The 178,243-nt window shown below is 63.3% G+C and carries 150 protein-coding genes and 1 tRNA gene; 80 read left to right on the top strand and 71 right to left on the bottom strand.

Annotated features, from left to right (window positions below):
• A partial coding sequence (gene mfd / locus VGN68_RS09010) for a transcription-repair coupling factor (protein ID WP_327475890.1) occupies window positions 1–2,228 on the top strand: 2,228 nt, incomplete at its 5' end.
• A 96-nt stretch (window positions 2,229–2,324) separates the two neighbouring features.
• Here the strand turns inward: mfd and VGN68_RS09005 are convergent.
• Window positions 2,325–3,539 (bottom strand): GGDEF domain-containing phosphodiesterase, encoded by a 1,215-nt coding sequence (locus VGN68_RS09005; protein ID WP_327475887.1) that lies wholly within the window; start codon window positions 3,537–3,539, stop codon window positions 2,325–2,327.
• 102 nt (window positions 3,540–3,641) lie between these two features.
• On the opposite strand from VGN68_RS09005, the gene moaA reads away from it, so the two are divergent.
• From moaA to VGN68_RS08980, 5 genes are all read left to right on the top strand, one after another.
• Window positions 3,642–4,616 (top strand): GTP 3',8-cyclase MoaA, encoded by a 975-nt coding sequence (moaA, locus tag VGN68_RS09000; protein WP_327475885.1) that lies wholly within the window; start codon window positions 3,642–3,644, stop codon window positions 4,614–4,616.
• 28 nt (window positions 4,617–4,644) lie between these two features.
• The gene (locus tag VGN68_RS08995; RefSeq protein WP_327475883.1) at window positions 4,645–5,415 is read left to right on the top strand and encodes an NAD kinase; all 771 of its coding nucleotides are present in this window, start codon (window positions 4,645–4,647) and stop codon (window positions 5,413–5,415) included.
• 61 nt (window positions 5,416–5,476) lie between these two features.
• Window positions 5,477–5,551 (top strand) — tRNA-Asn (locus VGN68_RS08990).
• A gap of 639 nt (window positions 5,552–6,190) precedes the next feature.
• Entirely contained in the window at window positions 6,191–7,084 is an 894-nt protein-coding gene (locus VGN68_RS08985) for an alpha/beta hydrolase (RefSeq protein WP_327452788.1), read from the top strand.
• A gap of 45 nt (window positions 7,085–7,129) precedes the next feature.
• The gene (locus tag VGN68_RS08980; protein ID WP_327475898.1) at window positions 7,130–7,909 is read left to right on the top strand and encodes an EthD domain-containing protein; all 780 of its coding nucleotides are present in this window, start codon (window positions 7,130–7,132) and stop codon (window positions 7,907–7,909) included.
• Between the two features lie 84 nt (window positions 7,910–7,993).
• Here the strand turns inward: VGN68_RS08980 and VGN68_RS08975 are convergent, their stop codons facing one another.
• The 4 genes from VGN68_RS08975 to VGN68_RS08960 all read right to left on the bottom strand — a co-directional run bounded on the left by VGN68_RS08975 (window position 7,994) and on the right by VGN68_RS08960 (window position 13,332).
• Window positions 7,994–8,677: a glutathione S-transferase family protein gene (locus VGN68_RS08975; protein ID WP_327475881.1), complete on the bottom strand. Its 684-nt coding sequence runs from the start codon at window positions 8,675–8,677 to the stop codon at window positions 7,994–7,996.
• 395 nt (window positions 8,678–9,072) lie between these two features.
• Window positions 9,073–9,840: a glucose 1-dehydrogenase gene (locus tag VGN68_RS08970; protein ID WP_327452516.1), complete on the bottom strand. Its 768-nt coding sequence runs from the start codon at window positions 9,838–9,840 to the stop codon at window positions 9,073–9,075.
• A 37-nt stretch (window positions 9,841–9,877) separates the two neighbouring features.
• Complete coding sequence (locus VGN68_RS08965; RefSeq protein WP_327452518.1) at window positions 9,878–12,280, bottom strand: TonB-dependent receptor; 2,403 nt, start codon at window positions 12,278–12,280, stop codon at window positions 9,878–9,880.
• Window positions 12,281–12,558: 278 nt separating this feature from the next.
• Complete coding sequence (locus VGN68_RS08960; RefSeq protein WP_327452520.1) at window positions 12,559–13,332, bottom strand: SDR family oxidoreductase; 774 nt, start codon at window positions 13,330–13,332, stop codon at window positions 12,559–12,561.
• A 91-nt stretch (window positions 13,333–13,423) separates the two neighbouring features.
• On the opposite strand from VGN68_RS08960, the gene VGN68_RS08955 reads away from it, so the two are divergent.
• Window positions 13,424–14,914, top strand: coding sequence for an NAD(P)/FAD-dependent oxidoreductase (locus VGN68_RS08955; RefSeq protein ID WP_327475879.1), 1,491 nt, complete (start codon window positions 13,424–13,426; stop codon window positions 14,912–14,914).
• A 10-nt stretch (window positions 14,915–14,924) separates the two neighbouring features.
• On the opposite strand, the gene VGN68_RS08950 is transcribed toward VGN68_RS08955, so the two are convergent.
• Complete coding sequence (locus VGN68_RS08950; RefSeq protein ID WP_327475896.1) at window positions 14,925–15,596, bottom strand: TetR/AcrR family transcriptional regulator; 672 nt, start codon at window positions 15,594–15,596, stop codon at window positions 14,925–14,927.
• A 594-nt stretch (window positions 15,597–16,190) separates the two neighbouring features.
• Between VGN68_RS08950 and VGN68_RS08945 the strand changes: the two genes are divergently transcribed.
• The 13 genes from VGN68_RS08945 to VGN68_RS08885 all read left to right on the top strand — a co-directional run bounded on the left by VGN68_RS08945 (window position 16,191) and on the right by VGN68_RS08885 (window position 32,342).
• Window positions 16,191–17,237, top strand: a complete 1,047-nt coding sequence (locus tag VGN68_RS08945) for a phosphotransferase (protein ID WP_327475894.1) — start codon at window positions 16,191–16,193, stop codon at window positions 17,235–17,237.
• A 9-nt stretch (window positions 17,238–17,246) separates the two neighbouring features.
• Window positions 17,247–18,617 carry an acyl-CoA dehydrogenase family protein gene (locus tag VGN68_RS08940; protein ID WP_327452526.1) on the top strand — a complete coding sequence of 457 codons (1,371 nt, stop codon included), beginning with the start codon at window positions 17,247–17,249 and terminating at the stop codon, window positions 18,615–18,617.
• A 33-nt stretch (window positions 18,618–18,650) separates the two neighbouring features.
• A complete protein-coding gene (locus tag VGN68_RS08935; RefSeq protein ID WP_327452528.1) occupies window positions 18,651–19,802 on the top strand; it encodes an acyl-CoA dehydrogenase family protein in 1,152 nt (383 codons plus the stop codon).
• A gap of 534 nt (window positions 19,803–20,336) precedes the next feature.
• On the top strand, window positions 20,337–21,836 hold the full coding sequence (locus VGN68_RS08930; RefSeq protein ID WP_327452530.1) for a class I adenylate-forming enzyme family protein: 1,500 nt from the start codon (window positions 20,337–20,339) through the stop codon (window positions 21,834–21,836).
• 2 nt (window positions 21,837–21,838) lie between these two features.
• Complete coding sequence (locus VGN68_RS08925; protein ID WP_327452532.1) at window positions 21,839–23,449, top strand: acyl-CoA carboxylase subunit beta; 1,611 nt, start codon at window positions 21,839–21,841, stop codon at window positions 23,447–23,449.
• A gap of 8 nt (window positions 23,450–23,457) precedes the next feature.
• Window positions 23,458–24,261, top strand: coding sequence for an enoyl-CoA hydratase-related protein (locus VGN68_RS08920; RefSeq protein WP_327475876.1), 804 nt, complete (start codon window positions 23,458–23,460; stop codon window positions 24,259–24,261).
• Complete coding sequence (locus VGN68_RS08915) at window positions 24,246–26,201, top strand: acetyl/propionyl/methylcrotonyl-CoA carboxylase subunit alpha (protein ID WP_327452536.1); 1,956 nt, start codon at window positions 24,246–24,248, stop codon at window positions 26,199–26,201. Before VGN68_RS08920 ends, VGN68_RS08915 begins: the two co-directional genes overlap by 16 nt.
• Entirely contained in the window at window positions 26,198–27,979 is a 1,782-nt protein-coding gene (locus VGN68_RS08910) for an acyclic terpene utilization AtuA family protein (RefSeq protein WP_327475874.1), read from the top strand. The genes VGN68_RS08915 and VGN68_RS08910 overlap by 4 nt, the downstream gene beginning before the upstream one ends.
• 38 nt (window positions 27,980–28,017) lie before the next feature.
• Window positions 28,018–28,419, top strand: a complete 402-nt coding sequence (locus VGN68_RS08905; RefSeq protein ID WP_327452540.1) for a nuclear transport factor 2 family protein — start codon at window positions 28,018–28,020, stop codon at window positions 28,417–28,419.
• 63 nt (window positions 28,420–28,482) lie between these two features.
• Window positions 28,483–30,159 carry a methylmalonyl-CoA mutase family protein gene (locus VGN68_RS08900; RefSeq protein ID WP_327452542.1) on the top strand — a complete coding sequence of 559 codons (1,677 nt, stop codon included), beginning with the start codon at window positions 28,483–28,485 and terminating at the stop codon, window positions 30,157–30,159.
• Window positions 30,160–30,172: 13 nt separating this feature from the next.
• A complete protein-coding gene (locus tag VGN68_RS08895; RefSeq protein ID WP_327452545.1) occupies window positions 30,173–30,589 on the top strand; it encodes a cobalamin-dependent protein in 417 nt (138 codons plus the stop codon).
• On the top strand, window positions 30,586–31,575 hold the full coding sequence (gene meaB / locus VGN68_RS08890; RefSeq protein WP_327475872.1) for a methylmalonyl Co-A mutase-associated GTPase MeaB: 990 nt from the start codon (window positions 30,586–30,588) through the stop codon (window positions 31,573–31,575). Before VGN68_RS08895 ends, meaB begins: the two co-directional genes overlap by 4 nt.
• Window positions 31,572–32,342 carry a glucose 1-dehydrogenase gene (locus VGN68_RS08885; RefSeq protein ID WP_327475870.1) on the top strand — a complete coding sequence of 257 codons (771 nt, stop codon included), beginning with the start codon at window positions 31,572–31,574 and terminating at the stop codon, window positions 32,340–32,342. The genes meaB and VGN68_RS08885 overlap by 4 nt, the downstream gene beginning before the upstream one ends.
• A gap of 127 nt (window positions 32,343–32,469) precedes the next feature.
• Here VGN68_RS08885 and VGN68_RS08880 read toward each other — a convergent pair whose 3' ends face one another.
• Entirely contained in the window at window positions 32,470–34,938 is a 2,469-nt protein-coding gene (locus VGN68_RS08880; protein ID WP_327475868.1) for a CoA transferase, read from the bottom strand.
• Between the two features lie 709 nt (window positions 34,939–35,647).
• Window positions 35,648–36,895 carry an RES family NAD+ phosphorylase gene (locus VGN68_RS08875; protein WP_327475866.1) on the bottom strand — a complete coding sequence of 416 codons (1,248 nt, stop codon included), beginning with the start codon at window positions 36,893–36,895 and terminating at the stop codon, window positions 35,648–35,650.
• 329 nt (window positions 36,896–37,224) lie between these two features.
• Here VGN68_RS08875 and VGN68_RS08870 point away from each other — a divergent pair, with 329 nt between their 5' ends.
• The 5 genes from VGN68_RS08870 (at window position 37,225) to VGN68_RS08850 (ending at window position 41,931) form a co-directional block, all read left to right on the top strand.
• The gene (locus VGN68_RS08870) at window positions 37,225–37,794 is read left to right on the top strand and encodes a hypothetical protein (protein ID WP_327475864.1); all 570 of its coding nucleotides are present in this window, start codon (window positions 37,225–37,227) and stop codon (window positions 37,792–37,794) included.
• 17 nt (window positions 37,795–37,811) lie between these two features.
• Window positions 37,812–39,179, top strand: coding sequence for a 7-cyano-7-deazaguanine synthase (locus tag VGN68_RS08865; RefSeq protein ID WP_327475862.1), 1,368 nt, complete (start codon window positions 37,812–37,814; stop codon window positions 39,177–39,179).
• Window positions 39,176–40,351: an XRE family transcriptional regulator gene (locus tag VGN68_RS08860; protein ID WP_327475860.1), complete on the top strand. Its 1,176-nt coding sequence runs from the start codon at window positions 39,176–39,178 to the stop codon at window positions 40,349–40,351. The genes VGN68_RS08865 and VGN68_RS08860 overlap by 4 nt, the downstream gene beginning before the upstream one ends.
• Window positions 40,352–40,433: 82 nt before the next feature.
• Window positions 40,434–40,997 (top strand): hypothetical protein, encoded by a 564-nt coding sequence (locus VGN68_RS08855; RefSeq protein WP_327475858.1) that lies wholly within the window; start codon window positions 40,434–40,436, stop codon window positions 40,995–40,997.
• On the top strand, window positions 40,987–41,931 hold the full coding sequence (locus VGN68_RS08850) for a hypothetical protein (RefSeq protein WP_327475857.1): 945 nt from the start codon (window positions 40,987–40,989) through the stop codon (window positions 41,929–41,931). The genes VGN68_RS08855 and VGN68_RS08850 overlap by 11 nt, the downstream gene beginning before the upstream one ends.
• A gap of 10 nt (window positions 41,932–41,941) precedes the next feature.
• Here VGN68_RS08850 and VGN68_RS08845 read toward each other — a convergent pair whose 3' ends face one another.
• The 4 genes from VGN68_RS08845 to traA form a co-directional block, all read right to left on the bottom strand.
• Window positions 41,942–42,391 (bottom strand): hypothetical protein, encoded by a 450-nt coding sequence (locus VGN68_RS08845; RefSeq protein WP_327475854.1) that lies wholly within the window; start codon window positions 42,389–42,391, stop codon window positions 41,942–41,944.
• 13 nt (window positions 42,392–42,404) lie between these two features.
• Entirely contained in the window at window positions 42,405–43,691 is a 1,287-nt protein-coding gene (locus tag VGN68_RS08840) for an HNH endonuclease (RefSeq protein WP_327475852.1), read from the bottom strand.
• Between the two features lie 200 nt (window positions 43,692–43,891).
• Window positions 43,892–44,353 (bottom strand): hypothetical protein, encoded by a 462-nt coding sequence (locus VGN68_RS08835; protein WP_327475850.1) that lies wholly within the window; start codon window positions 44,351–44,353, stop codon window positions 43,892–43,894.
• A gap of 9 nt (window positions 44,354–44,362) precedes the next feature.
• On the bottom strand, window positions 44,363–47,341 hold the full coding sequence (gene traA, locus VGN68_RS08830; protein ID WP_327475848.1) for a Ti-type conjugative transfer relaxase TraA: 2,979 nt from the start codon (window positions 47,339–47,341) through the stop codon (window positions 44,363–44,365).
• On the opposite strand from traA, the gene VGN68_RS08825 reads away from it, so the two are divergent.
• Together VGN68_RS08825 and VGN68_RS08820 are read left to right on the top strand one after the other, a co-directional pair.
• A complete protein-coding gene (locus tag VGN68_RS08825; RefSeq protein WP_414713030.1) occupies window positions 47,340–47,837 on the top strand; it encodes a conjugal transfer protein TraD in 498 nt (165 codons plus the stop codon). The two genes, traA and VGN68_RS08825, sit on opposite strands and share 2 nt — an antisense overlap.
• A gap of 16 nt (window positions 47,838–47,853) precedes the next feature.
• Complete coding sequence (locus VGN68_RS08820; RefSeq protein WP_327452590.1) at window positions 47,854–48,084, top strand: conjugal transfer protein TraD; 231 nt, start codon at window positions 47,854–47,856, stop codon at window positions 48,082–48,084.
• Window positions 48,085–48,283: 199 nt separating this feature from the next.
• Here the strand turns inward: VGN68_RS08820 and VGN68_RS08815 are convergent, their stop codons facing one another.
• The 3 genes from VGN68_RS08815 to VGN68_RS08805 are packed head-to-tail and all read right to left on the bottom strand — an operon-like array spanning window position 48,284 to window position 50,413.
• Window positions 48,284–49,213, bottom strand: a complete 930-nt coding sequence (locus tag VGN68_RS08815; RefSeq protein WP_327452794.1) for a HEPN domain-containing protein — start codon at window positions 49,211–49,213, stop codon at window positions 48,284–48,286.
• Window positions 49,214–49,271: 58 nt separating this feature from the next.
• Window positions 49,272–49,523, bottom strand: coding sequence for a sigma factor-like helix-turn-helix DNA-binding protein (locus VGN68_RS08810; protein WP_327452592.1), 252 nt, complete (start codon window positions 49,521–49,523; stop codon window positions 49,272–49,274).
• Complete coding sequence (locus VGN68_RS08805; RefSeq protein ID WP_327452594.1) at window positions 49,520–50,413, bottom strand: ArdC family protein; 894 nt, start codon at window positions 50,411–50,413, stop codon at window positions 49,520–49,522. The genes VGN68_RS08810 and VGN68_RS08805 overlap by 4 nt, the downstream gene beginning before the upstream one ends.
• 550 nt (window positions 50,414–50,963) lie before the next feature.
• Here VGN68_RS08805 and VGN68_RS08800 point away from each other — a divergent pair.
• On the top strand, window positions 50,964–51,185 hold the full coding sequence (locus tag VGN68_RS08800) for a helix-turn-helix transcriptional regulator (RefSeq protein WP_327452596.1): 222 nt from the start codon (window positions 50,964–50,966) through the stop codon (window positions 51,183–51,185).
• A gap of 55 nt (window positions 51,186–51,240) precedes the next feature.
• On the opposite strand, the gene VGN68_RS08795 is transcribed toward VGN68_RS08800, so the two are convergent.
• The 3 genes from VGN68_RS08795 to VGN68_RS08785 all read right to left on the bottom strand — a co-directional run bounded on the left by VGN68_RS08795 (window position 51,241) and on the right by VGN68_RS08785 (window position 55,801).
• Window positions 51,241–51,564: a DUF736 domain-containing protein gene (locus VGN68_RS08795; protein WP_327452598.1), complete on the bottom strand. Its 324-nt coding sequence runs from the start codon at window positions 51,562–51,564 to the stop codon at window positions 51,241–51,243.
• Window positions 51,565–52,340: 776 nt separating this feature from the next.
• Entirely contained in the window at window positions 52,341–54,128 is a 1,788-nt protein-coding gene (locus VGN68_RS08790; protein ID WP_327475846.1) for a ParB/RepB/Spo0J family partition protein, read from the bottom strand.
• 497 nt (window positions 54,129–54,625) lie between these two features.
• A complete protein-coding gene (locus tag VGN68_RS08785) occupies window positions 54,626–55,801 on the bottom strand; it encodes a tyrosine-type recombinase/integrase (protein WP_327452602.1) in 1,176 nt (391 codons plus the stop codon).
• 586 nt (window positions 55,802–56,387) lie between these two features.
• Here VGN68_RS08785 and VGN68_RS08780 point away from each other — a divergent pair.
• Window positions 56,388–56,699, top strand: coding sequence for a hypothetical protein (locus tag VGN68_RS08780; RefSeq protein WP_327475844.1), 312 nt, complete (start codon window positions 56,388–56,390; stop codon window positions 56,697–56,699).
• Window positions 56,700–56,711: 12 nt separating this feature from the next.
• Here the strand turns inward: VGN68_RS08780 and VGN68_RS08775 are convergent, their stop codons facing one another.
• A complete protein-coding gene (locus VGN68_RS08775) occupies window positions 56,712–58,235 on the bottom strand; it encodes an acyl-CoA synthetase (RefSeq protein ID WP_327475842.1) in 1,524 nt (507 codons plus the stop codon).
• A 139-nt stretch (window positions 58,236–58,374) separates the two neighbouring features.
• Between VGN68_RS08775 and VGN68_RS08770 the strand changes: the two genes are divergently transcribed.
• Genes VGN68_RS08770 through VGN68_RS08750 form a run of 5 tightly spaced genes read left to right on the top strand, consistent with a single transcriptional unit; the run spans window position 58,375 to window position 63,491 of the window.
• The gene (locus VGN68_RS08770; RefSeq protein ID WP_327475840.1) at window positions 58,375–58,683 is read left to right on the top strand and encodes a hypothetical protein; all 309 of its coding nucleotides are present in this window, start codon (window positions 58,375–58,377) and stop codon (window positions 58,681–58,683) included.
• A 5-nt stretch (window positions 58,684–58,688) separates the two neighbouring features.
• Window positions 58,689–60,194, top strand: coding sequence for a class I adenylate-forming enzyme family protein (locus VGN68_RS08765; protein WP_327475838.1), 1,506 nt, complete (start codon window positions 58,689–58,691; stop codon window positions 60,192–60,194).
• A gap of 8 nt (window positions 60,195–60,202) precedes the next feature.
• The gene (locus VGN68_RS08760) at window positions 60,203–61,195 is read left to right on the top strand and encodes an enoyl-CoA hydratase/isomerase family protein (RefSeq protein ID WP_327475836.1); all 993 of its coding nucleotides are present in this window, start codon (window positions 60,203–60,205) and stop codon (window positions 61,193–61,195) included.
• Window positions 61,192–62,154, top strand: coding sequence for a CoA transferase (locus tag VGN68_RS08755; RefSeq protein WP_327475834.1), 963 nt, complete (start codon window positions 61,192–61,194; stop codon window positions 62,152–62,154). The genes VGN68_RS08760 and VGN68_RS08755 overlap by 4 nt, the downstream gene beginning before the upstream one ends.
• On the top strand, window positions 62,154–63,491 hold the full coding sequence (locus tag VGN68_RS08750) for an amidohydrolase family protein (RefSeq protein ID WP_327475832.1): 1,338 nt from the start codon (window positions 62,154–62,156) through the stop codon (window positions 63,489–63,491). The genes VGN68_RS08755 and VGN68_RS08750 overlap by 1 nt, the downstream gene beginning before the upstream one ends.
• Here VGN68_RS08750 and VGN68_RS08745 read toward each other — a convergent pair.
• Entirely contained in the window at window positions 63,488–64,672 is a 1,185-nt protein-coding gene (locus VGN68_RS08745; RefSeq protein ID WP_327475830.1) for a thiolase family protein, read from the bottom strand. The two genes, VGN68_RS08750 and VGN68_RS08745, sit on opposite strands and share 4 nt — an antisense overlap.
• Window positions 64,669–65,082, bottom strand: coding sequence for a Zn-ribbon domain-containing OB-fold protein (locus VGN68_RS08740; protein WP_327475828.1), 414 nt, complete (start codon window positions 65,080–65,082; stop codon window positions 64,669–64,671). The genes VGN68_RS08745 and VGN68_RS08740 overlap by 4 nt, the downstream gene beginning before the upstream one ends.
• 132 nt (window positions 65,083–65,214) lie before the next feature.
• Here VGN68_RS08740 and VGN68_RS08735 point away from each other — a divergent pair, with 132 nt between their 5' ends.
• From VGN68_RS08735 to VGN68_RS08715, 5 genes are read left to right on the top strand one after another with little or no spacing between them, the layout of a single operon-like run.
• Window positions 65,215–66,528 carry an amidohydrolase family protein gene (locus VGN68_RS08735; protein ID WP_327475826.1) on the top strand — a complete coding sequence of 438 codons (1,314 nt, stop codon included), beginning with the start codon at window positions 65,215–65,217 and terminating at the stop codon, window positions 66,526–66,528.
• 13 nt (window positions 66,529–66,541) lie between these two features.
• Window positions 66,542–67,816, top strand: a complete 1,275-nt coding sequence (locus VGN68_RS08730; RefSeq protein WP_327475824.1) for a cytochrome P450 — start codon at window positions 66,542–66,544, stop codon at window positions 67,814–67,816.
• A 13-nt stretch (window positions 67,817–67,829) separates the two neighbouring features.
• On the top strand, window positions 67,830–69,305 hold the full coding sequence (locus VGN68_RS08725; protein ID WP_327475822.1) for an aldehyde dehydrogenase family protein: 1,476 nt from the start codon (window positions 67,830–67,832) through the stop codon (window positions 69,303–69,305).
• A gap of 11 nt (window positions 69,306–69,316) precedes the next feature.
• Window positions 69,317–70,549 (top strand): CaiB/BaiF CoA transferase family protein, encoded by a 1,233-nt coding sequence (locus VGN68_RS08720; protein WP_327475819.1) that lies wholly within the window; start codon window positions 69,317–69,319, stop codon window positions 70,547–70,549.
• 14 nt (window positions 70,550–70,563) lie between these two features.
• On the top strand, window positions 70,564–71,676 hold the full coding sequence (locus VGN68_RS08715) for a Gfo/Idh/MocA family oxidoreductase (protein ID WP_327475817.1): 1,113 nt from the start codon (window positions 70,564–70,566) through the stop codon (window positions 71,674–71,676).
• A 28-nt stretch (window positions 71,677–71,704) separates the two neighbouring features.
• On the opposite strand, the gene VGN68_RS08710 is transcribed toward VGN68_RS08715, so the two are convergent.
• The 4 genes from VGN68_RS08710 to VGN68_RS08695 are packed head-to-tail and all read right to left on the bottom strand — an operon-like array spanning window position 71,705 to window position 75,446.
• On the bottom strand, window positions 71,705–72,874 hold the full coding sequence (locus VGN68_RS08710) for a thiolase family protein (protein WP_327475815.1): 1,170 nt from the start codon (window positions 72,872–72,874) through the stop codon (window positions 71,705–71,707).
• A complete protein-coding gene (locus VGN68_RS08705) occupies window positions 72,871–73,266 on the bottom strand; it encodes a Zn-ribbon domain-containing OB-fold protein (RefSeq protein ID WP_327475813.1) in 396 nt (131 codons plus the stop codon). Before VGN68_RS08705 ends, VGN68_RS08710 begins: the two co-directional genes overlap by 4 nt.
• Entirely contained in the window at window positions 73,263–74,663 is a 1,401-nt protein-coding gene (locus VGN68_RS08700) for an MFS transporter (RefSeq protein WP_327475811.1), read from the bottom strand. The genes VGN68_RS08705 and VGN68_RS08700 overlap by 4 nt, the downstream gene beginning before the upstream one ends.
• Entirely contained in the window at window positions 74,664–75,446 is a 783-nt protein-coding gene (locus VGN68_RS08695) for an SDR family oxidoreductase (protein WP_327475809.1), read from the bottom strand.
• On the opposite strand from VGN68_RS08695, the gene VGN68_RS08690 reads away from it, so the two are divergent.
• The gene (locus tag VGN68_RS08690; RefSeq protein WP_327475807.1) at window positions 75,427–76,236 is read left to right on the top strand and encodes a TetR family transcriptional regulator; all 810 of its coding nucleotides are present in this window, start codon (window positions 75,427–75,429) and stop codon (window positions 76,234–76,236) included. The genes VGN68_RS08695 and VGN68_RS08690 overlap by 20 nt on opposite strands.
• Before the next feature lie 149 nt (window positions 76,237–76,385).
• Here VGN68_RS08690 and VGN68_RS08685 read toward each other — a convergent pair whose 3' ends face one another.
• The 7 genes from VGN68_RS08685 to VGN68_RS08655 all read right to left on the bottom strand — a co-directional run bounded on the left by VGN68_RS08685 (window position 76,386) and on the right by VGN68_RS08655 (window position 84,557).
• Window positions 76,386–77,213, bottom strand: coding sequence for a coniferyl-alcohol dehydrogenase (locus tag VGN68_RS08685; RefSeq protein WP_327475805.1), 828 nt, complete (start codon window positions 77,211–77,213; stop codon window positions 76,386–76,388).
• A gap of 107 nt (window positions 77,214–77,320) precedes the next feature.
• A complete protein-coding gene (locus tag VGN68_RS08680; RefSeq protein WP_327475803.1) occupies window positions 77,321–78,694 on the bottom strand; it encodes a phosphotransferase family protein in 1,374 nt (457 codons plus the stop codon).
• Window positions 78,694–80,901 (bottom strand): CoA transferase, encoded by a 2,208-nt coding sequence (locus VGN68_RS08675; protein WP_327475801.1) that lies wholly within the window; start codon window positions 80,899–80,901, stop codon window positions 78,694–78,696. The genes VGN68_RS08680 and VGN68_RS08675 overlap by 1 nt, the downstream gene beginning before the upstream one ends.
• A gap of 3 nt (window positions 80,902–80,904) precedes the next feature.
• Window positions 80,905–81,333, bottom strand: a complete 429-nt coding sequence (locus VGN68_RS08670; protein WP_327475799.1) for a Zn-ribbon domain-containing OB-fold protein — start codon at window positions 81,331–81,333, stop codon at window positions 80,905–80,907.
• A 5-nt stretch (window positions 81,334–81,338) separates the two neighbouring features.
• Window positions 81,339–82,556, bottom strand: a complete 1,218-nt coding sequence (locus VGN68_RS08665; protein ID WP_327475797.1) for a thiolase C-terminal domain-containing protein — start codon at window positions 82,554–82,556, stop codon at window positions 81,339–81,341.
• A 67-nt stretch (window positions 82,557–82,623) separates the two neighbouring features.
• Window positions 82,624–83,850: an alpha/beta fold hydrolase gene (locus VGN68_RS08660; RefSeq protein WP_327475795.1), complete on the bottom strand. Its 1,227-nt coding sequence runs from the start codon at window positions 83,848–83,850 to the stop codon at window positions 82,624–82,626.
• A complete protein-coding gene (locus VGN68_RS08655; protein WP_327475793.1) occupies window positions 83,847–84,557 on the bottom strand; it encodes a FadR/GntR family transcriptional regulator in 711 nt (236 codons plus the stop codon). Before VGN68_RS08655 ends, VGN68_RS08660 begins: the two co-directional genes overlap by 4 nt.
• A gap of 132 nt (window positions 84,558–84,689) precedes the next feature.
• On the opposite strand from VGN68_RS08655, the gene VGN68_RS08650 reads away from it, so the two are divergent.
• On the top strand, window positions 84,690–85,805 hold the full coding sequence (locus VGN68_RS08650; protein ID WP_327475791.1) for an amidohydrolase family protein: 1,116 nt from the start codon (window positions 84,690–84,692) through the stop codon (window positions 85,803–85,805).
• Between the two features lie 36 nt (window positions 85,806–85,841).
• Here the strand turns inward: VGN68_RS08650 and VGN68_RS08645 are convergent, their stop codons facing one another.
• The 8 genes from VGN68_RS08645 to VGN68_RS08610 form a co-directional block, all read right to left on the bottom strand.
• Window positions 85,842–87,092: an MFS transporter gene (locus VGN68_RS08645; protein ID WP_327475789.1), complete on the bottom strand. Its 1,251-nt coding sequence runs from the start codon at window positions 87,090–87,092 to the stop codon at window positions 85,842–85,844.
• An 82-nt stretch (window positions 87,093–87,174) separates the two neighbouring features.
• The gene (locus tag VGN68_RS08640; RefSeq protein WP_327475787.1) at window positions 87,175–89,640 is read right to left on the bottom strand and encodes a TonB-dependent receptor; all 2,466 of its coding nucleotides are present in this window, start codon (window positions 89,638–89,640) and stop codon (window positions 87,175–87,177) included.
• Window positions 89,641–89,760: 120 nt separating this feature from the next.
• The gene (locus tag VGN68_RS08635) at window positions 89,761–90,780 is read right to left on the bottom strand and encodes a DUF2889 domain-containing protein (protein ID WP_327475785.1); all 1,020 of its coding nucleotides are present in this window, start codon (window positions 90,778–90,780) and stop codon (window positions 89,761–89,763) included.
• A 10-nt stretch (window positions 90,781–90,790) separates the two neighbouring features.
• Window positions 90,791–91,585: an SDR family oxidoreductase gene (locus VGN68_RS08630; protein ID WP_327475783.1), complete on the bottom strand. Its 795-nt coding sequence runs from the start codon at window positions 91,583–91,585 to the stop codon at window positions 90,791–90,793.
• Window positions 91,586–91,607: 22 nt separating this feature from the next.
• Window positions 91,608–92,402 (bottom strand): SDR family oxidoreductase, encoded by a 795-nt coding sequence (locus VGN68_RS08625; protein ID WP_327475781.1) that lies wholly within the window; start codon window positions 92,400–92,402, stop codon window positions 91,608–91,610.
• On the bottom strand, window positions 92,402–93,220 hold the full coding sequence (locus VGN68_RS08620; RefSeq protein ID WP_327475779.1) for an SDR family NAD(P)-dependent oxidoreductase: 819 nt from the start codon (window positions 93,218–93,220) through the stop codon (window positions 92,402–92,404). The genes VGN68_RS08625 and VGN68_RS08620 overlap by 1 nt, the downstream gene beginning before the upstream one ends.
• Window positions 93,220–94,719 carry a class I adenylate-forming enzyme family protein gene (locus tag VGN68_RS08615; protein WP_327475777.1) on the bottom strand — a complete coding sequence of 500 codons (1,500 nt, stop codon included), beginning with the start codon at window positions 94,717–94,719 and terminating at the stop codon, window positions 93,220–93,222. The genes VGN68_RS08620 and VGN68_RS08615 overlap by 1 nt, the downstream gene beginning before the upstream one ends.
• Window positions 94,719–95,477, bottom strand: coding sequence for an SDR family NAD(P)-dependent oxidoreductase (locus tag VGN68_RS08610; RefSeq protein WP_327475775.1), 759 nt, complete (start codon window positions 95,475–95,477; stop codon window positions 94,719–94,721). The genes VGN68_RS08615 and VGN68_RS08610 overlap by 1 nt, the downstream gene beginning before the upstream one ends.
• A gap of 96 nt (window positions 95,478–95,573) precedes the next feature.
• Here VGN68_RS08610 and VGN68_RS08605 point away from each other — a divergent pair, with 96 nt between their 5' ends.
• From VGN68_RS08605 to VGN68_RS08580, 6 genes are read left to right on the top strand one after another with little or no spacing between them, the layout of a single operon-like run.
• Entirely contained in the window at window positions 95,574–96,353 is a 780-nt protein-coding gene (locus tag VGN68_RS08605) for an enoyl-CoA hydratase/isomerase family protein (RefSeq protein WP_327475773.1), read from the top strand.
• Entirely contained in the window at window positions 96,354–97,265 is a 912-nt protein-coding gene (locus VGN68_RS08600) for an SDR family oxidoreductase (RefSeq protein WP_327475771.1), read from the top strand.
• A complete protein-coding gene (locus tag VGN68_RS08595; protein WP_327475769.1) occupies window positions 97,262–98,017 on the top strand; it encodes an enoyl-CoA hydratase/isomerase family protein in 756 nt (251 codons plus the stop codon). The genes VGN68_RS08600 and VGN68_RS08595 overlap by 4 nt, the downstream gene beginning before the upstream one ends.
• Window positions 98,017–99,168 (top strand): acyl-CoA dehydrogenase family protein, encoded by a 1,152-nt coding sequence (locus tag VGN68_RS08590; protein WP_327475767.1) that lies wholly within the window; start codon window positions 98,017–98,019, stop codon window positions 99,166–99,168. Before VGN68_RS08595 ends, VGN68_RS08590 begins: the two co-directional genes overlap by 1 nt.
• Before the next feature lie 4 nt (window positions 99,169–99,172).
• Window positions 99,173–100,075, top strand: coding sequence for an acyl-CoA dehydrogenase family protein (locus tag VGN68_RS08585; RefSeq protein ID WP_327475765.1), 903 nt, complete (start codon window positions 99,173–99,175; stop codon window positions 100,073–100,075).
• Entirely contained in the window at window positions 100,072–101,115 is a 1,044-nt protein-coding gene (locus VGN68_RS08580) for an NAD(P)-dependent alcohol dehydrogenase (RefSeq protein ID WP_327475763.1), read from the top strand. Before VGN68_RS08585 ends, VGN68_RS08580 begins: the two co-directional genes overlap by 4 nt.
• Before the next feature lie 8 nt (window positions 101,116–101,123).
• Here VGN68_RS08580 and VGN68_RS08575 read toward each other — a convergent pair whose 3' ends face one another.
• A complete protein-coding gene (locus tag VGN68_RS08575; RefSeq protein WP_327475761.1) occupies window positions 101,124–101,684 on the bottom strand; it encodes a TetR/AcrR family transcriptional regulator in 561 nt (186 codons plus the stop codon).
• A gap of 62 nt (window positions 101,685–101,746) precedes the next feature.
• On the opposite strand from VGN68_RS08575, the gene VGN68_RS08570 reads away from it, so the two are divergent.
• The 3 genes from VGN68_RS08570 to VGN68_RS08560 are packed head-to-tail and all read left to right on the top strand — an operon-like array spanning window position 101,747 to window position 105,234.
• Complete coding sequence (locus VGN68_RS08570; protein WP_327475759.1) at window positions 101,747–102,937, top strand: cytochrome P450; 1,191 nt, start codon at window positions 101,747–101,749, stop codon at window positions 102,935–102,937.
• Window positions 102,938–102,961: 24 nt separating this feature from the next.
• Complete coding sequence (locus VGN68_RS08565) at window positions 102,962–104,443, top strand: aldehyde dehydrogenase family protein (protein ID WP_327475757.1); 1,482 nt, start codon at window positions 102,962–102,964, stop codon at window positions 104,441–104,443.
• Between the two features lie 2 nt (window positions 104,444–104,445).
• A complete protein-coding gene (locus VGN68_RS08560; RefSeq protein ID WP_327475755.1) occupies window positions 104,446–105,234 on the top strand; it encodes an SDR family oxidoreductase in 789 nt (262 codons plus the stop codon).
• Here VGN68_RS08560 and VGN68_RS08555 read toward each other — a convergent pair.
• The 5 genes from VGN68_RS08555 to VGN68_RS08535 form a co-directional block, all read right to left on the bottom strand.
• Window positions 105,231–106,736, bottom strand: coding sequence for an AMP-binding protein (locus VGN68_RS08555; RefSeq protein WP_327475753.1), 1,506 nt, complete (start codon window positions 106,734–106,736; stop codon window positions 105,231–105,233). The genes VGN68_RS08560 and VGN68_RS08555 overlap by 4 nt on opposite strands.
• On the bottom strand, window positions 106,733–107,509 hold the full coding sequence (locus VGN68_RS08550) for a FadR/GntR family transcriptional regulator (RefSeq protein WP_327475751.1): 777 nt from the start codon (window positions 107,507–107,509) through the stop codon (window positions 106,733–106,735). The genes VGN68_RS08555 and VGN68_RS08550 overlap by 4 nt, the downstream gene beginning before the upstream one ends.
• Before the next feature lie 98 nt (window positions 107,510–107,607).
• A complete protein-coding gene (locus tag VGN68_RS08545; RefSeq protein ID WP_327475749.1) occupies window positions 107,608–108,468 on the bottom strand; it encodes an SDR family NAD(P)-dependent oxidoreductase in 861 nt (286 codons plus the stop codon).
• The gene (locus VGN68_RS08540) at window positions 108,461–108,964 is read right to left on the bottom strand and encodes a hypothetical protein (protein ID WP_327475747.1); all 504 of its coding nucleotides are present in this window, start codon (window positions 108,962–108,964) and stop codon (window positions 108,461–108,463) included. The genes VGN68_RS08545 and VGN68_RS08540 overlap by 8 nt, the downstream gene beginning before the upstream one ends.
• Window positions 108,961–109,842 (bottom strand): SDR family oxidoreductase, encoded by an 882-nt coding sequence (locus VGN68_RS08535; protein ID WP_327475745.1) that lies wholly within the window; start codon window positions 109,840–109,842, stop codon window positions 108,961–108,963. Before VGN68_RS08535 ends, VGN68_RS08540 begins: the two co-directional genes overlap by 4 nt.
• A gap of 82 nt (window positions 109,843–109,924) precedes the next feature.
• Between VGN68_RS08535 and VGN68_RS08530 the strand changes: the two genes are divergently transcribed.
• The 6 genes from VGN68_RS08530 to VGN68_RS08505 all read left to right on the top strand — a co-directional run bounded on the left by VGN68_RS08530 (window position 109,925) and on the right by VGN68_RS08505 (window position 114,820).
• The gene (locus VGN68_RS08530) at window positions 109,925–110,785 is read left to right on the top strand and encodes an SMP-30/gluconolactonase/LRE family protein (RefSeq protein ID WP_327475743.1); all 861 of its coding nucleotides are present in this window, start codon (window positions 109,925–109,927) and stop codon (window positions 110,783–110,785) included.
• The gene (locus VGN68_RS08525) at window positions 110,778–111,209 is read left to right on the top strand and encodes a nuclear transport factor 2 family protein (protein WP_327475741.1); all 432 of its coding nucleotides are present in this window, start codon (window positions 110,778–110,780) and stop codon (window positions 111,207–111,209) included. Before VGN68_RS08530 ends, VGN68_RS08525 begins: the two co-directional genes overlap by 8 nt.
• Window positions 111,210–111,306: 97 nt before the next feature.
• Window positions 111,307–111,702: a MarR family transcriptional regulator gene (locus tag VGN68_RS08520; protein WP_327475739.1), complete on the top strand. Its 396-nt coding sequence runs from the start codon at window positions 111,307–111,309 to the stop codon at window positions 111,700–111,702.
• Window positions 111,699–112,766, top strand: a complete 1,068-nt coding sequence (locus VGN68_RS08515) for a phosphotransferase family protein (RefSeq protein ID WP_327475737.1) — start codon at window positions 111,699–111,701, stop codon at window positions 112,764–112,766. The genes VGN68_RS08520 and VGN68_RS08515 overlap by 4 nt, the downstream gene beginning before the upstream one ends.
• A gap of 15 nt (window positions 112,767–112,781) precedes the next feature.
• Window positions 112,782–114,077, top strand: a complete 1,296-nt coding sequence (locus tag VGN68_RS08510; RefSeq protein ID WP_327475735.1) for an acyl-CoA dehydrogenase family protein — start codon at window positions 112,782–112,784, stop codon at window positions 114,075–114,077.
• On the top strand, window positions 114,074–114,820 hold the full coding sequence (locus VGN68_RS08505; protein WP_327475733.1) for an SDR family oxidoreductase: 747 nt from the start codon (window positions 114,074–114,076) through the stop codon (window positions 114,818–114,820). The genes VGN68_RS08510 and VGN68_RS08505 overlap by 4 nt, the downstream gene beginning before the upstream one ends.
• Here the strand turns inward: VGN68_RS08505 and VGN68_RS08500 are convergent.
• Both VGN68_RS08500 and VGN68_RS08495 read right to left on the bottom strand, forming a co-directional pair.
• Window positions 114,817–115,668, bottom strand: a complete 852-nt coding sequence (locus VGN68_RS08500) for an NAD(P)-dependent oxidoreductase (RefSeq protein WP_327475731.1) — start codon at window positions 115,666–115,668, stop codon at window positions 114,817–114,819. The two genes, VGN68_RS08505 and VGN68_RS08500, sit on opposite strands and share 4 nt — an antisense overlap.
• A 4-nt stretch (window positions 115,669–115,672) precedes the next feature.
• A complete protein-coding gene (locus VGN68_RS08495) occupies window positions 115,673–116,653 on the bottom strand; it encodes a nitronate monooxygenase family protein (RefSeq protein WP_327475729.1) in 981 nt (326 codons plus the stop codon).
• A 69-nt stretch (window positions 116,654–116,722) separates the two neighbouring features.
• On the opposite strand from VGN68_RS08495, the gene VGN68_RS08490 reads away from it, so the two are divergent.
• Window positions 116,723–117,721, top strand: a complete 999-nt coding sequence (locus tag VGN68_RS08490) for an NADPH:quinone oxidoreductase family protein (RefSeq protein WP_327475727.1) — start codon at window positions 116,723–116,725, stop codon at window positions 117,719–117,721.
• On the opposite strand, the gene VGN68_RS08485 is transcribed toward VGN68_RS08490, so the two are convergent.
• The 5 genes from VGN68_RS08485 to VGN68_RS08465 are packed head-to-tail and all read right to left on the bottom strand — an operon-like array spanning window position 117,718 to window position 123,291.
• Window positions 117,718–118,647, bottom strand: coding sequence for a nitronate monooxygenase (locus VGN68_RS08485; protein WP_327475725.1), 930 nt, complete (start codon window positions 118,645–118,647; stop codon window positions 117,718–117,720). The genes VGN68_RS08490 and VGN68_RS08485 overlap by 4 nt on opposite strands.
• Before the next feature lie 4 nt (window positions 118,648–118,651).
• Window positions 118,652–119,710 carry a DUF7065 domain-containing protein gene (locus VGN68_RS08480; protein WP_327475723.1) on the bottom strand — a complete coding sequence of 353 codons (1,059 nt, stop codon included), beginning with the start codon at window positions 119,708–119,710 and terminating at the stop codon, window positions 118,652–118,654.
• A complete protein-coding gene (locus tag VGN68_RS08475; RefSeq protein WP_327475721.1) occupies window positions 119,707–121,080 on the bottom strand; it encodes a wax ester/triacylglycerol synthase domain-containing protein in 1,374 nt (457 codons plus the stop codon). Before VGN68_RS08475 ends, VGN68_RS08480 begins: the two co-directional genes overlap by 4 nt.
• Before the next feature lie 3 nt (window positions 121,081–121,083).
• Window positions 121,084–122,076, bottom strand: coding sequence for an acyl-CoA dehydrogenase (locus VGN68_RS08470; RefSeq protein WP_327475719.1), 993 nt, complete (start codon window positions 122,074–122,076; stop codon window positions 121,084–121,086).
• A gap of 3 nt (window positions 122,077–122,079) precedes the next feature.
• The gene (locus VGN68_RS08465) at window positions 122,080–123,291 is read right to left on the bottom strand and encodes an acyl-CoA dehydrogenase family protein (protein ID WP_327475717.1); all 1,212 of its coding nucleotides are present in this window, start codon (window positions 123,289–123,291) and stop codon (window positions 122,080–122,082) included.
• Window positions 123,292–123,388: 97 nt separating this feature from the next.
• Here VGN68_RS08465 and VGN68_RS08460 point away from each other — a divergent pair, with 97 nt between their 5' ends.
• Complete coding sequence (locus VGN68_RS08460) at window positions 123,389–124,180, top strand: thioesterase family protein (RefSeq protein WP_327475715.1); 792 nt, start codon at window positions 123,389–123,391, stop codon at window positions 124,178–124,180.
• A 2-nt stretch (window positions 124,181–124,182) separates the two neighbouring features.
• Here the strand turns inward: VGN68_RS08460 and VGN68_RS08455 are convergent, their stop codons facing one another.
• The 3 genes from VGN68_RS08455 to VGN68_RS08445 are packed head-to-tail and all read right to left on the bottom strand — an operon-like array spanning window position 124,183 to window position 127,102.
• A complete protein-coding gene (locus VGN68_RS08455) occupies window positions 124,183–124,980 on the bottom strand; it encodes an enoyl-CoA hydratase/isomerase family protein (RefSeq protein ID WP_327475713.1) in 798 nt (265 codons plus the stop codon).
• Entirely contained in the window at window positions 124,973–125,767 is a 795-nt protein-coding gene (locus VGN68_RS08450) for an enoyl-CoA hydratase-related protein (protein ID WP_327475712.1), read from the bottom strand. Before VGN68_RS08450 ends, VGN68_RS08455 begins: the two co-directional genes overlap by 8 nt.
• A 48-nt stretch (window positions 125,768–125,815) precedes the next feature.
• Window positions 125,816–127,102 (bottom strand): FAS1-like dehydratase domain-containing protein, encoded by a 1,287-nt coding sequence (locus VGN68_RS08445; protein ID WP_327475710.1) that lies wholly within the window; start codon window positions 127,100–127,102, stop codon window positions 125,816–125,818.
• Window positions 127,103–127,177: 75 nt separating this feature from the next.
• Between VGN68_RS08445 and VGN68_RS08440 the strand changes: the two genes are divergently transcribed.
• Complete coding sequence (locus VGN68_RS08440) at window positions 127,178–128,665, top strand: class I adenylate-forming enzyme family protein (RefSeq protein ID WP_327475708.1); 1,488 nt, start codon at window positions 127,178–127,180, stop codon at window positions 128,663–128,665.
• 42 nt (window positions 128,666–128,707) lie between these two features.
• Here VGN68_RS08440 and VGN68_RS08435 read toward each other — a convergent pair whose 3' ends face one another.
• Together VGN68_RS08435 and VGN68_RS08430 are read right to left on the bottom strand one after the other, a co-directional pair.
• Complete coding sequence (locus tag VGN68_RS08435; RefSeq protein WP_327475706.1) at window positions 128,708–129,931, bottom strand: acyl-CoA dehydrogenase family protein; 1,224 nt, start codon at window positions 129,929–129,931, stop codon at window positions 128,708–128,710.
• Window positions 129,932–131,023: an acyl-CoA dehydrogenase family protein gene (locus VGN68_RS08430; RefSeq protein WP_327475704.1), complete on the bottom strand. Its 1,092-nt coding sequence runs from the start codon at window positions 131,021–131,023 to the stop codon at window positions 129,932–129,934.
• A gap of 91 nt (window positions 131,024–131,114) precedes the next feature.
• On the opposite strand from VGN68_RS08430, the gene VGN68_RS08425 reads away from it, so the two are divergent.
• The 6 genes from VGN68_RS08425 to VGN68_RS08400 all read left to right on the top strand — a co-directional run bounded on the left by VGN68_RS08425 (window position 131,115) and on the right by VGN68_RS08400 (window position 137,643).
• The gene (locus VGN68_RS08425; protein ID WP_327475702.1) at window positions 131,115–131,915 is read left to right on the top strand and encodes an enoyl-CoA hydratase/isomerase family protein; all 801 of its coding nucleotides are present in this window, start codon (window positions 131,115–131,117) and stop codon (window positions 131,913–131,915) included.
• Window positions 131,916–131,972: 57 nt separating this feature from the next.
• Window positions 131,973–133,067 carry an acyl-CoA dehydrogenase family protein gene (locus tag VGN68_RS08420; protein WP_327475700.1) on the top strand — a complete coding sequence of 365 codons (1,095 nt, stop codon included), beginning with the start codon at window positions 131,973–131,975 and terminating at the stop codon, window positions 133,065–133,067.
• Window positions 133,064–134,269, top strand: a complete 1,206-nt coding sequence (locus tag VGN68_RS08415) for an acyl-CoA dehydrogenase family protein (protein WP_327475698.1) — start codon at window positions 133,064–133,066, stop codon at window positions 134,267–134,269. Before VGN68_RS08420 ends, VGN68_RS08415 begins: the two co-directional genes overlap by 4 nt.
• An 18-nt stretch (window positions 134,270–134,287) precedes the next feature.
• The gene (locus tag VGN68_RS08410; RefSeq protein WP_327475696.1) at window positions 134,288–135,538 is read left to right on the top strand and encodes an acetyl-CoA C-acetyltransferase; all 1,251 of its coding nucleotides are present in this window, start codon (window positions 134,288–134,290) and stop codon (window positions 135,536–135,538) included.
• Between the two features lie 48 nt (window positions 135,539–135,586).
• Window positions 135,587–135,931, top strand: a complete 345-nt coding sequence (locus tag VGN68_RS08405) for a hypothetical protein (protein ID WP_327475695.1) — start codon at window positions 135,587–135,589, stop codon at window positions 135,929–135,931.
• Window positions 135,932–135,996: 65 nt separating this feature from the next.
• Window positions 135,997–137,643 carry an MFS transporter gene (locus tag VGN68_RS08400; protein ID WP_327475694.1) on the top strand — a complete coding sequence of 549 codons (1,647 nt, stop codon included), beginning with the start codon at window positions 135,997–135,999 and terminating at the stop codon, window positions 137,641–137,643.
• Window positions 137,644–137,875: 232 nt separating this feature from the next.
• On the opposite strand, the gene VGN68_RS08395 is transcribed toward VGN68_RS08400, so the two are convergent.
• From VGN68_RS08395 to VGN68_RS08375, 5 genes are all read right to left on the bottom strand, one after another.
• Entirely contained in the window at window positions 137,876–139,105 is a 1,230-nt protein-coding gene (locus VGN68_RS08395; protein ID WP_327475693.1) for an MFS transporter, read from the bottom strand.
• A gap of 247 nt (window positions 139,106–139,352) precedes the next feature.
• Window positions 139,353–141,716 (bottom strand): TonB-dependent siderophore receptor, encoded by a 2,364-nt coding sequence (locus tag VGN68_RS08390; RefSeq protein ID WP_327475692.1) that lies wholly within the window; start codon window positions 141,714–141,716, stop codon window positions 139,353–139,355.
• A complete protein-coding gene (gene pgmB / locus VGN68_RS08385; RefSeq protein WP_327475691.1) occupies window positions 141,710–144,664 on the bottom strand; it encodes a beta-phosphoglucomutase in 2,955 nt (984 codons plus the stop codon). Before pgmB ends, VGN68_RS08390 begins: the two co-directional genes overlap by 7 nt.
• Window positions 144,665–144,889: 225 nt before the next feature.
• On the bottom strand, window positions 144,890–145,849 hold the full coding sequence (locus tag VGN68_RS08380; RefSeq protein ID WP_327475689.1) for a substrate-binding domain-containing protein: 960 nt from the start codon (window positions 145,847–145,849) through the stop codon (window positions 144,890–144,892).
• 235 nt (window positions 145,850–146,084) lie between these two features.
• On the bottom strand, window positions 146,085–147,710 hold the full coding sequence (locus VGN68_RS08375; RefSeq protein WP_414713031.1) for an N-acyl-D-amino-acid deacylase family protein: 1,626 nt from the start codon (window positions 147,708–147,710) through the stop codon (window positions 146,085–146,087).
• Window positions 147,711–147,928: 218 nt separating this feature from the next.
• Between VGN68_RS08375 and VGN68_RS08370 the strand changes: the two genes are divergently transcribed.
• The 7 genes from VGN68_RS08370 (at window position 147,929) to dacB (ending at window position 156,273) form a co-directional block, all read left to right on the top strand.
• On the top strand, window positions 147,929–148,813 hold the full coding sequence (locus VGN68_RS08370) for a LysR family transcriptional regulator (RefSeq protein ID WP_327475687.1): 885 nt from the start codon (window positions 147,929–147,931) through the stop codon (window positions 148,811–148,813).
• A gap of 96 nt (window positions 148,814–148,909) precedes the next feature.
• Window positions 148,910–149,944 (top strand): N-acetyltransferase DgcN, encoded by a 1,035-nt coding sequence (gene dgcN, locus VGN68_RS08365; RefSeq protein ID WP_327475686.1) that lies wholly within the window; start codon window positions 148,910–148,912, stop codon window positions 149,942–149,944.
• 10 nt (window positions 149,945–149,954) lie between these two features.
• Window positions 149,955–150,947 (top strand): N-acetyl-D-Glu racemase DgcA, encoded by a 993-nt coding sequence (gene dgcA / locus VGN68_RS08360; RefSeq protein ID WP_327475685.1) that lies wholly within the window; start codon window positions 149,955–149,957, stop codon window positions 150,945–150,947.
• Between the two features lie 22 nt (window positions 150,948–150,969).
• Complete coding sequence (locus tag VGN68_RS08355) at window positions 150,970–152,208, top strand: dicarboxylate/amino acid:cation symporter (protein ID WP_327475684.1); 1,239 nt, start codon at window positions 150,970–150,972, stop codon at window positions 152,206–152,208.
• Window positions 152,205–153,785 carry a permease gene (locus VGN68_RS08350; protein ID WP_327475683.1) on the top strand — a complete coding sequence of 527 codons (1,581 nt, stop codon included), beginning with the start codon at window positions 152,205–152,207 and terminating at the stop codon, window positions 153,783–153,785. Before VGN68_RS08355 ends, VGN68_RS08350 begins: the two co-directional genes overlap by 4 nt.
• Entirely contained in the window at window positions 153,782–154,795 is a 1,014-nt protein-coding gene (locus tag VGN68_RS08345; protein ID WP_327475682.1) for a serine hydrolase domain-containing protein, read from the top strand. The genes VGN68_RS08350 and VGN68_RS08345 overlap by 4 nt, the downstream gene beginning before the upstream one ends.
• A complete protein-coding gene (gene dacB, locus VGN68_RS08340) occupies window positions 154,792–156,273 on the top strand; it encodes a D-alanyl-D-alanine carboxypeptidase/D-alanyl-D-alanine endopeptidase (RefSeq protein WP_327475681.1) in 1,482 nt (493 codons plus the stop codon). Before VGN68_RS08345 ends, dacB begins: the two co-directional genes overlap by 4 nt.
• On the opposite strand, the gene VGN68_RS08335 is transcribed toward dacB, so the two are convergent.
• Complete coding sequence (locus tag VGN68_RS08335; protein WP_327475680.1) at window positions 156,270–158,651, bottom strand: penicillin acylase family protein; 2,382 nt, start codon at window positions 158,649–158,651, stop codon at window positions 156,270–156,272. The genes dacB and VGN68_RS08335 overlap by 4 nt on opposite strands.
• Before the next feature lie 420 nt (window positions 158,652–159,071).
• On the opposite strand from VGN68_RS08335, the gene VGN68_RS08330 reads away from it, so the two are divergent.
• A complete protein-coding gene (locus VGN68_RS08330) occupies window positions 159,072–162,101 on the top strand; it encodes a TonB-dependent receptor plug domain-containing protein (RefSeq protein ID WP_327475679.1) in 3,030 nt (1,009 codons plus the stop codon).
• A 52-nt stretch (window positions 162,102–162,153) separates the two neighbouring features.
• Here VGN68_RS08330 and kynU read toward each other — a convergent pair whose 3' ends face one another.
• Window positions 162,154–163,425, bottom strand: coding sequence for a kynureninase (kynU, locus tag VGN68_RS08325; RefSeq protein WP_327475678.1), 1,272 nt, complete (start codon window positions 163,423–163,425; stop codon window positions 162,154–162,156).
• 157 nt (window positions 163,426–163,582) lie between these two features.
• On the opposite strand from kynU, the gene VGN68_RS08320 reads away from it, so the two are divergent.
• Window positions 163,583–164,746, top strand: a complete 1,164-nt coding sequence (locus VGN68_RS08320; RefSeq protein ID WP_327475677.1) for an acyl-CoA dehydrogenase family protein — start codon at window positions 163,583–163,585, stop codon at window positions 164,744–164,746.
• Between the two features lie 8 nt (window positions 164,747–164,754).
• On the top strand, window positions 164,755–165,600 hold the full coding sequence (locus VGN68_RS08315; protein WP_327475675.1) for an FAS1-like dehydratase domain-containing protein: 846 nt from the start codon (window positions 164,755–164,757) through the stop codon (window positions 165,598–165,600).
• A gap of 4 nt (window positions 165,601–165,604) precedes the next feature.
• Here the strand turns inward: VGN68_RS08315 and VGN68_RS08310 are convergent, their stop codons facing one another.
• The 4 genes from VGN68_RS08310 to VGN68_RS08295 all read right to left on the bottom strand — a co-directional run bounded on the left by VGN68_RS08310 (window position 165,605) and on the right by VGN68_RS08295 (window position 170,979).
• The gene (locus tag VGN68_RS08310) at window positions 165,605–166,558 is read right to left on the bottom strand and encodes a hypothetical protein (RefSeq protein ID WP_327475673.1); all 954 of its coding nucleotides are present in this window, start codon (window positions 166,556–166,558) and stop codon (window positions 165,605–165,607) included.
• Window positions 166,555–167,619 (bottom strand): dipeptidase, encoded by a 1,065-nt coding sequence (locus VGN68_RS08305; protein WP_327475671.1) that lies wholly within the window; start codon window positions 167,617–167,619, stop codon window positions 166,555–166,557. The genes VGN68_RS08310 and VGN68_RS08305 overlap by 4 nt, the downstream gene beginning before the upstream one ends.
• Window positions 167,620–167,720: 101 nt before the next feature.
• Window positions 167,721–168,344 carry a helix-turn-helix domain-containing protein gene (locus VGN68_RS08300; RefSeq protein WP_088442311.1) on the bottom strand — a complete coding sequence of 208 codons (624 nt, stop codon included), beginning with the start codon at window positions 168,342–168,344 and terminating at the stop codon, window positions 167,721–167,723.
• A gap of 193 nt (window positions 168,345–168,537) precedes the next feature.
• Complete coding sequence (locus VGN68_RS08295) at window positions 168,538–170,979, bottom strand: TonB-dependent receptor (protein WP_327475668.1); 2,442 nt, start codon at window positions 170,977–170,979, stop codon at window positions 168,538–168,540.
• A gap of 179 nt (window positions 170,980–171,158) precedes the next feature.
• Here VGN68_RS08295 and VGN68_RS08290 point away from each other — a divergent pair, with 179 nt between their 5' ends.
• From VGN68_RS08290 to VGN68_RS08275, 4 genes are all read left to right on the top strand, one after another.
• Complete coding sequence (locus VGN68_RS08290) at window positions 171,159–172,511, top strand: amidohydrolase family protein (protein WP_327475666.1); 1,353 nt, start codon at window positions 171,159–171,161, stop codon at window positions 172,509–172,511.
• Window positions 172,512–172,559: 48 nt separating this feature from the next.
• On the top strand, window positions 172,560–174,134 hold the full coding sequence (locus VGN68_RS08285) for an aldehyde dehydrogenase family protein (RefSeq protein ID WP_327475664.1): 1,575 nt from the start codon (window positions 172,560–172,562) through the stop codon (window positions 174,132–174,134).
• Between the two features lie 37 nt (window positions 174,135–174,171).
• Window positions 174,172–175,164 carry a tetratricopeptide repeat protein gene (locus VGN68_RS08280; RefSeq protein ID WP_327475662.1) on the top strand — a complete coding sequence of 331 codons (993 nt, stop codon included), beginning with the start codon at window positions 174,172–174,174 and terminating at the stop codon, window positions 175,162–175,164.
• A 188-nt stretch (window positions 175,165–175,352) separates the two neighbouring features.
• Window positions 175,353–176,132: a hypothetical protein gene (locus VGN68_RS08275; protein ID WP_327475660.1), complete on the top strand. Its 780-nt coding sequence runs from the start codon at window positions 175,353–175,355 to the stop codon at window positions 176,130–176,132.
• A gap of 507 nt (window positions 176,133–176,639) precedes the next feature.
• Here the strand turns inward: VGN68_RS08275 and VGN68_RS08270 are convergent.
• Window positions 176,640–177,335: a DUF2971 domain-containing protein gene (locus tag VGN68_RS08270; RefSeq protein WP_327475658.1), complete on the bottom strand. Its 696-nt coding sequence runs from the start codon at window positions 177,333–177,335 to the stop codon at window positions 176,640–176,642.
• Window positions 177,281–177,787, bottom strand: coding sequence for a hypothetical protein (locus VGN68_RS08265; protein WP_327475656.1), 507 nt, complete (start codon window positions 177,785–177,787; stop codon window positions 177,281–177,283). Before VGN68_RS08265 ends, VGN68_RS08270 begins: the two co-directional genes overlap by 55 nt.
• 73 nt (window positions 177,788–177,860) lie before the next feature.
• Here VGN68_RS08265 and VGN68_RS08260 point away from each other — a divergent pair, with 73 nt between their 5' ends.
• On the top strand, window positions 177,861–178,076 hold the full coding sequence (locus VGN68_RS08260; RefSeq protein ID WP_327475654.1) for a helix-turn-helix transcriptional regulator: 216 nt from the start codon (window positions 177,861–177,863) through the stop codon (window positions 178,074–178,076).
• Window positions 178,077–178,243 lie beyond the last annotated feature (167 nt).

Below are 178,243 nucleotides of genomic sequence, written 5' to 3'. Positions count from 1 at the left end.
CGCGGCGTGTCTCGACTTCGCTCGACACGAACGGGAATATGGGATCGGCTGAGACGGGCAACGTCGCCCTCATCGTCCTCCCCCTCGACCACGGCTTTGCCTCCGACGCGATCAGCCTGCTCACCGAACAGGACATCCTCGGCGAGCGCCTCGTCCGCCGCCAGAAGCGCCGCAAGAGCGCCGACGCCTTCCTCGCCGAACTCGCGACGCTCAGCGTCGGTGATATGGTCGTCCACCTCGATCATGGCATTGGGCGCTATGAGGGGCTGACCTCAATCCCGGTCGGGAACAGCCCGCATGATTGCGTCGCGCTGACCTATGCGGGCGGCGACAAGCTTTACGTCCCGGTCGAAAATCTCGACGTCCTTTCGCGCTACGGCGGCGAGAGCGACGGGGTTGCGCTCGACCGGCTCGGCGGCGAGGCATGGCAACGCCGCAAGGCGCGGATGAAGGAACGGATCCGCGAGATCGCGGGCGAGCTGCTCGCGACCGCGGCGCAGCGCGCGCTGCGTTCGGGCGAATTGCTCGCCGCCGATGCCGCCTATCCCGCCTTTGCTGATCGCTTTCCCTATCAGGAAACCGACGATCAGGATCGTGCGATTGGCGATGTGCTCGCCGATATGGCTTCAGGCAAGCCGATGGACCGGCTGGTCTGCGGCGACGTAGGCTTCGGCAAGACCGAGGTTGCACTGCGCGCCGCCTTCGTCGCCGCGATGGCGGGGGTGCAGGTCGCGGTGGTCGTGCCGACGACGTTGCTGGCGCGCCAGCATTACACCAATTTTGTCGAGCGCTTCAAAGGCTTCCCGGTCAATATTGGCCGCCTATCGCGTCTGGTCCCGGCGGGCGAAGCGCAAAAGACCCGCGACGGGCTGGCGAGCGGCCATATCGACATCGTCGTCGGCACCCATGCGATCATCGCCAAATCGGTCGAATTCAAAAACCTCGGCCTCGTCATCGTCGATGAAGAACAGCGCTTTGGCGTCGTCCACAAGGAGCGGCTAAAGCAGCTCAAGGCCGACGTCCATGTCCTGACGCTGACCGCGACGCCGATCCCGCGTACCTTGCAAATGGCGATGTCGGGGCTGCGCGAGCTCAGCGTGATCCAGACCCCGCCGGTCGACCGCCTCGCGGTGCGAACCTATGTGGCGCCGTGGGATGCCGTCGTCCTGCGCGAAGCGTTGCTGCGCGAGCATGACCGCGGCGGGCAGAGTTTCTTTGTGGTACCGCGGATCAGGGATCTGCCCGATATCGAGGAGTTCCTGCGCAACCGTGTCCCCGAAATCAAATATGTCGTCGCGCACGGCCAGATGACCCCGACCGAGGTCGAGGACCGGATGAGCGCCTTTTACGACCGCAAATATGATGTGCTGCTGTCGACGACGATCGTCGAATCCGGGCTCGATATCCCGAGCGCCAACACGCTGATCATCCACCGCGCTGACCGCTTTGGCCTCGCCCAGCTGTACCAGCTGCGCGGGCGGGTCGGGCGGGCCAAGACGCGCGCCTATGCGTATCTCACCACCCCCGAGCATGGCGCGATCACCGATACCGCCGAAAAGCGGCTCAAGCTGCTCGGCGATCTCGACACGCTGGGCGCGGGGTTCCAGCTGGCGAGCCATGATCTCGACATTCGCGGCGCGGGCAATCTTGTTGGCGACGAACAGTCGGGACACATCCGCGAGGTCGGTTTCGAACTGTATCAGTCGATGCTGGAGGAGGCGATCCTGATGGCCAAGGCCGAAGGCGCGGGCAAACTGCCGCCGCGCGAAGCCTTGTCACCGACGATCACCGTCGACGCGCCGATCCTGATCCCCGAGGATTATGTCCCCGACCTGCCGCTGCGCATGGCGCTCTATCGCCGCCTCAACGATGCGGCCGACCGGCCGGCACTCGATGCCTTTGCCGCCGAGATGATCGACCGTTTCGGCCCGCTGCCGCCCGAGACCGCGAACCTGGTCCTGCTGATGGAGATCAAGGCGAACGCCCGCGCCGCGGGCATCGCCAAGCTCGACGTGGGCACCAAGGGTGCATTGGTCAGTTTCCACAGCGACCAGTTCGCCAATGTTCCCGGGCTGATCGCCTATGTCGAGCGGCTGAAAGGCCGCGCGCGTATCCGCCCCGACAACAAGCTGTCAGTCAGCGGCGATTGGGCCAGCACCGGGGCGCGACTGAACGGCGCGCTGCAATTGTCGAAGGGGCTGGGGAAATTGGCGAAGCAGGTGGCCTAAGCCCCTTCTTACCACCTTTCGTCCGTTCGCGCTGAGCTTGTCGAAGCACTGTCCTTCCTTTCGACGCTGCAAAGAAAGAACGGCCCCTCGACAAGCTCAGGGCGAACGGCGTTCGATATTCAATAGATTGAGCAACTGATCCCCCGGCACCGGACCCGACTTCAAAAACCCCTGCCAGGACGCGACCCCCAGTTCGGACAGGCGCTCCAGCTGCCGCTCATTCTCGATCCCCTCGGCGACCACCAGCAGCCCCAGCGCGCGCGCCAGATCGACGATGGCGCGGACCACAATGCGGTCGCGATCGCTGCCGTCGATGGTGCGGGTGAAGCCGCTGTCGATCTTGAGATAATCGATCGGCAGCCGCGCGAGCAGCGACAGGCTGGAATAGCCGGTGCCGAAATCGTCGATCGCGATCGCGCAGCCAAGCGCGCGAATCTGCGCCAACTGCTCCGCCGCGCTCGCCGGATCGCTCAGCATCGCCTGTTCGGTCAGCTCCAGCGTCAGCCGGTCGGGATCGACCTTGGCCGCCTTTGCCATCGCTGCGAACCGCCCCGCAAATTCGGGATCGCCCAGATCGGCCGCGGTGATGTTGAGCGACACGCGCAGTTTCGCCAGCGCCTTTGGCCACCCAGCCATTTCGGTCAGCGCGACCCGGTGCGCATGTTCGGTCAGCTCGCATTCCAGCCGCGCCGCGCGCGCCGCGGTGACCAGCGGCCCGGCTCCGAGCAGGCCAAGCTCGGGATGCTGCCAGCGCAGCAGTGCCTCGACCCCAACCATTTCGCCGGTGCCGACATCATATTGCGGCTGATAATGGATCACCACCTCATTGCCCGCCAGCGCCGCGTTCACCATCACGCCGTCGCGCGCCGACGCAGGACGCGACAGTTGGTCCCCCGCAACACGCAATTGCTCGGCGACCGATTCGTCGCGGGTGATCAGCGCCGCCGCAATCCTGATCGACAGCCGCCCGTTCGGATCGCCCACAATCGGTTCGGCCAGCGCGACGTGCAGCGCGCGTTCCTGCGCGCGGAGTGCTCCCAACGACATAGGGCTCGACGGCACGATGAGGAAGCGCGGCCCATCCAGGCGATCGACGCACGACCCCTGCCCGAATTCGTCGCTGGCGAAATTTTCCAGCCGCCGCCCGATTTCGTCGAGCACCGCGTCGCCGGTCGCAGTGCCCGCACTGCTGTTGATCCGCGCCATCTGGTCGATCTGGACCAGAATGACGCCGGCGTCGGCATCGTGGCGTGCGTGCAGGGCTTCGAGTTTTCGGACACATGCCGACAGGGTTTCGGATAAACGATTCATGGCCGTCTCCCTAGCAGGCTTTGCTTGCCAAGTTCCTGCCTTTTGCATCACAAGGCGCCTGTGGCTGCCACATTTTCCCAACCTGCCGCATCGACGGCGCCCTTGATCGACGGCCATGGCCGCCAGATCAGCTACTTACGCCTGTCGGTCACCGATCGCTGCGATTTGCGCTGCCGCTATTGCATGGCCGAGGATATGGTTTTCCTGCCGAAATCGGCGGTGCTCAGCATCGAGGAAATGGGCGATCTCGCCGAACGCTTTATCGCGCGCGGCATCCGTCGCATTCGCCTGACCGGCGGCGAGCCGCTGGTGCGTCGCGGCATCGATACGCTGGCAATGCGCCTGGGCGCCATGATCGGGCATGGCCTTGACGAACTCACCCTGACCACCAACGCCATGCGGCTGGCCGAATATGCCCCGATGCTGGCGTCCGCTGGCGTCCGCCGTATCAATGTCAGTCTCGACACGTTCGACCCCGTCGCCTTTCGCCACATCACCCGCGTCGGAGACGTCGATGTCGCGCTCGGCGGGATTGCCGCGGCGCGCGCGGCCGGGATCGCGGTCAAGATCAACATGGTCGCGCTCGCCGGGCTCAACGAAGACCAGCTACTGCCGATGCTCGATTATTGCGATGCGACCGGCTGCGACCTGACGCTGATCGAAACCATGCCGCTGGGCGAGGTCGAAGCCGACCGCAGCGACCATTATATCCCGCTCCACCATTTCATCGCGCCGCTGCGCGACGTCAGCGCGCTGTATCCGGTAGAGAAGCGCACCGGCGGCCCGGCCCGTTACTTCGCGATCGAGAACAGCCCGGTGACGCTCGGCCTGATCACCCCGCTGTCCGACAATTTCTGCGCGACGTGCAACCGCATTCGCCTGACCGTCGAGGGGCGCGTCTATATGTGCCTGGGCCAGGACGACCATGTCGACCTGCGCGCCGCCCTGCGCGGCGCGGGCGATGTAGATGGGTTGATTGATCTGGCATTGGCTGGCAAACCCCGCGCGCATGACTTTCATATCGAACGAAAGTCCACACCGGCGGTCGCGCGTCATATGAGTGCAACGGGCGGCTGAACCTGGCCGCGAGGGGAACCGGACCAATATGCATCGCAAGATCGCGCTTGTCGCATCGAACGCGCCCGCCGCCATGGAGGCAGAGGCCGAGCTGCGCCCTCTCTACGACTTCGTCGACCTGAACGAGGCCGATCTGCTGATCGCGCTCGGCGGCGACGGCTTCCTGCTCCACATGCTGCACCAGCTGCTCGACCAGCGTCGCAGTATGCCGGTGTTCGGGATGAACCGCGGCACCATCGGCTTTTTGATGAACGAGTTTCGCATCGAGGGGCTGATCGACCGGATCGCCGCCGCGCGGCCATTCCTGATCCATCCCTTGAGCGGCGACATCACGACGATCAGCGGTGAACGCCATATTCTGCCCGCGATCAACGAGATTTCGCTGCTCCGCGAAACCCGCCAGGCGGCAAAGCTCGAAGTGATCATCAACGAAAAGACGATGCTGGAGGAGCTCTCCTGCGACGGCGTGCTGGTGGCGACCCCGGCGGGCTCGACCGCCTACAACCTCAGTGCCAATGGCCCGATCCTGCCGCTCGAATCCGAAATGCTGGCGCTGACCCCGATCAGCCCGTTCCGGCCACGCCGCTGGCGCGGCGCGCTGGTTCCCGAATCGACAAGCATCCGCTTCAACGTCCGCGAGGCAGCAAAACGCCCGGTCAGCGCGGTCGCCGACCAACGCGAAATCCGCGATGTAAAGACCGTGCTGGTCACCACCGATCGCAGCCGCCCGCTGACTTTGCTGTTCGATCCCGACCAAGGGCTCGACGAACGCATCGCAATGGAACAATTTATCGTTTGAGGCCTTGCAAAATGTCGCAAGCGACGGCAAAGGGGCCGCCTTGTCCGCGACGGCGGCGTGTTCCTCGGTAGCTCAGCGGTAGAGCAATCGACTGTTAATCGATCGGTCGTAGGTTCGAATCCTACCCGGGGAGCCAATTACACCCTCTAAAGCTTTGATTTTAGATAGTTTTTATAGTGGTCGCGAAAATGACCCCACATCCATCCCCACAAAATAATTGCGTTGCGACCCGTCGCTTAGCCGGAAAGGGCAGTCGGCTTACGCATGGTCTGATCTTTCGATCGCATTTCAGAAGCCGATTCTAAGCCCGGCGGCATGCCCCTCGCTCCTCCGCGGTTCTTCTGACATTTTTCCCGAGTAGTCTCCCACTCGATCGTCCGAGCGGTGGGGTGGTCTCCTTTTTTTCACCAGAGCAAAACTTCGGCGAGACGTCACGCGGCGGCCCCATTTTTCCTGAAGGGATGAGCAAACGCGACCCGGCAAAGCGCTATAAACACTTGCTTGCCGCAAGCTATTTGGATAGCGTTGCTGTCAAAATATGGAGAGGAATTGCAGATGCGACGCTCGGCGCCACCGGACGATTCACGTCGCGGCCCAATTGAGACCATTTGACGAAGAACGCCCGCCAACGCTCCCGCGATTCCGGCGAGCGCCGCGAGCAAGCACGCACAGTCCGGCGAATTCCACACGCCGAGCGCGGTGCTCCTTCGAATGACGAGCGTAACAATTCACTTTTGAACCTTTTAGGCATTGAAACAGAGCGGAGTTGACGATCATGTCCCAAGACCAGCTACAACAAGTCAATGAGATGATCCGCTCGGGCCCGGATCTCGGGTCGCTGCCGGTACCGGAATTGCGCGTGGCGTTCGACGGGTTTGGCGATTTTACGCCGTTCGATTCCTCGATCGAGTTCGAGCTTGTCGATGCCAATGGGGTGCCCTGCGAAATCGGTGTCGCGCCGGGATCCAGAACCGACGCTACCTTACTTTATCTGCACGGCGGCGGATATGTGATCGGCTCATTCACGTCGCATCGCGGCCTTGTTGCGAGACTGGGTCAGGCCGCATCGATGCGCACCATGGCGGTCGATTACCGCTTGGCACCTGAACATCCCTTTCCAGCGGCTATCGATGATGCCGTCACCGCCTATCAGTGGCTTCTCGATAGCGGCACGCCGCCCGATCGCATTTTCTTCGCTGGCGACTCTGCGGGGGGCGGCCTTGTCGTCGCCACGATGCTGCGATGCAAGGCGCGCAATATTGCTCTTCCCCGCGCAGCTGTTCTGTTTTCGCCATTCGCCGACATGGGCACGACCGGACAGTCGCTTGTCGACAACCGGGACCGTGATTTTGTGGTCACCGAAGGCGTGGCTCCCGGCATGGCGGAAACCTATCTTGCAGGCGCAGATGCCGCATCACCCGAAGCGTCACCGATCTATGGCGACCTAGCGGGATTGCCGCCGATCCTGATCCAGGTCAGCAGTCATGAGGCTCTTCTGGACGATTCCCTCAGACTTTTACGAGCCGCGATTCTGGTGGATGTCCAGGTGCACCTGCGGGTCTATCAGGGACTTCCTCATGTCTGGCAGTTGTTTACGGGCATGCTGGACGAAGGTCAGGCTGCACTCGAGGAGGCAGGCGCGTTTTTCGACAAGCATCTGGACAGGTAGCCGCGAACGGCCGGCCCCTGCTTTAAGGAGATTCGCTTGATCAAGATGTTATGCCAAGTGCCTCGGAAACTGGGCATGAGCGAGGGCGAATTCTACCCGCGCTATCTCCAGGGGCATGGGAGCCTTGTCCGTAACCACGCGCGGGCGATGGGCTTCTTGCGCTACGTTCAGACCCACCGGATCGCCTTGCCCCAAATAGACAATTTCACCGCGGGGCAAACCTGGCGCACCCCGTTGGACGGTCAGTCGGAACTGTGGTGGGATAGCTGGGAAAGCATGGAGCGCGCGCTCGCCTCGCCCGAGGGCGGAGAGGCCAGCGCCATCCTGGAAGTGGATGAGCGGGAATTCACCGAAACGAGCAATGTCAGCGGATTTGTCGCTCAGGAAGAGGTTGTTCTGGACATCTCCGACGGATCGCCGCCCGGTTTCGGGACCGCCGTCAAGATAGTCATCGACATCTGGAAGCGACCGGACCTCAGCACAGCGGAATTCAGCGCACGCTGGCGGGCGCAGCACGCCGATCTCGTCCGGCAGCACGCGGCGGCGCTAGGCATCTGCAAATATGTTCAGAACCATCGGGATCCGGCAGCGAAATTCGATTTTGCCGAATTGCGAGGCTGGCAACCGGCGCCGGACGGGGTGACCGAAATGTGGTGGCCCAGCAGCGAGGCCATGAGCTGGGCTTTGACCTCGCCCGAGGCAGTCGCGGCTGTCGCAGCCATCCGGCTCGATGAGGAAGAATTTGTCCTGCCCTCTCTGACTCGCGCGTTCGCCGCCAAGGAGCATTCCATTTTTGATTACATCGGCGCGACATCCGTAGTGTAGAGAGGCCCGAACGGCTTGGCCCTCGCAATGATCGTAGTCGCGCTAGTTGGCCCTAACCAATCCCGCAAGGTCGGCCAGTGATCCTCAGGCTGCGCTGTTCGGTGCCAGCGAAACCTGCGCTTCGAAAGAATCCAGGGCCTTTGCCGATGCGGGACGGTCGGCCATCCGCTGAAACCAAGCGGCAACATTCGTGCGGCCAGGAGGGTTGAGCCACGGCACGACGCTGACGCTGGTTGCCATGAAGCCATAGAGAAGTATGTCAGCCATCATCGGGCGATCACCACACAGGAAGTCGCGACCGGACAGGTCGTCGTCCAGCTGATTGAGGCCGCGGTCGGCAATGAGCCGGTTGTCCTGCTGCGCGGCAGGCGTGAGTACGCGGTTGCCGCGATAGTAGGCCTCGGCATCCGCTCCACCGCGCCACCAGGCAACCATTGGCTCGGCAACCTCCAGATCGACGCGACGCGTCCACATCCGCACGGTTGCGCGTTCTTCCGCTGTCTGGCCGATGAGCGAGCGACCACCTGTCGCGATCTCATCGAAATATTCGCAGATCGCCGTAATTTCGGTCACGATCCGGTCGTCGTCCAACCGCAACGCAGGGACCTCGCCACGCGCATTTACCGCTGTTCTGTAAGACAGGGCACGGTTGGCAAGGTTGGCGAGGTCGATCGTCTCTGCCTGGAAGTTCAGACCTCCGCGCTCGTGAGCGAAAAGACGAACCGTGTATGGATTGGGAGCAGCGAAATTCGAGTCATACAGAATCATGTCTTAACTTTCCATGATGACGTGCAGTAAGAGAACGAAATCACGAGTGTGAGTGAGAAAGCAAAGCCAAGAACTGGCCACTCAAAAAATAATCAATAAGTTGGCGGGCTTCAAGCGTCATCAACCTGCAACACCAGGATCATGCCGAAGCGCCTTTGTGCCCGACAGAACCTTTGACTGCGCAAGGCAGTGACAACGCCTTAGGCTATTGCTTACACCGCGCTCATGCGCAACAAATCGACTGGGCTCTAATTCCGACTGGTAGAAACCAGAGGGTCACGTCAGTAGCCCCCTTATGGTGGTAGAGCGGCCGTGAATTGTGAACAACCGAGCCCGCTGCAAAGGCGCCCCTCGCAGACGGCGCCGCAAGCCGTTTCCGGAGCGAGCCCTCACTTCTAGCGCGCGAGTAGCCCCCCATCGATGACGAGTTCGGCACCAGTGACGAAGCGTGCCTCATCCGAGGCCAAATAGACGCAGCCCCACGCAATGTCTTCGGGAACCCCGGGGCGACCGCCGGGCTGAAGACTGTTGAAGATCGCCTGCGCAGAATCGACATCCGCGGCGTTGTTGATGATGTTCTGCACGATGGGTGTGTCAATGTAACCCGGATGGATCGAATTTGATCGAATGCCTTGGCCAATATAGTCCAGCGCAACCGACTTCGAGAAATTGCGCACCGCGCCTTTTGATGCAGCATAGGCCGCGAAATGAGGGCCTGCGACAATCCCGAACGCAGAGGAGATATTGATGATTGAACCGCCGCCCGCTTTAATCATGTGCGGGATGGCGTATTTGGTAAACAGGAACACGCCGCGTGCGTTGATTGCGAAGGTTTTGTCCCAATGTTCCGCCGAAATATCACCTGCTGCGCCCATTCCGGCTACGCCGGCACAGGCAACAATCGTGTCGAGCTTACCAAACGCCGAGACTGCAGCGTCGATCGCTGATACGACCTCATCTTCTGAAGACACGTCGCATTTCTGAAATTTGATCGCTTCGGACTTGCTGTTGATGAGTTCAGCAAGCTTTTCATCGAGTGGCTCTTGGAGATCCGCGACGACGACTCGGGCGCCCTCCGAAACGAAGAGACGCGCCGCTGCCGCGCCGATGCCCGACGCGCCGCCCGAAATTACGGCCACTTTACCATTCAGTCTGTCTGCCATCATCTTGTCCTTGATTGAAATTACGTACGCGCGCGGCCTAGTAGCGGAAGCTTACGCTGACGCCGTAGGTGGCGGGTTTGCCAGCATAGCGCTGAATGGTGTCGAACGCGGCAACTACATTGTTCCAATAATATTCGTTGCCCACATTCTTGCCCCAGACGGACACCCGCCAGCTGTCGTCAGCCGCTGCCACGCCAGCGCGAAGATCGATCAGAACATAATCGTCGATGCCGAAAACGGTCGTGACTGGAGAAGTGACTCCCGCAGGATTGGTTTCGCCGCCGATCGTCGCCACCGTTTTCGATCGAAAATTCAGACTCGTGCCCAGAAAGGCGTTCAACGAGTCGGAAACAGGGAACTCATAATCGATGTTACTCCCGAACTGATATTTCGGCGTGTACGGGACATTTGCGCCAGCGAAATTGGCTGAAATGCCGCCTGAGTTGATGCCGGTGAATTCTTTGATGGTGGCGTCGAGATAGGTGAAGGTGTTGTTGATCACGAGCCCCTGCGTCGGGCGGATGCTCATCTCGATTTCGAAGCCCTTGACGTCCGACTTCGGAATATTTTGAAGCACGTCCAAAATTCCGAAATTCGGATCTACGAACTTCGACCGCAGCTGCTTGTTGGTGTAATCATAATAGAAGACCGCACCGTTCAGTTGCAGCGTCCGATCGAGCAGCGTGGCTTTGAACCCGGCCTCATAAGACTGCACAGACTCCTGCACGACCGGGAGATACTGGCTAAAGAGCGAGGCCGAGAGCGTCGGATAGCTGCCGGCCTTATAGCCTTTCGCGACGTTGGCGTAGAGAAGGACGTCGTCCACCGGCTTGTAATCCAGACCCACGCGCCACGAAAAATTGTCCTCTTTCAGAGTGTCGGTGAAGCGGCCCGATGCGCCAGGTGCTACACCGTTATACGTGTCCGGCGTATTGTTGATCTGATAGCATTGCCCGGCATATGGCCCCAACGCTCCGCCGAAAAGCACATCGTAGAACAGGGGGCCGGTGTTCGTGGGACTGCCGCTGTCGTCGAACCCGCACTCGCTGGCATCGGTCCTCGACTTGGTATAGCGGCCACCCAGCTTAACCGTCAGTTGGCCGATATCATATTCGATATTCGCGAAGCCGGCGTAGTTCTCCATCTTTTGATCGTTGGAATAGGATAGCGAGAAGAACGGGTAACCGAACGATCCATAAAGGCCTCTGACGGAAACATCAGGAAACGATAAGTCGATAAGTTCATTGACCGTGCTGCGCTCATAGTTGGCGCCGACGACCCAGCGAAAGTCCGATCCGCTATTGTTCGAAATCCTGAGTTCTTGGTTGAAGCTCTTGATGCGGCCCGTGTTATTGACAAGGTCAAGCGTCGAAAGCGGAAGGCCATCGCCCTCATCACCCTGCCGTTGCTTATAATCGGCGTAAGACGTGAGCGATGTCAACGTGACGTCGTCGCTCACGTCGAATTCGGTACGAAGAGTGGCTTGTCCAAGCCTGTTGCTGCGCCGGGGGACGCCGGGAGTCCAATCAGCTGCTTGCGGCCGCTCCGGCGAAAACTGCGCTGCTGCCAATTGGGGGGTCAGGAACGCAGGCGCTTGCGGAAACAGCGCAATATACTGGGGCGCTTGCGTTTCGCTATTATCTTTCCAGCCATTTATATTCAGTTTGAAACGCAGCCGCTCTGTCGGTTCAAAATCAATCAACAGTCGGCCCATATAGTTTTCGACCTTGCCGTTCCGGTCCCCCGGTCGCGAGTTGCTGATCTGCCAGCCGTCGGCGCGTTCGATCCGGCCTGCGAGGCGCGCACTCAGTGTCGAGGAGATCGGACCGCTGATAAAGGCATCGGCAACGACTTCGTTGAAGCGACCATAGGAGATGCTGCCGCCCGCACTCAATTCGCTAGTCGGCTTGGCAGCGATATAGTTGATCGCGCCGCCGGTTGCGTTCTGGCCGAACAGGGTGCCCTGAGGGCCCTTCAGAATTTCGACCCGCTCCAGGTCAAACGCCGAGTGGGACGAAAGGACTGGAAACGCGAGCGGCGCTTCGTCCACATATGTGCTGACGGTCGGATAAGCACCGATCGACGTTTCGTAAAAGCCGACGCCGCGCAGAGTGTACACCGGTGTGCCGTTCGCGCTGTTCGTGAAGGAGAGGCTGGGTGTCGCGTTTGCAAGATCCGCCAGCGAGTTGATCTGCCGGTTCTGCAGCGCATCCCCTGACACCACCGCAACGGTAATCCCGACGTCGTTCAAACGCTGCTCGCGCTTGTTGGCGGTAACCACAATATCATTCGAATCTGGCGCCTGATTGGCCGTTTCAACCTCAACCGGCTGCTGGGAGGGGGCATCGGCAGCGGGCGCGACGGCTTGGGCATGCGCCTGGCCGGCAACGGCAATAGCAGCGATACTGGCACCCAAAAGCGCACGATTGACATGGTTCATTGAAGCTCTCCCTAGATTTTATTTTTGTGAAACCGATCCCCCGAAACTTACGGGAGAGAAATTCTCCCGAGGATCGGCACGAACCGGCGTTCGCGCCGACCGACATGTGACAGCGATAATGGGACAGTTGACGCGCGACTCGCGCCAGCGCGCTGCCGTGCAATGAATGGGCCTTTGCGTTGATTAGGCTTCCTAGCGCTCATTCGTCCTCTCCCACCTCAATCTTCGTTGAAGGTGATTCGTCATAACTAATACGCTAGCTAGGCGCAAGCAAGTTTCTAAATCGCTGAAATTCCACCGTCGATCTTGAATTCCGCAGCGGTAATGAAACGGCTCTCGTCCGAGGCCATATACAAGACAGCATAAGCCACGTCGTCGGGGTCGCCGAGACGGCCCAATGGAACCTGTTTCGCAAGACGTGCGAGCGTTTCCGCTTCGTCGCGATCGCCGCGCAGATCGTCGAGCATCGGCGTTCGAATGAATGTCGGGTGGATCGAATTGCAGCGGATGTCCCACCCCTTCTTGGCCGCGAGAAGCGCGACCGATTTGGTGAGAAGCCAGACGGCCGCCTTCGAGGCATTATAGGCAGCGAGGTTCGGAGACGCCATCAATCCGGCGATTGATGAAAGATTGATGATCGACGCAGGCTGACATTCGCGCATCATCGGCAAGGCCAGTTTGCAGCCCAGAAAAACACTGTCGGTGTTGACCTGCATGACATGGTGCCATTGCTCGAGATCGAGATCCTCGACCGATCCTGTCCGTACCATCCCGGCATTGTTGACGAGCACGGACAGGCCATTCATGCGGTGGCGTGCCTGTTCGATCGCCGCTGCCCAATCCTCGGCGCTGGTCGCATCGTGCTGGAAACCCCAGGCCACTTCGCTGCCGATTTCAAGATTGATCGACTCGGCGACCTGCTGTGCCCCGGCTTCGTTGATATCGGTCAGCAAAACGTGGGCGCCGTGACGAGCAAGCATTTGGGCAGCCGCGGCACCCAATCCCTGCGCTGCCCCGGTCACCAGCGCCCTTTTGCCGCGAACACGCTCCATCGAACCCACCTCTCGCTTTCAATATGCTTGTCATGGCGACAATGCGATACTAGTGTGTGACAAGCAAGTGGAGAGAGTAATGGAAAATCAGATGGCCAAAGGCCCGGCGACGAATGCGTCGCGGACCCAGAATTCCGCCTATCGTCCGCGCACCGCGATCATCGGAGCTGGTGCCGCAGGGATGATGCAGGCAATCAAACTGCGCGAAGCTGGCTTCGACGATCTCGTCATTTATGAAAAAGCGAACGAGGTCGGCGGCACCTGGCGCGAAAACCGCTATCCCGGCATCGCCTGCGACGTCCCGGCGCATCACTATAATTATTCGTTCGAACACAACCCCGGCTGGAGCCACCGGCTGGCGCTCGGGCCGGAAATCCAGTCATACATGGTCAAGATCGCCGACAAATACGATCTTCGACGCGATATCGTGTTTGGCGCCAAGGTGACGAAGGCGCAGTTCGACGGTCAGCGTTGGCATCTCGAGACATCGAACGGTCAGCGCGACACCGTCGATTTTCTGATTGCGGCGACGGGGCCGCTGCATGTCCCGGCCTTCCCCGATATCGAAGGCATCGACGATTTCAAAGGGACCAAGTTTCACACGGCCGAGTGGCTTGACGGCATCGACCTGTCGGACAAGCGCGTCGGCATCATTGGCAGCGGGTCGACCGGAACGCAGGTCATCTCGGCGATTGCAAATCAAGGGGTCAACCTCAAGGCGTTTATCCGCACACCGCAATGGGTGTTTCCCTTGCCAAATCGCCAGTTCGGCAAGATGGAGCGCTCCATCGTCCGCGCCTTTCCTTTCATCGGGCGCTTGGCGGGTAGCTTTTACGGGTGGTTCTTCGAACGCGTTTTCGCCGAAGCAGTCATCAAGCAGGGTTGGCAGCGCAAATTCCTGTCCGCCATGTGCAAATGGCATCTGAGCCGCGTCAAGGACCCGGCACTACGCGCGAAGCTGACCCCCACCGATGAGCCGCTTTGCAAGCGGATGGTGATGTCGACATTATTCTATCCGGCTGTGGCTCGCCCCAATGTCGAGATTGTGCGCGACGGGATCGTGCGGGCAACCGAGAAAGGCTTGCTGGACGAGTCGGGACGTTTGCACGAACTCGATGTGATCATTTTCGCGACCGGTTTCCATGCGCGCGCCTACCATCGCCCGATCGAACTGACCAACGCCCGCGGCGAATCGTTGACAGAAGTGTGGAAGAAAGAGACCGGCGCGCATCTGTCGGTCCATGTCCCGGGGTTTCCGAACTTCATGCTCATAGGTGGGCCACATTCGCCGCGCGGTAATTTCAGCGCGATCGCCTATTCGGAAGCGATCGTCGACCATATCGTCAAGGTCATCCGCTATTGCGCGGACAACGGATTTCATTCGATCGAGGCCCGGCCGGAAGCAATGGCCCAGTTCCGCGAACGCGTGCTTTCAGCCGTGCCGAAGACGATTTGGAACACGGGCTGCAAGAACTGGTATCTGGACGAAAAGGGCATGCCGGAAAACTGGACCGGAACGCCGGACGAGTATCGCGACGTCCTCCGCGATCCCAACTACCAGGAATTTAACCTCGCCGCTTGATCGCGGGCGATCAGGCGGATCGTCGAACTGCCATGTCCGTTTCGCCGATAACCTGAATCATGGCGTCGCGAAAATCATGCAATGCGCTCTCGAACTCGATCGCGTCCGGGTTCGCGAGCCATTGATAAACCAGGCCGAAGAAGAAGGACGTATATTGGAGGGCGACGCGGGTTGGATCGACGGTCCTCTTGATCGTCTGCTCGGCGATGCCCTGACTGATATAGCGAGCGATCGCCCGGCGATAGGCGCCGTGCTGTTCCGTCAGCCGCTCGCGCATCACGGTGCTGCTTCCCACCGTCTCATAATATAGGATGAACATCGCGCGGATATAATCCGAGTTATCGTTCATGAAGTCGATGATGCTTTCATTCGCGGCGTCGAAAGCCTCCAGCCCGGTCTTGCTGCCGACGAGCGCGCTGCTTTCCTTCTTCCAGCGCTCGTTGAAAACGTCGATCAATTCGGCGAACAGCTCGTCTTTCGACCCGAAGCGATTGCTCGCCAGACCGCGGCTGTAGCCGGCAAGTTCGCCGACCTCGCGGAGCGTGGTGTTATGGGTTCCGCGCTCCAGGACCAGCGCCATCGCCGCCTCGAGCATCCGCCCGTCGGAAATCGCGGTGCGTTCCGCCTGTGTGAGTCGCGGCGCCTTGTTGCTTGCCCTGCTCGCAGGCTTCAACCTTCGCATTTGTACCAATTTACCATCCTTTTTGTGGAAGATTTGCCTGAGTTCTAGTCCACTCGCTTGTTTCGAGCAAGCTAGTGATTCGCCTCGAAGGCGATGAGATGTTGATGTGGCCCGGCGAAGGATGGCGTGCTGTGCCGCACCGCTGTCGCCCTCGCTACTCCACCGGTGGCGGCAAGCTCGATCGCTTGCTGTGGGAAGCCGCCCATAGATCCGGGGCGAAGTCGGCTATTCGCGTGGGCGCTTGCAACGCAGATAATAGTTCCGGCAAAGCAAGACTCGTCCGCGCACAATGCGACGGTGACGAACGGACACGCTTGCCATCCCTGCTACGTGTCGCGAATTTGCGAAAGCCCGTCCCGGCCAACAACGGTTTCGCCCAGGCAGTTCTTCGCATGGATTTGCAACGCGCATCGCCCGCCGGTGGGCCCACCCCAAACCGCCGATACCGGCGAAACAGCACAATTTTGTGCAAAATGCTCACTTGCTTGCTTGCGCCTAGCAAGCTAAAACTCCCAGGATCGACCGAGAGCGTCGCGATTGAGAGGATGTCTGCAAGTGGCCGAACCCGCCGATATAGCCGGAACCGTTGGCGCCATGCCCGTTCGCGAGGGTCATCGTTTTGATGAAAATAGCCTCGCGCGCTGGATGGGCGCCAATGTCGATGGTTATGAAGGCCCGATCAGCGTGCGGCAGTTTCGCGGCGGACAGTCCAACCCAACCTATCTGGTCGGCACACCGTCACGCTCCTATGTCCTGCGGCGGCAGCCATCGGGAATGCTTTTAAAGGGCGCCCATGCCGTCGATCGCGAAGCGATGGTGCAGTCCGCGCTCGCCGACACGCGCGTTCCCGTGGCCGGGATTTACGCAAGCTGCGTCGACCCCGAAGTCATCGGAACGATGTTTTACCTGATGGAACTGGTCGAAGGCCGAATTTTTTGGGATGCAACCTTTCCCGACGTCAGCACCGGCGATCGACCCGACTATTTCCGGGCCATGAACGCGGCAATCGCGAACCTGCACGCGCTGGACCCCGACCAAATTGGCCTCGGCGGCTTCGGCCGGCCGACTGGCTATGTCGAACGCCAGATAAAACGGCTTTCCGAGCAGTATCTGGCCGATACGGTCGCCGGCCGGGATCCGAACATGGACCGGATGATTGCATGGCTTGACCATGCCAGACCGCGAAATCCCGAGCGAGTGGCGATCGTGCATGGCGACTTTCGCTGCGACAATCTCATTTTTCACCCGACCGAACCGCGGATCGTCGCGGTGCTCGACTGGGAACTCGCGACGCTCGGGCATCCGCTCGCCGATTTTGCCTATCACGCGATGATGTATCGCATGCCCGGTCACATCGTTGCCGGACTGGCGGGCGCCGAACTCGCGATGTTGAACGCGCCGAGCGAAGCGGAATATCTCGCGCTATACGCCGAGAGCACGGGTATTGCGGATACGTCCGACTATGATTTCTTCCTGGCCTTTTCCTTCTTCCGGCTCGCCGCCATCATCCATGGCATCAAGGGCCGTCTGGCGCGGGGCACGGCGGCGTCGCCGGAAGCCGCCGAGCGCGTCAAGGCGCTGCCCGAACTGGCCGAACTCGCTTGGGAACAGGCGCGCCGCGCCGGCGCCCCGGCCTCATGAGGAACTAACGTGGACATCACTCAAAGCGCGCGCAGCGTCGTCCTGCAGCACCGGCTGCAGGATTTCATGGCGGCGCATCTCTATCCGGTCGAGCGCGAGCTGTATCTGGCCGCCGAGCGCCTCGGCCCCTGGGCGATCTATCCGCATATCGAGGATCTCAAGGCCCGCGCACGCGCCGAAGGCTTGTGGAATCTGTTTCTCCCGGCCTCGCACGATGCGAGCGGGCTGAGTAATGTCGAATATGCCCCGCTATGCGCAGCCATGGGCCGTTCGCTTTTTGCCCCGGAAATCTTCAACTGTTCCGCGCCGGATACGGGCAATATGGAAACCCTGCTGCTGTTCGGCACCGATCAACAAAAAGCAGACTATCTCGAACCGCTTCTCGCCGGCGAGACGCGATCGGCGTTTGCCATGACCGAGCCCGAAGTCGCGTCGTCCGACGCGACCAATATCGCTTCCGAAATATCGCGCGACGATGACGATTATGTCATCAACGGCCGCAAATGGTACACGACAGGAGCAACCGACCCGCGCTGCGCCTTTTTCATTTTCATGGGCCGCACCGGCGATGCGACAACCGACCGGCACAAGGCGCAATCGATGATCCTTGTCCCGCGCGATACCCCCGGTGTCCGGGTCGTTCGGGCCTTGCCTGTCCTTGGCTTTTACGGCGTTCCCGATCGGTCGGCGGAAGTTGTGTTCGAGAATGTCCGCGTCCCCGCCGCCAATATGCTGCTGGGCGAAGGCCGCGGTTTCGAGATCGCGCAAGGTCGGCTTGGGCCCGGCCGCATCCATCATTGCATGCGGCTGATCGGGCTTAGCGAGCGGATCGTGGAGCGGATGTGCCGCCGCGCGACCGAGCGCGTGGCCTTCGGCAGTCCGCTGTCGGAACAGAGCGTCACCCTGGAGCGGATCGCGCAATCGAGAATTTTGATCGATCAGGCGCGATTGCTGACGATGCGTGCCGCCTGGATGATGGACACCGTCGGCAACAAGGCTGCGCGTCAGGAGATCGCGATGATCAAAGTCGCCGCGCCTGCCATGGCACAGCAGGTGGTCGATTGGGCCATTCAGCTCTTCGGTGGTGGCGGAACGAATAACGATCATTTCCTTGCCGCCGCCTTTGCGACAGCCCGGCTGCTGCGACTGGCCGACGGACCCGACGAGGTCCATCGCAACCAGATCGCCAAGCTCGAACTGCGTCGTCACGCCGCCGGTGACGGCGGGTCCGACGGCTCGACCGCGCGAGGGCTCACGCTCGCCGAAGCCGATACCGCAGCGGCGGCCAGCCTTTGGCCCGCGCCTCCCGGTCAAACACGTCCTCTGCCCGGCACTGCCGGACAGATTTCGGCGTCGCCAGGCGGCCCGGTGAGAATGTGAATCCTTATGTGACAGAAATGATGGGAGCGATTTATGCAGCTGTTTGACTTCGATCTCGGCGAATCAGCCGACATGATCCGGGAAACGACCCGCCGGTTCGCGGCCGATAAAATCGCACCGCTCGCGAAAAAGGTCGACGCCGACGACTGGTTTCCGCGCGACGAGCTCTGGGCGAGCATGGGCGAACTCGGCTTGCACGGCATCACCGTCGCCGAAGAATATGGCGGGCTCGGCCTCGGTTACCTTGAACATGTGATTGCCTGCGAAGAAATCGCGCGGGCCTCGGGTGCGATCGGACTCAGCTATGGCGCGCACACCAACCTGTGCATCAACCAGATCGCTCGCTGGGGCTCGGCCGAACAGAAGACGAAATATTTGCCGCCGCTCATTTCAGGCGAGCATCTCGGGAGCCTGGCGATGTCCGAGGCGGGAGCGGGGTCCGACGTCGTCTCGATGAAACTGAAAGCCGATGCCGTGCAGGGCGGATACGTCCTTAACGGCACCAAATTCTGGATCACCAATGCGACCTATGCCGACACGCTTGTCGTTTACGCGAAGACCGGGGAAGGCAGCGGCGGTATCACCGCCTTCATCATCGAAAAGGATATGCCGGGTTTCTCGATCGGACAGAAGATCGACAAGATGGGCATGCGCGGATCGCCAACCGCGGAACTGGTGTTCGACAATTGCGAAGTGCCGGAGGCCAATGCTCTGGGGCCGGTGAATGGCGGCGTCGGCGTGCTGATGAGCGGGCTGGATTTCGAACGCGCGGTTCTGGCCGGTATTCCCCTCGGCATCATGCAAGCCTGTCTCGACGTCGTTTTGCCCTATGTGCGGGAGCGCAAGCAATTCGGTAAGCCGATCGGCGAGTTCCAGCTCATGCAGGCCAAAATCGCCGACATGTACGTCGCGCTCAATTCGTCGCGCGCCTATGTCTATGCGGTCGCAAAAAGCTGCGATGCGGGCCGGACGACGCGATTTGATGCAGCGGCCGCATTGCTCCTGGCGGCCGAAAACACCGAGCGTGTGGCGAGTGAAGCTGTTCAGGCGCTCGGCGGTGCAGGCTATACCAAGGACTGGCCGGTTGAGCGTCTCTATCGCGACGCAAAGCTCCTCGGTATCGGTGGCGGGACGAACGAGATCCGGCGGATGCTGATCGGTCGCGAACTCATCGGCGAAGCCTGAAGCGTGGCACAATAATCCGCTCAGCAACCTCGAAGCATCGACGGGACTTGGGCAGGCTTGCGTCCACCTGCCCTCCCCGACTTTTGTTGTCCGCCCCTTCACGAAAAACACGCGCCGCCTCTCGCGAAATATCCCGCGCTGCGTCGAGGATTGCAGCGAATAGGCGGCGGCTCAGCTCGGCGCGAATGACAAGCAAGTTAGACTAGCTTGCGGCAAGCAAGTCTTGACCATGACCCACGCGGCAGCTATTGCCGACCGATAAGAGTCGCGCTCTCCCCGAGCACAAGCGAATGAGAAGAGGATGCCGATGGCTGGCGCATATCTGGATCAACTGCCTTGGCCAGAATTTGGTCGGAGAGATTCTGTGATCGTGGAGATCAAATCGACCCGGCCTTGCGCGAGCCTGAGGTTCCGGTCTTGAGCGCGCCGGTCGAAATGGCTCGATCGGGGTCGGCGTCTTACGAGGGCTCAAAGACCTCACCCGTCAGCTTGGGCCTTCAGCCCTCGCCGCTCGTGACCGAGGGTATCGGGCGCGTGGCTCTCGGCGACCTGATGCGGCGTTCGGCGCGCCGCTTCCGCGACAAGGCAGCGGTGGTCACCCCATCGAGCACCATCACCTTCGGCGAGCTCGACGACAAAGCGAACCGCTGCGCCAATATGCTGCTCGAAAAAGGCGCAAAGCCCGGCGACCGGATCGCGACCATCTGCGCGAACAGCATCGACTTCATCGTCACCATCTTCGGAATTCACAAGGCCGGGCTCGTCTGGGTTCCCATCAATCCCGCCCTCTCGGCGGACGACCGGGCTTATATTCTCAATCATACCGAGGCCGCCATCGTTATCGCCGATGCGAACAGTGGTGAGGCGGTCCCTGGCGGTACCGAAGGTGAGCCGTTGGTGCTGACGCTCGGTCCCGATTTCGATGCAAGACTCGAGGCTGCGTCCAACCGCGAACCCGATCTGCCGATTCACGAGCGTGACCTGACAATGATCATGTACACGAGCGGGACGACATCGCGGCCCAAGGGCGTCATGCACTGCAATCTGGCCGTCTATGCCACCGTGATGTGCAACATCGGCGAATGGATGGTCACGCGCAACGATCGCATCCTGATCGTCTTGCCGCTCTTCCATGTGTCGGCGCACTGCCTCCTGACGACATTCCTCGCCGCCGGCGCGACCGTCGTCCTCCACAACGGCTTCGAACCCGGACAGGTGCTGACGACGATCGATCAGCAAAAAGTGAGCTTCTTCGTCGGGCTGCCGATGATGTACGCCGCGATGATGGAGCATCCGGTCCGCGACACGCTGGACCTCGCATCGCTGCGCTACTGCATCTACGCGATGGCCCCCATGCCCGGACCTTTGCTGCGGCGGCTGCTCGTCGAGTTTTGCCCGACCTTTGTCCTGTCCTCGGGCCAAACCGAGATGTACCCGAGCACGATGATGCTGCGTCCGGAGCAGCAGTTGCTCAAGGAGGGCAATTATTGGGGCGAGCCGTCGATCGTCAACGACGTGGCGATCATGGCGGAGGACGGCACGCTGCTGCCACATGGCGAGATCGGCGAGATCGTGCATCGCGGTCCGAACGTCATGCTCGGCTATTATAAGGATGACGCTGCAACCGCTGAATCGCGGCGCTTCAGCTGGCATCATACCGGCGATCTGGGCGTCATCGATGACGACGGCCAATTGCTTTTCGTCGACCGCCTGAAGGACATGATCAAAAGCGGCGGCGAGAATGTTTCGTCGGTCAAGGTCGAGCAGGTCCTGCTGCAATGCCATCTGATCGCGAACGCCGCTGTGATCGGCGTGCCGCACCCGCGCTGGCAGGAGGCCGTCGTCGCGGTGATCATGTTGAAGCCCGGCGAAACCGCCGAATCCTGGCATATCCATATGTACTGCCGCGAGATGCTCGCGCCGCATGAAGTGCCCAAGGCCTTCGAGTTCGTCGACGATCTTCCGCTCACCGCGACTTCCAAGCTCCGCAAGGTCGAGCTGCGCAATCGCTTCATCAATTTGTTCGGAGGCTGAGCGTGGCGATTATCGAAAGCATGGCCATCGCCGAGAGCGAAGCATTCAAGCACAACCGCTCGGCGCACCTGGAATTGATCGGCGACTTTCGGGCGCTCGAAGCCAAGGTGCTGGCGGCGTCCGCCCGCGCCGGCCCCAAATTCGCCAAGCGCGGACAATTGCTGCCGCGCGATCGTGTCGCGTTGCTGCTCGACCGTGACGCGCCATTTCTGGAGCTGTCGACGCTCGCCGGCATCGGCATGCACGACGATGACGGCGTCGAGAATGTCTATGGCGGCGGTGTCATCGCCGGGATCGGTTTCGTCTCGGGCGTCCGCGCGATGGTGTTCGCGAGCGACGCCGGCATCAAGGGCGGTGCTGCGCATCCAATGGGCATCAAGAAGCAGCTCCGCGTCCAGGACATCGCAATCGAAAACAAGCTGCCCTATATCCAGCTGGTCGAAAGCGCGGGCGCGAACCTCAATCTGCAGGCCGAAATGTTCGTCGAGGGCGGCCGCACTTTTGCCAACCTCTCGCGCATGTCCGCTCTCGGTCTGCCGACGATTACGGTGGTCCACGGCTCATCGACGGCGGGGGGGGCGTATCAGGTCGGCCTCTCCGATTATGTCATCATGATCCGCGGCCGCTCCAAGGTATTTCTGGCCGGCCCGCCTTTGCTAAAGGCAGCCACGGGCGAAATTGCCCGTGATGAAGATCTTGGCGGCGCCGTGCTGCACACCCGGGTGACAGGGGTCGGCGACTATCTGGCAGAAAGCGATGCGGACGGGCTGCGCCAGGCGCGCGAGGTTCTTGCAAAGTTGCGCTGGGATCGAAGCCTGCCGCAGCCGGCCAAGCCCGGTCCCCGCTACGACAGCGAAGAATTGCTCGGGATCGTCTCGCCCGACTACCGCAAACCCTATGACGTGCACGAAGTCATCGCCCGCATCGTCGACGATAGCGATTTCACCGAGTTCAAGGCGGAATATGGGCCGCAGACCGTTTGCGGTCACGCCCGGATCGAAGGCCGTGAGCTTGGCGTCATCGGTAACAACGGGCCGATCGATGCGCAGGGTGCAACCAAGGCCGCGCAGTTCATCCAGCTCTGCTGCCAATCGCGAACGCCGCTGCTGTTCCTCCAGAACACGACGGGGTTCATGGTCGGGGTGGAGGCGGAAACGTCGGGTATCGTCAAACATGGGTCGAAGCTGATCCAGGCTGTCACCAACGCGTCGGTGCCAAAGGTCACCATCCAGATCGGCGCGAGTTTCGGGGCTGGCGCCTATGCGATGTGCGGCCGGGCGTTCGGTCCGCGCTTCATCTTTTCATGGCCGAACAATCGCTTGTCGGTGATGGGCGGAGAACAGGCGGCAAAGGTCCTGACGATCGTCGCTGAAGACGGTGCCGCGGCGCGCGGCGTCGAGCCCGACCATGCGGGACTGGCGGCGATGTCCGAAAGGCTGATCGCGCAATATGACCGCGAAGGCGAGGCGCTGTTTGCGACCGCGCGCCTCTGGGACGACGGCATCATCGACCCGCGCGACACGCGGCGGGTCGTGGCCTTCTGCCTGGACACATGCACCGAGGGCGATGCGCGCGAGCCGGCGCGAAACAATTTCGGGATTGCGCGGCTGTGACCGGGGGCATGATCGACACTCCGCAGATGTCGGTGTTGCGGCTGGAGCAGCGCAGCGGCGCGCTTTTCGCAACGATCGACGATCCCGCGACGCGCAACGCGATTTCCGACCCGCTGCTGGCCGATTTCGACCTGCTGTTCTCGCATTATCGCGCCGACCCGGCCGTTCGCGCCCTCGTTCTGCAAGGCAATGGCCGTATATTTTGCGCCGGTGCCGATTTGAGCGGCAAGACCCTCGGGGCATCGAGCGACGATCCGCATGCCGAGATGGTCGAACTGTCGATCCGCGGCGCGCGTGTTTTCGGCGGCCTCCACGCCTTCCCCAAGCCGGTGATCGCGGTGGTCGAGGGCGCTGCGATGGGCGGTGGCATGGGACTGGCCGCATGCGCCGACATCGTCCTCGCCTCACCGGGTGCCAGCTTTGCCCTCTCCGAAGCGCGCCTTGGCCTCGTAGCGGCTCAGATCGCACCCTTTGTGGTCGCGCGTCTCGGCCCGGCCACCACGCGCCGTCTCGCGCTGACCGGCAGCCGGTTCGATGCGGCACAAGCGGCGAGACTTGGCTTTGTCGATGAATTGCTGGCCGATCGCTCTGCGATCGATGCCCGGCTGGACGTCATCCTGACCGAGATACGCGCCTGCGCCCCTGGCGCCCTCGCGGCGACGAAAACATTGCTCAACGGCTTGGCGGGATTTGACGCCGCCGCCTTTTCGCAAGTCGCAGCCGAAGTTTTCGCTGAAGCCGTCCTCGGCGAAGGCGCCGAGGGCATCGCAGCGTTCAAAGAGAAGAGACCGCCGGCATGGGCCACGACATGAAGCCGTTTTCGAAAATCCTGATCGCCAATCGCGGTGAAATCGCGTGCCGCGTGATCCGCAGCGCCAAGGCAAAGGGCTATGCGACGGTTGCCGTTTTCAGCGACGCGGACGCGGGCGCGCGGCATGTGCTCGAAGCCGATGAAGCCTTCCGCCTGGGCGGCGGGCCGCTGCAGGAGTCCTATCTGTCGGCCGAACGGGTGCTGGCGGCGGCGCGCGCGACCGGTGCCGATGCGCTCCATCCCGGATACGGCTTCTTTTCCGAAAATGCCGATTTCGCCGAGCAGTGTGCCGACGAGGGGATCACCTTCATCGGACCGATGCCCGATTCGGTGCGGGTGATGGGTGACAAGGCGCGATCGAAGCGGCGAATGATCGAAGCGGGCGTCCCCTGTGTGCCGGGTTATGAGGGCGATGATCAGGACGACGCCCTGTTCGTGCGCGAGGCCGACCGGATCGGCTACCCCGTCATGGTCAAGGCCTCGGCGGGTGGTGGCGGACGCGGCATGCGCCTTGTCCACGATCGCAGCGACCTCGCGGCAGCGCTGGTCTCGGCGCGGTCGGAGGCAAAGAATGCGTTCGGCGATGATCGGCTGCTGCTCGAGCGCGCCGTCGTCGATGCGCGCCACGTCGAGATTCAAGTGTTCGGCGATCGCTTCGGATCGGTTGTGCATCTTGGCGAGCGCGACTGCTCGGTCCAGCGTCGGCACCAGAAGGTCATCGAGGAGGCGCCATCGCCTGCGGTGGACGAGGACCTGCGGCGCCGAATGGGCGACGCGGCGGTTCGCGCTGCGGCGGCGATCGATTATGTCGGGGCGGGAACCGTCGAATTTCTGCTCGGCAAGGATGGCGAATTCTACTTCCTCGAAATGAACACCCGCCTTCAGGTCGAACATCCGGTGACCGAATGTGTCACGGGCATCGACCTCGTCGATCTCCAGATCGATGTGGCGGCGGGACTGCCCCTGCCCTTTGCTCAGGACGATATTTCGATCTCGGGTCACGCGATCGAGGTAAGGTTCTACGCCGAGGACCCGCGACAGGAATTTTTGCCGCAGACCGGCGTCGCGTCGATCTGGCAGCCCGCCACCGGCGACGGCGTGCGCATCGATCACGGCCTGGTGACGGGCCAGGTCATCAGTTCATTCTACGATCCGATGATCGCCAAGATCATCGCCACCGGCGCGAACCGCGACGAAGCACTGCGGCGCCTCGTCCAGGCGGTTCGCGGCACGCACTTGCTCGGCGTCGCGACGAACCGCGAGTTCCTGCTCGACGCCTTGTCGGTCGAGGAATTCCGGCGCGGCGATGCGACGACGGCCTTCATCGGCAAGCATTATGCTGACGGCTTCAAGCCGGGCGAAGGCGACCCAGTTGCGATCCTGCTTGCCGCCATCCTTGCCGCCGAAACGGCCGGACAGGGTTGGTCGTCGAATGGCAAGCAGGCGCATCAGGTCAATCTCGCCAGCGACGGCAGCGAAACCATCGTGCGCGTAGCCCGGGCCGGGCAGCGCTGGTCGGCGCAAAGCGACGCACATTCGGCGTCGATCGCCATCGTCGAACGCGGCGACACGCTGGTCCGGTTCGAGGTCGATGGCCTGCTCCGGCGGGCGGTCTATCTTTGTGACAGTGATGAGATCGCGATCGATCTCGACGGGCGGGTCTATCGGTTCGAGGATACCACCTACCGCGCTCCGTCGCGCGCCAGCGCCGGCGGTGACGGCGTGATGCGCGCCCCGATGACCGGCACCATTACCGCGGTGCGGGTCGGCCAGGACCAGCTCGTGGCCCGCGGCGACGTGCTTGCGGTGCTCGAGGCGATGAAGATGGAACAGCAGATCATCGCGCCGATCGGTGGCAAAGTCACCACCGTTGCGGTCGCCGCGAACCAGCAGGTAGCGGCGCGCGACATCCTCTTCATCGTCGAGGGGGAGCCGGCATGACGCAGCGAACAATCAGCATCGGCGGCGCATCGGGATTTTGGGGCGACAGCTCGATCGCCCTGCCCCAGCTGCTCGAGCATGACGGTCTCGACTATATCTCCTTCGACTATCTGGCTGAAGTCACGATGTCGATCCTCGCCCGCGCCCGCGCGAAGGATCCATCGCTGGGCTATGCGACCGATTTCGTCAGCCTGGTCGAGCGTCACCTGCCGCGGATCGCCGAACGCGGGGTGAAGCTGATTGCGAATGCCGGGGGCGTCAATCCATCGGCCTGCGCGGAAGCGCTTCGGGCAAAAATTGCGGCCGCCGGCTTGAACCTGCGGGTCGGCGTGGTCACTGGCGACGATCTGATCGCGATGCAGCCCGAGCTTCAGACCAGTAGGGAAATGTTCTCGGGCGCCGCGATGCCGTCGCGGCTGATGAGCCTCAATGCCTATCTGGGGGCCGCACCGATCGCGGCGGCATTGGATGCCGGCGCCGACATCGTCGTCACGGGTCGCTGCGTCGATAGCGCGACCGTGCTTGGCGCGTGCATTCACGCGTTCGGCTGGTCCATGTCGGACTTCGACAGCCTGTCGGGCGGATCGCTCGCCGGCCACATTATCGAGTGCGGAGCGCAGGCGACCGGCGGTCTCTTCACCGATTGGCAGGATGTCGGCGACTGGGCGAATATCGGCTATCCGATCGCAGTGATCGACGCCGATGGTGCGTTCGACGTCATCAAGCCGCAAGGGACCGGCGGCCTTGTCTCGCGCGGCACGGTCAGCGAGCAGCTCGTTTACGAAATCGGCGATCCCGCGGCCTATCTCCTTCCCGACGTCAGCTGCGACTGGCGGTCGGTCGAGATCGAAGAAACCGATAACGGGCGGGTGCGGGTCACCGGCGCACGCGGCCGTGCACCGACCGAAACCTACAAGGCCAGCGCAACCTGGCAGGATGGCTACCGCGTCGGCGCGACCTGGACGATTATCGGTGAGGCTGCTGCCAGCAAGGCAGCCAAGGTGGGCGAAGCAGTTGTGACGCGAGTCTCGTCGCTGTTGTCCGCGGCGGGTTCAGCGCCGTTCAGCGAGACTTCGATCGAGATCATCGGCGCCGAATCGAGCTATGGCGCGAACAGCCAGGCGCGAGGCGCGCGCGAGGTTGTGCTCAAGATCGCCGCGAAGCATGGCGATCCCAAGGCGCTGGAGCTGCTGGTCCGCGAATTCACCTCCGCCGGCACGTCGATGGCGCCCGGATTTACCGGCATGGGTGGCAACCGCCCCAAGGTCATGCCGCTCGTCCGCCTCTTTTCGACTGCGGTCGACAAGGCGATCGTCGACGTCCAGGTGAATGTCGAAGTCGAAGGACAAGTGGTCGCTCTGCCGGATGTGCCAAGGCCGTCTTCCGCCAACCCGCCAGTCGATCAGGAGCCCGAACGGTCCACACCGCTTGCTGCGACCGGCCGTACCAAAGTTCCGCTGATCGAGCTCGCGTGGGGCCGCAGCGGCGACAAGGGCAATCACGCCAATATCGGCATCATTGCGCGGCGGCCCGAATTTCTTCCCTACATCCGGCATGCACTGCAGCCCGATGTCGTGGGCGCCCTGTTCCAACATTATGCGCCCGCTGAAGTGCGGCGCTTCGACCTCCCCGGCATCCATGGCCTCAACTTCATGCTCTACGACGTTCTGGGCGGCGGCGGCATCGCCTCGCTGCGCAATGATCCGCAGGGCAAGGGCTATGCGCAAATCCTGCTCGGCATGGAAATTGCCGTGCCGGCCGATCTCGTCCGTTCCTGAACACCAGCTCTCACGCACCATCTTACCGGAGTAAAGCCATGTCGATCGAAGCAAACAAAGCCATTGTCCAACAGTTTCTGGCCAAATTCGGAAGCGGCGATGCCGACGGTCTGATTGACAGCCTAACCGACGACGCGACCTGGTGGATCGGCGGCAAGCCCGACCAGCTTCCGCAGGCCGGAATGAAGACCAAGGAAGGGATCAGCGCCGTCCTGCGCGGTATCGGCGCGAAGATCCCGGGCGGTATCGACATGCGGATCCGCGGCATGATCGGCGAAGGCGACAAGGTCGCTGCCGAGGTCGAAGCGCATGGCGAGATCACGAACGGGCGCATCTACAATAATGAATATCACTTTCTGTTCACGATCCGTGATGGCCGCATCGCGGCGGTCAAAGAATATAATGACACACTTCATCTGAAGACCATTTTCGCGGCGTGACCGCTTGCACGCTCGCGACGCGGTCGTCGCAGACCCAAAGCCTGAAAGGGAGCCGTCAGTCTCATGATTAGCGCCGACACGAAGCCGGAAGAGAGCCCCTATGCGCTTTGGCAGCAAACGGTGTCGGCGCGGTACAAGGATCGCTCCTTTGTCGCGCGCAACCGCTCGGGCGTCGAGGTCGATCCGGTTTACGGTGGGCTCGACCGTCATGGCAACGAAGCCGAAATGCCCGGGCAATATCCCTATACGCGCGGCATTTACCCGATCCATTATCAGTTCCAGCCGTGGATGGACCTCCAGATCATTGGCTTCGGCCTGCCCTCGCAGACCCGCGAGCGGATGGATCTTCTGCTCGAACAGGGCGGCTCGAAGGGCTATTTCGATCGCGAAGCCTATAATTTCATCTTCGATATGCCGACGTCGATGGGCTATGATCCCGACCACCCCGGGGTGCGCGGCAGCATCGGCGACTGCGGCATTTCGGTCTGCAAGGCGCGCGATTACGAGATCCTGCTCGACGGCAAGGATCTGGCGAAAACGACGGTCTCGATGGTCCTCAACGCGGGGTCGCCGGCCATGCTCGGGCTGTATCTCGCAGCGGCCAAGCGCCGCGGCTTTGCATTCGACAAGCTTGGCGGCAATCTCACCAACTATATCTGGGATTTCTTTGGCCATAGCGGCGGAACGAACTTCTCGCCGCGCGGCAGCTACCGGCTGATCGCCGACATCGCGGCCTATTGCGCCGAGCATGTGCCGCTGTGGAATCCCCTCACCATCAGCGAGCATAATATCTGCGAAGCCGGCGCCACGAACGTCCAAGCCGTCGCCTATTCGATCGCTGCGATCATTGCGGTCAACGAGGAGTGCGTGAAGCTCGGCATCGACCCCGACACCGTCGTACCACGCTTCGGATTTCACGTCCGCTACGGCGAGAATTTCTTCGAAGAGGTCGCGAAGACCCGCGCGCTGCGGCGCGTCTATGCGAAGGTGAACCGCGAGCGTTTCGGCTGCAAGAAAAGCGGTTCGCTCCAAGCGCGCATCCATGCCCAGACCGCAGGGTCGCTGCTGACCGCGCAGCAGCCGCTGAACAATCTCGTCCGCAACGCTTATGGCGCGCTGGCGGCCGTCCTGTCCGGCGCCAACGGCATGACGATCAACGCCTATGACGAGGCACTCGGCCTGCCGACCGAAGAAGCGGTGACGCTGTCGCTGCGCACAAGCCAGATCATTGCTGAGGAAACCGGCGCCGTTCATGTGTCCGACCCGTTCGGCGGATCCTATTATGTGGAAGCGCTCACCGACGAGATCGAACGCCGGGTGTTCGAGATCATCGCCGACATCGACGACCGCGGCGGGCTGATCGCCTGCATCGAGTCAGGCTGGATCAAACAGCAGGTCTCTGCCGCCGCCTACCAATGGCGTCAGGAAATCGAGAGCGGCGCGCGAACGATGGTCGGCGTCAACAAATATACCACCGACGAACCCGAGCAATTTGCGGTGTTCCAGCCCGATCCCGAAGCCGCGCGCCTTGCGATCGCCGACGTCGAGCGGCACCGCCGCGAACGCGATGCGACGCGCTGCGCGGCGGCGCTTGAAGACCTGCGCCGTGCGGCGGTCGAGGTCAACGAAGGCCGGGCGATCGGGTCGGTAATGGCAAACCTTGTCGCCGCCGCCGAAGCCGATGCAACGCTCGGCGAGATGCAGGCCATTCTTCACGAAGTCTTCGGGCGCAACAAATAGGAAACCGATCGCCATGCCAGATACTGCGCCGCAGCCGCGCGTCCTCCTGACCAAGAGCTTCATCGACAGCCATGATCGCGCCATTGCGACCATCGCGCTCGCGCTGCGCGACGCCGCGATGGAAGTGGTGCTGATCGACTATGAGCAGCCCGAAGATGTAGTCACCGTCGCGCTCCAGGAAGACGTCGATATTATCGGGCTGAGCTTCATGTCGGGAGGCCAGGTCGAAACCACGCAAAAGATCGTCGCCGAGCTACAGCGTCGCGAAGTCCCCGATTTGCCGGTGGTGGTCGGCGGGGTCATTCGTCCGTTCGACGTCGCGCCGCTCGAAGCCGTGGGCGTCCGGGAAATCTTCCGCGGCGGCGCACCGCTGACCGATGTTGTCGCGACGTTCGATCGCCTTGCCCGCGCCTATCGGAGTCACGTTTGACCGGGACGCGCGCAGGATCTGACGCGGCTTCGCTGCTGAAGGCGGTCCGCGATCGCGATCCGCTGGCGATTGCGCGCGCCATCACCGCGATCGAAAACCGCACGGCGGTAGGAACCGAACTGGCGGTCGCGGTGCGCGGCCGGGCCAGCCGGTGCCGAACCCTCGGCGTGACCGGGCCACCGGGCGCCGGCAAGTCCTCGCTCATCAATGCGCTTTTGCCCGAATTGCTGCCGAGATACCGCCGCGTCGCGATCCTGACGGTCGATCCATCGAGCCCGATCAGCGGCGGTGCGGTGCTGGGCGATCGCGTTCGCATGGCGGCGCACAGCGCAAATCCGGACGTTTTCATCCGGTCGCTCGCTGCGCGCGGCCACCTCGGCGGGGTGACGCGAACCACAAGATCGGTCATGGATCTACTGGCGGCCGCCGATATGGACCTCGTGATCGTCGAAACCGTCGGCACGGGTCAGTCAGAAGTCGAAGTTGCCAACCTGACCGATGTGAAGATCGTCGTGTGCGCACCCGGCCTTGGCGACGAGATGCAGGCGATGAAGGCCGGCGTATTGGAAATCGCCGACCTGTTGGTCGTGAACAAGGCGGATCTGCCCGACGCCGCGCGAACGGCCACACATTTGAAAGCCATGCTGCACCACCGGGGCCATGAGGAACGCCGGTCCATGCTGTCGGTATCGACGCAAACTCGGGACGGCCTCAAGGCGCTCGGCGACGCGATCGACGACAGGTTCGCTGGGCTTCCGGCCGGCCCGCCCGACGCCGCCGCCGGAGGCGGGATATCACGATCGACGCTCGCTCAGGACGTTGCCGACGCCGCGGCCGCGCTGTTGCTCGGCACGTCCGACCCGCGCCTGACCACAATCGTGGAACACATGTCGCAGGGAAAATTGTCGCGGCACGAGGGCGCTAAAGCTGCCTTGGAGCTCCTGACCGACCTCGACGCCCCTTCAGAAGCAAGGATCTATTCGTGAACGCTGACCTGTTTTCGCTTTCCGGGCGTGTTGCCCTTGTCACCGGCGCGTCGAGCGGTATCGGCCGGGAGCTTGCGCTGGGCCTGGCCGCGGCAGGCGCACGCGTCGTTGCGGTGGCGCGCCGCGCGGACCGCCTCGACGGCCTCGTGCGGGAAATCGAGCAGTCGGGAGGAAGCGCGCTGGCCGCGCAAGCGGATGTGACCGACGCCGAGAGCATCGAGCGGGCTTTCGATGCCGCGGAGCGCGCCTATGGCACTGTGAATGTCATCGTGAGCAATGCCGGCGTCACCGATGCCCGTAATTTCCTGAAGATCGAACCGGCGGCCCGGGATGCGGTTTTCGACACCAATTTTCGGGGCGTCTGGAATGTGGGTCAGATGGCTGCTCGCCGGCTCGTAGCGGCCAAGCAGGGCGGCTCGATCATCAACGTGGCGTCGGTGCTGGGACTGGGCGTGCAACCCGGGCTGGCGAGCTATTGTGCGTCGAAGGGCGCAGTCATCCAGCTCACGCGCGCCATGGCGATCGATCTCGGCAAGCATAATATTCGCGTCAATGCTCTGGCACCGGGCTGGTTCAAGACCGAGCTGAACGAGGAATTTTTCGACAGTCCGACCGGAATCGAACGCATCGCGCAAATGCCTGCGCGCCGCCTCGGCAGGATCGAAGAGTTGGTCGGCCCTGTCGTCATGCTGGCAAGCGATGCGGGAGCCTTCGTCAACGGCTCGGTCATTGCGGTGGACGGAGCGCTGAACGCTCTGGTCGCCTAATGGCTTGACGCCCAATGGCGGCGCCGCCCCGAGCAAAGGGCGTGAAGCACTGCTACGCCATTGCGCCTCTCTTCAGCGCGATCTCCTTCCCGCCCGTCCCGCACCAAATGCGCCGAGCGGTTCGCGATCAGGTGAGTATCCCGGCCGCTTCGAGCGCCTCGATCGTCGCCGCATCCAGCCCCAGAATGTCTCGCAAGACATGCGCGTTGTCGCGCCCGTAACAGGGCGCGGATCGTGCGTATTCGGCGGGCGTGCGCGCGAGCTGGAATGGCGACGCCTCGACGACGGCGGTGCCCGAGAGAGAATGCGGCAGATGGACGAGGTGATTACGCGCCACAATCTGAGGATCATTGCCAAATTCTTCGATCGAAACCAGACGATGCGCGGGGATGCCGTTTTCCTGCAGAAGCTGTTCGATGACCGTGACCTCCTGCTGCCTAGCCCATTGCTCGAGCCGACGTTCCAAGGCGTCCTCGTCGCTCTTCCGCCCCTGGAATGTTTTCCATGCGGGCTCGTCGATTTGCGCGATCGCCGCAAGGCGTTCCCATTGCGCATCCGACTGCACCGCGATTGCGATCCAGCTATCCTCGGCATTGGTCCGGAAAACGCCGTGCGGGGCCATGGCGAGGTCCCGATTGCCCATCGGTCCCTGAACATTTCCCGTAACCGATGTTTCTGCGATCTGGGCGGCAAGGAACTGGACGCCAGCTTCGGTCTGCGACACGTCGAGCCAACATCCCCGACCGGTACGCCGACGATGGTCCAGCGCAGCCAGCGTGGCGGGGATACCGAAGCGCGGCGCGACGAAATCCGTATAGGGGCCATAGGGTCCAACCGGGGTCGCCCCCTCCATTCCAACGAGATTCTGGAAGCCAGCGATCGCTGCGCCATGGTTGCCGTAACCCGAGTAGCTGGCGAACGGTCCTGATTGACCGGTCAATGACGTACTGACCATGACCAGACCCGGATTATCTCTTGCCAGCTCGTCATAAGACAGCCCCCAACGCGCCATCTGCCCGGGCGTGAAGGATTCAACGAGGACATCCGCCCAGCGCGCCAGCGAACGCACGATGTCACGTGCTTCCGGCTTGGACAAGTCGAGCGACAGGCCGAGTTTTCCGGCGTTGCAGGTCTCATAGAGGGCGGATCGCTGCACATCATAATCGCCCGCTGGGAATGGTCCCATCAATCGCGCCGTCTCGACACGCTTTGCCGACTCTAGTCGGATAACCGTCGCGCCATAGTCGGCGAGATTTCGGCCGATGAGAGGGCCAGCCACGACCCAAGCAAGGTCGAGCACCTTGAGCCCGGCGAGGGGTTGCAACGAGGGCTCGGCTGCGATTTCTTCGGGCTGGCTGGTTGCTGACCATTCGCCGAGAATTTGCGCGCGATCGGCATCAAGCCTCGGCGCGGCAGTCGGGCGCGCGAATCCGTCCGGGCATGCACCGCCGAAGCCCCAAGGCAGCGAATAGTTTCCTTCCGGGCCGGCCACCGTGGCGAGGAAGCCGCGCGCCGCAAACTGTTCGCTCGCCAGCAGATCGGCAATCGTTTCGATCGGTGCGATACGGATGCCGCGATCGAGCGCGATCTGCATGAGGTTCGCTTTGCGGAATCGCGCGAGGAAGGCCGACACATGGCGGCGAGCCTCCTCGAGCATTTCCCAGCTGATGTCGCTTTCGAGCCGTCCGTGCAGCGTCGTCCAGTCCCAGTCGTGAAAGGTCTCGGGAAGCGCGGACTCCTCGATCATCCAAGCGAACAATTTATTGGTCGACGGACCGGTCGCGGGTCCCATCGCCAAGTGCATTTCCGCAAGCCCGTCGGCAATCGGCCACTTCGATCGCCGGGTAAGCGAGCCGCTTCCGCTGAGATCCATTGGCCCACCCTTGCCGCCCGATAATGTGGCGCCGGGTCGGGGCACGAAATTCTCATGACCGATGGATTCGGCAAGCACCGCGCCGAGAGTGCATTGCGGAAGGGTTTGAAGAATGGCGAGATCGATATGCTGCCCCATTCCACTGCGCCCGCGCTCGGCATGCCCGATCAGGGCAGCTCCGGCGGCGGTTGCAGCGCCGTGTAGATAGGCCTGAGGGGCGCTGAGCCGAAGCGGCCGGCCCTCGTTGTCGCGGGTGAGTAACAGTGGCCCGCCCGCAGCCCAGAGGATCAGTTCGCTGTCCAGCCAGTCCTTTTTGGGGCCAGTGAGGCCGTAAGGCGTGATGGATACGTGAACGAGCCTGGGATTAAGCGCCGCCACTGCAGCCGGATCGAGCCAGTCCGGGCGACCGTCACTGGGAGCGGTGGAATCAAGCAGAATATCCGCCGATCCTAGCAACTTCGCCCAAGTCTTCGAATCCGTCGCCGGATCGCAGACAATCGAACGCGTCCCAGAGGCGTAGGCGGCCCAATAGAACGAGTCTTCACCTTGACTCCAATCGGGCGCGAAAGGAGGCTGAAGTCGACCATCACTGCCGCCTGGCGGCTCCATATGAACCACATCTGCACCCAGTTGGGCCAAGATGTGCCCGGCCAGCACACCGCGATGATTCGTGACGTCCAGAACCCGATATGGCGAGAGAAAGCCGCTATGGTTGTCTCTCATCCGTATCATCCTCCCTTCGCGGGCGTCCGAGAACCCTGCGGTGTTGTAATTTGCGCACCATAATGCCCCGCCCCCACACGGGTCAACACTTGCTTGCGGCAAGCTATTAGAATTCAGGCTTTCGCATATATTCGGCCGTGCCGTCCCAGGGGCGTTGGTAAAAGCCTAGCTGTCGAGAAAGGGGAGATTGGTCCGATTGGGCTGGCCCCCGCGAAAACTGGCCCTGACCTTTGCCCCGGTGTCACGGGCGATGCTTATCCGTAACGCCAGGCACGACGATCATCGAATTGAAACGCTTCAAGGCGGATGGATCGATCCAGCGCCGCCTGAAAAGGTTGTCAAACTGGTCATCTGGTTTCCGACGCTGAGCGCGTCTGACACGTTGCAAAACGAGGTTTGCTCATAATTTGATGTCGGCGAAATGTCGTCACAGAATGCCCGATGACCGGGATCAGGTCGAAGCTGCAGTGTCGTGGTCGCGCTACAAGCCACCGCTATGAGTCGGCGACAATTGAGCCCGCCAAGTGCAAGGGCGCGCTGATCAAGGTTGGCCGACAGCAGACAGGCGCTTTTGAATCACCATTCGGCGAAAGCTGACATTGCTCGTCCGGAAATTCACCGATGATGCGACCTTATCGCCACGTGCGCGGCACTGGTCGATCGGCAAAAATTGTCGATCAGAACCTGGTATGGCGGGAGTAGGCGCTTCCTACAGGAGATCGTCGTACCCATCGGCATCATCGTCAACTCCGCCCTTGGGGCGAAACTCCACGCTGTCTATGCGGGTCCAGCGAACGGTCTCGGGCTCGATCGCCAAGCCTGGCTTCTTGTCCGCCCTAACAACCTCTAGTTCTTGCTCGAACCAGATGTCGAATTCGTCATGTTCTATCGGGCCAACTGCCTCGTCCTTGACGGCGGCCGTCTCGACGATCGCCGCATCCCCAAGAATTACAATGTTGCGTCCTTCCGGCCGCTGGGCCGAGCGGAAGATCACCGCATCGATAGCGCGTTTCTCGCCCGCAAAGCTCAATTTGAAGCGCCTGTTCAGGAACTCGGCAACAGCTTGTGTCGGAAGATACTGCAAATGTTCTTCACCCGGGAAGACGGGCTGCGCGATCTCCTCCATGAAAGTCTGCATAAACGTCCATTGCCGCTTGCGCTTCAACGCGCCCGCAGCAAACAGATTGACCGCTTGGGGTCTATCGGCGAACAGGGTCGTGTCGAGCACGCAGATTGGACGCAAGAGCTTGAACTTTGCCGATATCACCGCGCCGCCGACCGACGGGCGGAGCTCCGCAATACAGGTTGGAAGATCAAAGGCCCCATAAAAGGCGCTGATGCCAGATGGATTAAGGCGCCCTGCCTTGCGCAGCTGCTCGGGAGGAGGGCCCAGTTCCCGCGCTAGATCCGCTTTGATCCGCTGTGCCTCATCCCGGCTATTAGCGATTCGGGCCCTGAAAAAATGCGCTTCAGGCGCCTCCGGCTTGATCAGATACACCGGCCCCTTGCCATTGGCATCGCGCAGTTGCTGGATACCGTCGAAAATCCTACCCAGCGCCTGCTCCGCATCCGGATTGAAGAAGCGGCTCTCAAACATCAGGCTTCGTCGAAACGTGTTCCAATCATGCAGGTGCAAACCGGACTGGTCGTCCTGCAGGACATAGAGCGCCTCTTCGTCATAATAGGGCTCTTCTCCGTCGGGCGGCCAGTAGTCATCCTGATCGACCAATGCGCCAATCAAAGCCCGATTTATATCATCGTCGATCGCGCCGGTAAGATCATAGAGCGTGTCGAGTAGATCGCTGCCCCGGTCTTGGCGCCAAATATTACCGTCGTCCGCCGTCGACCAAAAAAGCTCGCGGAACACCGGATCGACGATCTTCGCCAGATCCTCAATCGGGATACCCTTGCGGTTGGGATGCTCATCGCACTGACCCTGAGATACCTTGGGGCGCACCTGAGCAATCCTTCTACCCAAGCCTTCGTTCTCGAAACAGTCAGGGCATATGTTCATCCGCCGCGCTCCTGATCCCAACCACCCGGCCGCTCACTAGTATGCTGCGCGCGGAAGCAAAAGACCGATATGATCCTCGGCATCTAGAGATTCTTGGGACACGGAGCGAATGCGTCGTCGACAGCTGATGCGCTGGCGGCATGCGAAGTCGGCCTTGTACGCGAGCTAGGGAGCGCGATTATGAGAAGCCTTCCGTAAGAATGTCAGCTATGTACAAAAATATATTTGACAATGTCAGGTTCGCGAGTAGTTAGGGTCCCAGGAGATCTGCCATGAGTGATGGACCCTATCGTTCACTGCCTATGTCGCCGCGCTGGAAGCTCGCGGCCAAATGCGCATATGTTCAGGCCTTCTCGACGCGCGAGATCGCCGATGCGCTGCATGCGGCCGCCGAGCGAGATTGCCGCGCCGAACTGTCGCCGGGCTTCCTGAGCAAGGTGTCGAGCCTGATCATCGGCCCGGATGATCCCGGCCTGTTCCGCGATCTGCCGATCGCCGATCTTCGCTCGATGCACGCGCAAGCGAGCTCGCCAATGGAAGCGAGCTTCCTGCGCAATGCGGTTGATGCGCTCAATGGTGGTTGCGCTCCGGCCGACGCCCTGCAACAGGCGGCCGAGGGCACCGTTTCCGATCGGCTGCTCGCAGGATTTCGCCAGGTCGAAGAGCATATGTTCCGCGAGGCGTCCGATCAGCGCGCTCGCGCGGTGCGGTCGCGTCTCGAAGGCGCCCATGGCGAGATAGATATTTCCGCGGTGGCGCGGCAAGTGCTTCGCACCGCGGATGCTCCTCAGGCTCCGGCCGTTGCCACCTATTCCGGGTTGGACGACGGGGTACCGCTGTGAATGTGAAGGCTTATCATGTGGCGGATGCGGCAGGCGTGCGGATCGACGCCGTCGAAGAGGGCGAGCGGCTGCGCGAAGAAGCGCAGGGTGCCATCCTCGGGAAGAGCATCACGTTGTCGATCGAAGGTTTGAAAGACTTCTTCTTCGCCGACTGGCATCCCGAACTGGTCGACCTTATGATCATCGCTGCTGCCGTCGAGTATTGCGATTTGAGCGTGCGCCGTCCGGCGTGGGGCTGGGCGCGCGCGTTTGATCTGCGCGTCGCGGTCCATGAGGATGCGCTTTGGGACAAGCCGGCCGTGCGGCAGGCGCTTGAGGAAGCGCTCGCGTTTCTCACCGGCGATCGCTGGGAATTGAGTTTCATCCGGCGGCGGAACGATGTCGTGAAGGTCGGGCCACGTAAGCTCGATCTCTCCACCCCTGACAAGATCATCATGCCCTATAGTGACGGTCTCGATTCACGCGCCGTGGCCGCCATAGTCGGCGCCGAGGAACAAGGCGGGCTGGTGCGGGTCCGTCTCGGCACCAAGGGCGCCGACACCAAGGGGACCCCGCGCAAGCAGCGTCGGTTCACCGCAGTTCCGTTCGAAGTGAAGCTGGGCAAGCGCCAGCGCGTCGAGTCCTCTGCGCGCTCGCGCGGGTTCAAATTCGCCATCATTACCGGCATTGCCGCGCAGCTGGCGGAGGTCGACCGCATCGTCGTTACCGAGAGCGGACAAGGCGCTCTCGGCCCGATTATCGCGTCGAGCGGCCAGATCTATCCCGATTATCGCGTCCATCCCGCTTTCACCCAGCGCATTGAGAAGCTGTTCGCGGCCATGGGAAAAAGCGTCCCGACCTACGAATATCCGCGCATCTGGTACACCAAGGGCGAGACCCTAGCTGCGGCGCAGGCGCTGGAGGCGGCCCCGAGCTGGCACGACACCCGCTCCTGCTGGCAGGATTCCCGGCGTGTCAGTTTCGACGGCCGCCGCCGGCAGTGCGGTATCTGCGCGGCCTGCATGCTGCGCCGCATGAGCATGCACACCGCCGGGATCGTCGAGGCGTCTGACGAATATATCTGGGAAGATCTCGGTGCGAGCGACATTCGCGGCGGCACCGTCAAAGGGTTCGCCCGGATGAGCAAGGCGTTCGAGGATTATGCCATTGCGGGGATTCTGCACCTCGATCATCTTGCCGCGCTCGCACGCTCGGACCTGCATCGCCGCGCGGTGCGGCGCGTTGCGCATGAGACCGCCGACGGGCTCGGGATAGAGGCGGCGGTCGCGGAGCGGGAATTGTTCGATCTGCTCGAACGGCACCGGTCGGAATGGCTCGCCTTCCTCGCGAGCCTCGGCAAGGAATCGTTCGTGTCGCGGATCGCGATGGTGTCGCCATGGCAATGATCACCGGTTCCCTGACCCCCGAAGGCATTGGCGAACTCCTGCGCGACGCGCGCGAGAATGCTAAGATGACCCAGGCGGCGGCGGCGGCGGCGCTCAATGTCGCGCGGACCACGCTTGTCGCGATCGAGCAGGGGCAGCGCCGCGCGCGCGTCGACGAACTGCAGAAGCTGGCGGCGCTCTACGGAACCTCGCTGAACGTGCTGCTCCGGCAGGACAGCGCGAAGGTCGACCTACGACCGCGCTTCCGCAAAGCTGGCGAACAGGGCGAAGAAATCGACCCGGCGATCAACCTGCTCAACAGCCTCGTGCAGGCCGAGCTTGAGCTGGAAAATCTCCTCGGCATCAAGCGCGTAAGGTTCGATCCGCCCGAACGGCCCTTACTACCGGGCAATGTTCTCCTCCAGGCTGAACAGGATGCATGGGAGCTGCGGCAGTTGCTGGGCCTTGGCCTGGCGCCGATCCACGACATTGTCTCGTTGCTCGAACTGCAGCTGGGCGCGCGCGTGTTCATCCGCCGCATCGACCCCAAAATTTCCGGTCTCTATGCGTTCGACGACGCGATCGGCGCATGCATATTGTTGAACGCCGCCCATCCGCGCGACCGGCGGACCCAGACCGGCGCGCATGAGCTTGGCCATTTCATTTCGACCCGGAGGTCCCCCGACGCTCTCCATGCCAATTCCCCGGAATCGAACCGCGAAGAACGTTATGCCAATGCGTTCGGGCGCTGTTTCCTGACCCCGGCACGGGCGGTCGCAGCGAAATTCCAGGAGCTGACTGCGGGTGCTGCCAAGCTGACCCGCCGGCACATCATCCTGCTCGCGCATTATTTCGGCGTGTCGCGCGAAGCGATGGTCCGGCGGCTCGAGGAGCTGGGCCTGACCAAGGCCGGAACTTGGGACTGGTTCGCGCATCAGGGCGGTATCACCGACATCCAGGCCCGCGAAGTCCTCGGCGACGCGATCCCGGCCGATGACGCAAGGGTGGATGCGCGGCGGCAAGTGTCGATGCGCATGAGCCTAATGGCGAGCGAAGCATGGCGCCGCGATCTGATCAGCGAAGGCCAGGTCGCGCGTCTCCTGCACATCGACCGTGTGGATGCCCGCGAGCTGATCGACGAATTCGAAGCGGAAGGAGCGGAGACCGATGAGTCCCCCTCGTTCCTGGGTTGATGATGGCCGTCCGCTTGTCGCGGATGCCAGCGTCTGGATCAACATCATCGCAGGGGGACAGGCCGCAACGATCCTGCGTACGATGGCCCGGCCACCCATCCTCCCACGCATCGTGCTCGGTGAACTGGAGCGCGGCCGCGACAAGGGGCGGGCCACGGCCGAGAGGATGGCCGAGCTGATCGAGATGGGGCTGGTCGAAGTCGCGGAGCTTCACGCGGACGCAGAAGGCTTGTTCATGGGGCTCGTCGTCGGGTCGATCAGCGAGACCCTCGATGACGGCGAGGCCGCAACGCTTGCGCACGCCATCCAGATTGGCGGGACCGCGATGATTGACGAGCGCAAGGCGATCGCCCTCGCGGGTCGCCGCTTCCCGGCCCTGCCGATTGTCAGCTCGGCAGAATTGATGCTGAGTCCGGTAACGCGCGGCGTGCTGAATGAAGAGCAGATTGCGGTCATGCTGCAAGCCGCTCTGCAAAACGCCCGGATGAGGGTTCCGGACGAATATCTAGTTGAGGTTTGCCGGATTCTCGGGCCCGGCCGGACTGCCGATTGCACAAGCCTACCGGCTGTGATGCGGAGCGAGGCGATGCTGGTGTCGAACGGAGAACAAGGAGGCGACCTCGCCGGAAGACGCTATGAGCGATGACATTGTGGGAAGTCGACGCGTCCCCGGGGTCAGCGACCGCGGCGCACGGCGCTTCCGTATCTTCAGTTTCGACTTCGACTCACGGGCGATGGACCTCCAGGATGCTCCACGCGAAGAGTGGAGCGAGGAGACACGAGAGCAATGGCAGAGGCGGCGCGAGCAGCTCGTGGCAGGCCTCGCCGCTGAATATGGCAGCTACGACATCGACCGGAAGGTCGAGGATTTTGCTGCTTTTGGGACGAAGCCATTTTCGATCGTAGCCCACCACAACGTCATGTTCGATCATGTTCGCACCGCATTTGTGAGCGGAGCCTATTATGCCGCCCTCACCGGCGCCTGCGCGCTTGGCGAGCGTATCCTCAACCACCTCATTCTGGATTTGCGGGATCACTTTAAGGCCACGCCGCAATATAAGAATGTGTATCGGAAGGCTTCGTTCGATCGATGGTCATTGGTAATCGATACGCTCGAGGCCTGGCAGATTCTTCTTCCAGCCGTCGTTGCGGCTTTCAAGGATTTGGAGCAGCTTCGTAACCGCTCGATCCATTTCAACCTGGACACTGCATCGAAACTCCGGGCGGATGCGTTGCTGGCGGCTGGCCTGCTTACTCGCATCATCGAGCAGCAATTCTGTGCATTCGGACCGCAGCCTTGGTTCATCAAGGGTACGTTGGGAGCCGGCTTCATCAAGCGCGAATGGGAGAGAAACCCCTTCGTCGGTCACTATTATTGCGCGAAGAATCTCTGTGTCGGACCATTCCACTCGGTCGACCTGCATCCTGTTCATGGCTGGCGATTTGTTGATCATCCCGACTATGGTGAGTTTGGTATCGACAGCCTGACAGATGAACAGTTCAAGGATCTTTTCAACGACCACGACCCTGCTGCCAACGCGCGGGCAGAATCTGACGAAGAGGTGGCGGACTCGCCCTGAAGCGCTGGAGTTATGGCTCGCCCGGCCCAAATGGATCCGGGTAGTCTGCTTCGTCTTCGAATGGCCATAACGTCGGAAAGCCGTCGATTAAGTCTCGCGCTGCTGCAGAAGCTTGGCCAAGAAGAAATCGAGGTTGCGGATTGTACCCTGCCGAGACGCCATATCGGCAGGCGATCTCTAGCCAAGCAGCGGCGCACCGCACATGATAGGTCGCTGCGATCAGGAAGCCGTGCCGCTCAACAGTATTGGTCATCTTGGCAAGCCGCCTTGCACGCTGACCGGGAGGCAAAGCGAGGAATTCGCTGATTTCTCTGCCTCGGACATCAAGAATGTCATTGAGCCCGATCGCGCCTAGCGAAATCCCCGACCGCCACAGTGCGCCGATGCCTTCGGTCCGTAGCCGATCAAGGCACCAGCTCATCTCCTTTGAGGCTGCGTCACTATAGCGATCAAGGTCCATCTTTTAGTAGCTCTCAGGAGATAAAACAGCGCGTTCGATGGTGGGCAAGGTAAGGTGCATGCTGGGGTTTGAGGCCAACGATCTTGCTGTTTGGAGCAATCGCAAGACGGGAGACGTTTGCTCGTGACAATGCTCTCGATATGAGAAGCTTGCCGTCATCTTCGAAGCTGATCAGCCCACGGTCGAAGAGCGCATCGACATGAGCGCTAAGAAGCAAGCCGTTGAACGGGTCAAGGCGCTCGGTGTTGCTCGCATCCTTCCAAGGTTTGATGTGAGAAGCTCGTAGGATCGGAAGATGATCGACGCCGGCAACGGGACAGGTTCCGTTCCATGCCGCGATCAGAGCACTGCGAAAGTCGCCTTGTCCGATGCGCGCCGCCCGCAGGCGCTCCTTTTCAGTGAGCGGATCTTCAGTCGGCGCCACGATGCGGACTGACCCATCGTCGGTTTCAATTCGGCTCGCGTCATCAAGCAGCGCGATGACCTGAGCAAGGTTCGCTGGTTTGACCCCGAGCGCGAAACCGTGTCGTCCGATGGTCGCCCGATGTCCGGCAACATACTCGGGAAACTCCCGGAGGTGGGCGTTCACATAGCTGCGCGGCGGTAATGCAATATCGACGTCGCCGAGCGCGATCAGATCATGGGCGCGATCTACGAAGCTGGGATGGACAACCAGTGGCCGCGTCAGGGTTTTACGCTTCACATAGACGATAAGATCTCCGCGACGGAGCTGCACGATTTTGCTTGTTGTCTTGCGCTGCGTGAACCCAAGCGTTTCGAGCGCAGCGACAAGGGCCGCATCATGAAGTGGCTCGCTTGGCTGTGATACGAAAGTGCCAGAAACCAGCGGCAAGATGATATTGTCGGCTTTGCGCCTCCAACTGCGGACGTTCGCGGTCGGCCAGTCGACCTGGAGTTTACCGATCTGTTCCGATAGTTCGGAGCGCAGACTGGTGATGAAGCGATCCACCGGGTCGCCGCCGGCTGGTTGATCTCCACGGTAGGGACAGAGCCAATCCGCGACTTGGGTTCGCGCCAGCTCGGCATCGAAAAGCCCGACGAAGAGCGTTTCGCCGGGCGCGGGACACACAAAGGCTGCCCAGATCTTCCGCGTCCGAAATATCGGTCGATTACTCTTCTGTGTGTCCTGATAGAGAGTGAAGCCTGCCGGGTCGTCGCGCCAGAGATCGGCGAGGGTCGCGGCGGAAACGCCGCTAACGGGAGTATGGTGGCGCAGGAGGGCAACCTCGCCTGGGACAATTCCGCTCTGGTTCAAGAGATCGTTGAAAGTCCCTGCCATGTCGGAAGTCTAGCCGAGGTGGCCGGTCAAGTCATGCGATCCTGGCATAAAATGTCGGCGCTTGGCGGCACAGAGCGTCGGGCGTCTGCTTTCGAGCAAATATTTCGCGGCCGGGAACGGCTGAGATCAGGCGCGTTCCGGACATAACGCGTTGAACATTTTGCTGTCCGCGTAAAAACCGCAGACAACCCTAGCCGACGTCAACTCCAAGTCGCGACCCCGATCAGGGCCATGAACGCGCCAAACAGAACACCCCCGGTTGCCGCCCACGTCACCCACCAGTCCTGCTCGTCGTTTGACCGTCGCTGCTTGATCATGCCCTCAACGCGGCCAAGTGACTCTGAAAGCGCGTCGCGAGCTTTACCGACGGATTTACGATCCTCGGCACCATAAGCCATCGATGCTTGGTGACTTTCGGCGGCAAGGCTCAGCGGCGTGAGGCGCATCGCGGGTTTCTCGTTGATGCTCGCGATATGCTGGTCGATCTGATCAAGACGGGCTTTCATATCGCGTAGCGTAGGCGAATAATCGGGCAGCTTTTCCTTCGCAGACGTGAGCCCTTCGATCGCGGCCCTTTGCAGGGAAATCTCGCTGCGCAGGTCGTCAAAGGCTTTGGCGGCATCGTTGGAGGGCGGGGCGGCTGGGGTGAGTTTGCGTGTCATGGACGCAGCCTACATCGACATCCCCAGCCCGCGTCCAGCGCCTAGACTTAGCTGGAGATCCTGAGACAGCGTTTTCCCTCTCATAGCGTCCAGACCGAGCTGGGCGCGGCGATTTTCGAGGAGCGACTCGAGTTGCGGATCGCGGTGAAGGCTCTTCGCCATACTTGTCAGATTGGCGCGCGCCTCGTCGCGCGCCGCATATGTCGGTGCCTTGCGGGCTATGGTGCTCTCCTTCTTCCATGACTCAACAAACTGGTCGGCGCGCTTCTCAGTCTCGGCGGCGAGCCTCTTCGTTTCGACGGCGAGCCGCGCGCGATCGCGCGCCGCGCGCTCGGCCGCGACGCGCTCCGCAGCGCGTGCCGCTTCCTGCCGGTCCATCGCCGCGATGGCGCCCGCAGTCCGCCCTTCTGCCGCCTCGCTGGTGAGCTTGTAGCTTTTCCCGAAGGCCTCGCGCAAATCGTTTGCGCCGCCCGGACGCAGCGTATCGAGTTCCTGCCGGGCCTTGCGATAGGCGTCGAGCTCGTGCGGCAGCTCCTTCCCTCCGGCGCGCCGGACATCGACGATGTCCTTCGTCATCTGCGCAAAGCGCTCGACCGCCTTGTCGAGTGGGGGTTGTGCAGGGGCGCGATCAAGGGATCGGCCGCTGACGCGGACCTCCGATAGTTTGACCTGCCGCAGCCGCTGAGGCGGAGCCTCTTCCAGTGCTTTGCGCGAGACGGTAAGCTTCAGCCCGTCGAACATGCCGCGTTTGGGCTCGGCGGTTTTTGCCGGTTCCGGCGCACGCACGCGATAATCGCTGGCCATATCCTTGCCGCGCTCGCGGCTGAGCGTGCGGACGAGTTTGGACTGATTGGCAAAATCATCGCGGCCATAATGGAGATCGACGGATTCGCGGTGGCGCGACATGGCAACATAGGCTCCGTGCCGATCCATTCCCGGCGTCGCGAGCACCTGCACCCGGTCGACCGTCATGCCCTGGGCCTTATGGATGGTCGCGGCGTAGCCATGATCGATATGAGCATAGTCCTTGAGGTCGAACGCGACGTTGCGCCCGTCGTCGAGCATGACAGCCATGCGCATTCGATCGACATTTCGGACCGTGCCGAGCGAGCCGTTCTTGACGCCCAGATCGCGCTCGTTCCGCAGGAACATGACGCGGTCGCCTTCCGCAAAGCTGCGGCCGCCACGCTCGACATTGATCGCGACATCTGCGCCAAGCGCCCCGCCGGCGCGCAGTCTGTCCCGGGCATCGTCATTGAGCTGGCGCACTTCGTCATTGGTGTGGGTAAGAATAATACGGCTCGCATCGGGATGACGCTGCCGATCGCGATCCCACGCATCGACAAGTTCGGTGCGCGCCGCATCGCGGGTAACGGCGGCGTGGACATGCCCGGCCTCGGCATAGCGACCGACCGCATCGCCGGTCCGCCCGGTGGCAAGCTCGCGCGTCGCGTCGCGCTGCCATTCTTCATGCTGGCGACGGATGGATGTAATCTCCACCGCCCCGTGGCGCTCGGCGGCGGCGCGGAATGCCGCGCCCGCTTCGATCGCCTGCAACTGCTCTGGATCGCCGACCAAGACGACCTTGGCGCCCTGCTTTTCGGCTTCGGTCACGACACGCTCAAGCTGGCGCGTTCCGATCATACCGGCCTCGTCGATGACGAGAATATGTTTGCTGGTCAGCCGTTCGCGGTCATTGGCCCATTGATGTTCGAGGCTCGCCAAGGTCCGCGAGCCGATGCCGGAACCATGTTCCAAACCCTCGGCGGCGATGCCCGACAGCGCAGCGCCCTGCACCTGATAGCCCGCCGCCTCCCAAGCTTCGCGCGCCACGCCAAGCATCGCGCTTTTGCCCGTGCCGGCATAGCCAATGACATTGCTCACACCGCGCGCCGATGTGACATGCTCAAGCGCGCCGCGTTGCTCAATCGATAGATCAAGGCCGCGTGCTGACGCGCGCGCAAGCGCCCGTTCGCGATGACGATCGGCGACGCCATGGTTGCGGCGCGCGTCGAGCGTCGCGGTCGCGCGTTCAAGCCTTTGCTCGGTCTCGATCATGGCGCGCGAGGTGAACCGATCTTCGCCGCGCCCGTCCTTGCCGAGTGCGACCAATTCGGGCGACGCTTTCACCGCACCCATGACGGCATCGAACTGGATCGTTCCCGCGCTATGTCGATGCACGAACATCGCGAGGTCGCGGTTGGTGAAGGTGGCCTGCCCGTGGGTAATGGTGTCGAGAGCGATCGACGGGTTGGCGAGGATTTTCTCGCCGTTCCGCCGCGCAATATCGAGATGCTCTTCGGCGCGGTCGACTTCGAGCCCCTGCTCCACCATCCGCGCAGCAGCGGGACCGATCTTGTGCTGGGGTTCGAGCTCGATCCCCTGCGCTTCCAAGGTGCGATGATCGATGCGTGCATCGATATCGAGCGCGGCGAGCCGTTCGTTGACATGATCGGCCCAGGCTTCGCGCCAACGCGTCAGCAGCTCGGTGCGGTTCCAGTCGCGGACCTTGGCGCCGAACTCGGCCGATCCGTCTTCGCCGATGCGGATCTCGCGCATCGTCAGCATGACATGGGCGTGAGGCCGCGCCAGCCCGTCGGCGCCGATGTCCCAGTGAACATTGAGGTCCGCGATCATGCCGCGTTCGACGAACTCGTCTCGGACGAAGTCGCGGGCCAGCTCGATGCCCTGCTCCTTGGTCATCTCGCGCGGGATCGCGAACTCGATCTCGCGAGCGAGCTGCGCGTCTTTGCGGATCTCCGCGGCCTCGACGTCATTCCAGAGCTTTTCGCGGTCGCGCCATTCCTCTGGCGCATTCTCCGGCAGCAGCACTTCGCTGTGGACGACACCCGCCTTGTTCGAGAAGTCGTGGCTTCGTCCAAGCCGCTCGTCGTGCAGCCGGTCGGCCGAACGATAGGCCGCGGCGGCAACCGCGCTGCTGCCTACGGCGCGGGAAATCACTTTTGCCGAGAAATGATAGATCGCCATGGCGGCAATCCATTTACAGCAAAACGAGCACGTCGGCACGACGTATAAGCGCGCCCTCACACGATTTCATCGCGCTCGGGATCACAAAGTCGCAAGAGATTTCAGCTGCTTGAATGGCGATGAGACTCGGCATAACTGGTTCGTCCGACCCCATCAAACGGAAGGACAGACGATGCGTAAACTGCGCGATTTCGACGCCGAACTCCAGGTGCTCACCGACAAAGCCAAGGCGCTCAAGACAAAGAAGCAAGGTCAGCTCGGCGAGCTGGTGATCGCCACCGGCGCCGATGCGCTGTCGATCGAACAGCTCGCGGGCGCATTGATCGAGGCTGTCGGCGCAGACGGGGCACGGAAGGAGGCGTGGCGCAAAAGCGGCGCGGCCTTCTTTCGCGGAAGCAGCACCGGTACTCGCCAAGACGCTCGCCGCAACGCGGGCGGCGCATCGGCGATCGGTGCAGGCGCGCAACCGCCTTCAGGCGAAGCGGGCGCGGCATGACACGCGAGCCTGGCAGGTGAAGCGCCGCGAGCGCACGCGTCAGCTAATCGAGTTGGGCGGCCTCGTTGCCAAGGCCGATCTGATCGAGCTGACCGGCGATGATCGGGCGATCATCCTCGGGCTGCTCGTCGAAGCCGCTGCGAAGCTGCGCGGCGAAAGCCGTGAGCAGCAAATTCTTCTGTGGCGCCGCCGGGGGCGGCGCGCCTTCAACAGCGACATTAGCGCTGATGCGATGTCGAAACTTTGATAGAGCTGCAAAAACCGCACGGCTGCTTCTCGCGCCGAAAGCCGTTTGCACCGCCGAGACCGCGCGTCACAACATTGGCCTGCGAACGCACTGACAGATTGAGGCGATCGGTGACGCAGTCGTCACAGATTGCCACGCCTTCGAGGCGCTGGATCAGTGCCTCGATTTGCCCCGCAATGGTCATGCGCCGGGGCATAGATCAGCGACCAGCCTGTGCGGCCGCTTCAAGCTGGGCGATCCGCTCCGAACAGATCGCGTGCACGGCGCGGCCCAATTCTTCGACGCGCTCGCCAAGCCAGCGCAATTCGTCTTCGGTGATCCGGTAATGTTTTGAATAGCGCGCCTTTACATAAGCTTCCTTGAGCTTTTCGAAGTGCTTGCGATCTGCTTTCAGTTCGCGCGGCCAGGCATCGACGAGCCGCATGTCGATGCGCTCGGCCTGGGTGCGCAGAAAGCCCAGATTGTGAACGTGAGGAGTATAGAAGGTACAAACGAGAAGCACGGTATGGTAAAGCCTCTCTGTCGCCTGATGCATGTCGAAAGCTGCTTTCTTCAGCCAGCCTTGTTGCAGAGAATGCAGCGCTGAACCGTGAAACTGGCCAGCGGTGGGGTACCATTCTCCGAAATATTCCTGCGCCATGGCGAGCGCCTGCTCGGGCGTCTTCGGCTTCGGCTTGTGCAATTCCTTGTCGTCAAACTCGTAGAGCGCGATCCCATCGCGCGCGACGTCCATGAAGAAATAGCGCCCGTGCGCGAGTCCGTCGTTCACTTCCTGGATGGTGTGGACGATGAAATTGACCGGCGTATGGAGCGTCTTGTCGATCGCCAGCTCGCGGTTGAGCCGGTCCTCGACTTTCAGCCAGTAATCGACCTTTTCGGTCAGCCGCTTGTCGCTGACGATGATCAGCAGATCGAAGTCCGAGCGATAGCCTTTGGCGGTGTGCGGCTCATCGACCCAACCGCCACGCGCATAGCTGCCGTAGAGGATGATCTTGTCGATCCGGCCCTTCTTCTTCCAGTTCATTGTCGCCAGCGCTATGCTGTCGGCAAATTCTTCGAAGATGATTTGCTTCACGCGCTCGAGTTCGCGCTGCTTGTTGGCGGGAAGATGATCGAGGTCGGTGCGCATTGTTTTCACCCTGTAATTGGATGCGCCGGATGGCAAGCGCCATCCGGCGCAAGCATGGTCACCACAGCCGGAAACGCCACCACCATGGATCCTTTTCATCCATGGCTTTCATCATGATACGCAGGCTCGCTGCGAAGTGATTTTCGACGTCGGCGACGCTGATGTCGAACCGTTCTGCAATTTGCGGATAGGTCATTTCATCGACGCGGATCGCCAGAAACACCATGCGGTCCATGCCGTGCATCTGGTCCACGACGCGCTCGGCGCGCCAGAGGCGCAGCCGCTCTTCGCGCGACATGGGGGCGCTCATTGCTCGGCTCCCGCGAAGGCGAGCAGATAGTCGCTCGCCTTGCTTGCCTGACTGGCGGCGCGAAAAATCGCCTTCTCGTCATCGCGCAGCACCGACAGCCACGATGCGATGTAATCCGAATGCCGCACGGTCGGCGCGATTCCGAGCGAAGCGCAGGTGAACGCCGCCGCCATCTCCGCGACAAGCTCTTCTTTGGCGTATGCCTCGGAACCGAAACCTCCCTTCTGGTCGCGGTCGAGCCTGCTGCCGTGGCCGGTCCAATGGCCCAGCTCGTGCAGCGCAGTGCGATACCAGTTGATGGGTTCAGGAAACGCCGCCTGCGACGGCACCTGCACAAAGTCATGGCTAGGGCTGTAAAAGGCTTCGCTCCCGCCGATATTGACCCGCGCGCCGGTCGCCGCGATCAGCGAGTCGGCCTCGGCAATCGTGAGCACCGGGTCGGGGCTGACCATCGGCGCGAGATAGTCTTCGGGTAATCCCTCGCACTGGTCGATGTTGAAGACGGTAAAGCGTTTCAGGAACGCAACCTGCCGCGCTTCGCGATCCTCGCTGCGCGCCTGTTCCTGCTCGGCCTTCGGCGTAAAGCGGTCCGCATAACAGATGACCGTTCCCTTCTCGCCGCGCCGGACGTTGCCGCCTGCCGCCTCGGCCTGCCGGTAGGTCAGCCAGCGCTGCGAGGCATAGCCCTTGGCGACGACCTCGGCCCACAGGATCAGGACATTGATCCCGCTATATTTGCGGCCCGTCCCTGCATTCTGCGGCATCGTGCAGCCGCACGCCGCGCTGTCCCACGGCTGCACCCAAGGCAGCCGTCCTTCTTCAAGCTCGGCGATGATCCGGTTCGTCACCTCCGAATATAGGCTCGCCCGCTCTATCCTTTCTGCACGCATATCCTTTCTCCTTCCAGCCACCGCACCCCGGCCCGGAAGGGGGCGGGGTGGGCGGCAGGAGGGAGCCGGCAGACCCGCATCATCGGACGGGCTGCATCCGCAGGATCGCAACGAAGTGGAGAACCCGCGGTACGCGGGTTGCGGCCCGGCCGGGCGGGGCTAGAGGCGAGTGACGCCCACCCTGCCCCCGACCTGCCGGGACAGACCAACGCCGCCGCGCAGCGGCGACCGCATGCGCGCCAGCGGCGCCCTCCCCCATAGCGAATCGGGCAGACGCCGCGCCGGTTACGGCGCGTCATTGGCGGGCGCGGCCGTCCTCGACGGCCTCATTCGCTCTCGGCCGCGACATCGGTGGGACGCTGTGAGAAAAATAAATGCGGATGCGCCAAGGCCGCCCGCAGACCTCCATGGACGCCGACGGATACCGGCGGCCCTACGCCAGAAGACTACGCCGAAAATGGCGGTTTTCTAAGGTGTTGACGTTAGCGCCTCTCATGCTTTCTTTATCTCGTGTCGACGCAAAATCGTTCAACAGATGGAGTAGAACAGCATGGCATTACAATCTCCCCTCCGCCTCATGCGGCTCAACGAAGTCCTCGATTTGACCGGCCTCAGCCGCGCGACCCTCTACCGCAAGATCGCTGCCGGGACCTTCCCGACACAGCATAAGCTCGCCGAACGCTGCTGCGGCTGGCGCGCGGGCGAAGTCGAAATGTGGCTGCGCAACCCGCACGCGTTCACGATCGCCGATCTCAAGCGCGAAGCGGCTTAGGGTCAAGCATGGCAAAGCCCCGCGCCGCCGAAGCGGCGCGGGGTGGAAGTCCGTCTCAATCGGCGGGGTTCCAGATCAGCGCGTAGCCGTCTTCGCCGTCCTGGCCAGCAGCGCGGCCGAGGTTGGCATAAATCCGGCGCGGCCCGAACTCAGGGGCCGCGAGGGTCAGCGACACATAGGGCTTGCCCGATGCTTCGCCGGTGCGGACCCAGCCCGCGCCGATCTCGACGCCTTCGGAATAAACCCGGTAGTCGGGCTGGACGTCGCCGCTCTTGGAGCGGTTGGTGCGGATCTCGATCGCCGCGCGGATCGTGAGAGTTTTCAACTGGCCCACGAAGCCTCCTTCGATGGTGCCGTTCACAAAGCCGATAGCTGCCATTGGTCGTCTCCTTATATGTGCCGCGGGACCATCCCTGCGACATGGGCGGACCAGGGACTGGCGCATGAGGCGATCCGCGAACCCGCAGGGCCGCAGCGCAGCGGAGGAGTCCGGCGGCGCGATTATTTGAGAGCGAAGCGGCCGCGAGGAGCCGGCGCAGCCGGCGGGGAAATAATCGCGCCGCCGGACTTTCGCGGGGCGCCGCGCCGGTCCAGGTCAACTCGCCCGTCGCCGGGGATGATCTTCGACTCGATCGGGATGACAATCAGCAGCACTGAGGTAGTGACGCCATGGAAGCACGGTGGCCAAGCGAAAGACACGGCCCCGTTCTCCAAAGACAGGTCATTACAGACGGATCATCGCAGGCGTTGCGCGATTATGGTTCCTCCGGCGTCGTAGCGCAGATTGGGCAACCCACCGAGGCACCGGGAAATGCAACGATCCGCCGCGCCATCGCTCCGTTTTGGCGGAACTGTACAATCCTGCCCGACCGGGAATGGCCATAGGCATTGCAACACGATCTTTCGTCAGACGCTCCCTGATTGCGACCCAGGGGACCGTTCGGTGGTGGGGGGCGATATTCTGCAACGCAGACCATCGTTTAAGGCGGCGCGATTTATCGCGCCGCCTTTTTTCCTTGCCGAGTCCGCGCGCCGTCGCCGCTTGCGGCGGCGGCGCGCCAAAAATGAAAGCGTCGCGCTGGCCCGAAGGGTCAGCGCGTCCATTACCGGTGCGGGGAAAAATAGGCGGGCGACCAAAAGCCGCCCGCCCTATTGTTATGCCGCCAATGGCGGTACGTCGGTTTCGGGTCCGCTGCTGTCCTCGGTGAGAGGCACAATGCTCGCGGAGAGATCGAAAGCCACACGCGCCGCAGCCTTCACGCTGCCGACACCGCCACGCGCGGTATAGGCCGAAGGCGGGAACGCCATCCACTGCGGAACCCACGGCTCGGATTTGGCGCGGCCGTTCTCGCCCGCAAGGCAGTCGGAGATGATCGCCTTCAGCGCCTTACCCTTCTCACCGGCGTTTGCTGCCGCGACCTCCGCGCCCGCAACCTCGCCAACGATAGCGAGCAGCACTTCGCGGTCGCGAAGCTGGTCGAAGAACGCCGCGTCTGCCTGCCAGTGCCGGTGCATGTCGGTGCCGATATGTAGCCCGATCATTTCCACGGCCTCGCTGCCCGCTTGCAGCGTCTCTCCCATGACGATGGCAATAATCTCCATCACCACCGGATCGGGCAATTCCAGAAGCCGCGCGAACAGCGGGGCAAAAGGGGGCCGGTGATAGCCCTTGCCGGTCACGGTCGGGGCGTCTTCATCGAAGCCAAGCACGGCGAGCACCACGCGGCGCTTCGTGTCGAAAGCGGTTTCGGCGGAGCAGGTCTCGACGCTCTCGGCAATTTCTTCTTTCGGAGCGCGCTGCGCCTCGACATCGACCCGCCACAGGTCTGCGCCCGCAATGACGTGCGCGGCCATCGCGCGGAGTGCGACACCAGTATGGGCAAGCAGGTCGGCGCGCACCGCCGCATGGCGATGAAGATCGATATAGGCATTGAGCGGACCCGACACCTCGGGACGGCTCGGCTTCTCGATGACCGCCCCCTCCTCGCTGCTCCCACCGCTCCCAAGCCGCTTCGCTTCCTTGGTGGTGACAAAGCCTTCGTGGAAGCTGACCTCGCCGCTCTCGCGAACTTCAACATAGACGCGGCCGCCCTTGCGCTTGCCAGCATGGGCATGATCCCATGACCGGAACCACTGCCCGCGCTCCATGATGATCACGTCGGACCATCCAGCCTCAAGATAGTCGGCCTTGCGCACCTCGATGGCGCCCATCTGCGCGGCCCAGAATGCATCGCTGTCGGCAAAGAAGCGATCCTCGCCAAACAGGTCGGCAACAATGCCGCCCTTGAACGCCTCGACGTCGAACAGGGCATGCGTAACCGCGATGGCCGTGCCGCCAAACAGCCACGCCTTGAGTTGATGGCCGGTCGGGCAATAGGCGCTCTCGTCATCGAATAGCGCCAGCCAAGCCTTCTGCTGGCTTTTCGATGCAAGGGTCAGGTGGCGGACCGTGTTCACGTCGATCTGACCGCCGCGATAGAGGGTGCGGATGCGCGGCAACAGATTGCCGAGCGCAAGGATCCGCTTCACCGCACTCGGCTCAAACCCGAACGTGTTGGCGACCTCGTCGACGCTGCGCCCTGTTTTGACCAGCGCAACGAACGCTTCCCATTGGCTCACCTCGTCGGGCCGGACCCGCGCGAGATTTTCAAGCATCGACGCTTCGAGCGCATTGGCATCATCCCCCTCGTCGAGGATCGCGCACGGGATCGGCTTCATAGCGCCGCCCTCGCGCGCCACAGCGTTGACGGCGGTAAAGCGCCGACGCCCCGCAACGATCTCGAATTGGCCTTCTGCACAGTTGGGACGAACGAGCAGCGGAACCAGCACACCCCGCGCGCGAATGCTCGGGAGCAGGTCGGACACATCGGGGTCTTTGCCCTTCCCGCGCATGTTGGTCGCCGCAATCGACAGATGGTCCACGTCGATAAAATCGAGTTTCATGACTTCTTCCTTTCCTTCCACCACACCCGGCCCCGGACGGCGGGGCGGGCGGCGAGGAAAGGCGACGGGACCGCGCCCAAGGACGGTGCGCACCCGAAGGGCCGCAACGCAGTGGAGGAGCCGGGGCGAAGACCCGGCTTGCGCACCGGCCGAGCGGTCCCACAGCCGTGCGCCGACTGCCACGCTGTCCGTGGCCGGCCCACCAGCAACGCCGCCGCGCGGTCAGCGCGGCGGCAACGTCGGACAACAAACGCGCCCTTGTCGCAGCCGCAGGCGCCGCGGCGTGCGCGGCCCGGTGGCGGGTCGGGCGAGGCAGGGCCGCGCCCGGAACAGCGCCCTGCGCTGTTTACCCGCCGCAAGAGCCGCGCGCCCGCGGCGTCAAGAAGCGAGACATGAGCGCTGCGCGGCCAACCGTGCAAACGCGCGACCTCTGGCGGCGCCTGTCGCCGCCAGCGTGCGCTCAATTGATGCCGCGCTCCTTGAACCGCCATTTTGCCTTATTTTTTGGACCGTTTTGCGGGGGGTTTTTGCGACTCCGATGCGACGAATGCTCCCCAGTCAGACATCAACTGCATTCTGAGCACTTTCAGGTCGCTTCGCAGATATGCCTTTTCGACCGCAGTACCTACGCTGTGAGCGAGCGCCATTTCCGGAACCATCGCCGGTACGTGAGGCATCTTCTCGGCAGCCCAGTCTCTAAAGCTGGAACGGAAGCCATGAACAGTTTCCGATCTTCCGGCGAGTTTCATCATTTTCGACAAGCTCATGTCTGCCAGCATCTTTCCATGAAATGATGGAAAGATCAGACCTTCATCGCAGAATTGTTCGCTCGCCAGCTTGAGAACGTCGATTGCCTGCTGGCTAAGCATGACCACATGGGGCTCGCCAGATTTCATTATCGATCCGGGTCGCCGCCACTCTCGCGCCTTGAGATCGATCTGGTCCCACCTCGCCTTTCTAACTTCGCCGCTCCTTGCGGCGGTCAAAATTGTGAATATCAGCGCCAAGCGGGCGGGCGACGCATCTTTCATTCGCTCTGCGGCGTAAAAGGTCGGTAATTCGGAGAATGGAAGCGCAGAATATCCCTTGGATTTCGGCTGTTTGGCCAGACCCCGACTAAGGTCGGCAAGCTCCGGCAAGGGCGAAGTGCGCCATCCGTGCGACTTAGCAAAGGCGAGCACTTGGAGGATTCGATGTCGAACTTTGCGGGCGATCTGAGGCTTTGCGGTCCATATCGGCCCAAGGGCGGCCAAAATCTGGGCAGTTTCAATATCGCTTACGCGCTTCCGTCCGAGTGAGGGGACGACATGGAGGTCTAGCGAAGACTTAAATTGGAGAGCCGTCTTTTCCGACCATCCCTTGCCAAGCTCCGCATAAGCAAGGTCTGCGGCCTCTTGGAAGGTCACCACGCGGATTTTCCCACGGTCGCGTTCTGCGATCGCGTCGTTGCCCAGTCGGGCAATTCGGCGTAAACGAGAAGCAGAGTCTCGAGCCTCAGCCAAACTTACATCGTCGACTGAACCCAAGCCGATATCCTGCCGCCGGCCTTGATGCTGCACGCGCAAAATCCATGACCGGGACCCGCTAGGCTTTACGCGCAGATAGAGCCCTTTCCCGTCACCGTATGTCCCCGGGCGGGCATTTTTTACCTTCAGAGATGTCAAATTCGCCATGTGAAGCCATCATTTCCGTCCCCACATTCGTTCCCACACCGAGGTTGCGCTGTAGGGAAATACAATGCAACGTAATGAGAGAATTATATCACAATATCAGTTGTTAAGACACACAAACCGACCTGTGCTGAGATGTGGTAAAATGGCAAAAAATTGGCTACCCGGGGAGCCAGCACTTTTGAAAAGTGCCGATATTCTTTTCTACCAAAAATTTATCGGCGAAGTTTGACCTTCGTTCAGGACGGGTGGCTATCGCCATTCGCGGCCGATCATTGCCACAATGATCGTAAGAACGGCGGTAGGCTTTATCGCAGCACTTCGACGCTATCCGCTCCGCCAACGAATTGCGCGCAAAGCGGGTCGGGCACAAAAAGCCTACTTTACCAACTGTAGAGCAAAGCGCTTTGGGGACGGCGCGGGTTCGCCGCAGTGGTCGCGGATAAGCGCCACATTGAGACCGGGACCGACTTGGCGTAAGATGCGAGCGAGCGATCTTGCTCGCTAGCCGCGTGGATAGCTGACGGCCGGATGTAGACCGATTGATTCGACGATTCGATCGTCCCGTTCCGCCTCAAGGGAATAGCATGTGACCGACTTCTCCATATTCCGCAATCGGCTGGCAGAGCTGCCGGAGCTATGCGCGGCGGCGCCCGAAGGTTTCGGCGGGGGCGTTAACCTGCTGCTGTCTTGCGGAAGCCGGGACATTCGGTTCGCGCTGGCTGAGGCGGAAGCTCGCGGAATCGCGGCCCGTGGGGTAGGGAGAATGCATATCTTGATCGAAATTGAAAATGCCCTGCCGGACAAGGATTGGGTCGAAACGGTGGGGAGCGAAATAGCGCATTATTTTGAGCAAATCGGTGGCACCGATCCGCAGATCGGCATCGATCGTAATTCGTAAGAGTCCGTTGCGTCAGGACCAGTAACGCTTTCGGATTTCCTGCTTGTAGAGCTTACCGGTCTCGTGCCGCGGGAGCGCCGGATCAAAATCGATCGAGCGCGGGCATTTCAAATGGCTGAGATGGGCACGGCAATGATCGATAAGGCGCGCAGCTAAATCGGGTCCTGCGTCCTCCCAGCGATGCGGCTGGACAACCGCCTTCACTTCCTCGCCCATTTCCGGATGCGGGACCCCGATCACCGCAGCATCAGCAACTTCCGGGTGCAGAATCAAAAGATTCTCCGTCTCTTGCGGATAGATATTCACACCGCCCGAAATGATCATGAAGCTTTTGCGGTCGGTGAGGAAAAGATAACCGTCATCGTCGACGTGACCGATGTCGCCGAGCGTGCTCCAGCCCGCATGGTCGGGGTGGCGCGCATCGCGCGTTTTTTCCGCGTCGTTCAAATACTGAAAATCCCACCCGCCTTCGAAGTAGATGAGGCCGTCGCACCCCGCGGGCAGTTCGCGGCCATCTTCGCCGCAGATATGCAGCGTTCCCCAATCGGCACGACCGACCGATCCTGGCTTCGCCAGCCATTCCTGCGGGGTTATGAAAGTCGACCCATTCCCTTCCGACCCACCATAATATTCGTAGATGATCGGACCGAGCCATTCGATCATTTGCCGCTTCACCTCGATGGGGCAAGGCGCCGCCGCGTGGACGATCTTTTCCAGCGACTTAAGGTCATAGCGGTTGCGCGTCTCGGTCGGCAGCGCCAGCAAACGAATAAACATCGTCGGCACCATCTGCATGAAGGAAACGCGATAGTGCTCAACCAACCGGAGTGTTGCCTCGGCATCGAACTTGTCCATGATGACGAGCGTCGCGCCGAGCCGATGCGCCGCCATGCCGTAGGCGAGCGGAGCGGTGTGATAGAGCGGCGCCGGACAAAGCAGAACGCTCCCTTCGCCCACGCCGTATCGTCCGGAAATCCGGTCGGCGAGCATGTGCGGCTCATCTGCCGGACCGCCAGTCAGCGGGAGCCGGATTCCCTTCGGACGCCCCGTCGTTCCCGACGAATAGACCATATGAAAGCCTGCGCTTTCGTCGGCAATTGGCGTGGGCGGATAGCAGCCAAGCGACCGATGCCAGGACTCCGCGCCGTCCAGCGCCGTGCCGATGTCGAAAATATGCAAAACGCCGGGAGCCAGCGACGCCCGGCCTGCAATGAACGCGCCTGCAGCCGGAACGTCGGCATGCGTGACGAGCAGCTTCGCGCCACTGTCGTTCAGGATATAGGCCGCTTCATCTGCCGTAAGCTGCGTCGAAATCGGGCAGATGTAGAGGCCTGCCCGTTGTGCCGCCCAGTAGATCTGATAGAATTCCAGACAGTTTTTCAGCCAGATCGCTACCGTATCGCCCGCCGTGATCCCGCGCGCACGAAACAGCTGTGCTCCGCGGTTCGCCGCCGCCTCAAGGTCAGCATAACTGGTCACCGATCCATCGGTCGCCATAATCAGCGCCGGACGATCGGCGGCCGTACGCGCGAACAATCTTGGATGCATCGCCAACCTCTCTGGTATTTTTGAGTTATATAACTACGTTTACTTTCTATGTCGATTGACATATTGACCGATGAAAGCCGACACGACGGCAAGGCCTTCGCGTGCTGTGGGAAAGGATATGAGGATAATGGACCTGAAACCGGGTTCGCGCTGGAAGAGCGCGGTGTGCGACGCGCAACTCGTCGTGGTCCGCCCGCCCAAGGCCGCGGGCGAACTGCAATGCGGCGGTGCGGCGGTCGTGCCGATCGACGATCCGGCGCCGCCGACCGGCGCGGTAGATCCGGGTTTTGCTGACAGCGTCGTGATCGGCAAACGCTATGTCGATGAGGAAAGCGGACTCGAGGTGCTTGGCGCCAAGCCCGGCAGGGGGTCGCTTGCCTTCAACGGCGCGGCGATGACGATCAAGGGCGCCAAGCCGCTTCCTGCCTCGGACTGACAATCATGCGCACCTCGTTGCTCCTCGATATTGCTGCCGACGCCTGCCCCGACCGAGCGGCGCTGGGCTGCGGCGACGACGCGTTCGATTTCGACTCCTATCGCGCCCGCGCGCGTTGCGTCGCCGCGTGGCTGGCCCGGCAGGGCAAGGCGAACACGGCCTTTCTGGGCATGAACGGCACCGCGCTTCCCGTGCTGCTCTTCGCTTGCGGGATGGCCGGCACGCCGTTCGTTCCGCTCAATTATCGTCTAAGCGACGGCGAGCTGAACAAGCTTGTCGCAAGGACCGCGCCTTCGATCCTGATCGTCGACGACGATATGCTGCCGCGAATCGCCGCGACGGATGGAGTCGAACTGATCGCGCGGAGCGATTTCGAGGCCGAGTTCATGGCCGGGCGCACCCCCGACACCCACGAACCGCCCGAAGCCGACAACGACATCGCGGTGCTGCTGTTTACGAGCGGCACCACGGGCGATCCCAAGGCCGCGGTGCTCCGCCACGCCAACCTCACCTCTTATGTGATGTCGAGCGTCGAATTCCTTGGTGCCGACGCGGACGAAGCAGCGCTGGTCAGCGTCCCCGCCTATCATATCGCCGGGATTTCGGCGATCTTGACCGCAGCCTATGGCGGGCGGCGGATCGTCTATCTGCCCTCCTTCACCGCCGAAGACTGGGTCGCCACGGCCGCCTCCGAAAGCATCACGCATGCGATGGTGGTGCCGACAATGCTCGATCGCGTTCTCGACGTCATGGCAGCGACCGGCGAGACGCTCCCCGCTCTCCGCGCCCTTTCCTATGGCGGCGGTAAGATGCCCGAGCCTGTCATCGCGCGCGCCTTGGCGATGCTGCCTCATGTCGCCTTCGTCAACGCCTATGGCCTCACCGAAACCAGTTCGACGATTTCCCTGCTCGGCGCCGACGATCATCGCGCCGCCTTCGCCTCCGACGACCCCATCATCCGGCGACGGATCGCATCGGTCGGCCAACCGCTGCCAAGCATCGAACTTGAGATCCGCCGCGACGACGGCACACCCTGCGGCCCCGGCGAGCACGGCGAGATCCACGTCCGCGGCGAACAGGTCTCTGGCGAATATCTGCACAAAAAGGCCATCGCCGAAGATGGTTGGTTCGCAACCAACGATGCGGGCTGGCTCGACGAAGGCGGATATCTGTTTGTCGAAGGACGACTGGACGATGTGATCGTGCGCGGCGGGGAAAATATCTCGCCGGGCGAGATCGAGGATCTGTTGCGCAGTTTCGACGATATCGCCGATTGCGCGGTGCTTGGTATCCCTTGCGAACGCTGGGGCGAAAAGGTTGTCGCCGTGATCGTATCGCGGTCGGGCGCTCCCGACACCGCTGCAATGGCGACGGCGATACGCGAAAGACTGCGATCGACCAAGACGCCCGAGGCATGGTTCGTCCGCGACGAGCTTCCCTATAACGAAACGGGTAAGCTGCTGCGCCGGATATTGAAGGCCGAACTGGCGGAAGCCGCCTGCGCCGATTAACAAGGCCCATGACCGGCCCCGACCATCTCGACGCCGACCGGCTATCGGCCCCCTGCGGGCAGCCGGTGCTGGTCGTCGATGCCGCGACATGGCGACGACCGGCTGTGCCGATTCAGGCGGTGGTGATCGGCGTCGACCGCGACGGCGTGCTGCCGACCACAGCGCCCGACGACTTCGACATGATGCTGACAGCGGCGAGCGCTGCGCCACCCCCATGGGTGTCGCTCGACGCCGGGGATTTCGACGTAGCGGTTGAACGGCTTGCGGAAGCCGTCCGCCGGAACCCGCAAGCATCGACGATCGCGGCCGCCGTGCTACGGCTTACCGCAGCGCTGCCCCTCGCCGATGCACTGACGATCGAATCCTTCGCCTATTCGGCATTGCTGGGCGGTGCGGAATTCGCGCGCTGGCGCAAGGAAAACGAAAATGGGTCGTCCTCGCCCAGTCCGCCAGCGCCGCTGCTCATCGCGCGCGACGGTAATCGCATTACGCTCACGCTGAACGATCTAGAAAATCGCAACGCGATGACGGCGGCAATGCGCGATGCCCTGTACGAAGCTTTGGCGAACGCGCTCGACGACCCGAGCCAGCCGATGGTCCGCCTGCAAGGGGCCGGCAAATGCTTCTCGACCGGCGGCGATCTCGACGAATTCGGAACAGCGCATGATCTGGCCGAGGCGCATCTCGTGCGAACGTTGCACAGCTGCGCCCGCGCGCTCGATGCGCTCGGCGAACGAGCGGAGGTGCGCCTGCACGGGGCCTGTATCGGGTCGGGGATCGAGGTAGCCGCCGCCGCGCACAGGCGAATCGCAGCGACCGATAGCTGGTTCCAGCTGCCGGAACTGACGATGGGACTGATCCCCGGCGCTGGCGGCACCGCCACGGTGGCAAGAGCGATCGGACGCCACCGCACGATGTGGATGCTGCTTTCGGCGCGGCGGATCGGTGCAGCGCAGGCGCTCGATTGGGGCCTGGTTCATGCGATCGACGACGAGCGATGACAGCGCTCCTCGATATCGTGGCGGATGCGGGCGCACGGCTGGTCCGGGCGTCGGGAAGTTCGATCGCATTCGACGCGCGACGCGCCTTGTCGCGTACCGACGATCTCGCGCTTGACGAGCCGGGCCTTTGCTCGCCCAATCGCCATTGCCGCCTTGTGCCTTGCCGCGAAGGTTGGATCGCCGTCTCACTCGCGCGCGACGACGACCGCGACCTGGTTCCCGCTTGGACCGGCACGACGTTCGGCGACGACCCATGGGAAGCGATCGTCCATAGCGCGGCGCATCGGACGGCCGCCGAGATGGTCGATGCCGCGATCCTGTTGCACCTGCCCGTCGCGCGCGTAGGCGAAGCGGCGCCGCTGGCTCCGCAGGCGCTGTCCGGCGGCGGGCGCGACGATGGCATCATAGTGGATCTGTCGGCGCTCTGGGCCGGTCCCTATTGCGGCGCGCTGCTCGGCGAAGCGGGACTCGAGGTCGTAAAGGTCGAAAGCCCCATACGGCCCGACCCCACCCCGGTCCATACGCCCCGGCTCGACGCGCGGCTCAATGGCCGCAAAAGGCGGCTAAGCATGGCGCTCGATACCGCCGAATTGCTTGCTTTGATCAGCGACGCGCGCGTGTTGATTACATCGGGGCGACCGCACGCGCTGGCGAAGCTCGGGCTGAATGAGCAGCGGTTGTTCGCGATCAATCCCGGATTGCTCTGGGTCGCGATCACCGCGCACGGCTGGGGCGGCGACGCAGCAATGCGGGTCGGGTTCGGCGACGATTGCGCTGCGGCAGGCGGGCTTGTCGGGTGGAGCAATAATGCGCCAAGCTTTCTCGGTGACGCCGTGGCCGACCCCCTGACCGGATTGACCGCGGCGACGCTGGCGCTGGAAGCGCTCGCTGCGAAGCAATGTGGGTTGCTCGATGTCCCGCTCGCGCGCACCGCCGCCAGTTTTGCGACGTTGCTCTGATGCGTGAGCGCTTCGACCTGCTTATCCGTAACGCCCGTGACGCGGAGGGCGCGAGGCTGGAGGTCGGCGTAAGCGACGGACGGATTGCCGCCATCGGGCCGGATATCCAAGGGTCCGGCCCGGAGTATGATGCGCGCGGACAGATTGCCGGGCCGGGGCTGCACGACCACCATCTTCACCTGATGGCCACCGCAGTGCGGATGGATTCCGTCGATCTGACCGGCATAGCTAACGCAGATGCTGCTATTGCCAGGCTGCGCGCGGATGTCCGAGCGCCCGGCAGTTGGGTGCGCGCAATCGGTTACGATGAGCGGATCGCTGGCCTGCCCGACCGCGCCATGCTTGACGCCTGGATGCCCGGTCATCCGCTCCGTATTCAGGACCGCACCGGGGCTTATTGGCTGCTGAACAGCGCGGGAATCGCGAAACTCGGCGCCCCGCCCTATCCCGACAGCGTCGAACGCGACAGCGACGGTCAGCCAAGCGGTCGCATCTGGCGTGGTGATGCGTGGCTGCGCGAGCGGATCGGCGGCGCACCACCGTCGCTCGCGGCACTCGGCGCCAAATTCGCCGCATGGGGGGTTACCGGGGTGACCGACGCCGGCGCATCGAACGGCCCGGCCGAGGCAAGTCTGCTCACCGGAGCGCTACCGCAGCGGCTGGTGCTGATGGGGAGGGAAGACCTGCCCGCCGGCGACGGCTACACTCTCGGCCCGGTCAAGCTGCTGCTCGATGAAAATGACCTGCCCCTGCTCGATACGCTCGCGGAGCGCATCAAGGGAGCACGCGCACTGAACCGAAACGTCGCGGCGCATTGTGTGACGCTGGGCGAACTCGTCTTTTACCTCCAAGCGCTCGCGGACGCGGGCGGATCGCGGCCCGGCGACCGCATCGAACATGGCGGCGTCATCCCCGAAAGCCTGATCGGCGACATTGCGGCCGCCCGGCTGACCGTGGTCACCCAGCCAAACTTCATTCATGACCGCGGCGACCGCTATCTGGCGCAAATGGACGCGCAAGAGCTTGCCGATCTCTACCGACTCGGGTCGCTGCTGAACGGCGGCGTCCGGGTACTTGGCGGATCGGACGCGCCCTATGGCGATGCCAATCCGTGGATAGCGATTCGCGCGGCGACCGATCGGCGCACGCGGGAGGGCCACCTTATTGGCGCAGACGAAGCGATCGACCGGCGGGCCGCGCTGGCACTTTATCAGCCCGCTCCGCTCGCTGCCGCGTCGCCCGCCGACTTGATCCTCTATGAATGGCCAGAAGAGGCGCGCGCGCTTGCCACTGTGGGGCTTACGCTGATTGGCGGCGACATCGTGTGGCAGCGCTAATCGCGCACCAGCAGCATCGCCCCTGCAAGCGGGCCGCCTGACGTCGACGTCGCGCAAATTTGGGGGTCACCGCTGACTTGCCGTTTGCCTGCGCGGCCCCACAATTGCGTGCAAGCTTCGTGCACGGCGCCATAAGCATGCAATCGGCCACCCGACAGCGCCCCCCCGCCCGTGTTCACCGGCAGGTCGCCATCCAGCGCGATCCGCGTTCCGCCCTCAATGAAATCCTTGGCGCCATACCGCTCGCAAAAGCCGAAATTTTCGAGCCAGTTGATCGTGTGAAAGCTGAACCCGTCGTAAAGCTGCGCAATATCGACATCGGCAGATTTGAGGTCGGTGCGGCCCCACATCATCTCGGCGACCTTCGGCTGCGCTTGCGTGTCGAGCGCGTCGAGTTGGGTCCAGCTGTTGCGGTAGCGCATCGACGAGCCGATCGCCTCGATCCGGATCGGCGGGTTCTTGAGGGTGCGTGCAATGTCCATGCGGGAGACGATGATTGCCGCGGCACCATCGATCGGCACGTCGCAGTCGTAGAGCCGCAGCGGTGTCGCGATCAGCGGCGAGGCAAGATAGTCGTCGAGCGTGATCGGCGTCTTATAGATCGCATTGGGATTGAGCGCGGCGTTGCGGCGCTGGTTCACCGCAATCTGCCCGACCTGTTCAGGCGTGATGCCGCTTTTGTGGACGTAGAGGTTGAAGAACAGCGCCTGCTGCAAAGCCGCGGCGTAAGTATAATAGGGCGCATACCACGAAAAAGGCCCTGCCTGCCGTTGCCCCTCGCGGAGCAGGGAATTGGCATAGGACGACTTGCGCGCCGTCGCTTCGTACATTGTGCGAAATATGAGGACGTTGCGGCAAAGCCCCGCTGCGATCGCGCCGATTGCATTGAACACCGCGCCATATTGGCCGGGAGCCTCGCCGCCGCCGCCGTACCAACCGACCTCCAGTCGCAAGGCATCCTGCAGCGCCGCGCATCCGACCGGCGAGAAGCCCGATCCGTCGGCGCGCTCACCGGGCCATGTCGCGAAGCCATCGATATCGGCGCGCGTCAGGCCGGCGTCGGCGATCGCTTCGAGCGCGGCATCTACGGTGAGCGCGAGCGCCGACTTGGTCGCGCCGCGCGAAACTTCGGACATGCCGACGCCGGTGATGGCGGTGTTTTTCTCGGCAAAGCGGGTCATGAATGCACCGGGCGAAACAAGGGGATCCAGACGTCTTCCACCCGTTCGAACACTACCTCGACCGGCATGTCGAAGATGACGCCCTGGGGCGCGCAGTCGACGATGTTGCAGGGGATGCGGACATCCTCCTGTTCTTCGATCGCAACCAGAGCGAGGACATAAGGGACGGGGAGATCGGGCACCCACGATTTGTGGTTGACCGTGAAGGTCACCACCCTGCCCCGCCCCGATACCGCATGCGGCATGACGTCACGGCTGTCGCATTTCGGACAGAATGGCACCGGCGGATGGACGAAATAGGCGCAGTCGGCACAGCGATGGATGGCGAGCTTCCCATCAACGCCCCATGTCCAAAAGGCCTCGCTGTCGCGGTCGATGACCGGCAGGATGCGCGCGGGCGCTTGCGTCATATCGTTCCTCATCCCTGTCAACGCGAGCGTTCGCCCGACTTATCACACCAGGTGATAAACCAATAGTTGACACATCGTCAATTTTTGCGATGATGCACGCAACAACAAATCAACCGGAAGAGGAGAGTCGCCATGCAGATGGACGACATGGTGATCATCAGCGTCGACGATCATGCGATCGAGCCCCCCGAGGCGTTCATCCGCCATTATCCCGCAGGAAAGAAGGACCGCGCCCCGCGGATCGTGCAGGACAAGGGCAAAGATGTCTGGTTGTGGAATGGCCAACGCTTCCCCACCATCGGCCTTAATGCCGTCGTTGGCCGGCCGCGGAGCGAATATGGCATGGAGCCCAGTTCCTTCGATCAGCTTCGTCCCGGCACCTATGATCCGAAGCTTCGCGTCGACGACATGAACGCTAATGGCGTGCTCGCGTCGCTCAACTTCCCGACCATGCCGAGCTTCGCCGGCGGCACCTTCGTGGGAATGGCGCAGAAGGATCCTGAAGAGGCGCTGCTCGCGTGCCGCGCTTGGAACGACTGGCATGTACAGGAATGGTGCACTGCCGCGCCCGGCCGGTTCATCCCAATGTGCCTGATCCCGATGTGGAACATGGACGACACGCTCGCCGAATTGAAACGGATGCGCGATTTGGGCGTCCATGCGGTCAGCTTCTCCGATAATCCCTCGAACATCGGCTTGCCGAGCATCCATAACGAATATTGGGAGCCGTTCTGGAAAGCGTGCTGCGACTACAAGATGGTGATCAACTGCCATATCGGCACCGGCGCGCGCGCGATGCATCCCTCACCCGAAAGCCCGATCGACGCGTGGATCACCGCGATGCCAATCTCGATTGCCAATTCGGCCGCAGACTGGACTTTCGCGACCTTCTGGCAGCGCTATCCCGATCTGCGCATGGCGCTCAGCGAAGGGGGCATCGGCTGGATTCCCTATTTCCTCGAGCGCGCCGATTTCACGCACGAGCATCATCACGAATGGACTTTCACCGATTTCAAGGGCGAGCGCCCGTCGGACCTGTTCAAACGCCACATCATCTGCTGCTTCATCGACGACCAGTTCGGGGTGAAGAACCTTGAATATATGAACGAGGATATGGTCTGCTACGAATGCGATTATCCGCATTCGGACACCGTATGGCCCAATGTTCCCGAATATCTCTGGGCGTCGGTCAACGGGCTGTCGAAGGAAACGATCGACAAGATCACGCATCAGAATGTGATGCGTGAGTACAGCTTCGACGCCTTCGCGCTGAACGGCGGGCGCGAAAATTGCACGGTCGCGCATCTGCGCGAACTGGGCAAGGACGTCGATGTCAGCCCGCGGCACAATCTGGGCGGGCTCAAGACCGACAGCATGGATGCGATCGGCCAGGCGCGACGCCCCGTAACGTCGGGCGATATCGAACGCATGTTCGCGTCGGCTTGATCGGATCGGCCCCATGAGTGAAACGATGTCCCGTTGCCCGATCGCACGCGCGCCGGCAGATGCGCCTGCCGTTCCTGCGCATGTCCCCCCCGAACTGGTGCTCGACACGCGCTTCGCCCAGGGCCAAGTCGCAAATGACCTGCCCGATCCGTACCTGCCGGCGGATGCCATGCGCTCGCCCGACGTGCCGCGCATTCTTTACTACCCCTGGCCAACCAGCGGACGACAGCATGGCGCGTGGACGGTGTCGCATTACGACGACATTCGCCGCGTGTATGAGGATAATGACCTGTTCTCGACCGAGGGCGCCGCGCAATTCCAGGCGCTCGCGGGCGAGAGCTTCCCCTCGATCCCGCTCGGCATCGATCCGCCGGATCATGGCCGCTATCGCAAATTCCTGAATCCTTGGTTCACACCGGTTGCGATGAACGACATGGAGCCAAAGATCCACGCGATCGTGACCGAGATGATCGACGCGGTGATTGGCGACGGTGAAGTCGATATCGCTTATGATTTTGGGCGCATCTATCCGGTTCGCGTGTTCCTAAACCTGATGGGCTTTCCATTCAGCATGTTCGACCAATTCCTCGAGTGGGAATATGCGATCCTGCACAATCCCGATATCGGCGCCAAAGCCGAAGCGGTGAAGGGCATCCTTGCCTATCTACGCGGCTTCATTGCGGAGAAGCAGGCGAAACCTGACGAGACACTGGGCAGCTATATCGCCAACGGGCAGATAGACGGCACGCCGCTAACCCCCGACGAAACGATCGGCATGACCTGGTTCCTTTGGCTTGGCGGACTCGACACCGTCGCCTCGACGATCAGCCAGATGTTTCGCCGCATGGCGCTCGACACCGCGTTGCAGGCACGCATCCGCGCCAACCCTGAGGTGGTGAACAGCGCGGTGGAAGAGTTCCTCCGGGTTCAACCGCTGGTCAATAGCGGCCGCCGGATCAAGAAGGATTTCACCTGGCACGGCGTCGACCTGAAGGAAGGCGACTGGATCGCGTGCATCAACAGCTCGGGCAATTTCGACGAACAGCAATTTGCTTGCCCGCGCCAGTTCGACCCGGAGCGCAAGAACAACCGGCACTTCACGCTGATTGGCGGCGTGCATATCTGCCTCGGCGCGCATCTGGCGCGGCGCGAGCTACGTGTGCTGCTCAGGGAATGGCTGACCCGCGTGCCGCCGTTCACGATCAAACCCGGTGCTGACACCACGGTAATCCCGGGGCTTTTGTCGATCCGCAATCTGCCGATCGTCTGGGACGCCAAAACCGCCTGACAGGAACAAAACTATGGCATTTTTGAAATATGACGACGCCATCTATGTCGGCGGCGAATGGCAGAAGACTGACCGGCGCGAGGCTGTGATCAACCCCGCCGACGAAAGCCTTATCATTGAAGCACCGGTCGGCAGCGCGGCGCAGGTCGACGCTGCGATCGGTGCGGCGCGCATCGCTTTTGATCAAGGGGATTGGGCCTATATGCCCGTCGCCCAGCGTCAGGCGATCCTGACGCGCTTTCTCGATGCGCTCGACGCGCGGAAGGCGGCAATAGTCGATATGATCGTCGCGGAGGCCGGCGCCACGCGGATGCTCGCCGAGTTCCTGCAATATGGCATTCCGATGAAACATGCGCGCCGGACAGTCGAGCTCGCTTCGCGGCCTGCGGTCTCGTCGCTGCCAGTCGAGCTCACGCCCAACGCACAGGGCCGCACAACGCTGGGCACCGGGGTTGTCAGTCGTGAGCCAGTCGGCGTCGTCGCCGCGATCTCGCCCTATAACTTTCCGTTCTTTCTCAATATCGGCAAGGTGATCCCGGCACTTGCTGTCGGCTGTACGGTCGTCCTTAAGCCTTCGCCCTACACGCCGATGGAAGCGCTTGTGCTCGGCGAGATCGCCGATGAAGTCGGACTTCCGAAAGGCGTGCTGAGCATTGTCACCGGCGACATCGAGACTGGCAAGCTGCTGACCACTGACCCGCGAGTCGACCTCGTCCACTTCACCGGGTCCGATAAAGTCGGCGCGATGATCCAGGCGCAGGCGGCGCCGACGCTCAAGCGTATCGTGATGGAGCTTGGCGGCAAGTCGGCGCTGATCGTCCGTGCCGACGCCGATATCCAGAAGGCGGCGGCCGCGGGCATTATGGGGTTTACCACGCACGGCGGCCAAGGATGTGCGCTCACCACGCGGCATCTCGTCCACAACAGCATCCGCCCGCAATTTGTCGCGGCGATGCAGGCGATGCTGGGGCATCTCAAGATTGGCAACCCGGCCGACCCGAACGTCAATTATGGCCCCCTGATCCGCGAAGTCGCGCGCAAGCGCACCGAAGACTATGTCGCGATCGCGCAGGACGAAGGGGCGACACTGGTTGCGGGCGGCAAACGCCCCAGCGGCCTCGACAAAGGTTTCTATTACGAGCCGACACTATTCGACAATGTGAAGAACGACAGTCGATTGGCGCAGGAAGAGGTGTTTGGGCCGATCGGCGCTGTCATCGGTTTCGACCACGATGACGAAGCCATCGCGATGGCCAACCACAGCGATTTCGGCCTGTCGGGCGCGATCTATTCGGCTGACGCGGGGCAGGCTTATCGAATGGCGCTCAAGCTGCGCACCGGCGGGGTATCGATCAACGGCGGCGCCGGCACGATGCAGTCCGACGCGCCGTTCGGCGGCATCAAACGCTCGGGTTATGGCCGCGAATATGGCGAGGATGGCCTCAACGAATTCACCTATCAGAAAGTCATCGGCTTCCACGCCGAGTAAGGAACAAGCGCATGACCAAAGTGATGTCCGGCATCCGCGTCCTCGAGGTCGCGCAATTCACCTTCGTTCCGGCCGCTGGCGGCGTGATGACCGACTGGGGCGCCGACGTGATCAAGATCGAGCATCCGGTGCGCGGCGATGCGCAGCGGGGCATCCAGATGCTGCAACGACTTGCCGTCAATCCGCAGCGCTCGTCGCTGATGCAGCATCCCAATCGCGGCAAGCGCAGCGTCGGCATCGATATTTCGACCGCCGAGGGGCAGCAACTCCTCTACGAAATCGCCGCGACGTGCGACGTGTTCCTGACCAATTATTTGCCGAGCCAGCGCCAGAAGCTGAAGATCGACCTCGAGCATATTCGCGCCGCCAATCCGGACATTATCTATGTTCGCGGCAGCGCGTTCGGCGACAAAGGCCCCGAGCGTGACAAGGGCGGGTTCGATTCAACCGCATATTGGGCGCGCGGCGGATCGGCCATATTGGTAACGCCCAAAGCGCTTGATGGACCGCTGACCCAGCCCGGCCCGGCCTATGGCGACACGATCGGCGGCATGAACATCGCAGGCGGGATTGCGGCAGCGCTGTTCCACCGCGAGCGCACCGGCGAGGCGACCGAGGTCGATGTGTCTTTGTTGTCGTCGGGGATTTGGGCGACCGCCTGCTCGATCGACGTCGCGATGGAACTGGGCGCGGATCCGTTCGAAAATCAGATGCCCGGCGGCAGCCAAGCGGTCGGCACCAATCCCTTCATGGGCGTGTTCAAGACATCCGACGGCAAGTTCATCAACCTGACCGTCTTGTCGCCAGGCCCCTATATAGAGGATGTGTTCGGCCATCTCGGCATCGCCGACGCGGCAAAGGACGAACGTTTTTCGACCGCCGAGGCCATTATGGCGAATGCGACCGAGGCCTATCCGCTGGTCAAGGAAGCCATTGCGGCCCGGCCCTATTCCTATTGGGTTCAGCATCTCAAAACGATGAAGGGGCAATGGGCCGCCTATCAGTCGGTTCACGACGTCGCGAGCGACGAACAAGTGCTGGCGAATGATTTGATCTTCGAGGTCGAGAGTGCCGATGGCGGCGCGCCGATCCGGCTCGTCGCGAATCCGGTGCAGTTCAACCGCGAGGGCGTCGAGAATAGCCGCGCGCCCGAGGCATCGGAGCATACCGAACTGTTTCTGATGGAATTGGGGCTCGAATGGGACCGGATCGAGGATTTGAAGAACAAGAAGGCGATCGCCTGAGCGGCGGGCGCGGCATGGCCTCCCCTCCCCTTCGCGTTGGCATCATCAGCGCCGCGTGGGGCGCCAAAGCCCACCTGCCCGCATGGCGCAGCCTCGACGGGATCGAGGTCACCGCAATCTGCACCTCGCGGCCCGAGACGGCCGCAAAAGCTGCCGCCGAGTTCGGCGTTGCGCGCGCGTTCCATGATTTCCGCGACATGGCCGCCGATCCCGATATCGACATCGTTGATTGCGGCACGCGCCCGCCTTTACGCTACGCCATGGTGATGGCGGCGCTCGGCGCGGGCAAGCATGTGTATAACGGCATTCCCTTTGCCAGGAATCTGACCGATGCCCGCGCGATGACCGATGCGTGGCGCAACGCGGGGACGGTCGCGATCGTCGATGCCTTCATGCAGGCGGTTCCGGCGATGGTACAGATGAAGGCGATGGTCGATGCAGGCTGGATAGGCGACGTTTTCGGCGCAGATATCGCGTTCGAGGTGCCTTTGTTCAGCGCATTGCAGACCAATGTGCCCGGCTATGTCTGGTTCGCTGATCCTGCCAACGGCGCGAGCGCCGCGCGTAACCTGGGCAGCCACATGCTGCATCTGTTGGTGCATTTTTTCGGGCCGGTCACATCTGTTGCATCAGATCAGACCTTGGCGCTGAAGCAATGGCCACTCAATGGCGACCTGATCCGCCCCGAGGTGCCCGACCGCGCGTCGCTACTCTTGCGCCACGCATCGGGATTGCCGACGCGGGTGGAGGCTAACTGGTCGAAGATCGGCGGCGAAGGGTTTCGCTTCTCAGTGTGGGGATCGGCGGGCAGGCTCGAAGCACGCGCGCCAGTGTTTCCGATGGCGCATGATACAAGGCTGTTCGGCACCCAGGATACGGCGCTGGGCACCGCGATGATGGAGGAGATTGGGGTTGCGCCTGCGTGTCTGAAGGTACCGGGTTGCCATGCGGTTGCAGACCGGCCCGAGACCGGACTGCTGGCGCTGGCGTCGATTTTTGCAGCGATGCGTGATGCGATCCACGGGGTCGGCAAGGCGGCGCCCGACTTCGCCCAGGGGCTGCATGTGCAGGAGGTGGTCGAGGCGGCGGTGATGGCAAGCGACGAGCGGCGGTGGATCGACTTGTAATCGCCCTCCCGCGCGGGCGGGAAGAAAGCTAGTCGCGCCGGATCAGCATCGATCCCGCAATGAACCCACCCCCCATTCCGCACACCGCCGTCTTCGCGTCCGCAACTTGCCGCCCGCCGGCATCGCCCCACAATTGCGTGCAAGCCTCGTGCAACAACCCGAAACCGTGCAGTCGCCCACCCGACAATTGTCCGCCGCCGGTGTTGACCGGAAACCGTCCGCCAGGACCGATATTGCCCTCGGCAATGAAATCCTTTGCCTCGCCATGGCCGCAGAAGCCGAGGGCTTCGAGCCAATAAGGTACGAAGATGCTGAAACCGTCGTATAGCGCGAGCATGTCGACGTCGGCGGGTTTGAGGTCGGTGCGTCTCCACATATCCGCCGCGCTGTCATGCGCGCCCATCGTCGTCAGGTCAGCGCGTTGGTCCCATGTTTCCTGCGACGCGAGCGCCGCGCCCATCGCTTCGATTGTCAGTGGGGCGCGCGCGCAATCTTTGGCGGCGTCGGCGGCCGAAACGATCACCACACATGCCCCGTCGATCGGTACGTCGCAGTCGAACAGCCCGAGCGGCGACGAGATCATCCGCGCGCCCAGATAATCGTCCATCGACAGCGGCGCCTGCATCACCGCCGATGGATTATGCTGGGCAAAGGCGCGCTGACCGGTTGCGACGAGTCCCAGATGCTCGCGCGTCATGCCGAATTCATGAAAATAGCGCGTCGCCATCCAGCCCGCCCAGTTCGATGCCGACATGGCGTTGGCAGGGACAAGATAGCTGTACCAGCCGCCTAGCCTGGCGCGACCCGCACCCGGGATGCTCGCGCGCTGGGTCGCGGTCTGCGAACTGCTTTCGGTAAGCGCGCGGAAACAAAGGACATGACGCGCCTGCCCGGTTGCGACCGCCATTGCCGCGACCATCAGCGGCGCCATCTGGGACGGACCATCGGGCACCGCACCGTGCCAGCGGGTCTTGAGGCCGAGTGCGTTGCGGACCTCGCCGGTACCCAGTGGCGACATGCCAGGCGAATTGTCGGCTTTGCCCGGATAGGTCGAAATGCCTTCGATATCGTCCTTGGTGAGCCCGGCGCATTCGAGCGCGCGCTTCGCCGCTTCGGCAAGATGCGCCATTGCGGGGCGTCCGGTCTTGCGCCCGATGTCGGACATGCCGACGCCCGTAATCGCTGCATTCAGCGTCATTGCGCCGGCTCCCACTGCGGAAACCAGATGTCTTCGATGTTGGCGAAGGTTATGCGCATCGTTTGTCCGATGGCGACACTTTCGGGGTCGGTTCCGACAACTTCGGCGGTGACGCGGACGCCGGGGGCGCCGTCGAGATCGACCACGGCGAGGGCAAAGGGGACCTGCATTCCGGGAGCCCATTGCTGGTGGTTCACCGTGTAGGTATAAACTGTGCCGGTCCCAGGAGCCGCCCTGCTTTCAACCTTTTCGCTCCAACACTTCGGACAGATCAGCTGCGGCGGGTGGATCGCGTGGTCGCAGTCGGCGCAGAAGGCGATCATCAGTTTGCCGTCGGCGCCGCCGGTCCAGAAGGCGGTGTTTTCGGGTGTGAGTTCGGGGAGTGGTCTCATGGCTGTTCCTGCGGTGAAAATTGTCGCGGCAGCGCAAACGCGACGAGAATCGCCACGAGACAGATGCCGACGATGACAGTGACGGTTAGGTCGTATGCGAACGGCGAGGGATAGATTTCATCGCCGCGGCGCACGACATCGACCGCGAGCAAGGTCGTGACCATCTGCGCGCCGATGCCCAGAAACAGCTGGCGGATGACGGTTAGCATTCCCGAAATCTCGCTGATCCGTTCGGGCGGCGAGGCCTGCGCGATGACCGTTGGAGCGACCGAGAAAAGCATCGTCGCGCCAAAGCTGATCACGATGAGCTGCGCGACCGCGAGCGCAAAGCTGTCAATTTCGAGGACGAACCATAACAGCCACCCGGCCGTGGTGATAAGGCCGCCAACAACAAGCGCGATCCGACCTCCACCCCGGCCCGCCAGCCAGCCTCCGAGCGGCCCCGCGAAGGTCGAACTAAGATTTGAAGGGAGCTTTGCCAGACCGGCCATGGTCGCGGTCAGGCCAAGTCCGGCAACGGTCCATGCCGGCGCCTGGAGCAACAGCGAGAAGAACACGGTGATCTGAAGCGTACTCATCGAGACGAGCGCGGTGACGGCTCCGCCGACGGCGATCGTGCGGTCGGCGAAGCTGCGGATGGCGATCAGCGGATTGGCGCTGGCCAAGCTGCGGCGAACCCACCAGGCAACGAGCGCGACGCCGAGCGCCAGCGCGCCCAGCGACATCGGATTGCCCCAGCCCCAGCTTTTTCCCATGCTGAAATAGACAAGCACGAGCGCCACGCCGGGTGCAAAGGCCAGGCCGGACATCCAATCGACCGCCTGAATCGATGGGCGCCGGATCGAAACGGGCACGAAGGCGAGCGTCGCGAGCGCAGCGGTCACGCACAGTCCGGCGCTGGTGAAGAAGATGCCATGCCAGCTGAACTGATCGACGATCATGCCGCCAACGACCAGCCCTGCCGCGGTGCCGATCGACGCACCCGATATCATCAGGCCGATCGCCATGGGCGCGCGATCCTTGGGCATATTTTCATGCACCAGCCCGATGCATAAGGGGAGGATCGCGCCGGTGACCCCCTGCATCAGCCGACCGGCGAGCAGCACCGGGAAGTTGGTCGAAAGCGCGCTGATCAGCGAACCGATCGCGCCGATCGCCAGCACGACAATCAGCACCCGCCTTCGCCCGAACAAATCGCCGAGACGGCCGACGACCGCCGCAATCGCCGCGCCGACGATGAGATAGCCGGTGATCAGCCAGCCGACCATTGCGGGGTTGCCGAAATCCTCGATCAGCTTTTTGAGCGCCGCGAGAATCATTGCGGTTTCGAACGACCCGGTGACCTCGGCAACCCACAACGCCGCGATCAGCAGGGGGAGATTGCGTTTGGGGGTCACTTACGTCTCAACCGTCTTGGCCCCATCGGGCATCCCAACCTGCGCGGCGCGAACCTCGATCAAGTCGACCCCGATGTCGGCGGGAAGACCGACGACCGCGAGCAGCGACGCGGCCATCGATTCGGGCGTGGCAGATTCGCCCGACATCGACGCATGACCCGTTTCAACGATCTTTTTGTAGAAGGCCGCAACAGTCTCCTGCGACCATGCCTTGCCGCCCGAGCCCCCCTTGACCGAGCCCGAGCGGAGGATCGTGACGCGGATATCTTCCGAGCGGAGCTCGTCGCGCAGGCCCTGACAAAGCGTTTCGACCGCCGCCTTGGTCGCGGCATAAAGCGCCAACATCGGGAAGGGCATTCGAACCGATTCACTGCTGATCGCGACGATCTGTCCCTTGGTTTCGCGCAAATGCGGAATCGCGGCGCGGATCAACCAGGCGACGCCGAGGATGTTGATATCGACATGATCACGGATCAGGTCATCGCTGCCATGTTCGAACGCGAAGGGATGGTAGATCGCGGCGTTGGCCACGACGACATCGATGCGGCCGAATGCCGCCACCGTTTGCGCAATGGCGGCATCGACCGCTGCCGAAGAAGTCACATCGCACGGCAGCGGCAGGACGGCGTCGCCAAATTGCTGCGCCAGACTGTCCAGTTCTTCGGAGGGCCGGGCGAGGCAGGCGACGCGCATCCCCGCCCCCGTCAGGGCAGCGACGAAATGTCGGCCCATTCCCTTTGAGGCACCCGTGATAACGGCAGTTTTGCCGATCAGCCTTTCCATCCCAAATCCCCAATTTACTGTGCTTTTCGCTTTTTTTGACGATACGTCAACTTTTTGCCTTATCGCAACCCTGCTGTTAGGAAGAGGAGTCTATTTTGACCGGGAAACGAATTTGACGACACAACAACCAGCGGTGGATGCGCGGCGCGTGGCGTCCGATGCGGTGATTGATGGAACTGGTCGCAAGCTGGGCGCCAAAGGCCAGCGCACCCGTCAGCAGCTGATCGATGTCACCGTCGCGCTGCTGGAAACCCACGGGCTGCGTGACGTGTCGGTGGTCGATGTCGCCCGCGCCGCCAACACATCGCCGGCAACTTTTTATGTTTATTTCAAAGGCGTACCAGAGGTTGTTCTGGCAGCGCTTGAAAATGCCACGCAAACGTCCCCGGAACTGGAAGCGATCGTGGCGAGCGACTGGCTGGCCCCCGGGGCCGCCGCAAATGCGCGAGCGTTCGTCGATTGTTATACCGATATCTGGAACCGCAACCGGACGATATTCGTGGTGAGAAACCTTGCTGCCGAGGAAGGCGACGCGCGCTTTTACGAAGCGCGGATGACCTTGGCGCGCCCCATCCTGATGGCGATCAGCGAGCAGGTCGAACGCGCGCAAGCGGCTGGTCGTATCCCAGCCGACCTGTCGCCGCGTTCGTGCGCCGGAACGATGCTGATGATGCTGGAACGTCTCTCGGCTATCGGCCCGATGAGCCGCGAAGATGACGGCGTCGGCTACGCCGACCTCAAGGCCGCAGCGGCGTACAGTATATCGACGATGCTGGGCGCCCGCGGGTAGCTGTGGCAATCCCCGCTGCTGCTTCGCGATGGGGAGCCAACAGCGGCATAACCGCCGTTGGAGGAGCCCTGGCGCAGCCGTCGCAGCGCCTTCGCCAATCGCCGCGCGGACGGTTCCATTCCCCATGACGTCGGCACAGGGAAGTTGAGTCACGCCGACGACGCCTCAGCAATCATCTGCTGAATGTTGAGAACGCCGGTGGCCAACCCGCCGGAGAGACCCGCATCGACGGGGAGGCAGACGCCGCTGATGAAACGTGCCGCGTCGCTGTTGAGCAGGATCAGCGGCAACGCCTGTTCCTCCGGGGTCGAATAACGGCCCTTTGCTTTGGCAAATGCGCCCAGCACCGCATCGCCCGCAATCTTGCGGAATTCGCCAAGCATCGGCGTGTCGATCGGGCTGGGCATCGTGCAGTTGATGCGGATGTCGCGGCCGATCAGGTCGGGCGCGCTGACCTGGGTCCAGGTGTTGATGAGCTCTTTCGACAAGGTGTAGGGATCGCCGAGGTCGGCGGCGCGATCGGTGTACCACTGCCGCGCCTGCGCAAAGTCGGTGATGCCCATAAATTCGCGCAGCAGCGGCTGACGCGCCAGATAGCCCATGCCCGCAAGCGACGAGACGCTGACGATCGCAGCGCCGGGATTAAGGTGCGGAATCCAGCCTTCGGTCCAGGCGCGAATGCCGAGGAAATTGACCGTGACGACATCCTCGCCCGGAAAGGTTTGCGGCAGGCCCGACACGTTGAACAGCGCGTCGACCTTACCGCCGATGCTGGCGATGCCCGCCGCGATCGCTTCGGGGTCTTTCAGGTCGATTTCGGTAAAGCTGGCGAGGTCGACGGGGGATGGTTTGATGTCCGCGCCATGCACTTCGGCGCCCATATCAACGAGAGCACGGGCGGCGGCTTCGCCGGTTCCCGAGAAACAGCCCATGACGACGACCCGCTTGCCCTTATAACCCAGAATATCGGTAGCCATCACATCATCTCCGTCCGTTTTTATCGTAAGAAACCGAGGTAAACCGGCCTCGGAAGCGCAGCAAGTCCAAAATTGACACTTCGTCAATAAATGAAGTGCCCTGTCATTTATTCCAGCGGTGCGAACGTCGTTTGGGCAAGCCCGCCCATGGCATCAGCCATCAGCGCCGCCTCGCGCGCCTCATGCGCATTGCAGAGGATGATCGCGATTGCAGTGGCGATGCGATCGGCGGCCACCGCGTCGCGGAAAGCCGCCCAGGCGGCGGCGTGATCGGCAAATTCGAGGGCCAGTGCAGCCTCGACCTCCTGCTTCTCGACCGCGTGAAACTCCGGTTCGAAGCGTTCGATCGCGCGCCACCATTTGATCAGCCGCGCTAAGCCCTTGGCTTTCACCGCAGCCTGCTGGTCGGAAAGACGCGGCACAATGCTGTCGCGGATATCATCGAGCGCGATCGTGAAGCTGCGGTCATGGGCACCGAGCGGCGCGTCGGGCATGGTGACCGGCGGCAAGGCGATCCCCGCTGCGTCGGCCAGCGCCTCTGACAATACGCGGCGGTGGATCGTAGAATAGACGAGGTTCATGCCCAGGTTTGGCGGCGGCGGCGCGTCAGGATCGTCGTAACGCGACCGCCGCGCGAAGCCGGTTTGGAATAATAGCCGCCAATAACGTACGCGCCCCAGATCGACCGGGTAGCCGCCCGCCGCTTCATAATCTGCGAAGGCTTTGGGAAGCGGGACAAAGCCCTGGAACAGCATCCGCAAGCAGAGCATCGCGAGGTCCGCCATCGGGTCGCCATAATGCACCAGTTCCCAGTCGAGCAGTGCCGTGACCCGGTCGCCTTCGTAAAGGAAATTGCCCGGCCCGGCGTCGCCGTGGACGATCACAGGCGCGGGCATATCGGCGGGGATATTTGCCGCGAGCCAGTTCAGCGACAGGTGGATCAGCGGATCCCACGCCCTGCCGCTGTTCGCGGCGCGCAGTGCGGCGAGGCGACGTTGAATGAAAGCGTCGGCGGGTTCGACGGCGCCCATGCCCTCGACCGGACATGCGGTTACGTCAATGCGATGGAGCGCCGCGAGCTGCGCCATAAAATCGGCCGCGATTGCGCTGCGCTGGGCCGGATCGGCGATGCCGCCGAAACGGTCCTGGCCGGACACCATACCGCACACGAGCGCGCGCTGGTCGGGCACCGATGCGAAATAGGGCGCAACCCGCACGCCAGCCGATGCCAGTGGACCCGACAGCGCGCGCAGAACGGCCGCTTCGCGCAGAAAAGCGGCGTCGTCCCCTGCTCCGGCTTTATGCACATCATAATTCATATACGCGCTTGCCGCGCGTCCGTCGGGCCAGACGAGGTCGAGTTCGGCGCCGTCGCGCGATGCGCCGCCCCCGCCGCGCGGCCGAACCGCCGTCACGCGCGCGCCGCTCGCTGCCTCGACCGCAGCTGCGAGGCCGTCAGGCAGAAGCGCGGCGGGCGCCATCAGGCGATGATCTTTGCTTCGCGGAAGCCCGCGATCTCGGCATCCGAATAGCCGATTTCGCGCAAAATCTCGTCGCGATGCTGGCCGACCGCGGGCGCGCAACGCTTGAAGACAATCGGAACGTCGCCGAAATGCCAGAAGGCGCCCGGCTGTTCGACGAGACCATAGAGCGGCTGCGGCAGGACAGACACGAGGTTCAGATCGCGATTCTGCGGATCGTCGAAGAAACGGTGCATCGCATCCTCAAAAATAACCGCGTCGCTGGGGACGCCAGCGGCGTCGAGCGCAGCGAGCAGGTCGGCGACGGTTCGCCCCTTCACGGCGGCTTCGAAATGGGCTTCTTCGCCGAGCAGGTCGCGCAGTGCGGCTTGCTGTTCGGGTCGGTGCGCCGCGACCGCAATCCATTTGCCATCGGCGCACTCGAAGATGCGATGATAGGGCGAAAATCCCGTCTGATCGCTGGTCAGGTGATAGGTTTCGGTAAGCGTTCCGTCGGGTCCGATCAGCCGCTCGCCCTGCGTGAAAGCCGCGACGCCGAGCAGCGACGTCTGCGTCGTATGCCCCCTGCCCCCCGCGCGCTTCGCATAGAGCGAAGCCATGATTTCGACGAGACAGCTTTGCGCCGAGGTGACGTCCATCGTGCCGGGGCGGTTGAACACGGGCTTGTTGCCTTCGCCGGCATTCTCGAACTCCCAGCCCGCGATTGCGTTGAAGATCGAGTCATAGCCCGGCCAGTTGCCGCGCGTGCCGCGCTGGCCATAGGCACTGACATAGTTGAACGCGACGTCGGGGTTATATTTGCGAATGCCCTCTTCGCTGAGCCCGAGCTTCGCCGCGCCCTTGAACCGCATATTGTGGTGAACGACCTCGGCCCACTGGATCAGCCGTTCGAGGATCGGCTGCGCTTCGGGCCGCGTCAGGTCGAGCGCGAGGCTGCGCTTCGAACGCGCCGCCGCCTGATAATAGCGATGCATGAAGCGGATGCGGTCACCCGTCAGCGCCTCGACCTTGATCACATTGGCGCCCATGTCGCCCATCATCGACGGACCCATTGGTCCGGCGAGGAACATGCCGAGGTCGAGGACGCGGACGCCTGCGAGGATTTCGGCGGGCGCAGCGCCGTTGCCAGTTGCGGCGGGCGGCGGGGTCCAACCTTTATCGCCGCCCTCGCCAAGGCGCGGTGCGGGGCGCCCCTGCGGCAGATCGGCGTCGGTGTGGAAAGGGACGTTGGGCTGCCGCGTCTTGCCGAGATCGGGGTCATCGACCTCGATGACATAGCCATTCGCCTCGACCTCCGGATGACGCAGGACTTCGCCCATCGGATAGGCGGGCTCGACCGCGATGTCGGCAGCGCGCAAATCGGCGATCCAGCGGTCGCGCGGGCGCAGGCGGAAGGCGGCTTCGACGCCTTCGGGGGTCTCGAGGTCGACGTCCGCCTCTGCCATTACCTCCCACATCGTCGGCATGGTGGCGTAATCGAACTGGCGGGTCGGATCCATGATCTGAAGCCAGTCGCCATCCTGACACTCGAACAGCTGCTGCGCCATCGCGCGCGGGACGTCGGGGGCATAGGTCGGCGGATTGGGCATCGGCCCTTCGCTGTTGCGCGCCCAGACGAGCGGCAGCGTCGAGAGAAACCCCTGGAACAGCGAGGTGTGCGCGGCGCCGCCGCGGCCCGACTGAAGCCGCATGACGAGCCGCGCGAGGATGCCCGATGCGGCGAGGTGCGCCGCCGCCCAGCTGCCCTGGCGATAGCGGTAGACGATAGGGCCGCCACGATAACCGTCATTCTCGTAAAGCACGCCGACGCGTGCGGCGACGAGCAGATCGTCGGCGCTGCGTTCGACGTCAGGGTGGTTATGCGGGCTGCCGGTGATGCCGCAGATGACGAGCCGGGGGAAGGCGCGGGCCAAGGCTGCGTCGTCGAGGCCCAGCGCGTGCGCCTGCTGCGGCGTGAACTGGTGGAGCAGGACGTCGGCGCCCGCGAGGCGATCGGTCAGCGCCGCGAGGCCGTCGGGGGTATCAAGGTCGAGGATCAGGCTGCGCTTGCCGCGGTTCCAGTTGGCAAAGGGTGCGGTACCGCGCGCTGGGTCGCCGCCGGGGCGCTCCACCTTCAGCACGTCGGCGCCGAGTTCGCACAGCATCAGCGCCGCGACCTGAACCGCCATCCCCTCGCCAATCTCGACGATGTTAAGGTCGCCGAGCATCGGTCAGGCCTTGCGGAAGTTCGGGAGTACCCAATCGTCCTGGATCAGGGTCCAGTCGACGACGACCTTCATCCCGATATGGACATCCTCGGCATCGCAGCCCGACACGTTCGCGTTCAGGCGGGTGCCGGGCGCGCCATCGAGGTCGACGACGACGGGGACATAGACATAATCCTCGCCATTCTTGGGGTTCTTGTTGCAAATAGCATAGCTGAACACCGTGCCGGTGCCAGGGAGCGTAGGCCAGTTTTTGGCGCGGCTGCCGCATTCGGGGCAGACGGCGGTCGGCGGCATCCGGAAATGGCCGCATTCGCCACATTCGCACGCGGTGAGCTTATGCTCCTTCGCCGCCTGCCAGAAAGGTTCGGTGTCGGGGTTGGTGGTGATGCGGATCTGGTCGCCGGGAAGCGCGCGGGCGGGGCCGTAGGTCATGAGGGTCACTCCTTGCGCAGGATGAGGCTGGAGACGGGGAGCGACGCCGGGCCGCCCGAGACAAGCGCGAATTCGGCATCCTTGACTTGGTTGATCGCGGTGCCGCGCACCTGTTCGACGCCCTCGACGATGTGGGTCATACCGATGATATAGGCTTCGTTGAGGTTGCCGCCGTGGGTGTTCACCGGGGTGCCACCGTTGACGCCCTTGCCGGTCGCCGGATCGTATCGAAGCTTGCCCGAGAGAACATAATCATTGCCCTCCCCCTTTTCGCAGAAGCCATAATCTTCGAGCTGCATCAGCACCATCGGGCTGAAATGATCGTAGATGAGCGCGACGTCCATATCCTTGGCCGACAGCCCCGACTGCGCCCAGACGCGGTCGGCGGTGAATTTATGCCCCGAGCTGGCGAAATGCGGGTCGGGCATTCCCATCCACGCAAAGGCACGGCCCCATTCGCGCTGGCCGCCATGCGCCGCAGCATGGACGACCGCAGGCTTGTGGCGGCAATCCTTCGCACGGTCCATCGTCGTCGTGATGACGGCGACCGCGCCGTCGGTTTCGAGGCAGAAGTCGAGGCGGCGGAGCGGGTCGGCGAGCATCACCGATGCATCATATTGTTCCTTGGTCAGCGGTTCCTTGCGCACTGCCTTGGGCCGATTGTGGGTGTTGGCGCGGGTCGCCATCACGACCTCGCCGAAGGCGTCCTGCGTGGTGCCGTAAAGATGCATATGTCGGCGCGCGAGAACGGACATCAGATGGCCTGGGCCGACGAGGCCCGATGGCTGGAGAAAGCTGTTTTCCGGATTGGGCGCTGCCGAACCGAACACGACACCGAGGCGATGCTGCGGCAGTTGCTGCAGCGCCATCAGCGTGACGGTATAAGTGCAATCCTCGTTCATCAGCCCCGCTGTCGCGAGGCCGATGGCGCCCGGACAGCCGCCACCGCCGCTGGTCAATGTCGCCGACCAGCTGATGTGCGGCATACCCAATGTTTCCATCAGGCTGGCGGTATCGAACTTGTCGAGATAACCCGCGCCCGCGGTCGAATAATAGGAGAAGCCATCGATCTGCTTGTGGCTGATCCCCGCATCGGCACAGGCGTTCATGATCGCCTCGGCTGCCATGTCGTTAATCGTGCGGGGCCAGCTTTTGCCCCGGACATAGTAGTCGGTAGCCCCGACGCCGACGATCGCGCACTTGTCCTGATTGACCCAGGCCATGCTTCTCTCCCGATTCCCAGTTATCTAACTAGGTTTGATATGATGCCGAACGCGCCTTGTCCAGTCGTCAAGCGAAATGGAGTTTCCGGTATTTGCCGCGGAAGTAGAGCAACGGGTCGCGGCGGGGCTCGAAAATCGCTTTCACGACGCGCCCGACCAAAAGGAAATGATCGCCGCCGTCGTGCACCGCATCGCGCACGCATTCAAAGCTGCTGAGTGAACCGGTCAGGACTGGCGTACCAAATTCGCCGGTTTCCCATGGGGTCGCGGCGAAGCGGTCTTCACCCTTTCCCGCAAAACGGTTCGAGGTCGGCTGCTGTCCGATCTGCAGCACATTCACCGCAAAGCGCTCGGCCGCGCGCAGGTGAGGCGCGCTGCCGGCGTTGTTCGCGATGCACACGAGCAGCAGTGGCGGGTCGAGCGATACCGACGTGAAGCTGTTCGCGGTCAGCCCAATCGGCGTGCCGTCGGGGCAGAAAGCGGTGACGACCGTGACCCCGGTCGCAAAGCATCCGAGGGCGTCGCGGAAGGTGCGCGCGTCAGACCCGGCGCGATATTCGGGCGAACCGCGCGGCGCACGGCGTTCGAGAAAATCGATCAGATGGCCGCCCAACGCATCGATGCGGTCCTCGGTCACGACAAAGGCCGCATCCTCGACTTCGACGAGTTCGCCGTCGGGGAGCCGATCGACGAACGCCGCCGCGTCGTCCCGCGAGACGATCTCGCTCATCGCCCCGCGAACATAGAGTGTCGGCACCGCGATATGCTCGGCGACACCGGCAAGGCGCTCGGTCATCGATGCGGTATCGAAAGCGCCCAGCATACGGACATCCCAACGGGCCTGGCCGGGGCTGAGCGCGGCGACCTCGCGGAGTCGCGCGCCGATCTTGTGCGAGACGGCTGGATCGACATTGAGCGGGAGATCGACAAGCACCAGGCCGGCCGCGAGCATCGCCGCATCGCGTTCGAGCGCCGCGCTGGCGACCCAGCCGCCAAGCGTCGAAGCAACGACCACCGGCCGTGTGCCGAGTTGTGCGAGCACGGAGCGCAGATCCTGGACCATCGAATCGAAATCATAGCGGCCGTCCTTGGGCCATTCGCTGCCGCCATGGCCGCGCAAGTCGAGGCTGATGACACGGCGCCCCGCCTGTCGAAGTGCCTCGGCAACGCTGTCCCAGACGCGGCGGGTCTGTCCCGCACCGTGGACCAGCAGCACCGACGGGTCATCATCCGCTCCGACCACTTCGGCCTCCAACCGGACGCCGGCAAAGCCCTGATACTGGACGATTGTCATACCATCTGTTCCTGCGACGCGACGCCGAGGTGCAGCCAGACGTCAAACTGCTCCGACCGCCGCCGCATCATCAGGCGTGCGATATCGGCGTCGCCGTCGATAATCGCCTGACACAGGCTGCGCTGCATCGCACGGGTGCGCTCGCGCCGATCGGCATCGGCATAAAGGTCGCTGCCCCGTTCATCGAGGCCAAAGCTATAGCCGATCTCCATCACCAGTTCGACGACCGGATTCCCGCTCATCTGTGCGATCATCCGCGCCAGTTCGACTTCGGCCGTGATCAACTCGCGCGCCGTGTCGTGCCCGTCGATCCGATCGACGAACGCCTGCATCCGTTCGGAATCCTCGTCGGTGCGCAAGCGTGCGGCTGCGACCGCCGCCTCTTCCGATACCGGACGCGTGACCTGGATGACGTCGCCCAGACTGGCGCCGCGCATCCGCAGGAAGCGCGCGAGCGACTGGATGGCATCGCGGGCGTCGGGACGTTCGGCAAAATAGCCGCCCTTGGTTCCGCGCCGGATGCTGATCAGCCGGTCGCGCTCGACCATCTTGGCCGCCTGTCGGAGCGTCGGCCGACTGACGCCGAAGCGCCCAAGCAAATCGTCCTCGGCGCCGAGATAGTCGCCGGGGTCGGCGGCGAGGCTGAGGCCGGCAAGCGCCCGTGCGGTGCGGCTGGCAAGCGTCTCGTTGGCACCGGCAATTTGCATGAGCATCTCCCTTAATTAGGTATCTGTTTATACGTAGATATGCCGTATGTCTAGATTTTCCTTGCCGCGACTTATATAACTAGGTAGTTATTAGAGAAAATCAGATCAAGCCGAGTCGAGAGGAAGACCATCATGAAGCCCTTCGTATTCAGCGCCGACAGCCATATCATGGAACCGGCCGATATTTTCCTGGAAGGCCTGCCCGCGTCGCTGAAGGATCATGCAATCCACGCCCGGAAAGAGGGTGATTATCTGATCACCGGCACGAAGGATAAGATCATCTATCGTCTGCGCGTCGGCCAGCATCGCGAAAAGGCGCTGGGCGACAATGAACGGCGCGGTATCCGGGAAATCGCTGGTCGGTTGGAAGATATGGAGCTGGAGGGAATCGACAGCGAAATCTGTTTTCCTTCGTTGGGCCTGTGGCTTTACTGCCTGGACAATGCCGACGCCGAAGCCGCTTCGGCGCGCCTCTACAACGACTGGAACGACAGCTTCCTTGGCGGGCACGCCAACCGCTTCGTGCGCTGCGGGATGCTGCCCGTGCTCGATTTTTCTAACACGCTTGCCGAACTCGACTATCTGGCGGCGAAAGGCTTCACCGCCGCGATGCTGCCGGCGGTGTCGCCGCCCAACCTGCCCAAATATAACAGCGAAGCGTGGGATCCGGTCTTTGCCAAAGCCGCAGCGCTGGGGATCGTGTTCGTGATGCACACCGGCACCGGCCTCGAAACCGTCGTCATCGAACGCGGTCCCGGCGCGGGCATCATCAACTATACCAACCAGATGACCGACGCCCAGCAAACCGCAATGTATCTGGTATCGGGCGGCGTGCTCGACCGTAATCCCGGCGCGCGCGTCGCATTCATCGAGAGCGGCGCCAGCTGGCTTGTCGCACTCGCCGAGCGCATGGACGAAGTGTCGGTTGCGCATTCCAATTTCGTCTTTCCGAAACTGAGCCGCGCGCCGAGCCAAATTGTCGATGACCAGATCTGGGCGAGCTTCCAGCACGACCGCGCCTGCATCGTTTCGGCCGCGGCGGGGTTGCCGGGTGCGAAGAATGTCATGTGGGGTTCGGATTATCCGCACGCCGAAGGCACCTTCCCGATCAGCCGCCGCATCGTGGACGAGCTGTTCGCGGACATGGATGTCAGCGAAGAGGTGCGGCGCAACATTCTGGGGCTGAATGCCGCGCGGCTGTTCGGTGTCACGCCCGAGGTCGCGACGAGCGCAAAGGCCGCTGCCTGAATAACGCCCCTCCCCTGAAGGGGAGGGGCGTTTGCTTCATTCCGCCAGCGGTTTTGCCGTTCTGCCTGCCATGATTGCAGCGACTCCCCCGACGAGCAGGCAACCCGACAGGATCGCCAGCGCCGGCTGAAGTGACAGTTCGCCATAGCCCGGCGTAAACGCCTTGCTGAGATAGCCGGCCACAGTGCCGCCAAGCCCGACGCCCGCCAGCCCGATAAACATATTGATCGTCGCCGACATCATCGCCCGCATCTGAACCGGCACTTGCGAAAAACAGAGCGCGATGATCGGGCCGAGGTGGAGCGTCATCATGAATTTCACGACGACGAAACAGGCGAGTGCAACGTACGGATCGGCAGACAAGGCGAACCCCACGCCAAACGGAAATGACACGAGCAGTCCGATACCGGCGAACCAGCCGTTGAACCGCGGGTTCGCCTGACCATAACGGTCGCTGACCCAACCCGCGACGAGATTGCCGATCACCAGCCCGGCCGCCATCGCCCCGCCAAGCCAGAAGCCGGTTTCGGTCTTGTCCATGCCGTGCACCCGCTGAAAGAAGGATGCCCCCCACAGAATGAAGGCGAAACCGGTCAGCGGCACCATGCAAAGCAGCAGCCCGACCCAGCGCAGCGACGGGCTGGCGGCCATGGTGCGAAGCACTTCGCCAAGGCTCGTCTGCGGCGGTGCGACCGGCTCGACGACGCCGCGGCGCCGCGGTTCGGCGGCCAACAGATAGACGAGCAAACCGACACCAATCCCGGGCAAGCCGACGATGATGAAGACCGTGCGCCAATCATACCATTGCGACAGCCACCCCGCGAGCGCGAGGCCCCCCGAAAGCCCAACGGCGTTGGCGGCCAGCATGACCGAAATGACCGTCGTGCGGCGTTCCTTGGGAAAAATGTCCGTGAGCAGCGACATGCCCGCCGGACCGGCCCCTGCTTCAGCGGCGGCGAGCCCGATGCGTGCAAGCAACATCTGCCAGAAGCTGAACGCAAAGGCCGACAGCGCCGTCGCCGCGCTCCAGATTGACACGCACACCGCGATCACCAGCCGCCGATCGCCGCGATCGGCATAACGCGCGATTGGAAAGGCGGCGAGCGCGTAAAAGGCAGCAAAGGCGATGCCGGTCAGCAGGCCAAGCTGGCCATCGTCGAGCCCCAGTTCGGCCTTGATATCGTCCTGGAACAGCGTGAAAACCTGGCGATCTACATAGCTGAGGATCGCGACGATCACGAGCAGTCCGAGGGTGAGACCGCGGCGGCTCGATGGTTCCGAACTCATGTTTTTCCTTTCCCGGAAAAAAGAGGGAGGGTCCGGCCAAGCCGTCCCCTCCCCCAATGCTCCATAGGAGCGCCCTGTGGTCCTAGAATTCGAAGCTGGCGGTTAAGCCATAAGTGCGCGGTTCATTGTAGGTCGCCGAAATATATCCGATCGGCGCCACGAGCTGGTTCTGAACATATTCGCGCTCGTTGGTGATATTGCGCGCAAACACGCCGATCTCGAACCTGTCGAGAAATTCGACCGAGGCACGCGCCCCGAGCAGGCCGAGCGCCGACCCGGTCGTCGCGGCGACGATCGCATCATTTTCGGGATTGGGTGCATAGTCATAGATGTCGAGCGGCACCTTGCTGCGCCACGAATAATCGACGTGAAGCTTGATCCGCGCGCTGTTGCCGACCGGCGTGGTGTAATCTGCCGCGAGCGAATATTGTTTCTCGAACACACCGCTGAACCGTTCGAACGAGCGGTCGCCGGTCAAATCGGAATAGCGGATATATTTCGGATCGACCAAGGCGCCGGATGCCTGCACCGTGAAGCCTTCGAACAATGCGACCGTCAGTTCGCCCTCAAGGCCACGAATGCGCGCTTTACCCGCGTTGCCGAGCAGCGTCGCGGTGCCGGGGACCGTCGCCGGGGGCACGGGCGGGACGGAAACCAGCGTCGAACGCTGGATGTCGTTGACGTCGCTTGTATAGGCAGCGACGTTGAGCCGCACGCGATTATCGAGAAACTCGCCCTTGAAACCGACCTCGTAAGAGTAAGCGACTTCGGGGGCGAAGGGGATGAATGAAGCCGTGTTCGGCGCACGGAGATTCTGCCCCCCCGAACGGAAACCCTTGGCGGTCTTGGCATAGACCAGGATATCGTCGTTGAGCTTGTAGTCGACGCTGGCCGTATATGACCATCCGCCGAAGCTGTCGCGGCGCTTGAAGGCGCATTGCACCGGATCCATGACCTCGCCGGCACTGAATGCCGGAACGCCGGCAACGACCGCGCAGGTCGTCAACCCAGTGGTACGGTTGAAGTTGTTGCTGCGTGTTTCGAGACCCTTGTCGTCGACCGAATAGCGCAGGCCGCCGGTGAACGAGAGTTTGTCGTTGAGATGCCAGGTCGCCTGGCCATACATGCCGATACTGTCGTTATCGATAAACCCCCAGAAATGCGAAGTGACCGGATTGAGGGCCGGCACCGTGATCGAAATCGACTGGTCGAATCCGCTTTCATGGAAAACGAACGCGCCCGCCGCAAAGTCGACGGCATCGCCGAACATCGTGCCGGTGAACTGGAGCTCGGCCGATTGCTGCTTCAGCTCCTGCTGGCTTTCGGTGAAGTGGATCGCGTAGGCGGAACCGTCGAGATCGAAACCGGCGTTGGCGCTGACCTTGCGATAGCTGGCGATCAGTTTCGCCTGACCGAAGCTGGTATCGAGGGCGCCGGTAAAATTATAGGTCTGGGTTTTCGCGTAAACATAAGGGATCTCGTTATTGGCGGTGATCCGCCCCCCCGCCGCAAGCCGCGCCGCTTCCGTCGCAAGAAGCGCCAGGCCGGGCGCCGTTGCGCTGGCCGGCGGATTGCCGTTCAATATCCCGACGAATGTTCCGGCCGTGGCGGCGGTGTTGTAAGTCGAATTGGCACCGCTGAACGCCCGCGTCGTATAAACGAGATTGCGGCTGGGCGCAGCCTCGTCCATCTTGAAATACTCGCCCGAGAACAGGAGGCTGAGGTTGTCGGTGGGCTGAATGAGCAGCTTGCCGCGCGCCTGCCAGCGGTCGCGATTGTCAAGCTTCAGGCCATCGAGATTCCCGCCGACCGGGCGCCGCGCGACGGCGGTGGTGACCGCGGTCACGGCGCTGGCCGTATTGGCCGGCACACTGTTCGTGGTGTAGCCATCGCGGCTGAAGCGTTTGCCGGCAAGGCGGATCGCGACCTTGTCGCCGATCGGGATATTGACGACCGCCGTCGGCTCGAATTCGTTGAAACGCCCGTAGGTTGCGGACAATTTGCCGCTGAATTCCCCGAGCCGCGGGTCGTTGGAGTTGATCAGCATCGCACCGCCCGTGGTGTTGCGCCCGAACAATGTACCTTGCGGTCCCTTCAGCACCTGCACCGAGCTGATATCGAGCAGATTCGTGTTGAGGCCATATGCGCGCGCCCAGTAAACGCCATCGACATAGGTGCCGACCGAGGGATCAAGCGTCGCAAGCGTGTCGTTCTGAAACTGGCCGCGGAGCGCAACGGTGATGCCGGCGGGGCTATTCGACCCCGAGCGGATATAAAGCCCCGGGGTGAAGTTTGCGATATCCTGGACACGGATGGCACCCTGCGCTTCAAGGCTCTCGCCGGTGAAGGCGGTCACCGCGACCGGCACATCCTGCAGATTTTCATCCACCTTGCGCGCCTGGACAATGATTTCCTCGAGGCCGACGGTTTCATTTTCGGCTTGGGGCGGAGCGGTTTGCGCGAAAGCCGAGGTTGATGCCAAGGCGGCGGCGGCCAGCGACACTGCGGCGGTCACTCGAAACGAATCGCGCTTCTGCTTGAAATTCATGGTCAACATCCTCCCTGCAAGGCTTCCGGGCGGCCTCGCTTATCGAGTTATATAACTAAGTCTAATAAGACAGACAAGTAGATTGCGCCTTCCGTGGGGGAAACCGCGGTAAATTGCTTCTCAACCGCGTCCTTTTGGCAACAATCGTGCGAGCGCGGGTACATCGGCAAGCGCGCGCAGCACATCATTCAGGTGCGTGCAGCCCAAGGTTCCGACCAGCGTGTCGAGCACCGCCTGCCGGAAGTCCGCCACATTCTGACCGACCATTCTGGCCGCCTTCATCGACGCTCCCGGACATTCGCGAAACGGCAGGATCAGGGGCAAGACCTGAAGCGACAGCAATGTGTCGGTCGCCTCGTCGATTTCGGCATAGACCCGATACTCGTGAATTGCGGTGCGGGTGCCCTGCGGGTTGGGGCCGCTGTCCTGAAAGCCCGCATCGACCTTGAGCACCCCCTCGGCACGCCACATGTCGATTCGCCGCGCGCGCCGCGCCTGCGGACGACCGGTCTGTTCGGTCATTGCATGCCAGCCCACCGGATCATCCGGGTTGACGAGCGTGCCGACCTCGGTCGAGGATTGATGCGAATGATCGACGCTGCCGACATCGGACAGCGAGCTGGCCCCCTCGGTAAAGCCGGTGCAGATATTGAGCATCCGCCCCTTGTTGCCCGCGGTCGATTGGGTTCCCTTGCTGCGCATCGCCGCTTGCCAGTCGTCGATCCACCGCGACCATATCCATCCCGCGACGAGACTGGCGCCGGCAAAATCGTCGAGAAGCTGAAACGTCGGCGTGCCGCGAATGTCGCCCAGCGTCGCGGCCAGCGCATGGCGGCTGGCTCCGCCCGCGCGAACGCCGACCATGTCGGACAGGCGGGGATGATCGGGCGTCGCCGATATTTCAAGAATCTCGCGAATTGGCGACGTGCGAATGCGAAAATCACCCGCCGCCAGTTCGATCGGATCACCACCGAAGGGGGTCAGCAGATCACGGCCGCGTCCCTGCATCACCCAAGGCTCGCCAAAGCCATCCGGCCAGTCCGAGTCGATCGATGTGGTCCGCCGGATGGAACCGGGGCGACGGTCGGGCGCGGGGCCGGCCGACTGGCGCGCGACGGGGAATTGCTGGGGAGCGTTCAAAACATGGTTCCTATTTCGGCGGCATACGGATGGCGCCGTCAAGCCGCAGGGTCTGGCCGTTGAAATAGCCGTTACGGACGAGTTCCAGCACCAGCGAACCGAATTCTTCGGGATGCCCGAGGCGCTTGGGGAATGGCACCGACGCCGCCAGACCTTCGAAAATTGCGGGGGCGCGATCCTTGACCGCCAGCATCGGCGGCGTCGCAAAAATGCCGGGCATGATCGAATTGACCCGGATGCCCAGATCCATGAGATCGCGCGCCAGCGGCAGCACCAGACCGTTCACCCCCGCCTTCAACGATCCATAGCCGACCTGACCGATTTGCGCGTCCTGCGCCGCAGCGGAAGCGGTGAGAATGATCGCTCCGCGTTCGCCATCGTCATTGAGCGGTTCGGCGTTTGCCATGCCCAGCGCCGACAGCGACGCGAGGCGATAGCTCGCGATCAAAATGCCCTGCGCGGAAAAGGCATAGTCGTCGGTCGAATAGCGGACATAACCGCCGCTGGCCTTGTCGAAGCGGACCGTCTTGCCGCCCTTCGAGATTTGCGCGCAGTGAACGAGCACCCGTTCCTGTCCGTGCGCGGCGCGCGCCGTTTCGAATCCCGCGACGACGCTGTCCTCGCTGGTAATATCCACTTTGCAGAAGATACCGCCGATCGCGTCGGCGACGGCTTTGCCGCCTTCCTCGTTCACGTCAAAGATCGCCACCTTCGCGCCCGCGCTTGCGAGCGCCTCGGCGCTGGCACGGCCAAGACCCGAAGCGCCGCCGGTAACGACTGCGGCCAAATTATCGTCGAGTTTCATGCTGTTATTCCCTTGCTTTCAATCATTGCAAAACTTCCAGATTGCCGCCATCGACGATCAGCACCTGGCCGGTGATGAATCCCGCGCGATCCGAACAGAGGAAGGCCGCGGCAGCCGCCATGTCCTGCGGCGTCCCCATCCGCGGGATCGGATAATGGCTGGTGCGTTCGGCGATATGCTCGTCATAGGTCTGTCCCTGCGCCTCGGCGATTTTCGTGAACACATCGCGAAATTGCGGCGTGGCGATCGCGCCGGTGCCCAGCGTGTTGACGGTGATGCCGAAGGGACCGAGTTCGGCCGACAATGTTTTTGAGAGCGCAAGTGCTCCGACCCGATAAGTGTTCTGTGCCGCACGCGGGAGCTTGCGGTGCGGCGCCTTTACCGAATTGGTGGCGATGGTCAGGATGCGGCCCCACCCCTTGCCCTGCATATGCGGAAAAACCGCCTGGACCGCCCAGCGAAAGGCCATGACATTATTGTTGTTCGCCGCGGCAAAGGTGTCGTCATCGACGTCGAGGAAAGCGCCCTTTGGGCCGGAATCGACGTTGAAGATCAATATGTCTGGCGACCCGAATGTTTCGGTCGCCGCGTTCACCGCCGACGCGATTCCGTCTTTCGTGGTGCAATCGGCCGAAACGCCGATCGCCCGCCCGCCCGCCGCCTGCAATTCGGCGACTGCATCGTCGATCGTCGCCTGCGTGCGCGCGGCGATGACGACCTGGCAGCCTTCGCGCGCGAACTCGTGCGCGCAGCCGAGGCCGATCCCCTTTGAGCCGCCGAAAACGAGCGCAACCTTACCGGTGATGCCCAGGTCCATCAGGGCGCCTTGCCCTGCTGGAGCTTCAGCCGTTCCTGCAAGATATCGTTGCGCCCCGGCGATGCGGCGACGGTCGAGCCGCCGTCCATCTTGATCGTCGTGCCGGTGATATAGTCGGACTTTGCCGAGGCGAGGAACAGACAGGCGTGCGCAATATCGGCAGGCGTGCCCGCGCGGCCAACGGGAACCGTCGCGCCATAGGCGGCAAGCCCCTCATCGCCGAGCACCGCTTTCGCACGGTCGCTGGCGATCAGGCCGGGGTTGATCGCGTTAACGGTGATCCCTTCGCTTACCACATCGCCCGCGGCGGCGCGAATGAAGGCGTCGAGCGCAGCCTTGGCCATGCCATAAGCGGTCATGTTCGGAACGACGTTGAACGTGCCGTTGACCGACCCGATCGCAATGAAGCGGCCCCCATCCTGCGCATTGGCGAGATAAGGCCGCGCCGCATCGAGCAACCACCATGCCGCTTTGGCAATGCTGGCGAAGCCCGCCTCAAGCCGCTCATCGTCGACCTGGCCAACGCCGCCATGCGGAATGTCGGCAGCGGCATGGACAATAATATCGACCGTACCAAAGGCCTCCACGGTCGCTGCGACGAGCGCGCGGCAGTCGGCGTGGCGCGCGATGTCGGCGGCAAAACATTCGGCGGCGCCGCCCGACTTTTCAATCTCTGCCTTCACATCCTCGGCGTAGGATATGGTCCGGGCGCCGAGCATGACCTGTGCCCCTGCCGCCGCAAAGGCCTTGGCAACGCCGCGGCCAACGCCGCGCCCGCCACCGGTAACGATGACCGCTTTTCCGCTGAAGTCTTTCATCATTGCGCTCCTTCGAACAGCGCCTGCAACCCCGGCGCCGAAGGTTTCATCGACGGTGTGCGAGGGAAGTCGGCAACATAGCGGATATGAACGGGCACCTGATAGGCGATCAGCCGGTCCTTGAGCCAAGCCCTGAGGTCATCGGCTGCCGGTTCAGTGGCACCGTCCTTCAGGATGATTGCAGCGGCGGGCACTTGGCCGAGCCGCTCGTCCGGGACGCCGACGACGGCGGCTTCTCGAACCGCCGGATGATCGTTGATGGCGCGAGCGACATCGTCGGGGTGGATCTTGAACCCACCGCGGATGATCGCATTGTCCGCGCGGCCCCGGATATACAGAAAGCGATCGGGATCGAGCACGGCGCGGTCGGTGGTGCGCAGCCATTGCATATCGTTGGCGAGCTGACGGCCCTTGAGTTCGAGCAGCCCTTCCGCGCCGTCCGGCAGAATGGATCCGGTTTCAGGGTCGACGATCCGCGCCTCGATATCCCCATGGACGCGGCCGACCGCACCGCGCTTTTCCGCCCACAGCTTGCGAAAATCGTCGATCGTCCAGCCGGCGACCGCACCCGCAAATTCGGTTGCGCCGTAATTGCCGCAGATCGGGATGCCATATTTGGCGAGAAACGCATCGACCAGATCCGGCGATAGCGGCGCGGTGCCCGAGATGAGCGATTTGAGGCTGGACAGGTCGGCGGGGTCGACGTCGGCATCGAGCAACATTCGTATGGCCGAGGGCACGGCGGGAGCGACCGCGGGTTGGTTGCGCTTTACCGACGCGACCCAAGCGTCGACGCTGAACTTTTCGAGCAGCGCGATCTTTCGCCCCGCCGCAAGTGCAGCGATACAGCCGTAAATCCCGCCGATGTGGGTGAGCGGGTTGACCACCATCGTACAGCCCGAGTTGAGCTTTGGCGGGTCGTCGAAGCTGCGCCCGCGCTCATATTTGGTGAAGCCACGAAAGCTGGCGTCGAAGGCATCGCGGCTGAGCGGTACGCGTTTCGGCGCGCCGGTGGTGCCGCTGGTGAGCATTTCGACAGCGACCCCTGGCGAGGTTCGCACCTCGGCCCCGACCGTAGCCTGGACGATGCGAACGCCGCCGAGGAGCGGGTCGATTTCGATCACAGCCGATCCGGCCCGTTCGAGCGCCGCCGCGACTCCGCCTCGCGCAAGATCGGTTGCGTCAGCGATGACGACGGGAAGCGCCAATCCCTCGACATCGGCCAGCAGCTTCGCGTCGGGCAGGATCGGGTTGAGCGTCACCAGGCAGCGGTCGGACGAGAGGACCGCAACAATCGCCGCAATATGGCCCGGACGATTGCGCAGCATGACGCCGACGCGGGCGTCGTCGGGCAGGCCCATGGCGTCCAGCGCATCTTCGATCGCGCGAACCGACGCGGCAATCTGGCCCCAGCTATAATCCCGCCCCTCGAAATCAATTTCGGTCCGGTCGGGATCGAGCGCCATGATCGCGCGCAATTTTTCGGTCATCAGCGCCATCAGAGCGCGAGCCCTCCGCTCGCTTCGATGATCTGGCCCGTCACCCAGCGCGCATCGTCGCCCAGCAACATCATCACCGCGCCGGCAATATCGTCGGGCTCGCCAAGGCGCCCCATCGGGGTGTGCTTTGCCGTCGCTTCGTCCCAGCCGGGCTGGTCGCGCAAGGCCGTGATGAAGTCGGTCGCGACGGCGCCGGGGGCGATGCAATTGCAGGTGATCTGGCGCTTTGCGACCGCCAGCGCGGTGCTGAACGTCAGGCTCTGGACCGCGCGCTTGGTCATGGCATAGCTTGCGGCGAAGGGCTGACCGACCTTGCCCGACATCGAGCCGATATTGACGATCCGCCCGCCGTCACGAAGCCGCGGCAGCGCCGCCTGCGTCACGAAATGCGGGCCCTTCACATTGACCGCGAATAGCTCGTCGAAGAGATCCTCGTCCGCGCCCTTTAACGTGCCATCGCGCCCGCTGCGCCCAACCCCGGCATTGTTGATGAGGAAGTCGAGATTGGGGGCATCGCCAAACTGCGTGTCGCAGGCATCGAACATCGTCGCAATGCCCGACAGGGTCGACACGTCGGCCTGGACCGCGAACGCCTTGCCCCCGGTGGCCACGATATCGGCCGCGAGCGCGTCGGCGGCATCCTTGCTGCCGGCATAGTTGATCGCGACATGCGCGCCCGCAGCGCCGAGTCGCTTGACAATCGACGCGCCGATGCCGCGCGATCCGCCCGTCACGAGCGCGGTTTTTCCTTCGAACATCCGCCGTCTCCCTGATCTGCTTTGTCACGACATAATTGACCTAGTTATATAACTCGTGCAAGACCTATGTCGAAATGCTTTGGGAGAAGCGCGGCCATGGCCGATCAAATTCTGAGCGAAATCGACGGTTCGCTGCGCATCATCACGTTGAACCGGCCCGACCGGCATAACGCGATGGATGACGATATGTCGGCGCTGTTTCAGGCGCGGATCGGCGAAGCGCTTGAGGAGACCGAGTCGAATGCGATCCTCATCCGCGCGACCGGCAAAAGCTTCTGCTCGGGGCGCGACACCAATGTGCTGGGCCAGCGGGCGCGCGACGAAAGCGACTTTCACTTCGTGCGCCGGCACCAGGAAGGCCGCTTGCGGATGCAGGAATCGACCAAACCCATTATCGCCGCGCTGAAAGGCGGCGCGATCGGGGGTGGGTGCGAACTCGCCCTCGCGGCTGATATACGGATCAGCGACACGACGCTGAAAATGGCGTTGCCCGAAATCCTTTACGGCGTGCTGCCCGATACCGGCGGGACGCAGATGATGACCGCGCTGATCGGGCCATCGCGCACCAAATATATGGTGATGAGCGGGCAAAAGATCGACGCCGCGACTGCGCTTGATTGGGGAGCGGTCGATTTTGTGGTGGCGCCCGAAGAACTCGATGCAAAGGCGCTGGACGTCGCACGCGACATCGCCGCCAAACCACCGATCAACCTCGCAATGGCGAAAGAGATGATCAACCTGATGCACGGCGCGACGATCCGCACCGGCACCCGCGCCGAGCTGTATGCGCAAAGCTATCTCTTCAAGACCGAAGACTATCACGAGGCCCGCGCCGCGATCCGCGAAAAGCGCGCGCCCCACTATAAAGGCAAATAAATGGCCCTTCCCGCCCCGCCGCCGCTCGGCGCGAAAGCGCTGCCCGATGGAACCTACACCGGACAAGTCGTCGCGGTGACCGGCGGCGGCACGGGGCTGGGCAAGGGCATGGCGGTCGAGTTCGCGCGGCTGGGCGCGAAAGTGGCGGTGCTGAGCCGCAAGCCCGAGCATCTGGAAGCGGGTCTCGCTGCGATCCGCGACGTCGGAGCCGAAGCGATTGCCGTCGCGTGCGACGTGCGCAATCCCGAAGCGATCGCGACGGCATTTGACGAGATCGAGGCGGCGCTGGGGCCGGTGGACGTGCTGATCAACAATGCGGCGGGGAATTTCCCGGCCCCGGCCGAGGAAATGACGCCGAACGGCTTTCGCACCGTCGTCGATATCGTCCTCAATGGCACCTATAATTGCAGCCGCGAGTTTGCGATCCGCCGACTTGCGGCGGGGATGCCGGGGGCAATACTCAATATCGGCGCGACCTATAGCTGGACGGGCGGACCGGGAACCGCACACTCGGCCGCGGCGAAGGCGGGGGTCACCAATTTGACGCAGAGCCTAGCGGTCGAATGGGCACCCGACGGCATCCGCGTCAATTGCATCGCGCCTGGACGCTTTCCACACGACGACTTGCCCGACCATATGACGCGCCACCGCGTCGGCGAACGCGGCGACAGCACAATTCCGGGGATGCGCGTCGGCGAGATACGCGAACTGGGCTGGGCCGCGACGTTCCTCTGCTCGCCCTATGCGACCTATATCAGCGGTCATACCCTGGTCGTCGATGCCGCCAACTGGCTTCGCCGGTCGCTGGTGATGCCCGAGTTTGTGCCGATCCGCGAACAGTTCGGCCAGCGCGCCCGCGCCGACGGGACCGCCGCAGCCGCCATCGCCAAGACACGCGGAGACCAGATATGACCGACGCCCTCGTCCTGCGTGAAGATGCCGGGGGCGTCTGCACGCTGACGCTCAACCGCCCCGACAAGCGCAACGCAATCAACCGCGCGCTGTTTCGCGAATTTCGCGCCCACATCAACGATATCGAGGCGCATGGCAGCGCGGTAGGCGTGATCGTCGTGACCGGTGCGGGCGGGCATTTCTGTGCCGGCCACGATCTGAAACAGCCCCCGCACGCCGATGCGCTGGGCTGGCTGCGGCAGGAGATGCTGATCCTCGAACGGCTGACCAAGCTGCCGCAACCGGTGATCGCGAAGGTGCGCGGCAGTTGTTATACCGGCGGGCTCGAATTCGCGCTGTCGGCCGACTTAATCGTCTGCGACCCCAGCGCGCGCTTTGCCGATACGCACGGCAAATGGGGGCTGGTGCCGGGATGGGGCCTGTCGCAGCGCCTGCCGCGCCGCGTCGGGCAGGCAAAGGCGCTCGAAATGATGCTGACGTGCCAGCCCTATTCGGGCGAGGACGCGGCGGCGATGGGGCTGGCCAATTATTGCGTGGCCGATGATGCGCTCGACACCAAAGTCGCTGAACTGGCCGCGCTGATGCTGGGCAACAGCCGTCACAGCAATGCCGAGAACAAGCGGCTGATCTATGACACCGACGGGATGGCACTCGGCGCCGGGCTGAGCCACGAGCTGATGCGCAACGCGGGCTTCGATCCGGCGATGCGCAAGAAGGGCGAGCCGATCGGCGGCGCCCAGAAGACCGTGTGATGGATATCGGTTTTTCGCCCGACGAGATGCGGTTTCGCGACGAATGCCGCGACTGGTTGCAGTCCAATGTGCCGCGTGAAAAGCGCCCGATCGACGCCGCCGATGCGATCGGTTTCGACAAGGCTTGGCAACGCCGCCTGTTCGACGCCGGCTGGGCGGGGATCAACTGGCCCACCGCTTATGGCGGGCGCGGGCTGTCGATCGTCCAGCAGGTCATCTGGCTGGAGGAATATGCCAAGGCACATGCGCCCTGGATCGGCGCCAATTTCGTCGGCATCAATCATGGCGGGCCGACGCTGATCCTGAACGCAAGCGACGAGCAGAAGGCCTATCATCTGCCGCGAATCCTGAAGGGTGAGGCGATCTGGTGCCAGGGTTTTTCCGAACCCGGCGCGGGGTCCGATCTTGCAGGCATCAAGACGCGCGGGCGGATCGAGGGCGACGAACTGGTCGTCAACGGGTCGAAGATCTGGACAAGCTTTGCCCATGTTGCGGACTGGCAGGAGCTGGTCCTGCGCACCGAAGGAGGATCGCAGCGCCACGCTGGGCTGAGCTGGGCGATCTGCGACATGCACGCGCCGGGCATCACCATCAGGCCGATCCGTAAAATGTCCGGGCAGACCGAATTTGCCGAGGTGTTTTACGACGATGTCCGCATTCCGCTGGCAAATGTCGTCGGCGGCTTGGGCAACGGCTGGAAGGTCGCCATGTCCACGCTGAGCTTTGAGCGCGGCACCGGCTTCATCGCCGAGCAGGTGAAAGCGGGTCAGGAGATCGCCGCGTTGATCGCGACCGCGCGCGCCAATGGCATGATCAGGGATGATCGCATCGCCGACCAACTGGCGCAGATGCGCGCCGAGGTCGCGGCGCTCCGCGCGATGACATATCGCAACATTTCCCAGGTGGTACGGACGGGTCAGCCAGGGCCCGAAGCGTCGGTGATCCGCCTGTTCACGTCCGAGCTGGGGCAGCGCTTGGAACGGATGGCGGTTTTGTTGATGGGCGAGGATATGATCGACTTTGCCTATGGCGACGACAATGCGGTGCAGGATTATCTTCGCGGATTTGCGTCAACCATCGCAGGCGGATCAGCTCAGATCCAACGCGACATCATTGGCGAGCGGCTGCTCGGCCTGCCGAAATCGAGGTGACGCGATGGATTTGACCCTGAACGACGAGCAGGAGGCGCTGCGGACTGCGACCGCCGACTGGTGCCGCGACAATATGGCGTTGGAGGATGCGCGATCGCGTTCTCCGGGACTGTGGGCCGAATTGGAAGCGATGGGCTGGACGAGCATGACTGCGCCCGGAATGGACCTGGATCATGCCACCGAAGCTGTCGTGTTTGCTGAACTCGGTCGCTGTATCGCGCCGATCGGCTTGCTCTCCACCGCGGCGGCCCATCGCTGGTTCGCCGACGGCTTTGTTGGCAAGGCCGCCCTTGCGCTGCCGGCCGAGGCGTCGGGCGATATGCGCGTGCTCGATCCCGGCGGCTCGACCGCCGTGCTGATGTGGCAAATCGACAAGCTTTGCCTGTTCGTCGTGCCCGAAGATGCTCCACACGCGCCGACGATCGATCTGTCGACCGACCAGTGCCGTCGGTCGTTGACAGTGTCGGTGCAGAGCGTCGATGCCGCCGCGCCGCTGCACCTCCAGCTGCTCGCCGCGGCCTATGCCGTGGGGTGCGCTGATGCGGCGCGCGACATGGCGGCGGATTACGCCAAGCTGCGCCAGCAATTCGATCGGCCGATCGGCTGGTTCCAGGCGTTAAAACATATCTGTTCGGACATGGCGGTGCGCGCTGCGGTTGCGCGGTCGCAGCTATACTATGCCGCTTGCGCGCTCGACGCCGGAGACGCCGACGCAGCTTTTCACATCGCCGCCGCCAAACGCCTGGCCGATCAGGCCGCGCTCGATAACGGCCGCGCCAATATCCAGGTCCATGGCGGTATCGGTATGACCGACGAAGCGGCGCCGCATCTCTGTCTGAAGCGCGCGCATCTGTTGCAGTTCATCGCGCCGCCCGACGCCGCCCTGTTATTAAAGGATGCTGCATGACTGAGGCCGTAACCGCTTGGGGCGCGATCGCCCCCGACGCCGCCATGGCCCAGTTGGCGATCGAACGGCGCGAGCTTCGACCCGATGATGTCGCGATCGATATTCTCTATTGCGGTGTCTGTCATTCGGACCTGCACACCGCACGCAACGATTGGGGTCGAACGCGCTATCCGATCGTGCCGGGGCATGAGATCGTCGGTCGCGTCAGCGCCGTCGGCAGCGCGGTTGGGCGCTTTGCAATCGGCGACGCGGTAGCGGTCGGCTGCCTCGTCGATGCCTGTCTGGAATGCCCGAACTGCGCCGACCATCAGGAGCAATATTGCCCTGGCAGTGTCGGCACCTACAATAGCCGCGACCGGCATGACGGCAGCCAGACGCAAGGCGGGTACTCGCAGCGCGTGATCGTGCGCGATGCGTTCGTGCTGCGCGTTCCCGCTGCGCTCGACCTCGCGAAAGCCGCACCGCTGCTTTGCGCGGGCATTACCACCTACTCGCCGCTCCGGCATTGGGGCGTCGGCCCCGGCCAGCAGGTCGCGGTCGCCGGACTCGGCGGGCTCGGCCATATGGGGGTAAAGTTCGCCGCCGCGCTCGGCGCCGAGGTGACGATGATCACCACCTCACCTTCGAAAGCCGACGACGCGCGCGCGCTCGGCGCGGCGCATGTCCTCATCGCGACCGACAAGGAAGCAATGAAGGCAGCGAACGGCCGCTTCGATTTCATCCTCGACACGATCCCGGTCGCACATGAGTATCAGAATTATCTGCGCCTGCTCAAGACATCCGGCCATCTGGTGATCGTCGGGGCGATCGAGCAAATGCCCGGCTTTCATTCGGGGCTGCTGTTGGGCGGCCGCAAATCGATTGCCGGGTCGGCGATCGGCGGTATCCGCGAGACGCAGGAGATGCTCGATTTCTGCGCCGTGCACAACATCCTGCCCGATACCGAGACGATCGCGATGGCCGACATCAATGCGGCCTATGAGCGCATGGAGAAATCGGACGTCAAATATCGGTTCGTGATCGACATGGCGACGCTATGACGCCCTGCCTAGTCATCGACGATGGCCTGGAACTCGCTTTCCAGCCAGGCGCGAAGACTGGGTTCGATCGGACCCGCGAATTCGGCGAGCGGCAACTGGTCGCGGTAAGCAAAAAAGCCGAGCGAAACCATCATGAACCGCGCCGCCTTGACGGCCGCGACCTCGCCGCCGAACCATATTTGCAACGGCTCGAACACCCGGTCGCGCAGCAAGCGCGCGGTGATTGCGCGCGCTTCGCTGTCACCGGCGGCACGGAACATCATCGGCAATGGACTGACGCGATCACCCTCGTCGGCAAAGCGCGCGACGATGAGCTTGCCGAAATTTTCCTTGGGCAGGTCGGTCATCAGCCGAGGATCGAGTGCAGCATCGAGCGCCGCCTCGAACAGTTTGAGCTTTCCGCCGAAATAGCGGCTGACGAGCGACGGGTTCACCCCGGCGAGCGCGGTAATGTCGCGCACGCCCGCTTCGGCAAAGCCTTTTTCCGCAAAAATTTGCTGCGCAGCAAAAAGGATCGCCGCTTTTGTCCGGTCGGCATCGCGCGAAGGCTGTTCGATTGTAGTCGCCATCCTATCTCCCCGTTGACTCCCTATGTAAACACTTGTTTACTTACGTCAATGGGAGAGAGAATATGACCGATTCGCAAGCACCGGCGCGTTCGCCGGTCTATGAGTTCGACTATATTGCCGACCCCGGCCTGCTGGCCGATGTCCATGACCGTTATTGGGAACTGAAGGAAACCGCGCCGCCGGTATTCTGGACCAACGCCCATGGCGGACATTGGATGTGCAACACGTCGGCGTCGGTCTCGAAAGTGATCCGGCATCCTGAGATCTTCTCCAGCCGCTATCTGTCGATCCCGCCCAATCCCAACCAGCCGAAGATGATCCCCGAGATGCTCGATCCGCCCGAGCATCGCCCCTATCGACAGATGCTGCGCCCCTTCTTTGAATCGAAAGCGATCGAACCGCTCGAAGGACGGGTCGTCGAATGGACGGACCAGTTGCTGGGTGAAATCGTCGATGCGGGCGAATGCGAGTTTGTATCGGCCATCGCATCGCGCCTGCCGGTGGCGGTGTTCATGGAGTTGTTCGGCTTTCCGATGTCGAAGTTCGACGAGTTTCGGCGTCTTGTCGTCGGTTTTTTCAACGCGCGCGCGACGCCCGACGAACGCAACGCGCTGGCGCAACAAATCCTGGGGCATCTAGCCGAGTTGATCCAGCAGCGGATGGCCGAACCGCAGGACGACATGATTTCCAAAATCATCGTCAGCGAAGTCGATGGTCGGCGAGTGACGTTCGAGGAGATGATGTCGATCGGCTTCCTGATGTTCTTGGCCGGACTCGACACGGTCACCAATGCGATGAGTTTCGGGATGCGCCATCTGGCGCATGACGAAAAGCTGCGCCAGCGGGCGATCGACGATCCGGCCGTGATCCCCGATCTGGTGGAAGAATTGCTGCGCCGCTATGCCTTTGTCGCGACCCCGCGCTACATCGTGCAGGATACCGAACTGGAGGGCGTGCAGCTGCGCGCCGGGGACTGCATTCTGGCGCCGTTGCCGCTCGTCGGCTGGGACGAAGGGCTTAATCCCGATCCGAAAAGGGTGTCCGTCGAGCGGCAATTCTATCGCCATGCGGCATTCGGGGCAGGCATTCACACCTGCCTTGGCCTGCACCTCGCGCGCATGGAGCTCATCGTTTTCTACCGCGCGTGGTTCGCCCGCGTCGGGCATTTCGAGCAGGTTCAAAAGGGCGACGAAACGTGCCGCGGCGGCAGCGTCATGGCGCTCGAACATCTGCATCTGGCGTGGAACGCCTGAACACATCAATTGGGAGATAAAGATATGGCGAGCGCACCGGCAGTTCATTTGCATTTGGGACATGAGCAACGCAGCAGTGGCAGCGGCGGGACACATCCGCATCTCCACCCCGTCACCCAGTCGGTGCAGGCAGACATCCCGCTCGCCGGGGCAAAAGAGGTCGAGGAAGCGGTCGCCAAGGCTGAAGCGGTTCGCGAGGCGTGGCGTCGGACCAAGCCGGAGGCGCGGCGCGACATTCTCAACCGGCTGGCCGACCTGCTCGAGGCAAACCGGGCGGAACTGGCCCATGCGGCGGCGCTCGACGGCGGCACGACGCTGATGGTCGGAGAGCGCGGGGTCGATACCGCGGTCGGCTGGACGCGCTATTATGCGGGCTGGTGCGACAAACTGTCGGGCGAGTTGCTCAGTACCTTCGATACGCGCGGCGAGCTGTCCTATACGGTGCCCGAGCCGATCGGCATCGTCGGCATCATCATCACCTGGAATGGCCCGCTGATCTCGCTGGGCATGAAGGTGTGTGCGGCGCTTGCCGCGGGCAATTGCGTCATTTGCAAACCCGCCGAGATTACGCCGTTCGCGCCCGAACTGTTCGCGCAATTATGCACAAAGGCCGGGGTGCCCGACGGCGTGCTGTCCATCCTGCCTGGCACCGCCGAAGCGGGCGACGCCATCGTGCGCCACAAGAAGGTGCGCAAGATCAGCTTTACCGGCGGACCGATCACCGCCCGCAAGATCCTCGCCGCCTGCGCCGAGGAGATCAAGCCGAGCGTCATGGAATTGGGCGGCAAGTCGGCCAGCCTGGTCTTTCCCGATTGCGACGTCCAGGCGGCGGCGGAACGCGCGGTGTTCTGGACCGTGGGCTGCCTGTCGGGACAGGGATGCGCCCTGCCCACTCGCCAGCTGGTCCATGCCGACATTTACGACGATTTCGTCGCGCGGCTGAAGGCGATCATCGGCCAGTTCAAGGTCGGCGATCCGATGGACCCGACGGTCGCGGTCGGTCCCGTCATCAACAAGGCGGCGGTCGATCGGATCACCGGTATGTTCGACCGAGCCAAGGCCGACAAGGCCGCGACCTTCCTGCTCGGCGGCGGACGCTGCGGCGGCGATCTGGCGAACGGCAATTTCATCGAACCGACGCTGATCGTCGATGCCGACCCCGACCATGAAATCAGCCAGGTCGAAATCTTTGGTCCCGCGGTCGTCGTGATCAAGTTCCACGACGAGGATGAAGCAGTCGCCATCGCCAACAACAGCGAATATGGCCTCGCCGCCTACATCCAGTCGAACGATCTGCAGCGCGTCCACCGGCTGTCCGAGCGGCTTAACGCCGGCGGGGTCTATAATAACGGCGGGTTCCAGATCAATCCGCACACGCCGTTCGGCGGGGTGGGAATCTCTGGCTTTGGCAAAGAGGGCGGCAAGGCCGGGATCGACGAATTCCTGCACTACAAGACCGTCACCATCGGCGTCGGCGCGCCGATCTTTCCGAAACAGGGGGCATGAGCATGGCGGATTTCACCAACGACCAGTTTCGGCTCGACGGCAAGGTCGCGATCGTCACGGGCGCAGGGGGCCGCGGCAACAGCATCGGGCGCGCTTATGCCGTCGGGCTGGCGAACGCGGGCGCCAGCGTCGTCGTCGCCGACCTCAACAAAGAGGGCGCCGAGCGCGTTGCGGGAGAGATTAACGCCGCGGGTGGCAAGGCGATCGCGGTGCAGGCCGACATTGCCGACGAAGCATCGGTTGCGGCGATGATGGAAGCGACACAAGCGGCGTTTGGCGGACTGGATATCCTCGTGAACAATGCCGCGCTGATGGTGGAAGCCGTCGGCACGCCCGCAATCCAGACAAGCGTCGCCGATTTCGAGAAGCTGATGCGCGTCAACCTGACTGGCGCGCTGATCTGTTCCAAAGCTGCCGTGCCGCTGTTCCAGGCGCGCGGCGGCGGCAAGATCGTCAACCAGCTGTCGGCGGGCGGCTTTCCGGCGCAAACCACCTATGGCATCAGCAAAATTGCGCTGCTCGGCTTGACCACCACGCTTGCCACCGAGCTTGGTAAGTTGAACGTCAACGTCAACGCGATTGCGCCTGGCATGACGATGTCCGACGCGGGCAAGGCGCTGACCCCCGAGGAAAGCCCGTTCGTGCAGGCGGCGATGGCGCGCGTCGTCAAGCAACCACGGGGCGAACCGCAAGAGCTGGTCGGCGCGCTGCTGCTACTCTGTTCGCCGGCAGGTGACTGGATCACGGGTCAGGCGCTCAACGTCGATGGCGGCTTTATCATGCGCAACTAGGCGCTACGCCGCAGTTCATGTTTCAGCACTTTGCCGGACGCGTTCCGCGGAAGCTCGGGCAGGATCGTCAGCCGTTCTGGCGTCTTTTGTCTGGCAATCCCCGCTCCGGCAAAATGGTTGCGCACATCATCCAACGTCAGCGCAGCGTCCGGCGCCAGCACGACGCACGCCCGCACGACCTCGCCCATCCGGTCATCAGGTGCGGCGACGGCGGCGGCATCGACGATTGCGGGGTGCGACAACAGCACCGCCTCGACCTCTTTTGACGAGATATTTTCTCCGCCGCGGATGATGATGTCCTTTTTGCGGTCGGTGATCAGCAAATAGCCGTCGGCATCAACGCGGCCGATGTCGCCGGTGCGATACCAACCGCCCGGAAGAAAGGCCGCCGCGTTGAGCGCAGGGTCCAGATAGCCCATGAAGAGTTCGGGGCCACGGGTGCAGATTTCGCCGTCTTCCCCCGCGGCGACGTCATGGCCGTCGTCATCGACGAAGCGCATTTCGGACCCCATGATCGCGCGGCCTTCGGTGTGGAGTTGCTTGTCGAGCGGATCATCGACAACGCCCGAAGTCACCGTCGGATGTTCGCTCGACCCATAGCAATGATAGACCGCCAGCCCCTGGGCCTGACAGCGGGCGATCAGGGACGGCGGCACCGGCGCCGCGCCCACCAGATACTGGCGCAGCGAGCTGAGGTCATTGCCGTTGGCGTCGGCCGCGGCCATCATGCCTGACAGATGAAAAGGCGTCCCAGACGACGTGGTGACGCGGTGCCGTTCGACCAGCTCGGCGGCCAGGGACGCGTCCCACTGGTCCATCAGCACCAGCGGCGCGCCCTGGCAAAGATAGCGGTACATCGACAATGCGCCTGCGACATGGCCGGGCGGCCAGGGCGAGATGACCGCATCATTTCCATCGCCGCCGCGTATCGCCTGCATCGTCGCCAGTTCCGCGAGCAGCCCGCGCGCCGAGTGCATCACGCCCTTGGGATCGGCGGTGGTGCCGGATGTGTAGACGAGCAGCGCCATATCGTCCGGATCGATGCGCACCGGATCGGTTATGGGCCCGTCGGCCTCCAGCGCGTCGAAAGCGGGGCCGGTCGCGATATGACGTTCGAGCGCGGGAAGTGCACCGCAATCGGCAAGGACGCGGTCATAATCGGCGCCGCGAAAATGATCGGGGGTGAAGAGCCATCTGGCGCCGGATTGGCGGAGGATGAAGCCAAGCTCCTTCGCGCCATAAATCGTGACAATCGGAAGCATCACCGCCCCCGCTTGCGCTGCGGCGACCGCGACCACCAGCCATTCGCGCCAGTTGGGCACCATACAGCCGATAATATCGCCGGGTCGGACGCCGGAGGCCGTCATACGTGTGCCCATGCGGCGGCCAGCGGCGACCACGTCACCCAATGTCGTGGCGCAGGGGCGGATATCCGAAGCAACGGTGAGCGGCGCGGCAGCGGCCCGTTCCGCAGCCACGATCATCGCTTCGATGAAGCTCATCCGTGCAGCGAATCGACGATCCGCTCGCCTTCGCCGCGCACCGCCCAGGTTTCGTTGGCGTTGCGCAGGTGCAGCCGCCAGTGCGCGACGGCTTCCTCGACCGCACCCTTTTCGATCAGGCCGATGAGTTTGTCATAGGATTTGAACCCGGCGCGGATGCTCTTCATCCGTTCCTCGGTCGTGCGGGGGTGGCGGCGCTGATAATCATTCTGGTGAGTACGCGCGAGGTTCAGGAGCATCCGGTTCATGAAGCTGAGCGTCTTGTTGCCTGTCGCTTCGACAAGAACCTGATGGAAATAGGCGATATTATCGATGAATTCGTCATATTGCTCGTTGGCGAGCATATCGCCAAGATCCTTGAGCACCGACTTGAGTTTGGGCATCCCCGGGGTCTTGCCCTTCACCGTTGCCAGCCAGCGCACCACCGTTGGCTCGATCGCCAGACGCGCGGCGTAAAAATCGGCGATCGTCGTGCCCTGCGATTCCAGTACATAGCCGGCATAACGCGAAACAAGTTCGGTCGAAGGGCGATGCACGCGCGCGCCGCTGCGCGATCCGCGCACGACACTGATCAGGCTCTCGGCCTCGAGAATCCGAAACGCCTCGCGCAGCGTTGGCCGCGACACACCGAGGGTGGTCATCAACACGCCCTCAGGCGGCAGCGAATCGCCCTCGGTCAGTTCACCGCGAATAATTTGCGCCCGGATCTGATCGGCAACCAACTCCGATGTCTTGGGAACCCGAATCCGCCCATTGTCCCTATCGCTCTGCAATGTACCGTCCCTTTGCCCACGCCCGCTAATTCCGGGTTTTCTGGTGCGTCAATATGGTGACGCGTGCAACTTCGCAATGCCGGGCACTAATCTGCAGCTTAACCGCCAAACGCCAACCCCTCATTCAGCGTCCACCGGCGATCGCGGCCGCGCACCCAGCCGGACGACGCCCAGGTGCCGCCATCAACGGGTAGGAGGACGCCGGTGATGTATGCCGACATCGCGCTCGCCAGGAACACCGCCGCGTCGCCGCATTCCGTATCGACCCCCTCGCGCCCCAGCGGGATCAACCGGTTCATCGCGTCAATTTCGTCGTCGCTGCGTTTTTTCCACGTCGCGGGATCGACCGGGCCTGCTCGATTGCCCTGATTTCCCGGGGTGATCGTGTGGTCGGGTGCCAGACAATTTACGCGAATGCCATGCCCCGACAATTCGACCGCCATCGACTTGGTAAAGCTGAGCATCCCCGCCTTGCACGCCGCATAGACGGCAAAATTCGGCGCCGCCCGGCTCGCCTCGATGCTGGCGACGTTGATCATCGTGCCGCCGCGCCCGCCCGCCACCATATGAAGGGCCGCCGCCTGGGTCGCGACGAGCATCGACATCAGGTTGATGTCGATATGCTTGCGCATACTGCGCTCGCTTTGTTCAAGGAACGGGCGCGCCGAAACGCCCCCGGCGTTATTCACCAGAATATCGAGACGTCCCAACGTCGCCGCCGTCATGTCGATCGCCGAGCGCAATGCACCGGCGTCCATGACGTCACCGGCAATCGGCAGTGCCTGTCGGCCCTCTTCGCGCACGCCCGCGGCGGCTTCCTCGGCGCGTTCTGGGAAAATGTCGAAGATGGCAACGTCGGCCCCCGCTTGGGCTAGACGGATCGCGATCGCACGCCCGATCCCGCCGCCGCCGCCGGTCACAAACGCGGCCTGCCCGTCGAGGCGCGACCGGTCAGTCATCGAGGTCAATCCCCATCACCGCACCGGTCACATAAGCGGCATAGTCACTAACCAGATAGGCCGCCAGATTGCCAAGCGTGCTGCCCGCGTCGCGGGTCAATATGCTGTTCACACGAATGCCGTCGCGCGCCCATTCAACCCCAAGCGTCTTGGTGAGATTGCCCAGCGCGCCCGCGGCTGCCGCGTGATCGGCGCCGAGCGCCTGTTCGGGGGACCCAATGAAAAGCACCGCGCCTCCCGTCCCCCGCGCACGGCATTGCGCCGCGAAATCCCTGGCGCCGAGGAAGCGGCGATCGAGCCCGGCGTCGAGGCTTGCGCGCCATTCGCTATGGGTCAGTTCGTGCGCGAGCCTGATCGCAGGGGGCGGGGCAGTATGCACCCAGATGTCGCAATGATCAGAGTCACCAACATCGGCGCCCTGCGCGGCCAACGCCGATGCAATCGCCGGACTTTCGCCCTCGATGCGCACGCGCTTCCCTGAAAGCCAGCCGGTCATTGCCACCCCCAAGGTCCATCGGCGCGTTCGCGCGGCGGCACAAAGTCGGGCATCATCAGCGAGCGGCGCAGGCTTTCGCCGCCATCCTGGACAATCACCTGTCCGGTCATATCGCCGAAAAGCGGCGTGCACGTCATCGCGGACAGCCAACCAAATTCCCATATGCTACCGGTCCGGCCGGCCGGGATCATGTTCTGAAGCGGCGCTATGCCGCCCTCGCGCTGTCCTGCCATCGATGTGTCGTGAGGGAAGAAACCTGCCGCAATCGCGTTCACGCGGATGCCATAGGGCGCCCAGTCCGCGGCGAGCTTTCTGGTCATCGTCGCCTGCGCGGTCTTTGCGGCGGCGCTGTGTGCATCGCCGGGAAAACCGGTCCAGATATATTGCGCGCTGTTGTTGACAATCGCCCCGCCCTCGCCGCGCGCGATCCGGCGCCGGGCAAATTCGGCCGAGCAGAGGAAAGTGCCGTCGATCGCGATGCGCGTGACGGCGTTCCAAGCATTGGGCGAAATATCCTCGGCCAGAATCGGAAAATTGGCACCGGCATTGTTGGCAAGCAGGGCGATCGGACCGAGGGCGCGTTCGGCCTCGTCGAAGGCGGCGGCTATTGCGTCGGGCTGCCGGACGTCGCAACTCATCGCATGGGTGCGAACACCCAGCGCAGCAATCTCCTGCGCCCCCTCTTCGGCCCGCTCGATGCTTCGCCCCATGACCGCGACCTGCGCGCCGCCCTGTGCAAATGCCTTGGCCATCGCAAGGCCCATCCCCGAACCGCCGCCGGTGACGAGCACGGTCTGTCCGGAAAATATGTCCGCCGGGTAAGGCGGATGGTCGAAGGGTGGCGGTGTCGCCACGATATGATGCTGTGGTATCGGCAATTGTCTCTCCCGGCACCAAGGGTTGCGCGCTACCTCGCCACGTGTCAAGACATACATAACTAGGTTATATAGGAGAGGGTCGATGGAGATCGTCGCGGAAGGCCTCGCCTTCCCCGAAGGCCCGGTCGTGATGGCCGATGGATCGGTGATCGTCGTCGAACTGGCGGCAGGACGCATCACGCGCTGCTGGAATGGCCGAACCGAAAAGATATGCGCGATCGGCGGCGGACCCAATGGCGCTGCTATCGGCCCCGACGGCGCGCTGTATGTCTGCAACAACGGCGGGCTCGATCCCGTCAAATTCCAGAATGCACGGGGCGCCGGGCACGAAGGCCGGGTCGAGCGCGTCGATCTGGCCACCGGCAAGTTCGATCGGATTTACGACAGTTGCGAGGGGATCGCGCTGGAAGCGCCGAACGATATCATATTCGACGCCAACGGGCGGATCTGGTTCACCGACCTTGGCAAGACGCACGATGGCATTCGCACCGCGAGCGGGTTGTTCAGCGCGCTGCCCGACGGATCGTCGATTGCCGCGATCAATCGCCACGCGGTATCCTATAACGGCGTTGGGCTGTCTCCTGACGACGCGCACATCTATGTTGCCGACACGCATCAGGGACGGCTGTGGCGCTATGACCGTGCAGTCGAAACACAGCGTCCGACGTGGGTGGCAACGGCCCCGGGACCAGTCGGGTTCGACAGCCTGGCGGTGACCGCGGCGGGCAATGTGTGCGTTGCGACGCTTTATGGCGGTGGGATTTCGACGATCACTCCGCAGGGCGATGTTTCCAAATATGCGATCGAGGGCGAACCCTATGTCACCAACATCGCCTTTGGCGGCGAGGATATGCGCGACGCCTGGATCACGCTTTCTTCGACCGGCCGCCTCGTCAAGACGCGCTGGGGTGAACCCGGCTTGAAGCTGAATTTCAATGGCTGATCTGGCTGCCGACCGCGACGCGATCCGCGACCTGCTCGCGCGCTATACCTATAACGGTGATCGCGGGCGCCTCGACGCCCTGACCGCCTGTTTTGCTGCCGACGGGGTGCTCGAGTATCCTGGCGCCAGTCCGAAAGGCCCTGACGCCATTGCGGCGTCGCTCGGTTCGGGCACACGCGATCCGCGGCTGACCTTCGTGCGCCACCACATCACCAATCCGCTAATCGCGGTCGATGGCGACAGCGCCACCGCGCGCAGTTATTTCACGGTCCACAGCGATTTCGGCCCCGACCACAGCGGCACCTATGACGACCGGCTAGTGCGAACTGCCGACGGCTGGCGCTTCGCGCATCGCCGGGTGCGGATCGACTGGCAGGCCGAAACGTCGCTGTTCCGCAAAATGACCATGCGCCAGACATCTTGACACTTTAGTGTCATGTTGACATTAAGGTGTCATGTCGACACAACGCTTTACCGATTTCGAACGATTCGCCGACGAGGTCGCAAGGCTGCGCGGACGAATGCGTGCCCTTTACGCCGACACGCGCGCCGCGAGCGGGATCGCGGAAATGGAACTCACCGTGTTGACCGCGGCGGTCAACGCCGCCGCCGCACCGACCGTCGCACAAATCGGGCGCAGCCTGGGTCATCCGCGACAGGTCGTGCAGCGCGCCGCCAACGTGCTCGCCGAGCGCGGCCTTGTCACCTTTGCCGATAACCCCGATCACAAGCGCGCCTCGCTGATCGTTGCGACCGACGCCGGACGCGCTCTCAAAGCCGCCGACCATGCGCGCGCGCAAGCGGTGACCGATGCTCTGCTGGCGCGGATCGACAGCGCGACCTTCGCCAATGCGGCGAACCAGCTGCACATCATTCGCGCCGAGATCGAGGGCTATTTGCGGGAACGCGACGGATGACCGACGACACAAAGTTCCTTGCCGATCCAGACCGACTGACGCCGTGGCTGGACGCCCATATCCCGGCGCTTGGGGACGGGCCGCTGAGGATCGAGAAAATCCACGGCGGCACATCGAACGTGATCCTGTCGCTGAACCGCGGCGGCGAGACGCTGATCCTTCGCCGTCCGCCCGCGGTGCCGCCGCCCGGCAGCGAGAAAAGCGTGATGCGCGAGGCGCAGGTGCTGACCGCGCTCAGCGGCACCGCCGTGCCGCACCCGTTATGCCATGGCAGCTGCCCCGACGCGACGGTCATTGGCGCCCCCTTTTATGTCATGGAGCTGGTTACCGGATGGCCCGCCGACCTGCGCGACGGGAAAATCCACGACCGCCCACCGTTCGACAAGCCGCCGCACGCCCGCGAGGTGCCGTTCGCCATGGTCGACGGGCTGATCGCGCTGGCCAATGTCGATTACAAGGCGGTGGGGCTCGCAGGCTTTGGCAAGCCCGACAATTATCTGGAGCGCCAAGTCGACCGTTGGGAGGGTCAGATCAGGAGCTATAGGCAGCTTTATGGCCATGAATGGCGCGACATTCCGGGCTATGCGCTGCTGCGCGACTGGCTGCGCGCCAATATCCCGGACGATTTCAGGCCGGGCATCATCCACGGCGACGTGGGAACACCCAATGCGCTGTTCACCTTTGATGCGCCGTGCCGCCTGACCGCCCTGATCGATTGGGAGTTGTCGACGGTCGGCGATCCGCTGCTCGATCTTGCATGGTTCTGCAATGGCATCTGCGACGACCGCTTCCCCGGTCATGTACCGGAAAAGGCGCTTTACAACGTCGGCGACTGGCCAAGTCGGCAAGAGCTGATGGCGCATTATGCCGCAGGCACCGGGCGCAGCATGGCGAGCTTCGATTATTATCTGTTGCTCGCGATGTTCAAGGGCGGCTGCATCCTCGAATATAAGGTCGCGCAGGCGGCGAAGGGCATATTGAGCGCTGAGACCGGGCGCTTTTTCGACCGGCTGGTGCGCGGCAATTTCGCCGAGGCCGAAAAACTCATCCGCCTGATCGGCTAAACCAGGGACATAAGCATGATCGATTTTCGTATCGAACCCGAATTGCAGGCCAAGCTCGACTGGATGGCTGCCTTTGTCCGCGAGGAATGCGAGCCGATGGATATGCTCTTTCCGGGTCACGGCGCACCCTATGACGTCGCGAACGCCGAATCGCGCGCCTATATGGCGCCGCTGCAAGAGCAGGTGAAGGCGCAGGGGCTGTGGGCCTGTCACCTCGGCCAAGAGTTGGGCGGGCCAGGCCATGGTCAGCTCACGCTGGCGCTCATGAACGAAATTCTGGGTCGCAGCTATTGGGCGCCGACGGTGTTCGGCACCGCGGCGCCCGATACCGGAAACAGTGAAATTCTCGCGATGTTCGGGACAGAAGAGCAGAAAGCGCGGTTCCTGAAGCCGTTGATGGCGGGCACGATCGTCTCGACCTTTTCGATGACCGAGCCGCAAGCGGGCGCCGACCCCAAGGAGTTCACGTGCCGCGCGTGGCAAGACGGCGACGAATGGGTGATCGAGGGCGAGAAATGGTTCTCGTCGAACGCCCGATACGCGGCCTTCCTGATCGTGATGGTCGCGACCAATCCGGAAAACCCGCCGCACGGCCGCATGTCGATGCTGATCGTCCCGACCGACACGCCGGGGATCGAGTTTATCCGCCACTCGCAGACGATGGGCGACAGCAAGGGCGCGGACGACGGCACCCACGCCTATATCCGCTATAACAAGGTCCGCGTGCCGCTCGACGCAATGCTCGGCGGACCCGGTGAGGGATTCAAGGTCGCGCAGGCGCGGCTGGGCGGCGGGCGGGTGCATCATGCGATGCGCACCGTCGGCAAATGCCAGCGCGCGATCGACATGATGCTCGAGCGCGCCGTATCGCGGCGAACGCAGGGCAAGCAGCTGAGCGAGCATCAGTTCGTCCAGGGCGCGATCGCCGATTCGATTATCGAGCTGGAGCAATTCCGCCTGCTCGTGCTCAAGACCGCTTGGATCATCGACGAAGTGGAACAGGGGCGGGAGCCGCACGGCGCCGCACGCACGCATATCGCGATGTGCAAGGTCCAGATGGCCAAGGTCTATCACGACATCGTCCAGCGCGCGATCCAGCTCCACGGCAGTCTTGGGGTGACGCTCGAAACGCCGCTGGCCGATATGTGGATGGGGCTGCCCAGCCTGGCGCTGGCGGACGGGCCGACCGAGGTGCACAAGGCGCAGGTCGCAAAGGCATTTCTGAAAAAGGCCAAGCCTGCCGTAGGCCTGTTCCCCAGTGAGCATATTCCAACCCGCCTCGCGGCGCTGAAACAGGGGGCCGTCGCATGAAGCCCGATCCACTGTTCGATTTCACCGGCAAGGTCATTCTGGTCACCGGCGGCTCGCGTGGGCTCGGCTATCAGATGGTCAAAGCATTCGCGCAGCGGGGCGCCGACGTCGTCATTGCCAGCCGCAAGCTCGACAATTGCGAGGCTGCCGCGGCCGAATGCCGCGCGCTGGGCCGCCGCGCCCTGCCTTTTGCCGCGCATGTCGGCAAATGGACCGAATGCGACGCCCTCATCGACGCCGCCTACGCCGAATTCGGCCGCGTCGATGTGCTGGTGAACAACGCCGGCATGTCGCCGCCGATGGCAAGCCATGAGATCCCCGAAAGCCTGTTCGACAGCGTGATGAACCTCAACTTCAAGGGGCCGTTCCGGCTCGCAAGCCAGATCGGCAAGCGGATGGCCGATGGTGACGGCGGCGCGATCATCAACATCAGTTCAACCGGCGCGCTGATGGCCCTGCCGGGAATCGTGCCCTATGGTGCAGCGAAGGCCGCGCTCAATGCGATGACGGTGTCGATGAGCCGAGAATATGGGCCGAAGGTCCGCGTCAACACCATCTCCGCCGGTCCGTTCCTGACCAACATCGCCGATGCGTGGGACGAACGAAAGCGCGAGAAACAGCCCGTAGCGCTGGGCCGGCCGGGCAATCCGCCCGAGATCGTCACCGCGGCGCTGATGCTTGCCAGCCCTTCTTCGTCCTTTACCACCGGCGCGCTGCTGCGCGTTGATGGCGGGCAGCGTTAGGGTTGTTGGCGATCGCGCCAACTGTGCTGCGGCCGGTAACCAATGAGTTCGGCAGCGCGCGCCGACGACTGGAGCGACTGGAAGCCTTGGACGGCGCGCAGCGGCACATCGGGGAAATATGCCCGCATCAGATTGGCGCTCGGCTGGTCGATCAGCGTGTCCGCCGCCGCGATGAGAAGGCGTTCGTGGCCAGCGACCGGCGCCTCGACCGCACGGACACAGGCCTCTGCCGCATCCTCGGCATCGACATAGGACCAGAGGTTCCATTTCCGCCGCGCGGGATCGGCCTGCATCTTCGCCAGTCCGGCATAATCCTCTGCTGTAAAGACGTTGGAAAAGCGCAGTGACACGATCGCCATATCGCCATGCCAGCGGACGAACGTGTCGGCCATCGTCTCGCCCAGCTGTTTCGCCAGCGCGTAAGACCAGCCTGGCCGGTCGGGATGCGTTTCGTCGAGCGGCGCGAAGGCGGGCGGCTCGTCGAACGGAAGGCCCAGGATCGTCTCGCTCGATGCCCACACGATTTTGCGGATGCCCAGCCGCGCGCACGCGGAAAAGATATTATAGGTCGACCGAGTATTGACCGAAAACGTCGTCTCGTCAGTCGCCAGACCCGGCGCGGGAATGCCGGCAAGATGGACAACCGCGTCGGGCACCCCGCCCGCCGGATCGATTCCCGACAGCGCGCCCATGACCGCGCCGAAATCGGTACAATCGCAGCGCAATTGCCTGCCCGGTTCAATCGAACCGGCGATGTCGAGCCCGACGGCGCGATGGCCCGCCGCGCGCAACGCTACGAGCGCCGGCCGACCGATCTTTCCCGCGCTGCCGGTGACGATGACTTTCATCGCGTCAGCGGCGCAAGGCAGCGAAGCGCTGGTCGATGATCGCCTCCGCTTCCGAAATGATCCGGTCGATCAGTTCCTGACAGGTCGGGATGTCGTGGATCAAACCTTGTATCATGCCCGCCCAGAACACGCCCTTGCTGAGATCGCCAGTCTGGAGCAGTTCGCGGCCCGCGGTGCCCGCGACCAGTTCCTGCACGTCGCTGAATTTGGCGTCCGGCTGAGCCAGACGGCGGACAACTTCTTCGCTGACTTCGCTTTTGCCGACGCGCGCGGTGTTCTTGAAATTGCGGAAGATCAGAAAGCTGCCGCGTTCGTCATTCTCGACATAGGCCTGCTTCACATTGTCGTGGATTGGCGCTTCCCGGGTGGCGCAGAAACGCGTCCCCATATTGATGCCGTCGGCGCCAAGCGCGAGCGCCGCGACGAGCCCGCGTCCGTCACCAAAGCCCCCCGAGGCAAGCATCGGAATCTTTACCTTGTCGGCCGCCGCCGGGATCAGGATCAATCCTGGAATATCATCTTCCCCCGGATGGCCCGCGCATTCGAATCCATCGATCGAGATGATGTCGCATCCCGCCTTTTCGGCCGACAGCGCGTGGCGAACGGCGGTGCATTTGTGCAGGATCATCACTCCGTGCGGCTTTACCCGCGCCCAGATTTCGCGCACCGCAGGCGTGCCCGCGGTCTCCATGATCTTGACACCGCTTTCGACAACGGCGTCGGCATAGGCATTGTAATCGGGCGAGTGGATCGTCGGGAAAACGGTGAGATTTACGCCGAAGGGTTTGTCGGTCAGCGACCGGCATTTTTCGATCTCGTCACGCAGCGCCTGGGGCGTCGGCTGGGTCAGGGCGGTGATCATGCCCAGACCACCGGCATTCGAGACCGCGCTCGCCATTTGCGCCGTGCCGACGGCTTGCATGCCGCCTTGGACGATCGGATGTTCGATGCCCAGCATGTCGGTGATCCGCGTCTTGAAGCCCATCAATCTGTCCCTTCCCTTACTTATCTAACCTAGTTATACTTCTTCTAATCGCATGACAAGAGGTGACCGATGACGATCGCAGCGGCAATAATTTCCCGCGCCGTGATGGCGGACGAACTGGGACCGCCCGATAGCTATCGGCTTGTCCTGCATGATCCGGGGCCGCCTTCTGATACGCAAGTGCGCATTTGTATCAGGGCGACGGGGATCAGCTTCGTCGATGTGCTGACCGCGTCGGGCGGTTATCAGGTCAAACCGCCGGTGCCTTTTATCCCCGGCAGCGAATGTGCGGGGATCGTCGATGCAGTGGGGAGCGCGGTGCGCGATCTTGCCCCCGGCGACAAGGTGGTCGGCAGCGGTTGGGGCGGAATGTTCGCGGAGATCGTCAACCTGCCCGCACGCACCGTTCGCAAGATGCCGGCGGCGCTGTCGTTCGAGGCGGCAGCGGTATTCCCGGTCAGCTATGCAACCGCCTGGCATGCGCTCGTCGACCGCGGGCGGCTTCAGGCGGGCGAGACGCTCCTCGTTCTCGGTGCGGGGGGCGCGACCGGCTATGCTGCGGTCCAGATCGGCAAATATCTGGGCGCGCGCGTCATCGGCTCGGCGTCGAGCGAGGCGAAGCGCGCACTGGCAGCCACGGGCGGCGCCGATGCGGTTGTCGATGCGCGCGGCGACGACTGGCGCGATCGCGTCAAGGCGGCGAACGATGGCAAGGGCGTCGATGTTGTCTTCGATCCGGTTGGAGGCGAGGCGACCGATCCGGCGTTCCGGTCGCTGGGGTGGAACGGGCGGCATCTGGTGATCGGCTTTCCGGGCGGGATCGCGGCGCTCCGGACCAATTTGCCCTTGCTGAAGGGCGCCAGCCTGGTCGGGGTCGACGTCCGCCAGTTCGGGCTATTCGAACCCGAAAAGAGCGAGGCCAATCGCGATGCCGTGTTCGCGCTGGCCGCCGAAGGCAAGCTGCGGCCCGCCATTGCAAAAACCTACGCGCTCAAGGATTTTCAGGCGGCCATGGAAGATGCGGCGGCCGGGGAAAGAGCGGGGCGAATTGTGCTGACCATGCATTAGGCCCAGCCCCGCGTCCGGTCGGCAAGGCGTCCGCGCCAGTCCGGCACGGCTGGCAACGCCTGAAACTCCATCCTTAAGCGCGCCACCAGATCGGCGACCGGCTCGACCGCGTCGATCAGCCCCGCACTCTGCCCCGCGCTCCAGATATCGCGCCACGGCATCACACCGTCGGGCATCGGCGAGCGAACGGTCGGCAACGTCTTGGCATCGAGGCCCACCGCCTCGATCGACTGCCGCATCCAATGGGCGGGGACGCCGTTCATGGCCGCGGACGCGACAATATCGTCGGCACTGACGGTCGGGATCATCGCACGATGCCCCTCGACGACCCCGCTCTCGGGTGTCGCTATGAACCGGGTACCCATGCAGGCGATATCGCCGCCGAGCGCGAGCGACGCGGCGATGCCGTGGGCGTCGGCGATACCGCCCGCGACGATCAGCAACCCGTCGAAGATGCGCCGCACCGCGGGCACAAACGCCATGGGCGTCAGGAAACCAGTGTGTCCGCCTGCTCCCGCGCAGGTGAGCATCAGCCCGTCGGCGCCCGCGGCGATTGCCTTTTCAGCGTGCTTCATCGTGGTCACATCATGGACCACCCGTCCGCCCCAGCCATGGACCCGCTCGACAAGCGCTGAGGGATCACCGAGGCTGGAGAGGACGAGCGGGACGCGATAGCGTTCGAGCAGCGCGATGCGGTCGGCGGCCTTGGGGTCGGTGCCCCAGCGCGCGGGCAAATTGACGATCGGCGGCGCGGCGCCCGCGTCAGCGAGCGCCTCCAGATATTCCGCGAACAAGATGGACGGAGTCGCCGTGCCGCCCTGCCAGCCGCCGATCACCCCTGCACGGCAACAGGCGACCGCGAGCAGGACCGACGAAGCAAAGCTCATCGGTGCGCACATCAGCGGAAGCGACAGGCCCGAAAGCATCAGGTCAGACCGTCGCCTTCAGCGCATCGAGCATTCGCGTATAATGCTGGGGATTCCACACATCCTGATCTTCGCCCCAGCCGATGCCGCCGTCGATATCCCAGCGCATCAACTGATTCACCCCATAACCCGCCTCGCTCATCGTGCTGACGGTAAAGCCTTCGCTTTTCATCTCGCGCCCAAGCTCGTCGACAAGTTCGACCTGCATATGCGTGCTCCAGCCGGTCCTGGGACTGCGGAAGACGCGCATCCGCGACTTGCTGGGGTCAAGGCTGCCAAAACTGCCGTCGCGGCGGATCCACCCCGCATTCATCGGCGACCAGCCGTCGGCGTCGCCGTCCTGCACCCGCGCGAAACCGAGGAAGCCCGTGCCATCCCTGCGGTGGCCGAAGATATACTGGATGCGTCCGCGGCCGCGTTCGCGCTCGATCTCGCGCCAGCGCGCGCCGCCGGGTCGCTTCACGCGCTCCAAATCGCTCGCATAGACTTTGGGGCTGGCCGCATAGGGGCCGCCGCGCGGCCCCCAGGTGCGATCGCGCACGCCGATGCCATCAATGCGGATCCGTTCGCCGCGCAACGTCATCCAGCCTTCGACATGCCCGAGCTGATCATAATGCGGTGTTTGCATGAAAGGCGGCTTGCCGGGCGGGAAGCGATGCGGCTCATGGAGGCCGGTATGGGTGAAATCGAGTGCGAAGCCGCGCGCTATGTCTTCATATTGCAAATGATATTTCATGCCCGGCTCGATCATCTTTAGGCTGTAGCCGCCGCCCGCCTTGTCGCCGGGAAAGGTGATGTCGGTCAGGTCTGGCGCGTCGGGCATCGGCGCTTCTTCGACCTTGCGGTAATAGGCCATGCGGGCCTGGTCATACCCCTCATCATCCCACGCAAAAATGCGCCAGGTGACCGATTTGCGGTTCTGATAATAGGGTGCGTGGATCCAACAGCCGATCTTGCGTTCGGGGATGCTGAACGACCACCAGTTGGTTTCCGTTTCATAGGGATCGTCGGACAGCTGGTGATATCGATCATCCTCGGGCTTGAACGCAAGGGCTTCGGTCATGCAAATGTCTCCAATTCGGCGAGTGCGGCGATGAACAGCGTGGCGATGCGGCCTACGTCGGCGATCTTTTCGGCGTCGGCGATCACGCCCATGTCGAGATTGTCGCCACTCCGCCGCGAGGTGATGTTGAGGAAACGTCCCGATCCGATGATCGGCACGGGATAATTGTGGCGCTGACGAAAGCCCGCATAGCTGCGCGTTGCGGACGGGCCGGGCACGTTCGACAGCGTGATATTGCCGGGCATCAGCCGCTTGCCGCCCGCCATGCGCTCGGCAAAAGCGGCGCGGCGGTCGCGCGCCCCATAGGGTTTTTCGGCGGCGTCGAGCAAAGCTTCGTCATGCGGCGTACGGCGCATCTCGGCCGCCATTGACATCTGGATCGCGCGCAGCCGAGCGACCGGATCGGCGAGATGCGTCGCAAGGTGCGGGTGAAGCGCGACGATCCGGTTGCCGAAATCGCCATGCTCATCGCGGCGGTAAGAGCGCGCCGAATTGACCACGAGCGGTGTCTCGGGAAGATCGTCGAATTCGATGAGATAGTTGCGCAGCGCGCTGCTCGCGAGGGTGAGGAAAATATCGTTGACCGTGGCATCAAGACTGGCAGCCACCGCTTTCACGCGCGTGAGTGGCAGGCTGATCGTGGCATAGCGGCGTCGGCCCGACGTCGGCCCGGACATCTTCAGCAGGGGCGTGAGGGCACGATCGTGCTTGAACGTTTCCAGCGCGGCGAGCGCATCCCGGCGCCGCGCCGACTGGTCTGCTCGCAAGTCCGCCTGCGCGTCGAACCATGCGTCGGCGCGCTCGCGCCATTTTTCCGGTTCGGGAAGACGCGCATCGGCAAAGCGCGCCGTTGCGGGCGGCGTCGCATCGCTCAGCAGATGGAGGATGGTCTGGAAGCCGATCCCGTCGGCGACGCTGTGGTGCATCTTGACATAAAGTGCGCTGCCGCCGGCGACGAGCCGGTCAAAGACATGAACCGCAAAGGGCGGCCCCGACAAGTCCAGCCGCTGCATATTGAGCGCCGCGATGGCGTCGTAAAGTTCCGCCTCGGTCCAGGCACCGTCATGCGGTACGACGGCGACGAGCGTTTCGAGATCCGCCTTCGCCAGATCTACCCAGACGTCGCTATCATAACCGTCGGGCGCTTCGTGCAGCCTTACGAGCAGCGGCGTCGCGGGAAGCCGGTCGGCGAACTGCCGGCGGATCGCCGCGGCCAGATCGTCCTGCCGACCGGCCGGCACATCGAGCAGGATCAGCGCGCCGATGTGCATCGGCGAGGCGTCGGTTTCGGACAGGATCATGAAATGATCGTCGGGGCGGAGCCGGCGTACGCCGGGCGCTAGTCGCAGCGGGTCGGTCGCCGCGCTCAACGTTTACCAGCCCGCCAGATCGGCCGCGCGCGCGCGATGCTCGGACGGGCTGCCCAGCCAGGCACGGTCGAATGCAGCACGGCGGAACCAGTAATGAAGCCCATATTCCCACGTATAACCGATGCCGCCATGCGCGGCGACCGCAGCACGCGCAGAACGGACAAAGACGTCGCACAGATGCGCTTTTGCCATCGCCGCCGATCGGGGCGCGTCGGGCAGATCTGCGTCCGACGCATAAGCGGCGTACCAGACGAGCGCGCGCGCCGGTTCGGCGTCAAGCGCCATATGGGCGAGCTGATGCTTGAGCGCCTGAAACCGGCCGATCGGCTGACCGAATTGTTCGCGTTCCTTGGCATAGGCGACGCTCATGTCGGTGACCTTTTGCGCGCCCCCGAGCGCGTCTGCGGCGACAAGCACGAGCGCTGCATCGGCGATGCGCGCCGTCATTGCATCGGCAGCAGCAAAGATCGCATGTCCTGCCCCGTCGGCGATCGCCACCTTTGACACCGGGCGGCTGCGGTCGGTCGATTTGAGCGGCTCGATCGTGACGCCCTCACCCGCAGGGATGAGCCGGACGCCAGCCGCACGGTCGACGACCAGAAAATAGTCGGCGGCCCGCGCGCACGGCACATAGGCGCTGCCCCCATGCACCAGCGTCGCGACCTTTTCGCCGCTGACCAGGGCATCGAGCGGGACATCGCCGTTGCCAGACGCCGCGACCGCCGCGACCGCGAGCAACTGGCCGATCAACGGCCCCGCTGCAGCGGCCTCTCCGGCCACTTCGCACGCGAGCGCCGCGTCGAGCAACCCCATACCGCTGTCGGGCAACAAGATACCGCCCAGGCCCAGCGCCATCAGCGCATCCCAGCTCGTCCGGTCAAAGTCTTCGTCGCCGTCCGCGAATGCGTGAAGCCGACCGAGCGGCCAGTGGTCGGCGAGCGTACCGCGCACGGCGTCCTGGATCGCCGCCTGCTCCTGGGTGAGGTGAAAATGCATCGCTCAGCGCTCCCCGCTCATCGCAAGATCGCGCGGCAGTCCGAGCCCGCGTTCGCCGATGATGTTGCGCTGGATGTTCGATGCGCCGCCGGCAATCGAATTGCCGAGGCTGCCCATGATCTGGTCGAGCCATTTTTCGGGACCGCGCGGACCGCGATTGCCGCGCCCGCCCGCGCCCGAAGGCTCGACAAAGCCATGTTCGCCGATCAGGTCCTGCGCGAGCAGCGCCATTTCGTGGCCGATCTCGGTGAGCAGCAGTTTCATCATCAGCGCCACCGGGCCGGGATCCTCACCCGCTGCGGCGCAGCTGAACAGTCGGAAGCTGGTGTAACGGTGCGAAAGGACGAACCCTTCGATCTGCGCGAGCTTGTCGCGGATCACCGGTTCGTCGATACGACCGACGTCCCTTGCCAACTCCACGAGCTTGGCGAACTGGCGCCCCAGCCCGTCGGCGCTGCCGATGCTGGCGCGTTCGTGCTTCAGCGTCGTGCGGCTGACATACCAGCCCTGCCCGCGTTCGCCGATCTGCCAGCTGACCGGGGTTTCGGCGTTGTCGAAGAAGAATTCGCAGAACGTATGATCGCCCTCCTCGCCCGTCATCTGGCGGATCGGGCGGCGCGTGATGCCGGGCTGGTCAAGGTCGATCAGCAGATAAGTGATGCCGTCATGTTTCGGCGCATCGGGTTCGGTGCGCACGAGCATGAACATGTGCGTCGATTGCATGCCCTGCGACGTCCAGATTTTCTGTCCGTTGATGATCCATTTGCTGCCGTCGGCGGACAGCTCTCCCTTGGTGCGCACACTGGCAAGGTCGGATCCCGATCCAGGTTCGGAATAGCCTTGCCCCCAGACATAGTCGCCAGCGACCGTCTTGCGGATGAACAGCTCTTTCTGTTCGTCAGTACCTTTCTCCAGCAGGGTCGGCACGGTCATGTTCATCCCGTTTCCGCCGATTTCCGCTGGCGCGCGGGCGCGCGCGAATTCTTCGCGAATCACCTGGGCCTTGATGACATCGACCGGTTGCTCGGAGCCGCCGTAAGCCTTCGGGATCGCGCGATAAAGATAGCCAGCCTCGGTCGCGGTAGCGCGAAAGGCACGTATAAACGCTTTAAGATCGGCGCCGCGCAGGTCAGCGGCGGGCGGCCAATGCGCAGTCAAGAACGCGCGAACCTCCGCGCGAAAGGTCTCAGCGGCCTCGCCATAGCTTAGATCCATCGCTCGCTCTCCCAGGTTCGTGCGCAAATCTATGCCTGAGTTATATAACTACGTCAAATATGTTGTACGCGCAGCGTGGCCTGTTTAGAAGACGGTGATGACAAGCAAAGCCGATCCGAAACCGCATTATTTCACGCGCCGGGAAAACGGCTTCGACCCCACCGGCCTGGCCCGAAACCCCTGGTTTGACGACGCCGTAGCGGGCGGTCCGATAGCGGCGCTGTTCGGGCATATCATCGAAACCGCCGGGTTCGATCCGGGCTTTGAAATTTGCCGGGTGACGATCGATATCTTGGGAGTCGTCCCGCGCTCGCTGCTGACGCCGACGATCGTGCCCGTGCGCCAAGGCCGGCAAGCACAGCTCTATCGCATAGAAATGCGAGCAGGCGGCAAGATGGTCGCGCAAGCGCATGTACTCCTTGCGCGCGATCTCGATACGCCTGCGCTCCCGGCGCCGCAGTTGCACCCGGCGCCCGAAGACGTCGCAGAGGACAATTTCCTGATCGGCGCGAGCATGGCCGGAGCAATCAAGACGCGCCCCATCATGGGACGGGTCCGCGAGCCGGGGCGCGGCGTGTGCTGGATGCGGATGGATGGCGAAGTCGTGCTCGGCGTCCCGACCTCCCCCTTCGTCAAGGCGTGCCTGTTCGCCGATTTCGGGAACGGCGTCGGCAGCGCGACGCACGCGCATGAATGGAGCTATGCCAATCTCGACATCTCGATCCAGTTCTTCCGCAAGCCACGCGGCGACTGGTTCCTGCTCGATGCACATACCGAAGGGGCGGGCAACGGCCATGCGGTGGCGCAGAGCGTTTTTGCCGATGCGGACGGGGTTTATGCCAAGGGGACGCAGACGGTGTTCGTCGGGCCGGGGCGGCCGCGCGGCTGACCTTATTCGCCGCTGAACACCGGCGCGCGTTTTTCGGTCACCGCCGCCAGCCCTTCGCGGTGATCCATGCTGCCGAGCAAGAGGGCCTGATTGGGCAGGTTGGCCTGCCATTCGGCCTCCATGCTGCTTTCGAGCGCCCGCTGGATCGATTGCTTGACGGTCGCATAGCCAAGCGGAGCCGAAGCGGCGAGTTCGCGCGCGAGTTCCATCCCGCGCGCGGTGAGATCATCCTTTGCCACCACCTCGCCGACCAAGCCAATGCTGAGCGCTTCCTCGGCGCGCACTTGCTTGCCGCGCAGACACATCTCCATCGCGCGGCCAAGCCCGACGATACGCGGCAGCAGGAACGTGCCGCCGAGTGGCGGCATGATACCAAGCTTGATCCAGCTTTCCTGGAACATGGCGGTGTCGGCGGCGACTCGGAAATCGCAGGCGAGCGCCAACTCGCACCCAACGGTCACCGCCGCGCCCTGCACCAACGCCAGTGTCGGTTTCGGACAGCGATAGATCGCGCGCGCTGCGCCTTGGAAATTGGCGTAGACAGTATCCTTGATTTCGCTTGCGGACATCCGCGTCAGCCGTTGCAAAAATGCGAAATCGGCCCCCACGGAAAAATGCTTGCCATCGGCCGCGAACAGGATGGCGCGGACATCGCGGTCGCCCGATAGCGCCGCAAAGGCATCGCGAATTTCGCCAAGCATTTCGGGCGACGACGCATTGCCAATATCGGCGCGCGCCACAATTACGGCAGCAACGCCATCCGCATGTCGATCGACGCGGATATGCGTGAAATCAGCCATCGGGATTCTCGGCCTTCTTTTTTTCGCGCCAGATCATCGCCGTTGCGCTGGTCGAGAGTCCCATGTTCAATGCTTCGGCATCGAGCGCAGCCTCGAACGCCCAATCCTCGGCATTGTTGAGGTTTGCCTTCATATAGCGATAGCCCATGCGCGGGCCGTCGGCGAGACGCCGCGCCGCCGCCATCGTTGCGTCGCGTAACGCTTCGTCGTCGAAAAGGCGGGTATAAAGTCCTTTCGCAAACGCTTCCTCGGCCGACAGTTTTTCGCCGAGGAGAAACAGTTCGCGCGCCACGCCGGTCCCAACGATCTTGGTCCAGAACCACGTCGATCCGAAATCACCCCCTGCACCGATGCGGTCGAAAGCGGTGAGGAAGCTTGCGCTGCGCCCTGCGAAACGCAGGTCGCATGCGCCAGCGATCCCGATGCCCGCACCCGCGACCGGGCCGTTGACCATCGCGATCGTCGGCTTTGGCATTTCATGGAGCAGGCGCGGCGTTTCCATGAAGGTGCGCAGCCGGACGAAGCTCTGCTCCGCACGACTGCCACTATCTGGATTTGCCGGGACTATCGCCTTGTCGGCGCCACCTTCCTTCAAATCACCTCCGGCGCAGAAACCACGCCCCGCGCCGGTGACGACGACGCACCCCACCGACGGATCACGCGCGGCATCGGCACAGGCATCGGCCAGCGGTGCCATGATCGATCCGGTCAGCGCGTTGAGCCGGTCGGGGCGATTAAGGGTGATCGTGCGAACGCCCGCATCGTCGTCGATCAGAATTTCAGACATGGATGAGCCTCCCCTGCTCCGGTCTTTTCGAAGGGAATGGAAGGCAGATCAATCCCCGCCGAGCTCACGATGGCGCGCCAGCATCCGTACCGCCTTTTCGGCCAGCGCGTCGGGTACCTGCGGATAGAGCGGCAGCGGCCGGTCCTTGCTGGGCAGCGCGATGGTCGCGGTGGCGCGCACCGTTTCCTCGTCGCGCTGGTTGGTGAACTTCACCGCCACATCGACGTAGCTTTGGCCGTCTTCCTGGCGCTTGGCCAGCACTTCGCCCGTGACGCGCTGGACATCGCCCATATAGTTGAACTTGCGAATCTCGTCATGGATATGGGTGATGACGGCGTCGTCGCCGGCCCAGTCGCTGAGATATTGCCACAGGTAATTTTCGCGCATGACGCCATAGTCATACGCCATCGGATTGCCGATCGCCTGTGCCCAGGTCGGATCCCAGTGGAGCCGCTGCGCAACGTCGGGAATGCCATATTCGTTCTTTACATAAAAAGCGGGAATACGCTGACGGTTCTTGTGCGCGAGGCGGTTTGCGGTCGGTGCGTACGGCACGAAGCCGTAGCCGCCGGCGTGAAAGCAGATGACGTCCGTGACAGTGAGCGGACCCTTGGCCTGCAGTCCCAGCGAGTCGCCCTTTTCGACGCTGTCGAACCAGCGCTTCTCGGCGCCCTGAACGCGCTCGGCGGCGTAGATATCCTCGATCGCCTGCATTTCCTCATCGGTATACGTTGCAGGTTCAATCGCCGAATATTTGCCCTTTTTGGCCGCAGTCTTGCGTTCGGTAAGGACGCGCAAAATGCGATAGACCGCAACAACTTCGCCTCGCTGGTTGAGCTTGACGTCACGCCGCACGCCGATGACCGAACGTCCGGCGAATTCGGATTGCTTGACCTCGCACGTCTCGTCGCCATTGAAGCTGTAGATCGTATCGCCGGGATAAATGGGCCGATAGAAATCCCACTGCGAACCCGACACGAAGACGTGGATGCCCTTGAACAGGCTCTTGCGCAGCGCCTTGATATGGTCGGGAACGGGATCGCCCAGCATCGGTCGGTTGATGACCCCAGCCATCATGCCCGGTGCGATCACGCTGCCCCAGCGGGTCTTTTTGGCATAATGCGGATCGGTATAGAGCGGCTTGTCGTCGCCAATCCCGTGCGCGAAATTGCGGATATTATCCTCGGTCGCGGTCTGGATATATTCGCGCGTTTTGGCCGCCTGGTCAAAACCGAGCAGCGCACGTTGCCGCTCAATGTCGGCGTCGGTGATTTCATATGCGACCGCCTTTTGCCACTCTTCGCTTTCTTTGATGTCGTTTTTCGCCTCGGCCATCGCTTATCTCCCTTGTCACCAGTTATATAACTAGGTAATACATCCCCAATAGCGAAGCAAGGGGATAGTGCCGCAATGGAAGTTCGCCGCATCAGCGATGCATTGAAGGTGCGCGCGCAACATCAGGCGGGCGAGATCGCGCACGATGACACCCGGCGGCAGATGAGCTTTGCCGAATGGGACCGCGAAGCGGACGAGGTTGGCGGTGGACTGGCGGCGGCGGGGCTGGTTCCGGGTGACCGCGTCTTCCTTGCGATCAGCAACAACCACGCGATCGAAATGGCGATTGCCGTGTTCGCGGTGTTTCGCGCCGGGGGCATTGCCTGTCCGATCAACACGCGCCTGACGGCCCGGGAGATCGCCGACTATGCCGCCTTGTGCGAACCGCGCTTCTGCCTGACCGACGCGCCCGACTTGGTGAAGGCCATTGAGCTCGAAGGTTGTTGGACCGTCGATGCGATGCCGCGCGACATCTCCGCGCTTCCCGACCAATCCGCGCTCGACCCCCTGGCCGACGCCGAAATCCTTGGCACATCGGGGACCACGGGGAAGATCAAGGGCGTCGTCGTGTCGCACCCCGACCTGATGAACGGCGTCACCGGGACCAATATGGATCGGTCGCGCTCGACGTTGCACGCTTTGCCTTTGACCGGATCCGGCGGCAATCTGGGCATTGTGATGCTGCCCGCGCGCGGCGGCGCAACGGCGATCACGCAGCCGAAATTCGATCCGAAGGGCTTTCTCGACCTGGTGCGCGAAAAGCGACCGAACCTGGTCTATCTGGTGCCGTCCATGCTGCGGCTTATCCTCGATCATCCCGATGTGGCCGATTATGATTTTGCCGGGGTGAAATATCTGATGACCGGTACAGCGCCGCTCCCGCATGATTCGGTGATACGCGCCGCGAAACTCTGGCCGCATCTGCGCATCCGCAACAGCTATGGCATGTCGGAAGGCGGCGTCGGGCTTGGTACCACCAGTCAGGAACAGGTGCAGAAGCCCGGCTGTGTTGGCAAGCTGCCCGCGCATATGCAGCTTCGCGACGAGGCAGGGAATGTCATCACCGAAGCGAATGTGGTCGGCGAAATTTATGGCTGGCAAAAACACCCGCGCCGTTACTGGAAAGACCCGCAGGCGTCGGCCGAAAGCTTCAAGGGCGGCTGGACCAAGACCGGCGACCTGGGTTTCGTCGATGCCGACGGCGATCTGATCATGGCCGGACGGTCGAAGGAACTGATCATCCGCGGCGGATACAATATCACGCCGCTCGAGATCGAAACCGCGCTTCACCTGCATCCCGCGGTGCAACAGGCGGCGGTGGTCGGCGTGCCGCACGAGGTGCTGGGCGAAGATATTGCTGCGGCGGTGACGCTGCGCCCGGGCGCTGATGCGAGCGCTGACGATATTCTGGCGTTCTGCCGCGAACATCTCGCCGACAACAAGATACCGCGGACGCTGGTCGTGATGGACGAAATGCCGCTCAATCCAAACGGAAAAATTCTGAAAAAGGATCTGGTCGGCCCGCTGGCGAAGGCGGCGGCGAACCGGCGCGCGGCCGCTTAACCGACCCGCACGCGCTTACGTAAAATAGCGATGGAGTGAACCTCAGCCTTTCAGCGCTTCGAACGGCACATCTTTGTCCATCCGCACCTCGCCCGGCATCCCCAGAACGCGCTCGGCGATCTGGTTGCGCAGCACCTCGTCGGCGCCGCCCGCGATGCGCATCACGGTCGAATAGATATAGTCATATTGAACGTCGGCTGTCGCCGTATCACCCGGATCGGGCGCGATCCCGGCGAGGCCGCGCAGTTCGAGCGCGAGGCCGTTGGTTTTCTGATAACGCCCGGCATAGGCAAGCTTGACCATCCCCGCGAGCGCGCCGGGATTTTCGCCCCGTGACACCATCGTACGCAGCCGCGCCTGAAAGAAACGCTCGCCCTGCTCTTCCGCCAGAGCCTCGGCCAGTTGCTGGCGGATCGCGCGGTCATCGAGCATGGTGCCGCCATGCCCGTCGGGCGTCGCCGCAGCAAAGTCGAGCAAGGGTTCGACCCCGCTGCGATGTGCGCCCGATCCGAGCCGTTCGCCCATCAGGACGGTCATGCAGCATGCCCAGCCCTCGCCCTCGGCGCCAATGCGATTGGCGTCGGGGATGCGAACGTCGGTGAGGAAGGTTTCGTTGAATTCGCTTGCGCCCGAGATCTGGCGGATCGGGCGCGTCTCGATCCCCGGCGTCTTCATGTCGACGACGAAGAAGGTCAGCCCCTTGTGTTTGGGCAACGTCGGGTCGGTACGCACCACAAGGATGCCCCAGTCGGTCAGATGCGCCCAGCTCGACCAGACTTTCTGGCCGTTGACGATCCAATCGTCCGAACCATCCTCAGCGCGCACCGCCTTGGTGCGGAGTGCCGCCAGATCGGAGCCTGCGGCAGGTTCGGAAAACAGCTGGCACCACGTCAGGTCGCCCTTCAGCGTCGCTTCGATAAAGCGGGCCTTTTGTTCGTCGGTGCCATGTTTCGCGATGACGGGAAGCGCCATGCCGGTGCCGATCGAGGTGAACGGCCCCTTTGGCAGGTGATATTTGCCCTCCTCTTCGGCGAAGATCACGGCTTCGGCGCCTGACAGCCCCCGGCCGCCCAGCGCCTTTGGGAAGGTTAGCCCCGACCAGCCGCCTGCATATAATTCGCGCATCCAGGCGCGACCGCGATCGGCTTCCTCGGTATCGGTTATTTTATCCCCGGGCGTCAGGACATGCGCGGGCGCGTGCGCCGCGAGCCAGGCGCGCGCTTCGGCGCGGAACGCGGCTTCATCCGGGCTGTCGTTGAAATCCATTTATGCCGCTTTCGCTTGGCTGCCGGGCTGCGCGTTCAGCAACCGGTCGGCCCAGAAGCCACGATTGCCGAGATGCACCGCCAGCATCCGCTCGCGCCGGTAATAGAAATGGCAGTTCGCCTCGAACGTATAGCCGATGCCGCCATGCACCTGCAGATTCTCGCGCGCCGCCAGTTCAAAGCATTTGATGCCCGAAAGGCGCGCCGCGGCCGCCGCGACGGGAAGGTCGTCGGGTGACGATTCGGCAGCCCAACCGCCATAATAGGCATTGGATCGTGCAAGTTCGGTGGCGACGGCGACATCGGCGAGCTTGTGCTTGATCGCCTGATAGCCGGCGAGCGGACGGCCGAACATCTGTCGTTCCATGGCATAATCGCGCGCCATGGTCAGGCATGCTTCGGAGGCGCCCGCCGCTTCAAACGCAGCCTGCACCGCCGCCTGATCGATCAGCCGGTCCAGCTTGCCGATGCCCGGCATCGCTTCCGCCGCGGCGCCGGCAAAGTCGAGGCGGTAATGCGGGCGGAGCTGGTCGAAGCTCTCCAGCTTGGTGCGCGTGACACCCGGCTGGTCGAGTTCGACCAACGCGAAGCGGCCATCGGCGACGAGCACAACCGCAATATCGGCTATGCCGGCGTCGGCGACCGGCGTCTTGCTGCCGCTGAGCTTGCCTTCGGTGAGCGTTGCGCCACACCCAAAAACCGGACCCGGACCCTCGGCATAAGCAAAGGTGGCGACGGCCTGACCCGACGCAAGTTTTGGCAACCAAGCTGCCTTCTGGGCTTCGCTGCCCGCAAGCCCGATCGCTTCTGCCGCAAGGATGATCGAGCTCATGAACGGCACCGCCGCATTCGCGCCGCCCAGCGCTTCCATGATGACGCCAAGGTCGAGCGCCCCCAAACCGAGTCCGCCATGCTCTTCGGGGATTGCAGCGCCCAGAAAACCCATGTCGGCCAACGCGCGCCATAATGGTTCGTCCCATTCGGCGCCCGAATCGATCAAGGTGCGCAATCGGTCGAACGACGACATATCGGCCAGAAGCGACCGCGCTTGCTCGCCGAGCATTTTCTGTTCATCGCTAAGGTCGAAATTCATCGCAGGCCTTGCCCTCTTGTTACGGTCTGTGTCATAGCGAGTTGTATAACTAGGTCAACCATGAGAACGACCGTGAGAGGATGAGCCGTCCATGCAATATGAAACGATCCTGGTCGATGTCGCCGATCATATCGCAACGATCACGCTCAACCGGCCCGACGCGATGAACAGCTTCACCAAGCAGATGATGGACGAATTCGAACATCTGTGGAAGTGGATTGGCCGCGAGGACGATGTCCACTGCTGCGTGCTGCGCGCCGCGCCGGGCAAGGCCTGGTGCACAGGGGTCGACGTCAAGGAATCGCAGAAGCCCGGTGGCACCGTCGTGGATCTGGCGAATATCTGGCACTGTGAAGACCCGGGGAATTACCTTGGTCCCAAATCGATGAACTGCTGGAAACCGATCATCGCCGCGGTGCATGGCATGGCGGCGGGCGGCGCCTTTTATTGGCTCAACGAGAGCGACATCATCATCTGCTCCGAAGAGGCGACCTTCTTCGATCCCCATGTCACATATGGGATGACAAGCGCGCTCGAACCGATCGGCATGACCTATCATATGCCGCTGCATGACGTGCTGCGCATGGTGCTGCTCGGCAATGATGAACGCATCGGCGCCGGCACCGCGCTGCGGATCGGGCTGGTGAGCGAAATTACCACGCTCGACGATCTGTGGCCGCGCGCGCACGAACTGGCGACAGCCATCGCCGCAAAACCGCCCGCCGCAACTGCCGGGTCGGTCAAGGCCATCTGGGAATCGCTCGACTTGCCGCGCAGCGTGGCGCTCCAACAGGGGCTCAAATACTGCCAGATCGGCAACCCGGTCGGGGTGCCGCAGGTGAACCGCACGGCGCTGATGGCCGACAAGGCAAAGAAGTTCACGGTCCGCTAGGCGCGGCATCCCACCCCGCCAGAACCGCCCTCTATCCGGGCAAGGAACCGAAATCCTATGTCGATTTTATATGATGAAGGGCAACAGGCCATCGCGACCGAGTCGCGCCGCATCCTCGAAGCGCGGATGAGCAAGGACGCGCTGTTGCCGCTGTTGGAAACAACGGGCCGATATCATGCGGGTTTCTGGGATACCGCAAAGGAGCAGGGCTGGACCGCGCTCGCGCTGCCCGAGGAATATGGCGGGCTCGCCCTTGGCCTCGTCGAACTCGGGCTGATCGCCCATCAGGCCGGGCGTACCGTCAGCGGCGCGCCCTTCCTGACATCGGGCTTTGGCGCGGCCAAAGCGATCGAGCTCTATGGATCGGATCCGCAAAAGGCCCGGTGGCTGCCCGGCCTTGCGACCGGCGAGATTATCGGGACCGTTGCGTTTGCCGAAGGGGCAGACGCCCTCCCCACCCAACCGCAACTGACCTTCACCGACGATCGCCTTGACGGGACGATGACCGGCGTCACCGGGGGGCTGGCGGCCGACATTGCTGTTGTGCTGGCGAACGGCCCCGGCATGGCGGTGCTTGCCGTCGCCGAACTCGGCGATGTGCAGCGCAGGGCGGTTCAGAGTTTCGACAACAGCCGTTGCTATGCCGATCTGGCCTTCAAGAATACTACTGCCGAATTATTGGCATCGGGCAGGCCAGCGCGCGACGCCGCACTTCATATTCTGGCGCTGCAGGCGGTGATCACCGCGCACGAGCAGACCGGCGGTGCCGAGGCGATGATGGAGGTGGCGCGCGACTATGCGCTGACGCGCCGCGCCTTCGGCCAAGTCATCGGCGCGTTCCAGTCGGTCAAGCACCGCATCGCCGAACTCTACGGCTTCGTCGAACTTGCCCGCGCCAACTGCATCCATGCCGCCTCGCGCGCAGGCGCCGCCGATTTCATCACGGCGGCCGCCGCAGCGCGCCTTTCGGCGACCGAAGCTTATGACACGGCGGCGCGCGACGCCATCCAGATCCACGGCGGGATCGGGGTGACGTGGGAAGCCGGCCTCCACCTTCATATGCGCCGCGCGCGCAGCCTGGCGATCGAACAAGGCAACGGCCTGTTCTGGGAAGATGTTCTGGTCGACCACTTGACGGGAGAAATCGCATGAGCGACCTGGAAGCCTATCGTGCCCAGGCCGCGACCTGGCTCGAATCGATGGCGCCGACGTTCGGCAAAGCCGCGCGCCAGAGCCTGTCCGAAGCCGACGACCTTGCGCTCGCCCGCCGTTATCAGGCGGCGAAATTCGAAGCAGGTTATGCCGGGATCAACTGGCCGGTCGAATATGGCGGCCAAGGCCTCGGGCATCTCGAAAAGGTGACCTTTGACAGCGAGGAAATGAAGCACGGCTTTCCCAATGCCTATTTCGGCATTTCGCTGGGAATGCCCGTCCCCATCCTGATGCAGTTTGGCGAAGACAAGGCGTTCGTGAAGGAGCGCGTGCTGAAAGCGCTGCGCGGCGAGGAAATCTGGTGCCAGCTGTTTTCCGAGCCCGCAGGCGGGTCCGATCTTGCGGGCCTGCGCACCAAGGCCGAGCCCGATGGCAATGGGTGGAAGATCAACGGACAGAAGGTGTGGACCAGCTGGGCGCAATATAGCGACTATGGCGTGATCGTCGTGCGCACCGATCCCAATGTGCCCAAGCACAAGGGACTGACCTATTTCTGGGTCGATATGAAAGCGCCGGGCGTCACCGTGCGGCCGATCAAGCTTGCGGGGGGCGACAGCCACGTCAACGAGGTGTTCTTCGACGACGTCAAAGTGTCCGACGATCATCGCATGTCGCCAGTCGGGGGCGGTTTCGCGGTCGCGATGGCGACGCTGATGATCGAACGTTATGTCGCCACCGACAGCGGCGGCTTTGGCCCCCATCTGAACTTGTTTGTCGAATTGGCCAAGGCGACGCAGATCAACGGTCGACCGGCCATCGAGGACGGCCGCATCCGGCAGCAGATTGCGCGCAACTATGCGATGCGCGCCGGCCTTGACGCAATCACCGCCCGCGCGATGGCGATGATGCAGGCTGGAATGACCCCTGGCCCCGAAGGCTCGCTCAACAAGCTGATTTCAGTGCGTTCACGCCAGAAACTCTCGGAGCTTGCGATCGATCTTCAGGGGAGCGAAGGTTTCGCATTTGACGACCATGCGTCGCAAAAGGACAATTGGACGTCGAGCTGGATCAACGCGCCGACGGGCCGCATCGCCGGGGGCGCCGACGAGATGCTGCTCAACACCATCGCCGAGAAAATCCTTGGCCTGCCCCAGGACCACCGCCCCGACAAGGGCGTCCCGTTCAACCAGATCCCCGCCTGATCACAAGGAAACCACATCATGACCGAAGCCTATATCATCGACGCTGTCCGCACCCCGCGCGGCATCGGAAAGCCGGGCAAGGGCGCGTTGTCACATCTGCATCCGCAGCATCTTGCTGCCACGGTGCTGAAGGCGCTCAAGGAGCGCAACAACCTCGACACGGCGACGATCGACGACGTCATCTGGTCCACCTCGACGCAGCGCGGCAAGCAGGGCACCGATCTCGGTCGCATGGCAGCACTGTCTGCGGGTTATGACGTCAAGGTATCGGGCGTGACGCTTGATCGCTTTTGCGGCGGCGGCATCACCTCGGTAAACCTGGCCGCAGCGGCGGTGATGAGCGGGATGGAAGATTGCGTCGTCGCGGGAGGCACCGAGATGATGAGCTATACCGCGCAACTGGCCGCCGACGAAGCCAATGCCGGAATCAAGCCGCTGGGCATGGGCGCGGGCAATCCCGCCCTCGACGCCATCCATCCGCAATCGCACCAGGGCGTTTGCGGTGACGCGATCGCCGCCAAAGAAGGCATCAACCGCCAGGCGCTCGACGCGCTTGCGCTCGTCAGCCAGCAGCGCGCCGACCGGGCGATCAAGGAAGACCGCTTCGCCAAATCGGTGGTGCCGGTGTACAACGAGGACGGCAGCGTCGCGCTGGACCATGAGGAATTTCCCAGGCCAGAAACGACCGCCGAAGGTCTCGCCGGCCTCAAGGCCAGTTTCGGGGCGCTCAAGGATTTCGACCTGGGCGGCGGCGTCACCTTCGCCAAGCAGATCCAGCGCGTCTATCCCGACTTGGAATGGGAAGGTGTCCATCACGCGGGCAACAGCTCGGGTGTTGTCGATGGCGCGGCAGCCTTGCTGATCACTTCAAAAGATTATGCCGACAAGAACGGCCTGAAACCCCGCGCCCGTATTGTCGCCTACGCCAATATCGGCGATGATCCGACACTGATGCTGAACGCCCCCGTGCCCGCAGCGAAGAAGGTGCTCGAAAAGGCTGGCCTGACCAAGGACGATATTGATGTCTGGGAAATCAACGAGGCCTTTGCGGTGGTCGCCGAGAAATTCATTCGCGATCTCGATCTCGATCGAGAAAAGGTGAATATCAACGGCGGTGCGATGGCGCTCGGGCATCCGATCGGTGCGACCGGTTCGATCCTCATCGGTACAGCGCTCGACGAACTGGAACGCTCGGGCGGTCGCTACGGGCTGGTGACGATGTGCGCTGCCGGCGGCATGGCGCCCGCCATTGTGATCGAGCGCATCTAGTCACGGTTCGCTGATACTGGAGGCGCGCAAAAATATGGGAGGATGCTGATGAATATCGCCAGAGGGGATGCCGCTGTACGCGAGCGTCACCGGACGTTGGACTTCGTCGGCCTGCGCGCCCATGCGACCGCAGTCGGATTGATCCAGCTTTGCGAGGAGTTGTTGAATGCAGGCGTATTGAGTGCCGATGGCCTCGATCGTATCAAAGATGCAATCTGCTCGGAACTCGCCATCGGCAAGCGCGCCCGGGTTTCCGATCAGCGCGAATTTGACCACATGCTCAGGCGCCGGATCGACGCCGTCTTTCCTGCCGCCCCCGGCAAACCCGCTCAGGACAATGTTGGCACGCTCGAAGAGTTCGAGGATGCTCTTGGCGGGTATCACGGCGCCTGACCGTTGGGCGAAGCGGACGCCGGGTGGCGATTGTGACGGACCCAACCCCCGCACGCACAACCGAATTGACGCGAACGGTCTCGATCGGCGAGCCGCTCCGCACGCCGCTGTTCCGGCGCATCTGGCTTGGCAGTCTCCTCTCCAACTTCGGCCTCCTCATTCAGGGGGTCGGCGCAGCCTGGGCCATGACCCAACTCACAGCTGCTGCCGATATGGTGGCGCTGGTCCAGACTGCCTTGATGCTGCCGATCTTGCTCCTGTCGATCATGGCGGGCGCGGTCGCCGATATGTACGACCGCCGCAAAGTTGGATTGATCGCGCTTTCGATTTCCCTTGTCGCCGCCGCCGGGCTCACCGCACTCACCGCCGCCGACCTGCTGACACCCTGGCTGCTCTTGGCCTCGTGTTTTGCGATCGGCACCGGCATGGCTCTGTTCGGACCGGCGTGGCAAGCGTCCGTCTCCGAGCAGGTTCCCGCCCACACGCTTCCGCAGGCTGTCGCGCTCAATTCGATCAGTTACAATATCGCGCGCAGCTTTGGTCCGGCGATCGGCGGGGTGATTGTCGCGACGGCCGGTGCCGTTGCCGCTTTTGCCGCAAATGCATTCCTTTACGTACCGCTGCTGATCGTCCTTCTGCTTTGGCGCCGCAACCACGTTCCCCCGCGGCTTCCCGCCGAGCGGATCGACCGCGCCATCGCATCGGGTTTACGCTACATCCTCCATTCGCCGTCGATCCGCACCGTTTTATGGCGGACGTTTTTCACCGGCGTCGCAGGCGGATCCATATCGGCGCTGATGCCGATCATAGCGCGCGATAACCTTGGCGGCGGTGCGCAAACCTACGGCCTGATCCTGGGAGCATTTGGCGTCGGCGCCGTTGCCGGCGCTCTTACAATTGGGGCGATTCGTCATCGCGTGTCGGGCGAGGCGGCCGTCAGTTTTTCAGCTGTCATCATGGCGGTCGGCATTGCGATCGTTGCGCTAAGCGGATCGATCGTCCTGACGGCAATTGCCCTGCTCGCGACTGGCGCGGCATGGATGGTCAGCATAACCCTGTTCAATATCGGCGTTCAGTTGGCGGCCCCCCGCTGGGTCGCGGGACGCGCACTCGCCGGTTTTCAGGCGGCCATTGCTGGCGGCGTCGCCATCGGCAGCTGGTTTTGGGGCCATGTTGCGCAGGAGCATGATCTGGCGACGGCGCTGTTTATGTCCGCCGCCACAATGGCCGCCAGCCCCCTGCTCGCCCTATGGCTCCGAATGCCACCCGGCGAACAGAGCGGTCAGGATGGTGTCGAGCAAGCCGCGCCGGATGCCAAGCTTGCACTGACTGCTCGCAGCGGTCCGATCGTCGTCGAAATCGAATATCGCGTTGCCCCAAGCGAAGCGCGCGATTTCTATGGTGCCATGCAAAAGGTCGGACGGACCCGGAATCGCAATGGCGCCTATAGCTGGTCAATTGCGCGTGACATTGTCGATCCGGAGTTGTGGACCGAAAGGTTCCACTGCCCAACGTGGCTCGACTATCTTCGTCATCGCAGCCGATACACGGTGGCCGAACTGGCACTGCAAACGAACGCGGAAGCTTTTCACCGAGGCGCCGAACCGATGCGCGTCCGCCGGATGCTGGAACGACCATTCGGATCGGTTCGCTGGAAGGATGACGCGCCGGATCAAGGCAATGACGAAGTCTTGCCGATCATATCTGCCTAGGCAGCAGAAAGCATCACACCAAGATCGTTTGCCACACAGGAGCGGCAGTTTGCTGGAGCGGCCGAAACTCGCGGCGCAAAGTGGCTCTTCCCGATCGCAGCCTTTCGTTCGGCCGTTTACAATCTTCTCCGAAATCAGCCGATAATTTTGTAGATGGAGCGCCGCCGATCTCAACTGCGACACCCCATTCGCGCCTCATGTTCGCAACGCCAGTCACCCCGCGTTTCCGCGATCAGGCATCGAGCGCCCGGATCCTGCGGCGAAGCAGGAACAGCCCGCCCGCCAACACCGCGGTCGGCACAAGCATCAGGGTAAAGGCGGTGCGCCCGTCGAGATGCGCGAAAAGCGCGCCGGTGATGACCGACCCGGTTGTCCCGCCCAGCGCTGAAAAGACGACGACCAGCCCCATCAGCGGCGGGTGGCTGCGCCCCGGCATCGCGCTCAGCATCACCGAGATGATCGTCGGATAAATCGGCGCGAGCGCGAAACCGATCAGCGGGAACAGGAACGCGGCGGCGGGCGCGTCGCGCCAGCTGGCAATCGGGCCCGGCCGCAGCCCGTCGGCGAGCGGCAGGACAAGGATGATCAGCGCCGCGAGCAACCCGAGGCAGATGTTGAGCACCGGATACCAGTCAAAGCGCGCCATCACCGCCCCGGCGCCGAACCGCCCCAGCGCGATGCACGCCGCAAACAGGCTGGCCGCCTGCACACTCATCTGCGCCGGCAGGTGCAATACCTCGTTGTTGAACGTCGGCAGCCAGGTGCCGATACCCTGTTCGATCAGGACAAAGACAAAGGCGCAAACGACAAAGATCAGCACCAGCGGCAGCGCCGCCAGGCGCAGCATCGCAAGCATCGGCGCACGCTCGGCCTGCGCCAGATCGCCGGCATCCGACGCGCGCCGCTCCTCGACCGGGGCCGCGAGCAATATCGCCAGCGCCAGCGCAGTTACCCCCGCCAGCACCCAATAGGCGTTCAGCCAGCGCAGCCCACTAGGGTCGATAAAGGCACTGAACACCCAATAGGACGACAGTACCCCGACCATGAACATGCCCTCGATCAGGCTGGTCAGACTGGCATGGTGCCGCGCGTCGGCGGTGACCAGACCGATCATCGAATAGACGACGACCTTCGCCACCGCGAACGCCGCACCGACCAGCGCGAAATGCAGCTGCGCCGTCCCGAAAGAGCCGAGCAGCGGCATCACGACGCACGCGGCGATCGCGAGGACCAGCGATGCGATCAGCGCATTGCGCAGCCCGAACCGCGGCAGATAACTGGCGGTCGCAAACGACACCACCGCGATCGTGATATCCTTGAACCCCTCCAGCGTGCTCGCCTCGGGCTTGGTCACGCCAAAGCTCGAAATCGACTGCAGGATCACCGTCCCGACGCTGTTCAGCAGCATCGCAAAGGCGACATAGGTCAGGATCAGCGCGGCGATCAGTCGGGTGCGGGCCATGATGCGTCCTTAGGCGAAAGGGGGACGGATGTATCGGGTACGGCAGTGATGGAGGCCGTTTTCTACCTCACTTCTCGTCATCCCGGACTTGATCCGGGATCCACCGCGGCGCTGACGTCATGGACCCCGGATTTAGCCTGTCCTGACCTTGTCGAAGGGTCCGGGGTGACGACAATAGAAATATCGAACCCCAAAAAAAAGAAGGGGTGGCCGCGAAGAGGCCGCGACCACCCAGGGAGGGATGAACTCAGAACCGATACGCCGCGCTGAACCGGAATGACCGGCCCAGGATCGGGCGCGCATTGACCACCTGCCCGCCGGTCTGCCCCAGCGTCCGCGGATCGCCCTCGGTCAATCCAGCCTTGTCGGTCAGATTGTCGGCGGTCACCGCGAATTCCAGCGCGTCGTTCACATCGACCCGCACCCCGGCATCAATCTTGAAATAATTGGGCAGTGACTGGGTGTTCGCGGTGTCGGAGAACCGGTCGCCGACATAGCTGAAGGTCGAATAGAGCGAGACCTTGCTGCCGCCGCCGAATTCGATGTCATAGGATGGGGTCACCCGCCATTGCCATTTCGGCTGGCGCTGCACCCGGTTGCCGCTGAGGTCGATCGTCCCGCCGCCCGCAAAGAAATCGCGATATTTGGCGTTCAGCCAGGTGCCCGAAAAGGCGATGCTGAAATTGTCGATGGGGCGCAATTGCCCTTCCAGCTCGATCCCGGTGCTGCGCGCGCCGCCGATGTCGGCAACCGGCGCGCCATTCTGGATCACCGTTGTCACCAGCCCGGTGAACTTGGTGTGGAACAGCGTGGCATAGAGCGACAGCGGGTCGGTGCGAACCTTCAACCCACCCTCGAAATTATCGACCCGCGGCGACACGAAAATGCCGTCGCGCAGATTGTCGAAGAAGGGATTGGTGTTGCCGCGATTGTAGCGGACATAGGCGCCAACCGACGACGAAATGTCGTAATTCAACCCCGCAGTCCACGACCAGGCGCCCTTGTTATACGCGATGTTGCGGAAGGTGCCGTTCAGCACCGCGGTGCCATTGTTGTAGAGCGTGTTCGGGTTGCCGTCGGTATCGACCGAACTGTTGTTCTCGATCGTCCCGGTCGCCTTGTAATTCTGGTACCGCACCCCGGCGTCGAAGCGCAGTTCGGGGGTGATCTGAAATTCGTCGGTCGCGTAAAAGGCGTATTCGCGGCCGTCATAGGCGGCGTTGACGTTGAAGAACGAACCCTGGGTAAAGCCGCGGTCGGTCGCGATCTGGCCGTTCGCCAGCGTCAGGTTGAGCAGACGCGCGTTATTCTCGGCGGTCAGCAGATGGACATTGCCCAGATTCCACTGATCGTTCGATGAAAAATCGGCAAAATAGGCACCGACAGTCAGCTTGTTGCTGCCGCTTTCCCATTCGACCGCCAGATCGTTGGCAAAATTTTCGATCTGCTTGCGGACGATCCAGGTGCCGGCGCGAATGACCTGCTGCGTCCCCGCCACCGCCTGCCCGCCATTGACATAGGTCAGGCTGCCCACCGTGCTGCCCAGCGACGCGGCATAGGCATCGGCGGTCGTCGCGGTACTCGCGGGGACCAGCCCCGTCGTGTCGGCGTCGCCCTTCAGGTAACTCGCGCGGTACCGCAGCTGCAATCCGTCGCCGACCTCATAGTCAAAATTGGTGCCCAGGTTGACCAGCTTGGCGCCGCGGCCGTCGGCCAGATTGGCGCGCGTTCCGTCGGGCAGCGTGCTCAGCCGCGTTTCGGGACCGGCGAGCACCCCCGACCCCAGGTCGATATTGCCGAACTGGCGGACCTTGTCGCCGTCGCGGATCACCGGGATCGGCAACAGCCACTGGCCGCGATCGTTCAGGTAGCGGGCAAAGACCAGGATCGACCCCTTGTCCAGATCGTGGCGGACGTTGGCGGTGATCTGGCCACCTTTTTCGGCGGTGAAGCGCGGGTCGCGGATGCCGTTGCCGCTCGCATAATAGCCGCCAACCATGAAGCTGGTATTCTCGCCGAGCGGCCCCGACAACAGCAAGTCGCCGCGCAGGTCGCCATAATCGGTGACGCTGGCCTTCACCAGCCCTTCGAAATCGCGGCCGCCTTCCTTCTGGACGAAGTTGACGGTCAGGCCGGGCTGGCCGTTGCCGAACAATGCGCCGGTGCCGCCGCGCACCGCCTCGACCCGCTCGATCGTCTCGTCGATGCGGATCAACTGGGTGTTCTCGAGGAACGACAGCGTCGGCGGCGAGAAAAAGGGCACGCCCTGCACGGTCAGCGTGACGAATTCGGCGTCGCCGCCCGACGGATAGCCGCGGACGAAGATGTTCGCGCCATTCTGGCCGCCCGAACTTTCGGCCGACACGCCGGGGATGACCTTGAACAAGTCGGCGGTGCTGTTCGGCGCCGCACGCGCGATTGCGTCGGAATTGATGCTGGTGATCGCGAACGCCGCGTCCTGGCGATTGACCCCGCCGCCGGCGGTGCCAGTGACAATGATTTCCTCATTCGCCGCCGCCGCATCGTCGGACTGAGGCGTTTCCTGCGCGAACGCTGCGGTCGGCAGCGCGGCAAGCGCGAGCGACGACAGCAGATAGCTTTTCTTCAACATGGCATATCCTCCACTTTACCTGTTCTGATTGATCGGTTTCCCCGCCCCGCCGCTGCCTGTTCTGCCGACAGGATCTGGCCGAGCGAAAGATCGCCGATGGCGGGGACGTTGATGTCGGCATCGGGCAGCGCCTCTTCTGACCCGATGCCAATGGCCACCATGCCCGCCGCATGGATGGCCGAAATTCCGGCGCGGGCGTCCTCGACGCCCACGCAGTCCCGGGGGGACAGGCCCATGCCCGCGGCACAGGCCAGGAAAATGTCGGGCGCGGGCTTGGCGTTCGCCACCGCCGCCGCGTCGGCGATGAAATCGAAGTCGTCGGCGATGCCCAGCAGCCGCACGACGTCGCCCGCGTTGCGGCTGGCCGAGGCAAGTCCGATCTTCAGCCCGGCGGCGCGCAGGTCGGCGAATAGCCCTTCCACGCCATCGAACAGATTGGCGGGCGAATAGCCCCTGAGCCGCGCGACATAGCTGGCGTTTTTTTCGGCGAGCATGGCCTCGAACTTCGGCTGCGCGACGGCCTTGCCCGACTGGTCGAGGATCAGCCGCAGCGATCCGGCGCGATCGACGCCCTTCAGCGCATGGTTGGCTTCGCGATCGAACGTCAGGCCGTGCGCGTCGGCCAGCGCCTGCCACGCCTGATAATGATCCTCGGCGGTGTCGGTCAGCACCCCGTCGAGGTCGAAGATCACGCCCTTCAGCGCCGGGCGCTCCATGGTCACCGGATCGCTGCCGACCGACAGCGGGCGGCTATGATCGAGAATGGCGACCGGCGCCCCGGCCAGCAGGCGGTAGGTGCAGCCCGCGTCGTCGACCGCCAGTTCGATCGTGCTGCCGCGCCATTGCAGGCGAAAGCGATAGCTGGTCCAGACGGCGGGCAGTTGCGGCCGGAACGACGGGGCGGCGCCATCGAGGCGCAGTCCGCCCCAGCCCTGCGCCAGCACCAGCCAGCTTCCCGCGAGCGCCGCCATGTGCAGCCCGTGCGACGTATTGCCGTGGCGATCCTCCAGATCGACAAAAGCGCATTCGCCGAGGAAAGCGAGCGCCGCGGCCTCGTCGCCCAGCCGCGCCGCGGCGATCGCGAACGACACCGACGACAATGTCGAATCATGCGTCGTAACCTGCGCATAATAGTCGAAATTGCGCCGCTGCCGCGTCAGCGGCATCGCGGTCAGGTCCATCGCCATCGCCTGCACGACATTGCCCTGCTTCGCGACCTGATGGCGGAACAGGATCATCGGGTGATAGCGCATCAGCAATGGCCCGTGCCCATCGCCGCCCGCCCATCCCGGCAGCTTTGGGCGGCCCAGAAAGGCATCGTCCTGCGGATTGATGCCAAGGTCCGCATCGACCGGCAGCCACATCGCCGCCGCCGCGCGGCGCCATTCGGCCACTTCGGCGTCGCCCACCTCGACCGCACCCGGCTGGCCGCGGCCGCTGCTGCGCAGCCAGTCGGCGGTGTCGGCGGCATAGGCCAAGTGGCGCCGCGCGATGGCGTTGGTGTAAAAATCATTGTCGACCAGCGCCGAATACTCGTCGGGCCCGGTCACGCCATGGATGCAAAAGGCGCCGCCGCGCCGGGGATCGAACGCCCCGATCTCCATCCAGATGCGCGCGGTGTCGAACAGCATCGGCGCGGCCTGGCTGCGGAAATCATCGTCGCCGGTCGCCGCGACATACAGCGCCAGCGCATAGGCGATGTCGCCGTTGATATGATATTGCGCCGACCCCGTCGGATAGTGCGACGAACATTCGTCGCCGCCGATCGTCCGCCACGGATAGAGCGCCCCGCGGCGATGGCCGAGCGCCCTCGCATGTGCCCGCGCGCGGTCGAGCTTGCCGATGCGATAGGCCAGCAGGGTCCGCGCCTTGGCGGGCGCCTGCAACGCCAGCACCGGCAGCATGAAGGTTTCGGCATCCCAGAAATAATGGCCCTCATACCCCTCGCCGGTCAGCCCCTTGGCGCCGATGCTGTGGTCGGGGTCGCGGCTCGCCGACTGGTGGAGCTGGAACAGATTGAAGCGCAGCGCGGCGGCGAGTTCGTTATCGGCGTCGATCGCAAGGTCAGCATTATCCCACAGCTGCCCGGCTGCGGCGCGCTGGGCCTCGGCGATGGCGTCGAAACCGATTGGCGCATCGTCCAACGCGGCCAGATCGACCGGATGGCCGCGGGCCGCAGCCAGCGTGACCACCCGGTCGATGGTCAGGGCGCCGCCGGCGACCAGCTCGCCCTGCACGACATGCCCGCCCACCACAGCGGCGACCGGCGCGGTATGGCAAGTGACATGCTGCGCATAGGCAAGCTCGACGGCGTCCTGCGCGAACCGGGTGACCGTGGACGGGTCGCCCGGCAGGGGGGGAAGCATCGTCCACGCCGGGCGCAGCCGCGCCGAAATGCGCGGGTCGTCGGCTTCGGCGCCGGTCGGCGCGGCGCTGTCGGCGCCATAGGTCAGCGTCGCCGCGACCGCGCCGCCGAAATCGAGCGGGCGAATATGGATGCGCGACGCCACGCACGCCCCGCCCGACAGGGGCACAATGCGGTCGGCGGCAATCTCCAGGCGGCGGCCATCGGCCAGCCGCCAGTGCGTCACGCGGCGCAGCGTGCCGGTGGCAAGATCGAGCGTCGTTTCGGTGTCGGCAACTTCGGCAGCGGCGAAATCGACCGGCACGCCGTCGATCGCCAGGCGCAGCAGCACCGGGCTGGGACAGGCGATCCGCGTATCGGTCGCGCTCGCATAACCGGGAAAGCTCTCGTGATAATCAATCGGGCGGCGGACATAGGCGCCGGGCAGATAGGCCGCCGGGGCCGATGCGAGTTCATCGATCACCCCTTCGACGCCGACCAGCCCGTTCGCCAGCGCAAACAGCGCCGCCGCCTGCGCGCCAGTCGCCTCGGCGCCGCGCCGGACCAGCCGCATCGGGTCGCCGTCGCCCTGCGCCAACGGCATTGCACCTGTGCCAAGCTGCGCCGACCCAATTCTGCCCACGCCGGACTGCGCTGTTGGCATTGCGCCCAAACTTTGCTCGGAAATCGCCACCGCATCCTCACCCCGGCCGGGGCTACTCGACCCCTGCTCTGAACGGCGATGTCCCGCAAAATGGTATCGATGTCAAGATATCGATACCATTTTGCTCGTCAGGTCACGCTGCGCGGCACCTTCGCCAACTTCCGGCTAACTCTCGCGGATGATCAATTCGACCGGCATCGCCCGCGAATCCACGGCTTTCCCTGCCACCAGGTCGAGCACCTTCTGCGCCAGCAACTCGCCCCCCACCGCCCAGTCCTGGCGGATGCTGGTCAGCGGCGGCGAAAACAGACCGGCGCCCGGCGAATCGTCGAACCCGACGACCGACACCGCGCCGGGAACGTCATGCCCCCGCGCCCGCAGCGCCTCGATCGCCCCCATCGCAATCGCATCGCTGCTCGCAAAAATGCCGTCAAAGCTCAGCGCCGCACTTTCCAGCAACGGCGCCACCGCCTCACGCCCCGCCGCAACCGTGAAGGCGCAGGGGATATTGGCGACGATGGCGGCATCGGTCCCGACAAGTCCGTCGCGAAAGCCGTTCAGCCGGTCCTCTGCCTCGCCGTGTCCGGCATCGCCCAGGAACAACAGCCGCCGCCGTCCGCGCCCGACCAGATATTCCGCTGCCAACCGCCCCCCGGCGCGATTGTCACTGCCGACGACGATGCGCTCGGGCGGTCCATGCTCGGCGCCCCACACGACATAGGGCAGCCCCGTCGCCGCGATCACCGCCGCGGCATCGTCATGCACCCCCTGCCCCAGCAGGATCACCCCGTCGGCCGACGGCGGCGCCTGCGAAAACAGATCGATCGTGGTCAGCACCATATTCTGCCCCGCCGCGGTCAGCTGCTGCAGGATGCCGCCCAGCAACAGCAAGGGATAAGGCTCGCTCATCAACCGTTCGTGCGACGGGGTCATTTCGATGACCACCGCGATCGTCCGCGTCCGCTGTTGCCGTAAATTGCGCGCCGACACATTGAGCCGATAGCCCATGCGCTCGGCGGTCTCGCGAATCAACGCGCGCGTGCTTTCTTTGACCGTTGCATGGTCAGACAGCGCGCGCGAAACGGTGATTTTCGCAACGCCGAGTTCGCGAGCGATATCGGCCATGGTCGGTCGCGCACCATCGCCAAGCTTATCCTTGCTCACCCGCGGCTCAGCATGGCAATTGACGGGGAGGGGTCGGTGCTTAGAAACATGGGGCATTCCTACTGTCCCACCACCGCCTTTCACAAGCGGCTTTGCAGCCCAATCGCGCACGTGCGCGTTTTTGAGCTCGAGTTGCGCATAATCAGCGGCGCGTTGGTCAGCCGTAGTCCGATGCTCGGCGAACCGCGTGGCACCGCTAGGGGCAGCCCGGCGGTCGGGGCCGCAGCAGCGCGCGACCTGCCGGAATTCCCGTTGCGCGGCCGTTATCCAGCGCCAGCGCACCGTTGACGAACAGGCTCTGGACGCCGGCGCTGAGTTCGCGCGGGCGCACATAATCGGCGCGCGGCGCATATGCGGCGGGGTTGAAGACGACCACATCGGCGAAATAGCCCGAACGCAGATAGCCGCGCCGGTCGAGCTTGTAGATGTCGGCGGTGCGCCCGGTCGATTGGCGGATGAAGGTCGCCAGGCTGATGACCTTACGTTCGCGAACGTAGCGGACATATTTTTCGGGGAAGCTTGCGAACATACGGGGGTGGCCATCCGATCCGTCGGACGAGGTGACCATCCACGGCTGCTGCATCAGCAGGTCGACATCCGCCTGCGCCATGTTGAACGAGGCGACCGCGGTGCCGCCGCCCTTCTGTCCCTGGCTCTTCGCCTCGACGCTCTGGCGAATGATCCGCAGCGCCGCGTCGCGGCTGTCCAGTTTCCACTCGGCTGCGACCTGCTCCAGCGTCTTTCCGGTCCATGGGAAACCCTCGGCGATCAGCAGCAGCGCGCTCGCGCCGCCGCGGCGTCGCAGATTGTCCTGCATTTCAGCGCGCATCCGAGCCAGCGTCGCGGGATCGTCGAGCCGCTTCAGCAGGGCCGCGCCGCCGCCATCGACCGCCCAGCGCGGCAGCAGCGATGCGTCGAGGTTCGAACCCGACGCCAGCCACGGATATTGATCGGCAGTGACTTCGACCCCCGCGGCCCGTGCCGCTTCGATCGCGGCGATCACCGCGCCCGCTTGGCCATGGACGTCGACACCGAGAGCCTTCAGATGGGCGAAATGAACGGGCATTCCCGCCTCCTTGCCGATATCGATCGCTTCCTCGACCGACCCGAGCAGGCCGATGCTGTAGCTCGATTCATCACGCTGGTGGGTGTCGTAAAGGCCGCCGCGGATCGCCGCCTCGCGCGCGACGGCCACGACTTCGCCGGCGGTCGCGAAACTTTGCGGCGCATAGAAAAGTCCGGCGGACAGCCCGACCGCGCCTTCGCACATGCCCTTGGCCACCAACGCCTTCATCGCATCCAGTTCGGCGACCGTCGGCGCGCGGGCATCCGGACCCAGAACCCGCTGGCGCACCGGTCCGAACCCGACAAAGGGGACGATGTTAGTCCCGATCCCCGACGCCGCCAGCTTGCCGCTGTCCGCCGCAACATCGGGGGTGCCATTGCCATCGACGCCGATCATCACCGTGCTGACCCCTTGGTATAGCCATGCTGCGTTGATGCGCACCGCCGGGTCGGGCGACCGGAGGAAGCTGTCGGCGTGGGTGTGCGGATCGATGAAACCGGGGGCGACAATCATCCCCTTTGCGTCGATGATCCGGCTTGCTGAATAGCTGCCGGAGCGACCAACATGAACAATGCGGTCGCCGCGTATCGCCACGTCGCCGACAAACGGCTTGCCCTCGCCGCCGTCATAGATCGTCCCGCCGCGAATGATCACATCGACCACCTCGCTTGCCTGCGCCGCGGCGCCAGCAGCGCCGAGCAGCGCGGCGGCCCCCACCATCGCTCCGCCCGCAATCGCACCGATCGTCCGGCGCATGAAAAACGAAGTATGGGGCATCGGCGTAGTCCTTTCAGGAGAACGAGGGAGAGCCGCTTTGGCGACACGGCGCCATCTGGCGTTTACCGACGATCAGCATGGGTCCAACCGGCAGCCCGCGTCCAGAGAGGGGTGTTGCAGCGCCTATAACCCAATGGCATAAGAGCGCAAATGTGGCTTTTTGCCGCCTTATCACCAGCACTTGGGGCAAAGATCGAATGAACCTGCGCCAGATCGAGATTTTCCACGCGGTTTTCCTGCATGGCACAGTCAGCGCCGCGGCGCGCTCGCTCAATGTATCGCAACCGTCGGTGACCAAGGTGCTGCGCCACGCCGAACGTTCGATCGGGCTGACCCTGTTCGAACGAGCGAAGGGGCGGCTGATCCCGACGCAGGACGCGCATACGCTGTTCGCCGAAGTGTCCGACATTCAGGATCGGGTGCGCTCTTTGCGCCAGGCGTGTCAGAATTTGCGCCACGGGCGCGGCGGCTTGCTGCGTATTTCGGCGTTGCCGTCGCTCGGCCTGGGCGCCATCCCCGCGGCAGTGGCACGGTTCCTGAGCGATCATGAGGATATCATGTTCGACTTGCAGACGCTCCATCACGACGAAATGGTGCGCAAGCTTTACGAGCATGAAACCGACATCGCGATCAGTTTTGAAGTGCCGCTGTCGGCCCCCGTCGCGCACCAGGTGATCGGCGAGGGCGAGCTGGTGGTGATTTACCGCGAAGAGGACATGCCCACCGCGCCGCCGCGCTTGCACCTCGACCAGCTGCGCGGGCAGAAGTTCATCAGCCCGGTGCAGGGCGGCCCGATCGGCCGGATGCTGTCGAGCGAACTCAGCCGTCTGGAGGTCGAGCTGGACGAAGTGGTGTCGGCGCGCACCTATTATGTTGCCGCCGCGCTGGTCAGCGCCGGGGTCGGCATGGCGATCGTCGACAATTTCACGGCACACGCCGAATTGTCGCCCGGACTGGCGAGCCGCCCGCTGCAACCCGCAATCACCTTCGACATTAATGCGGTCTATTTGCAGAATCGCCCGCCGTCGAAAACGGCGTCGGCGTTTCTGGACGAGCTTGCTACGGTGATCGAAGGATTATAGCATCAGGCTATAGGATATGAGGCGCAGGATATTGGGGCATCAGGACGGGTGGAGCTAGTATTGGCCCCTTCATCGTCCCGCAGGTTGCTTTGAGCCATGATCGACACGCCCTATCTTCTCTACCTCGGCCATTCCAGCGATCCCGCCGACATCAAGACTTCGCGCGGGCTTGCAGTGTTTCGCCCCGACATCTGCGTCGGCGAATATCGCCACGATGATTGTCCGCTGACGCTAGACCTGCCGCGCATGGATTTCGCCGCAGCGCGCACGGCGGGAGCCCGCACTCTGGTGCTGGGTATTGCCAATGCGGGCGGCAAGCTGGGCGAGGATCTGGTTGTCGACGCGCTGGCCGCAATGGAGGCGGGGCTCGATATTGCATCGGGGCTGCACCACCGGTTGAATGCCGAACCGCGACTGGTCGAGGCCGCGGCGCGTCTAGGCCGAAAGCTGCACGATGTGCGCGACCCGCGGCCGGACATCCCGATCGGCAACGGCAAAAAGCGCGCGGGCAATCGGCTGCTGACCGTCGGCACCGATTGTTCGGTGGGCAAAATGTACACGACCCTCTGCCTCACCAGCGCGCTAGAACAGCGCGGTGTTGCCGCAAATTTCCGCGCCACCGGACAGACCGGCATTCTGATCGCGGGCGACGGCGTCCCGCTCGACGCCGTGGTCGCCGACTTCATCTCGGGCGCGATCGAACAGATTTCGCCGGCGCGCAGCGACGATGGCTGGGATCTGATCGAAGGACAGGGCTCGCTTTACCACCCATCGTTCGCCGGGGTGTCGACGGGGCTGCTGCACGGCGCGCAGCCCGACGCGCTCGTCCTCTGCCACGATCCGGTGCGCCCGCATATGCGCGGCCTGCCGCATTATCCGCTGCCCGGCATCGCCGAAACGCTGGAGGCGAACGTCCGTGTCGCGCAGCTGACCAACGCCGATGTGCAGGTGGTCGGGATCGCGCTCAACACCTCGGCGATGGCCGAGGATGATGCGCGCGCGCTCTGCGCCGCCACCGCAGCCGAGTTCGGCCTGCCGACCAGCGACCCCTATCGCTTCGGGGTCGAGGCGATCCTCGACCGGCTGCTGGGCGTGACCGCCCCTTCGCCTGCCGTTGCCGCAACTGCCTGACCCGACCGCCATGCCCCGCACCCTGACCGTCTTTGCCGAGACGTTTAAACTGCATGCGCCTTTTCGCATCTCGCGCGGGGTCAAGACCGCGGCCGAGGTCGTCACCGTAACGATCGGCGAGGACGGCCTGACCGGACGCGGCGAAGGTGTCCCTTATCCGCGTTATGGGGAGAGCGTCGAAAGCGCGGTCGCGGCGATCGAAAGCCTGCGCGGTGCGATCGAGCAAGGGCTGGACCGGCAGGCGCTGCTCCAGCTGATGCCCGCCAGCGCCGCGCGAAACGCGATCGACTGCGCGCTGTGGGATCTCGAGCTGCGGCTGGCGGGCAGCGATCTGGCGGCGGCGCTCGATCTAGATCGCCCGCTGCGCCCGATCGTGACCGCGATGACGATCAGCCTCGATACGCCGAGCAATATGGCCGCCGCCGCCGCGGCGCTCGCCGACGCACCTTTGCTGAAGGTGAAGGTCGATCGCAACGATCCCGCCGCGCTGCTGGCTGCCGTCCGGGCTGCGGCGCCGAGCCCTAAAATGATCGTCGATCCCAACGAAAGCTGGACAATCGCCGAGGTGCGCGACCTGCAAGGGCTGATGTCCGATCTGCGGATCGACCTGCTCGAACAGCCGCTGCCCGCCAACGCCGACGGCGATCTGGCTGGATTTCGCTCGGCGATCCCGATCGCTGCCGATGAAGCGGTGCATGTTGCCGCCGATCTCGATACGCTGCCCGACGGCTATGGCGTGGTGAACATCAAGCTCGACAAGACAGGCGGATTGACCGCGGCGCTCGAACTAGCGGACTCGGCGCGAGCGCGCGGGCTGGACGTCATGACCGGCTGCATGATCTGTTCCTCGCTGTCGATCGCCCCGGCCTGGGCGATTGCCGCGACCAGCAGCTTTGCGGACCTTGACGGACCGCTCTGGCTTGCCGAGGATCGCGCCGGGGGAGTCCGCGGCGCCAACGGCCTGCTGTCGCCGCCGCAGCCCGGATTTTGGGGCGGGATTTGACGGGATCGGGACAACAAGGCCGATGACAGTTTTTCTTCGCGGCTGGTTTGCGGTGCCGCTGTGGCAGCGGGTGTTGGGGGCGATGGTCATCGGCGTTGCGCTGGGGCTACTCTGGCCCGCCGCCGCGTCAGCGCTGGCGATTATCGGCGAATTGTTCGTCCGCCTGATCCGGATGCTGGTGGTGCCGATCGTGTTTATCAGCATCGCGTCGGGGGTCACCGCGCTCGCCGATCCGCGCAAGCTGGGATCTGTCGGCGCGTGCACCGTCGGCCTCTTCGCCTTCACAACCTTCTGCGCCGTGTCGATCGGCATCCTTGTCGGCCTACTGATCGAACCAGGCCAAGGCGCCGCGCTGGGCAGCGCCGCGCCGCACGCGCTCGGCGAGCCCAAGTCGCTCCACGACCAGCTGGTCGGCATCGTACCGATTAACATCGTCCAGGCGCTTGTCGACGGCGACATGCTGGCGATCATCTTTTTTTCGATCCTGCTCGGCTTCGGCGTCATCCTGGCGGGCGAACAGGGCCGCCCGATGGCCGACCTGCTGCAATCGGCGGGACAGGTGCTGTTCCACTTGGTGCGCATCGTGATGGAGATAACCCCGTTCGGCGTCCTTGCGTTGATTGCCAAGGCGGTCGCCGACAATGGCGTCGCGGTGTTTGCCAACATCGGTTGGCTGGCGATTGCGGTCGCGGTGGGGGTGGTCCTCCAAATTCTGCTGGTCCATGTGCCGCTGCTCGCCTTTGTCGTGCGCCGGTCGGTGCTGCGCTTCTATCGCACGATCGTCGACGCGCTGGCTGTCGCCTTTTCGACCGCGTCGTCGGCGGCGACGCTGCCCGTCGCGCTGCGCATCGCGCTCGACGATCTGCACATCGCCCCCGGCGTTGCCAAGACTGTGCTGCCGATCGGCGCCAGCATCGGCAAGGATGGCACTGCGATGTATGTCGGGCTGCTCAGCATCTTTGCGCTCCAGGCCGTGGGGATCGAACCCGATCTGTCGATGCTGGCGATCGTCCTGCTCACTGGCGCGCTCGCCGCCTTTGGCACCGCGCCGATCCCGTCGGCGTCGCTGTTCATGCTCGCCGCCGTGCTCTCGGCGGTGGGAGTGACCCCCGAACAGACCGCACTGGTCGTCGGCTTTGTTCTGCCGTTCGACCGCCTGCTCGACATGACCCGCACGGTGGCGAGCGCCAGCGCCAACCTCACGGTAACCAGCGTCGTCGGGCGCTGGGAACAGGCGAGCGCGCCCGAGACTGGCAAGTGACCGCAGCGGCCTCGAATAGCGACGTCTCGGCCGTGGCGCTCGCGCGCGATGGTGATGCCAGGTCGGCGCAACGACGCGCGCGTATCCTCTATCTGATGCTCGGCTTTTCCGCTGGACTGCCCTTTTACATGTTTTCGACCGTGCTGGCGGTGCGACTGACCGATCATGGCGTCGCGCTGGCGATTATCGGTTTTTTCGCCTGGGTCCAGTTGTTGCCGACCTTCAAATTCCTGTGGGCGCCCTTGCTCGACCGCTATGCGGTGCCTGGATTTACGCGCTTCTGGGGGAAAAGGCGCGGCTGGATCATGCTGCCGCAGCTCGGTATCGTCACCGCCATGCTGGCGATGGCATTCACATCGGCCGACGACAGCTTGGCGCTCACCGCCCTGTTTGCGGTGCTGCTCGCCTTCTGGACGACGACGCTGGAGGTTGCGGCCGACGCGTGGCGGGTCGAGCTGGGACCGACGCCCGAGTTGCAGGGCCCCCTCGCCGCGGCAAATCTGTGGGGTTATCGCACCGCGATGGTCGCGGCGGGCAGCGGCGCGCTGCTGTTCGCGGACGTCGGCGGCATCGTGGCGCCGACCCTGCAAGCGCTGGGCATCGCGCCCGGCTGGACCGCCGCCTATCTGTTGATCGCGGTCGGGGCGTTCGTGCCGCTGCCGATCCTCGCGGCGCTGCCGCCCGAACGACGCGGTGCGGGTGGTCGCTCTGCTGCGTTGGCCGGCGGACTAGCGACGAGCGCGGTGATCTTGTTCGCGCTGGCGGCCCTGGTCGCGGCGGTCGGCTGGCTCTTGCTTGGCGCCGCCGCGGGCCTTGGCATCAGCGCCAAGACGAATGTGACACCCTGGGTGCTTGGCATCGCGATGCTGCCGTTTCTGGCGATGGCCGCGATGCTGCCGCGCATCCGGGGCGCCGCGCCCGATTCGCCGCTGCGCGCGTCGGCGGCGATCGGCCCCTATGTCGATTTCTTCTGGCGCTACGGCGGCTACGCTATCGCGTTGATGGCCTTTGTCTCGGTCTATCGCATGGGCGACGTGCTGGCGCTCAACCTGTCGAAACCGATGATCCTCGGGCTCGGCTACACCAAGACCGAGATCGGCTGGGCCGACGGCGTCGTGGCACTGGCGGCCAGCATTGTCGGCGTCGGGCTGGGCGGATGGATGACAACCCGCTGGCGGTTTGGCATCACCCTGACGATCGGGGCATTGTTCGCGGCGTTCGGCAATTTCGGGTTCGTCTGGCTCGCGTACCAGCCGCACGATCAGACCCTGCTCTATATTGCCACCGCCGCTGATCAGTTCGGCAACGGCATGGCGGGCGCCATCTTTGTCGTTTATCTGTCGATGCTGGTGAATCCGCGCTATCCCGGCGCACAATATGCGTTTCTGTCGGGTTTTGCCTTCCTTTTGCCGCGGCTGCTGGCGGGGGCCGGCGGCACCGTGGTTGGGCAGCTCGATAGCGCGGGATATAGTGGCTTCGACCTTTTCTTTCTGGCTTCCGGCGTGATCAGTCTGGCGGCGATCCTGTTCCTGCCGCTGATCGGACGCGCCAAGCCGCGGGCGGACGACCGGCCATGATCGACGCCGCCTTTGCGCCGGTCGCGGCAGCGGTCGAAGCCGGACGGGTTCCCGGCGCGGCGCTGGGCATCGTTTCGGCGGATGGCGAGTACGCGGTTCGGTTCGCGGGCATGGCCGCGCTTGTCCCTGAACCCGAAACGCTGACCCGCGATCACTGGTTCGATCTTGCCTCGCTCAGCAAGGTTATTGCGACCACGACAATGATACTCAAGCTCGCGGAACAGGGGCGCCTCGACCTCGACCGGCCGCTGACCGATGCGATCCCGGATCTGCGCCAATATGACGTCGCGAACGCCGCCGAGCGCCGCCTGACCTTTCGCGACTGCCTCATGCACCGGACTTTCTTGCCCGCGGTTGAGCCGCTCTATACCTATGGCGGCGATCCGGCGCAGCTGCGCGCGTTCGTGCTGCAACGCGAATGGCGTCATGGCCCGCCCGCTTATTCGGACATCAATTTCATCCTGCTGGGCATCGCGATCGAGCGCCTGACGGGGGCGCCGCTGGCTGATTGGCCGCTCGGCGGCGGGCTCAGTTTCGGCCCGCCCCCCGGCCCAGCGGTGGCAACCGAACATTGCCGATGGCGCGGGAGGGTCCTGAAGGGCGAGGTGCATGACGAAAACGCCTATGCGCTCGGCGGCGCGCCGGGCCATGCCGGACTGTTCGGCACCGTCGATGGGGTGCTGGGCTTTGCCCGCGCAATGCTCGACGGCTCGCTGTTGTCGCCCACGATGCTCGCCGAGGTGCGCACCGCGAACAAAAGCCATCGCACCTGCGGCTGGGAACGGGCCTTTGCGGGGTGGCACGGCGGTGATGCCTGCTCGCCGGGCACCATCGGCCATACCGGCTTCACCGGCACTGGCCTCTGGATCGATTTCGAGCGCGGCCTTGGCTGGACATTGCTCACCAACCGGGTCCACCCGACCCGCCATTTCGACAGCGGCATCGCCGCACTACGCCCCGCCGTCGGCGACCAGCTTATCGCCGCATGGGATGCTCAGGAGAGACAATGAAAACCGCGCTCAAACCGCTCACTCCGATTCTTGCTCTCGCGCTGCTATGCGCTCCCGTTCACGCCCGAACGACCGCCGATCCTGCGCGCGGGCCGCTGCTTGCAACGGTCGAGCAGAAACTGGCCGAAGCCCCGGCAGGTTCAAGATTTGGGGTGCTCGTCACGACGCTGGAGGGTGAAACCCTTGTCTCGATCGACCCCGACCAGCGCTTCATCCCGGCTTCGAACACCAAGATGTTCACGACCGCAGTCGGCTATGCGCAGCTGCCTTTGCTTCAGCAAACGGCCAAAGGCACCGGCGTCCGGCTCGAAACCGGTACCGGCGGCGCGACCGACGTCGTGCTCCACGGCCGCGGCGATCCTTTGCTGTCGAGCGCCGACGACTGCAAGACCGACTGCCTGCAAACGCTCGCCGACGCGGTCGCGTCCAAGACCCGCCGCGTCCGCAACATCGTCGGCGACGACAGCTGGCTGCCCGACGAGCGCTGGAGCCCGGGGATGAGCTGGAACAATATCGTCTCGCGCTATGGCACCGGCAATTCGGCGCTGACGCTCGACGATAATGAGCTGGTGGTGAAGCTGGCGCCGGGGGCGGTTGGCGCGGCGCCGACGATCCAGACCTCCGGCTATTTCAGCATCGACAATCAGGTCGTTACCGTCGCGGGCAAGGAGGAAAAGATCGAGGCCGATCGGATGCCGAACAGCCGCGTGCTACGCCTGACCGGCACCGTCGGCGCCGACGTGGCGCCGCTGACCTTGCGCTATGGCATCGACGATCCGGCGCATTATGCCGCGTGGCGGCTTGGCGAATTGTTGAAGGCGCGCGGCGTGCAGGTCGACGGCGCGATTGAGGTACGCCACCGGCCGCTGACCGCCGCGGACGATCCGGATAACCGCAAGGGCGCCCCCGCCACCCTGCCCACCGAACCCGCGATGCTCGCCGAACTGCCCGCGCCGCCGCTCGCCGAAAATATGGTGCGGATCAACAAGGAGAGCCAGAATCTCCACAGCGAACTGATGCTGCGCCGCGTCGCGCGGCAGGTGGGCAGCGGCTCGATTGCCGATGGGCAGGCGGCGGTGCGGCAGTTGATGACGCAGGCGGGGGTGGCCGACACCAGCTACGACTTTTCGGACGGGTCGGGCATGTCGAGCTATAACCGGATCAGCCCGCGCGCCGCGGTCGGCCTGCTCAGCTGGATCGCGCGCCAGCCGTGGGGCATGGCGTGGCGCGAGACGCTGCCGATCGCCGGACGCGATGGCACCTTGCAGAACCGCTTCAAGGGGACAATCCTGGAAGGCAAGCTATTCGCCAAGACCGGCTCGCTCAATGCCTCGCGCGCGCTGTCGGGGTATCTCACGACAAAGAGTGGCAAGACGCTGATCTTTTCGGTGCTGGCCAATGACATGCCCGAGGGAACCGACAGTCAGGCGACCGCCGCGGTCGACCGCGCGCTGGTCGCGATTGCCGAGGTGTTCTAGAGGGTCGGCGCCAGCACCAGCCGTTCCAAGGCATGGCGATCGACCGCCGCCTTGCTGAACCACAGTGGCTGCATGTCTCCCGCCAGCCACTTGGGATAAAAGTCACGGTAGCGCGGCGAGCGCGGATCCGCCGACTGGCCGGGTAGCAGCAGAAAGCGGCTGTTGTCCCACGCCCCGACGTCGGCGACGAACAAATAGCTGGCGCCGTGCGAGACATTAAACCCGCGCCGTGAATTGAACCCGCGCGCCATCGGCGTGGTGCCATCGCCGCCAGACCGGCCGCCCTCGATCTTCGGGAAAGCTGCAGCAATCGCGGCGTTCGACGACGCCAAGGGATGCGCAATCGTTACCCGGTGCAGATCGCCCCATTGCCATTTTGCCGGATCGGCCCCGCCAAGTTCGGTGGCTTTTTTCCAGCCCGTCATCAACGCGCCGTCGATCAGCGCGTCGCGCGCTGCCGCAGGGTCATCGCCCAGCCGTTTGTCGGGCGCGCCCAGAATGCGCAGCATTTCCGACAGGTTGACCGTCGGGATCAAATCCTTTGCTGCCTCGGGGACCACGCGGTCGCGAAAACTTGCCGACAGTGCCACCATCACCATCTCGAACAGCAGCGCCGCCGCGCTGTCCGCATCGATTCCGCAATCCCAACGCCGCAGCATGGCGGCCGCCGGCGCCGCCTCAACCGACAGCGTCGAGGGAAGCAACTTTAGCAGCGCACGGGCGGGCAGCGACTGGACGTCGTGCTGCAACGCGATGCTGTCCGCGATCCGGTGCTTCGGCTGGCTCCGCAGCACCTCGGCGCAGCGATCATAGCGATAGGGATCGCTCCAGTTGAAGCTGATGATCCGCTCGCGATAGGGATAATCCGCCGGCAGGTTCATCTGGTTCGCCGACGCGAACCAGCCTTCGGGCGGGTTATAGACGTGCGGCATATCCTCAACCGGCAAGAGGCCAGTCCAGTCATAATCGCCATCGCCGGGGGCGGGAAACAGCCCGTCGTGCTTCGGCCGCCGTGGGGTAAAACCGATCGTCTGCCACCCGGTATTGCCGTCGATGTCGGCATAGTGAAAATTGGTCGGCGACACGTGCAGCTTGAACGCCTGCCGTAGCGACGCCCAGTCCTTGGACAGGTTGATCGCGATCATCGCAAAGCGCGAATTCGCTCCCGGCAACATGCTGACGGTGGCAAAGGCGACCGCGCGATGGCGGGCCGCATCCTGCGACACGATCGGACGGCCCCCAGCATAACGCAGCGTCACGCGCTCGGGCGGCGCGCCCTTGACCGCGATCTCGTCCTCGAATGTCTCGAACGCCTTCCACTCGCCCTTGTGCCAATATCGGCTGGGGTCACCGTCCTTGGTGCGCAGGATGAACAGATCGGTCTGGTCGATATGAAAATTGGTGCGGCCAAAGGCGAAACGATCGGTATGGCCCTGCATGATGCCAGGCAGCCCCGGGGCGCCCGCGCCAATGACATCGAGTCCCGGCGCCGTCAGATGGATCATGTGGCGCGGGTTGGCGCCGCCGATGCCCAGATGCGGATCATTGGCCAGAATCGGCCGTCCGGTGGCGCTGCGCGATGGCGAGATGGTCCACGCATTGCTGCCCAGCGCGAAGCGGTCGCCCTCCGGTTCGGGGTCGAGCGGCACCCCTTGTATCGCATCGAACGGGACGGGCCGGTTCGCGGGGTCCAACACGCCCAGATCCGCCCCGCTTACCGCCGCAACGTCGAGGCCCTCGGGGATCGTGAACGACCATGCCGGACGCAGCGGTGCCAGCAGCTGTTCGGCGTCGAGCAGCCCACGCGACTGCAACTGCGCGCGGCGCACCTCATCATCGGCGTCGCCCATACCGATGCCGCGGCGGCGCACCAGATCGAGGATATCCCAGCGAAGCGGAGTGATCCCCAATATGCCATATTCCAGCGGCAGCTGCGCTGGGTCGGCCGCCAGTTCGTCGATCCGGGCGTTCACCCCGGCGACATAGCCGCGCGCGCATTCCAGCACATCGGGCGGCAGCGCCGCCAGTTCGGCGTCGATGTCGCCGCGATAGTGAAACAGCCGCGCCGCTTTGTCCGCCGCCACAAAGCGGGGGCCAAAAGCCTCCGCCATGCGGCCCATGTCGCGGCGATAGTCGATGTCCATTTGGAACAGACGGTCGCGCGCGACCAGATAGCCCTGTCCAAAAAAAGCGTCGTGGCGCGACGCGGCGCGCACATGCGGCACCCCCAGCGCGTCCTCGATCACCTCAATCGGCGCGCGCGCACCGGACAATTTTGTCGTGCGCGTACCGCCCTTGACCCGGGGTTTTGCAAGAAGGCTTCCCGGCATCGCGACAAGCGCGGCCGAAGCCAGCAGGAACGCGCGGCGCTGGATCAACAGAAATTCCCCGATACCTTAAACAGTCAAGAACAATAGGAGTATCGCAGCCTGGCGTCGCCAGCCCATAGCAAGCGGGCCGCCTCCTATAACTGCAAGCTATCCGCACCCGCGACGGGCGCGGCGATGCCATGCCCTGCGGCTATAGGTCCATATCGTCAGGATCAGCGCGAAGCGGTTGACCGCGGGTAACCACCCTGTAACCTTCTCGTCACGGAACCGGCTGTCCGCGCGCCGCAGGCGCAGCGATGGTCGGACCCGCAAAGGTCGGAAGCCATAAAATCATAAATGGGCGGCCCAATGAGGCCGCCAGGCGGTCAGGGCGGACATAGTGGGGGCGAGCCAGCCCGGTGCATCGGCACCGGGAACCACATCGAACGATGTGCGGCGCGCCCTTGGGCAATAAAGGGGACGTTTAATATGCGCTATCTTGAACGAAATCGTCGGTCGCTGGGCCGCAACAGCAGCTTCGGTGCGGCCATGACGGCGGTGGCGCTCGTTCACAGCGCCCCGGCGCTGGCGCAGGAGGATTCCACCGTCGCTCAAGCAACCGAAGCGGCCCCCGGCGATCAGATCATCGTCACCGGTTCACGCGTTGCTCGCGACGGGTTTCAGGCGCCCACCCCGCTGACGGTGCTGACCGAAACCGAGATCGAAAGCAGTTCGCCGTCGAACAATATCGCCGATTTCGTCAACACGCTGCCATCGCTGGCGGGTTCGACCCGTCCGTCCAACTCGCGTCTCAACATTTCCAGCGGTCAGGCCGGCATCAACGCGCTCAACCTTCGCAACCTGGGCGCGGAACGCACGCTGATCCTGGTCAATGGCAAACGTTCGGTGGGTTCGACGATCACCGGGCTGGTCGATATCAACACGATCCCGCAGGCGCTGATCTCCAGCGTCGAGGTTGTTACCGGCGGCGCCTCGGCGGCTTATGGCTCTGACGCGGTTGCGGGCGTCGTGAACTTTGTTCTCAACAATAAGTATGAAGGGCTGAAGGTCGAAGCCGACAGCGGCATTACCCAATATGGCGACGGCTTCAACTATTCGGCCAGCGTTGCCGCCGGGATGGCCTTTGCAGGCGGGCGCGGCCATGTGCTGCTGAGCGGCGAGATCGCCCATCGCGATGGCATTTTCGATGTGAACCGCGACTGGAACGCCACCGGTTTTGTCCGCATTCAGGACCCGGCCTATACCGCAACCAGCGGCGGCCCGCAGTTCCTGATCCGTCGTCAGGTCGGCGCGGCGAACTCGGCTCCGGGCAGTCTGATCACCAATTCGGTGGGTGGCCAAGCCAACCGGCTGCGCGGAATATATTTCGGCAACGGCGGTGTACCGCTCACCTATACTTATGGGGCACTCACCTTCCCGTCGCCAACCGGCGCAGCGGCGCCGTCGCTTACACAGGGTGGATCTTGGCAGGTCAATGATTCGGGTCGCCGCATCGGCCTGGATCCAGAGGATGACCGCTACGGGCTTTTCGGCCGGGTCAGCTATGAGGTGACCGACGGCATCGAACTGTTTGCGGAAGCAGCGTACAATCAGCAAAAGATCCGGTTCAACGCTGGCCCGAACCTGCAAACCGGCATTGTGCTCAATGCGACGGGTTGTACGCAGACGCCGGTGCCGGTCACCTGTAACGCATTCCTGCTCAATGCGCTGGGCGCTGAACGGTTGCAGGGCATTACCAGTGTCACCATCGCGACCACCTCGGCCGACCTGCCCGGCCGCGGGATCGATAACAAGCGTAAGGTCCAGCGTTACCTGATCGGTGCGCAGGGCGAGTTCGAAGCGTTCGGCAACACCGCACGCTGGGATATTTTTGGCCAATATGGCCGCGCCGAACTGCGCGAGCAGCTGCGCGATATTCAGAATATCGCCCGCATCAACGCCGCGCGTGACGCGGCCTTTGCACCCGCCGGCAGCGGCTTTCCCACCGGCTCTATCCAGTGTCTGATCAATGTCGATACCAACCCGAACAACAATGACGCTGCATGCGTTCCGCTGAACCGTCTCGGCTTGGGCGTCGCCGACCCGGCGGCGATCGATTATGTGCTGGGCGATCCGTATCGCGACCAGGTGATCGAACAGACGGTGGTCGGCGCCAACTTCTCGGCCACGCCGTTCGCGACCTGGGCGGGCGATGTCAGCGTCGCGATCGGCGCCGAATATCGCAAAGAAGAGGTCAAGGGGTTCGTTCCCGACGAATTCCAGCCGGTGCCCATCCTCGATGCGAACGGCAATGTTACCGGCGCCACCAATCGCTGGTCGGTGGGCAATTACCTGCCCAGCTTTGGATCCTATAACGTCAAGGAAGCTTATTTCGAAACCGTCGTTCCGCTCGGTTTCGGGCTGGAATTCAACGGCGCGGTGCGGGCGACCGATTATTCGACCGCAGGCTATGTCACCACTTGGAAAGCGGGCGCAACTTGGCAGCCGATCGACGATATCCGTCTGCGAGTGACTCGCTCGCGCGACATCCGCGCGCCCAACCTGAACGATCTGTTCCAGGCGGGAACGGCCAACAGCGATTCCGTCACCAATCCCGGCTTTGCGGCCGGAACCAGTCCGTCGTTCGTTCCGCCGGGCCTGACTGTACAATCAGGATATAGCTATTCCGGTTTTGCCACCGGCAACACAGCCCTGGGGCCGGAAAAGTCAAATCAATGGAACATCGGTGGGGTGTTCACGCCGACTTTCCTGCCCGGCTTCAACCTTGCGGTCGATTACTTCAACATCAAGGTGAACAACGGGATCAGCGCATTCTCGGCGCAGCAGATCGTCAATTTGTGCTTCTTGGGCGAACAAGCGTTCTGCGACGCGATCACCACCGACCCCGCCCGCACACAGGATCCGGCGCGGCCGTATCTGATTATCGAGACGCAACCGTTTAATGCGGCGAGCCAGAAAGTGCGCGGCATCGACATTGATGCCTCTTACCGTTTTCCGGTTGGCAACGCGGGCAACTTCACGCTGCGCGGTATCGCCACCCACTATCTGGAAAACCGCTTCGACAGCGGCGTACCCGGTACCGTGGTGGTCGATTCGACCGGGGTCAACGGCGGCCAATCCAGCACCCCGAGTTGGATTTACCGCGTGACGGCATCCTATGATTCCGACGATTTCGGCATCACGGCGACGGGCCGCGGCGTCAGCGCGGGCAAATATGTCGCCAATGGCATCGAATGCACGACCAATTGCCCGACCTCGACGGTCAACGCGCCGACCTATGACAGCAACCGCATCAAGGGTGCGTTTTATGTCGATCTGAACGTGACGCAAAAATTCTCCGCTGGCGGCGATGCGCGGGGCGAGTTCTTCATCAACGTGACGAACCTGCTCAACGCCGACCCGATCCTGCTGCCCGAAACCGGTCTGGCGGCCAACAGCACCTATTCGGACCTGCTAGGCCGCGCCTTCCGCGTGGGTGTGCGGTTCAAACTGAAGTAATCCAAAGCGGGTGGGGGAAAAGGGAGGGCCAAAACGGCTCTCCCTTTTTTTGTCAGGTGACCGCGTCGCGCACCTGATGTTCGGGAAATTTCCACAAACCGCCGTCCATGATCGTGACCAATTGATCGACCGCGTCCCAGACATCGGCATAGCCAACATACAGCGGCGCAAAGCCGAAGCGCACCGTGTCGGGCGCGCGGAAATCGCCGATTACCCCGGCGGCGATCAGGGCGCGCATGATCGGATAGCCCTCGTCATGCGCGAATGACACCTGACTGCCGCGTGCCGCCGCCGCGCGCGGCGACGCGAGCGTAAAGCCATGGGCGGCGCAACGCTGTTCAACCAACTGGATAAACAGGTCGGTCAGCGCCATCGATTTGGCCCGGATCGTCGCCATGTCGGCCTGCAAATGAATGTCGAGCCCGGTTTCGACGAGCGCCATGGACAGGATCGGCTGGGTGCCAACCAGAAACTGGCGCAGCCCCGGTTGCGGCCGATAATTCGGTTCAAAGGCAAAAGGTGCGGCATGGCCCCACCACCCCGTGACCGGCTGCAAAGCGTTGCCGTGATGCCGGGTTGCGGCAAACAGAAAGGCGGGCGAGCCTGGGCCGCCGTTCAGATATTTATAGGTGCAACCGACAGCAAAATCGGCGCCCGCGCCGTTCAGATCGACCGGCATCGCCCCGGCGCTGTGACACAAATCCCAAATCGCCAGCGCACCCGCGGCGTGGGCGCGCGCAGTGATCGCCGCCATGTCGTGGACATGCCCGGTCTTGTAGTGGACATGGGTGATCGCGACGGCGACGGTGTTCTCGTCGATCGCGCCCGCAATCTCGTCTTTCTCACACAGACGCACCGTCACCCGCCCGCCGGTCGCCGCGGCGACGCCCTCGGCAATATAATTGTTGGTCGGGAAGTTGCTGCCTTCGAGGATCAGCACGCTGCGATCCGGCCGCATCGCGACCGCCGCCGACAAAACCTTGAACAGATTCTGGCTTGTCGAATCGCAGACAATGACCTCGCCCGCGTTAGCGCCAATCAGCGGCGCCAGCTTGTCACCCAGCCGTTCGGGCAAATCAAACCAGCCCGCGCTGTTCCAGCTTTTGATCAGATCGCGGCCCCATTCGTGGTTCACCACGGCCTGCGCCCGCGCGCTCGCCGCCTTGGGCATCGCGCCCAGCGAATTGCCGTCGAGATAGATGATCCCGTCGGGCAGCACGAACTGGCCCCGCATCGGCGCCAGCGCATCGACGCGGTCCATCGCCTCGCACCAGGCGCGGTCGGGTGTTGCGGGAATCTTTATCGAGGCGGCATCAAGCGTCATGGAAACATATCACCTTTGTTCGGGCTCTTGCACCGGCGGGGTTGCCATAACCCTATTGCCTGCCCGGTTGGAAGTCGCGACGCACTACCGATTCATCTTGGCTCACCGCGGCTTGCCGTCCTAAGGCTCATCGGACGATCAGGGAGACCCCGAGCCAATGTCCGATACCCCGCCGCAAAGCTATCCCGAAATCCGCGAGTCGGTGCGCCGTCTATGCGCAGGATTTCCGGGCGAATATTGGCAACGGCTCGACCGCGACCGCATCTATCCGACCGAATTTGTCCGCACCCTGACCGAAGCCGGGTTCCTGTCGGTGCTGATCCCCGAGGAGTTCGGCGGGTCAGGGCTGGGGCTGGGCGCGGCGACCGCGGTGCTCGAGGAAATCCACCGGTCGGGCTGCAACGGCGGCGCTTGCCATGCGCAGATGTACACGATGGGGACGCTGCTGAAACACGGATCGGCGGCGCAGAAGGCGGCCTATCTGCCTGCGATCGCCAGCGGAGATTTGCGCTTGCAGGCGTTCGGGGTGACCGAGCCGACCGCGGGCACCGACACCACGCGCATCCGCACCTTCGCCAAGCGGGTTGGCGATGATTATGTTGTCAATGGTCAGAAAATCTGGATCAGCCGCGCCGAACATTCGGACCTGATGATCCTGCTGTGCCGCACCACCCCACGCGAGGCTTGCGCGAAATCATCCGACGGAATGAGCGTGCTGCTGGTCGACATGCGCGAGGCGGTCGGTAACGGCCTGACCGTCCGCCCCGTCCGCACCATGCTCAACCATGCGACGACCGAGCTGTTCTTTGACGACCTCAAAGTCCCTGCCGCCAATCTGATCGGCGAGGAGGGCAAGGGCTTTCGCTATATCCTGTCGGGGATGAATGCCGAGCGCATCCTGATCGCGGCCGAATGTATCGGCGACGGACGCTTCTTCATCGACCGCGCCACCGCCTATGCCAAGGAGCGCGAGGTGTTCGGGCGGGCGATCGGCGAAAATCAGGGCGTCCAGTTCCCGATCGCGCGCGCCTATGTCCAGCTCGCCGCCGCGGCCGAAATGGTCGACAAGGCGGCGCGCCTGTTCGATGCCGGACAGGACGGCGGAACCGAGGCGAATATGGCCAAGATGCTGGCGTCGGAAGCGAGCTGGTACGCCGCCGATATGTGCGTGCAGACCCACGGCGGATTCGGTTTTGCCGAGGAATATGACATTGAGCGCAAATTCCGCGAGACGCGGCTGTATCAAGTCGCGCCGATCAGCACCAATTTGATCCTGAGCCATGTCGCGACCCACGCGCTTGGCCTGCCGAAGAGTTTTTGAGAGCCGCGATGGAGGATTATTCGGATTGGGTCGGGCGGAGCGAGACGCGGCACGATGTTGCGACCGCAGCACCGCTCGTTGGCCTCGCCGCGCTGCTCGATCACGACCCGGCGCCGACCACGAGCGTCCCGCCCCTCGGCCATTGGCTCTATTTCCTGCCCGACGCGCGCCAGTCGGCGATTGGCGACGATGGCCACCCGCGCCGGGACGATAGCGGCTTGCTTCCCCCCGTTCCCCTCCCCCGCCGCATGTGGGCGGGCGGACGGGTCGAGTTTCTCGCACCGATCGCAGTCGGCGCCGCGCTGACCCGCGTGACAACGATCGCCGCGATCCGCGCCAAGCGCGGCGCCAGCGGCGACCTGCTGTTCGTGACGTTGCAGCACGACATTGCCGCCGACGGCGTTCCGGCGATCCGCGAGGAACAGGATCTGGTCTATCGCGCTGCGGCCACGGCTTCTGCTGTCCCGCCAGCCCCGTCGCCAGTCGACCCCGAACCCGCCACTGCGATCCGCCGCGTCACTGCCGACCCCGTCCTGCTGTTCCGCTATTCGGCGCTCACCTTCAACGCTCACCGCATCCACTACGACCGCGACTACGCCCGCGATGTCGAGGGCTATTCAGGGCTTGTGGTCCACGGCCCATTGATCGCGACGATGCTGATCGATCATGCCCGGCGCGAAATGCCCGATCTGACTCCACGCCATTTCAACTTTCGCGCCGAAGCGCCGCTGATCGATGGCGCGCCGTTCGACCTCTGTCTAGCCCGCGATGGTAGCGGTGCGCGCCTATGGGCGCGCGATGCCAGCGGACGCCCTACAATGCGCGCCCAGGTCCAGGGCAGACCAGCGGAATAGCGAGTTATCTTATCCCGCGGGATCGGCGATCCGGCGCCGCCAGCTCGGCTTCCGACGGCCAGTGACCCTGCGCATTTTCGGCAATGATCTCGGCGAGCAGCGCCTTCGCGCCCGCCTCGTCACCCGCAAAACGCCGCTCCATCGCGATCGCGAACTTGATTGTGCTGTCCTTGGTCGCGCCAACGTCTTCGGGCTTCAACCGCCCCTGCATGATCTGGACTGCCTGATAATAGATGTCGTTTTCGATCAGTTTCAGCCCCGGCTCGATCGCGTCGATCGCAGCGCGCGCCTTGGCATGTTCGCCCATCTTGCGATAGGCGATGTAGGTCCAATAGGCGGTGGGCACGCGCATATCGTCGCGTGCAAAATCAGCCGCCAGCGCCAGCGACTTCGCCATCCCGTCGACAACGGTCTGGTAGTCGCCGGTCGCAAAGCTGGTCTGCGCATGATAATAGACGATGTTACCGCGATAGGTGCTGATCGTCAGCCCGATCGGATTGGGCAGCCCGTCGGGTTCGAAGCTGTCGGGGGTGTCGCCCATCAGCTCGAGCGCCTTGCGGTAATCGGCCAGCGCCGCATCGAACTGCCGCGCGCGGGTCAGGTCGCGGGCGCGAAAGCGGTAGAGTTTGTAGCTGTCCGGAAAGACCTTCAGCCCGTCGGTGAACGCGTCGACCGCATCGCAGATCCGCCCGGCATAGTCGAGGCGGCGGCCCAGCCAGATGTGCGAATCCTCACGGTCGGGGGCGATGCGCAGCGCGGCGCGCGCGATCTCGATATCCTGATCGAGCCGCCTTTGTGTCGCCTCCGAAAATTTCGGCAGCGTCAGCGGGGTGCCGACCAGGCTGGTCGTGCATTGCCCGGCATTGGCAGTGGCGGGCTGCGCCGCTACCGGCGCCGGACCCGCCGCGAGCAAGAGCGCCAGCGCAATCCCTGCGCCGCCCATCAACCGCACGCTCATCCGACCACATCCTGAAAGATGCGGCGGACGTTGATCCCCATGATCTTTTCGACGTCGATCGATGCATAACCCAGCTTGCGCACCCCGTCCCAGACCACTTCCATCCGGCGCGGGCCATTGAGTTCGTCAATGAACAGCGGCCAGTCGTCGGCGTTGAAATTGGCGCCCTCTTCGCGTTTCAGCTCGGCGATATACGCGTCAGTCATTTCGACGACGCGGTGGTCGCGGTCGCTGCCGATCGCGACATGGTCGGCGCCTGCGACCTTGACCGCATGGTCGATATGGCGGAAATAATCGGCGAGCGCGCCCTGGCGCTTCGTCGTCAGGAACGGCCGCATCTGACAGATCCCGACCACCCCGCCCTTCTGTGCGAGCAGGCGCAGATTGTCGTCGGTGGTGTTGCGGACATTCTTGTGCAACGCCATGCACGCGGTGTGCGAGATGATCACCGGATCGGCCGACGCGTTGATCGTGTCGGTCATCGTCTGCATATTGGCGTGCGACAGGTCGATCAGCATCCCGACCTTGTTCATCCGCGCCACGACTTCGCGGCCGAAATGGGTCAAGCCGTTCGCGCCCAATTCCTTGCACCCGGCGCCTGCCCAATTCTGGTCGTTATAGGTGATCTGCGACGATCGGACGCCCAGCTTGTAGAACAAGTCGATATTGTCGAGGTCGCGCCCGAACTGGGTCGTGTTCTGGAACAGATAATAGATTGCGATCTGGCCGTTCCGACGCGCGACATCGATGTCGCTGGTGCGCGTGGCTTTCAGGAACAGCGCGGGGTTGGCGGCGATATGCGCGTCATGGTCGAGCACTGCCTGAATCGCCTCCTCATAGGCGTGCGCTTCGTAGGTCTTGGGATCGCACAAAGTCACCGTGATCGCGTCGAGCCCGCTGTCGCGCATCTGGCCAACCAGCGCCGCATCATATTCGAAGCGAACCTCGCCCATCGCGTCGAAAGTCAGCGGGCGCGCGGTCTGCTTCGCCGCCAAAGCGGGTGCCATTGCCACAGCGGCTGACAGCGCCGCCCCCGAAAGCACAAATTGCCGTCTATCCATCGCATCGACTCCCAATATTTTCTATTGGAAATTTATAGCCGATACGAAAATTATTGCAAGCGATGCTAAAAAGGTGATGCCGCCGCGCAAATCCGGTGCGATCAGCCGGTGTTGACCCACAGCACGACGGCGTCCTGCTCGCTCGTCGAATAGGCGGCGTGCTGCATGCTGCTGTCGATATAGACGCTGTCGCCGACCCCCAGGATCGCGGGCTCATAATGCTCGGTCTGGAAACAGATCTCGCCCTCGAGCACATAGAGAAACTCCTCGCCGCTATGCTGCGACCAGGTCTTGAAATCCTCCAGGCTGCGCGCCTTGATCGTGGTGACGAACGGCAGGATTTTCTTGTGCTTCAGCTCGACCGCGATCAGGCGGTGGTTATAGACCGGCGTCTCCATCGGCCGCCCCGCCCCCGCCAGCGTGATGCTGCGTCGTCCGGCGGCGTCCTGTCCGGTATTGCTGGCGAACAACTCGGTAATGTCGATGTCGAACCCGAGCGCCAGCTTCTGCACGACGTCAAAGGTCGGCGACATCTGGTCATTTTCGATTTTAGACAGCGTCGATGCGGCCAGCGAGGTCAGCCGCCCCGCATCCTCCAGCGTCATCCCGCGCTCGCGGCGCAGCTGGTGCAGGCGCCGCCCCAGATGAAACCCTTCGGTTCGGGGCCGCTTCGATTGACGAACGGCGCCCAGAATTTCCGGCTCATCTGCTGTTCTGGGGGGCATATATCGGCGGTCCTTACCTTGGCCAAACAGTGCAAGATCGACGGGCTCGGGATTGGCTTTGGATGGCCCGCCCCCTGCCCGTATCACAATCCTATAATGCACAAATTTCCGATAGGCTACGGCGCTGACATTTCGCCCATGTCAGCGCCACATATGCCACCGGAAAGAGTCTGCGTCTCGCGGAGTGTGCGAATCAGAACCTATATTTGGCGTTCAGATAATAGAAACCGCCGGCAACCCCGAACACGCTGTGGTTGTCGTAGATCAGGCCTGCGCGCGCGCGAGCAGGGCCGCGGCCCGGCGGGAAGATGTTGAAGATGTTGCGTGCGCCGACGCTCAGCTCGACATCCTGGATACCCGTGTAGGAGATTTCGGCGTCGAACAAGGTGACGGCCTTGCGCGGCAGGAAGGTCGCTCCATCCAGACGGCGCCACGCACCATAATGGATCGCGCGGCCCATCAGCGCAAAATCGCCGACCTTGGTCGTCGCCGAGAAATTGCCGCGCCAGCGCGGCGTGCCCCGTTCGAATTCGGTGACGATCGCCGGGCTGAAACCCGGTGGCGGCGCCCCGCGCAGATGCTGTTCATTATAGTTCAGCGCCAGGCTGAAGTCAGTCGAGGCATTGTCCGACCAGCCATGGCGATAGGTGCTGACCAGATCGAAACCGCGAACGCGGGTGTTCATTTCATTCTGGAAATAGCGGACCTGCTGAATGTCCCCGCCATTGGGGAAGTTAATCGCGGCCAGCGCGGCACGCTCGGCGGCGGTCGTGTTGCGCGACGGGGTCAGCAACAGGCGGTCATCGACGTCGATCTGATAGAAATCGAGCGTGGTCAGGAAGCCGTCGAGACCGGTGAACACGACACCCGCCGACATGTTGAACGACGTTTCCGGCGTCAACGCGTCCGAACCGAAGACCTGCGCCGCGGGCGAACCCGGAACCAGCACGGCGTCGAGGATGAAACCGCCGATGCCGTCGAGCTGCGAGGTCAGGCTGGTGCCGAACACCTGCCCAGCCGCCGGGGCACGGAAACCGGTGCTGACCGAACCGCGCAGGGCAAAGGCATCGCTCAGCTCGAACCGGGTGGCTGCCTTATAGCTGAAGTTGGTGCCGAACTGGTCGTAATCTTCGTAACGACCGGCGACCGACAGGTTCCACCAGGGGGTGATGTCGGCGTCGACTTCGGCGAACACCGCATAGCTGTTCGAATCGAAGCTACCGGCAAATTCGGGCGAGAAGCCCTGGAAGCCGTTCGAACCGGCGGGCAGATCGCGCAGCGGCCCGGTCAGATAGCTCGCGAGATCGCCTTCGCCGATGACATAGGTTTCCTTGCGGTGGCTGGCGCCAGCGAAGAGCAAGATATTGTCATTGAGCTCATAGGAAATTTCGCCGTCGAACTGGATTTCGCGCTGGGTCAGCGACCCCGGCTTGAACGACGTCGGCGAATTGACCCCCATCGACGCGTTGATCGTCCCGCTGATGGTATAGTCGACGGTGTTGGTGCCATAGCGCGCCGACAGATCCCAGGTCAGCGGGCCGTCTTGATCGCGCAGACCGACCAACGCGCTGAAATCCTCCAGATGCCCGCCAAATTCCGGCGTGAAGCCACCCGGATAGATGCTGGCCAGGTTGAACTGCTGCGGATGCGCCGGGCTGAGGTCGAAGGCCGAATTGGCATAGGTACCATGACCGCTTAGCCCGCCCGCCGCGAACGGCTGACGCAGGCCAAAGGTGACCGAGCTTTTGCCGGTCATATAGTTGCCGAACGTATAGAGCTCCAGCGCGTCGCTGAGCTCAATGCCCGCGTTCCACACCGACTTGAACGCCATGTAGCGCGGATCGAGATTGCCTTCGGGATGTTCCGGAACCCCCGGTACGCCCGCGGCGCGCAGCGCAACGGCGCCCGCATGGGTGGCTTTGCGCGCATAGGCCTTGGCCTGATCGGTATATTGGGCCGCCAGGTTGAAATAGGCACTGTCGCCAACCGGCACCGCGATGTGACCCTGAATGTCATAGGTGCGGCCGCCGCTGCTGAAATACTCACCGACCTGCCCGATGATCGAGCCGCCGCTTTTCTGCTTTTTCAGCTCCATATTAATCACGCCAGCGATGGCGTCCGAACCATATTGGGCCGACGCGCCGTCGCGCAGCACTTCGACGCTCGACAGCGCGATCGGCGGAATCACGTTGAAATCCTGCCCCTGCGAGCCCGAGGTCGACGCGTGGCCGGTGCCGATCTGGACGATCGAGGCGCGGTGACGGCGCTTGCCGTTCATCAACAGCAGGACATGGTCGGCCGGCGAGCCGCGCAGCGTGATCGGCCGCACGAACGACGACCCGTCATTGCCCTGCAGACGCTGCGCGTTGAACGCTGGGACCAGCGTGCGCAGCGCGTCATTCACGTCGGTATAGCCGGTGGTGGTGATGCTTTCGGGCGAAATGACGTCGATGGCGACCGAGCTGTCGGTGATCGACCGATCCTTGCGGCGCGTCCCGATGACGACGATATCGCTGCCGCCTTCGTCGGTATCGGCACCTTCGGCTTCGGGCGGCGGCGTCTGCGCCTGGGCAACCGGTGCCATCGCGAATGCGAGCGCCGACGACAACAGCAGACGTGAAACGAACTTCGACATTATTTCCCTCCTTGGTAACCCATTATCGACCCTGAAAACCGCAAATTTCCGGGCTTCGTCTTATTCTTGAAATTTTTCCTATCATAAATTTTATTGCCTAGCCAGCAAAATATTCCTATGTGGTGGCTCAAGGGCTGGCGCCGATCCGCGCTGGCCTGATCGACGGGGAGCCTTAAGACGTGATCGACATCGCCAACCCGTCCGCACGCGACCAGCCGACGCGCCCCTTTGGAGCCTTGCCGATTTCGACGATTGCCCTGCTGCTATCGAGTGCCACTACCGCCGCGGAGCCAGCCGCTGTCGGGCAAGACCTTGTTATCCATGCCGGCGCCGTAATCGCGGTTCCCGGCGAGCGTGCGCTCGGCCCGACGACGATCGTTGTGCGCAAGGACAAAATTGCCCAGCTTCTGCCGGGCTATGTCAATGTCGGCGAGGCGACGGTGATCGACCTCAAGGACCGGACGGTACTGCCCGGATTGATCGACACCCACGTCCATTTCAGCTTTTCGCCCGCGACGCGCAACTGGTCGGCGGCGATCGATACGCCCGAAGACGTCGCGCTGTTTTCCTTTTCCAATGCGAAAAAGACGTTGGAAGCGGGTTTCACGACGGTTCGCGATGTCGGGTCGGACGGCTATGCGATCCACGCGCTGCGCGATGCGATCAACGACGGGACGGTCACCGGGCCGCGCATCTTCCTGTCGGGCACCTCGCTTTCGATCGTCGGCGGCCATGGCGACATGTCGGGGCTCAACCGCAAGACGACCGAGGCGCTGTTTCCCTATGACTATACCGGCGCCTGCACCGGCGCAGTCGAATGCGCGCTGCGCGTGCGTGAGGCGACGAAATATGGCGCCGACCTTATCAAGATTACCTCGACCGGCGGCATCATGTCGCAACAGGCGCGCGGGCTGGGCCAGCATCTCAGCGACGAGGAACTGACCTCGATCGTCACCACCGCGCACAGCCTGGGGCTGAAGGTCGCCGCCCACGCGCACGGCGCGCAGGGCATCACCGCGTCGGTGCGCGCCGGGGTCGATTCGATCGAGCATGGCACGTATCTCGACGCCGACACGGCGAAGATGATGGCGGCGCGCGGCACCTGGCTGGTGCCGACGCTCGGTCTGCTCGATTCGCACGACAGTGCCGACACCGCGCGCATCACCCCCGCGGTGCAGGCGAAGATGGCCGAGGCGTGCAAAGTGTCGGGCGACAACATCCGCCTTGCAGTGCGCTACCGGGTCAACATCGCCTTTGGCACCGACGCCGGGGTGTCGCCGCACGGCGAAAACGCGCGGCAGTTTCGCAAGATGGTCGAACAGGGGCCGATGACGCCGATGGCAGCGCTGCGCTCGGCCACCGTCGATGCCGCAATGCTGCTCGGCCAGTCCGAGAATATCGGCACGATCGCGCCGGGCAAATATGCCGACATGATCGCGGTCGCGGGCGATCCCTATCGCGACGTCACCGTGCTGGAAAAGGTCGCTCTCGTCATCAAGGACGGCCAGATCGTCGCGCGGGATGACGACTGACCGATGCAATACCCACAAACGACCGAATCCATGGCAGAAAAGAAACTTATGAACGCTCCTGAAAATATTGCGAAAATTCCGTCGACCCTGCACGCGAACTCCCCGCTGGCGGCGCAGGCCGCCGACACCTTTGATCAGCTCGGCCTGTCGATCGACGATCGCCGCGGGTCGGACCTGCCGGTCTTTTCGCCGATCGACGGGTCCGAGCTCGCCGTGCTGCGCACCGACACCCCCGCCGAAGTGGACGCGATGGTCGCCAACGCCCGCGCCGCCTTTGCCGCGTGGAGCCAGGTTCCTGCCCCGCATCGCGGCGAGTTGATCCGCCGCTATGGCGCGCTGGTGCGCGAGCATAAGGAGCCGCTGTCGCTGCTGCTGTCGATCGAGAACGGCAAGATCCTGACCGAAGCGCGCGGCGAAGTGCAGGAAGTCATCGACATCTGCGAATATGCCGTCGGCCTGTCGCGCCAGCTGTTCGGCCTGACCATCGCGTCCGAACGCCCCGAGCATCGCCTGACCGAATATTGGCACCCGATGGGCGTGCTCGGGCTGATTTCCGCGTTCAACTTCCCCGCCGCGGTGTGGGCATGGGGGACGACCGTCGCGCTGGTGTGCGGCGACAGCGCAATCTGGAAACCGTCCGAGAAAACCCCGCTCACCGCGCTCGCCTTTGCCGGATTGCTGGCAAAGGCCGCCGACGAATATGATCTGGCACCCGCCCATTTGATCCAGGTCGTGGTTGGAGACGCGCGCTGCGGCACCGCGATCGCCGACCACCCCGACGTTGCGATCGTCAGCGCGACGGGCAGCGTGCGGATGGGGCAGGATGTCGCAGTGCGTGTCGCCGGGCGCTTCGGCCGCTCGGTCCTCGAACTCGGAGGCAACAACGCCGCGATCATCGCGCCCAGCGCCGACCTTGACCTCGCGCTGCGCGGCGCCGTGTTCGCGGCGACCGGCACCTGCGGCCAGCGCTGCACCACCTTGCGCCGCCTGATCGTCCACAACAGCATCCGCGAGGCGTTCGTTCAGCGGCTGATCGCAACGTTCGCGACGCTGCGCATCGGATCGCCGCTCGACGACGCCACGCATGTCGGACCGCTCATCGACCGGATGGCCTTCGACGGCATGCAGCGCGCGCTCGAGCAGGCGCGCGCCGAGGGCGGCACCGTGCATGGCGGCGAGCGGCTCGACGCCGCAGGCGCCGCCGATGCCTATTATGTCCGCCCGGCGATCATCGAAATGCCGGGCCAGAGCGCGATCGTGCGCGAGGAAACCTTCGCCCCGATCCTCTATGTCATGGGCTATGACACGCTCGACGAAGCGATCGCGCTGCAAAACGGCGTGTCGCAAGGCCTCTCGTCGAGCATCTTCACGAGCGACGTCCGTGAAGCCGAGCGCTTCCAGTCGGCACAGGGCAGCGACTGTGGCATCGTCAACGTCAACATCGGCACCAGCGGCGCCGAAATCGGCGGCGCCTTCGGCGGTGAAAAGGTCACCGGCGGCGGGCGTGTGTCGGGCTCCGACAGCTGGAAAAATTACATGCGCCGCGCCACCGCGACGGTGAATTATTCGGCGTCGCTGCCGCTGGCGCAGGGCGTGAAGTTCGACCTCGACATCGATCCGTAAAACTACGCACAAGAATCGACATTCAAGGAGAGTGAATATGATCCCCCGCACCCTGAAACTGCTCGCGTCGGCCAGCCTGCTGATGCTTGCGACGCCGACGCTGGCCACCGCACAGGAGGGCAGCTTCCAGGGCACCTCGCTGCTCGGCCAGCCGATGGTGACCACCCCCGCCCGCAATGTCGGGGTGGCCGACGTTGCGCTGCTCGAGCGCGCGGCGCGCGACGCCAAGGCGGCCTATGAAAGCAACATGACCGTCGACACCGCGACCTGGTACGGTCGCATCCTCTTCTATCAGGGCTATTCCCGCGAATCGGCGGCGGTTTACGAAGCTGCGCTCAAGCGCTTCCCCAATTCGGGCAAGCTGATGCGCCACCTCGCGCACCGCCATTTCTCGCTCCGCCAGTTCGACAAATCGATCGAGGTGGGGCTGAAGGCCGCCAAGCTTTACGAGGGCAAGCCGCTCGAACGTGAAAAGCCCGGACCCGACTATTTCCCCGGCTCGCCCGACGTGGTGCAATATTATCTCTATTATCACCTCGGCCAGGCCTATTTCGCCAAGCATGATTATGACAATGCCGCCAAATGGTTCGCCAGGTCGGCCGAATCCGCCGCGTTCAACCATGATGTCGAAGCGCGCACCGCGAACAGCTATTGGGAATATCTGTCGCTCGCACGCGGCGGCAATCTGCGCGCCGCGCAGAAGGTGCTGGACGATTACGACCTGACGCTGTTCGAGGTCCAGCCCGACGGCAGCCCGGACACCTATTTCGACGGCCTCCAGCTGTTCAAGGGCAACCGGTCGCCCAAATCCTTCTTCAGCGCCGAAGACACCGGCCGCGCCTTTGCGACCGCCGACGGCGTCGCCGCATCGACCGCCTACAGTCTCGCCAATTATTACATCCTGATGGGCGAGGCCGAGAAGGCGAAACCTTGGCTCCAGCGGTCGATCAACGTCGACAGCTGGAGCTACTTTGCCCGGGTTCAGGCCGAGGCCGACTGGTTGCTGCTGTTCCCCGGTCAGCAACCCTGACGCGCCAAGCCCCCAAGAGCGGCCGTTCGCGCGCGTAGTCCCGGCGCGCGCGAACGGCCGCCAACCCGGCTTGCCGTCGCGGCAAAATCGATCAACGATCGACGCACCCTTGTCAAAGGTTCCGCGCGTCCCTATTCCGCGCGGATCAAGCCCCGGGCCTCTCGACCAGCCGACGCCGCCACCAAAGATTGCTTCAGCTGAGCCCTGTTCCCGCCACGCCCTACGTCGAACAACTCAGCATCGGGGCCGGGCGTCGCACACTTGCGATTGTCCTGGCGCTACTGATCACCGCGGTCCTGCTTCTTTTGCTGCTCTCCTTTGGCTTGGCGGGGCAGCCTGACAGCCGGGCGGAACCGGTCAGCGTGGTGCGCCTCAATGCCACGGCGATTGCGGAAGCAGCGCCCGAACCGAGCCGCGCCGAGCCCGAACAGAGGGCGGCGCAACCGACGTCGCCGCAGCCCGCTCCCGATGAAGCCCCGCCACCGGTACCCGACCAGCCACTGCCTCCGCCAGCCGCTGCGCCCAAGGTTGCGCCCCCTTTGCCAATGCCAAGCGACCAGCCGCCGACACCCCGCAACGCTACGCGGCCGCCTGGCGGCGCGGTTTATGGACCACCCAATACCGCGAGTTCGTCCTCATCGCGCGACACCGAACGGGTGGGAACGGCGCCCAACGGCGAGCCGCTTTATGCGGCGGCCTGGTATCGCGAGCCGCGAGACGATGAATTGCGCGGCTATTTGTCCACCGCGAGCGGCCCGGGCTGGGGCCTGATTGCATGCCGCACGGCGCCTGATTACCGGGTCGAGGATTGCGTTGCGCTCGACGAATATCCGAATGGATCGCAGATCAATCGCGCGGTCCTGGCCGCGGCATGGCAGTTCCGGGTGCGGCCTCCCCGGCTGGGCGGGCGGCTGATGGTGGGCAGTTGGGTCCGGATCAGGATCGATTACGGTGTCGGTCGGCGTTAACGTGTCACGCGAAACACCGGACACAGACGTGCGCAGCGTAGCATGGCCACAAAGCGCCCTGCATTTTGGGCCGATTTTATGGCAGCAAAGCCACGGAGATCGGTACGGCCAGCGGAAATCCGCGGAATTGCACGACGCGCCGCGAACGGGTAACCAGGCAGAAAATCCAGCGAAATCATGGACATGATGGTGCGCCACGCAGTCTGGAGCGAACCAGTCTCTGCGCACAATTCCCGTTTCGACGGGAATTTGTCGGGAAATATGTTCTTTTTAACAGGATTTGCGCCACTCTGTTGTCACGATCTTGGCAGTTTTCCGCCAGACCGGCGCATAAGATCCCGTTTGATGCACACGGGAACGCTGCGTCGCGCAATCGGGAAATCAAAACAACGGAATGCGAACAGCGTTGGTCAGCTGCGGGAAAGTGCAGTCAAATCGTCGGCGCCTGAGTCCTGCGAAAGCCAATCGCCCGCCGCCACTGGCGACACCGACCGATCGCTTCCTGAGCTAAGACTGATCGCCGATCTCAGCCACAGGGCCGAGATCCTCAAGCTGTTCGATATCGTCGTCATCCCAGACGACATCCTTGAACATGAGGAATCCCGGTTCACGGACGGCCAACGCCTCTATCTCGCGACGATCGACCTGATATCGGCGAAGTCCGAAACCATCATCCTTTGGCAGCACTTGCCAGATTTTGATTTCCGGATTGTCGCTCAGCAACTTCACGATACTTTTGATAACGGTGGAATCGCAGCGCAGCCCGAACAAGATCGCGGTGGTACGGAACGGAACCTCGGCGACGCCGCTTTTCTCTCGAACGTCCCGCCACTCCTTTTCGTAACGCCACTCACCGGATTTCGTGTAAAAATACGTGTTAAACACACGTTCCTTTGCAGCTGGGTTATCCCGCACCTTCCACCGATAAAGATCGCTCGTTTTGATCGCGCGAGGACCTTTGTAGTCCACTTTCTTAAGCCGAGGGTGTTCTTGGTCGCGAGTATCATACTCTATGCAGATGCCCCGATGCTCGTCGGCGTAATGCGACCACATCAACCCGCTCTTCCAAGTTGCGGACAGTGAAAGGACCCCTTCGTGGCCGAGCTCATTGTCAACCTCGCTTTTGAGGTCCCTCGCCAGCATCCGCATCAAATAGTTTTCGACCTCAGGGTCCGTTTTATAGTCCCCATATTCCGATGACATATAGCGCAAATATTCCAGAGTGGGCGCGGTGGCTCGATGTCCCGCGCAATATGGAGCGAGAAGCGGTTCGTCACCGCGTGCTCCACGGCGGCCGTGGCGGCGCCAAATCCTGGACGATCGCGTATAAGATTGTTGAGAGGGCACGGCAGTAGGCGCCCGCCGTCAAATCGTGGACCGATCTCGAACGGCAAGTCGGCGATCGAGATTTTGTCAGTGTCGTAGTCGATATCGATACGGCGGTCGGGGTTCGATTTTCGCTCCTTTAGCACCTTCGCACGTTTGACCCCGCCTATCTGCTGCACGACTGTCAACGCCTCCTCGGGCGTCATCCCGACCACAAGCCCTTGCCATAGAGCAGTAGAACCTGCTGGCTCAGCTGCGGCGACGCTTGGGAAACTGATAAAAAATCCCGCGCCGACCATGACCATATAGTTTCGAATAACAGCCCGCATTCCGATCTCCATCAACTCGATTACATACTATAGTTGATAAACTCGGTGTGCAGGCAACGCCAATGCTTTGTGCATGGACATGCGCAAACTCGTTGGATGGAATGTGGAGCGCTTGCGCCGCGCTCAGGGCATGACCCAGGAGCAGCTCGCCGAGCGCTCGGGATTCAGTCAGCAGTATATCAGTGGTCTGGAAAATGGCCGGCGGAATCCAACGGTGGTTACGCTCTATGAAATCGCTGACGCACTGGGATCGACGCCCGTCGAACTTTTAGCCGCCGGCGCCCAATGACGGAATTAATGACCGATCGTGGCCGTTGCACGAACCGCTCCGCGGATTGGTGCTAGCCTCGATGTAAAGCGGCCCAGCGAGCGCCGCACCTGATTGAACGTGGGCTGCTGCAGGCAGACCCTTTCGGCTCCTTTACCTGAGGAGTCGAACGATGAACGAGCTTATCC

This window comes from Sphingopyxis sp., assembly GCF_035998965.1.
Classification (GTDB): Bacteria; Pseudomonadota; Alphaproteobacteria; order Sphingomonadales; family Sphingomonadaceae; genus Sphingopyxis.
The sequence above is the reverse complement of the archived record's forward strand: the minus strand, read 5'-3'. Positions and strand labels throughout refer to the sequence as shown.

What these genes read in the sequence shown, in the direction of transcription:
- VGN68_RS09005 (WP_327475887.1), bottom strand. Translation starts at nt 3,539, where the DNA reads ATGAATCGTTTATCCGAAACCCTGTCGGCATGTGTCCGAAAACTCGAA.
- VGN68_RS08995 (WP_327475883.1), top strand. Translation starts at nt 4,645, where the DNA reads ATGCATCGCAAGATCGCGCTTGTCGCATCGAACGCGCCCGCCGCCATG.
- VGN68_RS08985 (WP_327452788.1), top strand. Translation starts at nt 6,191, where the DNA reads ATGTCCCAAGACCAGCTACAACAAGTCAATGAGATGATCCGCTCGGGC.
- VGN68_RS08980 (WP_327475898.1), top strand. Translation starts at nt 7,130, where the DNA reads ATGTTATGCCAAGTGCCTCGGAAACTGGGCATGAGCGAGGGCGAATTC.
- VGN68_RS08975 (WP_327475881.1), bottom strand. Translation starts at nt 8,677, where the DNA reads ATGATTCTGTATGACTCGAATTTCGCTGCTCCCAATCCATACACGGTT.
- VGN68_RS08970 (WP_327452516.1), bottom strand. Translation starts at nt 9,840, where the DNA reads ATGGCAGACAGACTGAATGGTAAAGTGGCCGTAATTTCGGGCGGCGCG.
- VGN68_RS08965 (WP_327452518.1), bottom strand. Translation starts at nt 12,280, where the DNA reads ATGAACCATGTCAATCGTGCGCTTTTGGGTGCCAGTATCGCTGCTATT.
- VGN68_RS08960 (WP_327452520.1), bottom strand. Translation starts at nt 13,332, where the DNA reads ATGGAGCGTGTTCGCGGCAAAAGGGCGCTGGTGACCGGGGCAGCGCAG.
- VGN68_RS08955 (WP_327475879.1), top strand. Translation starts at nt 13,424, where the DNA reads ATGGCCAAAGGCCCGGCGACGAATGCGTCGCGGACCCAGAATTCCGCC.
- VGN68_RS08950 (WP_327475896.1), bottom strand. Translation starts at nt 15,596, where the DNA reads ATGCGAAGGTTGAAGCCTGCGAGCAGGGCAAGCAACAAGGCGCCGCGA.
- VGN68_RS08945 (WP_327475894.1), top strand. Translation starts at nt 16,191, where the DNA reads ATGCCCGTTCGCGAGGGTCATCGTTTTGATGAAAATAGCCTCGCGCGC.
- VGN68_RS08935 (WP_327452528.1), top strand. Translation starts at nt 18,651, where the DNA reads ATGCAGCTGTTTGACTTCGATCTCGGCGAATCAGCCGACATGATCCGG.
- VGN68_RS08920 (WP_327475876.1), top strand. Translation starts at nt 23,458, where the DNA reads ATGATCGACACTCCGCAGATGTCGGTGTTGCGGCTGGAGCAGCGCAGC.
- VGN68_RS08915 (WP_327452536.1), top strand. Translation starts at nt 24,246, where the DNA reads ATGGGCCACGACATGAAGCCGTTTTCGAAAATCCTGATCGCCAATCGC.
- VGN68_RS08910 (WP_327475874.1), top strand. Translation starts at nt 26,198, where the DNA reads ATGACGCAGCGAACAATCAGCATCGGCGGCGCATCGGGATTTTGGGGC.
- VGN68_RS08905 (WP_327452540.1), top strand. Translation starts at nt 28,018, where the DNA reads ATGTCGATCGAAGCAAACAAAGCCATTGTCCAACAGTTTCTGGCCAAA.
- VGN68_RS08900 (WP_327452542.1), top strand. Translation starts at nt 28,483, where the DNA reads ATGATTAGCGCCGACACGAAGCCGGAAGAGAGCCCCTATGCGCTTTGG.
- VGN68_RS08895 (WP_327452545.1), top strand. Translation starts at nt 30,173, where the DNA reads ATGCCAGATACTGCGCCGCAGCCGCGCGTCCTCCTGACCAAGAGCTTC.
- VGN68_RS08880 (WP_327475868.1), bottom strand. Translation starts at nt 34,938, where the DNA reads ATGAGAGACAACCATAGCGGCTTTCTCTCGCCATATCGGGTTCTGGAC.
- VGN68_RS08870 (WP_327475864.1), top strand. Translation starts at nt 37,225, where the DNA reads ATGAGTGATGGACCCTATCGTTCACTGCCTATGTCGCCGCGCTGGAAG.
- VGN68_RS08860 (WP_327475860.1), top strand. Translation starts at nt 39,176, where the DNA reads ATGATCACCGGTTCCCTGACCCCCGAAGGCATTGGCGAACTCCTGCGC.
- VGN68_RS08855 (WP_327475858.1), top strand. Translation starts at nt 40,434, where the DNA reads ATGGCCCGGCCACCCATCCTCCCACGCATCGTGCTCGGTGAACTGGAG.
- VGN68_RS08850 (WP_327475857.1), top strand. Translation starts at nt 40,987, where the DNA reads ATGAGCGATGACATTGTGGGAAGTCGACGCGTCCCCGGGGTCAGCGAC.
- VGN68_RS08845 (WP_327475854.1), bottom strand. Translation starts at nt 42,391, where the DNA reads ATGGACCTTGATCGCTATAGTGACGCAGCCTCAAAGGAGATGAGCTGG.
- VGN68_RS08840 (WP_327475852.1), bottom strand. Translation starts at nt 43,691, where the DNA reads ATGGCAGGGACTTTCAACGATCTCTTGAACCAGAGCGGAATTGTCCCA.
- VGN68_RS08835 (WP_327475850.1), bottom strand. Translation starts at nt 44,353, where the DNA reads ATGACACGCAAACTCACCCCAGCCGCCCCGCCCTCCAACGATGCCGCC.
- VGN68_RS08825 (WP_414713030.1), top strand. Translation starts at nt 47,340, where the DNA reads ATGGCGGCAATCCATTTACAGCAAAACGAGCACGTCGGCACGACGTAT.
- traA (WP_327475848.1), bottom strand. Translation starts at nt 47,341, where the DNA reads ATGGCGATCTATCATTTCTCGGCAAAAGTGATTTCCCGCGCCGTAGGC.
- VGN68_RS08815 (WP_327452794.1), bottom strand. Translation starts at nt 49,213, where the DNA reads ATGCGCACCGACCTCGATCATCTTCCCGCCAACAAGCAGCGCGAACTC.
- VGN68_RS08810 (WP_327452592.1), bottom strand. Translation starts at nt 49,523, where the DNA reads ATGAGCGCCCCCATGTCGCGCGAAGAGCGGCTGCGCCTCTGGCGCGCC.
- VGN68_RS08805 (WP_327452594.1), bottom strand. Translation starts at nt 50,413, where the DNA reads ATGCGTGCAGAAAGGATAGAGCGGGCGAGCCTATATTCGGAGGTGACG.
- VGN68_RS08800 (WP_327452596.1), top strand. Translation starts at nt 50,964, where the DNA reads ATGGCATTACAATCTCCCCTCCGCCTCATGCGGCTCAACGAAGTCCTC.
- VGN68_RS08795 (WP_327452598.1), bottom strand. Translation starts at nt 51,564, where the DNA reads ATGGCAGCTATCGGCTTTGTGAACGGCACCATCGAAGGAGGCTTCGTG.
- VGN68_RS08790 (WP_327475846.1), bottom strand. Translation starts at nt 54,128, where the DNA reads ATGAAACTCGATTTTATCGACGTGGACCATCTGTCGATTGCGGCGACC.
- VGN68_RS08785 (WP_327452602.1), bottom strand. Translation starts at nt 55,801, where the DNA reads ATGGCGAATTTGACATCTCTGAAGGTAAAAAATGCCCGCCCGGGGACA.
- VGN68_RS08770 (WP_327475840.1), top strand. Translation starts at nt 58,375, where the DNA reads ATGGACCTGAAACCGGGTTCGCGCTGGAAGAGCGCGGTGTGCGACGCG.
- VGN68_RS08765 (WP_327475838.1), top strand. Translation starts at nt 58,689, where the DNA reads ATGCGCACCTCGTTGCTCCTCGATATTGCTGCCGACGCCTGCCCCGAC.
- VGN68_RS08760 (WP_327475836.1), top strand. Translation starts at nt 60,203, where the DNA reads ATGACCGGCCCCGACCATCTCGACGCCGACCGGCTATCGGCCCCCTGC.
- VGN68_RS08755 (WP_327475834.1), top strand. Translation starts at nt 61,192, where the DNA reads ATGACAGCGCTCCTCGATATCGTGGCGGATGCGGGCGCACGGCTGGTC.
- VGN68_RS08750 (WP_327475832.1), top strand. Translation starts at nt 62,154, where the DNA reads ATGCGTGAGCGCTTCGACCTGCTTATCCGTAACGCCCGTGACGCGGAG.
- VGN68_RS08745 (WP_327475830.1), bottom strand. Translation starts at nt 64,672, where the DNA reads ATGACCCGCTTTGCCGAGAAAAACACCGCCATCACCGGCGTCGGCATG.
- VGN68_RS08740 (WP_327475828.1), bottom strand. Translation starts at nt 65,082, where the DNA reads ATGACGCAAGCGCCCGCGCGCATCCTGCCGGTCATCGACCGCGACAGC.
- VGN68_RS08735 (WP_327475826.1), top strand. Translation starts at nt 65,215, where the DNA reads ATGCAGATGGACGACATGGTGATCATCAGCGTCGACGATCATGCGATC.
- VGN68_RS08730 (WP_327475824.1), top strand. Translation starts at nt 66,542, where the DNA reads ATGAGTGAAACGATGTCCCGTTGCCCGATCGCACGCGCGCCGGCAGAT.
- VGN68_RS08725 (WP_327475822.1), top strand. Translation starts at nt 67,830, where the DNA reads ATGGCATTTTTGAAATATGACGACGCCATCTATGTCGGCGGCGAATGG.
- VGN68_RS08720 (WP_327475819.1), top strand. Translation starts at nt 69,317, where the DNA reads ATGACCAAAGTGATGTCCGGCATCCGCGTCCTCGAGGTCGCGCAATTC.
- VGN68_RS08715 (WP_327475817.1), top strand. Translation starts at nt 70,564, where the DNA reads ATGGCCTCCCCTCCCCTTCGCGTTGGCATCATCAGCGCCGCGTGGGGC.
- VGN68_RS08710 (WP_327475815.1), bottom strand. Translation starts at nt 72,874, where the DNA reads ATGACGCTGAATGCAGCGATTACGGGCGTCGGCATGTCCGACATCGGG.
- VGN68_RS08705 (WP_327475813.1), bottom strand. Translation starts at nt 73,266, where the DNA reads ATGAGACCACTCCCCGAACTCACACCCGAAAACACCGCCTTCTGGACC.
- VGN68_RS08695 (WP_327475809.1), bottom strand. Translation starts at nt 75,446, where the DNA reads ATGGAAAGGCTGATCGGCAAAACTGCCGTTATCACGGGTGCCTCAAAG.
- VGN68_RS08685 (WP_327475805.1), bottom strand. Translation starts at nt 77,213, where the DNA reads ATGGCTACCGATATTCTGGGTTATAAGGGCAAGCGGGTCGTCGTCATG.
- VGN68_RS08680 (WP_327475803.1), bottom strand. Translation starts at nt 78,694, where the DNA reads ATGGCGCCCGCCGCGCTTCTGCCTGACGGCCTCGCAGCTGCGGTCGAG.
- VGN68_RS08675 (WP_327475801.1), bottom strand. Translation starts at nt 80,901, where the DNA reads ATGCTCGGCGACCTTAACATCGTCGAGATTGGCGAGGGGATGGCGGTT.
- VGN68_RS08670 (WP_327475799.1), bottom strand. Translation starts at nt 81,333, where the DNA reads ATGACCTACGGCCCCGCCCGCGCGCTTCCCGGCGACCAGATCCGCATC.
- VGN68_RS08665 (WP_327475797.1), bottom strand. Translation starts at nt 82,556, where the DNA reads ATGGCCTGGGTCAATCAGGACAAGTGCGCGATCGTCGGCGTCGGGGCT.
- VGN68_RS08660 (WP_327475795.1), bottom strand. Translation starts at nt 83,850, where the DNA reads ATGACAATCGTCCAGTATCAGGGCTTTGCCGGCGTCCGGTTGGAGGCC.
- VGN68_RS08655 (WP_327475793.1), bottom strand. Translation starts at nt 84,557, where the DNA reads ATGCAAATTGCCGGTGCCAACGAGACGCTTGCCAGCCGCACCGCACGG.
- VGN68_RS08650 (WP_327475791.1), top strand. Translation starts at nt 84,690, where the DNA reads ATGAAGCCCTTCGTATTCAGCGCCGACAGCCATATCATGGAACCGGCC.
- VGN68_RS08645 (WP_327475789.1), bottom strand. Translation starts at nt 87,092, where the DNA reads ATGAGTTCGGAACCATCGAGCCGCCGCGGTCTCACCCTCGGACTGCTC.
- VGN68_RS08640 (WP_327475787.1), bottom strand. Translation starts at nt 89,640, where the DNA reads ATGAATTTCAAGCAGAAGCGCGATTCGTTTCGAGTGACCGCCGCAGTG.
- VGN68_RS08630 (WP_327475783.1), bottom strand. Translation starts at nt 91,585, where the DNA reads ATGAAACTCGACGATAATTTGGCCGCAGTCGTTACCGGCGGCGCTTCG.
- VGN68_RS08625 (WP_327475781.1), bottom strand. Translation starts at nt 92,402, where the DNA reads ATGGACCTGGGCATCACCGGTAAGGTTGCGCTCGTTTTCGGCGGCTCA.
- VGN68_RS08620 (WP_327475779.1), bottom strand. Translation starts at nt 93,220, where the DNA reads ATGAAAGACTTCAGCGGAAAAGCGGTCATCGTTACCGGTGGCGGGCGC.
- VGN68_RS08615 (WP_327475777.1), bottom strand. Translation starts at nt 94,719, where the DNA reads ATGGCGCTGATGACCGAAAAATTGCGCGCGATCATGGCGCTCGATCCC.
- VGN68_RS08610 (WP_327475775.1), bottom strand. Translation starts at nt 95,477, where the DNA reads ATGTTCGAAGGAAAAACCGCGCTCGTGACGGGCGGATCGCGCGGCATC.
- VGN68_RS08605 (WP_327475773.1), top strand. Translation starts at nt 95,574, where the DNA reads ATGGCCGATCAAATTCTGAGCGAAATCGACGGTTCGCTGCGCATCATC.
- VGN68_RS08600 (WP_327475771.1), top strand. Translation starts at nt 96,354, where the DNA reads ATGGCCCTTCCCGCCCCGCCGCCGCTCGGCGCGAAAGCGCTGCCCGAT.
- VGN68_RS08595 (WP_327475769.1), top strand. Translation starts at nt 97,262, where the DNA reads ATGACCGACGCCCTCGTCCTGCGTGAAGATGCCGGGGGCGTCTGCACG.
- VGN68_RS08590 (WP_327475767.1), top strand. Translation starts at nt 98,017, where the DNA reads ATGGATATCGGTTTTTCGCCCGACGAGATGCGGTTTCGCGACGAATGC.
- VGN68_RS08585 (WP_327475765.1), top strand. Translation starts at nt 99,173, where the DNA reads ATGGATTTGACCCTGAACGACGAGCAGGAGGCGCTGCGGACTGCGACC.
- VGN68_RS08580 (WP_327475763.1), top strand. Translation starts at nt 100,072, where the DNA reads ATGACTGAGGCCGTAACCGCTTGGGGCGCGATCGCCCCCGACGCCGCC.
- VGN68_RS08575 (WP_327475761.1), bottom strand. Translation starts at nt 101,684, where the DNA reads ATGGCGACTACAATCGAACAGCCTTCGCGCGATGCCGACCGGACAAAA.
- VGN68_RS08570 (WP_327475759.1), top strand. Translation starts at nt 101,747, where the DNA reads ATGACCGATTCGCAAGCACCGGCGCGTTCGCCGGTCTATGAGTTCGAC.
- VGN68_RS08565 (WP_327475757.1), top strand. Translation starts at nt 102,962, where the DNA reads ATGGCGAGCGCACCGGCAGTTCATTTGCATTTGGGACATGAGCAACGC.
- VGN68_RS08560 (WP_327475755.1), top strand. Translation starts at nt 104,446, where the DNA reads ATGGCGGATTTCACCAACGACCAGTTTCGGCTCGACGGCAAGGTCGCG.
- VGN68_RS08555 (WP_327475753.1), bottom strand. Translation starts at nt 106,736, where the DNA reads ATGAGCTTCATCGAAGCGATGATCGTGGCTGCGGAACGGGCCGCTGCC.
- VGN68_RS08545 (WP_327475749.1), bottom strand. Translation starts at nt 108,468, where the DNA reads ATGACTGACCGGTCGCGCCTCGACGGGCAGGCCGCGTTTGTGACCGGC.
- VGN68_RS08540 (WP_327475747.1), bottom strand. Translation starts at nt 108,964, where the DNA reads ATGACCGGCTGGCTTTCAGGGAAGCGCGTGCGCATCGAGGGCGAAAGT.
- VGN68_RS08530 (WP_327475743.1), top strand. Translation starts at nt 109,925, where the DNA reads ATGGAGATCGTCGCGGAAGGCCTCGCCTTCCCCGAAGGCCCGGTCGTG.
- VGN68_RS08525 (WP_327475741.1), top strand. Translation starts at nt 110,778, where the DNA reads ATGGCTGATCTGGCTGCCGACCGCGACGCGATCCGCGACCTGCTCGCG.
- VGN68_RS08520 (WP_327475739.1), top strand. Translation starts at nt 111,307, where the DNA reads ATGCGTGCCCTTTACGCCGACACGCGCGCCGCGAGCGGGATCGCGGAA.
- VGN68_RS08515 (WP_327475737.1), top strand. Translation starts at nt 111,699, where the DNA reads ATGACCGACGACACAAAGTTCCTTGCCGATCCAGACCGACTGACGCCG.
- VGN68_RS08510 (WP_327475735.1), top strand. Translation starts at nt 112,782, where the DNA reads ATGATCGATTTTCGTATCGAACCCGAATTGCAGGCCAAGCTCGACTGG.
- VGN68_RS08505 (WP_327475733.1), top strand. Translation starts at nt 114,074, where the DNA reads ATGAAGCCCGATCCACTGTTCGATTTCACCGGCAAGGTCATTCTGGTC.
- VGN68_RS08500 (WP_327475731.1), bottom strand. Translation starts at nt 115,668, where the DNA reads ATGAAAGTCATCGTCACCGGCAGCGCGGGAAAGATCGGTCGGCCGGCG.
- VGN68_RS08495 (WP_327475729.1), bottom strand. Translation starts at nt 116,653, where the DNA reads ATGGGCTTCAAGACGCGGATCACCGACATGCTGGGCATCGAACATCCG.
- VGN68_RS08490 (WP_327475727.1), top strand. Translation starts at nt 116,723, where the DNA reads ATGACGATCGCAGCGGCAATAATTTCCCGCGCCGTGATGGCGGACGAA.
- VGN68_RS08485 (WP_327475725.1), bottom strand. Translation starts at nt 118,647, where the DNA reads ATGCTTTCGGGCCTGTCGCTTCCGCTGATGTGCGCACCGATGAGCTTT.
- VGN68_RS08480 (WP_327475723.1), bottom strand. Translation starts at nt 119,710, where the DNA reads ATGACCGAAGCCCTTGCGTTCAAGCCCGAGGATGATCGATATCACCAG.
- VGN68_RS08470 (WP_327475719.1), bottom strand. Translation starts at nt 122,076, where the DNA reads ATGCATTTTCACCTCACCCAGGAGCAGGCGGCGATCCAGGACGCCGTG.
- VGN68_RS08465 (WP_327475717.1), bottom strand. Translation starts at nt 123,291, where the DNA reads ATGGATCTAAGCTATGGCGAGGCCGCTGAGACCTTTCGCGCGGAGGTT.
- VGN68_RS08460 (WP_327475715.1), top strand. Translation starts at nt 123,389, where the DNA reads ATGACAAGCAAAGCCGATCCGAAACCGCATTATTTCACGCGCCGGGAA.
- VGN68_RS08455 (WP_327475713.1), bottom strand. Translation starts at nt 124,980, where the DNA reads ATGGCTGATTTCACGCATATCCGCGTCGATCGACATGCGGATGGCGTT.
- VGN68_RS08450 (WP_327475712.1), bottom strand. Translation starts at nt 125,767, where the DNA reads ATGTCTGAAATTCTGATCGACGACGATGCGGGCGTTCGCACGATCACC.
- VGN68_RS08445 (WP_327475710.1), bottom strand. Translation starts at nt 127,102, where the DNA reads ATGGCCGAGGCGAAAAACGACATCAAAGAAAGCGAAGAGTGGCAAAAG.
- VGN68_RS08440 (WP_327475708.1), top strand. Translation starts at nt 127,178, where the DNA reads ATGGAAGTTCGCCGCATCAGCGATGCATTGAAGGTGCGCGCGCAACAT.
- VGN68_RS08435 (WP_327475706.1), bottom strand. Translation starts at nt 129,931, where the DNA reads ATGGATTTCAACGACAGCCCGGATGAAGCCGCGTTCCGCGCCGAAGCG.
- VGN68_RS08430 (WP_327475704.1), bottom strand. Translation starts at nt 131,023, where the DNA reads ATGAATTTCGACCTTAGCGATGAACAGAAAATGCTCGGCGAGCAAGCG.
- VGN68_RS08425 (WP_327475702.1), top strand. Translation starts at nt 131,115, where the DNA reads ATGCAATATGAAACGATCCTGGTCGATGTCGCCGATCATATCGCAACG.
- VGN68_RS08420 (WP_327475700.1), top strand. Translation starts at nt 131,973, where the DNA reads ATGTCGATTTTATATGATGAAGGGCAACAGGCCATCGCGACCGAGTCG.
- VGN68_RS08415 (WP_327475698.1), top strand. Translation starts at nt 133,064, where the DNA reads ATGAGCGACCTGGAAGCCTATCGTGCCCAGGCCGCGACCTGGCTCGAA.
- VGN68_RS08410 (WP_327475696.1), top strand. Translation starts at nt 134,288, where the DNA reads ATGACCGAAGCCTATATCATCGACGCTGTCCGCACCCCGCGCGGCATC.
- VGN68_RS08405 (WP_327475695.1), top strand. Translation starts at nt 135,587, where the DNA reads ATGAATATCGCCAGAGGGGATGCCGCTGTACGCGAGCGTCACCGGACG.
- VGN68_RS08395 (WP_327475693.1), bottom strand. Translation starts at nt 139,105, where the DNA reads ATGGCCCGCACCCGACTGATCGCCGCGCTGATCCTGACCTATGTCGCC.
- VGN68_RS08390 (WP_327475692.1), bottom strand. Translation starts at nt 141,716, where the DNA reads ATGTTGAAGAAAAGCTATCTGCTGTCGTCGCTCGCGCTTGCCGCGCTG.
- pgmB (WP_327475691.1), bottom strand. Translation starts at nt 144,664, where the DNA reads ATGCCGTTGGCGCAGGGCGACGGCGACCCGATGCGGCTGGTCCGGCGC.
- VGN68_RS08380 (WP_327475689.1), bottom strand. Translation starts at nt 145,849, where the DNA reads ATGGCCGATATCGCTCGCGAACTCGGCGTTGCGAAAATCACCGTTTCG.
- VGN68_RS08375 (WP_414713031.1), bottom strand. Translation starts at nt 147,710, where the DNA reads ATGCGCCGGACGATCGGTGCGATTGCGGGCGGAGCGATGGTGGGGGCC.
- VGN68_RS08370 (WP_327475687.1), top strand. Translation starts at nt 147,929, where the DNA reads ATGAACCTGCGCCAGATCGAGATTTTCCACGCGGTTTTCCTGCATGGC.
- dgcN (WP_327475686.1), top strand. Translation starts at nt 148,910, where the DNA reads ATGATCGACACGCCCTATCTTCTCTACCTCGGCCATTCCAGCGATCCC.
- dgcA (WP_327475685.1), top strand. Translation starts at nt 149,955, where the DNA reads ATGCCCCGCACCCTGACCGTCTTTGCCGAGACGTTTAAACTGCATGCG.
- VGN68_RS08355 (WP_327475684.1), top strand. Translation starts at nt 150,970, where the DNA reads ATGACAGTTTTTCTTCGCGGCTGGTTTGCGGTGCCGCTGTGGCAGCGG.
- VGN68_RS08345 (WP_327475682.1), top strand. Translation starts at nt 153,782, where the DNA reads ATGATCGACGCCGCCTTTGCGCCGGTCGCGGCAGCGGTCGAAGCCGGA.
- dacB (WP_327475681.1), top strand. Translation starts at nt 154,792, where the DNA reads ATGAAAACCGCGCTCAAACCGCTCACTCCGATTCTTGCTCTCGCGCTG.
- VGN68_RS08330 (WP_327475679.1), top strand. Translation starts at nt 159,072, where the DNA reads ATGCGCTATCTTGAACGAAATCGTCGGTCGCTGGGCCGCAACAGCAGC.
- kynU (WP_327475678.1), bottom strand. Translation starts at nt 163,425, where the DNA reads ATGACGCTTGATGCCGCCTCGATAAAGATTCCCGCAACACCCGACCGC.
- VGN68_RS08320 (WP_327475677.1), top strand. Translation starts at nt 163,583, where the DNA reads ATGTCCGATACCCCGCCGCAAAGCTATCCCGAAATCCGCGAGTCGGTG.
- VGN68_RS08315 (WP_327475675.1), top strand. Translation starts at nt 164,755, where the DNA reads ATGGAGGATTATTCGGATTGGGTCGGGCGGAGCGAGACGCGGCACGAT.
- VGN68_RS08310 (WP_327475673.1), bottom strand. Translation starts at nt 166,558, where the DNA reads ATGAGCGTGCGGTTGATGGGCGGCGCAGGGATTGCGCTGGCGCTCTTG.
- VGN68_RS08305 (WP_327475671.1), bottom strand. Translation starts at nt 167,619, where the DNA reads ATGGATAGACGGCAATTTGTGCTTTCGGGGGCGGCGCTGTCAGCCGCT.
- VGN68_RS08300 (WP_088442311.1), bottom strand. Translation starts at nt 168,344, where the DNA reads ATGCCCCCCAGAACAGCAGATGAGCCGGAAATTCTGGGCGCCGTTCGT.
- VGN68_RS08295 (WP_327475668.1), bottom strand. Translation starts at nt 170,979, where the DNA reads ATGTCGAAGTTCGTTTCACGTCTGCTGTTGTCGTCGGCGCTCGCATTC.
- VGN68_RS08285 (WP_327475664.1), top strand. Translation starts at nt 172,560, where the DNA reads ATGAACGCTCCTGAAAATATTGCGAAAATTCCGTCGACCCTGCACGCG.
- VGN68_RS08280 (WP_327475662.1), top strand. Translation starts at nt 174,172, where the DNA reads ATGATCCCCCGCACCCTGAAACTGCTCGCGTCGGCCAGCCTGCTGATG.
- VGN68_RS08270 (WP_327475658.1), bottom strand. Translation starts at nt 177,335, where the DNA reads ATGTCATCGGAATATGGGGACTATAAAACGGACCCTGAGGTCGAAAAC.
- VGN68_RS08265 (WP_327475656.1), bottom strand. Translation starts at nt 177,787, where the DNA reads ATGCGGGCTGTTATTCGAAACTATATGGTCATGGTCGGCGCGGGATTT.
- VGN68_RS08260 (WP_327475654.1), top strand. Translation starts at nt 177,861, where the DNA reads ATGGACATGCGCAAACTCGTTGGATGGAATGTGGAGCGCTTGCGCCGC.